Origin of the sequence: Micromonospora sp. NPDC005203, from assembly GCF_042872705.1 — a bacterium.
Classification (GTDB): domain Bacteria; phylum Actinomycetota; class Actinomycetes; order Mycobacteriales; family Micromonosporaceae; genus Micromonospora.
Window position 1 is genome coordinate 1 of sequence record NZ_JBIAKV010000014.1, and the last position, 176457, is coordinate 176457.

The 176457-nt window shown below is 71.6% G+C and carries 158 protein-coding genes, 7 tRNA genes and 2 pseudogenes; 77 read left to right on the plus strand and 90 right to left on the minus strand.

Features of this window, described 5'->3' with window-relative positions; translation table 11 throughout:
• Window positions 1-195: 195 nt before the first annotated feature.
• Both recG and ACFYPM_RS25760 read right to left on the minus strand, forming a co-directional pair.
• Complete coding sequence (gene recG, locus ACFYPM_RS25755) at window positions 196-2394, minus strand: ATP-dependent DNA helicase RecG (protein WP_387201842.1); 2199 nt, start codon at window positions 2392-2394, stop codon at window positions 196-198.
• The gene (locus ACFYPM_RS25760; protein ID WP_387201845.1) at window positions 2391-4004 is read right to left on the minus strand and encodes a DAK2 domain-containing protein; all 1614 of its coding nucleotides are present in this window, start codon (window positions 4002-4004) and stop codon (window positions 2391-2393) included. The genes recG and ACFYPM_RS25760 overlap by 4 nt, the downstream gene beginning before the upstream one ends.
• Window positions 4005-4306: 302 nt before the next feature.
• On the opposite strand from ACFYPM_RS25760, the gene rpmB reads away from it, so the two are divergent.
• On the plus strand, window positions 4307-4498 hold the full coding sequence (gene rpmB, locus ACFYPM_RS25765; protein ID WP_091671657.1) for a 50S ribosomal protein L28: 192 nt from the start codon (window positions 4307-4309) through the stop codon (window positions 4496-4498).
• 198 nt (window positions 4499-4696) lie between these two features.
• On the opposite strand, the gene ACFYPM_RS25770 is transcribed toward rpmB, so the two are convergent.
• Window positions 4697-5158, minus strand: a complete 462-nt coding sequence (locus tag ACFYPM_RS25770; protein ID WP_387201849.1) for a GNAT family N-acetyltransferase — start codon at window positions 5156-5158, stop codon at window positions 4697-4699.
• Between the two features lie 29 nt (window positions 5159-5187).
• Window positions 5188-6120, minus strand: a complete 933-nt coding sequence (locus ACFYPM_RS25775) for a thiamine-phosphate kinase (RefSeq protein ID WP_387202253.1) — start codon at window positions 6118-6120, stop codon at window positions 5188-5190.
• A gap of 153 nt (window positions 6121-6273) precedes the next feature.
• Between ACFYPM_RS25775 and ACFYPM_RS25780 the strand changes: the two genes are divergently transcribed.
• Together ACFYPM_RS25780 and ACFYPM_RS25785 are read left to right on the plus strand one after the other, a co-directional pair.
• Window positions 6274-6507, plus strand: coding sequence for an Lrp/AsnC ligand binding domain-containing protein (locus ACFYPM_RS25780; RefSeq protein ID WP_132184827.1), 234 nt, complete (start codon window positions 6274-6276; stop codon window positions 6505-6507).
• Between the two features lie 9 nt (window positions 6508-6516).
• Window positions 6517-7197, plus strand: coding sequence for a DUF3515 family protein (locus ACFYPM_RS25785; RefSeq protein WP_387201852.1), 681 nt, complete (start codon window positions 6517-6519; stop codon window positions 7195-7197).
• A 45-nt stretch (window positions 7198-7242) separates the two neighbouring features.
• Here the strand turns inward: ACFYPM_RS25785 and ACFYPM_RS25790 are convergent, their stop codons facing one another.
• The gene (locus ACFYPM_RS25790; protein ID WP_387201855.1) at window positions 7243-8343 is read right to left on the minus strand and encodes a D-alanine--D-alanine ligase family protein; all 1101 of its coding nucleotides are present in this window, start codon (window positions 8341-8343) and stop codon (window positions 7243-7245) included.
• A gap of 195 nt (window positions 8344-8538) precedes the next feature.
• Window positions 8539-8757: a hypothetical protein gene (locus tag ACFYPM_RS25795; RefSeq protein ID WP_357250513.1), complete on the minus strand. Its 219-nt coding sequence runs from the start codon at window positions 8755-8757 to the stop codon at window positions 8539-8541.
• A 278-nt stretch (window positions 8758-9035) separates the two neighbouring features.
• On the opposite strand from ACFYPM_RS25795, the gene ACFYPM_RS25800 reads away from it, so the two are divergent.
• Together ACFYPM_RS25800 and ACFYPM_RS25805 are read left to right on the plus strand one after the other, a co-directional pair.
• Window positions 9036-9881: a helix-turn-helix transcriptional regulator gene (locus tag ACFYPM_RS25800; protein WP_357250516.1), complete on the plus strand. Its 846-nt coding sequence runs from the start codon at window positions 9036-9038 to the stop codon at window positions 9879-9881.
• 6 nt (window positions 9882-9887) lie between these two features.
• Window positions 9888-10088: a DUF397 domain-containing protein gene (locus tag ACFYPM_RS25805; protein WP_387201859.1), complete on the plus strand. Its 201-nt coding sequence runs from the start codon at window positions 9888-9890 to the stop codon at window positions 10086-10088.
• 101 nt (window positions 10089-10189) lie between these two features.
• On the opposite strand, the gene ACFYPM_RS25810 is transcribed toward ACFYPM_RS25805, so the two are convergent.
• The 5 genes from ACFYPM_RS25810 to ACFYPM_RS25830 form a co-directional block, all read right to left on the minus strand.
• Window positions 10190-11239 carry an ROK family protein gene (locus ACFYPM_RS25810; RefSeq protein ID WP_387201862.1) on the minus strand — a complete coding sequence of 350 codons (1050 nt, stop codon included), beginning with the start codon at window positions 11237-11239 and terminating at the stop codon, window positions 10190-10192.
• A 367-nt stretch (window positions 11240-11606) separates the two neighbouring features.
• On the minus strand, window positions 11607-12386 hold the full coding sequence (locus tag ACFYPM_RS25815) for a putative protein N(5)-glutamine methyltransferase (RefSeq protein ID WP_387201865.1): 780 nt from the start codon (window positions 12384-12386) through the stop codon (window positions 11607-11609).
• Between the two features lie 8 nt (window positions 12387-12394).
• On the minus strand, window positions 12395-13513 hold the full coding sequence (locus ACFYPM_RS25820) for a cystathionine gamma-lyase (RefSeq protein WP_387201868.1): 1119 nt from the start codon (window positions 13511-13513) through the stop codon (window positions 12395-12397).
• A 7-nt stretch (window positions 13514-13520) separates the two neighbouring features.
• Window positions 13521-14528, minus strand: a complete 1008-nt coding sequence (locus ACFYPM_RS25825; protein WP_387201871.1) for an NAD(P)H-dependent glycerol-3-phosphate dehydrogenase — start codon at window positions 14526-14528, stop codon at window positions 13521-13523.
• Window positions 14529-14586: 58 nt separating this feature from the next.
• Window positions 14587-15324, minus strand: a complete 738-nt coding sequence (locus ACFYPM_RS25830) for a lysophospholipid acyltransferase family protein (protein ID WP_387201874.1) — start codon at window positions 15322-15324, stop codon at window positions 14587-14589.
• Window positions 15325-15451: 127 nt separating this feature from the next.
• Between ACFYPM_RS25830 and cofC the strand changes: the two genes are divergently transcribed.
• Genes cofC through ACFYPM_RS25855 form a run of 5 tightly spaced genes read left to right on the plus strand, consistent with a single transcriptional unit; the run spans window position 15452 to window position 21159 of the window.
• Entirely contained in the window at window positions 15452-16099 is a 648-nt protein-coding gene (gene cofC / locus ACFYPM_RS25835) for a 2-phospho-L-lactate guanylyltransferase (RefSeq protein ID WP_387201877.1), read from the plus strand.
• A 36-nt stretch (window positions 16100-16135) separates the two neighbouring features.
• Window positions 16136-16333, plus strand: coding sequence for a cold-shock protein (locus ACFYPM_RS25840; protein ID WP_030335323.1), 198 nt, complete (start codon window positions 16136-16138; stop codon window positions 16331-16333).
• Window positions 16334-16387: 54 nt separating this feature from the next.
• Complete coding sequence (locus ACFYPM_RS25845) at window positions 16388-18748, plus strand: RNA degradosome polyphosphate kinase (protein WP_387201880.1); 2361 nt, start codon at window positions 16388-16390, stop codon at window positions 18746-18748.
• Between the two features lie 24 nt (window positions 18749-18772).
• Window positions 18773-20293 carry a CHAD domain-containing protein gene (locus ACFYPM_RS25850; protein ID WP_387201883.1) on the plus strand — a complete coding sequence of 507 codons (1521 nt, stop codon included), beginning with the start codon at window positions 18773-18775 and terminating at the stop codon, window positions 20291-20293.
• A complete protein-coding gene (locus tag ACFYPM_RS25855) occupies window positions 20281-21159 on the plus strand; it encodes an NUDIX domain-containing protein (RefSeq protein WP_387201886.1) in 879 nt (292 codons plus the stop codon). The genes ACFYPM_RS25850 and ACFYPM_RS25855 overlap by 13 nt, the downstream gene beginning before the upstream one ends.
• A gap of 107 nt (window positions 21160-21266) precedes the next feature.
• On the opposite strand, the gene ACFYPM_RS25860 is transcribed toward ACFYPM_RS25855, so the two are convergent.
• The 4 genes from ACFYPM_RS25860 to leuC all read right to left on the minus strand — a co-directional run bounded on the left by ACFYPM_RS25860 (window position 21267) and on the right by leuC (window position 26374).
• Window positions 21267-23318 carry an endonuclease/exonuclease/phosphatase family protein gene (locus ACFYPM_RS25860; protein WP_387201889.1) on the minus strand — a complete coding sequence of 684 codons (2052 nt, stop codon included), beginning with the start codon at window positions 23316-23318 and terminating at the stop codon, window positions 21267-21269.
• A gap of 142 nt (window positions 23319-23460) precedes the next feature.
• A complete protein-coding gene (locus ACFYPM_RS25865; protein WP_387201892.1) occupies window positions 23461-24153 on the minus strand; it encodes an HU family DNA-binding protein in 693 nt (230 codons plus the stop codon).
• A 173-nt stretch (window positions 24154-24326) separates the two neighbouring features.
• Window positions 24327-24914 carry a 3-isopropylmalate dehydratase small subunit gene (leuD, locus tag ACFYPM_RS25870; protein ID WP_357250557.1) on the minus strand — a complete coding sequence of 196 codons (588 nt, stop codon included), beginning with the start codon at window positions 24912-24914 and terminating at the stop codon, window positions 24327-24329.
• A 14-nt stretch (window positions 24915-24928) separates the two neighbouring features.
• A complete protein-coding gene (gene leuC / locus ACFYPM_RS25875; protein ID WP_387201896.1) occupies window positions 24929-26374 on the minus strand; it encodes a 3-isopropylmalate dehydratase large subunit in 1446 nt (481 codons plus the stop codon).
• Between the two features lie 49 nt (window positions 26375-26423).
• Here leuC and ACFYPM_RS25880 point away from each other — a divergent pair, with 49 nt between their 5' ends.
• On the plus strand, window positions 26424-27110 hold the full coding sequence (locus tag ACFYPM_RS25880; protein ID WP_110562481.1) for an IclR family transcriptional regulator: 687 nt from the start codon (window positions 26424-26426) through the stop codon (window positions 27108-27110).
• Between the two features lie 220 nt (window positions 27111-27330).
• Here ACFYPM_RS25880 and ACFYPM_RS25885 read toward each other — a convergent pair.
• From ACFYPM_RS25885 to ACFYPM_RS25900, 4 genes are all read right to left on the minus strand, one after another.
• Window positions 27331-27403: transfer RNA gene (locus ACFYPM_RS25885), tRNA-Glu, on the minus strand.
• A 151-nt stretch (window positions 27404-27554) separates the two neighbouring features.
• Window positions 27555-27627 (minus strand) — tRNA-Glu (locus ACFYPM_RS25890).
• Window positions 27628-27762: 135 nt separating this feature from the next.
• Window positions 27763-27834: transfer RNA gene (locus ACFYPM_RS25895), tRNA-Gln, on the minus strand.
• 108 nt (window positions 27835-27942) lie between these two features.
• Window positions 27943-28746: a fumarylacetoacetate hydrolase family protein gene (locus ACFYPM_RS25900; RefSeq protein WP_357250563.1), complete on the minus strand. Its 804-nt coding sequence runs from the start codon at window positions 28744-28746 to the stop codon at window positions 27943-27945.
• Between the two features lie 172 nt (window positions 28747-28918).
• On the opposite strand from ACFYPM_RS25900, the gene ACFYPM_RS25905 reads away from it, so the two are divergent.
• The 5 genes from ACFYPM_RS25905 to ACFYPM_RS25925 all read left to right on the plus strand — a co-directional run bounded on the left by ACFYPM_RS25905 (window position 28919) and on the right by ACFYPM_RS25925 (window position 35081).
• Window positions 28919-30406 (plus strand): hypothetical protein, encoded by a 1488-nt coding sequence (locus tag ACFYPM_RS25905; RefSeq protein WP_387201900.1) that lies wholly within the window; start codon window positions 28919-28921, stop codon window positions 30404-30406.
• Window positions 30407-30441: 35 nt separating this feature from the next.
• Window positions 30442-31308 carry a 3-methyladenine DNA glycosylase gene (locus ACFYPM_RS25910; RefSeq protein WP_387201903.1) on the plus strand — a complete coding sequence of 289 codons (867 nt, stop codon included), beginning with the start codon at window positions 30442-30444 and terminating at the stop codon, window positions 31306-31308.
• Between the two features lie 430 nt (window positions 31309-31738).
• The gene (locus ACFYPM_RS25915; protein ID WP_387201906.1) at window positions 31739-33022 is read left to right on the plus strand and encodes an MFS transporter; all 1284 of its coding nucleotides are present in this window, start codon (window positions 31739-31741) and stop codon (window positions 33020-33022) included.
• 20 nt (window positions 33023-33042) lie between these two features.
• Complete coding sequence (locus ACFYPM_RS25920; RefSeq protein ID WP_387201909.1) at window positions 33043-33693, plus strand: TetR/AcrR family transcriptional regulator; 651 nt, start codon at window positions 33043-33045, stop codon at window positions 33691-33693.
• A gap of 701 nt (window positions 33694-34394) precedes the next feature.
• A complete protein-coding gene (locus ACFYPM_RS25925; protein ID WP_387201912.1) occupies window positions 34395-35081 on the plus strand; it encodes an SDR family NAD(P)-dependent oxidoreductase in 687 nt (228 codons plus the stop codon).
• A 192-nt stretch (window positions 35082-35273) separates the two neighbouring features.
• Here ACFYPM_RS25925 and arfB read toward each other — a convergent pair whose 3' ends face one another.
• From arfB to ACFYPM_RS25960, 7 genes are all read right to left on the minus strand, one after another.
• Window positions 35274-35699 carry an alternative ribosome rescue aminoacyl-tRNA hydrolase ArfB gene (gene arfB, locus ACFYPM_RS25930; RefSeq protein WP_387201915.1) on the minus strand — a complete coding sequence of 142 codons (426 nt, stop codon included), beginning with the start codon at window positions 35697-35699 and terminating at the stop codon, window positions 35274-35276.
• Between the two features lie 34 nt (window positions 35700-35733).
• Window positions 35734-36030 carry a hypothetical protein gene (locus tag ACFYPM_RS25935; RefSeq protein ID WP_357250584.1) on the minus strand — a complete coding sequence of 99 codons (297 nt, stop codon included), beginning with the start codon at window positions 36028-36030 and terminating at the stop codon, window positions 35734-35736.
• 96 nt (window positions 36031-36126) lie between these two features.
• Window positions 36127-36981, minus strand: coding sequence for a S1C family serine protease (locus tag ACFYPM_RS25940; RefSeq protein WP_387201919.1), 855 nt, complete (start codon window positions 36979-36981; stop codon window positions 36127-36129).
• 80 nt (window positions 36982-37061) lie between these two features.
• The gene (locus ACFYPM_RS25945) at window positions 37062-38021 is read right to left on the minus strand and encodes a VWA domain-containing protein (protein WP_357250590.1); all 960 of its coding nucleotides are present in this window, start codon (window positions 38019-38021) and stop codon (window positions 37062-37064) included.
• On the minus strand, window positions 38018-39019 hold the full coding sequence (locus ACFYPM_RS25950; protein ID WP_387201923.1) for a DUF58 domain-containing protein: 1002 nt from the start codon (window positions 39017-39019) through the stop codon (window positions 38018-38020). Before ACFYPM_RS25950 ends, ACFYPM_RS25945 begins: the two co-directional genes overlap by 4 nt.
• Window positions 39016-40065 (minus strand): AAA family ATPase, encoded by a 1050-nt coding sequence (locus ACFYPM_RS25955; RefSeq protein WP_387201926.1) that lies wholly within the window; start codon window positions 40063-40065, stop codon window positions 39016-39018. Before ACFYPM_RS25955 ends, ACFYPM_RS25950 begins: the two co-directional genes overlap by 4 nt.
• A 378-nt stretch (window positions 40066-40443) precedes the next feature.
• A complete protein-coding gene (locus ACFYPM_RS25960; protein ID WP_387201929.1) occupies window positions 40444-40953 on the minus strand; it encodes a hypothetical protein in 510 nt (169 codons plus the stop codon).
• A 406-nt stretch (window positions 40954-41359) separates the two neighbouring features.
• On the opposite strand from ACFYPM_RS25960, the gene ACFYPM_RS25965 reads away from it, so the two are divergent.
• The gene (locus ACFYPM_RS25965; protein WP_387202256.1) at window positions 41360-42295 is read left to right on the plus strand and encodes an endonuclease/exonuclease/phosphatase family protein; all 936 of its coding nucleotides are present in this window, start codon (window positions 41360-41362) and stop codon (window positions 42293-42295) included.
• Window positions 42296-42308: 13 nt separating this feature from the next.
• On the opposite strand, the gene cimA is transcribed toward ACFYPM_RS25965, so the two are convergent.
• Window positions 42309-43892 (minus strand): citramalate synthase, encoded by a 1584-nt coding sequence (cimA, locus tag ACFYPM_RS25970; RefSeq protein ID WP_387201932.1) that lies wholly within the window; start codon window positions 43890-43892, stop codon window positions 42309-42311.
• A gap of 664 nt (window positions 43893-44556) precedes the next feature.
• Between cimA and ACFYPM_RS25975 the strand changes: the two genes are divergently transcribed.
• From ACFYPM_RS25975 to ACFYPM_RS25985, 3 genes are all read left to right on the plus strand, one after another.
• Window positions 44557-45087, plus strand: a complete 531-nt coding sequence (locus ACFYPM_RS25975) for a carboxymuconolactone decarboxylase family protein (RefSeq protein ID WP_387201935.1) — start codon at window positions 44557-44559, stop codon at window positions 45085-45087.
• Window positions 45088-45231: 144 nt separating this feature from the next.
• On the plus strand, window positions 45232-45690 hold the full coding sequence (locus tag ACFYPM_RS25980) for a PRC-barrel domain containing protein (protein ID WP_387201938.1): 459 nt from the start codon (window positions 45232-45234) through the stop codon (window positions 45688-45690).
• 55 nt (window positions 45691-45745) lie between these two features.
• The gene (locus ACFYPM_RS25985) at window positions 45746-46501 is read left to right on the plus strand and encodes a tyrosine-protein phosphatase (RefSeq protein WP_387201940.1); all 756 of its coding nucleotides are present in this window, start codon (window positions 45746-45748) and stop codon (window positions 46499-46501) included.
• Between the two features lie 73 nt (window positions 46502-46574).
• On the opposite strand, the gene ACFYPM_RS25990 is transcribed toward ACFYPM_RS25985, so the two are convergent.
• Together ACFYPM_RS25990 and ACFYPM_RS25995 are read right to left on the minus strand one after the other, a co-directional pair.
• On the minus strand, window positions 46575-47672 hold the full coding sequence (locus tag ACFYPM_RS25990; protein WP_387201943.1) for a branched-chain amino acid aminotransferase: 1098 nt from the start codon (window positions 47670-47672) through the stop codon (window positions 46575-46577).
• A 163-nt stretch (window positions 47673-47835) separates the two neighbouring features.
• Complete coding sequence (locus ACFYPM_RS25995) at window positions 47836-48867, minus strand: 3-isopropylmalate dehydrogenase (protein WP_357250618.1); 1032 nt, start codon at window positions 48865-48867, stop codon at window positions 47836-47838.
• Window positions 48868-49093: 226 nt separating this feature from the next.
• On the opposite strand from ACFYPM_RS25995, the gene ACFYPM_RS26000 reads away from it, so the two are divergent.
• Both ACFYPM_RS26000 and ACFYPM_RS26005 read left to right on the plus strand, forming a co-directional pair.
• Window positions 49094-49936, plus strand: a complete 843-nt coding sequence (locus ACFYPM_RS26000; protein ID WP_387201947.1) for an FAD:protein FMN transferase — start codon at window positions 49094-49096, stop codon at window positions 49934-49936.
• Between the two features lie 300 nt (window positions 49937-50236).
• Window positions 50237-50593, plus strand: a complete 357-nt coding sequence (locus ACFYPM_RS26005; protein ID WP_357250624.1) for a hypothetical protein — start codon at window positions 50237-50239, stop codon at window positions 50591-50593.
• Window positions 50594-50669: 76 nt separating this feature from the next.
• Here ACFYPM_RS26005 and serA read toward each other — a convergent pair whose 3' ends face one another.
• Window positions 50670-52268 (minus strand): phosphoglycerate dehydrogenase, encoded by a 1599-nt coding sequence (gene serA / locus ACFYPM_RS26010; protein ID WP_387201950.1) that lies wholly within the window; start codon window positions 52266-52268, stop codon window positions 50670-50672.
• 222 nt (window positions 52269-52490) lie between these two features.
• On the opposite strand from serA, the gene ACFYPM_RS26015 reads away from it, so the two are divergent.
• Window positions 52491-52736, plus strand: coding sequence for a hypothetical protein (locus ACFYPM_RS26015; protein WP_387201953.1), 246 nt, complete (start codon window positions 52491-52493; stop codon window positions 52734-52736).
• Window positions 52737-52786: 50 nt separating this feature from the next.
• On the opposite strand, the gene ilvC is transcribed toward ACFYPM_RS26015, so the two are convergent.
• The 4 genes from ilvC to ACFYPM_RS26035 all read right to left on the minus strand — a co-directional run bounded on the left by ilvC (window position 52787) and on the right by ACFYPM_RS26035 (window position 58911).
• Window positions 52787-53800, minus strand: a complete 1014-nt coding sequence (gene ilvC, locus ACFYPM_RS26020; protein WP_387201956.1) for a ketol-acid reductoisomerase — start codon at window positions 53798-53800, stop codon at window positions 52787-52789.
• Between the two features lie 90 nt (window positions 53801-53890).
• Window positions 53891-54406: an acetolactate synthase small subunit gene (ilvN, locus tag ACFYPM_RS26025; protein WP_387201958.1), complete on the minus strand. Its 516-nt coding sequence runs from the start codon at window positions 54404-54406 to the stop codon at window positions 53891-53893.
• Window positions 54407-54485: 79 nt separating this feature from the next.
• Window positions 54486-56369 carry an acetolactate synthase large subunit gene (locus ACFYPM_RS26030; protein ID WP_387201961.1) on the minus strand — a complete coding sequence of 628 codons (1884 nt, stop codon included), beginning with the start codon at window positions 56367-56369 and terminating at the stop codon, window positions 54486-54488.
• A gap of 187 nt (window positions 56370-56556) precedes the next feature.
• Window positions 56557-58911: a putative bifunctional diguanylate cyclase/phosphodiesterase gene (locus ACFYPM_RS26035; RefSeq protein WP_387202259.1), complete on the minus strand. Its 2355-nt coding sequence runs from the start codon at window positions 58909-58911 to the stop codon at window positions 56557-56559.
• Between the two features lie 129 nt (window positions 58912-59040).
• Here ACFYPM_RS26035 and ilvD point away from each other — a divergent pair, with 129 nt between their 5' ends.
• From ilvD to ACFYPM_RS26055, 4 genes are all read left to right on the plus strand, one after another.
• Window positions 59041-60888 (plus strand): dihydroxy-acid dehydratase, encoded by a 1848-nt coding sequence (gene ilvD / locus ACFYPM_RS26040; protein ID WP_387201964.1) that lies wholly within the window; start codon window positions 59041-59043, stop codon window positions 60886-60888.
• 348 nt (window positions 60889-61236) lie between these two features.
• Window positions 61237-63708 carry a hypothetical protein gene (locus ACFYPM_RS26045; RefSeq protein ID WP_387201967.1) on the plus strand — a complete coding sequence of 824 codons (2472 nt, stop codon included), beginning with the start codon at window positions 61237-61239 and terminating at the stop codon, window positions 63706-63708.
• Window positions 63705-64748: a phosphotransferase family protein gene (locus ACFYPM_RS26050; RefSeq protein ID WP_387201971.1), complete on the plus strand. Its 1044-nt coding sequence runs from the start codon at window positions 63705-63707 to the stop codon at window positions 64746-64748. The genes ACFYPM_RS26045 and ACFYPM_RS26050 overlap by 4 nt, the downstream gene beginning before the upstream one ends.
• Window positions 64749-64967: 219 nt before the next feature.
• A complete protein-coding gene (locus tag ACFYPM_RS26055; RefSeq protein WP_387201974.1) occupies window positions 64968-65810 on the plus strand; it encodes a hypothetical protein in 843 nt (280 codons plus the stop codon).
• A gap of 84 nt (window positions 65811-65894) precedes the next feature.
• Here ACFYPM_RS26055 and ACFYPM_RS26060 read toward each other — a convergent pair whose 3' ends face one another.
• The 3 genes from ACFYPM_RS26060 to ACFYPM_RS26070 all read right to left on the minus strand — a co-directional run bounded on the left by ACFYPM_RS26060 (window position 65895) and on the right by ACFYPM_RS26070 (window position 69169).
• Complete coding sequence (locus ACFYPM_RS26060) at window positions 65895-66713, minus strand: DUF3152 domain-containing protein (protein WP_387201977.1); 819 nt, start codon at window positions 66711-66713, stop codon at window positions 65895-65897.
• A 186-nt stretch (window positions 66714-66899) separates the two neighbouring features.
• The gene (locus ACFYPM_RS26065; RefSeq protein WP_387201980.1) at window positions 66900-68921 is read right to left on the minus strand and encodes a hypothetical protein; all 2022 of its coding nucleotides are present in this window, start codon (window positions 68919-68921) and stop codon (window positions 66900-66902) included.
• Entirely contained in the window at window positions 68918-69169 is a 252-nt protein-coding gene (locus ACFYPM_RS26070) for a hypothetical protein (protein ID WP_387201983.1), read from the minus strand. The genes ACFYPM_RS26065 and ACFYPM_RS26070 overlap by 4 nt, the downstream gene beginning before the upstream one ends.
• 174 nt (window positions 69170-69343) lie before the next feature.
• Here ACFYPM_RS26070 and ACFYPM_RS26075 point away from each other — a divergent pair, with 174 nt between their 5' ends.
• From ACFYPM_RS26075 to ACFYPM_RS26110, 8 genes are all read left to right on the plus strand, one after another.
• Window positions 69344-70297 (plus strand): helix-turn-helix domain-containing protein, encoded by a 954-nt coding sequence (locus ACFYPM_RS26075; protein ID WP_387201986.1) that lies wholly within the window; start codon window positions 69344-69346, stop codon window positions 70295-70297.
• Entirely contained in the window at window positions 70290-70484 is a 195-nt protein-coding gene (locus tag ACFYPM_RS26080) for a DUF397 domain-containing protein (protein ID WP_387201989.1), read from the plus strand. Before ACFYPM_RS26075 ends, ACFYPM_RS26080 begins: the two co-directional genes overlap by 8 nt.
• A 94-nt stretch (window positions 70485-70578) precedes the next feature.
• On the plus strand, window positions 70579-70836 hold the full coding sequence (locus ACFYPM_RS26085; protein WP_387201992.1) for a hypothetical protein: 258 nt from the start codon (window positions 70579-70581) through the stop codon (window positions 70834-70836).
• A gap of 93 nt (window positions 70837-70929) precedes the next feature.
• Window positions 70930-71193, plus strand: coding sequence for a hypothetical protein (locus ACFYPM_RS26090; protein ID WP_387201995.1), 264 nt, complete (start codon window positions 70930-70932; stop codon window positions 71191-71193).
• 15 nt (window positions 71194-71208) lie between these two features.
• A complete protein-coding gene (locus tag ACFYPM_RS26095) occupies window positions 71209-71469 on the plus strand; it encodes a hypothetical protein (protein WP_387201998.1) in 261 nt (86 codons plus the stop codon).
• Window positions 71466-72122 (plus strand): hypothetical protein, encoded by a 657-nt coding sequence (locus tag ACFYPM_RS26100; protein WP_387202001.1) that lies wholly within the window; start codon window positions 71466-71468, stop codon window positions 72120-72122. Before ACFYPM_RS26095 ends, ACFYPM_RS26100 begins: the two co-directional genes overlap by 4 nt.
• Window positions 72109-72534: a hypothetical protein gene (locus tag ACFYPM_RS26105; RefSeq protein WP_387202004.1), complete on the plus strand. Its 426-nt coding sequence runs from the start codon at window positions 72109-72111 to the stop codon at window positions 72532-72534. The genes ACFYPM_RS26100 and ACFYPM_RS26105 overlap by 14 nt, the downstream gene beginning before the upstream one ends.
• A gap of 329 nt (window positions 72535-72863) precedes the next feature.
• Window positions 72864-74258, plus strand: coding sequence for a stress response protein (locus ACFYPM_RS26110; RefSeq protein WP_387202007.1), 1395 nt, complete (start codon window positions 72864-72866; stop codon window positions 74256-74258).
• Between the two features lie 180 nt (window positions 74259-74438).
• Here the strand turns inward: ACFYPM_RS26110 and ACFYPM_RS26115 are convergent, their stop codons facing one another.
• Window positions 74439-76883: a glycoside hydrolase family 2 protein gene (locus tag ACFYPM_RS26115; RefSeq protein ID WP_387202010.1), complete on the minus strand. Its 2445-nt coding sequence runs from the start codon at window positions 76881-76883 to the stop codon at window positions 74439-74441.
• Window positions 76884-76995: 112 nt separating this feature from the next.
• Between ACFYPM_RS26115 and ACFYPM_RS26120 the strand changes: the two genes are divergently transcribed.
• Window positions 76996-78018, plus strand: a complete 1023-nt coding sequence (locus tag ACFYPM_RS26120; RefSeq protein WP_387202013.1) for a LacI family DNA-binding transcriptional regulator — start codon at window positions 76996-76998, stop codon at window positions 78016-78018.
• Between the two features lie 6 nt (window positions 78019-78024).
• Here ACFYPM_RS26120 and ACFYPM_RS26125 read toward each other — a convergent pair whose 3' ends face one another.
• Complete coding sequence (locus tag ACFYPM_RS26125; protein ID WP_387202016.1) at window positions 78025-80406, minus strand: EAL domain-containing protein; 2382 nt, start codon at window positions 80404-80406, stop codon at window positions 78025-78027.
• 215 nt (window positions 80407-80621) lie between these two features.
• Here ACFYPM_RS26125 and ACFYPM_RS26130 point away from each other — a divergent pair, with 215 nt between their 5' ends.
• Complete coding sequence (locus ACFYPM_RS26130) at window positions 80622-80996, plus strand: PH domain-containing protein (protein ID WP_387202019.1); 375 nt, start codon at window positions 80622-80624, stop codon at window positions 80994-80996.
• 9 nt (window positions 80997-81005) lie between these two features.
• Here the strand turns inward: ACFYPM_RS26130 and ACFYPM_RS26135 are convergent, their stop codons facing one another.
• A complete protein-coding gene (locus ACFYPM_RS26135; RefSeq protein WP_387202022.1) occupies window positions 81006-81932 on the minus strand; it encodes a 2-hydroxyacid dehydrogenase in 927 nt (308 codons plus the stop codon).
• 184 nt (window positions 81933-82116) lie between these two features.
• On the opposite strand from ACFYPM_RS26135, the gene ACFYPM_RS26140 reads away from it, so the two are divergent.
• The 3 genes from ACFYPM_RS26140 to ACFYPM_RS26150 all read left to right on the plus strand — a co-directional run bounded on the left by ACFYPM_RS26140 (window position 82117) and on the right by ACFYPM_RS26150 (window position 86857).
• Entirely contained in the window at window positions 82117-83934 is a 1818-nt protein-coding gene (locus tag ACFYPM_RS26140; RefSeq protein WP_387202025.1) for a GAF domain-containing SpoIIE family protein phosphatase, read from the plus strand.
• Window positions 83935-84006: 72 nt separating this feature from the next.
• Window positions 84007-85179 (plus strand): PQQ-dependent sugar dehydrogenase, encoded by a 1173-nt coding sequence (locus ACFYPM_RS26145; RefSeq protein WP_387202028.1) that lies wholly within the window; start codon window positions 84007-84009, stop codon window positions 85177-85179.
• 61 nt (window positions 85180-85240) lie between these two features.
• The gene (locus ACFYPM_RS26150; protein WP_387202031.1) at window positions 85241-86857 is read left to right on the plus strand and encodes a metallophosphoesterase; all 1617 of its coding nucleotides are present in this window, start codon (window positions 85241-85243) and stop codon (window positions 86855-86857) included.
• 405 nt (window positions 86858-87262) lie between these two features.
• Here ACFYPM_RS26150 and ACFYPM_RS26155 read toward each other — a convergent pair whose 3' ends face one another.
• A complete protein-coding gene (locus ACFYPM_RS26155; RefSeq protein ID WP_387202034.1) occupies window positions 87263-89620 on the minus strand; it encodes a pyruvate dehydrogenase in 2358 nt (785 codons plus the stop codon).
• A 123-nt stretch (window positions 89621-89743) separates the two neighbouring features.
• Window positions 89744-91243: an Asp-tRNA(Asn)/Glu-tRNA(Gln) amidotransferase subunit GatB gene (gatB, locus tag ACFYPM_RS26160; RefSeq protein WP_387202037.1), complete on the minus strand. Its 1500-nt coding sequence runs from the start codon at window positions 91241-91243 to the stop codon at window positions 89744-89746.
• A 140-nt stretch (window positions 91244-91383) separates the two neighbouring features.
• Between gatB and ACFYPM_RS26165 the strand changes: the two genes are divergently transcribed.
• A complete protein-coding gene (locus tag ACFYPM_RS26165) occupies window positions 91384-91656 on the plus strand; it encodes a hypothetical protein (RefSeq protein ID WP_387202040.1) in 273 nt (90 codons plus the stop codon).
• The gene (locus ACFYPM_RS26170) at window positions 91653-92168 is read left to right on the plus strand and encodes a hypothetical protein (protein WP_387202043.1); all 516 of its coding nucleotides are present in this window, start codon (window positions 91653-91655) and stop codon (window positions 92166-92168) included. Before ACFYPM_RS26165 ends, ACFYPM_RS26170 begins: the two co-directional genes overlap by 4 nt.
• 61 nt (window positions 92169-92229) lie before the next feature.
• Here ACFYPM_RS26170 and gatA read toward each other — a convergent pair whose 3' ends face one another.
• The 4 genes from gatA to ligA all read right to left on the minus strand — a co-directional run bounded on the left by gatA (window position 92230) and on the right by ligA (window position 99087).
• A complete protein-coding gene (gene gatA, locus ACFYPM_RS26175) occupies window positions 92230-93705 on the minus strand; it encodes an Asp-tRNA(Asn)/Glu-tRNA(Gln) amidotransferase subunit GatA (RefSeq protein WP_387202046.1) in 1476 nt (491 codons plus the stop codon).
• On the minus strand, window positions 93702-94007 hold the full coding sequence (gene gatC, locus ACFYPM_RS26180; RefSeq protein ID WP_007456314.1) for an Asp-tRNA(Asn)/Glu-tRNA(Gln) amidotransferase subunit GatC: 306 nt from the start codon (window positions 94005-94007) through the stop codon (window positions 93702-93704). The genes gatA and gatC overlap by 4 nt, the downstream gene beginning before the upstream one ends.
• Window positions 94008-94154: 147 nt before the next feature.
• Window positions 94155-96794, minus strand: a complete 2640-nt coding sequence (locus ACFYPM_RS26185) for a putative bifunctional diguanylate cyclase/phosphodiesterase (protein WP_387202049.1) — start codon at window positions 96792-96794, stop codon at window positions 94155-94157.
• A 157-nt stretch (window positions 96795-96951) separates the two neighbouring features.
• Window positions 96952-99087, minus strand: coding sequence for an NAD-dependent DNA ligase LigA (gene ligA / locus ACFYPM_RS26190; RefSeq protein WP_387202052.1), 2136 nt, complete (start codon window positions 99085-99087; stop codon window positions 96952-96954).
• Between the two features lie 674 nt (window positions 99088-99761).
• Between ligA and ACFYPM_RS26195 the strand changes: the two genes are divergently transcribed.
• Complete coding sequence (locus ACFYPM_RS26195; RefSeq protein ID WP_387202055.1) at window positions 99762-100304, plus strand: type II toxin-antitoxin system PemK/MazF family toxin; 543 nt, start codon at window positions 99762-99764, stop codon at window positions 100302-100304.
• 477 nt (window positions 100305-100781) lie between these two features.
• Here the strand turns inward: ACFYPM_RS26195 and ACFYPM_RS26200 are convergent, their stop codons facing one another.
• From ACFYPM_RS26200 to ACFYPM_RS26230, 7 genes are all read right to left on the minus strand, one after another.
• The gene (locus tag ACFYPM_RS26200; RefSeq protein ID WP_387202058.1) at window positions 100782-101792 is read right to left on the minus strand and encodes an ADP-ribosylglycohydrolase family protein; all 1011 of its coding nucleotides are present in this window, start codon (window positions 101790-101792) and stop codon (window positions 100782-100784) included.
• A 30-nt stretch (window positions 101793-101822) separates the two neighbouring features.
• Window positions 101823-102188, minus strand: coding sequence for a VOC family protein (locus ACFYPM_RS26205; RefSeq protein WP_357572171.1), 366 nt, complete (start codon window positions 102186-102188; stop codon window positions 101823-101825).
• Window positions 102189-102224: 36 nt separating this feature from the next.
• Complete coding sequence (locus tag ACFYPM_RS26210; protein WP_387202062.1) at window positions 102225-103229, minus strand: methionine synthase; 1005 nt, start codon at window positions 103227-103229, stop codon at window positions 102225-102227.
• Window positions 103230-103266: 37 nt separating this feature from the next.
• Window positions 103267-104340: a tRNA 2-thiouridine(34) synthase MnmA gene (mnmA, locus tag ACFYPM_RS26215; RefSeq protein WP_387202065.1), complete on the minus strand. Its 1074-nt coding sequence runs from the start codon at window positions 104338-104340 to the stop codon at window positions 103267-103269.
• Between the two features lie 313 nt (window positions 104341-104653).
• Window positions 104654-105829 (minus strand): cysteine desulfurase family protein, encoded by a 1176-nt coding sequence (locus ACFYPM_RS26220; RefSeq protein WP_387202068.1) that lies wholly within the window; start codon window positions 105827-105829, stop codon window positions 104654-104656.
• Between the two features lie 102 nt (window positions 105830-105931).
• Entirely contained in the window at window positions 105932-106585 is a 654-nt protein-coding gene (locus tag ACFYPM_RS26225; RefSeq protein WP_387202071.1) for a class F sortase, read from the minus strand.
• On the minus strand, window positions 106582-107412 hold the full coding sequence (locus ACFYPM_RS26230) for a DUF4397 domain-containing protein (protein ID WP_387202074.1): 831 nt from the start codon (window positions 107410-107412) through the stop codon (window positions 106582-106584). Before ACFYPM_RS26230 ends, ACFYPM_RS26225 begins: the two co-directional genes overlap by 4 nt.
• Before the next feature lie 230 nt (window positions 107413-107642).
• On the opposite strand from ACFYPM_RS26230, the gene ACFYPM_RS26235 reads away from it, so the two are divergent.
• Window positions 107643-108245: an RNA polymerase sigma factor gene (locus tag ACFYPM_RS26235; protein WP_387202077.1), complete on the plus strand. Its 603-nt coding sequence runs from the start codon at window positions 107643-107645 to the stop codon at window positions 108243-108245.
• Window positions 108199-109146, plus strand: a complete 948-nt coding sequence (locus ACFYPM_RS26240; RefSeq protein WP_387202262.1) for an anti-sigma factor domain-containing protein — start codon at window positions 108199-108201, stop codon at window positions 109144-109146. The genes ACFYPM_RS26235 and ACFYPM_RS26240 overlap by 47 nt, the downstream gene beginning before the upstream one ends.
• A gap of 96 nt (window positions 109147-109242) precedes the next feature.
• On the opposite strand, the gene ACFYPM_RS26245 is transcribed toward ACFYPM_RS26240, so the two are convergent.
• From ACFYPM_RS26245 to ACFYPM_RS26260, 4 genes and pseudogenes are all read right to left on the minus strand, one after another.
• Complete coding sequence (locus ACFYPM_RS26245) at window positions 109243-110202, minus strand: electron transfer flavoprotein subunit alpha/FixB family protein (protein WP_387202080.1); 960 nt, start codon at window positions 110200-110202, stop codon at window positions 109243-109245.
• 15 nt (window positions 110203-110217) lie between these two features.
• Window positions 110218-110997 (minus strand): electron transfer flavoprotein subunit beta/FixA family protein, encoded by a 780-nt coding sequence (locus ACFYPM_RS26250; protein WP_387202083.1) that lies wholly within the window; start codon window positions 110995-110997, stop codon window positions 110218-110220.
• A 188-nt stretch (window positions 110998-111185) separates the two neighbouring features.
• Window positions 111186-111592: pseudogene (locus tag ACFYPM_RS26255) on the minus strand (hypothetical protein).
• 2 nt (window positions 111593-111594) lie between these two features.
• Window positions 111595-112392, minus strand: a complete 798-nt coding sequence (locus ACFYPM_RS26260) for a GNAT family N-acetyltransferase (RefSeq protein ID WP_387202086.1) — start codon at window positions 112390-112392, stop codon at window positions 111595-111597.
• 42 nt (window positions 112393-112434) lie between these two features.
• Between ACFYPM_RS26260 and ACFYPM_RS26265 the strand changes: the two genes are divergently transcribed.
• Genes ACFYPM_RS26265 through ACFYPM_RS26280 form a run of 4 tightly spaced genes read left to right on the plus strand, consistent with a single transcriptional unit; the run spans window position 112435 to window position 116887 of the window.
• Window positions 112435-112827, plus strand: coding sequence for a YidH family protein (locus ACFYPM_RS26265; RefSeq protein ID WP_387202089.1), 393 nt, complete (start codon window positions 112435-112437; stop codon window positions 112825-112827).
• Entirely contained in the window at window positions 112824-113129 is a 306-nt protein-coding gene (locus tag ACFYPM_RS26270) for a DUF202 domain-containing protein (protein ID WP_387202092.1), read from the plus strand. The genes ACFYPM_RS26265 and ACFYPM_RS26270 overlap by 4 nt, the downstream gene beginning before the upstream one ends.
• Window positions 113130-113156: 27 nt before the next feature.
• The gene (locus tag ACFYPM_RS26275) at window positions 113157-113573 is read left to right on the plus strand and encodes a PLD nuclease N-terminal domain-containing protein (RefSeq protein WP_387202095.1); all 417 of its coding nucleotides are present in this window, start codon (window positions 113157-113159) and stop codon (window positions 113571-113573) included.
• Window positions 113570-116887: a BTAD domain-containing putative transcriptional regulator gene (locus tag ACFYPM_RS26280; RefSeq protein ID WP_387202097.1), complete on the plus strand. Its 3318-nt coding sequence runs from the start codon at window positions 113570-113572 to the stop codon at window positions 116885-116887. Before ACFYPM_RS26275 ends, ACFYPM_RS26280 begins: the two co-directional genes overlap by 4 nt.
• Here the strand turns inward: ACFYPM_RS26280 and ACFYPM_RS26285 are convergent.
• From ACFYPM_RS26285 to ACFYPM_RS26300, 4 genes are all read right to left on the minus strand, one after another.
• Window positions 116871-117683, minus strand: coding sequence for an ABC transporter permease (locus tag ACFYPM_RS26285; protein WP_387202100.1), 813 nt, complete (start codon window positions 117681-117683; stop codon window positions 116871-116873). The two genes, ACFYPM_RS26280 and ACFYPM_RS26285, sit on opposite strands and share 17 nt — an antisense overlap.
• Window positions 117680-118651 carry an ATP-binding cassette domain-containing protein gene (locus ACFYPM_RS26290; protein ID WP_387202103.1) on the minus strand — a complete coding sequence of 324 codons (972 nt, stop codon included), beginning with the start codon at window positions 118649-118651 and terminating at the stop codon, window positions 117680-117682. The genes ACFYPM_RS26285 and ACFYPM_RS26290 overlap by 4 nt, the downstream gene beginning before the upstream one ends.
• A gap of 169 nt (window positions 118652-118820) precedes the next feature.
• The gene (locus ACFYPM_RS26295) at window positions 118821-120443 is read right to left on the minus strand and encodes an acetolactate synthase (protein ID WP_387202106.1); all 1623 of its coding nucleotides are present in this window, start codon (window positions 120441-120443) and stop codon (window positions 118821-118823) included.
• 122 nt (window positions 120444-120565) lie between these two features.
• Window positions 120566-121339 carry an enoyl-CoA hydratase/isomerase family protein gene (locus ACFYPM_RS26300; protein ID WP_387202109.1) on the minus strand — a complete coding sequence of 258 codons (774 nt, stop codon included), beginning with the start codon at window positions 121337-121339 and terminating at the stop codon, window positions 120566-120568.
• Window positions 121340-121436: 97 nt separating this feature from the next.
• On the opposite strand from ACFYPM_RS26300, the gene ACFYPM_RS26305 reads away from it, so the two are divergent.
• From ACFYPM_RS26305 to ACFYPM_RS26320, 4 genes are all read left to right on the plus strand, one after another.
• On the plus strand, window positions 121437-121916 hold the full coding sequence (locus tag ACFYPM_RS26305; RefSeq protein WP_387202112.1) for a DUF6232 family protein: 480 nt from the start codon (window positions 121437-121439) through the stop codon (window positions 121914-121916).
• 95 nt (window positions 121917-122011) lie between these two features.
• Window positions 122012-122494, plus strand: a complete 483-nt coding sequence (locus ACFYPM_RS26310; protein WP_387202115.1) for a DUF6232 family protein — start codon at window positions 122012-122014, stop codon at window positions 122492-122494.
• The gene (locus ACFYPM_RS26315) at window positions 122491-122880 is read left to right on the plus strand and encodes a hypothetical protein (RefSeq protein ID WP_387202118.1); all 390 of its coding nucleotides are present in this window, start codon (window positions 122491-122493) and stop codon (window positions 122878-122880) included. Before ACFYPM_RS26310 ends, ACFYPM_RS26315 begins: the two co-directional genes overlap by 4 nt.
• 47 nt (window positions 122881-122927) lie before the next feature.
• Window positions 122928-123656 carry a hypothetical protein gene (locus ACFYPM_RS26320; RefSeq protein WP_387202120.1) on the plus strand — a complete coding sequence of 243 codons (729 nt, stop codon included), beginning with the start codon at window positions 122928-122930 and terminating at the stop codon, window positions 123654-123656.
• Between the two features lie 271 nt (window positions 123657-123927).
• On the opposite strand, the gene ACFYPM_RS26325 is transcribed toward ACFYPM_RS26320, so the two are convergent.
• Together ACFYPM_RS26325 and ACFYPM_RS26330 are read right to left on the minus strand one after the other, a co-directional pair.
• Window positions 123928-124824 (minus strand): ribokinase, encoded by an 897-nt coding sequence (locus tag ACFYPM_RS26325; protein ID WP_387202123.1) that lies wholly within the window; start codon window positions 124822-124824, stop codon window positions 123928-123930.
• Between the two features lie 25 nt (window positions 124825-124849).
• Window positions 124850-125680 (minus strand): ABC transporter ATP-binding protein, encoded by an 831-nt coding sequence (locus ACFYPM_RS26330; protein ID WP_387202126.1) that lies wholly within the window; start codon window positions 125678-125680, stop codon window positions 124850-124852.
• Between the two features lie 131 nt (window positions 125681-125811).
• Here ACFYPM_RS26330 and ACFYPM_RS26335 point away from each other — a divergent pair, with 131 nt between their 5' ends.
• Together ACFYPM_RS26335 and ACFYPM_RS26340 are read left to right on the plus strand one after the other, a co-directional pair.
• A complete protein-coding gene (locus ACFYPM_RS26335; protein WP_387202129.1) occupies window positions 125812-126819 on the plus strand; it encodes an ABC transporter ATP-binding protein in 1008 nt (335 codons plus the stop codon).
• Entirely contained in the window at window positions 126816-127832 is a 1017-nt protein-coding gene (locus ACFYPM_RS26340; RefSeq protein WP_387202132.1) for an ABC transporter permease subunit, read from the plus strand. Before ACFYPM_RS26335 ends, ACFYPM_RS26340 begins: the two co-directional genes overlap by 4 nt.
• A gap of 147 nt (window positions 127833-127979) precedes the next feature.
• Here ACFYPM_RS26340 and ACFYPM_RS26345 read toward each other — a convergent pair whose 3' ends face one another.
• Window positions 127980-129155: an ROK family transcriptional regulator gene (locus ACFYPM_RS26345; protein WP_357250793.1), complete on the minus strand. Its 1176-nt coding sequence runs from the start codon at window positions 129153-129155 to the stop codon at window positions 127980-127982.
• 169 nt (window positions 129156-129324) lie between these two features.
• Here ACFYPM_RS26345 and ACFYPM_RS26350 point away from each other — a divergent pair, with 169 nt between their 5' ends.
• From ACFYPM_RS26350 to ACFYPM_RS26365, 4 genes are all read left to right on the plus strand, one after another.
• Window positions 129325-130779 (plus strand): glycoside hydrolase family 3 protein, encoded by a 1455-nt coding sequence (locus tag ACFYPM_RS26350; protein WP_387202135.1) that lies wholly within the window; start codon window positions 129325-129327, stop codon window positions 130777-130779.
• A gap of 157 nt (window positions 130780-130936) precedes the next feature.
• Complete coding sequence (locus ACFYPM_RS26355) at window positions 130937-131554, plus strand: hypothetical protein (protein ID WP_387202138.1); 618 nt, start codon at window positions 130937-130939, stop codon at window positions 131552-131554.
• Entirely contained in the window at window positions 131551-132045 is a 495-nt protein-coding gene (locus ACFYPM_RS26360) for a thiol-disulfide oxidoreductase DCC family protein (RefSeq protein WP_387202140.1), read from the plus strand. The genes ACFYPM_RS26355 and ACFYPM_RS26360 overlap by 4 nt, the downstream gene beginning before the upstream one ends.
• A complete protein-coding gene (locus tag ACFYPM_RS26365) occupies window positions 132008-132706 on the plus strand; it encodes a TetR family transcriptional regulator (protein ID WP_387202143.1) in 699 nt (232 codons plus the stop codon). The genes ACFYPM_RS26360 and ACFYPM_RS26365 overlap by 38 nt, the downstream gene beginning before the upstream one ends.
• Before the next feature lie 198 nt (window positions 132707-132904).
• On the opposite strand, the gene ACFYPM_RS26370 is transcribed toward ACFYPM_RS26365, so the two are convergent.
• The gene (locus ACFYPM_RS26370) at window positions 132905-133567 is read right to left on the minus strand and encodes a GNAT family N-acetyltransferase (RefSeq protein WP_387202145.1); all 663 of its coding nucleotides are present in this window, start codon (window positions 133565-133567) and stop codon (window positions 132905-132907) included.
• Window positions 133568-133731: 164 nt separating this feature from the next.
• Between ACFYPM_RS26370 and ACFYPM_RS26375 the strand changes: the two genes are divergently transcribed.
• A complete protein-coding gene (locus ACFYPM_RS26375) occupies window positions 133732-133926 on the plus strand; it encodes a DNA repair protein (RefSeq protein ID WP_387202148.1) in 195 nt (64 codons plus the stop codon).
• A 201-nt stretch (window positions 133927-134127) separates the two neighbouring features.
• The gene (locus ACFYPM_RS26380) at window positions 134128-134646 is read left to right on the plus strand and encodes a hypothetical protein (RefSeq protein ID WP_387202151.1); all 519 of its coding nucleotides are present in this window, start codon (window positions 134128-134130) and stop codon (window positions 134644-134646) included.
• A gap of 10 nt (window positions 134647-134656) precedes the next feature.
• Here the strand turns inward: ACFYPM_RS26380 and ACFYPM_RS26385 are convergent, their stop codons facing one another.
• Window positions 134657-135385, minus strand: coding sequence for a Clp protease N-terminal domain-containing protein (locus ACFYPM_RS26385; RefSeq protein WP_387202153.1), 729 nt, complete (start codon window positions 135383-135385; stop codon window positions 134657-134659).
• A 142-nt stretch (window positions 135386-135527) separates the two neighbouring features.
• Between ACFYPM_RS26385 and ACFYPM_RS26390 the strand changes: the two genes are divergently transcribed.
• Window positions 135528-136343, plus strand: coding sequence for a DUF72 domain-containing protein (locus ACFYPM_RS26390; RefSeq protein ID WP_387202265.1), 816 nt, complete (start codon window positions 135528-135530; stop codon window positions 136341-136343).
• Between the two features lie 9 nt (window positions 136344-136352).
• On the opposite strand, the gene ACFYPM_RS26395 is transcribed toward ACFYPM_RS26390, so the two are convergent.
• Window positions 136353-138188: a glycoside hydrolase family 15 protein gene (locus ACFYPM_RS26395; RefSeq protein WP_387202156.1), complete on the minus strand. Its 1836-nt coding sequence runs from the start codon at window positions 138186-138188 to the stop codon at window positions 136353-136355.
• A 154-nt stretch (window positions 138189-138342) separates the two neighbouring features.
• Here ACFYPM_RS26395 and ACFYPM_RS26400 point away from each other — a divergent pair, with 154 nt between their 5' ends.
• Complete coding sequence (locus ACFYPM_RS26400) at window positions 138343-138768, plus strand: VOC family protein (protein WP_387202159.1); 426 nt, start codon at window positions 138343-138345, stop codon at window positions 138766-138768.
• Window positions 138769-138877: 109 nt separating this feature from the next.
• Here ACFYPM_RS26400 and ACFYPM_RS26405 read toward each other — a convergent pair whose 3' ends face one another.
• From ACFYPM_RS26405 to ACFYPM_RS26415, 3 genes are all read right to left on the minus strand, one after another.
• The gene (locus tag ACFYPM_RS26405) at window positions 138878-140083 is read right to left on the minus strand and encodes an aromatic acid exporter family protein (protein ID WP_387202162.1); all 1206 of its coding nucleotides are present in this window, start codon (window positions 140081-140083) and stop codon (window positions 138878-138880) included.
• A gap of 56 nt (window positions 140084-140139) precedes the next feature.
• The gene (locus tag ACFYPM_RS26410; RefSeq protein WP_387202165.1) at window positions 140140-140436 is read right to left on the minus strand and encodes a DUF6582 domain-containing protein; all 297 of its coding nucleotides are present in this window, start codon (window positions 140434-140436) and stop codon (window positions 140140-140142) included.
• A gap of 133 nt (window positions 140437-140569) precedes the next feature.
• A complete protein-coding gene (locus tag ACFYPM_RS26415; protein ID WP_387202168.1) occupies window positions 140570-142789 on the minus strand; it encodes a peptidase M6 immune inhibitor A in 2220 nt (739 codons plus the stop codon).
• 336 nt (window positions 142790-143125) lie between these two features.
• Here ACFYPM_RS26415 and ACFYPM_RS26420 point away from each other — a divergent pair, with 336 nt between their 5' ends.
• Complete coding sequence (locus ACFYPM_RS26420; protein WP_387202171.1) at window positions 143126-144349, plus strand: DUF1996 domain-containing protein; 1224 nt, start codon at window positions 143126-143128, stop codon at window positions 144347-144349.
• Between the two features lie 44 nt (window positions 144350-144393).
• Here ACFYPM_RS26420 and ACFYPM_RS26425 read toward each other — a convergent pair whose 3' ends face one another.
• The 8 genes and pseudogenes from ACFYPM_RS26425 to ACFYPM_RS26460 form a co-directional block, all read right to left on the minus strand.
• Window positions 144394-147096 (minus strand): RICIN domain-containing protein, encoded by a 2703-nt coding sequence (locus ACFYPM_RS26425; RefSeq protein WP_387202174.1) that lies wholly within the window; start codon window positions 147094-147096, stop codon window positions 144394-144396.
• Window positions 147097-147408: 312 nt separating this feature from the next.
• Window positions 147409-148323: an alpha/beta fold hydrolase gene (locus ACFYPM_RS26430; RefSeq protein WP_387202177.1), complete on the minus strand. Its 915-nt coding sequence runs from the start codon at window positions 148321-148323 to the stop codon at window positions 147409-147411.
• Window positions 148316-148783 carry a hypothetical protein gene (locus ACFYPM_RS26435; protein WP_387202180.1) on the minus strand — a complete coding sequence of 156 codons (468 nt, stop codon included), beginning with the start codon at window positions 148781-148783 and terminating at the stop codon, window positions 148316-148318. Before ACFYPM_RS26435 ends, ACFYPM_RS26430 begins: the two co-directional genes overlap by 8 nt.
• 303 nt (window positions 148784-149086) lie before the next feature.
• Window positions 149087-149287, minus strand: a pseudogene (locus tag ACFYPM_RS26440) (kinase); the annotation flags it as partial.
• Entirely contained in the window at window positions 149277-149750 is a 474-nt protein-coding gene (locus ACFYPM_RS26445) for a hypothetical protein (RefSeq protein WP_387202183.1), read from the minus strand. The gene ACFYPM_RS26445 and the pseudogene ACFYPM_RS26440, both read right to left, overlap by 11 nt.
• A gap of 384 nt (window positions 149751-150134) precedes the next feature.
• Window positions 150135-150551, minus strand: coding sequence for a hypothetical protein (locus tag ACFYPM_RS26450; RefSeq protein WP_387202186.1), 417 nt, complete (start codon window positions 150549-150551; stop codon window positions 150135-150137).
• Between the two features lie 370 nt (window positions 150552-150921).
• A tRNA-Lys gene (locus ACFYPM_RS26455) sits at window positions 150922-150997 on the minus strand.
• A 155-nt stretch (window positions 150998-151152) separates the two neighbouring features.
• Window positions 151153-154137, minus strand: coding sequence for a glycoside hydrolase family 3 C-terminal domain-containing protein (locus tag ACFYPM_RS26460; RefSeq protein WP_387202189.1), 2985 nt, complete (start codon window positions 154135-154137; stop codon window positions 151153-151155).
• Between the two features lie 135 nt (window positions 154138-154272).
• On the opposite strand from ACFYPM_RS26460, the gene ACFYPM_RS26465 reads away from it, so the two are divergent.
• Window positions 154273-154653 carry a hypothetical protein gene (locus ACFYPM_RS26465; RefSeq protein ID WP_387202192.1) on the plus strand — a complete coding sequence of 127 codons (381 nt, stop codon included), beginning with the start codon at window positions 154273-154275 and terminating at the stop codon, window positions 154651-154653.
• A 23-nt stretch (window positions 154654-154676) separates the two neighbouring features.
• On the opposite strand, the gene ACFYPM_RS26470 is transcribed toward ACFYPM_RS26465, so the two are convergent.
• Window positions 154677-154752, minus strand: a tRNA-Lys gene (locus ACFYPM_RS26470).
• A gap of 188 nt (window positions 154753-154940) precedes the next feature.
• Here ACFYPM_RS26470 and ACFYPM_RS26475 point away from each other — a divergent pair.
• A complete protein-coding gene (locus tag ACFYPM_RS26475) occupies window positions 154941-156212 on the plus strand; it encodes an Ig-like domain-containing protein (RefSeq protein WP_387202194.1) in 1272 nt (423 codons plus the stop codon).
• Between the two features lie 251 nt (window positions 156213-156463).
• Window positions 156464-157753, plus strand: coding sequence for an Ig-like domain-containing protein (locus tag ACFYPM_RS26480; protein WP_387202269.1), 1290 nt, complete (start codon window positions 156464-156466; stop codon window positions 157751-157753).
• Between the two features lie 294 nt (window positions 157754-158047).
• On the opposite strand, the gene ACFYPM_RS26485 is transcribed toward ACFYPM_RS26480, so the two are convergent.
• Window positions 158048-158120: transfer RNA gene (locus ACFYPM_RS26485), tRNA-His, on the minus strand.
• Between the two features lie 106 nt (window positions 158121-158226).
• Entirely contained in the window at window positions 158227-158823 is a 597-nt protein-coding gene (gene orn, locus ACFYPM_RS26490) for an oligoribonuclease (protein ID WP_387202197.1), read from the minus strand.
• A 66-nt stretch (window positions 158824-158889) separates the two neighbouring features.
• Here orn and ACFYPM_RS26495 point away from each other — a divergent pair, with 66 nt between their 5' ends.
• Window positions 158890-160179, plus strand: coding sequence for a glycosyltransferase family 87 protein (locus ACFYPM_RS26495; RefSeq protein WP_387202200.1), 1290 nt, complete (start codon window positions 158890-158892; stop codon window positions 160177-160179).
• A 35-nt stretch (window positions 160180-160214) separates the two neighbouring features.
• Here the strand turns inward: ACFYPM_RS26495 and ACFYPM_RS26500 are convergent, their stop codons facing one another.
• The 3 genes from ACFYPM_RS26500 to ACFYPM_RS26510 form a co-directional block, all read right to left on the minus strand.
• A complete protein-coding gene (locus ACFYPM_RS26500; RefSeq protein ID WP_387202203.1) occupies window positions 160215-161150 on the minus strand; it encodes a hypothetical protein in 936 nt (311 codons plus the stop codon).
• A 152-nt stretch (window positions 161151-161302) separates the two neighbouring features.
• Window positions 161303-162040 (minus strand): YcnI family protein, encoded by a 738-nt coding sequence (locus ACFYPM_RS26505; RefSeq protein WP_387202206.1) that lies wholly within the window; start codon window positions 162038-162040, stop codon window positions 161303-161305.
• A gap of 17 nt (window positions 162041-162057) precedes the next feature.
• Window positions 162058-163722: a copper resistance CopC/CopD family protein gene (locus tag ACFYPM_RS26510; protein WP_387202209.1), complete on the minus strand. Its 1665-nt coding sequence runs from the start codon at window positions 163720-163722 to the stop codon at window positions 162058-162060.
• A gap of 202 nt (window positions 163723-163924) precedes the next feature.
• Between ACFYPM_RS26510 and ACFYPM_RS26515 the strand changes: the two genes are divergently transcribed.
• Genes ACFYPM_RS26515 through ACFYPM_RS26530 form a run of 4 tightly spaced genes read left to right on the plus strand, consistent with a single transcriptional unit; the run spans window position 163925 to window position 166855 of the window.
• Window positions 163925-164515 carry a sigma-70 family RNA polymerase sigma factor gene (locus ACFYPM_RS26515; protein ID WP_387202212.1) on the plus strand — a complete coding sequence of 197 codons (591 nt, stop codon included), beginning with the start codon at window positions 163925-163927 and terminating at the stop codon, window positions 164513-164515.
• Window positions 164516-164548: 33 nt separating this feature from the next.
• Entirely contained in the window at window positions 164549-165073 is a 525-nt protein-coding gene (locus ACFYPM_RS26520) for a MauE/DoxX family redox-associated membrane protein (protein ID WP_387202215.1), read from the plus strand.
• Entirely contained in the window at window positions 165066-165782 is a 717-nt protein-coding gene (locus tag ACFYPM_RS26525; RefSeq protein ID WP_387202218.1) for a DsbA family protein, read from the plus strand. Before ACFYPM_RS26520 ends, ACFYPM_RS26525 begins: the two co-directional genes overlap by 8 nt.
• Entirely contained in the window at window positions 165779-166855 is a 1077-nt protein-coding gene (locus tag ACFYPM_RS26530; RefSeq protein WP_387202221.1) for a hypothetical protein, read from the plus strand. The genes ACFYPM_RS26525 and ACFYPM_RS26530 overlap by 4 nt, the downstream gene beginning before the upstream one ends.
• A 138-nt stretch (window positions 166856-166993) precedes the next feature.
• Here ACFYPM_RS26530 and ACFYPM_RS26535 read toward each other — a convergent pair whose 3' ends face one another.
• The 4 genes from ACFYPM_RS26535 to ACFYPM_RS26550 are packed head-to-tail and all read right to left on the minus strand — an operon-like array spanning window position 166994 to window position 169733.
• On the minus strand, window positions 166994-167752 hold the full coding sequence (locus ACFYPM_RS26535) for an ABC transporter ATP-binding protein (protein ID WP_357250888.1): 759 nt from the start codon (window positions 167750-167752) through the stop codon (window positions 166994-166996).
• The gene (gene cbiQ / locus ACFYPM_RS26540) at window positions 167749-168519 is read right to left on the minus strand and encodes a cobalt ECF transporter T component CbiQ (protein WP_387202224.1); all 771 of its coding nucleotides are present in this window, start codon (window positions 168517-168519) and stop codon (window positions 167749-167751) included. Before cbiQ ends, ACFYPM_RS26535 begins: the two co-directional genes overlap by 4 nt.
• Window positions 168520-168534: 15 nt before the next feature.
• Window positions 168535-169020: a PDGLE domain-containing protein gene (locus tag ACFYPM_RS26545; RefSeq protein ID WP_387202227.1), complete on the minus strand. Its 486-nt coding sequence runs from the start codon at window positions 169018-169020 to the stop codon at window positions 168535-168537.
• Window positions 169017-169733 carry an energy-coupling factor ABC transporter permease gene (locus ACFYPM_RS26550; protein ID WP_387202230.1) on the minus strand — a complete coding sequence of 239 codons (717 nt, stop codon included), beginning with the start codon at window positions 169731-169733 and terminating at the stop codon, window positions 169017-169019. The genes ACFYPM_RS26545 and ACFYPM_RS26550 overlap by 4 nt, the downstream gene beginning before the upstream one ends.
• A gap of 374 nt (window positions 169734-170107) precedes the next feature.
• Here ACFYPM_RS26550 and bcp point away from each other — a divergent pair, with 374 nt between their 5' ends.
• From bcp to ACFYPM_RS26565, 3 genes are all read left to right on the plus strand, one after another.
• Complete coding sequence (gene bcp, locus ACFYPM_RS26555) at window positions 170108-170584, plus strand: thioredoxin-dependent thiol peroxidase (protein ID WP_387202233.1); 477 nt, start codon at window positions 170108-170110, stop codon at window positions 170582-170584.
• Window positions 170585-170773: 189 nt separating this feature from the next.
• Window positions 170774-170856, plus strand: a tRNA-Leu gene (locus ACFYPM_RS26560).
• A 77-nt stretch (window positions 170857-170933) separates the two neighbouring features.
• Window positions 170934-171470, plus strand: coding sequence for a GNAT family N-acetyltransferase (locus ACFYPM_RS26565; RefSeq protein WP_387202236.1), 537 nt, complete (start codon window positions 170934-170936; stop codon window positions 171468-171470).
• Between the two features lie 4 nt (window positions 171471-171474).
• On the opposite strand, the gene ACFYPM_RS26570 is transcribed toward ACFYPM_RS26565, so the two are convergent.
• The gene (locus tag ACFYPM_RS26570) at window positions 171475-172461 is read right to left on the minus strand and encodes an expansin EXLX1 family cellulose-binding protein (protein WP_387202239.1); all 987 of its coding nucleotides are present in this window, start codon (window positions 172459-172461) and stop codon (window positions 171475-171477) included.
• Between the two features lie 121 nt (window positions 172462-172582).
• Complete coding sequence (locus ACFYPM_RS26575; protein WP_387202242.1) at window positions 172583-173401, minus strand: MOSC domain-containing protein; 819 nt, start codon at window positions 173399-173401, stop codon at window positions 172583-172585.
• Window positions 173402-173561: 160 nt separating this feature from the next.
• Between ACFYPM_RS26575 and ACFYPM_RS26580 the strand changes: the two genes are divergently transcribed.
• Both ACFYPM_RS26580 and ACFYPM_RS26585 read left to right on the plus strand, forming a co-directional pair.
• A complete protein-coding gene (locus ACFYPM_RS26580; protein WP_387202247.1) occupies window positions 173562-174629 on the plus strand; it encodes an LCP family protein in 1068 nt (355 codons plus the stop codon).
• A gap of 215 nt (window positions 174630-174844) precedes the next feature.
• Entirely contained in the window at window positions 174845-176284 is a 1440-nt protein-coding gene (locus ACFYPM_RS26585) for a sugar transferase (protein ID WP_387202250.1), read from the plus strand.
• Window positions 176285-176457 lie beyond the last annotated feature (173 nt).

Consider the following 176457-nt stretch of genomic DNA (forward strand, 5'->3'; position numbering starts at 1 on the left):
GCGTCGTCCAACTGTCGGGGGACATCGGCCACCACGAAGTCCCGACCGCGCCGGGGGGGGGGGGGGGGGGGGGCCCCCGCCCCGCCCCCCCCCCCCCCCCCCACCCCCCCCGCGCCCCCCCCCCCCCCCCCCCCCCCCCCCCCCCCTCGGTGTATTTCCGCTGATCGGCTGACCAGACGTGGCCAGGTGGACCCGTCAGCCCTTCTCCAGGTATTCGGCGCGTTCCTCGTCGACGAGCGCGGCGACCGAGGCGGCCAGCGCCGGGTTGCCGGTCAGGTCCGGGTCCTCCTCGATCAGGGTGATCGCCTCGGCGCGGGCGTCGCGGATCAGGTCGGCGTCGCGTCGCAGCGACAGCAGTCGCAGGTGTGAGCGGTGCCCGGACTGGGTGGCCCCCAGCACGTCGCCCTCGCGGCGCTGCTCCAGATCCAGCTCGGCGAGCGTGAAGCCGTCGCTGGTGGACGCCACCGCGTCCAGGCGTTCCCGTGCCGACGAACCCTCGGCCGCCTCGCTGACCAGCAGGCAGAGCCCTGCCGCGGCGCCCCGGCCGACCCGGCCCCGGAGCTGGTGCAGTTGGGAGACACCGAACCGGTCGGCGTCCAACACGATCATCACGGTCGCGTTCGGCACGTCCACGCCAACCTCGATCACGGTGGTCGCCACCAGCACGTCCAGGTCGCCAGCGGCGAAGGAGCGCATCACCGCGTCCTTCTCGTCGGCCGGCAGGCGACCGTGCAGCACCCCGATCCGCAGCCCGTGCAGTGGCCCCTCGGCCAGCAGCGGGGCCACCTCGGTCACCGCCAGCGGCGGCCGCCGGCCGTTGTCGTCCTCGGGTGGCGGTTCCTCGTCGGACCCCGGTCCGTCACCGATCCGCGGGCACACCACGTACGCCTGATGGCCCGCGGTCACCTCCTCGCGCAGCCGACGCCAGGCCCGGTCCAGGTAGGCCGGCTTCTCGGCGGCCGGCACCACGTGCGAGGCGATCGGCGACCGACCCCGGGGCAACTGGGAGAGGGTGGAGACCTCCAGGTCGCCGTAGACGGTCATCGCCACCGTGCGCGGGATCGGGGTAGCCGTCATCACCAGCACGTGCGGCGGTTGGTCGGCCTTGGCCCGCAGCGCGTCGCGTTGCTCCACACCGAAGCGGTGCTGCTCGTCGACGACGACCAGGCCGAGGTCGGCGAAGTCGACCCCCTCGTAGAGCAGTGCGTGGGTGCCGAGCACGATGCCGGCGGCGCCACTGGCCACCTCGCCGAGCGCCCGCCGCCGCGCCGCCGCCCCGAGCGAGCCGGTGACCAGCTCGACCCGGGTGGCATGCTCCGCGGACCCCAGTTCACCGGCCCGCCCCAACGGCCCGAGCAGGTCGAGCATGCCGCGGTGGTGCTGGGCGGCCAGCACCTCGGTGGGTGCCAGCAGAGCCGCCTGCCCGCCCGCGTCGACCACCTGGAGCATCGCCCGCAACGCCACCACCGTCTTGCCCGAGCCCACCTCACCCTGCAACAACCTGTGCATCGGGTGCGGATTGGCCAGATCCTCGGCGATCTCCACGCCGACGTCCCGCTGACCGGCCGTCAGCTCGTACGGCAGTCGGGCGTCGAAGGCGTCCAGCAGCCCGCCCGGGCGGGCCTCGCGGGCCTTCGCCGGCCAGTCGGCCGCCCGGTGCTTGCGCTGCACCAGCGTCACCTGGACGGCGAACGCCTCGTCCCACTTGAGCCGCCGCCGCGCCCGGTGCAGAGCCTCCTTGCTGGACGGCCGGTGGATCTCCGTCAAGGCGGTGCCCAGCCCGACCAGCTTGCGGCTGGCCCGCACGCCGTCCGGCAGCGGATCGTCCGGCGGGGTGAACGTGTCCAGCACGACCCGCACACAACGCGCGATCACCCAGGTCGGCACGGCCGCGGCAGCCGGGTAGACGGGGATCAGCGCACCGGCGAACTCCTCGATCTCGTCGCTGGCCGCCACCTCGCCGTCACCACCGTCACCGAGCAGGACGTACTCCGGGCCGTTGAGCTGCCGCTTGCCCCGGAACTCGGTGACCTTGCCGGCGAACAGCCCCCACCGGCCGGGGCGCAGCTCCCGCTCACGCCACGCCTGGTTGCCGAAGAAGGTCAACGTCAGCAGCCCACCGGAGCCGTCACCGACGGTCACCTCCAGTAGGTTGCCCCGTCGCTGCCGCATCGGGCGGACGGCAGTGCGCTGCACCTGGGCCAGCACGGTGACCTGCTCGCCGACGTCCAACGAGCGGATGTCGGTGTGCTCGCCCCGCTCGTCGTAGCGACGCGGGAAGTGGTAGACCAGGTCACCCGCCGTGTGCAGATCGAGGTGCGCGGCCAGCGCCTTGGCTGTCTTGTCCCCGACCAGCTTCTTCAGCGGAGTGTCGACGGTGGCTGGTTCGGTCATTCGATCCCTACCAGGAGCGGATAGAACGGCTGGCCGCCCGGGTACGCGTGCACCTCGACGAACGGCCAACGTCGCGCGACGTGCGCGCGGACGGCATCGGTGAGCCCGGCCGGGGCGTCCACCCCGGACAGCAGGGTGACCATCTCGCCACCACCGCCGAGCATCCGGTCGACCACGGCCGCGCAGGTGTCGGTGAGGTCGGTACCGATCAGGTGCACCTCCCCCTCGACCAGCGCCAGCACATCGCCCGGACGGCACGGGCCGGCCACGGTCAGCGCCTCGCGCCTGGCGTGGCAGACCTCGGCGTAACGGCAGGCCCCGGCGGCCTCGGCCATCGCGATCACGTCGTCCTCGAAGCGGCGGTCGCCGTCGCGGACGGCGAGGGCGGCCAGCGCCTGCACCGGCGAGCGGGTCGGCACCACGCTCACCGTGATGCCGTGCCGACGGGCCTCGCGGGCTGCCGCGTTCGCCACCGCCTCCGTGTCGGGGTCGTTGGGCAGCACCACCACCCGGGCCGCGCCGGTGCCGCGGATCGCGTCGAGCAGGTCACCCGTGGAGGGGTTGCCCGGCACCACGGTGGCGCCCTCCGCCGCGAACAACTCGGCGATGCCGCCGCCGGTGGCCACCACCACCGCGGCCCGGCCGTCCGAGACCGGGCCGCGGTGCGGCTCCGGTTGGTCGGCGAACCGGGTCACCGAGATCCGGTACGGGCGGCCGGCCGCGACGCCCGCCTCGACCGCCGCGCCCACGTCGTTGACGTGCACATGCACGTTCCAGGTGCTCTCCGGCTCACGCCCGTCGCCGACGACGACGAGCGAATCCCCCAGTGCGTCGAGCGCTCGCCGCATCCCGGCCACCGCCTCGGACCGGGCGTCGAGCAGGAACTGCACCTCGTAGGCGTACTCGTCGGAACCGGTCTCCCGGGCGACGGTGGCCGCCGGACGGGCGGTGCGCGGTGTCGGTGCCGGCTGACCGGCACTCTCCCCGGTCAGCACCTCGACGAGGGCGTCGAGCAGCACGCACAGCCCGCGCCCACCCGCGTCGACCACACCGGCCCGGGCCAGCGCCGGCAGCTGCTCCGGGGTCCGGGCGAGGGCCTCGGCCGCCGCCCGTGCCGCGACCTGGGCCACCGCCACCAGGTCGTCGCTGTCCGCCCGGTCGGCCGCGGCGGCGGCCGCCGCGACCACGGTGAGCAGGGTGCCCTCGACCGGCCGGGCAACCGCGGTGTACGCGGCGGCGGCACCGGACCGCAGCGCGGCGGCCATCTCCCGGCCGCGCACCGCCGGGGCCACGGCGACCTCGTCGGCGAAACCTCGCAGGATCTGCGACAGGATCACCCCGGAGTTGCCCCGCGCGCCGAGCAACGCGCCCTGGGCCATCAGCCGCAACGCATGCCCGTGCGCCGTCGGGCCGCTGTCGGGGAGGGTGTCCAGATCCATCGCGAGGGCCTGCTGGGCGGAGGTGAGGGTGAGCACCAGGTTGGTGCCGGTGTCGCCGTCGGGCACCGGATAGACGTTGAGCTGGTCGATCTCGCCCTGGTGACGCTTCAGCGCGGCCAACCCACCCGCGCACCAACGGCGCACCGCGGCGGCGTCGAGGGTGTCCAGCACGGCCAGAAGCCTACTGGCGCGCACCGACACGCGCCGGGCTCGTCCGGCGTGTCCGGTTGCCTCCGCTCGCGGCAGGCCCACCCCCTGGCCCGGACGGACGGGATCCGCCCTCCAGGTACAGTTGCCGCCGGAACCACCGCCGTCACCCGGCGGGCCGACCGCCACCCACTCGCGGAGGAGCGGCCGTTTCACCGGGCCAGGGCGGTTGGTCACCTCGGCGGGACATCGGGTAGGCTGACGCGGTTGCCCGTGCAGCACCTCTGCCGACAACCTCATGAACGTTTCAATCCCAGGAGTATCCCGTGGCTAGCGTGTGCGACGTCTGTGGCAAGGGGCCGGGCTTCGGCCACAACGTGCCCTGGTCCAAGAAGAAGACCAACCGCCGCTGGAACCCGAACATCCAGTCGGTGCGCACCCCGGCCGGTGGCGGCAACACCAAGAAGCTGCAGGTCTGCACCTCGTGCATCAAGGCCGGCAAGGTCACTCGCGCCTGACGCGGCGGCACCACACACTCTTCGTACGACTCAGCCGGCGGACCTCAGGGTCTGCCGGCTCTGTCGTGTCCGGTCGCCGCCTGAGCTGTGCTGTGCCGCTTGATCGACTCGGCTTTCCGGAAGTTGGGGTGTCCAATCGCTGCGGATACCCCGCCTTCTCGAAAGCCGAGTCGATCACCGCTCCGGAGTCGCCGTGGGTCAGAGCGTGCGGCCGAAGGAGACGCAGCCCTCCGAGTCCTTGTAGAAGCCGAAGTTCGGGATCCGCTCGTAACCGGCGGAGCCGTACATGGCGATCGCCTCGGGTTGCTTGTCGCCGCACTCCAGGACCACCCGCTTGCGGCCCTGGTCGCGGGCCGAACGTTCGACGGCAGCCAGCACCGCCCGAGCCACGCCCCGCCCCCGCGCCGCCGGGGCCGTGTACATCCGCTTCAGCTCCGCGGTGTCCGCGCCGTGGCTGCGCCAGCCTCCGCAGCCGACCGGCTCGCCGGCCAGGTAGGCGACGAGGAACGCGCCGTCGGGCGGCTCGAACTCGGTCGCGTCGACCGGGGTGTCGTCACCGGAGCCCCCGTAGCGGACCGCGAGGTCGCCCAGCGCGGCGTTGATCAACTGCTGCGCCGCCGGTGCGTCGAACCGCACGGTCCGAATCTCAATCTCACTCACGGTACCCAGAATACGACCGGCGCCGGGCGTCACCGGAAATGGTCCCAGCCGGCCGGGCCGTCGTGGGGCGCGCCGTCGACCGTCACACCAACACCGTCCGTGACCATCCCGATCGGCCGCCAGCCCGACGGCAGCACCACCGCCGGCGGGAAGGTCGCGGCCAGCGCGTGGTCGTCGCCACCGGCGAGGATCCAGGTGTACGGGTCGACGCCGAGCGCCCGCGCCGCGTCGGCCATCTGCCGGGGCACCTCGAACGCGTCGCGGCGCACGTCGATCGCGACGCCGCTGGCCGCCGCCACGTGCCCGAGGTCGGCGAGCAGCCCGTCCGACACGTCGATCATCGCGGTGGCGCCGAGCCGGGCGGCCTGCGGGCCGGCCGGGTAGGGCACCTGCGGCCGCCGGTACGCCTCGACCAGCAGCCGGGGGGTGCGGAAGCCCCGGGTGAGCACGGTCAGCCCGGCTGCCGCGTACCCGGTGCGCCCGGCCAGGGCGAGCACGTCCCCGGGTCGGGCACCGGAGCGCAGCACGGGCGGGCGGCCCGCGAGGTCGCCCAGCGCCGTGACCGCGACGGTCAGGGTGGGGCTGGCCGACATGTCGCCGCCGACGACGCTCGCGCCGACCGTGGCCGCCTCGGCGGAGAGGCCGTCGGCCAACTCCTCCGCCCAGCCGGTGTCCAGGTCCGCCGGCATGCAGAGGGCGACCAGCAGGGCGGTCGGGGTGGCACCCATCGCCGCGATGTCGGCCAGGTTGGCCGCCGCCGCCCGGTGTCCGACGTCGCGGGCGGAGGACCAGTCCCGCCGGAAGTGCCGTCCGTCGACCAGAACGTCGGTGGAGGCCGCCACCCGTCCGTCCGGCGCGGCCACCACCGCCGCGTCGTCGCCCGGGCCGAGCAGCGTCGTCGGTCCGTACGTCAGTCGGGCGGTGATCCTGCTGATCAGTCCGAACTCCCCGATTCCGGACACGCTGGCACCGCCGCCGGCGTTCCGCCCGTTCCGCCCGGCCCCGCCGTGCTCGCTCACCGCTGCTCCTTGACGACCGATAGGGATCAGACCTGGTCCGTAAGGTAGTTTCACCCTTCGGGCCGCTCCCGGGCGGCGACGGACGGAGGTCTAGTCGTGGTACAGGCGTACATCCTCATCCAGACCGAGGTGGGCCGCGCACGTGACGTGGCGGGTCTCATCGCGGACCTCGCCGGCGTGGTGCGCGTCGACGCCGTCACCGGTCCGTACGACGTGGTCGTCCTCACCGAGGCGAACACCGTCGACGAACTCGGCAAACTCATTGTCAGCAAGGTGCAGCTGGTGCCTGGCATCACCCGCACCCTCACGTGTTCGGTGGTGCGGCTGTAGGTGGACGAGATGACGAACTCCTCCGCTGCTCTGGACGACGGCGCGCGCGACGAGTCCGACGGGACACCCGAGCCGGCTGACGGTACCGGTGCGTCGGCCGACCCGGCCGCCGCCGCGCCGGCCCGGCGGGACCGGACCATTCGGGGCGCCGCTCTGCTGGCCACGTTGATCGCGCTGCCGATCACGCTGCTGGTGGCCGTGTTGGCCTTCACCAAGCTCACCCCGGACGCACCGGCCGCCACGCCATCGCCGTCCGCGACCACCGCCCGGGTGCAGTCCAGCGCACCGGTGGAGATGGCCGCCCCGGCGCTGGCCGCCCGCCCGGCGACGGTCTGCCGGGCTCTGCTCTCCCAGCTGCCGACGAGTATCCGCGACCTGGCCCAGCGGCCGGTCACCGCCGGCCCGGAACAGAACGCGGCGTACGGCGACCCCGCGCTCACCGTGGCCTGCGGGGGCACCGAGCCGACCTTCCCCGCCACCGACGAGGTCTGGACGGTCAACCGGGTCTGCTGGCACCTGACCGAGCAGGGCGAGCAGACCGTTCTCACCACCGTCGACCGCGAGACGTCGATCGAGGTGCGTGTCCCGCGGGCGTACGCGCAGCCGTTGCAGTGGGTGCCGTCGATCTCCAGCACGATCGTGGCGAGCGTGCCCTCCGGTGGCGCCATCCCGTCCGGCTGTCAACGCTGAGCTGGCCCCCCACGCCGCCCGGGCCGCGCGGGGGGACCTGGTGGCTCAGTGCAGGCCGACGCCGCGCCGCTGGGCGGTACGGATCAGCCGGTTGACCAGCTTCGGGTACTCCAGGCCGGAGGCCGCCCACATCCGGGGGAACATCGACGTCGGGGTGAACCCGGGCATCGTGTTGATCTCGTTGAGATAGACGTCCAGCTCAGGGGTGACGAAGAAGTCGGCCCGGGCCAGGCCGGCGCAGTCCAGCGCGGTGAACGCGCGGACCGCGTACTCCTGCACCTGGCGGGTCACCCGCTCCGGCAGTTCGGCCGGGATGTCGTACTCGCAGGAGTCGTCGAGGTACTTCGCCTCGAAGTCGTAGAAGTCGTGCTCCGCGACGACCCGCACCTCGGCCAGGACGGACGCCTCGGGCGTGCCACCGGCCTCGCCCTCCAGCACGCCGCATTCGATCTCGCGGCCGACGATCGCGGACTCGATGATGACCTTCGGGTCGAACTGCCGGGCGGCGGCGACCGCGGTGTCCAGATCCGCCCAGTCGGTGACCTTGCTGACCCCGAAGGACGATCCGGCCCGGGACGGCTTGACGAAGACCGGCAGGCCGAGCCGCTCCTTGTCCTGCTCGCTGAGTGTCATCCCGCTGCGCAGCACGGCGTACGTGCCGACCGGGATGCCCTCGACGGCGCAGAGCTTCTTGGTGAACTCCTTGTCCATGGCGGCCGCGGAGGCGAAGACGTTCGCCCCGACGTAGGGGATGCCGGCCATCTCCAGCATTCCCTGGATGGTGCCGTCCTCGCCGTAGGTGCCGTGCAGCACCGGGAAGACCACGTCGACGTCGGCCAGCACCCGGGGGCCCTCGGTCGGGTCGAGCACCATCAGGCCGTTGCCGGTCGGGTCGGCACGCAGCACGATGTCGTCCCCGGAGTCGGCGGTGATCTCCGGCAGCCGACGGGCGTCGATCGCGAGTTGGGCGGGGTCTCCACTGGTCAGCACCCACTGGCCGGCCCGGGTGATGCCGACCGGCACCACCTCGAACTCGTCCGGGTCGAGCGCGCCGAACACGCTGCCGGCGCTGACGCAGGAGATGCCGTGCTCCGGGCTGCGGCCGCCGAAGACGATCGCCACGCGGGTTTTGCCTGGGGTGGTCACTCCGGTCACCTCTTCGTACGCGACTGCGGCTGGTCGTGCTCGCCGATGGCGCTCACCCGGTTGACCTTACTGTGCGTGGCGATGGGGCGAGGCGATACCCGGCGAGCCACGGCGCGACACGGCGATCGGTCAGCAGAGCATATACGGTGCGTGATGGGACTATTGCCGTGCGGTGGTTGGGTGGCCCGTAGGTACTCAGTCGCGGGAGTGCCGGCGGCCGACCGCGATGACCTTCACCCGCTGCCGACCGGCGCGCACCATCCCCAGCGCCATGAATGCTCCGGCGATCCGGTCGGCGGCCTCCCGGCTGCTGGCGCCGACCACCTGCCGCCGCCGCTCGGGCACGGTCCGCTCGTCGCGGTCGACGCCCTCGACCGGACGCACGTCGGTGAGCACCACCAGGAAGCGAGTCATCGGCGGCCGACCGGGTGAACGGCACAGGACTCCGGAACGGTCCGCACGTCGTCGTCTCCTTCCGGTGGGCCGGGATGGCGCGGCACGCGACGATCGGGCACGGGGGAGAAACCCGATCGCCGCGCGCCCCATCCCTCCGGTCGCTCACCACCACCGTCGCCACGACAACCGGCGGTGAGGACGCGCTAACAGATTGACACGTTCACGGCTATGAATGCAACTCTCGCCGAGGTTCCTCCCATGCAGACGTTCCCATCGATGTGTGCGACCATCGATGCATGGCCCCGAAGACAGCCCGCGCCCGCCGGCTCGGCATCGCCCTGCGCCACCACCGGGAAGCCGCCGGCCTGACGCTGGAAACCGCCGCAGATGAGATCAACAGCACCCGCAGCACCCTCTCCCGTTACGAGAACGCCCAGACCCTGATCACCCCGGCCACCGTGCGCGCGCTGCTCACGTCGTACGGGGTGGGCGCCGAGGAGGTGTCCGCGGCGGTGCAACTCGCCAAGGACGCCCGCAAACCGGGCTGGTGGGTGTCGTACTCCTACCTGCTGGATCCCCGCACCATCGACTTCATCGCGCTGGAGGCCGAGGCGACCGCCATCGCCAACTTCGAGCCCTCCGTGGTGCCCGGTCTGCTCCAGACCGCGGACTACATCCGTGGCGTGATGCGCGGCGGGCCGCACACCCTCGGCGACGACCTGGTGGAGCAACGGGTCAAGGTCCGGCTCGACCGGCAACAGCGGCTCACCGGCGACCAACCACCCATCCTCGACGCGATCATCGACGAGGGCGCGCTGCTACGCCCGGTCGGCGACCAGTCGGTGATGGATGGGCAACTCCGGCACCTGGTCAAGATGGCCGAGCTGCCGAACATCAGCGTCCAGGTGATCCCGCTCTCCGCCGGTTACCACCGGGGCACCCGGGGTTCCCTGCACATCCTCGAGTTCGCCGACCCGGAGGACCCGATCATCGCGTCGGTGGAGACCGTGGCGGGTCAGATGATCCTCGACCGCGCCGGCGAGACACGTACCTGCACCAAGATCATGGAGCATCTCCGGAGCGTGGCGCTCAGCCCGGCGGACAGCCGCGGAATGCTCCTGACAACCCTGAAGGGACGGTAAGGACCGATGACACCGACGATCACAGCGGCTATCGCCGCGGCGGCGTGGCGCAAGAGCAGCCGCAGCGGCGACCAGGGCGCCTGCGTGGAGGTGGCCGCCCTCCCGCGGCTGGTGGCCGTCCGCGACTCCAAGGACCCGTCCGGGCCGGCGTTGCTGTTCCCGCCGGCCGCCTGGGCCGCCTTCGCCCAGGCGCCGCCCCTGGGCTGACCGGGAGGCCGAGTCGCTGATCAGACCGGCTGCGCCAGCACCCGCCGCCCCGGCCGCCGCCCCGCCGACCACTCGGCGCGGCGGTCGGGGCGGGGCCGATCTCAGGCGACCAGCGGGCGGGGCTCCGGGACGGCACGCAGCGCCTCCACCGCGGCGATCGCCACGCCCCGGGCACCTGCCATGTCCCGCTCCGGCACCAGCGCGAAGGTCGCGACCGCCGCCTGCTCCTCGCGGAGCACGGTGTGCTCGCGGACGGTCGCCAGGAACCAGTCCCGGAACTCCGCTGCCGCCTCCACCACCCCACCACCGACGAAGTACGCGTGCGGATCGGTGAAGTTCGCCGCGACGGTGAACAGCCGGCCCAACGCCATCGCCTGCTGGGTGAAGAGGTCCCGCGCGAGGGCGTCCCCCCGTTCGCCGTACCCCCGGACCAACTTCGCCGCCCGCGCCACCGGCTCGGCGGCGAGCGGGTGGTCGGGATAGCGGGTCAGCCAGTACGGCAGCAGGTTGCGTTCGATGCCGGTCAGCGAGGCGATGCTCTCCACGTCCCCGGTTAAGCCGCAGGCGCAGGTGGGCTCCGACTGCTCCGGGCCGAGCAGCCCGCCCAGTGGGATGTGCACGTGACCAAGCTCCCCGGCCATCCCGGCGGCGCCGGCGATCACCCGACCACTCTCGACCACACCGCCGCCGAGGCCGGTGCCGACGATCGCGGAGACCGACGAGCGGCTCATCGCGTCCTCGCCGAAGTGCACGTGGTGGGCGTAGAGCGCGGCCGCGTTGCCGTCGTTGTGGTAGACCACCGGCAGGCCGAGCCGTCGCTCCAACGCGCCTCGCACGTCGAAGCCCCGCCACGCCGGCTGGGAGAAGTTCGTGGAACCCCGCGACGAGATGACGCCGTCGGCGCTGGCCGGGCCGGGAGTGTCCAACCCGACCGCCCGGACCAGCTCGCGCGGCACGCCGGTCTGCGCCAGTGCGCCGTCCAGCGCCCGGGCCAGCGCCTCGATCGCCGCCTCCGGCCCGGACCGCACCTCGCTGGGGATCTCCAACAGCCCGTCCACCAGGAACCGGCCGTCCACCGTCAGCACGGTGGCGTTGTTGCTGGTGCCGCCGTTGTCCAGCCCGACGACCACCGGCACCCCTGCGCTGCCCACCGAAAACCGCCTCCCGCCCGTCATGAGTGTGAGCCGAGGCTAGTGCCAACCCCTCTTCCCCGCCACGCCCGGCCACCCGCTTGCGGGCAGAGGTGCCGGCAGGCGTCACGGCACGTCCCGTTTGACCACAAAGTCAGGTTCCATGCGGGACGCGATGGGTTTCGAGAGTTCCGTAGTGTCGCCGCCAGGTCGCGTCCCTGCCCTCCCCCTCCCCTGACGCGTCCTTTGCTCTGCTTCAACCGGCGCACCGTTGCCGGCAGGCGTTCGTTGCGTCGGTTGAAGCAGAGCAAAGGGTCAACAACTGGTCCGGCCAGGCCGTGACTTCCGTCGAGCGGCGGCCCAACCCGGTGCCACCCGCAACGCGGACTCAGTCGGGACGTCGGGCGGTCACCGCGGTGCCGTCCAGGTCCTCGTCGTGCCGCACGTCCGGCACCAGGCCGGCTGCCTCGAACGCCGCGCAGAGCGCGTACACCTGCGTGACGCCCGCCTCGACCACCAGGTGCCCACCGGGGGCCAGCCAGTCGGCCGCCCCGACACCCACCCGGCGCAGCACGGCGAGCCCGTCCGGGCCGCCGTCGAGCGCCACCGGGGCCTCGTGCAGCCGCGCCTCCGACGGCATCAGCGCCACCGCGTCGGTCGGCACGTACGGGGCGTTGGCGACCACCAGGTCCAGCCGACCCCGCCAGCGCGCGGGCAGGGGCGCGAACAGGTCACCCTCGTACACCTCGGCGGGCAGGCCGCTGAGGTTGCGGCGCGCACACGCCACGGCCGCCGGGTCGATGTCGGCGGCGGCCAGCCAGCGCGGCGCGAGCCGATGCGCCAACGCGACGGTGGTGGCTCCGGAGCCGCAGCACAGGTCGACCACCGCCGGCGCCGGCCCGGTCAACCCGGCCGCCACCTCGACCAGCAGGGCCGTCCGACCGCGGGGCACGAAGACGCCCGCGTCGACGGCGATCCGCAGACCGCAGAACTCCGCCCAGCCGAGCAGGTACTCCAACGGCTCGCCGGCCACCCGACGGTCGGTCAGGTCGACCAACGTCGCCGGGGAGTCGGCGGCGGCCAGCAGCAGATCGGCCTCGTCCTCGGCGTAGACGCAGCCGGCGGCACGCAGTCGGCGTACCAGCGCAGGCCGATCGGTGACTGTCACAGGCCCCCTCAGAGCGGTCCGGCCGCGTCCAGGGCGGCGGCGATGTCGGCCACCAGGTCGGGCGTGTCCTCGACACCACAGGACAACCGGACGAAGCCGGGAGCGGTGTCGTCACCCCACTGCGCCCGCCGGTCGGCGGTCGTGTGCAGGCCACCGAAGGAGGTCGCCGCCGCCACCAGCCGGGCGGCCTCGACGAAGCGGCCCACCCGGTCGGCGGTACCCAGGTCGAAGGAGAGCACCCCGGGCATCCGGCGCATCTGCGCCGAGGCCACCGGGTACGCCGGGTCGTCCGGCCGCCCCGGCCAGCGCAGCCCGGTCACGTCCGACCGGCCGGCGAGCAGGTCGGTGACGGCGGCGGCGTTCGCGCTCTGCCGGGCCAGGCGCAGGTCGAGGGTGGCCAGCGACCGGTGTGCCAACCAGGCGTCGAACGCGCCCGGGACGGCCCCGGTGCCGGTACGCCAGAGCGTCACCGCGTCGATCACCTCGGCGGACCGGCTGGCCAGGTAGCCCAGCAGCAGGTCGGAGTGACCGGTGAGCGCCTTGGTGCCGGAGGCCACCACCAGGTCGGCGCCGAGGTCGAGCGGGCGCTGACCGAGCGGGGTGGCCGTGGTGTTGTCCACGGCGAGCAGGGCGCCGGCGGCGTGGGTCCGCTCGGCCAGGGCGGCCACGTCGACCACGTCCAGGCCCGGGTTCGCCGGAGTCTCCACCAGTACCAGCCGGACCCCCTCGAAGGACGGGTACGGCCCGACGGTCGGCACGAAGAGCACCCGCACGCCGATCGCCTCCAGCACGGAGGTGGCGAACGCCCGGACCGGGAAGTAACCGTCGGCCGGCAGCACCACGGTGTCCCCCGGGCGCAGCAGGGTGAGCAGCGCCCCGGTGATGGCGGCCTGGCCGCTGGCGAAGACCCGGCAGTCCCCACCCTCCAACTCGCCCACGGCCGCCTCCAGCAGCCGCCGGGTCGGGTTGTCCGGGCGGCCGTAGCCGTTCGGCGACTCGCCCTGGCCCTGCCACGGGTCGAGGTGGTACGGCGCGGCGAAGACCGGGCCGGGCAGGAACGGGTCCCCCGGCGCCGGCTCGGGCAGGCCGGCGCGTACGCAGCGGGTGCCGTCACCCAGTTCGCTCATTGGTTCCTCACTCGTACGACTCGGGCTTGGCGGTCCGGCTCATCAGCGTGTCCACGGCGAGGCGCGGGTCCATCCCCTCGTGGCAGATCCGCTCGACGTGCTCGGTGATCGGCATCTCCACACCGTGCGCCCGGGCCAGGTCTCGGATCGCCAGGCAACTCTTCACGCCCTCGGCGGTCTGCCGGGTGGCGGCCTGGGCCTGTTCCAGCGTCTCCCCGCGGCCCAGATGCTCACCGAAGGTGCGGTTGCGGGCCAGCGGGGACGAGCAGGAGGCGACCAGATCACCCATGCCGGCGAGGCCGGCGAAGGTGATCGGGTCCGCGCCGAGTGCCACGCCCAACCGGGCCGTCTCGGCCAGCCCCCGGGTCATCAGCATGGCCCGGGTGTTGTCGCCGAAACCCATCGCGGTGGCGATGCCGTACGACAGGGCGATCACGTTCTTGACGGCCCCGCCCAGCTCACAGCCGATCACGTCGTCGTTTGTGTACGGGCGCAGGTAGGGCGTCCGGATCGACGACTGCACGAGGACGGTGCGGTGGCTGTTCGTCCCGGCGACAACTGTCGCGGCGGGTTGCTCGGCGGCGATCTCCGGAGCCAGGTTCGGGCCGGAGACCACGACCACCCGGTCCGCGGCGACCCCGGCGGTCTCCACGATGACCTCGCTCATCCGTTTGGTGGTGCCGAGTTCGATGCCCTTCATCAGCGACACCAGGGTCGAGTCGGGGTGCAGGTGACCGGCCCATTCGGCGAGGTTGCCGCGCAGGGTCTGCGACGGCACGGCCAGCACCACCACCTCGGCGCCGGTGATCGCCTCGGCCGCGTCGGCGGTGGCGGTGACCCGAGCCGGCAGCAGCACACCGGGCAGGTACTCCGGGTTGCGGCGCTCGGTGCGGATGCTCTCGGCGACCGGCGCGCGACGGGCCCACACCGTCACGTCCCGCCCCGCGTCCGCGAGGATCTTGGCGAACGCGGTGCCCCAGGAGCCAGCACCGAGCACGGCGACGTGGCCGCTCACGCGACCGCTCCGGAGCGCGTCGGGGCGGCCCCGGTGCCGGAGTTGACGCTTCGCCCGTTCACGCCGCTTCGCCCTGCTGCTCGCGCCCGCCGGAGGACCGGGCCGGTCGCTCCCACAGCGGCGGCGGGGTGCCGCCGCGGACCTCGCCGAGCATGTCCCGCAGCCGCAACATGATGGTGTCCGTCATCTCCTCGAGGGTGACCCGGGTCGGCTGGGCATCCGCCCACCGGCTCAGGTCGATCGGTTCCCCGGCGACAACTGTCACCGGAATCCGGGGGCGCGGGTTGACGCGGCTGGTCCGGGGGTCGAAGAGCCGCTCCGGTCCCCACATCACCACCGGTACGACGGGAGCGCCGGTGGCCAGGGCCAGCCGAGCGGCACCGGTCTTGGCTCTCATCGGCCACAGCTCGGGCTGCCGGGTGGTGGTGCCCTCCGGGTAGATCACCACGGCGCCTCCCTGGTCGAGCGCGGCGACCAGGGAGTCCAGTGAGCGGACGGCGTCGGCGCTGCCCCGCTCGACCGGGATCTGCCGGCACCGGTGCAGGATCCACCCGACCACCGGCACCCGGAAGACGCTGGCCTTGCCCAGGTACTGCGGCCAGCGCCCGGAGTCGTAGATGAAGTGCGCGGAGACCAGCGGGTCGGCGTGCGAGATGTGGTTCGCGACAATGATCATGCCGCCGTCGCGTCGAAGGTGCTCCTGGCCACGCCAGGTCCGCCGCGTCCAGACGGTCATCACCGGCTTCACCAGCCCCACGGCGAACCATTGCCAGAACCCCAGCCTCCGCCGTGCCACTCTGCCTCCTCGTCGCGCCCCAACCCGCCGCGAAACCCCGCCCGCGACACCCGCAGCGGAAATCATGCCTGCTCGCCCCCGGTACGGCCAGCGAGGGTCCCGCCGTCGGGCTGGCAGGATTGCGGGCGTGAGTCAGCCGAGGTGGGCCGTGGTGGTGCCGGTGAAGCATCTGGCGGCGGCCAAGAGCCGGCTGCGGGGGGCTCTGCCGGGCGTACCCCACGAGGAGCTGGCGCTGGCCCTGGCGGCCGACACGCTCCGCGCGGTGCTGGCCTGCCCGGCGGTCGCCGAGGCCCTGGTGGTGACCGACGACGACCGGGTGGCGGCGGCGGCGCGGGCCGCCGGCGCGCGGGTGCTGCCCGACGAGCCGGCCGCCGGACTGAATGCCGCGTTCCGGCACGGCGCGGCCGGAACGACCACCGGGTGGGTGGCCGGGCTCACGGCGGACCTGCCGGCGCTGCGCCCGGCCGAGCTGGCCGGGGCGCTGCTCGCGGCGCAGAACGGGCGAGAGGTGGTACGCCGTTTCGTGCCCGACGCGCCGGGCACCGGCACCGTGCTGCTCACCGCGCCGCCGGCGGTACCGCTGGACCCCCGCTTCGGGGTGGGCTCGGCGCTCGCGCACACGGCGAGCGGGGCGCTGCCACTCAGCGGCGACTGGCCCAGCCTGCGCCGGGACGTGGACACCGCCGCGGACCTGACCGCCGCCGCCCGGCTCGGGCTGGGGCCGAACACCGCCGCGCTGGTCACCGCCGACCGCCCGGCCCGCTCGGCGGGCTGACCCGCCCGGGCTGACCGCCGGGTGTACGGTGCCAGCATGCAGGGCACGGTGGCCAGCTATGACGCGGCGACGCGCAGCGGTGTCCTGCTGCTCGACGACGGCACCGAGATGCGCTTCCCCGCCCGGGCCTTCGACGCCTCCGGGCTGCGGCTGCTCCGGCTCGGCCAGCGGGTTCGCATCGACACCGATCCCGACGGAGAGGTCGTCCGGGTGACATTGCCGACGATGATCTGAGCCGGCGAGCCCAAGTTCATTTTGCGTTAACCGTAATCGGGTGATTATGAGCGGGTGAGTACCCCTCGCGAGCACCCGGCCCACCCGCCCGCCACCGACCTCCGCAACGGCTCCCGTACGCGCGGCACCGACGGCCGCTTCCGCCCGACCCGTGCCGAACGGGCCGGCGCCGCCCGCGCCGACACCCTCGCCGACGATCCCGGCGCCGCCTCGTCCGGGCTGGACGAGGTCCTCGACCCCGGACCGACCGTCGAGGCCACCGGCCCGACCGCCGGGGGCGTCCACCAGGTCCTTCCGAACGACCTGCCGACCGGCGCCGGCGACGAGGCCGAGGACGACACGCCGCCGACGCCGCTGCCGGAGGACCGGTTCCTCAACCGGGAGCTGTCCTGGCTCGACTTCAACGCCCGGGTGCTCACCCTGGCCGAGGACCCGCGCACCCCGCTGCTGGAACGGGCCAAGTTCCTGGCGATCTTCGCCAGCAACCTGGACGAGTTCTACATGGTGCGGATCGCCGGGCTGAAGCGGCGGCTCTCCGCCGGCCTGCCCGTACGCGGCGGGGACCGGCTGCCGCTGCGGACCCAGTTGGAGCTGATCGCCGAGCGCACCGGGGCACTGGGTGCCCGCCACGCCGCCTGCTTCGTCGACGATGTGCTGCCCAGGCTGGCCGACGAGGGCATCCGCATCCTGCGCTGGGCTGAGCTGGGCGACCCGGAGCGGGAACGCCTGCGCACCTACTTCCGGGAGCACATCTTCCCGGTGCTGACCCCGCTCGCGGTGGACCCGGCGCACCCGTTCCCGTACATCTCGGGGCGCTCGCTGAACCTGGCGGTGGCCGTTCGCGACCCCGATGGCGGTTCGGAGCTGTTCGCCCGGGTGAAGGTGCCCAACAACGTCCCCCGCTTCGTCCGCGTGGACCGGGACCAGCCGGGCGTGCGGATGCTGCCGGTGGAGGACCTGATCTCGGTGCACCTGGGCCAGCTGTTCAGCGGCATGCAGGTGGTCGAGTGCCACCTGTTCCGGGTCACCCGCAACGCCGAGGTGGAGGTCGACGAGGACCGCGACGAGGACCTGTTGCAGGCCCTGGAACGGGAACTGGCCCGGCGGCGGTTCGGCCCGCCGGTGCGCCTGGAGGTGGCCGCGTCCATCTCCGACCACGTGCTGGAGCTGCTCGTCCGCGAGTTGGACATGGACGACCAGGACGTCCTGCGGGTGCCCGGCCTGCTGGACCTGTCCGCGCTGTGGCAGGTCTACGGCGAGGCCGACCGGCCGGACCTCAAGGACCCGCCGTTCGTGCCGGCCACCCACCCCCGGCTCGCCGAGGGCGAGGTGCCGCGCAGCGTCTTCGCCACCCTGCGCGACGGGGACATCCTGGTGCACCACCCGTACCACTCGTTCGCCACCAGCGTGCAGCGCTTCATCGAGCAGGCGGCCGCCGACCCGAACGTGCTGGCCATCAAACAGACCCTGTACCGCACCAGCGGCGACTCCCCGATCGTCGACGCGTTGGTCGACGCGGCCGCCGCCGGCAAGCAGGTGGTGGTGCTGGTGGAGGTGAAGGCCCGCTTCGACGAGGTGGCCAACATCGGCTGGGCCCGCACGCTGGAACGCGCCGGGTGCCACGTGGTGTACGGCCTGGTCGGCCTGAAGACGCACTGCAAGACCGCGCTGGTGGTCCGCCAGGAGGGCAACCAGATCCGCCGTTACTGCCACATCGGCACCGGCAACTACCACCCGAAGACCGCCCGACTGTACGAGGACTTCGGCATGCTCACCGCCGACCCGGAGATCGGCGCGGACCTCACCGACCTGTTCAACGTCCTCACCGGCTACAGCCGGCAGACCGCGTACCGGCGGTTGCTGGTCGCCCCGCAGGGCATACGCAGCGGGCTCGTCGAGCGGATCGAGCGGGAGATCTCGCACGTTCGACTGGGCATGCCCGGCCTGGTCCAGTTCAAGGTCAACTCGCTGGTCGACGAGGGGATCACCGACGCGCTGTACCGGGCCTCCCAGGCCGGCGTCCACGTCGACCTGCTCATCCGGGGCATGTGCACGCTGCGTCCCGGGGTGCCCGGGCTGTCGGAGAACATCCGCGTCCGCTCGATCCTCGGCCGCTTCCTGGAGCACTCGCGGGTCTTCCGGTTCGGCAACAACGGCGAGGCCGAGTTCTGGATGGGTTCGGCCGACCTGATGCACCGCAACCTGGACCGTCGGGTGGAGGCGCTGGTGCAGGTGACCGACCCGATCGCCCGAGCCGAGCTGGATCACGTGCTCACGGCCGCGATGAGCCCCGACGTGGACGCGTTCGAGCTGGCCGGTGACGGCAGCTGGACCCGGCGGACCAGCGCCGACGACAACGCCCGGGCGCATCTGCAGGAACTGCTGTTGCGCCGCGTCGGTGGCACGGCCGGCTGACCGATCAACGCATAGGCTGGGCTGATGGTCGAGGAGGAGCAGAAATACGAGGTGGACGACGCCTACGTGCTGCCGGATCTGGCCGCCACGGCCCCGGCCGGGGGTCGGGTCCGGGCGCTGCCAGCGGTGACGCTCGTCGCCCGTTATCTCGACACCGTCGACCTGCGGCTGGCCCGCGCCGGCGCCTCACTGCGTCACCGCAAGGGCGACGAGCTGCCCTGGACGGTGAAGTTGCCGACCGGGACGCCGGGCGTCCGGCACGAGATCTCCCGCCCGGGGCCGAAGGGGCAGCCACCACCGGAGTTGGTGGAGCTGGTCACCGTCCTGCACCGAGGTGCGCCGCTGGCCCCGGTGACGGTGGTGCGGACGGTCCGGCACGCGTACGAGGTGTGCGACAAGGCCGGCACCGTGCTGGCCGAGGTGGTGGACGACCGGGTGACCGTGCTGGACGACTCCGGCGCCACCACCGAGACGTTCCGCGAGCTGGAGGTGGAACGCAAGGGCGGCGACCGCGAGCTGCTCGACCGCGTCGGGGCGGTGCTGCGGGAGTCGGGCGCCCAGGGCGGGTCGTTCACCCCGAAGCACGTACGGGCGCTGGGCGCGACGGCGCAGGCCGATCCGGACCTGGTCGCGCCGGCCGGGCTGACCGCCGAGGCGAGCGCGGGCGACGTGGTGACCGAAGCGGTCCGCAAGGAGATCCGCCGGCTGCTGGCGCACGACCCCCTGGTCCGGCTGCGCGCCCCGGCCGGCGGTGGAGACACCGCCGTGCACCAGATGCGGGTGGCCTGTCGACGCCTGCGCAGTGATCTGCGCACCTTCAAGCCGCTCATCCGCAAGACCTGGTCCCGCCCGCTGCGCGACGAGCTGCGGTGGCTGGCCGGTGTCCTCGGCGCGGCCCGCGACGCCGAGGTGCTGCGCAAGCGGTTGCGGGACACCGCCAGCGCCGATCCGCTCAGCCCTCTCGACCAGGGCGCGGTGGACCGGCTGGACGAGGTACTCGCCCAACGGCAGGGGCAGGCGCTCGCCGCCATCGACGAGGCGATGCGCTGCCCGCGCTACCTGGCCCTGGTGGACGCTCTGGTGCTGGCCGCCCGCGCGCCCCGGCTCACCCGCGCGGCGGCTGCGCCCGCGGCGGAGGCGTTGCCCGCGCTGGTGGCCCGGCCCTGGCGGCGGCTGACCGGGCCGGACGGCGTCGACGGGCTCGACGCCCAGTCGCCGGACGAGCGCTGGCACGCCGTTCGCAAGGAGGGCAAACAGACCCGGTACGCGGTGAACGCGGTGGCGACGACCGTCGGCAGGGGCGCGCGCCGGCTGTCCCGCGCCCTGGCCGGTGTGCAGGACGTGCTCGGCGAGCACCAGGACGCGGCAGTGGCGGCGGACACCTGGCTGGAGATCGCCGCCGAGCGGCCGGACGACCACGAGCTGGCGGTCACCGCGGGGCGGCTGGCCGAGCGGGAACGCCTGTCGGTACGCCGGATGCGGGACCTCTTCCCGGCCGCCTGGCGCCGGGCCACCCGACGGCGGCGGACCAGTTGGCTGCCGTGATCGGCATCCGGGCGGCGGGCGGGGTGGCCTGGCGGCCGACCCCCGAGGGCGTACGCGTCTGCGTGGTGCACCGCCCCCGCTACGGCGACTGGACGCTACCGAAGGGCAAGCTGGAGTCGGGTGAGCACGCGCTGGCCGCGGCCGTACGCGAGGTCGCCGAGGAGGCCGACGTCCGGGGCGTACCGCAGGTGCGGCTGCCGTCGGTGCGGTACCGCAGCGAGGGGCAGGACAAGCTCGTCGACTACTGGTCGATGCTCGCGGTGGCCCGCGGCGGTTTCCAACCGAACACCGAGGTGGACGACATTCGGTGGCTCGCGGTGGACGACGCGATCCAGTTGGTCAGCTACCCGCACGACGCCGAGGTGCTGGCGGCGTTCGCCGCGCTGCCGGCGGTCACCGCGACTGTCGCGCTGGTCCGGCACGCGCACGCCGGTAAGCGGGCCACCTGGTCCGGCCCGGACGTCGGCCGCCCCCTGGACGCCAAGGGATGGGCGCAGGCGGCCGCGCTGGCTGATCTGGTGGCCCTGATCCGACCGGCCCGGCTGGTGTCGGCGTCACCGCGACGCTGCGTGCAGACACTGGACCCGGCCGCCGCGCTGCTCGACCTGCCGATCGAGATCTGCGGCGACCTGGACGAGCCACAGCCCGGCCAGCAGGCCGACGAGCAGATCCTCGCCACCGCCGCGAGGCTGCTGGAGTTGGCCACCGCCGGTGGGCAGGCGGCGGTGTGCAGCCAGGGCAAGGTGCTGCCGGGTGCCCTGCAACGGTTGACCGGCCGCACCGACGAGGACTTCAGCACCCCCAAGGGCGGCGGTTGGCTGCTCGCCTTCGGCGGCGACCGGCTGCTCGCCGCCGACCGCCTGTAGCGCCCGCGTCGCACCGCGCACCCTCGATCGTTGGCGGTCAAGCAACTCGACACGCCGAGCACCACCCTGCTGCGCTGCCACCGATCGCCGCTACTCCAGCGCGTCCGTCACCGGGGCGGAAGGGTCAGGGTCACCGCCACCGGCAGATGGTCACTGGCCGTGCTACGCGGCGCCACCGGGTCGCTGGGGGTCAGGCCGGGCGAGACGAAGACGTGGTCGATCTGCTCACGCGGGTCGTCCGCCGGGCTGGTGGCCAGTGGCCGGGCAGCCGCCAACGCGTCGACCAGGCCCACGGCCTCGAACTGTCCGAACGCCTCGTCGCCCGGCTCGGTGTTGAGGTCACCCGCCACCACCAGCGGCCCGCCGGCCGCGTACCCGGTGGCGAAGTCGGCGACCGCGCGGGCCTGGACCACCGGACCCCGCCCGGGTGGAGGTTGCAGGTGGGTGCTCACCACAGCGGTGCGGACGCCGTCACCGAGGTCAAGCGTGACGGCGAGCGCCTGCGCGCCGGTGGGTGCCCCGACGGCCGGCAGGGCAAGGGTCCGCGGATCGGTGACCGGCCAACGGCTGAGCACCGCGTCGCCCCAGACCGGGTCGGCGGCCGGCCCGAAGACGTACGACATGCCGAGCCGGTCGGCCAGTAGGTCCAGGGTGTCGTGCCCACCGTTGAGCAGCCAGGCCCGGTCCACCTCGCTGAGCAACACCACGTCCGGTCGTTGTCCGTCGACGGCGTCGGTGAGCCCGGCCAGGTCCAACCGACCGTCCAGCCCGAAACCCATCCGGATGTTGTACGCCACCACGGTCAGCCGCTCCGGTGGACCCTCCCGGTTGCTGGCGACCGGCACCTCGTCGGCGAGCACCGGCGCCAGCAGGGCCAGCGCGGTGACCGCGCCAGCGGCCCGGAGCGGCGGGAACGGCCCGGGGGTCGGGTCGGCCACGGGACGGGCGGCGAACGCGACCACGGCGACCAGCAGGGCCACCAGCACGGGCACCGAGGCGTTGGGGTAGCCGAGGTCGTAGGCGGAGTAGTACCCGACGGCACCCAGCGCGAAGACGAGCATGCCGGCGGCGGCCGCGTACCCCCGGCGAGCCGCCCACCGCCTGTCGACTCCCTCATCGCCGGCACCGTCAGCCGGGGCGGCAGCCGCGAGACCGGCACTGTCCGCGAGACCGGCACCGTCCGCGAGACCGGCGGCGGTGTCGCTCGTCGGGAGGCTGGCGTCGTCGGTGCGGGCGAGGCAGGCGCCGAGACCGACGGCGGCGAGAAGAATGGCGGGAAGGAGCAGGTCACCCTGGTCGAGGGCGAACAGGACGGCGCCGGCCACCAGCGCCACCGGCCCGTACACTCGGCTCCACCGCTGCGGTCGGGTCAACGCGGTACACAGGAACGCCGCCACCGCCACCGGCACCGGCGCCATGCCGAACAGCGGCGAGCGCGCCACCTCACCACCGACCTGCAGGTATGACATTCCGGTCTCGGCCAGCGCCGGGGAGAGCGCCACCATTCCGGCCAGCAGCAGCGCCGGTCCGGCCAGCAGCCAGGCCCGAACCCCACCGACGCCCGCCCGGCTGCCGAACCGCGCCGCACCGTCCCCGCCGCCGAACCGCGCCGTACCGTCCCCGCCGCCGAACCGCGCCGCACCGTCCCCGCCGCCGAACCGCGCCGTACCGAACAGGAACAGGGCCACCGCGGCGGAGCTGAGCAGCCAGGCCACCCAGTCGCCCCGCCAGACCAGATCGACGGTGTCCAGCACCGCGTGCAGGGCCGCGTTGACCGCGAACCCCAGTGCCAGCCCCGGGACCGGTCGGTCGGTGTCGGTGGCGACGCCGACCAACCAGACGAGCCCGGCGAGCAGCCCGGCGGTGGCCAGCCAGAGCTGCGTACGCCCGCCGGGGGCGGCGGTGAGCGCGAGCCGGGCGACGGCGAGCGCGACGGCGGCGACGACCGTGACCGGGCGGGCGCCGACCCGGCGAACCACCGCGGGTGCGCCAAGCGCGAGCACGAACCAGCCGAGGGCGAACGCGCCCATCAGCTCGGCCGGGGTGGACGCCGCCTGACCGAAGATGGTGATGATGCCGGGCAGCCAGACGCGCAGCACGTCGATGAGGAGGATGACGCCCAGCGCGAGCGTCCCGGTGGTGACCTGGCGGTAGCGCACCGGTGCCCCATTTCGGTGTCGGCGGGGCCGGCGGAGGGGACCGGCACGGCGATTCTGCGCGAGCGCGCCGACCGGGTCAACGGTCTCCCGTACGCCGAAAGGGCATCCACCCACGGGTGGACGCCCTTTCGGAGCTGGTCGGTCAGCGCTTGCTGGCCGCCTTCTTGGCCGGAGCCTTCTTCGCGGGCGCCTTCTTGGCCGCCGTGCTCTTGCTCGCCGTCGCGGTGGTCTTCTTCGCCGCGGTCGACTTGGTCGCCGCGGTGGTCTTCTTCGCCGCGGCGGTGGTCTTCTTGCTGGCGGCCGTCTTGGTCGCCGTGGTGGTCTTGCTCGCCTTGGCCGGGGCGGTCTTCTTGCTGGCGGCCGTCTTGGTCACCGTGGTGGTCTTGCTCGCCTTGGCCGGGGCGGTCTTCTTGCTGGCGGCCGTCTTGGCCGCGGTGGCCTTGGTGCCCGCCGCCTTGGTGCCTGTCGTCTTGGTGCCCGCCGCCTTGGTGCCGGCCGTCTTGGCCGTGGCGGTGGTGGTGGTGGCGGCCTTCTTCGTCGCCACCGTGGCCTTCGGCACCTTGCCGCTGGCCACCATCTCCTTGAACCCGGCGCCGGGGCGGAAGGTCGGGACGGATGTCTTCTTGACCTTCACCGCCTCGCCGGTACGCGGGTTGCGCGCTGTTCGCGCACCACGCACACGCTTTTCGAACGCTCCGAATCCGGTGATCGCCACCTTCTCGCCCTTGGTGACCGCCGCCTGGACCTCGGTGAGGACCGCCTCTAGGGCGTTCGTCGCCGTCTTCCGGTCCCCCAGGCGAACGGCGAGCGCCTCGATGAGCTCGGCCTTGTTCACGACTTCCTCCCGATTGTGCAACTGACTCTTCGCGAGCCATTCTGCGCGCACGTTATGCCCTGTGCTGCCGGGACACAAACATTCGGTAGAAAAAAGCCCTTGTGTCGTAACGGATTCACCCCCACCGGTCGGACCGATGGGGGTGGAATCCGCTGTGCGGCCCGGGCGTACGGCTATGCCACGGAGGGCAGGAACGGCAGTCGTCGGGCCTCGTAGGAGTCGATGTCGGCGACGTTGCGGAGGGTGAGTCCAATGTCGTCGAGGCCTTCCAGCAGCCGCCAGCGGCTGAAGTCGTCAAGCGGGAACGACCAGTTGGCGTCCCCGGCGCGGAGCTGACGGGCGGTGAGGTCGACGGTCACCGGGGTGGTCGGGTCCGACTCGATCAGGTCCCACAGCTCTTCGACGGCTTTCAATTCCAGCTCGACCGGCAACAGACCTTCCTTGAGGGCGTTGCCGCGGAAGATGTCGCCGAAGCGCGGCGCCACCACCGCGCGGAAGCCCCAGTCCCGCAGTGCCCAGACGGCATGCTCCCGGGAGGAGCCGGTGCCGAACTCCGGACCGGCGATCAGGATCGACGCGCCGGAATAGCGCTCATCGTTGAGAACGAATGTCGGGTCTTCCCGCCACGCGCTGAACAACCCGTCGGCGAAGCCCGTACGGGTCACCCGCTTGAGGTACACGGCGGGGATGATCTGATCGGTGTCCACGTTGGACCGACGCAGTGGCACGGCCGTGCCGGTGTGGGTGGTGAACTTGTCCATCTCCTCGGTCCCTTCTACAGGTCGGCGGGGGCGGCCAGTCGGCCGGCCACGGCGGTGGCGGCGGCGACCGGCGGGGAGACCAGGTGGGTACGCCCACCCCGGCCCTGACGGCCCTCGAAGTTGCGGTTCGAGGTGGAGGCCGAGCGCTGGCCCGGCTTCAGCGTGTCGGGGTTCATGCCCAGGCACATGGAGCAGCCGGCGAACCGCCACTCGGCCCCGGCGTCCGCGAAGACCTTGTCCAACCCCTCGGCCTCGGCGGCCTCCCGGACGGCTGCGGAACCGGGCACCACGAGCATCCGAACGCCGTCGGCGACCTGGTGGCCCCGCAGCACGTCGGCGGCGGCCCGCAGGTCCTCCAGGCGGCCGTTGGTGCAGGACCCCACGAAGACCACGTCGATGGGCAGCTCGCGCAGCGGGGTGCCGGGGCGCAGGTCCATGTATTCCAGGGCGCGGCGGGCGGCGGTGCGCTCCGAGTCGGTGACGAAGTCCTCCGGGTCCGGCACCGGCGCGCTCAGCGGCGCCCCCTGACCCGGGTTGGTGCCCCAGGTGACGAACGGGGTGATCCGGCTGGCGTCCAGGGTCACCTCGGCGTCGAAGCTCGCGCCCTCGTCGGTGGGCAGCGTCCGCCACCACGCCAGCGCCGCGTCCCAGTCCGCGCCCCGCGGCGCGTTCGGCCGACCCTTGAGGTACGCGAAGGTGGTCTCGTCCGGCGCGATCATGCCGGCCTTGGCGCCCCACTCGATGGACATGTTGGCGATGGTCATCCGCCCCTCCATGGAGAGGGTCTCGATCGCCTCACCGCGGTACTCGACGATGTGCCCGCGCCCTCCACCGGTGCCGACCTGGGTGATCAGCGCGAGCACCAGGTCCTTGGCGGTGACGCCCGGGGCCAGCCGCCCGGTGACGTTCACGGCCATCGTCTTCGGCCGGCTCTGCGGCAGTGTCTGGGTGGCCAGCACGTGCTCCACCTCGCTGGTGCCGATGCCGAAGGCCAGCGCGCCGAACGCGCCGTGGGTGGCGGTGTGCGAGTCACCGCAGACGATCGTCATGCCCGGCTGGGTGACACCGAGCTGGGGGCCGATCACGTGCACGATGCCCTGGTTGTCGTCGCCGAGCGGGTGCAGCCGCACCCCGAACTCGGCGCAGTTACGCCGCAACGTCTCGATCTGCGTACGCGACGTGGGGTCCTCGATGGTGAGCAGGTCACCACGGCGCAGGCGGAACGCCGGGTCGGCGTACCCGGTCGGGGTGTTGTGGTCCTCGGTCGCGAGGGTCAGGTCGGTACGACGCACCCGGCGACCGGCGAGCCGCAACCCGTCGAACGCCTGCGGGCTGGTCACCTCGTGCAGCAGGTGCAGGTCGATGAAGAGCAGATCCGGCTCACCAGCGGCGGACCGTACGACGTGCGCGTCCCAGACCTTCTCGGCCAGGGTCCTCGGCTCAGGAGTGACTCCCACCATCTGGACATCCTAAATTCTGGGAGGTAAGTTTCGGCTTGTGGGACACAGTATGAGCGGTGTCGGCGTTCTCGACAAGGCGGTCGTCATCCTGGCCGCCTGCGTCGACGGCGCCAGCCTGGCCGAACTCGTCGATCGCACCAAGCTGCCCCGAGCCACCGCACATCGGCTGGCCCAGGCCCTGGAGATACACCGGATGCTGGTGCGGGACACCCAGGGCAGATGGCGCCCCGGCCCCCGCCTCGGCGAGCTGGCCAATGCCGCACCGGACGTTCTGCTGACCGCCGCCGAGCCGTTGCTGGCCGCGCTGCGCGACGCCACCGGCGAGAGCGCACAGCTCTACCTGCGCCGTGCCGACGAGCGGATCTGCGTGGCCGCGGCGGAGCGCGCCAGCGGCCTGCGGGACACCGTTCCGGTCGGCTCGGTGCTGCCGATGACGGCCGGCTCCGCGGCGCAGATCCTGCTCGCCTGGGAGCCGCCGGAGGCGGTGATGCCGCTACTGCCGCGCAGCAAGTTCACCGGCCGCACGCTCGCCGAGGTACGCCGCCGTGGCTGGGCACAGAGCGTCGCCGAGCGGGAGGCCGGTGTGGCGAGCGTCTCCGCCCCGATCCGTGACCGCACCGGGAGGGTGATCGCCTCGGTGAGCATCTCCGGCCCGATCGAGCGCCTGGGTCGCCGCCCCGGCGAACGCCACGCCATGGCCGTAGTAAGAGCCGGCCAACGCCTATCCGGCCTCTAACCCCCACCCCACCCCACCCCACCCGGCCCCTCCCCTCCCACCCGGCCCCTCTGCTCCCACCCGGCCCCTCTGCTCCCACCCGCGGGTGATCAAGAGGTTTGCGTCATGACACGCCGGAGGCGGTGACGCAAAGCTCTTGATCACCGAGGCAGAGGAGGGGTGGGGGTGGGGGGTACGGGAAAGCCCGTCCTGCCGTTGGCGGGACGGGCTTTGGGTGTTGTAGCCCCGACCGGATTCGAACCGGCGCTACCGCCTTGAGAGGGCGGCGTCCTGGGCCACTAGACGACGGGGCCAGAACTTTTCCGTTCACCGCCCTCGCGGGCGGTACGGCTGTAGTCTAGCGGCACCGTCGCACCGGCATGATCGCGGGGTGCGGGGGCACAGCGGGCGGCGCGGAGAAACGAAACAGCCCGCCTCACATGGTGAGACGGGCTGCGCACGGTGTAGCCCCGACCGGATTCGAACCGGCGCTACCGCCTTGAGAGGGCGGCGTCCTGGGCCACTAGACGACGGGGCCAGAACTAACTCTTGCTCCCCCACCCTGGCGGGCGGAGGAGCTGCACTCTACCGAAGACCACTCTCCGTCCCCGAAGGGACGGAGCCGAACTTCGTCAGAATCCAGCGTCTGGAACTCTCGCGAATTCCAGCAGCGCTGGGGTACCAGGACTCGAACCTAGACTAACTGAACCAGAATCAGTCGGGCTGCCAATTACCCCATACCCCATTGGCCCCTTGCGGTGCCGGGGGTGAACTTTACCCTCCCGGTGCCAGCAGGCCAAATCGGATCCCCCCGAAACGCCTGTGAGCTGCGAAAACAGGGGCATCCGACGGATCAGGCGACGGGGACCACCGGGTTGGTGAGCTCGCCGATGCCCTCGATCCGCACAGTGACCGTATCCCCCTCGACGAGCGGGCTAACCCCGGCCGGAGTGCCGGTGAGAACGACGTCGCCGGGCAGCAGAGTCATCACGTGCGAGATGTACGACACCAGACCCACCACGTCGAAGACCATGTCCTTCGTGCGGCCGAGTTGGCGTACCTCCATCTCCTCCGGGTTGCGACCGACCTCACACCGGATCTCCACGTCGGAGACGTCCAGTCCGGTGGTGATCCACGGGCCGATCGGGCAGAAGGAGTCGAAGCCCTTGGCCCGGGTCCACTGCCCGTCCGAGCGCTGGAGGTCCCGCGCGGTGACGTCGTTGGCGCAGGTGTAGCCGAAGATGGCGCGTTCGGCGGCAGCCCGGTCGGCGCGGCGCGCGCCCGGCGCCCCGATGACGACCGCCAACTCCGCCTCGTGCTCGACCTGCTTGGAGAAGATCGGCAGTCGGATGGCGTCCCGGGGGCCGATCACCGAAGTCGAGGGCTTGAGAAAGAGCAGCGGCTCCTTGGGCACGTCGTTGCCGAGTTCGGCGGCGTGGTCGGCGTAGTTGCGGCCGACGCAGACGACCTTGCTGGGCAGGATCGGCGAGAGCAGTCGGACGTCGGAGAGGGCCCAGCGGGCCCCACTGAAGGAGAGGTTGCCGAACGGGTGGCCCTCGATCTCGGCGATGGTCAGGCCCTGCGGCCCGGCCTCTGGTTCGCCTTCGACGGCTCCGAACGACATTCCCTTGGCATGGGCGAAACGAGCGATACGCACCCCGCCAATCTAGCCCCGCCGCCCCCTCGACCGGCCAGGACCGGCCGTCGGGTGTGCGCAACCCGTCAGCGCGGCACCATACCGGGGCTGAAGGTGACCGGGGTGGGGTTCGCGGCTTCGTACCCGCACGGAGGCAGCGCGCCCCTAGCGTCGGCTCCGGAGGTTCGTTCGTATGCCTGCATCGACACGACACCACAGAGCCCTCGCAGTGTTCGTGCACTGCCTCGGCATCCTCGCCGCCGTGCCGGCCCTGCCGGCAGCGGCGCCGGAGGCGTCGGCCGCGCCGCGACCACCGGCCGCGACGGCCCGACCGCCGGCCGCCACCTCGCGACCACCGGACGCCACCGCACGACCACCGGGCGGCGCGACCCGACCGAGCGCCGCGCCGACCGGGGTGCCGACGGCCGCGCCGGCGCGGACCGCGCACCCACCGGTCGCGGTGGTCGCGTGGATGTCCGCCGAGCCCACCCCGCCGTCGGCGCCACCGGCGGTGGCGCCACCGTCCCGGGCGCCCGCGTCGGCGCCCCCGCAGCAGGTCACGGTGGCGGTCGCGCCGGAGAGCAGCCCCGCACCGAAGTACCGGATCCAGGTGCGCAACGTGGGCAACGCACCGGTGGACACCACCGTGCGGCAGGAGCTGCCGCCCGGGTCGTCGCCGACCGCGATCAGCGCCGGTGGCCGGTCCACCCAGGCGGGCGGGTCCAGCACCGAGGTGACCTGGCGGTTGAGACTGCCGGCACACACCAGCGCCACGCTGGGCACCGCGCTCGCCACGACCGCGCCCGGCCGGCCACTGACCGCGCCGGCCTGCGCGTTCACGAGTGACGGCACCCGGCCGTACGACTGCGCCACGGCCACCTGGAACGCGGCGGCCGCCCCTGCGGCCGAGGTCACCGACGCGCCGCCGTGGCGCCGGTACCCGGTGCTGCTCGCCGGACTGGCGGTCCTGCTGCTGATCAGCGCCGCTCTGGTGTGGGTGTGGCGACGTCGGCGCGCGGGCCGGGTCACGGCCACCGCGCTCGCCAGCCGGGGCGGACCCCCCGACGGTGGTCGCGGAACGATCTACCCGCGCCCGGCAGCTCCGGGTGCGACGCGGCGTCCGCGTACCCCGCCGGTCTGGTTGTTGGTGGGTGCGGCCGTGGCGGTACTCGCCGGCGTCGTCGGCACCGCGGGCTGGACGGCGACCCGGCGGGTCTCGGCGATCGACACGCAGAAGCAGCCCACCAGCGGCGCGTGGACGGGGACCGGGGTCACCGGGCCGGTGGGGGTGCCCCTTCGCGAGTCGGCGTTCGAGTTCACCGTGTACCGGATGTCGTGCGGAGCGCCCGGCACCGCCGGTGGGGGCGACGGCGGAGGTGCCGCGCCGGCCAACGGCCGGCGCTGCCAGGCCACCGTGGGTGTCCGCAACGTCACCGGGGACCACCAACCCTGGCACGGCCAACTGCAACGGGCGTACCTGCCCGGTGGGCGCTGGGTGAGCACCGACGAGTCGGCCACCCGGGCGGCCAATCTGGGTCGGGACATCTTCGCCGACCCGATGGCCGCGGGCAGTCGGATGGTGCTGCCGCTGGTCTTCACCGTCGACGGACGGGACCCGCCGCAGCAGTTGGAGCTGCGCAGTGGGGTGTTCTCCGCGGGTGTGCGGGTGCACATGCCCTGACCCGGTGCACGGGCGGCGGTCGTACCCTGGGGTGCGTGACCGCCGCCCTCGCCCCCGCCGTGCTCGACGTGGCGCAGTGGCAGGCCCGGCGGCGCGCCCACGAGGAGCGGGCGGACGTCTGGCTGACCCCGCACCTGGCCCGCCGACGGCGCGGTGAGCGGCATCCGGTGGCCGACTTCCTGTTCACCTACTACTCGCACCGCCCGGCCCAGCTCCGTCGCTGGCATCCGGGCGCCGGGGTCGAGCTGCGCGATGCCGATCCGGCCGAGTTCGGCCGGGACTACCGCGCCACCACCGCCGGGGTCACCCTCGACACCGAGGGCGTACGCGCGCAGCGCGGCGAGTTGATCGCCTGGATCCGCTCCCTGCTGGCGGCCACCGCGGGGCGGGCGCCGCACTTCGGCTGCTTCGGGATGCACGAGTGGGCGATGGTCTACCGGCAGACCCACGAGGAGGTGCGGCACAACGCCTGGCCGCTGCGGCTGACCCCGGAGCGGACCGCCGCCGTCGTCGAGGAGCGGGGCGTGCGGTGCAGCCACTTCGACGCGTTCCGGTTCTTCACGCCGCCGGCCCGGCCGTTGAACCTGCTCACCCCGACCCGGGAGACGCAGCACGCGCACGAGCAGCCGGGCTGCCTGCACGCCAACATGGACCTGTACAAGTGGGCCTACAAGTTGTCGCCGCTGGTGCCGTCCGAACTGGTCGCGGACTGCTTCGAGCTGGCCCGGGACATCCGCACGCTGGACATGCGGGCCAGCCCGTACGACCTGGCGGCACTTGGTTACCCCGCGGTGCGGGTGGAGACCGCCGACGGGCGGGCGGAGTACGCCGCCGCGCAGCGCGGATTCGCCGAGCGGGCCGCCGTGCTGCGCGACCGACTGCTCGCCGCCGTCCCGGTCTAGTCGCAACGCCGTTCGGTTAGGCGGTTAGGCGTGGTGTCAAGGCGTGTCCAGGACGTAGAGCAGCGGAGCTCCGGCATAAAGGGCGATCACTCTAGGACGCCCCTGAACCTGGAGCTCCGCTGGCTGATCAGATTGCCATCACCCGGACGGTGACGGTAGCGGCGGGCGAACGGCCTTGGATCCAGTCGTCAACGCCCGGGATGGCGGCGTGGCCATCGCTGATCCCCTGCTTCTGCTGGCGCCCACGTTCGCCGGGGTCGTCGTGGCGTTCGCGGCCGCCGCCCACTTCTTCCGCTGGGGGCCTCGACGGTGAGGTTTGAGTTGACCCCGTCGCGAGGACGAGCTTCACCGTTCTGGCCGCAGATGACGGTGTCGTTGGCCACTGAAAGTCTGGCCTGGTTAAACTTCTGTACCGAACGGAATGGAACTCGTGGCGGTGCGGTTGTCCTCCTGCGCCGGCCGCTGTCGGAACAGCCGTCAGCAGGCAAAGCCGGGTGCCGCAGCTAGGAAGGTCGCGATGTCTGACACAAAGGCGCTCGACGCGCCGGATTCCCACCGGCCAGCTCCGCCCTCCTCGTGGGCCGGAGTCGTCTCGCTGAGCCTCGGATTGTTCGCGCTCGTGATGGCGGAATTCCTGCCGGCCAGCCTGTTGCCGCGCATCGCCGAGGACCTCGGCGTGACCGAGGGCACCGCAGGGCAATCCGTGACGGTAACCGCCATCGGCGCCGGGTTCGCGGGACTGTTCCTGCCGGTCGCCCTGCGGCGAGCGGATCGGCGTCATGTGATCCTCGGCCTCATGGCCGTCGCCGTGCTCGCCAACCTGGTCGTCGTCGTGGCACCCAATTTCGCCGTCCTGCTCGTCGGCCGTTTGCTGGCCGGCATGGCGGTGGGCGGGTTCTGGGCGCTGGCGATCGCGATGACGGCGCGGCTTGTGCGGAGTCATCACCTCGGCCGCGCCATGACCGTCGTCAACGCGGGTCCGGCGGTGGCGACCATCGTGGCCGTCCCCCTCGGCGCCGGGCTCGGTGAGCTGTGGGGATGGCGGGAGGTGTTCCTGCTCGCCGCCGCTGCCGCGGCGCTCGCTCTTCTGGCTCAGGGCTTCGTGCTGCCGCGCGTCGCGTCGGCGTCGTCGAGCGGGCTCCGAGCTCTCGGTTCCACCTTGCGCTCGGGAGTTCTCGTGGCCGGACTGTCGGCGATCCTGCTGATCGCGGCCGGCCAGTTCACCGGGTTCACTTACATCCGGCCCGCAGCCGAGGACGTGTCCGGGATCGACCCCGGTGGGCTCACCGTGCTGTTGCTCGTCTATGGGATCGCGAACGTTCTCGGCACTGCGGCAAGTGGCTCTCTGGTCGACCGTTCGCTGCGGATCGCCGCCCTGGTCTTTCCCGGGGTGGCCGGCGTCGGCATGCTGGCCCTCGTCGCCACCGGGGGTTCGACGGCGGGGTTGTTCGTCGCTGCCGCGTTGTGGGGCTTCGGCTTCGGCGGAGTTCCGACCACCGCACAGACGTGGGGTGTCCGGGCCGAACCCGCGCGGCTCGAACAGGTGGGCGGGCTGATGGTGACCGTCTTCCAGCTTGCGATCGCCTTGGGCGCGATCGGTGGCGGTCTGCTCGTGGACGGCGTCCGGGCCTCCGCCCCGCTGATCGCCGGTGGCATCGCGGCGATCAGCGGCGGGATGCTGCTCGCCGCCGCGCGCCCGCGAGGTGGCGCCTAGAACGATGGATACCGATCGGCATGGAAAGGATCGGCAACTTCTGTACCGAGGAGTACGATGCGTTTATGGGTGGTACGCGCAGCACAGTCATCGGCCGTCCCCGCGGCTTCGACACTGACGAGGCGCTGGAACGCGCCATGCAGGTGTTCTGGAGGCAGGGCTATGAGGGCGCGAGCCTGATCGACCTGACTCGTGCCATGGGCATCACCAAGACCAGCATGTACGCGGCCTTCGGCAACAAGGAGCAGCTGTTCCGCAAGGCGTTGCAGCGCTACGTCGAGGGTCCGGGCAACTACCTCGACAGTGCGCTGGCCGAGCCGACCGCGCGAGCTGCCGCCGAAGCGATCCTGCGCGGCGCGGCCAGCACCTCGACCCTTCCGGAAGGCTTCGGGGGATGTCTGACGGTGCAGGGCGCGCTGCCGTCGTGCGACGATAGTCGGATCGTGCACGACGTGTTGGTCCAGTGGCGCAACGCCAGCGGGGCGCTGGTCGAGGAGCGCTTCCGGCGCGCCGTCGACGAGGGCGACCTGCCGGGCGACGCCGACGCGACGCGACTCAGCCGATACATCACGACGATCGCGTTCGGTCTCACAGTGCAGGCCGTCAACGGTCTCGACCACGCCGAGCTCGACGAGATCGTCGACCAGACCATGCTCTTCTGGCGGCCGTGAGCTCCTCCTGACCTGCACGCCCTGGCCGACCCGCCCGACGAGAATCCGCACCCGACGAGAAATCGGTACGCGAGGAGTGCGGCACCCAGGCGCCGACGTTCCTGAACCTGCATCCGGGCGGGTCGCCGCAGCGGGTGCTCGAGTCGCTGCGCGCCGAGAGCGACCGGGTCATGACGCGAGCCACGACAATCTGGGCAAGGACGGCAGCCCTCACTACGGGCGGGCCGACTACTGACCGCGCGAGCACATGAGCGCGTACTGGATCACCTCGGCGGGAAGGGCGACCCGAGCGCGACCGGACTGCCGCACTTGCCCACCGTGGGGCGGGTGCCCGGACAAGTCATGGAGTTCGGGCACGACACCGCGCTCGCGCCCCGCCCGCGGGCGACCGCCATCGACTTCTGGATGAGCTACACCGGGCCGATTCCCCGAGGCTGGCGCTGCGGCGGTCGCGGCGGTCCGGGTTTCGGGCGGAGCCAGAGTCTGTCGCCGTAGGACGGTCAGGAACCTCGCCTTCCTCCGCCACTCGAGGACCCTCTGGTCCGTCGAAGGCCCCCGGTTGTCCGATGGCTGGAGCGCTCATGGCCGCCAACTTACCGAACGGTACAGAACGTGACGCGACTAACGGACCGATCGGTACAAATCTTGCTACCGTAGAAGGTGCAACGGACCGGTACGAAAATGCCTTTCGAGGGAGAGACATGACCATCACGCTGATCACCGGCGCGAACAAGGGCCTCGGCCACGAGACCGCCAAGCAGCTACTCGACCTCGGCCACACCGTGTACGTCGGCGCCCGAGACGTCGAGCGGGGGGAGCGGGCCGCGGCGGCGCTCGGCGCCCGATTCGTGCAACTCGACGTCACCGACGATGCCTCGGTGCACACGGCGCTCGCGATCATCGACGCGGCCGAGGGCCGGCTCGACGTCCTGGTGAACAACGCGGGCATCCTTGGCGCCGGTGCCGTCGACGGACCGACAGCCCTGCGCGTGTTCGACACCAACGCGGTCGGGATCGTCCGGGTCACGGAGGCCGCACTGCCGCTGCTGCGCAAGTCCGCAAACCCCAGGGTCGTCACGCTATCGAGCAGCATGGGGTCCTTCTGGGTGGTGACCAACCCTGACCGGCCGGAGTACGGCATGCCGCTCCCGCTGTACTCGGCGTCGAAGGCGGCGGCCACGATGCTCACCGTCCAGTACGCCAAGATCCACCCGGGCATCAAGTTCAACGCCCTCGAACCCGGCACCACCGCCACCGACATGACCGCCGCGTTCGGGATCGGGCGGCCGGTTACGGAAAGCGCCAAGACTGTCGTACGCCTGGCCACCCTCGACGCGGACGGCCCGACGGGTACCTTCACGGACGAGTCCGGTCACCTGAGCTGGTAGGCGCCGTGTGCCTTCCGGCCGTCGTGGCTGACGGCCGGAAGGCGCCCCGGATGGGTTGATCAGCTTGGCCGGCAGGTGGTGTGACGGGCCGGCGTCGTGCCCTCGACCAGCCACCCCGGCCCGTGGTGACGGTGAGGGCGCAGGCGTTGGTATTGATGAGAAAGACGCCGTGGCCGCTGAACGGCGTTGGTCCTAGTCGTCGTCGGCGCGGCGGTCGCGTTTGCGCTGGGACTGGCGCTTCTTCTCGGCGAGCCGGCGCTCCTTGGCCCCACGGGACGGGCGGGTCGCCCGGCGGGGTGGCGGCGGGGGTGCGGCGGCCTCCCGCAACAGCGCGGTCATGCGTTCGCGGGCCGCCTCCCGATTGGCCAGCTGGGCGCGGTGCTCACTGGCAGCGATCGTCAGCACCCCGTCGACCAGGCGGTTGGCCAGCCGGGCGAGTGCCCGGGACCGCAGCCACTCGGGCACGGCCGGAGAGTTGGCCAGGTCGTAGCTCAGCTCGACCCGGGAGTCCGCGGTGTTCACACCCTGCCCACCCGGCCCCGACGAGCGGGAGAACCGCTCCCGCAGCTCCCCGGCGGGAACGATCCACCGATCGGTCACCCGCAGTCCGTCGTCCACGCCCCGAGGCTAACCCGCGGCGACCTGCCAGGGGTCATCGGTGCGGGGTCTTGCTCTGCGTGGGCGACTGGCTGGGTGCCGGCCCGGCGGCCTCCTCGTCGGAGCCGACCGCCGCGTACGCCACCGCGCCGAAGAGCAGGAGCGCGATCACCCCGGCCTTCACGGCGACCCCACGGATCAGCGACCAGGCGCCTCGACGGGCGCCCGGCACCGACTTCCGGACCGTCTGGTAGTCGTTCCACCCGCGTCGCGCCCGGGCGTACGCCGACCCCACCGCACATCCGATGACCAGGCCCACCAGCAGGAGGACCGCGAGAAGAGGACGCTCCACCTCCGCCAGTATTCATACCGACAGTGATATTTCCATAGCCCGATGCGGTCCGGCCGGATATCCGACACTGGCCGCGCGGGCGGCTGTCCGGGCAGGTCAGCCGCCCTTGCCGATGATCGTGTCGGCGGTCTGCTGCACCTGGTCGATCGGGATGGCGAACCCGATGCCGATCGAGCCGCTCCCGTCGATGGTGGCGATGGCGGTGTTCACTCCGACCACCTCCCCGCGGGCGTTGACGAGCGGCCCTCCCGAGTTACCGGGGTTGATGGACGCGTCGGTCTGCACCGCACGGTGCCGGTTGTTGCCCAGCCGTACCTCGCGGTCCAACGCGCTGACGATTCCCGCGGTGACCGTTCCGGCCAGGCCGAGTGGCGAGCCCACCGCGAGCACCGATTCACCGACCCGGGTCGCACCCGGTTTGGCCATGGGCAACGGGGTGAGACCGGCCGCTGCCGGCACCTTCAGCACCGCCAGGTCGCTGCGCGGCTCCCGGCCCACCACCTCGGCGGCGAACCGGCGGCCGTCGGGCAGCTCGACGGTCACCGGCCCGCCACCACCCTTGGCCAGGATGTGGTCGTTGGTGATCAGGTGCTGCTGGTCGTCCACCGCGAAGCCCGAGCCGGTCGCGGACCCGGCCGACGTACCACCGGCCAACACCGACACCACCCCGGGTACGGTCTTCTCGGCCGCGGTGACCAGTTCGGCCGGCACCGGGGCGGCGGACGCGGCAGCCGGGCCGGGCGCCCCGTCCCGGGCGGCCACCACGCCCCCGGCGACGGCCCCCGAGACGGCGGAGAGCGCCACCACGGCCAGTGCGGCGAGCAGCCGTCGTGGCCTTCGCTCGCCCGGGTCGCGTTCGGGCGTGTCCCACCACCCGCGCCCGTCCGGGTCGAGTTGGGGTGAGATGAACCAGGGACCGCGCGGTTCGCCCAGTCCGGTCTGTACTGCCATGCGTACTCCTCACGGTCGACGGCGGTGGTGCACGGCGGTGGTGCACCGCGGTGGTGCACGGTGGCGGTGGTGCACGGCGGTCAGGGCAGGCGGGAGAACCAGCGCATCGATCCGGCGGCGGCGCCCATGGCGAACACCAGTCCCAGGCCGATGAACCGAGCCGAGACGTCCTGCCGCTCTGTGCGGTAACCGACCGAGCTGCCGATGTCGTCGTAGACGGCCCGTAGCTCGTCGGTGGTGCTGGCCTCGTGGAACATCCCGCCGGTCTCCTCGGCGACCTCCTTGAGGGTCTGCCCGTCGACCGGCACCTGGATGGGCCGTCCGCCTCGGTCGACGAACCCGGACGGCGTCCCGAAGGAGATGGCGTGCACCGGCACCTCCGCCGTCACCGCCTCCGCGGCCGCTTCCATCGGGTCCATTCCGGAGGTGTTGGCCCCGTCGGAGAGCAGGATGATCCGGGCTGGTGGTGTCTCCTTCGCGGCCTCGCTGTCCAGGCTCTTGACCGCGCCGAGGGACGTGTTGATGGCCTCGCCGATCGCGGTGCCCTGCACGCCGGTGATTCCCTCGGCGAGCCGGCCGATCCCCTCGTCGAGGGCGTCGCGGTCGGTGCCGGGCGGCACCAGCACGGCCGCGCTGCCGGCGAACGCGACGAGACCCACGTTGAACTCGTCGGGCAGGCCCTCGACGAACCGCCGGGCCGCCTGCTTCGCCGCGGCCAACCGGTCCGGCTCCACGTCGGTGGCGAGCATCGACGTGGACACGTCCACCGCCACCATCACCGTGGCACGTTCCCGGGGCACCTGGACCTCGGCGCTGGGGCGGGCGAACCCGACGACCAGCAGGGCAAGCATGGCCAGGAAGAGCCCGGCCGGTACGTGCCGACGCCAGGCGGGCCGCTCCGGCGCCACCCGGTCCAGCAACCGCAGGTTGGTGAAGCGGACGGCGTAGCGGCTGCGCCCGCGCTGCATCAGCAGGTACGCGCCGACGAGGGCGAGTACGCCGAGCAGCAGCCAGAGTCGCAGCGGCGACTGCCAGGTCACGCGACACCTCCCCGGGCCGGGGCGACCGGCGCGGTGGCCAGTCGACGCTGGGCGTGCACGTGCCGGACGATGTCCGCGCTCCAGTCCCCGTCGGTGCGCAGGGGCAGGTGCGTGGCGCCGCTGCGGCGCAACGACTGGTGGATTTGGTCGCGCTGGGCGGCGGCGGCCTCGGCGTACCGTTCGCGCAGCCGGCGGTCCGATGTGCACACCTCGCGGCGTCGGCCGTTCTCCGGGTCCATGAGCGTGATCAGGCCGACGTCCGGCAGCTCCAGCTCACGGGGGTCGGTGACCTCGATCGCCAGCACCTGGTGCCGGACGGCGAGCCGGCGCAGGGTGCGTTCCCAGGGCGCTGGCTGGGCGGGGTCGTCGGGCAGGCCGTCGAGGAAGTCGGAGACCACCACGACCAGACCACGTCGGTTGGCGATCCGGTGCAGCGCGTCGAGCCCGTCGGCCAGGTCCGGCGGCCTCCACCCCGGCCGGTCGACGGGCGCGGTGGGTCGCGGGGCGGCGAGCAGCGTGCGCAGCAGGGTGAGCAGATGGGTACGTCCGCTGCGGGCCGGGAAGCGGCGTACCCCGTCGGCGCGCAGCACCTGGGCGCCGAGGCGGTTGCCGACGCCCGCGGTCAGGAAACCGACCGCCGCGACCGCGGCCACCGCCAACTCCCGCTTGTCCAGCTCGGCGGTGCCGAACTCCATGCTGGCGCTGCCGTCGACGAGCAGCCAGGTGGTCAGTTCCCGGTCGGCGTCGAGCTGGCGGACGTGCGGTACGCCGGTGCGGGCCGTCACCGCCCAGTCCATCCGGCGGACCTCGTCCTCGCCCGGTCGGTACTCGCGGCTGCCCGCGGGTTCACTGCCCGGCCCGGGCAGCAGGCCGCGGTACTGGCCGTGCAGCAGTCCGTTGAGCCGGCGCGTGACGGTCAGTTCCAGGCGGCGGACCCGCTGGTCCGGGGCCAACTCGGCCAGGCCGGGGTCAGCCGGCGCGACGTTCGCTCGTCTCATGCCGCCGCCAGATCCGGCGTCTGCTGTGGGTGGCTGCTGGCCAGCCGGGGCGGTGGCACCGCCTCGACCAGCCGCCGCACCAGGCTCTCCGCCGTCACCCCGTCGGCCACCGCGTCGAAGGAGAGCACCAGCCGGTGGGCGAGGACGTCGACAGCCAGCTCACGGACGTCCTCGGGCAGCACGTACTCCCGTCCCCGCAGCAGGGCCTGTGCCCGGGCGGCGGCGACCAGGCCCAGGGTGGCCCGCGGGCTGGCGCCGTACGCCAACAGCGGGGCGATCTCCGGTAGCCCGAAGCGGCCCGGGTCACGGGTGGCGAGGATCAGCCGTACCACGTACTCGGCGAGCGCGTGGTGGACGAAGACCCGCTCGGCGTGGACCTGGAGGTCCCGCAGTCGTTGCGCGTCGAGCACCGGGCGCGGGACCGGCCGGTCGGTGCTCATCCGGTAGAGGATGGCCAACTCGTCGGCGTCGCTGGGGTAGTCGACCACCACCTTCATCAGGAACCTGTCGCGCTGCGCCTCCGGGAGTTGGTAGACCCCCTCGGACTCGATCGGGTTCTGCGTGGCCAGCACCAGGAACGGTTCCGGGACCGGCCAGCTGCGCCCGCCGATGGAGACCTGCCGTTCGGCCATGGCCTCCAGCAGCGCCGACTGCACCTTGGCCGGGGCACGGTTGATCTCGTCGGCCAGCACCAGGTTGGCCATGATCGGACCCAGCTCGATGTCGAAGGTCTCCTTGGAGGCCCGGTAGATCCGGGTGCCGACGATGTCGGAGGGGACCAGGTCCGGGGTGAACTGGATCCGGGAGAAGGTGCCGCCGACGACCGTGGCGAGGGTCTGCGCGGCCAGGGTCTTGGCCACCCCGGGTACGCCCTCCAGGAGGCAGTGCCCGTTGGCGATGAGTGCGGTGAGCAGGCGTTGGACGAGCCGATCCTGCCCGACGATCACGCGTTTGACCTCGAAGAGGGTCTGTTCCAGCTCGACGCCGGTCGGCTCGGGATCGACCGAGCTGGGCATGCTGGCCAGGGTGTCCGAGATGTCCGTCACGGTGCTTGCTTCCCGGGGCGAGGGCTCGGCAAACGTCGGATTGTGCGGCCCGGACCGGCCCGGAGTGGCCCGAACGGGGATGAGTCGCACGCAAGCGTGACGATCGGCGCGAGGCACCGCGACAACGGCTGATCGACGCCGCGCTCGCGCCTGATCGACTCGGTTTTCCGCAAGTCGGGGTGTCCACCTATCCAGGACACCCCGACCTCTTGGAAGTCGAGTCGATCACCCCGAGCACGGCGGCAAGCGGCGCACGGAGGGCCGGGCTGCACGGGACCCCGAGCACGGCGGCGGGCCGCCCGCTGCGGTCGGGCGGTGCGGGGGTGATCAGCACCCGGCCCCCGCGCAGAGGAGCGCGGGGGCCGGGTGTCGATTCGGTCAGGGCGTGTGCGTGAGCAGGGTGAAGCCCAGGTCGGTCGGTACTCCCGCCGAGTTGCGGGTCTGGATGAAGACCGCGTTGGGCGTACTCAGCCGCCGGGCGACCGCGACCTCACCGGCTGGCGGGATGCAGCAGGCGTCGGCTCGGGAGATGGTGGCCAGGTAGGCGCCGGCCGACACGTTGTAGCCGAACTGCACCTCGTATTCGCCGACGCCGTACTTGAGCACCGTGCCGGTGCCACGCGCCTTGGTGCCGTTGGCGTTGACGACGGTGAACCAACTGGCGGCCGCCATCGTGGTGACCCCGCCGGCCTTCAGCGCGGCCTTCGCCGAGCGTGCGGACTCGGCGGTGACCGGCGGCTGGCTGTTCGTGCCCCGATTGACCGGCTTGGCGACGGCCTGCGGCGCCTTCGCCGACGGCTGGGCGACGGCGATCCCCCCGCCGACCAGAGTGAGCGCCAGGACAGCGAACGTGACCGCTGCCGCCTTGCGTCGGAAGGATGTTTCCATGACAGGTCCCCCTTGTGTGACCGTGCGAATTCGGCCGACCCGCGGGGCGGGACGGATAATTGCCGATGAATAGGCGGATGACGACGCTGGGGTGCGGGAAACCTAACCCACTGACAACCGGTGAGGTTAATTTCTGAACGATCTACATCCCGTCTGAGCTGGGATTACTACTCAGAGTTGCGTCGTGTGAACCAGATGGAACGTAGCACCGAAAAAAGCTGGCCGTCAATAGTTGATCTCACTTTATCGAGTTGTCAATCAGCCGTCAGATAATTGTGAAAGGTGAACGCGCCACCATTCACGAAAGGTTTTCGGCGCACCCACTAGGATCAGCTTCATGATCGTCGACGGGACACCCGCGCCTCTGCCCGCGGCGCGGTGGCACCGCAGCGCTCGGCTCGGCACGGTGCTCTGCTGGCTGACGGTCACGCCGATCGCCCTCTGGGCCGCCGTCCGACTGCTCGGCCTGGACCGGGGTCCCCTGGTGCAGGCGCTCGCCTTCACGCCGTACGTCGCGGGTCTCAGCGTGCTGCCACTGGCCCTCGCACTCGCCCTGCGGCGCTGGTGGCCGGCGGCGGTCGCGACCCTGACCGCGGTGGCGTTGCTCGGCGTCGTCGCACCCCGGGCGCTGGCCTCCCCGCAACCCGCGGTGGCCGGGCCGACCGTGCGGCTGCTCACCGCCAACCTGCTCGCCGGCGCCGGCGACGCCCGGACGCTTGTCGAGCTGGTCCGGCGGCACGGGGTGGACGTGCTCACCGTGCAGGAGTTCACGCCGGAGGCGCGGGCCGCCCTGGATCAGGCCGGCCTCGACCGGCTGCTGCCGCACCGGCAGCTCAACCCGGAGATCGGCACGCCGGGCTCCGGGCTCTACTCGCGGTGGCCGCTGACCGACGTCGGCCTCCGGCGCAACCTCAACGGGTGGGGCTTCACCCAGGCGTACGGGACGGTGGCCGTCCCCGGCGCACCCCCGGTACGGGTCGAGTCGGCCCACCCCTCGGCCCCGTACGCGCTGGACCAGGTCGGCAACTGGCGGGCCGACCTGACCGCCCAACCTCCGGCCAGCCCGGACGGCGCCCTGCGGATCCTTGCCGGCGACTTCAACGCCACTCTCGACCACGGTCCGCTGCGCGCCCTGCTGCGCACCGGTTACGTGGACGCCGCCGACGCCGCCGGCGAGGGCCTGACCGGCACCTGGGGGCCATACGACGGTGACCTCATCCCACCGGTCACCATCGACCACGTTCTCGTCGACCGTCGCATCGCGGTCCGGTCGGTGCGGGTGCTGACCCTCCCCGGCAGCGACCACCGCCCGGTCCTGGCCACGCTCACCCTCCCAGAGTGATCCTGCCGCCGGGTCAGACCGAGGCGGGTGCCAGGCCGTAGGTGAGGGCGTCGATCAGGGCGTGCCAGCTGGCCTCGACCACGTTGGGGTGTACGCCCACCGTGGTCCAGTCCCGGCCGGTGCCGTCGGCGGTCTCCAGCAGCACCCGGGTCACCGCGCCGGTGCCGTGGCTGCCCTCCAGGATGCGCACCTTGTAGTCGGCCAGCTCGAAGCCGCGCAGCTGCGGGTAGTGCTTGGCCAGCCCCACCCGCAGCGCCTCGTCGAGCGCGTTGACCGGGCCGTTGCCCTCGGCGGTGGCGATCACTCGCTCCCCGCGTACCCGGATCTTGACGGTCGCCTCGGAGACCACCGAGCCGTCCTCACGGTGTTCGACGAGCACCCGGTACGACTCCAGGGTGAACGGTCGCGCCGGGCCCCCTTCGGGCAGCTCGGAGCGGACCAGCAGCTCGAAGGAGGCGTCCGCGGCCTCGAAGGACCAGCCGCCGGCCTCCAACTCCTTGACCCGCTTGGTGACCCGGGTCAGCGCCTCCGGACTGCCGGCCAGGTCCAGACCGAGCTCACGACTCTTCAGCTCGACACTGGCCCGGCCGGCCATCTCGGTGATCAGGATCCGCATGTCGTTGCCCACCACCGACGGGTCCACGTGGTTGTAGAGCAACGGGTCGACCTTGATCGCGCTCGCGTGCAGCCCCGCCTTGTGGGCGAAGGCGGCGGCCCCGGCGTACGCCTGGTGGGTGTCGGGGGCGATGTTGGCGATCTCGGCGATGGCGTGCGAGACCCGCACCATCTGCGCCAGGCAGCCCTCCGGTAGGACCGGCATGCCCAGCTTGAGTTGGAGGTTGGCGACGACCGCGAAGATGTCGGCGTTGCCGGGGCGTTCGCCGTACCCGTTGGCGGTGCCCTGGACGTGGCGCACACCCGCCTCCACGGCGGCGATCGTGTTCGCCACCGCGCAGGAGGTGTCGTTCTGGGCGTGCATGCCGAGCAGCCCGGCGTCGATCCCCAGCCGGTCAATCAGGTCGCCGATCACGGCGGTCACCTGGGACGGCAGCATGCCGCCGTTGGTGTCGCAGAGCACCATCCGCTCGGCGCCGGCGGCCAACGCGGTCTGCACCACCGCCGCGCCGTACGCGGGGTCGTGCCGGTAGCCGTCGAAGAAGTGCTCGCCGTCGACGAAGACTCTCCGGCCCTCGCGGACGAGGTGGCTGACGGTGTCGTGGATCATCGCCAGGTTCTCCGCGCCGGTGGTGCGCAGCGCCCGCTCGACGTGCCGGCTGTCGGCCTTGGCGACGAGCGCCACCGCCGGGGTCTGTGCGTCCAGCAGTGCCCGCACCTGGGGGTCGTCGGCGACCGCGACACCGGCCTTGCGGGTCGCGCCGAACGCGACAAGCACGGCGTGCCGCAGGTCCAACTCCGTGCGCGCCCGACGGAAGAACTCGGTGTCCTTGGGTACCGCGCCCGGCCAGCCGCCCTCGATGAAGCCGACGCCGAACTCGTCGAGCAGCCGGGCCACCGCCAGCTTGTCGACCACCGAGTAGGTGAGCCCCTCGCGCTGGGCGCCGTCGCGCAAGGTCGTGTCGAAGACCTGGAACGTCATCAGGATCCTTTCTCGGAGCAACAAAAAGACCTCCCGCGGGTGCGGGAGGTCTGCGCGCTCGGCGGAGGGGAGAGCCGGCGCGCTAGGTCGCAATAATCAGGGCGGTGCTGGTCACGATGGCCACTCTGCCATCCCGCACCCATTTTTGGGAGGACCAATCCACATAGCGGGAAAGTCACTGAGCGTTCGTTCACCCCGAACCGTCGCTCGTGATCGGCTTCACAAGCCATCAGGCCCCTCATCGGCGCAAACAGCCATGCGGAAGCATCTGCGATGGATCCAGTGACGGCCACCGTGCCGTCGGCAAGGAGGACCTGTGCTCACCGTCGGTGACCGCTTACCTGAGCACGGACTCACCACCTGCGTATCCCTGGGCGCCAACAACGCGTCCACGACGATCGACCACACGTCCCACGAGGGCACGTGGCGTCTGGTCCTCGTCGGGGGGGGGGGGGGGGGGGGCCCCCCCCCCCCCGCGGGGGGGGGGGGGGCCCCCGCCCACGGCGGCCCCACCGGCCGCCCCCCCCCGGAGCGCGCCCCCACACCCCCAAACCCCCCCCCCCCCCCCCCCCCCCCCCCCCCCCGGGGGGGGGGGGGGGGGGGGGGGCCGGGGGGGGCGGTTGCCCCCCCCCCCCCCCCCCCCGACGGAGATCGGGGTCTGACCATGGGCCTGGACGCGATCAAGGCGGCCCTGCCGGAGTACGCCAAGGACATCGCGCTCAACCTGGGCGTCACCATCGGCACCTCGGCGTTGACCCCGGCGCAGAGCTGGGGCACCGCGCTGGCCTGCGCGGTGACCGCCCGCGACCCGGTGGTGCTGCGGGAGATCGTGGCCGAGGCCCTCGGCCACCTCGGACCGCAGGGTGTCGAGGCGGCCAAGGGCGCCGCGGCGATCATGGCGATGAACAACGTCTACTACCGGGCCAAGCACCTGATCGGCGACGACCAGTACGCATCGATGCCGGCCCGCCTGCGAATGCGGATCATCGCGAGGCCGGGGGTGGACAAGGGCGACTTCGAGCTGTGGTGCCTCGCCGTGTCGGCCATCGCCGGCTGCGGGGTCTGCCTGGAGCTGCACGAGAAGAAGCTGCGCGGCAGCGGCTTCACCCGGGAACAACTGCACGAGGCCCTGCGGATCTCCGCCGTCGTGCACGCCGCGGCGGTCACTCTGGGCGCCGAGGCCGCACTGGCCTGAGCAGGTACGACCCGACGGGTCGACGTCACACCCCGCGGCCTCGGCCCGTCGCCGTGCCGCGGTCTGTCGCCGTTTCCGGCCCCCGGCGGCCGGGTAGCTCCTGCCGGGACATGAGCTGATCGGTGACAGTCAGGAGTGAACGGCATGGACAGGATCGATCCGCACGCCACGCACGCCGGGCCGGACCCGCTGCACGGTGGCGACCAGGGCGTCGTGCCCGGTGGCGCACCAGCCGGCACGTTCGACCCCTGGCGGTACCGGGACCAGGCCGGGGTGGCCGACGCCGACCTGGTCGGCTACAAGGTCGAGGCCAGCGACGGCGGCGTCGGCAAGATCGACAGTGCCAGCCACGAGGTTGGCGGCAGCTACCTGGTGGTGGACACCGGCCCCTGGATCTTCGGCAAGAAGGTGATGCTGCCGGCCGGCACCGTCAACCAGGTCGACCACGGCCAGCGCACCGTCTCCGTCGACCGCACCCGGGACCAGATCAAGGCCGCCCCGGAGTACGACGAGAGCAGCCACAGCGACCCGAGCTACCGGGATCAGCTGGGCGGCTACTACGACGAGACGTACGGCGCCCTCCCACCGGGCACGGCCCGCTGACTGTTCGACCCGACGGCCGGTGGGGTGTGGTCCCACCGGCCGTTACCGTGTGAGCGTGGACGCCATCGACGAAAATCGTCAGACCTCGCTGCCCGCCACCTTCAACTTCCGCGACGTCGGCGGCCACCTCGGCCACGGCGACCGACCCGTCCGCCGGGGCCGGCTCTTCCGATCCGACTCGCTGCACCGCCTCACCGAGCAGGACCGGGACGCGTTCGCCGCGATCGGGATCCGCACCGTGATCGACCTGCGCCGGCCCAGCGAGGTCCAGCGGGACGGCCGGGTGCCGGCATACCAGGGGCTGACCTACCGCAACATCCACCCGGAGCACGCCGACTGGACGAGCACACCGCACCAGGAGGGCGCCAGCCTGGCCCGTTATCTCGCGGACCGCTACGCCGACCTGGCCCAGACCGGCACCGCCGGGCTGGCCGAGGCGGTCGGGCTGATCGCCGACTCCGCCAACGCCCCGACGGTGGTGCACTGCGTCGCCGGCAAGGACCGCACCGGCATCGTCTGTGCGCTGACGCTCTCCGTGCTCGGCGTCGACGACACGGACATCACCGCGGACTACGCGCTCAGCGGCGAGGCGTCGGCCCGGTTCAGTGCCTGGCTGGCGACCACCAGCCCGACTGGCCCGGCCGTGCCGGCGCCGTTTCTGGCCTCGCCCGCCGAGGCGATGCAGCTCTTCCTCGACGAGCTACGCGAGGGGTACGGCTCGGTCGAGGCGTACCTGCGGCACGCCGGGGTGACCGACGAGCAGCTCGCCGCCCTCCGCGACCACCTGCTCGACGAGCCGACCGAGGCGTAGCCCGCCGGGGCCGACCACGACCGCCGACTGCGCCGGCCAGTCCGACGGGGACGGGCCGGCGCGGCCACGGAGGTCAGAGGACCCGCTGCACCCAGCCGTACTCGTCGGCCGCCTTGCCGCGCTGGATGTTCACCAACTGCTCGCGGATGCTCATGGTGACCCGGCCGGGCTCGCCGCCACCGACCAGGAACTCACCGTCGGGGAAGCGGACCCCGCCGATCGGGGTGACCACCGCGGCGGTGCCGCAGGCGAACACCTCCCGGAGGCGACCGCTGGCCGCGTCGGCCTGCCAGTCGGCGAAGCTGACCGGTCGCTCCTCGACCACGTGCCCGGCCGCACCGGCCAGCGTGAGGATCGCGTCGCGGGTGATGCCCGGCAGGATCGTGCCGGTCAGCGGCGGGGTGACGATCGAGTTGTCGTCGTAGACGAAGAAGACGTTCATGCCGCCCAACTCGTCCACGAACCGGCGCTCCACCGCGTCCAGGAAGACGACCTGGTCGCAGCCGGCCTCGATCGCCTCGGCCTGGGCTGCCAGCGACGTCGCGTAGTTGCCGCCGCACTTGGCCGCGCCGGTGCCGCCGGGCGCGGCCCGGGTGTAGTCCGGCGAGACCCAGACGGTGACCGGCTTGACCCCACCGGTGAAGTACGCGCCGACAGGTGAGGCGATCACCAGGTAGAGGTATTCGTTGGCCGGGCGGACGCCGAGGAAGACCTCGCTGGCGAACATGAACGGCCGCAGGTAGAGGCTGCCGTCCTCGCCGGTGGGGATCCACTCCTGGTCGATCTCGATGAGCTTGTGCAGCGAGTCGACGAACACCTCGGGCGGCAGCTCCGGCATCGCCATCCGCTGCGCCGACGCGGCGAACCGGGCCGCGTTGGCGTCCGGCCGGAACATCGTCACGCCGCCGTCGGCCGTCCGGTACGCCTTCAGCCCCTCGAAGATCTCCTGCGCGTAGTGCAGCACCGCGCTGGCCGGGTCCATCGGGATCGGGCCCCGCGCCTCCACCCGGGCGTCGTACCAGCCCTTGCCCTCGGCGTAGCGGACGGTGACCATGTGGTCGGTGAAGACGCGGCCGAACCCGGGGTTGGCCAGCAGGGCGGCCCGGTCGGCGGCGGATACCGGCGCGGGATTCGGACGGATCTCGAAGTCGAGCATGTCACCACCGCTCATCGGGCTGACCTCCCTGCGGGACAACGGCATGCGGGACCGCACACCGAATTGGCTGTGCCAGAAACTTACCCGAACGGCCGTTCAGCGGGTAGCGCCGCTCGGGCGAGACGGACGGTCCGGCCGAGCCGAGAGCTGGGCCGGCCGCTGCTGGGGCCGGGGGCGGTCAGGCTACGGCGTGGGCCGCGAGCCGATCCCCGACCTCTTCGGTCCGCAGCGCCACGCCCGGAGTGCGGGCGGCCAGCTCGGCGGCGACCGCCGCGTTGACCCGAGCCGCGGACTCGGTGTGCCCGAGCTGCTCCAGCAACAGTGCGGCGGAGAGCACGGCGGCGACCGGGTCGGCGATGCCCCGCCCGGCGATGTCCGGCGCCGAGCCGTGTACCGGCTCGAACATCGAGGGGTACGCCCCCTCGGGGTTGATGCAGCCGCTTGCCGCCAGCCCGATCCCACCGGTGACGGCGGCGGCGATGTCGGTGAGGATGTCACCGAAGAGGTTGTCGGTGACCACCACGTCGTAGCGCTGCGGCTGGGTGACCAGAAACATCGCGGCGGCGTCGACGTGCTGATATTCGGTGGCGATGTCCGGGTGCTCGGCGGCGACCAGGTCGAAGGTGCGCGACCAGAGCGACCCGGCGTGGGTGAGCACGTTGGTCTTGTGCACCAGGGTGACCTTGCGTCGCTCCCGGCGCGCGGCGCGGGCGAACGCGTCGCGGATCACCCGCTCCACGCCGTGCCGGGTGTTCAGGCTCTCCTCCGTGGCGACCTCGGCGGGAGTGTCGCGGTGTAGCGTGCCACCGGCCCCGGCGTAGAGGCCCTCGGTGCCCTCGCGGACCACCACGAGGTCGACCTCGCCCGGCTTGACGTTGCCGAGCGGGCCGGCGACCCCGGGCCAGAGCCGGGACGGGCGCAGGTTGACGTACTGGTCGAACGCGAAGCGGAGCTTGAGCAGCAGCCCCCGCTCCAGGACACCGGGCGGGACCGTCGGGTCACCGACCGCGCCGAGCAGGATCGCGTCGTGCCCGGCCAACTCGGTCAGCACCGAGTCGGGCAGCACCTCTCCGGTACGGTGCCAGCGGGCCGCGCCGAGGTCGTACTCGGTGGCCTGCACGCCTGGCAGCACCGCGTCGAGGACCTTGCGGGCCTGCGCGACCACCTCGGGCCCGATGCCGTCTCCGGCCACCACCGCGATCCGCGCCACGACCGCACTCCTCTGCTCAACGGGTCCGTCCCGGCAACGGTACGTCGCTGTCCCGCCTCCCGGTACGCGGCGTCCAACAGGTGAGAAATTGGGATGCACAGCAGCCTCTCAGCTGGGACTCATGAGGCGGTCATGTCCGCTGCCTACGGTGTGGTCAGCGGGTCACGGGGGCCGGCCGACCGCCGGGTCGCGACGACGCGGCACCGAGTGCGAGGGGGCAGATGCGATGCGCATCGACGAGCAGCCGCGAACCCGCTGGCCGGACCCGTCAGCATTCCGCAGTCGTCGACCGGACCTTCGCCTCGGCAGCCGCCGACAGCGGATCGACCCGGCCGGCGCCACCGAGGGGCGGATCGCCGTGCAGCACACCGTCCGCACCGCGACCGCCGAATACACCCTCCTCCTCAACGCGCCCGAGTGGCTCGGCCGCCGGGGCGTGGGCGAGGCTCTGCGGGACAGCGTCGCGGAGCTGCGCGCCATCGACCTCACCTACGGCCCCAACCGGCCGGAGAGCCTGGTCTCCCGGCTGCGCCGGGGTGAGATCAGCCCGGATTCGTACGCCCCGCTCGCCGACCTGGTGGACCGCTGCGCGGCCATGCGCGCGGCCACCGACGGGTGGTTCGACGCCTGGGCGGTGCCCGGCGGCTTCGACCCGGGTGGCCTGCTCGGTGGCTGGGCGGTGGAACGGGTCGCCGAGCGGCTTCGGGCCGCGGGAATCCACGACTACGCCGTGCTGGCCGGAGCCGACCTCGTCGTCCGCGGCCACGCGCCGCACGGTGGGCCGTGGCGGGTCGCGGTGCACCACCCCACCGCACCCGAGCGCGCACCGCTGGTGTTGGAGATGACCGCCGGCGCGGTCGGCACCTCCGGGGTGACCGGGCGACAGGGGCACGTGGTGGACCCGCACACCGGCGAGCCGGCCGACCAGCTCGTCGCCGCCACGGTCGTGGGTCCGGACCTGACGATCGCCGACGCCTACGCCACCGCGCTGTACGCCGCCGGCCCCACCGGCCTGGCGTGGTTCCGGGGCAACTCCCACTATCAGGCGCTCTTCGCCCACCGACGCTGAGTGTTGCGATCGGCCCCCACGCTCTCGGCAACGATCGTGGGGGCCGATCAGCGACGAGTGCGCGTGGCTCGCACAATCGAGGGGTGCGGACCGGTCGCGCCGGATGCCGACCGCGCCACCCGAAGACGGGCCGGCGCCTCGAACTCGGCCAGTGACCGCAGTACGTACGCTAGCGAATCGACGCAACTCGACGCAAGAGTCTCTACACCGGACCGTCGTGACGGGATGCTCCGGACCCGATGGTTGACCGGCGGCGAGGCAGTTTCGACATGGTGAACGGCGGATGGCACGCTATCCGCCGTGAGTTTCGATCTGAGCGTGTGGGCCCTGGAGGCCGGGGCGACGCCCGAGGACGTGCGGACAGCGGTCAACGGTTGCCGGCAGGGGCGACACGTGGACCGTTACCCGGATCCGCGGGTGGTCAGCTTCTACCGGGCGATCACCGCGTCCTATCCGGACCGTCACCCCGGCGCGAACAGCCCGTGGGCGGTGGCACCACTGCACGCCGCCCACGACCATGTCGAGCTGAACCTGCACCCGACCTGCGCGGACCAGGTGCTGCTGGACATCGAGCGGCTGGCCGGCGAGCACGGGCTGATGCTCTTCGACCCGCAGGACGGCTCGGTCTACCCGCCCCCGGCGCGACTGCCCGGCTGACCTGACCGGCGACACGGCCTGGGAAATGACGAGGGGGCCCGGCGAATCGCCAGGCCCCCACGGTGCGTCTCGGTTACTACTCGTCGCGCAGATCAGCGGCGCTGGCCGCGGTCGCGCCGATCGACTCGGCGGCCGAGGTGAGCAGGTCGGCGCCGAGCGCCTGGTCGACGGTGAGCGTCATCAGCGTCTCGCCACCCGCCTCACGCCGGGCCACCTGCATGGCGGCGATGTTGATGCCCGACTCGCCGAGCAGGGTACCGACCGTGCCGACGACACCGGGCCGGTCGGCGTAGCGCAGGAAGAGCAGGATGCCCTCCGCGCCGATCTCCACGTCGAAGCCGTCCACCTCGGTCAGCTTGAGCACGTCACGAGCACCCGAGTGGGTGACCGTGCCGGAGACACTCACCGTCCGGCCGTCCGGCAGCGCGCCGCGTACGGTGACCAGGGTGGGCTGCTCGGCCGTCTCGGCCAGGGTCGCCAGGGTGACCTCGACGCCCCGCTCCGCGGCCAGGTGCGGCGCGTTGACGTAGGTGACCTGCTCTTCGACCACCGAGCTGAACAGGCCCTTCGTCGCGGCGAGCTTCAGCACCGACACGTCGTGCGCGACGATCTCGCCGCGAACCTCGACGGTGACGCTGGCCGCGATGCCGCCGGCGACAGCGGTGAACGCCCGGCCCAGCTTCTCGGCCAGCGGCAGCAGTGGCCGCACGTCCTCGGCGACCACGCCGCCGGCCTGCACGTTCACCGCGTCCGGCACGAACTCGCCCTGCAACGCGAGCTTGACGCTCTTCGCCACGGCGAGACCGGCCTTGTCCTGCGCCTCGTTGGTGGAGGCGCCCAGGTGCGGGGTGGCCACCACGTTGTCGAAGGCGAACAGCGGCGAGGAGGTGCACGGCTCCTTGCTGTACACGTCGACACCGGCGCCGGCGACCCGGCCCTCGGCGATGGCGTTGGCGAGCGCCTGCTCGTCGACGAGGCCACCACGGGCGGCGTTGACGATGCGAACGCCGGGCTTGACGATCGCCAGCTCCTTCTCACCGATCAGGCCGACCGTCTCCGGCGTCTTCGGCAGGTGGATGGAGATGAAGTCGCTCTCCCGCAGCAGCTCCTCCAGCCCGACCAGGCGGACGCCGAGCTGCGCCGCACGGGCCGGCTGGATGTACGGGTCGTACGCGATCAGCCGGGTGCCGAACGCGGCGATGCGAGACGCGAAGAGCACGCCGATGCGACCGAGCCCGACCACGCCGACGGTCTTGCCCTGCACCTCGACGCCCGTGTACTTCGACCGCTTCCACTCCCCCGCCTTGAGCGCAGCGCTGGCGCTGGCGGTGTTCCGGGCGACGGCGAGCAACAGCGCGACGGCCTGCTCGGCGGCGGAGACGATGTTGGAGGTGGGCGCGTTCACGACCATCACGCCCCGCGCGGTGGCGGCCGCCACCTCGACGTTGTCCAGCCCGACACCGGCCCGGGCAACCACCTTGAGTCGCGGTGCGGCGGCGACCGCCTCCGCGTCGATCTGGGTCGCGCTACGCACGATGACGGCGTCGGCCTCGGAGAGCGCCGAGAGCAGGGCCGGACGGTCGGTGCCGTCGACGTGCCGGACGTCGAAGTCGTGGGCGAGCACCTCGATGGCGGCGGGGGCGAGTTCTTCGGCGATCAGTACGACAGGATTCATCGGTCCTCGTAGAGGTCGTGTTTGCGATCGGCGCGGGCGGCCGGGCGCAGCACTGCGCCCTGCGCTGATCCGTGCCGTGGCCGTCAGGTGCCGGCTGCTGCACCTACAGGCGATCGTAGGGGCCTGGCTGGTCGGCGTGTTCCGGTCTTCGGGGTGAGTGCCCTCACACGCGCGGTCGAGCGACGGACATCGGCCGTTCACCACACCGACACGTTTGCTCCGGTGCACGACGACCGGCGGCACAGCCCTCCGGAGGACGCCGCCTTGGTGCTCGCCGTGCGCCGCACGCTGCTGCGACAGCTGACCCGCGTCGATCCCGCGCGGTTCGGCCCGGAGCTGGCCGAGGCGTTGGTCACCCGGTCCCAACAGGTGAAAATCCGGCGCGGCGTCATGTCCCGACGGACAGCCGAGGCGATCGGGATCCGCTGCCGCGGAGCATCACGGCCAGCGGCCGGCGACCCGCGCTGAGAAGAGCGCTGGATCGCCGGCCGCTGGTGGACCGTTCCTGGTCGTACGCGTCAGGCGGTCTCGGTGATCGGGCGGTCGACCCAGCTCATCATGCCGCGCAGCTTCTTGCCGGTCTCCTCGATCGGGTGCGCCGCACCCTCGGCCTGCCACTTGGTGAAGTTGGGCCGGCCGGCCTCGTCCTCGGCGACCCACTCGCGGGCGAACTCGCCGGACTGGATCTCACCAAGGATCTTGCGCATCTCGTCCTTGACCCGGGAGTCGATGATGCGCGAGCCGCGGGAGAGGTCGCCGTACTCGGCGGTGTCGGAGATGCTGTAGCGCATCTTCGCGATGCCACCCTCGTACATCAGGTCGACGATCAGCTTCAGCTCGTGCAGGCACTCGAAGTAGGCGACCTCCGGGGCGTAGCCCGCCTCGGTGAGCACCTCGAAACCGGTCTGCACCAGCGCCGAGGCACCGCCGCAGAGCACCGCCTGCTCGCCGAAGAGGTCGGTCTCGGTCTCCTCGGTGAAGGTGGTCTTGATCGCGCCGGCGCGGGTGCCGCCGATCCCCTTGGCGTACGCGAGGGCGAGGGCGAAGGCGCTGCCGCTGGCGTCCTGCTCGACGGCGACGAGACAGGGCACGCCCTTGCCGTCGGCGTACTGGCGGCGGACCAGGTGGCCGGGGCCCTTCGGCGCGACCATCGCCACGTCCACGTCGGCCGGCGGCTTGATCAGGTCGTACCGGATGTTGAAACCGTGGCCGAAGAAGATGGCCTTGCCCGCGGCGAGGTTCGGGGCGATCGACTCCGAGTAGATCGAACGCTGGGCGGTGTCCGGCGCGAGCACCATGATCACGTCGGCCTCGGCGGAGGCCTGCGCCGGCGTGAGGACCCGGAAGCCCTGCTCCTCGGCCTTGGGCCGGCTCTTCGAGCCCTCCGGCAGACCGATCACCACGTCGACGCCGGAGTCCCGCAGCGACAGCGCGTGGGCGTGGCCCTGGCTGCCGTAACCGATGACCGCGACCTTCTTGGCCTGGATCAGGCCGAGGTCGGCATCGTCGTCGTAGAACACCTCAACGCTCATGAGAACTTCCCTTTCGTACGACGGCCGGGGCGGCCCGTCGTGGCTGTGCGGATGGGTTCGGGACGGCCCGGCCGGGCCGACCGGTGGCGGTCAGGCGGCCCGGAGCGCGGGACCGACGGTGATCGAACGCGAGCCGCGCCCGATCGCCACCAGCCCGGACTGGACCATCTCCTTGATCCCGAAGGATTCAAGATCGCGGAGTAGCGCGTCGAGCTTGTCCGGGGTGCCGGTGGCCTCGATGGTCAGCGTGTCCGGGGCGACGTCGACCACCCGGGCGCGGAACAGGTTGACGGTCTCCAACACCTGGGACCGGGCGGACCGGTCGGCGCGGACCTTCACCAGCAGCAACTCCCGGGCGACCGAGACCTGCGGATCCAGCTCAACGATCTTGAGCACGTTGACCAGCTTGTTGAGCTGCTTGGTGACCTGCTCCAGCGGAGACGACTCGGCGTTGACCACGATGGTGATCCGGGAGACGTCCGGGTTCTCGGTCTCACCGACGGCGAGACTGTCGATGTTGAACCCGCGCCGGGAGAACAGGCCGGAGACCCGGGCGAGCACACCGGGCTTGTTCTCCACGAGCACGGACAGGGTGTGCATCGTCATGCCGTGGCCTCGTTCCGCTCGGTCATGGCATGGCCATGCGCAACACTGAGCTTGATGATTCGTTCGCTTCGCTCACTCATCAAATGTCATCCTCGTCGAAGACCGGGCGGACGCCGCGGGCGAACATGATCTCGTCGTTGCTGGTGCCGGCAGCGACCATCGGCCAGACCATCGCGTCCTTGCCGACCACGAAGTCGATCACGACCGGAGCGTCGTTGATCTCCATGGCCGCGGCGATGGTCTTGTCCACGTCGTCGGCGGTCTCGCAGCGCAACCCGATGCAGCCCAGCGCCTCTGCGAGCTTGACGAAATCCGGAATGCGGTGCTTGTGGGTGCCGAGGTCGGTGTTGGAGTAGCGCTCGTTGTAGAACAGCGTCTGCCACTGCCGGACCATGCCGAGATTGCCGTTGTTGATCACGGCGATCTTGACCGGAATGCCCTCCAACGCGCAGGTGGCCAACTCCTGGTTGGTCATCTGGAAACAGCCGTCACCGTCCACCGCCCAGACCACCGTGTCCGGCTTGCCGACCTTGGCGCCCATCGCCGCCGGCACCGCGTAACCCATCGTGCCGAGACCGCCGGAATTCAACCAGGTGTACGGCTTCTCGTAGGAGATGAACTGGGACGCCCACATCTGGTGCTGGCCCACCCCGGCCACGAAGATCGCGTCCGGGCCGACGATCTCGCCCAGTCGCTTGATCACGTACTGCGGGGACAGCGTGCCGTCCGCCGGCTCGTCGTAGCCCAGCGGGTAGCGGTTGCGCAGGTCGTCCAGCTGAGTCCACCAGTCGCCCAGGTCGGTGCTCCGCCCCGCCGACCGCTCGACGGTCACCGCGGCGATCAGCTCGTCGATGACGTGCTTGGCGTCTCCGACGATCGGCACGTCCACGTGCCGGTTCTTGCCGATCTCCGCCGGGTCGATGTCCGCGTGCACCACGGTCGCGTCCGGGGCGAACGAGTCGAGCTTGCCGGTGACCCGGTCGTCGAACCGCGCGCCGAGCGCGACGATCAGATCCGCCTTCTGCAGGCCGTAGACCGCCGCGACGGTGCCGTGCATGCCGGGCATGCCCAGGTGTTGCTGATGCGAGTCGGGGAACGCGCCGAGCGCCATCAGCGTGGTGACCACCGGGATGCCGGTCAGCTCGGCCAGTCGGCGCAGCCCGTCCGTGGCGCCGGCCTTGAGGACACCGCCACCGACGTAGAGCACCGGCCGGCGGGCGGCGGCCATCAGCCGCGCCGCCTCCCGGATCTGCTTGCCGTGCGGGTGCAGGGTCGGCCGGTAGCCGGGCAGGTCCAGGGTGGGCGGCCAGGCGAAGGTGGTCTGCGCCTGGAGCACGTCCTTGGGGATGTCGACGAGCACCGGGCCGGGCCGGCCGCTGCTGGCCAGGTGGAACGCCTCGGCCAGCACCTGGGGGATCTCCTCGGCGTTCTGCACGAGGAAGTTGTGCTTGGTGATCGGCAGGGTGATGCCCTGGATGTCCGCCTCCTGGAAGGCGTCGGTGCCGATCGACGGGCGGGCCACCTGCCCGGTGATCGCGACCATTGCCACCGAATCCATGTAGGCGTCCGCGATCGGGGTGACCAGGTTCGTCGCACCCGGGCCGGAGGTGGCGATGCACACGCCGACCTTGCCGGTGGCCTGCGCATACCCGGTCGCCGCGTGCCCCGCGCCCTGCTCGTGGCGCACCAGGATGTGCCGGACGCTGGAGTCGTAGAGCGGGTCGTACGCCGGCAGGATCGCGCCGCCCGGGATGCCGAAGACGACGTCGACCTCGAGCGCCTCGAGGGACCGCACGAGCGAACCGGCCCCGGTGACCTGGGCCGGCGCGGAGGGCCGTACCGCCGGAACGGCCGGGGTGGCCGCGGAACGCGCGGCGGCCGGGTCGACGTCGGCGGTCGGGTCGACGGCCGCACGGGCCCGGCGGGCGGAGTGGGCGAGTGTCTCGGGCGTGGGTCTCGTCATGACGGTTCTGGCCTTCGGCTGGAGTGGCTGGTGGCTAGTCAAGCGATGCGACGCGGGCGGGGCCCGCCTCGCCAGGTTCCGATGGCAATAAAAACGGCCCTCGTGCAGATGCACGGGGCCAGCGCACTCTCAATGGGGAGAGTGCGCTCAGGTAAGTACTCGCAGCGACCGGTACGACGACATGCGGCTAAGCCTGACGCATCTCACGCGATGAGTCAACTGCTCCCACATGTTGGTCAACGGACGTCGGCGAGTCGCCCGGCGACTCGCCATCGGCAGCCGGGTTGACCTGCGCGTGACCGCCCGGAACCCGGCGTGGCGGGGGCACCGGCGTGGGCCGTGCACCCGGTGAGGTGGCCGCCTCCAGCATCGCCTCCAGGTGCTCGGCCGGCACCCCCCAGCCGAAGAGCGCGCCCTGGCCGAAGCGGCAGCCGGCGGCCACCACCGCGGCCAGCTCGGTAGGCGTGGTCACCCCCTCGGCGATCACCTCCAGGCCCAACTGGTGGCCCAGTCGCATGACGATGTCGACCATCGGGGCGAACGCCGGACCGTCCCGACCGACCGGCCGGACCGGCTCGTGCTCGGCCACCAGACTGTGGTCGATCTTCAGAATGTCGATCGGCAGCCGGCGCAGCTGCCCCAGTGACGAGTAGCCGGCCCCGAAGTCGTCGAGCGCGATCCGGACACCTGTCAGCCGCAGAGCGGTCAGCCGCCGGATCAGCTCGTCCAGGTCGGTGGCGACGGCGTGCTCGGTGACCTCCAGCACCAACCGCTGCGGCGGCACGTGGTGGGCGCGTAGCGCCTCGGCGACCTGGACCACGTACTCCGGGGCGTGCAGCTCGCGCGGAGAGACGTTCACCGACACCCAGACGTCGTGGCCGTCCGCCAGCCAACGGGACAGTTGGTAGCAGGCCTGGTGCAGCACCCACGCACCCAGCGGGGCGATCATGCCGCACTCCTCGGCGAGCGGGATGAACTCGTCCGGGCCGACGTTGCCCAGCTCGGGGTGGTGCCACCGCAACAGCGCCTCGGCGCCGACCGGCCGCACCGACGGCAGCGACGCCACCGGCTGGAAGGCCAACCGCAGCTCGTCACGATCGATGGCGCCGCGCAGCTCGTGCTCCACCGTCGTCCGCCGGCGCAGCAGCTTGTCGTACGCGGCGTCGTAGCGTTCGATCCGGTTCTTGCCGCGCTGCTTGGCGTAGCGCAGTGCGAGGTCGGCGTGGCGCAACAGCAGCTCCACGTCCGGCTCGCCGGCCCACCCGGCCACCCCGATGCTCACCGAGAGGAAGATTGGCCCCTCCGGCTCGTCGTACGGCCGGTTGACCACCCCGAGCAACCGCTCGGCGACACGGTCGGCCTCGGCCGGGCGGCCCTGCATGAGGACGGCGAACTCGTCGCCACCCAACCGGGCGGCCACGTCGCCGGGGCGCAGGTTGTTTCGCAGCCGCCGCCCGACCTCGGCCAGCACAGCGTCACCCACGTCGTGGCCGCGCATGTCGTTGACGTTCTTGAAGCCGTCCAGGTCGAGACCGAGCAGCACGCACGGAGTGCCCGCCGCGGCGCTGTCGTGCAGTGCGCGCAGCAGCCCGCGCCGGTTGGCCAACGACGTCAGCGGGTCGGTGTGCGCCAGCTCGCGGAAGTGCGCCTCCCGCTCGGCCAGGCGGCCCGCGTACCCCCGGACGTCGCGCAGGGTGAGGTATTGCCGCGCCACCAGGGCGAAGCCCTCCACGCTGCCGGCCACGATGCCGGCGGCGGTGAACCGGCCGTTCTGGGCGAGGTGGTACATCGCCGAGGCGGCCATCGCGACCATCGGGGCGATCGCGTACTCGCCGTCGCGACCGATCAGATCCACCTCGACCTGCCCCGGCCGGTCGGCCCGGTGCACGGCGAGCGCGACGGTCAGCAGACCGGCGGCGAGCACCGCAGCGCCGGTCAACGCCATGGTCGGCCCGGTCTGGCAGAGCCCGGCGCTGAGACCCATCCCGCCGCAGCTGACCGCACTGATGCCGACGCCCAGCGTGGCGAGCCGTCGACGGGGTGCGGCGGCCCGGAAGATGACGATCACGGCGAGCCCGGCGCCGAGCGCGGCACTCACCGTGACCACCAGGATCGCCGGGCAGGCCGTCGGGGTGGCGTCGCCGAGCAGCCGGGTGGGCTCGGAGAAGAGCACCCAGCCGACGAACCACAGCGCCGCCGCCATCACCAGCCCGTCCAGGGCGAGCCGGGCCGTGCCCGCAGCGGTGGCGGCCACCCCCGGCAGCCGGAGCAGCCCGGCGGCGAAGGCCAGCCCACTCACCGCCGTGCCGATCGCCACCGCGGTCGCCCAGCCCGTGCGCTGCCCCTGCTCGTGGGTCCAGTGGTGGTTCGCGTTGAGCGCGGCGACCACCCCGGCCAGCAGGCTGAGCAGGGCGACCCCGGCCCCCGCCGCGAGCAGCACGTGTGCCGGTCGACGCGGCCCGGTGCGCAGCCGGGCGACCAGGGTCAGCAGCACGGTGGCCGCAGCGGCGACGAGCCCGCTGAGCCCCGCGACAGCGACCATGCCCGGGGGGAGTTGCACGCCTTAAAGAGTGCCGGATCCACGCACGCCGTGGGGGGCTGGGTGTGCATCTGTTGGGACACGGCGCATACGCGGGAGGGTCGGCGCGGCGACGGTGGCATGCTGGTACGTATGCCTGAGCTGCGGTCGAGGACCTCCACACACGGTCGGACGATGGCCGGCGCCCGGGCCCTCTGGCGGGCCACCGGGATGACCGACGACGATTTCGGCAAGCCGATCGTCGCCATCGCCAACAGTTTCACCCAGTTCGTGCCTGGTCACGTTCATCTCAAGGACATGGGTGGCCTGGTCGCCGACGCGATCGCCGAGGCCGGCGGCGTGGGCCGGGAGTTCAACACCATCGCGGTCGACGACGGCATCGCGATGGGTCACGGCGGCATGCTCTACTCGCTGCCCAGCCGCGAGTTGATCGCCGACGCGGTGGAGTACATGGTCAACGCGCACTGCGCGGACGCCCTGGTCTGCATCTCCAACTGCGACAAGATCACTCCCGGGATGCTGCTGGCCGCGCTGCGGCTCAACATCCCGACCGTCTTCGTCTCCGGTGGCCCGATGGAGGCCGGCAAGACGATGGCGATCGAGGGCGTCGTGCACAGCAAGATCGACCTGATCGACGCGATGATCGCCTCCTCGAACGACTCGGTCACCGACGAGCAGCTCGGCGAGATCGAACGCTCCGCCTGCCCGACCTGCGGCTCGTGCTCCGGCATGTTCACCGCCAACTCGATGAACTGCCTCACCGAGGCGATCGGGCTGGCACTGCCCGGCAACGGCTCGACGCTGGCCACCCACGCCGCGCGCCGGTCCCTCTTCGTCGAGGCCGGCCGCACCGTCGTGGAGATCTCCAAGCGGTGGTACGACGGCGACGACGACTCGGTGCTGCCCCGCACGGTCGCCTCCAGGGCCGCCTTCGAGAACGCGGTCGCCCTGGACGTGGCGATGGGCGGCTCCACCAACACGGTGCTGCACCTGCTCGCCGCGGCCCGCGAAGCCGAGCTCGACTTCGGCGTCACCGACATCGACGCCATCTCCCGGCGGGTGCCCTGCCTGGCGAAGGTCGCGCCCAACTCGCCGAATTACCACATGGAGGACGTGCACCGGGCCGGTGGCATCCCCGCGCTCCTCGGCGAGCTGGACCGGGCCGGGCAGCTCAACCGGGACGTGCACGCCGTGCACTCCCCCTCGTTGGCCCAGTGGCTGACCGACTGGGACGTGCGCGGCGGCTCCCCGACCCCGACGGCGGTCGAGCTGTTCCACGCGGCGCCCGGTGGTGTGCGTACCGTCGAGCCGTTCTCCACCACCAACAGGTGGTCGTCGTTGGACACCGACGCGGCCGGTGGCTGCATCCGGGACCGCGAGCACGCCTACTCCGCCGACGGCGGCCTGGCCATCCTGCACGGCAACCTGGCCCCGGAGGGCTGCGTGGTGAAGACCGCCGGCGTGCCGGACGACTGCCTGACCTTCCGTGGCCCGGCGAAGGTCTACGAGTCGCAGGACGACGCGGTGACCGCGATCCTCGCCAAGGAGATCGTCGCGGGCGACGTCGTGGTGATCCGGTACGAAGGCCCCCGGGGCGGGCCGGGCATGCAGGAGATGCTCTACCCCACCTCGTTCCTGAAGGGCCGCGGGCTGGGCCGGTCCTGCGCGCTGCTCACCGACGGCCGCTTCTCCGGCGGCACCTCCGGGCTCTCCATCGGCCACGCCTCCCCCGAGGCGGCCTCCGGCGGGCTGATCGCCCTGGTCCGCGAGGGCGACGAGATCGTCATCGACATCCCGGGCCGGTCCATCGAGCTGAACGTGCCAGCCGACGAGCTGGAGGCGCGACGGGTGGCCGAGGAGAAGCGCGACAAGCCGTACACCCCGGTCAATCGGCAGCGGCCGGTGTCGGCGGCGCTGCGCGCGTACGCCTCGATGGCCACCTCGGCCAGCGACGGTGCCTACCGCCGCGTCCCGGAGTAGGGACGCCGCGCGGCCGCGTCGATGTGATCAACACGACATCAGGGATGTCGGGGTGTCCTATGTGGCCGGATACCCCGACATCCGCAATCTCGTGCGATCAAGCCGGACCGTCGCTCTTCACCGTCAGGTCACCCAGTGCCGGACACGGCCTGCCTGGCGGCGGCTGCGGCAGCAGGTGGCCGCACCGAGGCCAGACCCGTCCCGTGTAGGTACGGGCGTGCCCCTTCCCCGCTCAGCCGGCAGGGGGCACGGCTGTCGCCGACGGTAGCCAAAATGGAACTGCTCGCATTGCCAGCGATCGCTACAGTCACGAGCGTCATCGGTTCGGGTGCGGTAGAAGGAGGATTGGTGACCCTCAAGCCGAGGTTCCGTCGGGTTGCCGCTCTTCGCCGCACATTCGTCAACCGCGAGTCGATCCTGGCCGACTATGCCGACGAACTGGCGGCTGCCGGAGCTGGCGTACGGATCCTCAACCTGGTCGGGGTTGGTGGCATCGGAAAGTCCCGCCTGCTCCGGGAACTTCGGGACCGGACACCGGCAAAAACCCATCGGACCGCTGTTCTGGACCTGCAGGTGCCGGCTCTACGTCAGCAGGAAGATGCCCTGGCGGTGCTCCGTGTCGAGTTGGGTCGACAAGGCGTCAAGTTCGACCGTTTCGACATCGGCTACGCGGTCTTCTGGCAGCGACTCCACCCTCATTTGCGACTGAACCCGGCGGAGCTGCCCTTCATCGACGAGAGCGAGGCGCTGACCCAACTCCTCGACACGGCGTCGGGGATTCCCGTGTTCGGCACCGGCGTCAGCCTTCTCCGTCTGGCCGAGAAGGCCGCGTCCGGTGCCCGCCGACGGCGATGGATCAGAATCGACGAGACGTTGCGCTCGCTGGACGAGCTGTCCAGCGTCGACCTCGCCGACGCGGTCACCTACCTGTTCGCCGAGGACCTTCGGGAGGCCAGCGAGGATCACCCGTACGTGATTTTCATTGACGCGTACGAGGCGATCAGTCGCGCCGCACCGCAAGCAGGCCGCTCCGCGACCGCCGACGCCTGGCTGCGCGACCTGGTGGCTCAACTCGACCGCGGACTGGTGGTCGTGGCTAGCCGGGAGCCGCTCAGTTGGCAGGTGTACGACTCGACCTGGGCATCAGTGACACGCGTGTGCCACGTGGGCGGCCTACCGATGAAGGCCCGGATCGACCTGCTGAGCGAGTGTGGAGTCACCGAGACCGCGGACCAGCTCGCAATCGCGCACGCCAGCGCCGGCCTGCCGTTCTACCTGCATCTGGCGATCGACACGCAGACCGCGGTCGGGCGGACCCTAGCGGTCTCGCCCGAGGAGATCGTGCAACGTTTCCTCCAACACGTGGAGAGCAGCGAGGTACGCACCCTTGAGCTCCTGAGCGTGCCACGGCTTTTCGACTTCGAGATCTTCCGGGCGCTCACCCGGGCCTTCGACCTGCCGCAGCACCGGCCGGCCTGGGAGTCGCTCACCGCCTACTCGTTCGTCTACCCGTCCGGCGCGCACGGCCGCAGACTGCACCAGCTGATGCGAGCAGCCCTGAGCACGCACGTCTCCGCGGCCACCACCCACGACGTGCACGCGCTCCTGCGCGACATCTGGGACGTTCGCTCGGAGCAGGCCCAGCGCACGGAGGATGGCGTCGCGACGCGGGCACGCGCCATTAGGGAGGGCGCGTACTCGGCGATGCATTCCGGTCTCGTTTCCGGTGCGGGACTGCTCGCCTACGCGGACAAGGCGCTGAACTGCGGTGGCAAGCAGGCCTTCGACGGTGTACGACAGGATCTGGCGGAGGTGGTCGACGCTCGGTCCGACGAGGATTTGACCGCTGCGTTGCGTTGCATGGACGCCGAGGCCGCCATCGTGCTGGGGGACGCGGCATCGGCCACGGCGCTCACTCCCGAGGTGAACTGGCCGGTCGACGAGGTGGTTCAGGCACGGTTGGCCATTGCTGCCGCCGACGGCAGGCGGATCGCGGGAGCAACGGAGGCCGCTCGACTCATCTACGCCCGGGTCTGGCAGGAGCACAGCGGCCCGGTCCGGCACCGGGCCGGGTTCTCCCTCGCCGATATCGAGATGTGGCAGGGCCGGTGCCGCGACGCGTTCGCCATGGCCAACCAGATCCTCGCCGAGAACACCGCCGACGACCCGCTGCTGCACGGGGATGTGAGCCGGTTACTCCACCTCGGCTACCGCTTCGCGCTCGACTTCGACTCCTCCTGGCGCGAGTGGCACCGCGCCTGGGCGCTCTATGAGGAGGCGGACACGGTGGTCGGGTTGGCCAACCTGCGGACCAACCAGGTGGAATTGCTGGCCTGGACCGATCCTGCCGAGGCAGTACGCGTAGCTGGCGAGGCAATCGAGCAGCAACGCAACATGGGTGCGCAACACGAGCTCGGCAAGGTGCTCACCGGGCTGGCGATAGCGCGGACGCGACTCGGCCAGTACGAGGCCGCAGGTCTCTCCTTCGGCGCAGCCGCCGCCGCACTGGACGCTGCTGGCTACCGGTCGGGTCGCGCTCGCGCCGAACTGTTCCGGGCATTCCTCTACGCGCGACTCAACGACCTGGACTCGACACTGACCGCGGCCCGGTGGGCCGTCGATGAACTCATCAAGGCCGAGGTCTATCCGACGCTAATCGTGCTGGCTGATCAGCTCCTCACCGCTAGCGGCCTGCACGACGAGTGGATCACCACGGCGGCCACCGCCGCGCGTGAGCGAATCGATGCCCTGGACTCGCTGTCGGCATTAGAGGGCCGTAGCCGCCGGATCGTGACAGCACTCCTGGAGGAACGACCATGACATGGTCCGACATCTACGAGCGAGCACGCACTCGTCTCGATGCCGCAGCCGGTTACTACAACCACAACGTCCGCGTCGACCTCAGCACGGAGTCAGTCATCGTACGGATCCCGATCGAGGGCGCCGACGTCATGGATCTGCGACTGTGGCGAGAGCAGGAGCTCTTACCCGCAATAGCTCCCTACGTGGCCCGAGCGCCCCGGCTGGTCTTCCTCTCCACCGCACCTCCGTTCCAGATTCACGAGTTCATCGAGGGCGCGGTGCTCAACGACATCGCACCCCGTGGCGTGCCGTGTCCGCGACACGTGCTGAGTGACGTTGCCGAGCTGTTCCTGCAACTTGTTGACGTACCCCGTGATGCCCTCCCCCCGATACCGGATGAGTGGCCGGCAGACGCCGACAGCGCCGCGTTCGCCAGACGGCTGACCTCGCTCACCCAATGGGTCTATGACGCCTTCGCCGAGCGGTACCGTCCGTTGTTCGCCCGCTTCGAAATACCCGACCAGCCCCTGGCCTGCCTGACGGAGATTTGGCCAACGCTGACCGCACGGCCTTCAGTCTGCGTACACGCGGACGTTCACCGAAAGAACATCATCGTCAACGAGGGTGGCAGCGTTTTTCTCGACTGGGAGCTGGCGCTCTGGGGCGATCCCGTCTACGACATGGCCGTACACCTGCACAAGATGGAGTATGTGGACGACGAGCGGAACGAGTTGCTCAGTCGTTGGTCGGCGCGGATGCCTCCGCAGCACGTGGCGGGCTGGCAGTCCGACCTCCGTGCCTACCTCAGCCACGAGCAGATCAAGTCGGCGATCGTCGACACCGTGCGGTACTCGCAACTGTTCGTCGCGGACGGCCCCTGGCCCTACGCGAAGGCGACAATGCTGGAATCCCTGAAGGCCAAGCTCAACGCCGCACGCCCACACTGGGGAATCTCCACCCGCATCACCATCGACGAGGTGGAGAGTGCTCTGAACGACTGGGTCCAGGGTGCCGACACCCGACTGGGTTCCGGCGTTTCCCGCGACCGGCATCAGTAGCGGACCGGATGACGGGCTGGCCAAGGCCCGACACCTCAGCCGGCACCCGTCCCAGTGCGATCGTCCCGGTCGACGACGGTCCAGCCGGCGACCAGCGCCGATGAGTGCCCGGGTGGAGCGGGTGGGCCGGCGAAAAGGCGGTGCCTCCGGATCGACCGCATGGGTTAGCGTGGCGTCGGTCAATCTGGGGAGGCCCGGATTCCTACGGGGGGAAGCAGCGTGCACGTGGCATTGTGGAAGAAGACCGCCGGGGTGGCGGTCGCGGCGCTCACGGCACTGGCTGGCGTCGCCTGCGGCCCGCAGAGCGGGTCGACCGAGGCGCCGGACAAGCAGCCCGGCGTCCTGGAGTTGCTTGCCAGCGATCTCAAGGGGTCGCTGCAGAAGACGGTCGACACCACCACCAAGACCGACTCGGTGACCGTGAAGATGACGGGCACCATGAGCGGTCAGAAGATCTCGATGCAGGGTGTCCTGGACCTGGGTGACGCCCCCAAGGCCGAGATGACGATCACCGATCCGGAGGGCACCACGGTCACCGTCCGGATGATCGGCGCGGTGTTCTTCGTCGAGATTCCCGCGGAGGGTCGCGCGAACACGGGCGGCAAGCGCTGGATGAAGATGGATCTGACCGCGGTGGCCGGCAACAAGGCGGGCGCGGACTTCGGCAAGCAGTTCGAAGAGATGGACCCGATCAAGCAGGTCAAGACGCTGCTCGCCATCGAGGGCACGAAGGTGGTGGGCCAGGAGACGGTGAACGGGGCGCAAACCGTCCACTACACCGTCACCACACCGGTGGCGACGTACCTTGAGCAGATCGACTCCAAGCGGCGGGCGAGCACCGAAGAGACGTTTGCCCAGCAGGGCGTCAAGGACATCAAGGTCGACCTGTGGGTCGACGAGCAGTACCGGCCGCGTCGGGCGGGCTTGGGCATGGGCAAGATGGGCGACATGGTCATCGACTACACCGACTACGGCAAGGCGGTGACCATCGAGGCGCCGCCGGCGGCGGAGACCGCCGACATGGCCGAGATGTTAAAAGGCCTGACCGCCACCAACACCTGATAGCACCCGGATTGCTGCCCGGTCGGCGAGGAGACTCACCGGCCGGGCAGCGCCGTCTCTGTGGTCGCCTTGGGGGTCGCCGGCTCAGGACGGTGCCCACGGGCCGCTGATGAACTTGCCGTTTCGGGTGAACGGGCTGACGTTGGGCAGGCACCCGCCCAGGTCGATCGTCTGGGTCATCATGACCGGACCCGGCTTGCCCGGCCCGCCGCACCTCATGTGCGCGAAGCCGAGGAAGTGGCCGAACTCGTGATTGATGACACCGGCGTGATAGTCCTCGATGCTGACGGGGTATCCCGGTGACCCCTGGAGCCAACGGCGCAGATTGATCATGATGGTCTTGCCGTACTTGCAGGAGTAGACCCCCTCGGTCTCGACGCCGCTCGCTCCGCACAGCCGGTCCACAGTCCTCGGCGTGGCGAGCCGGACATCGACGTCGACACGTGCGGCGCCGACCCGCTGGAAGGACCACGAAGTCCGGGTCAGATTCACCGCGTCGTTGGTGACCGGATGCTGCGCCGAATCGGCCCACCCGTTCGGTGCCGCCAACACCTGCTCGATGCTCGCGGCGAACCGGTCCGGCTTCCAGGCCGGGATGTCACCCCAGGCGATCCCCTTCTCCACCGAGACGCTGTAGCGCACCCGCTTCTTACCCGTACCGATCACGCGACCGTTGCCGGTGGCGGTGGTGAAGGTGCCGGCCGCCCTGGCGGGAATCTCCGCGTCGGTGGGGATCTCCGGAGTCGGGCTGGAGGTCGGCGTGTCGCTGGGGCGCGGCTCACTCGAACCTGAGCGCGGGGTGTCGGCGCCCCCGGAGGCCGGCGTTGACGCCAGACCGCAGGCGGCGGTCGCCAGCACCATCGCCAACGAGATCGGCACGAGCAGCCGTCCGTTGATCCGCACGTTGCAACCTCCAGGATCGATCACGGTCAGGTGAGGAACACCGGAAGGTTAGGTGACTAGGGGTAAGGAAATCATCAGGATGACAAGCGTCGATACCGCACCAAAAGTCGGCGGGGCGGACAGGTCGCCTTACGGTCCGTTTCCGTCTGACGCCGGACTATCTGGAAGGCGCCTTGGGGACCTGTCCTACCGCAGGCCGCGTAGGTCGCGGGTTCGAGCGAGGAGTCGTACCCCGTCGTCGTCGTGTCGGTGCACGGCGCAGCCGGCGCGGGTGAAGCGCACGGTGACCGCCTGCCCGGCGTGCCGGGCGGCGAGCCGCAGCAGATCCGGCTCGGGGTCAGGGAGGATGCCGCGCGGCCCCGACCAGGGCCTCGGGATGGGCACCGCCGGGTCGATCGGGGCGGCCCCGGCGACGGCGTCGGTCAGGCATTCCCGGCACGAGGCAAGGGCGGCGGCCAGGCTCGGCCGGTAGGGCAGGTCGTCGGGGAGGACGGGTGCGTCACGCGGCTGCACCTCGACCGACCAGCGCAAACCGTCGGCCAGCAATGGATCGCCGGTGTTGTGCCGCAGGTCGTACACGCCCACCACGAGAGCCAGGTCGAGGCCGAGGGCGAGCCGCAGCAGCTCGGCCAGTGGCGGTGCGTCCGGGGGTGCCGCCACCACGATCAGGCGGCCGGCCCCGGTGCCCCGCCCGGCGTCGCGCACCTGCTCCCCTACCGGATCGGCTCCGGCCCAGGGCAGGGTGACGTACCCGTCGCGCAGATCCTTGCCGATCTCGTGCCCGCCGTCGATGTCGGCTAGGTCCTCGGGTCGCGCGCCGAGGACGGCAGCCCAGGAGCCGAGCCGGTATCGGTCGGGGAGTTGGACGACGGGCCGGCCGTTGGGCTGGGTGGCGACAAGTGGGGCAACCTCGGGCGTGCCGGCATGCCAGGTCAGATGCACCACCCGGTGCCGCAGGTCGGTGACGGTGACCAGCACGGCCCGGTGCAGGCGGTGGCTGTCGCCGCAGGTGAAGCAGCGCAGCGCCGACGGGCGCAGGCCGGCACCCGCGCAGTGCGGGCAGTCGGAGTCGGCGATACGGCCGCCGAGCCGGCAGTCGCAGGCACGCAACCGGGTGTGCGGTCGGCAGTCCGGGCAGGGCCGCCAGTCGACGGGTTCACCCAGCCAGGACGGGTCGGGTGGGTGGTAGCCGCGGCCCACCGGCACGGACACGCGGCGGACCACCTGACCGGTGGGCTGCTCGGCGAGGATCTCCACCGGCTCGCCGGGGCGCAGGGTGGTGTGCCACCATCGGCCGTCCCGCCAGAGGGCCTGCGCGCCGGGCAGCTCATCGCCACCACCCGGGTCGACGCAGTCGGCGAGGATACGCCGTTCGAGTTGATCGACGTCCACGGTCGGGGCGGCGGGTGGGCGCGGCGAGTCGGGACGCAGCAGCCGGGCGGGGGCGGCCCGCCCACGGTCGGCGAGACCGGTGAGCGCATCGGCCACATCGGTGTCGACCAGGGCCTCCGGCAGGTCCCGCCAACGGCCGGACGACCCGGACGGCACCGGGGAGCCGGGCACCTCGTACCGGACGGCCCAACCGAACCCCACGCCCTGCCGGCGGGCCTCGACGACCAGGTCGAGCAGCAACAGGTCGGCCAGCGCGCGCAGCCGGGCCAGCCGAGCGGCCGGATCGACGGTGGGCGCTGAGGTGGAACGGCCCAGCACCAGCCGCCAGGGGGCGTGATCAGCCCGCAGAAGGGCGTGGGCCTCCAGCTCGTGCCGAAGCGCCGCGGGCAGGTCGGGTCGCCACTGCCGGTCCAGCCACAGCGACGGCGCGTCGGTGTCGGTCACGACCGCGCCGACGGTGGCGGCGAGTTCGCGTACTCGGGAAGCAAGGTCGACCACCCAGCGGCCCGCCGGGTCGCGGTGGGGGTCGAGGCCGCCGGGCACGACCTGGTGGGACGCGACCGCGCCGGTGTCCAGGTTGGCGACCGTGACCACGAGCTGCGCCCGCCGCCGGCCGCGTCGGTCGCAGCGATGACAGGGGTACGCAACATGGCCCGCGCCCCGACACTGCTCGCACTGCCGGTACGCCTCTCGAGGCGGCGCGAGGTCGTCGGCGTCGGCGAGGAACCGGTCGCCGTAGGTGGTGCAGCGGCACGGGTCCAGCGTGAAGGTCATCCCGTCGCAGTCGGGGCAGGTCACCACGGGCACGGCGCTCATCGACACCGCCGGGCCGTGCAGTCACCGTCGTGCTCGACGCGGCGCACGCATCGCCGACCGCCGTCGAGCGGCAGGTCACAGAACACCCGATGGCGTACGCCCTGCGCGTCCTCGGCGGACACCGTGGTCTCGCCGGGGTCCACCTCGGACAGGAAGCTCAGGGATCGGGCCAGGGTGCCGGCGAAGTGCTGGGCGGTGGGCAGGTCGGTGGCGGTGAACGGCAGGTGCGCCACCCAACGAGGGCTCATTGGACAGCCGTCGGCTCGGCTCGAAGAAACGCGCACATGCCTTCTCCTCACTGACGGATTCGTTGAACTATTGACGGATGACGGGAATTGCGCGGTCATCGCCTTTGTCGGACCCATCTTGTAAGGTCGGAGGCACTATCGCAATGAATGTCGACTCACACTGTTCCGTTATTTGTGGGCAACATTCCCCTGTTGCAGAACGGCCGTTGGGATGTTGCAAAATTCAACAGAAAGGAGAGCCACATGGCCGACGACATGGGCTCGACGGTGCCCCGACGCCAGCTCGGCAGGGCGCTGCGTGACCTGCGCACCGAGGCGGGGGCGACGCTCGACGCCGCCGCCGAGGCGCTGGAGTGCAGCCGGCAGAAGGTGTGGCGGATCGAGAGCGGGCTCGGCTCGGTCCGCGGCGTCGACGTCCGAGCGATGTGCGAGCTGTACGGGGCAACGGGCGAGCTGACTCGGGCGCTGACCTCCCTGGCCGGCGAGACCAGGGCCAAGGGGTGGTGGCACGCGTACGGCGATGCCGTCCCCGAATGGTTCGAGCTGTACGTCGGCCTCGAATCCGCCGCGTCCAAACTCCGGTTCTACAAGAACAGTCTCGTGCCGGGCATTCTGCAGAGCCTCGACTACGCCCGAGGCATCTACCGCATCGACCAGCCCGACATGAGCCAGGACGACCGGGAACGGGCGGTCGAGTTGCGCCTGCAACGGCAGTCCCTGCTGACCCGACGTCTCCCACCTGCCCCCCAGTTGCAGGTGGTGCTCTGCGAGTCGGTGCTCCTTCGGCCGGTAGGCGGCCCCGAGACCATGGCGGATCAACTCCACAACCTGCTACGGCTGACCCGCCTACCGAACATCTCGATTCGCGTGTTACCCCTGATCGCGGGGCCCCACCACGGGACCGTTGCTGGCGATTTCGTGCTCCTTGATTTTCCGCTCGCCAACCGAAGCACGCCTGAGCCGCCGTTGGTCTACAGCGAGGCGATCACTGGCGCTCTCTACCTCGACCGTCCCAATGAGTTCGCGACCTATGAGAAGGTCTGGTCGAGCCTGTTGTCGCTCGCTCTTGATGAGGGACAATCGTTCCAACTGATCAACAAGATCATCGGGGAGGTTCACCATGGTTGACCTGACGGGCGCTTCCTGGCGGAAGAGCACCCGCAGCGCAGGCAACGGCGGCGAGTGCGTCGAGGTTGCCGACAACCTGCCCGGCACCGTCGCCGTGCGCGACAGCAAGGATCCGCACGGCCCGGCCCTCACCTTCTCCCCCACCGCCTGGGCCAGCTTCGTTCGCGCGACCCGCACTCCCCGCTGAGGCTTCGGCGGGTGTCTCGGGCTCGCCTGGGATACCCGCCCCTCGCGAGGGCTGCGCTCGACGACCGAGTATGGGAGAGCGAAGCCTCGAGATCGTGAGGGTAGGGACCGAGTTCAGCGACCTGGTCCGCGCGGTGGCGCGGCGTGACTGGGAAGCGGTGGATCAACTCCTGGACGAGTTTGAAACCGCCGGTTGGCAGGGCGGAAACCAGGTGATCGGTACCGCGTTCGCCAATACGGCTCTACAGATGCAGATCGTCTTCCTCGGCAAGTTGTTGCAGGACCGCGATCTCACCGAGGCACAGCTTGAAGAGTTCATCGCCGTGGAACGGACGGCCGCCGAATACCTGTAGCTCACAGGGCTGCGTGCCATCTATATCTCCGATAGTGTCCGTCCGACCACGCAAACGTGAACTCGTTGGCGCGATCGACAGACGGAGGGCGGCATGGCCAGCATCGAGGAAGTCAAGGCTGCGCTGATGCAGGCCGCCGAGCAGGGCAACGCCACGATCAATCAGATCCGGGCCGCCGCCGAGAACACCGAACAGATGCTGACCCGGCTACGCGCCATCTCCGCCGGCACCGGGCACCCGACGATCGCCGAGGCCATCGCTCGCGGTGAGCAGAGCAAGCAGCGCCTGGCCGAAGCCATGGCCCTCGTGCAGGGAAGCGCGGAGGCGGCACGCCGCTACATCAGCGTCCTCGGCTGAGCCCCGACCACCACGATGAGCGTTGGCGAGGTCAAGGCATCCCTTCGCAACGCCATCGTGGCGGCCCGCCAGGGACGGCGGGTGTTCGACCAGGCCGCCTCTGAGGCGGAGGCGGCGAACCACACGGCGGACGCTCTCCTGCACGCCAGTCAGAACGCGGACGTGACAGCAGCCCGTCAGGCCCTTGCCACCGCCCAAGCAGAGGTCGAGCCCACCCGCCGCCGCTTCGACAGCACCGCCGCACAAGCAGCCGACTACCTGACCCGGCTCGGATGACCGGCAGCATCGCCGAGTTGGTCGCGCAACTCCTCGCCGTACGCGGAAAGCTCGACACCGCCGCCGTCACGGCGCTGCGCGCCCGGGCCGACGCCGAGCAAGCCCTGGCGCACCTGGCCGAAGTACAACGAGGTAGCGGTGACCAGCGGTTACGCGCGGCCATCGCGGACGCCGAGGTGGCCCGCGACAAAGCCGGCCGCTACGCCCGCCTCCTGGCCGACGCCGCCCGACACATCACCGGGTACGTCAACACCATCGCCCCCGGTGCCGCGACCTCCGGACCGGGTGGGGACGACGCATCACCATCCGGGGAACGGCTGGTGGAGGAAGCGGAAGGTCGCAGTCGGAAAGCCGAGGCATTCCTCCGCCGGCACGTCAAGAAGGCGGACGACTCCGAGAACACCCTCAAGCAGACCGAGCAGTCGATCACCACTGGCCTTCGCGAGCTACAGAAGAGCTTCAAAGGCTCGGGATCGAGTGGAAGCACGACCTCCACCTCCGCCAGCCCCGGCACGCCGGCTGACCGCCCCCAGTTGGAGCACCCGGTCACATCAGTCATCATGGCTGCTGGCGCAGTCGTCGTGGGCCTTCGAGGTGTCTGGAACATGGCAAAGAAGCGCCGCGAGAGGAAGCGATCTGATGAGCAGCCCTGAAATGGTCGACTACATCCGGACGATGGTCAGAGGCGACCACGAGGCCAACGACCGGGTCGAAGCCCGCCTCGACAAGCTTGGCTGGGACGGCTTCTCGACCCTCCTGGGTGCGGTCTTCTACTTTGCGGTCAACCGACGCTTCGATGAGCGGACGTCCCCGGGTGAGGTCATGCGGTTCGTGGCCGACATACGCGCGGCGGCTCCGGCCGGTGCGCCAGAAATCGACGCCAATGCTGCTGAGACCCTGATCCGGGCCGCCCTGGATCCCGATATCGAAACGGCCATCGATCCGCAGATGGCCGGCCGAATCCAGGGTCTCGTGATCCTAGCCATTTTGGGCGATGGCGCGGTTGCCGACGACGACCTGGACGTACTCCTCTCGGAGGCGGTAGCGCTGGCCAACCGAGTCTGAGCCGCCCCTGAAAGAGCGCAACCGAGAGAGCGACAAGATTAGAGCGCCGATCCGGCCACATGCCGGTTCCGCCGTCGGCCGCGCACCCGACGCTTTGATCGCCTGATCCGCCCGCAGACTGGCCCGCAGTCAGCTAACGGACACGACCACAAACAGAGACCGAACTGCTGACGTCGACGTCTCCGACCGGCGAGCGGATTCGACCGGGCGGTTCGCCCGGCATCTCTTTGGGCAACTCTTTCCGTGCGTACGCTCCAACGGTCACGCCGCTTTCCGACCCATTTCGCGAGTAACTTCTCGTACCACCGTCTTCACGAGGAGTGACTTGCATGTCTGAGGAGACCTGGCTCGCTGCCCGCCTGATCCCCACATCCGGCATCAACGGACCCGACGAACAAGAACGTCGGGCAACCTCCGCCCTGCTGGCGGTAATGAGCGCGGTGCGGGAGTTCGGCCGGGTCCTGACCCAGTCCCTCGGCGCACCGGCCGGATCGGTGCAGACCTTCATCGAGGTCCCGTTCAAACTCGGCAACCAGCAGCTCTTTCCAGACGGCCTGATTCGCGTCACGCGAGGACAGCGGCAGTGGACCGCGCTGGTCGAGGTGAAGACCGGCAGCAACGTGTTGAAGACCGAGCAGTTGGAGGCGTACCTGGACATCGCCCGGGAGCAGGGCTTCGACGCCCTCATCACGATCTCCAATGAGATCGCCCCCGTCCCGGGACAGCATCCGACCGCGATCGATCGCCGGAAGCTGCGCAAGGTGGCTCTGCACCACCTGCCCTGGACGGAGATCCTGACCCAGGCGGTGATTCAGAAGGAATACCGCGGCATCGCCGATCCGGACCAGGCATGGATCCTGGGCGAGCTGATCAGGTATCTCGAGCATCCTCGCTCAGGCGCACTGGAGTTCAGCGACATGGGGCCGGCGTGGGTGCAGGTGCGCGAGGGGGTGTCAGCAGGAACGCTACGGGCAGCTGACAGCGGCGCGGCGGAGGTGGCCGGCCGCTTCGACGCCCTGATCCGCTACGCATGTCTGCGTCTCGGCAGGCAGTTGGGTACCGATGTCACCCCCGCGCTGAGCCGCCGCGATCTCACCGATCCAGCCGCACGTACCCAGGCGCTGGTCAACCAGCTCGTCACGACCGGGACGCTGACCGGCAACATCAGGATTCCCGGCGCAGTCGGCCACCTTCAGGTCACGGCCGATCTGCGGGCCGGGCAGATCGCCTGCCATGTCGACGTGGACGCCCCTCGTAGCGGCCGGCCGACCACGAGGGTGAACTGGCTGATCCGCCAGCTGAAAGATGCGCCGGAGAATGTCCGGATCGAAGCGTTCGCCATGCACGCCCGGGGCGGTGGCGCGACCGATCTCCTGCGCCAGGTCCGTACCGAGCCCACGACGTTGATCGCCGACCCCGCACGCGAGCTACGGGCCTTCCGAGTCGCCCAGAGCACGGCAGCGGGAACAAAACGGGGCAGCGGACGGGGCGCCTTCATCGACTCCGTGCTGCAAGCGATCGACGACTTCTACGAACAGATCATCCAGAACCTGAAGCCGTGGATGCCCGCGCCGCCACGCCTTCGCACGCCGGAGGACGTCACGCACGTGCAGCCGGTCGCCGCCAGTCTCGTCTCCACTGCCATCTCCTCCCAGGACAGCCCTGAGTTCGAAGCCTCTCCGGTAAGCGCCAAGGGCCCTGGAGTGGGCCAGGCCGAGGAGTAACCCCGGCGAGCCCAGTGGCTCAGGCCGTTCCGCGTCAGCCACGACCGGCATGGGCAGTCGGCTTGGGTGGCGTGATGATCGTGCTCGAACGTCGATGTAGTGGCCTCCTCGTTGAGGGAGGCCACTACAACATGGATCGAGCGCGATCAAGCGCGAACGCGGCGCCGCGATCTTGGGGCGTCAGCCGATGTCGTTGACGCAGCGCAGCACCGGCCGGGTGGTGAGGGCCGCCTGGTCCAACACAACGTCGGCCCGCACGGTGAAGATGACAGACTCACCGGGCAGCAGGGTGACCAGCGCGGTGTCCACAATGGCCGACGCGTCCAGCCGGTCCGGGAAGAGCGTCAGGTCGCGCAGCACCGTACGGGCCATGACCCGGACCCGCTGCCCGCCGTTGACCGGCTCGACCGTCGCGTCCCAGGCCGCCGCAGGCCAGTCCACCTCCCGGTCCTCGGCGAAGAACCACAAGCCGCGCTCCGCGGTGCCACCGGCCTCCGCGATCAACAACTCCCGCCGGGCGTCGTCCGGCCGGGCCAGGTCCGTCGGCAGCGCCAGCACCACCGAGGAGTACGCCGGGACGTCGAGGTCGACCGAGGTCTTCGCCCTCGGCTCCCCGGTGAGCGTGAACCGGGTGACCGCCGCCGTCGCGGTCCATGCCTCGGCGGTCTCGTTGACCGCGACCAGGACCAGCCCGCCGTCGCGGGGTTGGACGGTCAACAGCCGGTCGGCGTACGCGTGGCGCAGCGCGTACCACAGGGGTTTGCGGCGGCCGTCGCCGTCGACGGCCGACCAGGAGGTGACCGGCCAGCAGTCGTTGAGCTGCCAGACGATGGTGCCCGCGCAGATGCCCCGGTGGGAGCGGAAGTGCTCCACTGCGAGCTGGATGGCCCGGGCCTGGTTGAGCTGCGTCAGGTAGTGCCAGTCGTCGAAGTCCACCGGCGTGGGCAGGTGCGCGTCCAGGCCCCGCTGGAGTTTGGCGTCACCGTTCGCCGCCTTCTGGTGGTGCGCCATGCCCGGTGAGTCGTGCGCCAGGGGTTCGTCGCTCAGTGCCCGGCGCAGGGTCGCGTACGCCGGTGGGGCCTGGTAGCCGAACTCGGCGACGAAGCGCGGCACGTACTCCCGGTATCTGGTGTAGTCGTCGGTGTTCCACACGTCCCAGATGTGGGTGGTGCCGTGCGCCGGGTCGTTGGGGTGGATCGCCTCGGTGCCCGACCAGGGGCTGCCCGGCCAGTACGGGCGGGTGGGGTCCAGCTCGCCGACGATCCGGGGCAGCACGTCGAGGTAGTAGCCGCGCCCCCAGGTGCGCCCGGCGAGGGCCGGCTGCCAGTCCCAGTCGTGCCAGCCCCAGATGTTCTCGTTGTTGCCGGTCCACAGCACCAACGACGGGTGGGGCGTCAACCGGGTGACCTGCTCGGCGGCCTCGGCGGCCACCTCGCTGGCGAACGGCTCCTCCTCCGGGTACGCGGCGCAGGCGAAGAGGAAGTCCTGCTGGACGAGGAGGCCACGCTCGTCGGCGAGGTCGTAGAAGTCCGCTGACTCGTACCGGCCGCCACCCCAGACGCGCAGCAGGTTGACGTTGGCTTCGGCGGCCTGGTCGAACCGTTTGGCGAGCCGGTCGGAGGTGACCCGGGTGGGGAAGGCGTCGTCGGGGATCCAGTTGACCCCGCGGACGAAGATCGGGACGTCGTTCACCGACAGCGTGAACGGGGTGCCGTGGTCGTCCGGCGTGGTGTCCAGTCGTAGGGAGCGGAAGCCGATCCGGTGCGACCAGGTGTCCAGGGTGTCGCCGTCCGGCGCGTGCAGCGTCACATCGATCGGGTGGCGGGCCTGCTCGCCGTACCCCCGGGGCCACCAGAGCGCGGGCTCGCGGACGGTGAGGGTCAGCACGGCCGTGTGCTGCCCGGTCGGGACGATCACCTCGGCGCGGACGCCGGCGACGACGGCCCGGACGGTGAGCGGCACGTCCGCGACCCGCTCGATGTCGACGTGCAGCTCGACCCGGCCGTCGTGGCCGTCCATCGTGACGAGTGGACGGACGGTGGCCAGCCGGGCGGTGGACCAGGCGTGCAGGCTGATCTCCTGCCAGATGCCGGCGGTGACCAGGGTCGGTCCCCAGTCCCAGCCGAAGTTGCAGGCCATCTTGCGGATGAAGTGGAACGGCTCCGGGTAGGCGTTGGGCCGGTCGCCGAGCCGCTCGCGCTGCGCCTCGGCGTAGCGGTACGCGGAGTCGAACGCCACGGACAGGTCGTTGTCGCCGTCGCGCAGCAGCGCGCGGACGTCGAACCGGTAGCCGCGGTGCATGTTCGCGGTGCGGCCGACCTCGACGCCGTTGACGGTGAGCGTGGCGACGGTGTCCAGGCCGGCGCAGACCAGGTCCACCCGGTCGTGGTCGCCGGTCGGCCGCCGGAAGCTCGTCCGGTAGTGCCAGTCGGTGCGCCCGATCCAGGCCACGGCCAGCTCGTTGTCGTCGAGGTAGGGATCGGGGATCAACCCGGCGTCGAGCAGGTCGGTGTGCACGCAACCGGGCACGGTCGCCGGCACGGTCCGCCCGGCGATACCGGCGGGCACCTCCGCTCCGGATGCCGCCCGCAGGGTCCAACCGTCGTAGAGTGCCTGTCGGCTCAACTCCGCACCGCACCTTCTGCATCGAAAGACGCCTACTGAACCGGATAAGCTGGGCCACCGTACGGTTCGGCAATTCGGACTGTCAACGGCCAGCGAGCGAAGGAGTACGCCGGTGAAACGGCCGACCATCGCCGACGTTGCCCGACACGCCGGGGTGTCCAAGGGCGCCGTGTCATACGCGCTGAACGGGCAGCCCGGGGTCTCCGAGGCCACCCGGCAGCGCATCCTGGCCATCGCCGCGGAGATCGGTTTCAGCCGCAGCAGCGCCGCCCGCGCCCTGTCCGCCGCCACCGCCGGGGCGGTCGGCCTGGCCCTGTGCCGACCGGCCCGGATCCTCGGCATCGAGCCGTTCTTCATGGCGCTGATCAGTGGCGTCGAGGCCGAACTGTCCGCCCGCTCGTACGCGCTGACCCTGCAGGTGGTGGCCGACCCGGACGCCGAGATCGCGGTCTACCGGCGCTGGTGGGGCGAACGTCGGGTGGACGGGGTGCTGATCTGCGACCTGCGCACCGACGACCGCCGCATCCCCGCCCTGGAGCAGCTCCGACTGCCCGCGGTGGTGATCGGCGGCCCCGGTGGCACCGGTGCGCTGGGCAGCCTCTGGTCCGACGACGCGGCGGCGCTGACCGAGACGGTGGAATACCTGGTCGCGCTCGGGCACCGGCGGATCGCCCGGGTCGCCGGCCTGCCCGACCTGCGGCACACCGAGATCCGCACCGACGCGTTCGCGGCGGTGTGTCGACGGCTCGGTCTGGTCGACGCGGTCACCGTCTGGTCCGACTACAGCGGTGAGGAGGGCGGCCGGGCCACCCGCCGGCTGCTCAGCGCCGCCCAGCGACCCACGGCGGTCATCTACGACAACGACGTGATGGCCATCGCGGGGCTCTCCGTGGCCCAGGAGATGGGGCTCAGCGTTCCCTTTGATCTGTCCATCGTGGCCTGGGACGACTCGCCCCTGTGCCGGCTGGTGCACCCACCGCTGACCGCGCTGGGCCGGGACATTTCGGCGTACGGCGCGCACGCCGCCCGGCAACTGCTCGCCGTCATCGGTGGGGAGCCGGTGAGCCGGGTGCAGGACGAGACGCCGCACCTGACCCCGCGGGGCAGCACCGCACCACCGCCCCGAGACAGATGAACCGGTTCAGCGAGAGGCGGTGGGAAACTCCTCGAAGTACGCCTCCACCCGCTCGGCCGTCGCCGGGCGGGCCAGCGCGAACCCCTGCCCGTACCGGCAGCCGCCCCGGCGGGCCACCTCGACCTGCGTCGACGACTCCAACTCCTCGGCGACGATCTCGACGCCCAGCCGCTCACCGACGTTTACCACCACGTCGATCAGCGGTGGCTGCCCGTCCGGCCGGGCGCCCACCACCTCCGGGCCCACCTTGAGCAGGTCGATCGGCAGCCGGCGGAGCTGGGCCAACGAGGCGTGCTCGGCCCGGAAGTCGTCCAACGCGGTGCGTACGCCCAACGACCGCAGCCCGGCCAACCGGGCCACCACTGTCGGCAGGTCACCCGCCACCCTCGGCTCGCTCACCTCCACCACCAGCCGCTCCGGTGGCACCCCGTACGCGGCCAGCACGGCCGCCGTCCGCTGCACGAAGTCGGGTGTCGTCAGCTCCCGGGTCGTGACGTTCACCGCCATCCACAACTCCCGGACGCCCACCGACCAGTCGGACAACTGCCGGCAGGCCCGGTCCAGCACCCACCACTCCAACTCGCCGACCAGGTCCAGGTCCTCGGCGACCGGCAACAGCTCCACCGGGAGCACCGTGCCGAGCACGGGACTGCGCCAGCGCAGCAGCGCCTCCGCACCCACCGGTTGCCCGTCGGCCAGGTCGACCACCGGCTGGTAGACGAGATCCAACTCGCCACGGGCCACCGCACCCGGCAGCTCGCGTTCCAGGTCGAGCCGGCGTACCAGCTGTTCCTCCAGGAACGCGTCATACCACTCGACCCGGTCCCGGCCCAGTTGCACGGCCCGCCGTCGGGCCAGCTCGGCCTGCCGGAGCACGTCCGCCGGCCGGTCACCGCTCACCTCGGCCAGCCCGATGCTGGTCTGCACCCGCACCTCCGTACCGGCCATCGGGTAGGGCGGGGCGAGCGCGGCCAGCAGCCGGGTGCCCAGCGCGTACGCCAGTACCGGGCCGGCTGCGGTGACCACGGCGAAACCGGCACCCGTGCAGCCGGTGACCAGATCGTCGGCAGCGATGACGGCGCGGACCCGGTGCACCGCCTCGGCCAGCACGTCCTCCCCGACGGTTGGGCTGATCCCGTCGGTGACGTGCAGGTCCACCAGCAGCAGCGCGCCCGACGGTGCCGGCACGTCGCCGATCGCGGCGAGGGCGTCCAGCAGGGCTGCCCGGTCACCGGGCGCGCCACCTCCCGCCGGAACGGGCCGCCGGTTCAGCGCCGACCAGCCGGCGTCCTCCTCCGCCGGCCAGGCCGAGCCGGTGCCGTGCGCGGTCGCCGGGTCAGCCGGGTCGCGCCTGTCGTGCGCGGGGTCAGCCGGCGGGAGATGACCCAGCCAGCGTGGTGGGACCTCGTGGCGGTGCCGCACCGGGCTGCCGGCGGGTCGGCGATGGGCGGCGGGGCGCGCCGAGGTGGGGGCGTCACCCGCTCGCAGCAGCTCGCGCAGCACCAGGGGCGGCACCGCCGTCAGCGCCAGCAACACGCTCGTCCGATCCGGCGCGCGGCCGGCGGCCAGGTGCACAGCCGTCGCCAGCAGGAGCACCGCGGCGGGGAGCACCGACCGCGGCCACGCCGAACCGATCGGCTCCGCCGGCTCGCCGTCGCCCGCGTCCGCCGCGTCGACCGCACCGACCGCGACCAGCAACATTCCGAGCACCAGCGGGGGTACGGCCAGCAGGGTCACCCGCCCGCTCGGCGCGGACGGCAGCGTGGCCAGCAGCACCAGCCCACCCAGGGTGAGCAGGACACCGCCCCGGCAGACCGCCGTGCCCGTACGTCGCCGCGGCCCGGCGAACGCGGTGAGCGCGGCCATGCCCAGCCCACCGAGCGCCAACGCGGCCACCAGCCGGAGCGGAACCGGCAGGCCGGCACGGGGTAGCAGCAGCCAACCGGCGAGAGCCAACCCGACGGCCGGGCCGCTCGACTCGACCAGCCCGCGCAGCCGGACCCCGGCGGACGGGCGCGTCCGGCCGGGAAGCCGGCACAGCCCCGCCCCGGCGAGGGCTGCCACGACCAGAGTCCCGACCAGCACAGTGACGGTGTGCCCGCCAGCGGCCAGCGGCAGTGCGACAGCGGTCAGACCGGCCGTCACCACCGCCGCGTCGAGCAGCACGCCCGCTCTCCGCGGTGAGCTGTCGACGCGACGCGAGACGGCCAGCCGGGAGAGCCGCACCCCGGCGAGCGTGGCACCGGCGCCAGCCGCCAGCGCGATCACCACCGGGGTCGGCACCAGGTCGAGGGCACCGGCGAAGAGGAGCAGCGCCACCGCCGCGGACGTGGCGGTCTCCAGTGCCCGGCGGGGGACGAGGACGCGGAACGGGTACGCGAGGAGCACGGCGGTCGCCTTCGTGAGGGGGCACGGGGCGGTACGACGGTGCGGGACATCGACCATTCCTGGTCCGCTGTCCAACAATTGTGAACGATCGGCGGCCACATCGGTTACGTGCCGGTCACCCAGAGGAGGCAATGACCTGTGCCACTGTACGACGTACCACCCCCTCGGCACCGCCCGCCGCGAGCCGGACCGCTCCGAGGTGGGATCATCGGAGGGTGACTAAGCCCGACACGGTCCGCTTCCGCTACAACCAAGCCATCCTGGTCGCCTCGGTCATTGCCTTCATCGGCGCCCTGCCGCTGGCGAACGCCCGGACCTACCTGCTGCCGGTGCTGCTCGTCCCGCTCGCCGTCGGGGTGTGGGCCTGGCGGGCCGGCACCGACGCCGACGCGCGGGAACTACGCGTACGCGCGTTGGTCGGGCAACGCCGCCTGACCTGGGACCGGGTCGTCGAGTTGACCGCCGACCAGCGCGGGCGGGCCGTCGCCCGGCTCGACGACGGCCAGCAAATCACCCTGCCGGCCGTCCGTGGCGCGGACCTGCCCCGGCTGATCTCGGCCACCGGTCAGACGCTGCCCCACGCCGGCTGAGGTGTCCGGTCAGTAGCCGTCCACGACCGCGTTGATCAGCGGCTGGCCGGCGGCGAACCGGCGAACCTGGTCACCGACCAGGCGGTAGGCCCGCGGCAGCAGACCGCGCACCGAGCCCGCCACGTGTGGCGTGAGCAGCACGTTCGGCATCACCCAGAGCGGCGAGTCGGCGGGCAGCGGCTCCGGGTCGGTGACGTCCAGCGCGGCCGAGATCCGGCCCGTGCCCAGCTCGGCGACGAGCGCCTCGGTGTGTGCCACCGGCCCTCGGGATGCGTTGACCAGCAGCGCACCGTCCGGCATCGCGGCCAGGAAGTCCTTGTCGATCAGGCCACGCGTCTGGTCGGTGAGCGGCACCAGCACCACCACGACGTCCGCCTCGGGCAGCAGCCGGAGCAACTCCTCGACCGCGTGCACCCCCTGCTCCGGGCGGGCCGTCCTGGCGACCAGGGTGAAGTGCACCTCGAAGGGGGCGAGCCGGTCGCGCACCGCGGTGCCGATCGAACCGGCGCCGATGATGAGCACCCGCTTGCCGGTCAGCTCGTCGGTCGGAGTGTTCCCCTGGTACGCCCAGCGCCGTTCGGCCTGGGCACGGACGAACGCCGGGAACGCCCGCAGCTGGGCAAGGATCGCGGTGACGACCCACTCGGCGGTGGACGGGTCGTGCACACCCCGGGCATCGCAGAGGGTGACACCCGGTGGCATCCGGCCGGCCCAGGCGTCCGCCCCGGCGGAGAGCAACTGCACCACCGCCAGATCGGGCAGCTCACGCAGCAGCGCCGTCGCGTCGGTGCCGGTCAGGAACGGTGGCACCCAGACGCGGACGTCGGCCACCTCCGAGGGCAGCCGGTCGGCGTGCTCCAGGACCTGCACCGTCACCTCCGGGGGCAGCTCACCCATCAGCTTCAGGCCGGCCTGGTTCGGAATCCATACCTTCACGTCAGCCGACGATAGTCCCCACCGCCGCGACCGGCGCGGGCACGGGCGCGAACCGGCGTCCCGGGGGATGGCGCGCCGAGCCGGGGCGGGCGAGACTCAGCACACCGATGTTCGACCCGGGCCTGGACGAGGTATAACGAAGGGTCGGGGGCCGGTCGGCCTCCGACCCAGCAGACAGGTGCTCATGACCGACGGCCCCCCCGGCACCGCCCGGCGTCCCATCGCCTCACCTGCGGCGCTCGGCGAGCCGGAGCGGCTGAGCGCGCTCGCCGACACCGGGCTCGACGCCGCCCCGGACGAGGCGTTCGACAGGTTCGCCCGGCTGGTCAGCGACCTGCTGGACGTGCCAGTCGCGCTGGTCTCCCTGGTCTCCGCCGACCGGCAGTTCTTTCCCGGCGCGTTCGGGTTGCCGGAGCCCTGGTCGGAGCGCCGGCAGACCCCGCTGAGCCACTCGTTCTGTCAGCACGTGGTGGACACCGAGGTGCCGATGGTGCTGCCGGACGCCCGGCTCTACCCCCGCGTTCGGGACAACCTGGCCATCGATGACCTCAGCGTGGTCGCGTACGCCGGGATGCCGCTGACCGACCTCTCCGGCCGGGTGCTCGGCTCGCTCTGCGCCATCGACAACAAGCCCCGCGCCTGGACGGCCGCGCAGCTGCGGACCCTGGCCGACCTGGCTGCCGCCTGCTCGTCGGAGCTGCGACTGCGCATCGCCCTGGACGGCGCGCAGGAGGCACGGCGGCGGGTCGTGCAGGCGCACGAGCGGCTGGAGTTGCTGGCCGGGGTGAGCGAGACACTGGCCGGCACCCTGGACGAGGGCACCGCGCTGCGCCGGCTCGCCGCCGCCATGGTGCCGCTGCTCGCCGACTGGTGCCTGCTCACCCTGATCGGCCCGACCGGCCTACCGCGCGAGGTGGTCTCGGTGCACCGCGACCCGGCCCGAGCGGCGGACATCGACCGCTTCGGTGAGTTGCTGCGCACCGGGCTGAGCCCGGACTCATCCATCCGGGCGGTGCTGCGGACCGGCCAGCCCCGGCTCGGCGGCATCGCGTCGCTGGCCGACGTGACGAGGGGCACCACCCACCCGGAGATGGCGCCGATCGCCGCCCGCCTGGGCATCGCGTCCTACCTGAGCGTGCCGGTGCAGGGCGTCGGCGGCACCGTGCTGGGTGCGATCACCCTGGTCAACGGCACCGGGCGGCAGCAGTTCGACGACCGCGACCTGCTCACCGCGGTCGAGATCGGCCGCCGGGCCGGCCAGGCCGTCGGCAACAGCTCGATGTACGGCGAGCAGCGACACGTCGCCGAGGTCCTGCAACACAGCATGCTGCCGCGGCTGCCGGTCCTCAGGGAGCTGGAGCTGGCGGCCCGCTACCAGCCGGCGGCCGACCGGGTGCAGGTGGGCGGTGACTGGTACGACGCCTTCGTGCAGCCCGAGGGCGACGTGATCGTCGCGATCGGGGACGTGGCCGGGCACGACATCGAGGCGGCGGCGACCATGGGTCAGCTGCGCAACCTGGTGCGGGGCAACGCCTTCAGCCGGCCGGACACGGTCGGTGCGCTGCTGAGCAACCTGGACGACGCGATCCGCGGTCTCCAACTGTCGATCGCGGCCACCGCGACGCTGGTCCGGATCGGTCCCCAGGACGCCGGCGTCCACGAGGTGACCTGGTCCAACGCGGGGCACCCGCCGGCCGTGGTGGTCCGCGCCGGCGGTGCGGTCGACGTCCTGGCGGCGACGCCGGAACCGCTGCTCGGTCTGGCCCGGCCGTCGTCGCGCACCAGCCAGTCGGCCAGCCTGGCCACCGGCGACACCCTGCTGCTCTACACCGACGGGCTGATCGAGCGGCGGGACCGGTCCATCGACGAGGGACTGGACGAGCTGGTGGTCCGACTGACCGGCACCGACAGGCTGCCCCTCGACGAGCTGTGTGACCTGCTGCTCGCCTCGATCCGCCACGGTGAGGACGACACCGCGCTGCTGGCCGTACGGGCACGGTGAAGGGTGCACCGGCCGGGGTCGCCGACACCCATCGGACTCGACCGGGCCGTCCGGCGGGCTACCCTGGGCCGGGTGAGAGCCCGTCCCCCGTACCCTCGCGTTCGTAACCTCCGGGTGGCCCTCGCGGCGTCCTGCGCGGCGCTGCTGCTCAGCGCGGGTTGCAGCTTCGGCGAACCGGAGCCCGACCCGGCCGGCGAGCCGCCCAACCTTCCGACCCCGTCCGCGTCGGCGAGCCCCGGCGGCGCCGGCCAGCAGGCGGTGGCGACGGTCCTCGCGAAGGGTCTGCGGGTGCCCTGGGCCATCGCCTTCCTGCCGGACGGGGCCGCGCTCGTCACCGAACGGGACAGCGGTCGGATCCTGCAGGTCGGCCCCGAGTCCGGGCCGGACGGGCTGCGGGTCCGCCCGGTGCAGACGATCACCGACGTGGCCGCGGCCGGCGAGGGCGGCCTGCTCGGCATCGCCGTCTCCCCCGACTACGCCAAGGACCGGACGGTCTTCGTCTACTACACGGCCGAGCGGGACAACCGGGTCGCCCGGCTGCAACTCGGTGGGCAGCCCACACCGATCCTCACCGGCATCCCCAAGGCCAACGTGCACAACGGCGGCGGGTTGGGGTTCGGCCCGGACGGGCAGCTCTACGTCAGCACCGGTGACGCCGGTCAACGTCCCCTCTCGCAGGACGTGAAGAGCCTCGGCGGCAAGATCCTCCGGATCACCCGGGAGGGCAAGCCCGCGCCGGGCAACCCGTACCCCGGCTCCCCGGTCTGGTCCCAGGGCCACCGCAACGTCCAGGGTTTCGCCTGGGACGCCGCCAAGCGGATGTTCGCCGTCGAGTTCGGCCAGAACACCTGGGACGAGATCAACCAGATCACCAAGGGCGGCAACTACGGCTGGCCGGAGGTCGAGGGGCGGGCCGGCGACCGGCGGTTCACCGACCCGATCACGCAGTGGGCGACCGAGGACGCGTCCTGCTCCGGTCTGGCCGCCACGGACCGGCTGCTGGTCACCGGTTGCCTGCGCGGCAAACGCCTCTGGGTGATGGAGCTGACCGACACCGGCACGCTGCTCGGCCAGCCCAGCGAGCTGCTCACCAACCGGTACGGCCGGCTGCGCGCGGTGGCCGCCGCACCGGACGGTTCGCTCTGGGTGAGCACCTCCAACCACGACGGGCGGGGCAGCCCCGGGGGCGACGACGACCGGCTCCTGCGGGTGGTCTTCGCGGGCGGCGACGGCGGCCGCAGCTGACCTTCGTCACCATCCGTTCAGATTTATCAAGATCTTCGGACGGGCAGGTCAGAATTTCAGCATGGACGGGCAGCACGACGAGCAGCACGACGACGCCAGTGATCGGGACGTCCCGGTGACCGACGGCGATTCGCCACGTTCGACGCGCTCGCTGGTCGGCCCCGGCGGGCCGCTGCGCCGCATCGGGCTGATCGTCGCCGTCCTCGCCGTGGCCCTGTCCGGGGCGGTGCTCGGGGTGCTGGCCGGCGGTCAGGTCGACACCGACATCGGGCCGTTCCGGGCCAACCTCAGCATCTCCCCCGCCCGCGACGGTGGCACCACCGTCGACATTCCGCCGCTCGGCGCGTTGCTGCTCGACAGCCACGACGGTCCCACCCACCTCACCGTGCGGCTGGGCGCACTCGACCAGGGACGCACCGAGGCGCTGATCGACGACCCGGCCAGCATCAGCCGGGCCAGTCAGAGCGCCGTGGAGGACGTCCGCTCCGGCGTGATGCGGCTCGGCCTACGGGCCCTCGGCGCGTCGGTGCTGGTCACCCTGATCCTGGCCGGGCTGATCTTCCGCAACGTCCGACGGACCGCCTGGGCGGGCGGGCTCGCACTGCTGGTCACCGCCGGGAGCCTCGGCACGGCGGCGGCCACCGTACGTCCCCAGGCGATCGAGGAGCCGCGCTACGAGGGGTTGCTGGTCAACGCGCCAGCCATCGTCGGTGACGCCCGCCGGATCGCCAACGACTACACCAAGTACGCCGAGCAGTTGCAACGCCTGGTCGGCAACGTCAGCCAGCTCTACACCACCGTATCGGCGCTGCCGCTGTTGGAGCCGACCCCGGGCACCACGCGGGTGCTGCACGTCTCCGACATGCACCTCAACCCGACCGGCTGGCAACTCATCCGGACGGTGGTGGAGCAGTTCGGCATCGACGTGGTGATCGACACCGGCGACATCACCGACTGGGGCAGCGAACCGGAGGCGTCCTTCGTCGGCTCGATCAGCCTGCTCAAGAAGCCGTACGTCTTCATCCGGGGCAACCACGACTCCGGCAAGACCGCCGCCGCCGTCGCCCGTCAGCCGAACGCGATCGTGCTGAACAACTCGACGACGACGGTCGCCGGCCTGACCATCGCCGGCATCGGCGACCCCCGTTTCACCCCAGACAAGAACACCTCACCCGCCGGCAGTGGCCTGACCCAGCAGGTCGCCGACCAGGTGATCGACGCGGGCGAGCAGCTCGCGACCACGGTGCGCCGTTCACCCCAGCCGGTGCACATCGCGCTGGTGCACGACCCGGCGTCAGCCGGGCCACTCGCCGGCACCTGCCCGCTGGTGCTGGCCGGGCACACCCATGCGCGGCAGGTGTCCCGGTTGCCCCAGGCGCCCGGCCAGCAGCCCACCGCGCTGATGGTCGAGGGCTCCACCGGCGGCGCGGGCCTCCGTGGCCTGGAGGGCGAGAAGCCCACCCCGCTGACGATGACGGTCCTCTACTTCGACCAGCAGAAGATGCTCCAGGCGTACGACGACATCACCGTGGGCGGCACCGGTCAGTCCCAGGTCAACCTGGAGCGGCACGTGGTGGCCGATCCGGCGCAGGGCGCCCCCGCGTCGGTCACCCCGACGCCGACCGGGGGCGCGCCGGAGTCACCGGGTCCGCTGCCAAGCCCGACCCCGACCGGCTGATCCTGGCCCTGCGCTGTCGGCTCAGTCGACGCCGGATCTGTCACTTTCCGTGTCTGCCGACCCGGCCCGCAGACACGTGCACGGCACCTTTGCTCTGCTTAACCAGACGCAACAGTGACCGACAGCGATCGGGGATTCTTCGTCGCAGCGAGCACTCCCGCAGGCCCTGCCACTGTTGCGTGGGTTGAAGCAGAGCAAAGGTGCCAGCCGCACCCCACTGACCCGACGGAGGCCGTTACGGAGCGTGCCGCCACCCTCCGTGTTTTCCGAAAGGGCGGACGGCTTAACCGGCGCCACCGCGACCCGTGCGACCGCGAGCCAGCGCACCGCGAGCCAGCGCACCGCGACCCAGCGCACCGCGACCCAGCGCACCGCGACCCAGCGCCGCTGGACCGCGCGGCCGGGTCAGCGTAGGGCGATGGCGGCCAGGGCGGCGTTGACGATGCTGCCGGGCAGCAGGTCGTGCAGTTCGTACAGCTCGGCGACGGTGCCGGACTGGCCGAACTCGTCCACGCCGAGCGGCACCGCCGGCGCGCCGAGGGCCGACCCGAGCCAGGCCATCGCGTGCGACGCCGCGTCGTGCACGGTCACCACCGGCACCCGATCGGCGAACGCGGACCGCAGCGCGCCCGGCACGCTGGGCACGGTGGCTGTCCGCACGCCCTGGCGCAGGGTGCGCTGCCAGGCCCGGTAGAGCCGGTCGAGGCTCGTCACGTCCACCACGTGCGCGGCGATGCCCTCGTCGGCCAGCTCCGCCGCGGCGGCCAGCACCTCGGGCAGCACCGCGCCGGAGGCGGCCAGCTGCACCACCGGGGCGTCGACCAGGTGCGGGTACGCCTGGTGCGCGTCGACCAGCCGATACGCCCCGGCGACCACCTGGCGACGCAGGACCGCGTCACCGAGGCGCGTCCGGGCGACCTCGAACGGCGCCTGGTCCAGCGGTCGGGTGCTCAACCGGAAGTAGTACGCGCCGTCCTCGGCGGGCGCGGCGGTCGCGGCCGGGGTCGACCCGCCGGCGATCTGCCCGAGCGCGTCGCAGAGCAACCAGTCCAGGGTGGTCGCGTACGCCGGCTCGACGAAGGTCACCCCCGGCAGCTCCAGGCCGACCGACGCGGTGATGGTGGACTGATGGGCACCACCCTCCGGGGCGAGGGTGATGCCGGACGGAGTGCCGGCCACCACGAACCGGGAGCCGGAGTACGTGCCGTACAGAAACGCGTCGAGGCCGCGCAGCACGAACGGGTCGTAGACCGTGCCCACCGGCAGCAGCGGCTGCCCGGACAGGTCCCAGGACAGGCCGAGCTGGCCGAGCAGCAGGAACAGGTTCATCTCCGAGATGCCCAGCTCGATGTGCTGCCCAGCGGGGCTCTGGATCCAGCGCAGCATCCGGTCCTCGGTCCAGGAGCGCTGCTCGGTGGGGGCGAACACCCCGGTCTTGTTGATGAACCCGGCGAGGTTGGTGGAGGTGGCCACGTCCGGGGCGGTGGTGACCAGGTAGCGGCCCACCTCCCGGTCCCGCGCCAGGTCCACCAGCACCCGACCGAAGACCTCCTGGGTGGAGATCGGCTTGTTGGCGCGTACTCCCGTGCTCTCCGGGACGGTGACCCCCAGCGCGCGCTCGCGCGGCGCGCGGGACAGCGCCTCCCGGCGGGCGCCGGCCCGGATGCCGGCGGGTGACGCCGGGTCGAGGCGGTCCCACTCGGTTTCGGCGGTCAACCCCTGCGCGGCGCGCAGCGTGTCCACCTGCTCCGGGCTCAGCAGCGCGGAATGGTTGCGCGGGTTGCCGGCGATGGGCAGACCCCAACCCTTCACGGTGTACGCGAAGACGACGCTGGGCCGGTCGGTGACCGCGTCGCACTGGGCGTACGCGTCGAGCATCGCCTGAAGGTCGTGCCCGCCCAGGTCGGTGACGAGCGGACCCAGCTCCTCGTCGTCGACGTGGGCGATCAGCTCGTCGATGCCGGCCGGCGCGCCGTCCAGGAACTGCTTGCGCAGCAGCGGGCCGGTCAACCCGAACAGCGACTGGTACTGCTCGTTGGGCATCGCGTCGATCCAGTCGCGCAGCGCCTCGCCACCCGGCCGGGCGTACGCCTCGGCGAGCCGGCGGCCGTACTTGACCTCCACGACGTGCCAACCGGCCGCCTCGAACTGGCCCCGCCACTGGTTGATCCGAATGCCCGGCACCACCCGGTCCAGCGACTGCCGGTTGAAGTCGACGAGCCACATGACGTTGCCCAGCCCGGTGGTCGCCGGGTCGGCCACCGCCTCCCAGATGTTGCCCTCGTCCAGCTCGGCGTCACCGATCAGCGCCACGAACCGGGAGTGCGGGCGGGCCCCGAAGTGCGCGTCGACGTACCGCCGGGTGGCGGCGGCGAAGAGCGGCGCCGCCGCGCCCAGGCCGACCGAGCCGGTCGAAAAGTCCACCTCGTCCGGGTCCTTGGTGCGCGACGGGTACGACTGGAGGCCGCCGCGGGCGCGCAGCCGGGGCAGGTAGGAGCGGTCCAGGTTGCCGAGCAGGTACTGGATGGCGTGGAACACCGGGGACGCGTGCGGCTTGACGGCGACCCGGTCCTCGGCGTCCAGGTGCGCGAACCAGAGCGCGGTCATCGCCGTGACCAGCGAGGCGCTGGACGCCTGGTGGCCGCCGACCTTCACCCCGTCGCCGGTGGCCCGGTCGTGGTTGGCGGCGTCCACGATCCGGGTCGCGAGCCAGAGCACCCGCCGCTGGATCTCGTCGAGGACATCGAGGTCGTGCTCGGTCACGGTGGCTCCATCCGGGCGTCGCCGTTGACGCCCTCGCGAGGGGTGCGGGGTGGCCGCGTAGTCGACAGGGGTTGCGCAAGGCCGCCGCCGGGTCACGGCGACGGCCTGCTGCGGGTGGGTCTCTCAGCCCTGGACGCCGAGGCGCTCCAGGATCAGCTCACGCAGGGTCTTCGCGTCGGCCTGACCCCGGGTGGTCTTCATGACCGCCCCGACCAGCGCGCCGACCGCCGCGACCTTGCCACTGCGGATCTTGTCGGCGATGCCGGGGTTCGCGGCGATCGCCTCGTCCACGGCGGCGGTGAGCGCGCCGGTGTCCGACACGACCTCCAGGCCCCGGCTGGTCATGATCTCGGTGGGCGAGCCCGCACCGTCGACCACGCCCTCCAGCACCGTGCGGGCCATCTTGTCGTTGAGCTTGCCGGCATCGACAAGCCCCTGCAGCTCGGCGACCTGGGCGGGGGTCGCGCCGATCTCGGCCAGCTCCACGCCGCTCTCGTTGGCCCGGCGGGACAGCTCACCCAGCCACCACTTGCGGGCCGCGGCCGGGGTGGTGCCGGCGGCCACGGTGGCCTCGATCAGCTCGACCGCACCGGCGTTCAGCACCGACTGCATGTCCAGGTCCGACAGGCCCCACTGCTCCTGGAGCCGACGCCGGTGCACCCGGGGCAGCTCCGGCAGGGCGGCCTTCAGCTCGGCGACCCAGGCCCGGTCCGGGGCGATCGGCACCAGATCCGGCTCCGGGAAGTACCGGTAGTCGGTGGCCGTCTCCTTCGAGCGCCCCGGAGTGGTGTCACCGGTCTCCTCGTGGAAGTGGCGCGTCTCCTGGGTGATCCGACCGCCCGCGTCGAGCACCGACGCCTGGCGCAGCATCTCCGAGCGGACCGCCCGTTCCACCGACCGCAGCGAGTTGACGTTCTTCGTCTCGGTACGGGTGCCCCACTCCGCGCCCGGCAGGTTGAGCGAGGTGTTCACGTCGCAACGCAGCGAACCCTCCTCCATCCGCACGTCCGAGACGCCGAGGGTGCGGATCACGTCACGCAGCTCGGTGACGTACGCCTTGGCCACGTCGGGGGCGAGCGCACCCGTGCCGGTGATCGGCTTGGTGACGATCTCGACGAGCGGGATGCCGGCGCGGTTGTAGTCGACGAGCGACTCCGTCGCGCCGTGGATGCGGCCGGTGGCGCCACCGACGTGCAGCGTCTTGCCGGTGTCCTCCTCGAGGTGCACCCGCTCGATCTCGATCCGCACCGTCTCGCCGCCCACCTCGACGTCCAGGTAACCGTCGACGCAGATCGGCTCGTCGTACTGGCTGATCTGGAAGTTCTTCGGCATGTCGGGGTAGAAGTAGTTCTTCCGGGCGAACCGGCACCACTCGGCGATCGAGCAGTTCAGCGCCAGGCCGATTCGGATGATCGCCTCGATGGCCGCCTTGTTGGCCACCGGCAGCGAACCGGGCAGGCCCAGGCACACCGGGCAGACCCGGGTGTTCGGCTCGCCACCGAAGTCGGTCGGGCAACCGCAGAACATCTTGGTGTTCGTGCCCAGCTCGACGTGGGTCTCCAGGCCGATCACCGGTTCGAAGCGCGCGACGACCTCGTCGTACGCGGGCAGTGTCGTGGTCATGAGACGCTCCAGGCGCGATCCGGACAGAACCGGTCCAGCCTAGTGGGGTTGTCGGGCCGCCTGTCGCCCGGGTTTCCCGAGACACCTGGCAATGGTCGTAACCGGGTGTGCCCGCGCCGACACGTGGGTATCTGTCGACCATGACGAATACGGGGAACGATCGATCTGTTCGCCAGGGCGGGCCGGGGCGGCCGTACGACAACAGGCGGGTCCTGCTGGTGGTGCTGGCCGCGTGGGCGGTAGGGGCCGTGGTCGCCCTGATCGGCTGGATCGTCGCCGGCGGTGAGCGGCAGCCGGACGACCTTCGGCTCCTGGTGGTGCTGCTCATCATCCCGGGCCTGATCGGGCTGGCCGTCGCCTGGGGGACGGGCAGGTCGACGGCCTGGCGCCAGCGTGACCGGGCCGGGTCGTGACCTCGCCACCCTCCCCGCGGCGACAGCCGATCGGCCGCCGCGCCGTGCTGGTCGCCGCGGGTCTGGCGGTGGGGCTCCCGGCGGCGATGGTGGCGGTGATCGCCCTCGCCGGGCAGGAGACCTCGCCGGGCGGCCTACTCAAGATTTTTCTCTTCGCGCTCGTCTTCGGGGTGCTCGGCGCGGCAGTGGCCCTCCTGGCCAGCCACCGGCTACCCGCACCCCGGACCGCCAGCCCGGCGGCCCGCCAGGCCCTGCGGGTCGGGCACACCGACGACCCGCGCGTCGACACTCTCGCCCGCCGCGAGGCCGAACGCCGCCGGGGTAGACGCTGGGTGCTCTGGATCCTCGGCGCCGCCGTGCTGGTCGAGGCACTGCTGGCCGTCGGCGCAACCCGCCCCTCCAGCCGAGTGTTCGCGGTGGTGCTCGGCGTCTTCTGGGCGGCCCTCGGCTGGAAGCGCTGGCGCGACCTGCGGGACGCCGACCGCTACCTCGCCAACCACCGCACCACCTGAGAGCCCCCGGACAGCCGACCGGCCCCGACGGACGGATCCGTCGGGGCCGGTCGCGACCGCGCTACAGCGTCGGCGGGGTGAACGTGCCGACCGCGGACTCCAACGCGGCGGCGACCCGGTACATCCGGTCGTCGGCCATCGTCGGGGCCATCACCTGCAGACCGACCGGCAGCCCCTCGGAGAGCCCGCACGGCACCGAGATGCCCGGCCCGCCGTACAGGTTGGTCGGGATCGTGTACAGGTCGGCCAGGTACATCTGGTACGGGTCGGCGGTGCGCGCACCGATCGGGAACGCCACCGACGGGGTGGTCGGCGAGATCAACGCGTCGACTCGCTCGAACGCGGCCGTGAAGTCCCGGGTGATCAGCGTCCGGACCTTCTGCGCCTGCCCGTAGTACGCGTCGTAGTAACCCGACGACAGTGCGTACGTGCCGATCATGATGCGGCGCTTGACCTCCGGACCGAATCCGGTCTCGCGGGTCAGCGACATGACCTCCTCCAGCGACCGGTTGCCGTCGTCGCCGACCCGCAGGCCGAACCGGACGCCGTCGAACCGAGCCAGGTTGGAGGAGCACTCACTCGGGGCGATCAGGTAGTACGCCGGAAGCGCGTACGCGAAGGTCGGGCAGGACACCTCGACGACCTCGGCACCCATCTTGGTCAGCGCGTCCACCGACTCGCGGAACGCGGCCATCACGCCCGGCTCGGCACCCTCGCCGACGAACTCGCTCACGATGCCGAGCCGTACGCCGGTCAGGTCACCTGTCGCGCCGAGCTTCGCCGCCGCCACCACGTCCGGCACCGGCTGCGGGATCGAGGTGGAGTCCCGCGGGTCGTGCCCACCGATCACCTGGTGCAGCAGGGCCGCGTCGAGCACCGTACGGGCACACGGGCCGGGGGTGTCCAGCGACGAGGAGAACGCGACCAGCCCGTACCGGGAGGTGCCGCCGTAGGTGGGCTTCGCACCCACGGTGCCGGTGACCGCGCCGGGCTGGCGGATCGAGCCGCCGGTGTCCGAGCCGATCGCCAACGGCGCCTCGTACGCGGCCAGCGCGGCGGCACTGCCGCCACCCGAGCCACCCGGGATCCGGCTCAGGTCCCACGGGTTGTGCGTCGGCCCGTACGCCGAGTATTCGGTGGAGGAGCCCATCGCGAACTCGTCCATGTTGGTCTTGCCGAGCATCACCGTGCCGGCGTCCCGCAGGCGCTGCACGATCGTCGCGTCGTACGGCGGACGCCAACCCTCCAGGATCTTCGATCCCACGGTGGTCGGCACACCTCGGGTGGCGAGCACGTCCTTCACCGCGACCGGCACACCCGCGAGGGGACCCAACTCCTCGCCGGCGGCCCGGCGCTCGTCCACCGCGCGAGCCGCGGCGAGCGCACCGTCGCTGTCGACGTGCAGGAAGGCGTGCACCCGGTCGTCGACCGCGGCGATCCGGTCCAGGTGCGCCTGGGTCACCTCGACGGCGGAGGTCTCGCCACCGGCGACCAGGCTCGCGATCTCCGTCGCGGTCATTCGCGTCAGATCGGTCATGAAGCCACATCCTCGGTCAGGATCCGCGGCACGCGGAACCGCTGGTCCTCGGCGTCGGGCGCGCCCGACAGCGCCTCCTGCGGGGTCAGGCACGGCGTGACCACGTCCTCGCGGAAGATGTTGGTCAACGGCACCGAGTGCGAGGTCGGCGGAATGTCCGCGGCGGCGACCTCGCCGACCTGGGCGACCGCCTGGAGGATCACGTCGAGCTGGCCGGCGAACGTGTCCAGCTCCTCCTCGGTGACGGCGAGCCGCGACAGGCGCGCCAGGTGCGCGACCTCCTCGCGGGAGATGGCGGCCATCCGTGCCCCCTTCTGATGTCCTGCTGGTCGGGCGGTGTGCCGGCCGCACGACGACGCAAGCGTGACGCGCGGTGACCGGAGCGAGTCTATTGTTCCGCTCCGGTGCCGCGTCCCCGGACTCCCCCTCCGACGGCCCCCCGTGCCGGGTCAGCGGGTGGGGCGGCGCGTGACGTCGGCCTGCGGGTGCCCGCCCGTGGGGCGCACCGGCCGGTACCGCGCCAGCCAGGTGACCAGCTCCGCGGCGGGCATGGGTCGGGCGTAGAACCAGCCCTGCGCCGCGTCGCAACCGGCGGCGTGCAGCATCCGCCAGGTCCGCTCGTCCTCGACGCCCTCGGCCACCACCCGCAACCCCAGCGCACCGGCCAGCTCGATCATCGACTTGACGATCGCCGCGTCGTCGGCGTCGTCGGCCATGCCGAGGACGAACGACCGGTCCACCTTCACCTCGGACAGCGGCAGCCGACGCAGGTGCTGCAAGGACGAGTAGCCGGTGCCGAAGTCGTCGAGCGCGATGCCCACCCCGATCCGGTGCAACTGGGAGATGGTCGCCAGCACCCGGCGCGGGTCGGCCATCAACGCACCCTCGGTGATCTCCACCTGCAGCCGCTCGGCGGGCACCCCGTAGCGGGCCAGCCGGTCGGCGATCTGGTCGGCGATCTCGCCGGTGTGCAGGTCGCGCACGCTGACGTTCAGCGCCGCGCGCAGGCCGATACCGGCCGCCGACCACGTGGCGAGTTGCTCCACCACGTCGTCGACCACCCGCCGGGTGAGCAGCCGCATCACGGCGCTCTGCTCGGCGACCCGGATGAGCTCCTCCGGGTCGACCATGCCCCGCCGTGGGTGTCGCCACCGCAGCAGGGCCTCGACACCGACCACCTCGCCGGTCGCGATGGCGATCTGCGGCTGGTAGTACATCGTGATTTCCCCGGCGTCGTCGGCCGGTCCGTCGTCCGCGTGCGCCCACCCCGTCGGTTCGAGTGGTCGCCCCGGTGCGTCCGGTCCGCCGTCCCGCCGTGACCCGAGCCCGCCGGCGCCCAGCGCGGCGACCGCGCTCCCGTTCGGCGACCGCCTGCCGTGTCCGAGCCCGGCGCGCCGCTCCCGACCTCGACCCGGCCGGTTGCCGCTGACCGCGCCGCGGGTGTTGCGACCCCGGATCGGGTCGGCACCTGTCGCGATCTGGTTGATCAGTTCGTCGGCGTGCACCAGGTCGGCGTCGTCGCGCCGCCGGCGTCCCCACCACCGGCCACCGGACGGGGGTGCCGTCGCGGTCGCCGGCGCCGGGTCCGCGTCGGGCGCGGCGTCGGCCGGCGTCCCGGTGGGCAGCGCCGCCCCGTCGCCGCCGCGCACCTCGGCCGTCACCTCGAGGGGTACGCCGACAACCTCACCCGGCACGCCGTTCCGGCCGCGCCCGGCCTGGTCCGGCGCTGCTCCGAGGCGACTGTGGCCGGCCGGCTCGGCGTCGAACGGCGCGTCGACCGGCGGCCCGGACTCCAGTACGCGGCGCAGGTCGGCGAGGAGGCCGAGACGCTCGGCGGAGTTGTGGTCGGACTCGGGGGCGTAGACGGCCACCGTGTCGTTGCGGTGCTTGGCGTCGTACATCGCCACGTCGGCGTGGCGCATCAGAGTGGCGAAGTCCTCGCCATGCTCGGGGAAGAGGGCGATCCCGATCGACCCGCCCACGTCCAACGGAAGCCCGTCGAGTGGCACGGGCTCGGCCAGCGCCTCGACCACCTCGTCGGCCAACTCCCGCGCCTGACCGACGTCGGTCAGCCCGGTCATCACGATGGCGAACTCGTCGCCGCCGAGCCGGGCGATCATCTGGGGTCGAGGCCGCACGTCGGTGAGCCGCGCGCTCACCTCGACCAGCAGTCGGTCGCCCACGGCATGCCCGAGGGCGTCGTTCACGTTCTTGAAGCGGTCCAGGTCGATCAACAGCAGTGCCAACTGACCGTCGGGCTCGCCGCGGGCCGTCCGCTCGGCATGCACGTGCACCTGCTCGGCCACCTCGGTCAACAGCGCCTTGCGGTTGGGCAGACCGGTGAGCGGGTCAGCGGCGGCGAGGTGCTGCTGTTCGACGGTCAGCCGCGCCATCCGGTAGACGGCGAACAGCGGCACCAGCACCAGCGGGATCAGCGCCGCGCTGACCCGCGCCGCCGCGACGAGTACCGGGGCGAGCAGCAGCAGGGAGCCGGTGGAGAGCAACTCGAAGCCGAGCCCCTGCCGCAGGGTGGGCCACCACCGGTCCCCGAAGCGCAGCCGTACCGCCCAGCTGACCAGCCCGTAGTTCACGACGAACCAGGCCAGCGTCGCCCCGCCGACGGCTGCCACGTCGGTCCAGTGCAACCGCCCGCCGGAGAAGATGGCGCCCGGCCCGAGCAGGATCACGCCGTACGCGGCGGCGAGGGCACACGCGTACTGCCCGACGTTGAACGCCGTCCGCCACGCCGCGTGACGCATCCGCCAGCCCGACACGACCACCCCCACCGCCTGCACCAGCACCGCCGGACCGAGGCCCCAGCCGAGCAGGATCGCGAAGGTGAAGCAGGTGGAGGGGAACACCGCCGAGGTCTGCCGGCGCCCCGGCGGGACGAACGGGCGGGCGTCGCAGACCACGGCGAGCGCGGCCATCGTCCAGAACGCCACCGGCAGCCGGGACACCTCGTCGGCAAGGGTCGCGAGTGGAACGGCGGCGGTCACCGCGGCAACCACCAGGATGCCGACGACGAAGGCGGCGAACGGCGCCACCCGCCCCGGGGGCAGCGAGTTGCGTGGGTCCGCGACCTCCACGACACCTCCCGACCGACGGTCGGCGTGCGGGTGCGCACGCCGTGACCCAATGAAACGCCCTCGGCCCCCGGTTTACCGGTATGACAGTCACGAATCGGTCGTAGTCGTAATTAAGTTGGTATACGCGACCAGTCGCCGCGCATCGCCGCCCGCGCGGTCAGCCGCCCGGTTGAGCGACCTCCCGGGCGGCGTCCGGGCCGGCATCCAGCAGGAGCTGGAACCCTGCCTCGTCGAGCACCGGCACCTTCAGGCTGGCCGCCTTGTCGGCCTTGGACCCCGGGTTGTCCCCCACCACGACGAAGCTCGTCTTCTTGGAGACCGAACCGCTGACCTTGCCGCCCCGGCTCTGGATAGCCTCGGCGGCCTGATCCCGGGAGGAACCGGCGAGCGTGCCGGTCACCACGACGGTCAACCCCTCCAGCGGGCGCGGCCCCTCGTCACCCGCCTCCTCCACCATCCGTACGCCGGCCTCGGCCCACTTGCGGACGACCTCGCGATGCCAGTCCACCGCGAACCACTCCCGCAGGCTCGCCGCGATCGTCGGCCCGACCCCGTCGACCGAGGACAGCTCCTCCTCGGTGGCCGCGTCGATGGCGTCCATCGAGCGGAAGTGCCGGGCGAGCGCCTGGGCGGCGGTCGGGCCGACGTGCCGGATGGAGAGCGCCACCAGCACCCGCCACAGGTCCCGTTCCCGGGCGACGGCCAGATTGTCCAGCAACTTGCTGGCGTTGCTGCCCAGGCTGCCGTCCTTGTTGACGAAGAACGGGGACCGGGACAGCTGCTCGGCATCGAGCTGGAAGAGGTCGCCCTCGTCCGCGATGACCTCCGCGTCCAGCAGGGCCGCCGCGCCCTTGTAGCCGAGCGCCTCAATGTCGAAGGCACCGCGACCGGCAAGGTGGAACACCCGCTCGCGCAGCTGGGCCGGGCAGCTGCGGGTGTTGGGGCAACGAATGTCGACGTCGCCCTCCTTCGACGGCGCGAGCGGGGTGCCGCAGGCCGGGCAGGTGGTCGGCATGACGAACGGCCGGGCGTCGGCGGGACGCAGGTCGACCACCGGGCCGAGGACCTCGGGAATCACGTCGCCGGCCTTGCGCAGCACCACCGTGTCACCGATGAGCACGCCCTTGCGCTCGACCTCACGGGCGTTGTGCAGGGTCGCGAGCGCGACGGTCGAGCCGGCGACCCGCACCGGCTCCAGCACGGCGAACGGGGTGACCCGGCCGGTGCGCCCCACGTTGACGTCGATGTCGAGCAGCTTGGTGGTGACCTCCTCCGGCGGGTACTTGAAGGCGATCGCCCACCGGGGCGCACGGCTGGTCGAGCCCAGCCGGCCCTGGATGGAGACCGGGTCGACCTTGACCACCACCCCGTCGATCTCGTGCTCGACGTCGTGCCGGTGCTCGGCGTAGTAGGCGATGTATTCGGCGACGCCGGCCAGGTCGGGGACGACCCGCCAACGGTCGCTTGTCGGCAACCCCCACGACTTGAGCGCCGCATACGACTCGGACTGCGCGGTGGGCTGGAACCCGCGACGCGCGCCGATGCCGTGCACCACCAGGCGCAGCGGCCGGGAGGCGGTGACCCGCGGATCCTTCTGCCGAAGGCTGCCCGCCGCGGCGTTACGGGGGTTGGCGAAGGGCGCCCTGCCCTGCTCCACCAGGCCGGCGTTGAGATCGGCGAACGCGGCGACCGGGAAGTAGATCTCGCCCCGAACCTCCACCAGCTCGGGAATGTCCGGGAATTCGGCGGACGGGATCAGCTGACCGGGCACGTCCCGGATGCTGCGCACGTTGGCGGTGACGTCCTCACCGGTGCGGCCGTCGCCCCGGGTGGCGGCCCGGACCAGTCTGCCCTTCTCGTAGGTCAGGTTGATGGCCAGCCCGTCGACCTTCAGCTCGCACAGGTAGGGCGCCGGGCCGCCCGCGTCGCGCTCGACCCGCTCGGCCCAGGCCGCCAACTCCTCGTCGGCGAAGGCGTTGTCGAGCGAGAGCATCCGTTCGGCGTGGGTCACCGGGGTGAAGTCGGTGGAGAACGTGCCGCCCACACGTTGGGTCGGCGAGTCGGGTGTCCGCAGGGCGGGGAACTCCGCCTCCAACGCCTCCAGCTCACGCAGCTGCTTGTCGAACTCGGCGTCGGGAATGGTCGGCGAGTCCAGCACGTAGTAGCGGTACTGATGCTCGGTCAACTCCTGACTGAGCGTGGCATGCCGCTCCCGGGCCTGCGGCGTCGGCTCAGCCCCGGCCGCCGCCTCCTGCGCCGGGCTGACCTGCTGACCGATCTGCTCCTCGGACACACCGCCACCTTCGGACACGCCTGCGACCTCCCTGATCACGCTACTCCGGCACGGTATCGGGCCGGTGAGACAATCCGTTGCCCGCCCGCGCTCGCAGCGACGTTCCGCTCCGCCGCGTTCCGTGATCACTCGATGCTCGGTAGTCGCCGACGCCCGATCCGGCTGCTCACCAACGCCGTTTGCGTGAGGGCTGTGGCCGACGGGTCAACCCGCTGCTGACTAACAGGGCTTAAAGATCAAGACGCGTCGAGCAGGAGAACCGCGCCGATCTTGCACTTTCTGTCGCCCATTTAAGCGGTAATGCACCTAAATGTCGAGGCAGGAAGTGCAAGATCGCGATGCAGGCTCGGTTGGCGAACAGTTATTCCGCTAACGCACCGGCGTTGGGCTGCTCACCCTTGAATGATCTAGGGAATGTCCCGAGGGTGCCGCGGGGCGTCGGGGCAGCCGCGGTGTGGTTGGCGGGCGGCACGGGCGAAGGCGTGCGAGGATCGCCGGACGGTGCGGCCCGCGAGCCGCCAGGAGGCGGAGGTACGCCGCCGTCACGCACGAGGCGGAGGTACGCCGCCGTCAGGCACGAGGCGGAGGCACATCCGCCGGTACGCATGAGGCGGGGTACCCGCCGGTGGACAGAGCGGCGGGGATTCGTCCGTCGGTGGGCAGGAGGTTGTGCGATGCGCGAGGCACTGCTCTGGGCGGTGGCGATCCTGCTGGCCGTGGGTGCGGGTTGGGCCTGGAACAGCTGGCGGCAGCGGGTTTCCACCCGACCGTCGGGCGCCCGACCGGATCGCCGTGCCACGGCCGGCACCGGCGGTCGTCGGCCCACCCCACCTCGACCGCGCGGCACCGACCGGCCGGGCGCAAAGCCCCGCTCACGCGACACCGATCGGCGGGATGCCCCGGCGCCGGGCGAGATCTGGTGGGCCGACGTGCCGTACGCCGACGGCACTGGCTCGAAGGTCCGCCCCTGTCTGGTACTGCGCGCCGACTCCCGGGGCGCCGACATCCTCAAGATCACCAGCCAGGACAAGAGCAACCGCGACGATCACGTGCGAATCCCTACCCGGGACTGGGACCCCGGCGCGGAGCACGACAGCTACCTCAGCCTGACCGAGCCGGTCCGACTCAACTCGGCCGCCTTCGCCGACCACGCCGGGCGCTGCGACGCCGAGCTGTGGAAGAAGGTCCGCAACCTGCGCCACCTGCCCACCCCCTGACCGCCACACCACCGCACCACCGCACCGCCGCATCGCCGCGCCGCCGCATCGCCGCGCCACCGCATCGCCGCATCGCCGCGCCACCGCATCGCCGCCCGACCAAGACGGCGTGATCGACTCGGTTTCCTGCACACCGCGGCATCCGACACCACGGGACACCCCGACTTCCAGGAACCCGAGTGGATCACGCGCAAACCAGGGCCGGGCGGACCAGCGCCGGGCAGACCAGCGCCGCGCAGACCAGCGCCGCGCAGACCAGCGCCGCGCAGACCAGCGCCGCGCAGACCAGGGCCGGGCGGACCAGCGCCGCGCAGACCAGCGCCGCGCAGACCAGGGCCGGGCGGACCAGCGCCGCGCAGACCAGCGCCGCGCAGACCAGCGCCGCGCAGACCAGCGCCGGGCAGACCAGCGCCGGGCCAAGGCAAGCAGGGCAGGGCAGGGCCTGCAGGGCAGGGCCGCGTGGGCCAGGCGGGTCGGTCAGTCCCAGGCGGCACCTAAGGTGGCGAGTTGGTTCGCGTACTCGATGCGGTCGGCCCAGCCGGTCGGCCAGGCGGCCATGCCGGCGGCCGCGCCCACGAACGCGCCGGCCAGGGCGGCGATCGAGTCGGAGTCGCCGGCGGTGGTCGCGCCTCGGGTCAGTGCCGCGACGGGGTCGTCGACGTGCCGTACGGCGCAGAGCAGCGCGGTGGCCAGCGCCTCCTCGGCAACCCAGCCCTCCCCGGTGGCCCGGCACGGATCGCCGCCGTCGTCCGGCTCGCGCAGAGCGTCCGTCAGTCGGTCCAGCACCGCCAGGCACTCGTCCCAGCCCCGGGCGATGAACTCCTCCGGCGTACCGACCCCCGGGCGCTGCCAGAGATCACCCAGCCACCGCTCCCGGTAGACCAGGCGCTGGGACCGCGCCCGCTCGGTGAGGATCGCGGGTAGCTCGGGCAAGGTGGCGCCCGCGCGCAGCGCGAAGACGGCGTACGCGGTCAGCTCGCTGGCGGCCAGCCCGGTCGGGTGCCCATGGGTCATCCCGGCCTGTAGTTGGGCCAGCCCGGCCAGCGTGTCCAGGTCGACGTCGAGCAACCCGACCGGGGTGACCCGCATGTTGGCGCCGCACCCCTTCGACCCGGCCACGGTGGCCTCCTGCCACCGCAGTCCCCGGCTCAACTCCGCGCAGGCACGCAGGCAGGTCATCCCCGGGGCGCGGTTGTTGTCCGGGCTGACCGCCCAGGCCAGAAAGCGCTGCCGCAGCAGCGGCTCCACCGCCTCCGGGGTGAGCGTCGGCGCCTCGTGCAGCGCCCAGCCCACCGCGAGCGCCATCTGGGTGTCGTCGGTGACCAGTGCCGGCTCGCCGGACAGCTCACGTGGGCCGGTCGGGCCGTACCGGTGCTCGATCTCGGCGACGGTCAGGAACTCGGTCGGCTTGCCCAGCGCGTCACCGTAGGCGAGGCCGAAGAGTGAACCGGAGGCGCGCAGCGAAGAGGTGGGAGTCACGGCGGCCATGATGCCCGGCCGCCGCAACCCCCGTCGGGCTCAGTCCCAGCAGAGGCAGAACGGGTGGCCGGCCGGGTCGGCGTAGACCCGGAAACCCTCGCCCTCGCCCGGCAGTCGCCGAGCCCCGAGCGCGAGCGCCGCCTTCTCCGCGCTCTCGATGTCGTCCACCGTCACATCCAGGTGGAACTGCTGAGGGCGCTCCGGATCCGGCCAGGCCGGTGCCCGGAGGTTGAGCGCCTGCTGGAAGGCGAGACGCGGCTGGTGACCGGGCGGACCGCCCAGCACCACCCAGTCGTCCTCCATCTCACCCTCGGCGAGAGGCACGCCGAGCAGCTCGGCGTAGAACATCGCCAGCGCCCGCGGGTCCGGGCAGTCGATCACCACTGAACGCAGCTGTCCAATCATGACCGTCATCCTGCCCACCGGGTACGACAGGAAACCTCACACCTCGGCGAGCCGCCGGCCGGCGTCCCGGCACGCGGCGAGCACCGCCCGCGCGTACTCCGGGGTGGCACCGGCGAGACCGCAGGCCGGGGTGACCACCACCTGCTCGGCGAGCTGCCGACGGGGAAAGCCGAGGCGGTCCCAGACCTGGCGTACCCGATCGGCGATCTGCGCGGACGTCGGCGCGCCACCGGCCGACGGCGATCCGGTCGGCGCGGCACCGGCCAGCAGTCCGAGGCCGGCGTCGAGCGCCTCGCCGAGCGGGTCCAGCTTGGTGACCAGATCCAGGTCGAGGGCGACCGCGACGGCGCCGCTGGAGCGGATCAGCTCCAGCGGCACGTCCGGGGCACAGCAGTGCACGAGCGTCGGTACGCCGACCGCGTCGACGACCGTGCGCAGCAGCGCGGCGGCGTCCACCGGGTCGACCGGCCGGTACGCGCCCAGCCCACTCTCGGTCGGCACCCGCCCGGCCAACACGGTCGGCAACGACGGCTCGTCCAGTTGGAGCAGCACCGACGCCCGGGGCAGTCGCCGGGTCACCGCCGCGACGTGCGCGCGCAGCCCCTCGGCGAGGGAGCCGGTCAGATCGCGGACCGCGCCGGGGTCGCGCAGCATTCGGCCGCCGATCGGCAACTCCAGGGACGCGGCCAGCGTGAGTGGGCCGGCGGCCTGCACCTTGATCGGCCCGGTGTACTCCTCGGCCTGCTCGGCGAGCTGGTCCAGGTCACGTTCCATCAGGTCAGCGGCCCGGCGCAGGTCGCGGCCGGGGCGTGGGGCGACCCGCCACCGTCCGGCGTACACCTCGACGGGCAGCTCGACCAGCAGCCCGGCGGACCGGCCGATCAGGTCCGCGCCGGGACCACGGGCCGGCAGCTCGGGCAGGTGGGGCAGCTCGGGAAGCTCACCGAGGACCACCCGCTGTGCCTCGCCGATGTCGGTGCCGGGCAGCGAACCAATTCCGGTTGCCGCGCCGGTCGGCCAGGGCCACGCCTGATCTGTCACGGGCGAAGGCTATCCCGCGAACACCGAGGCCGTGCGGTCAGCCGGTGATGGTCGCGGAGCCGAGGACCACGTCGCCGGCCGGGTCCGACCGGTACGCGACCACGGCCTGACCGGCGGCAACGCCGCGCACCGGCCGGCGCAGCTCGGCGTGCAGCAGGTCACCGTCGAGCGCGACGGTCGCCGGCACCACGTCGCCGTGGGCACGCAGTTGCACCTCGCACTCCACCGGTGCGTCCGGGCGCGCACCGCCGGTCCAGACCGGACGAACGGCCCGGACCTCGGACACCTCGAGCGCCTCGGCGGGGCCGATGGTCACGGTGTTGGTCTTCGGCGTGATGGAGAGCACATAACGCGGCCGTCCGTCGGCGGCCGGCCGGTCCAGGTGCAGGCCGCGCCGCTGCCCCACGGTGTACGCGTACGCGCCGCTGTGACTGCCGACCACCGCGCCGGTGCTGGCGTCCACGACGTCGCCGGGCGCCTCGCCGAGCCGGCCGGCGAGGAAGCCGCGGGTGTCACCGTCGGCGATGAAGCAGATGTCATGTGAGTCCGGCTTGTCGGCCACCGCCAGACCACGCGCGGCGGCCTCCGCGCGCACCTGCGCCTTTGTCGAGTCGCCCAGCGGGAAGATCGACCGGTCCAGTTGCTCGCGGGTGAGCACGGCCAGCACGTACGACTGGTCCTTGGCGATGTCGACACTGCGTCGCAGCAGCCCGTCCGGGCCGAGCCGGGCGTGGTGCCCGGTGACCACCGCGTCGAAGCCCAGGGCCACGGCCCGGTCCAGCACCGCCGTGAACTTGATCTTCTCGTTGCAGCGCAGGCAGGGGTTCGGCGTGCGCCCGGCGGCGTACTCGGCGACGAAGTCGTCCACCACGTCCTCGTGGAAACGGTCGGCCATGTCCCACACGTAGAACGGGATGCCGATCACGTCGGCGGCCCGCCGCGCGTCCCGGGAATCCTCCAGGGTGCAGCAGCCGCGCGCCCCGGTCCGATAGGTCTGTGGGTTACGGGCCAGCGCCAGGTGTACGCCTGTCACGTCGTGCCCGGCCGCCACCGCCCGCGCCGCCGCCACGGCCGAGTCGACCCCGCCCGACATAGCCGCCAGAACCTTCACCAGCGAACTCCCTTCCCCGTCCCACCACAACCCTATCCACCAGCCCCGAAAACCCCATCCCCGCCCGCCCCGCCCCACCCCACCCCGCCCCCCGGCCCACCCCACCCCACCCCGCCTCAGCCCTACCCCGCCTCAGCCCCGCCCCGCCTCAGCCCCGCCCCGCCTCAGCCCCGCCCCGCCCAGCCCCGCCCCGCGATCTTGCACTTTCTGCCCCGGCAAAGGTTGCATAAAGGGGTAATTCGGCGACAGAAACTGCAAGATCGCGAGGGCCCGCGCGGGCGCGCGGGCGCGCGGGCGCGCGGGCGTGGGGCGGTTAGCGGGGGGTGCGGAGGGCGGCGGCCCGGCGGGCTCGGTCCACCGCTGCCGGGAGGGCCGCGATGAGGGCGTCGACGTCGGCCTGAGTGCTCGTGTGACCGAGGGTGAAGCGCAGCGAGGAGCGGGCGCGGTCGTCGTCGGCGCCCATCGCCAGCAGCACGTGGGAGGGCTGGGCCACCCCTGCGGAGCAGGCCGACCCCGTCGAGCAGGCGATGCCCTGGGCGTCGAGCAACAGCAGCAGGGCGTCGCCCTCGCAGCCCGGGAAGGAGAAGTGCGCGTTGCCGGGCAGCCGGTCGGTCGGGTCACCGTTGTAGATCACCTCGGGCACCGCCCGACGAACCCGCTCGATCAGGTCGTCGCGGAGCGCGGCCACCCGGGCCGCGTACTCCTGTTGGCCCTCCACCGCCGTCTCGACGGCGACCGCGAAGGCCACGATGCCGGCCGTGTCCAGGGTGCCGGAACGGATGTCACGTTCCTGGCCACCGCCGTGCAGCAGGGGCGTGGCCGGCACGTCCCGGGCGAGCAGCAGCGCGCCCACCCCGGTCGGGCCACCCAGCTTGTGCCCGGTCACGGTCAGCGCGGCGACGCCGCTGGCGCCGAAGTCGACGGGCACCTGACCGACCGCCTGAATGGCGTCGGTGTGGAACGGCACCCCGTGCTCGGCGGCGACAGCGGCCAGCTCGGCGACCGGCTGGATGGTGCCCACCTCGTTGTTGGCCCACATGGCGGTGACCACGGCCACCCGGTCGGTGTGCGCGGCCAGCTCGGCGCGCAGGTCCTCCGGGTCGAGCCGACCGGTGGCGTCCACCGGCAGCCAACCGACCTCGGCCCCCTCGTGCTCGACGAGCCAGTCGACCGCGTCCAGCACCGCGTGGTGCTCGACGGAGCTGGAGACCACCCGACGGCGGCCCGGGGCGGCTCCCCGGCGGGCCCAGAAGATGCCCTTGACCGCGAGGTTGTCGCTCTCCGTGCCCCCACCCGTGAAGATCACCTCGGACGGCCGGGCGCCCAGCACCGCAGCCACCTTCTCGCGGGACTCTTCGACCCGGCGGCGGGCACGACGACCCGCCGCGTGCAGGGAGGACGCGTTGCCGACCTCGCGGGCGGTAGCGACGTACGCCTCCAGTGCCTCATCGAGCATCGGGGTCGTCGCCGCGTGATCCAGGTAAGCCATCACCGACCAGCCTACGGCCGACACCACGGCGCCCGGATGGCGGAGGGACCCGGCGCCGGAGCCGGGATGGAAAATCGACCCCGGCCCCGGCTGCGGCCCCGCTCAGGCGGGCACCGCGGTGACGACGATGTTGTCGCGGTACTTGCGCGCCTTGGCGTCGAACGGTCCGCCACAGGTGATCAGAGTCAGCCGGGGCTTGCCGTCCCGGGCGAAGTACCGGTCCAACGGAATCTTGGTCTTCGCGTACTCCTCCCGGGCAACCACCCGGTACCGCCGGGCCGTGCCGTCGCTGCCGGTCACGGTCAGGGTGTCGTTCTGGTCGAGTTCACGGAGTCGGAAGAACGCTCCCCGGCCCTGCTTGGCGCTGTCCACGTGACCGGCGACGACCACCGAGCCAGCGGTTGCCTCCAGGCCGGGTCCGTAGCGGTACCACCCGATCTGGTCGACGCTCGGCGGCACCTCGAACTCGTTCGTCCGCTCGTTGATGCCGACCGCGTTGACGGTGGCGGTGACGTCGATCTCCGGGATCACCAACCGTACCGGCGGGATGATCGCCGCGTCGGCCGGCAGCTCACCGGCGGTGACCGGCACCGAGGGGGCGCTGGCGGTGGCCGCCGGGGTGCTGGCCAGCGTGCTCGCCTCCTCGGCACCCACGTTTCCCGCCGGTTGGGAACCGCACGCCACCACGGCGGCGACGGTGAGCGCGGCAACGCCGGCGGCCAGGGCCGCCAGCGCGCCGCGGTTGCGCACCGTCACCTGCGACCGGTCCGTGCGGTCGCCATCCGCACACCACCGACCAACAGCAGGAGTACGCCGGCACCGGTGAGCACGTACCACCAGGTGTTTACGCCGGTGCCGGCCTGACCGCCGTCACCGCTGGGCACGCCGCCCGGGGCGGAGTGCAGGCCGGTGATGGTCTGCGCCACCACGCCGAGCGTCTTGCCCTCGGCGGAGCCGATCGCGTAGACGATCGTCGCGGTGCCCTCCTTGAGGTTGAGGTCCGCCGGGCCGATGGCCACGGTGTCGGTGCCGGCCAGCACCACGTCCGCCTTCACGGCGCCGGCGGCGACGTCGGCCTTGGCCTCGTTCGGGTTGGTGAGGCCCTTGAAGACCGCGGTGCCGCCGGCACGTACGTCCACCTCAGGGGCGGCGGCGGTGTGCCGGACGATGAGCCGGGCCTTGCCGGCGGCGACCTTCGAGACGTCGTTCACGAACGGGGTGATCTTCGGCTGGCCGGCGGCGTCGAGGTGGGCCGCGATGCTGATGTTCGCCCCGCCCGGGACGGCCGCGTTGTCGACCTTGAGGATCGCGCTGCCGATCGGCTCTCCCGGCTTGGTGAGCGCGATGTCGTAGTCGCCCTCCTCCAGGTTCAGCGGGCCGGCCACGTCACCGGGCTTGAAGTTGTCGAGCGTCTTCTTACCGTTGACGTAGACGTCGACCGGGGTGTCCGGGATGCCGTGCACGACGGAGACCTTCGACGTTGCGGCGTACGCGGGGGTGGCGCTGAGTGCGCCGACTCCGGCGAAGGCCAACGCGGCGACCGCGCCGCCCGCCGCGACCCGGCGGAAGTACGAGAGCTGCATGTCTGCCTCCTGGTGATTGGTGCTGATTCGTCAGGCCTGGCTTGCAGAACTGGTTACGCCGCCGTCCGGACGGGCGGATGCGGATCGGAGGGACTTTTCTTTTTCGGCCCCGACTGCATCCGAACCGGGGTCGCGAGACGAATAGCTGCTGAGATGACATCGACCGGGAGAGTGGGGCGGAGACTGTGGCAGCTACAGTCGGGCATGCCCCATCGAAGGCGAGCCGCCCGATGACGGCCCCGCACGAGGAACCGGACCCCCCGGTGGACGACCTCGACCTCCGCTTCCGCGCGGGCGACGACGTGGCGCTGCGCGAGGCGTACGACCGGTACGGTCGGGCCGTGTTCCACCTGGCCACCTCGATGCTGGCCAACCGCGCCGACGCCGAGGACGTCACCCAGGCGACGTTCGTCGCCGCGTGGCTGGGTCGGGACACGTTCGATCCGGCCAAGGGATCGCTGATCGGCTGGCTGCTCGGCATCGGCCGGCGCAAGGTGATCGACCGGATGCGCGCCTCCGCCCGGGAGACCCGGGTGGTGGAGACGGTCCGGCAACTGCCGGAGCCAAAACCCGCCAACCCGGACCCCGACCGCGTGGTGGACCGGTTGGTGATCGCCGACGAGCTGGCTCGTCTCCCGGACGACCAGCGACGGATGCTGGAGTTGGCCTTCTACGACGACCTGACACACCAGCAGATAGCCACGGTGACCGGAGTGCCGTTGGGCACCGTGAAGAGCCACATCCGGCGCGGCATGGCGAGCTTGAAACGCAGATGGGAGGTGGATGGTGCAGCACCTGGGCCACGAGCGGCTGGTCTTTCTGGCGCTCGGTGAGAGCGAGGCGGACAACGGGGAGAGCACCCACCTCGGCACCTGCGCGCTCTGCCGTGCGGAGGTGTCGACCCTCCAGCAGATGGCCGGCCTCGGCACCGAGACGCAGGGTCTGGCCGACCTGCCCGACCCGCCGGAGCACGTCTGGCAGGGCATCGCCGCCCAGGTCAGGGCTGCGGAGGCCGAGCCGTCACCGATCGAGACACGTCCGCGGCAGCTCCCCGGGCAAGCCGTCGGCACCCGGGCCGAGCCGATCAACCACACGACGATCGGGCAGGCCGTCGGCGCCCGGGCCGAGCCGATCAACCACACGACGATCGGGCAGGCCACCGACACGGCCGCACCGTCCACCGGCACGACGGGCGAGCGTCCCACCGGCACGGCCGCACCGTCCACCGGCACGACCGGCGGACCGACAGTCATCCGGCTGGATCCGGCGCGGCGATCTCGCCGGGGCGCCGGCTGGTCGCGCTGGGCGGCCACCGCCGTCACCGCGGCAGCCGCTGCGGCGGTCGGTGTGCTGGGCACGGTCTCGGTGCTGCGGCCGGACGACCCGGCGCCCGCTCCGACGCCTGTGGTGGTGGCGAGCGCGCCGCTGGCGGCGTACGGGTCGACGCCCCCGGCGGCGAAGGGTGACGCCCGGGTTCTGCGGGACGGCCAACTACATCTGCATGTGGCGAATCTCCCGCGCGTCCCGGGGTACTACGAGGTCTGGCTCATCAATCCGACGACGATGAAGATGTTCTCGGTGGGCACCCTGGGCGGCGGTTCGGACGCGCTGCTGCCCCTGCCCCCGAACGTCGACCTGACCAGCTACTCGGTGGTCGACGTCTCCGCCGAGCAGTACGACAACAACAGCGACCACTCCGGCGACAGCCTGCTGAGGGGCACCCTGACGGGCTGATCGGCGGGCCGGTTCAGCTCCCCGGCCCGCCGATCAGCTCCCATCGAAAGACAGTGGCCGCCCTCGACGGGGGCGGCCACTGGTCTCAGCGCGGGGTCACTTGCGCTTGCGGATCTCCTCGGCGGCCTGCGGGACGATCTTGAACAGGTCACCCACCACGCCGAAGTCGGCCAGCTCGAAGATCGGCGCCTCGCCGTCCTTGTTGACCGCGACGATGGTCTTCGAGGTCTGCATGCCGGCCCGGTGCTGGATGGCACCGGAGATGCCGAGCGCGACGTAGAGCTGCGGGGAGACCGTCTTGCCGGTCTGACCCACCTGGAACTGGTGCGGGTAGAAGCCGGAGTCGACGGCCGCGCGGGACGCGCCGACGGCGCCGCCGAGCAGGTCGGCCAGCTCCTCGACCAGCTTGAAGTTGTCGGCGTTGCCGACGCCGCGACCACCGGAGACCACCACGCCGGCCTCGGTCAGCTCGGGCCGGGAGCCCTTCTGCTCGGCGACCCGCTCGACGACCCTGGCCAGCTTGTCGGTGTCGGTGACCGTGACGGTGAGCTGCTCGATCGTCGGGGTGGCCGCCGCCGGGGCGGGGGTGACCGAGTTGGGCCGGACGGTGACCAGCGGCAGGCCCTTGGTGACCTTGGACTTGACGATGGTGGAGCCGGCGAACGCGATCTGGGTCGCGGTGCCGTCGGTGTCGAGGCCGACCACGTCGGTCAGGATGCCGTTGTCCAGCTTGACGGCGAGCCGGGCGGCGATCTCCTTGCCCTCCTGGGCGGAGGCCAGCAGCACGGCGGCCGGCTGCACCCGCTGGACCAGCTCGGCCAGCACGGTGGCCTTGGGGGCCACCAGGTAGCCGTCGATCTCGTCACCCTCGGCGGCGTAGATCTTTTCCGCGCCGTACTCGCCCAGTTTGCCGCTCAGCGCCTCGGCGGCGCCGGCGCCGCCGAGCACCACCGCGCTCGGGGTGCCCAGCTCACGGGCGATGGTGAGCATTTCCAGGGTGACCTTCTTGACGCCGAATTCCTTTGTGGCTTCGACGACGACGAGAACCTCGGACATCTCAGAACCCCCCTCTCACACGAACTTCTCGGTGGCGAGGAACTCGACCAGCTTGACGCCGCCCTCGCCCTCATCGGTGATCTTGGCGCCACCGGAGCGCGGGGGGCGCTTGGTGTGCTCGACAACGGCGCTGGTGGCGCCGTCGAAGCCCACCTCGGTGGGCGCGACACCGAGGTCGGCCAGGGAGAACGTCTGCACCGGCTTCTTCTTGGCGGCCATGATGCCCTTGAAGGAGGGGTAGCGCGGCTCGTTGATGGTGTCCCAGACGGAGACCACGGCCGGAGTGGCGGCGGTGACCACCTCGTAGCCCTCCTCGGTCTGCCGCTCGACGGTCAGCGTGCTGCCGTCGACGGTGAGCTTGCGGGCACCGGTCAGCGCCGCGACGCCCAGCCGCTCGGCGATCATGTGCGGCAGGACCTGGACCCGGCCGTCGGTGGACTCCGCGCCGCAGATCACCAGGTCGGCGTTCAGTTGACCGAGCGCGGCGGCGAGCACCTTCGAGGTGGCGACGGCGCAGGAACCGTGCAGGGCGTCGTCCAGCACGTGCACGGCCTTGTCCGGACCCATGGAGAGCGCCTTGCGGATCGACTCGGTCGCCCGGTCCGGACCCATGGTCAGGATGGTGACCTCGCCGCCGTGCGCCTCCTTGATCTTCAGCGCCTCCTCGATGGCGTACTCGTCCATCTCGTTGATCACGTTGTTCGCCGAACCGCGGTCGACGGTGTTGTCGTCATTGCGCAGGTTGCGGTCCGCGCCCGAATCAGGCACCTGCTTGACGAGTACGACGATATTCATCGCGCTTCGACGACCCTCCTGTGTGGTGATGCGATTCGCTCGCCCGGTCTGGGGCGCAGCGTCGCGCGTCGGTCGACGCCAGGTCAACCGCGGGCTGCTGTGCAGTTGCCCACGGCGCAATGTTACCTGTCGGTAGCTTGCGCTCCCCGGGGCACTCAGAGTGACACAGCTCACCGACGGACAGGCGGTCAGGCCGGATCGGTCAACGCGCCCCGGATCTGGTCGATGGCCGCCGCCTCGGCGGGCACCACCCCGGCGTGCGCCCGGGCCACCCGATCCGCCGCACCCAACACCACCGAGCGGTACGCGTCCACATCCCGCGGTGACTTGTCCCGCAGAATGCGCACCGCGTGCCGCAGCGCCGGCAGCACCACCGACTCGATCTCCAACTGCGAGTCCCGGGGCAGCCGGGGAAGAGGGCCGGTGGTGAGCGCCTCCTTGACCGTCCCGCTGGCGTTGGCGAGTGCGCTGGACGCGGCGACGCTCTCCCGGATCACCCCAGCACGCCCGGGTGGGCGTTGGACACCAGGAAGACGGCACCGAAGGCGCCGGTCTTGAGGATCAACCGCTCCTCGTCCGTCAACCGCTGCTCCATGATCACGGAGTGTAGACGTACGGGGTGGTGGTGGTGACCGCGACGAGGCCGAGCCGCTGGAGGATCGGCCGGCTGTCCTCGGAACAGTCCACCTGCACGAGCGTCCGACCTCGCTGCTCGGCCAGTCGCGCCCGGTAGTTGACCAACGCCCGGTAGATGCCCCTGCGCCGCCACTGCGGCAGGGTCGAGCCGCCCCACAGGGTGGCGAAGCCGGTGTTCGCCGGGAACCGCACCCAGCCGGCGCTCACCACGGTCCCATCCGCCTCGGCCACCACGACGGTGATCGAGTTCGGGTCGGCGTCGATCTCCTTGGCGAGACCCGTGACGAGATGCGAGCGGTCCTCCCGCCAGACCTCCTCCTCCATGGCGGCGATCCGCTCCAGGTCGGCGCGAGAGGTGACCTCGCGCAGGCGTACCCCCTCGGGGGTGACCGGCAGCGCGGCGGCCAGCGGGGCGACCGGCCCGACCACGACGGTCTCCCGGTCCTCCGGTACGAAGCCGGCGGCGCGCAGCCGGTCCGCCAGGTCCGCCGGCTCGTCGTGCTCGTTGAGCTTCCACTCGACCGACTGGCCGCGCTCGCGGAACAGCGCCACCTGCCGGGCGATCAGCTCGTCCAGCGCGTCCCCGGTGAGTCCACCCAGGTCGCGGTAGGTGAGAAACCCGCCGGCGTCGAGCCCGACGATGCGGACCAACGGTCCGTCCCGCTCGACCGTCACCCCGGCCGGAACCGGGTCGGGGATCTCCGGGCGGAGCTGGTTGTCGTAGGCGGTGCGCAGCGTGGTCACATCAAGATCGGTCACCACACCAGGCTAAGGCCCGAGGGAAGCGGATAATCTCCCACCATGTGGGAGGCGATCAGGCGGTGGTTCGACCCGGCCGACGCACGCTCGGTCGGTGAGACACCCGACTACCGGTTCTCCCTGGCCAACGAGCGGACCTTCCTGGCCTGGCTCCGCACCAGCCTGGCGCTGGTCGGCGGCGGACTGGCCGCCGCGCAGTTCCTGCCACCCCTGCCGATGAGCCATCTGCGGGAGGTCATCGCGGTGGCGCTGCTGCTGCTCGGCGGCGCCGTCGCGGTCCGCGCCGTGGACCACTGGGCGCGCACCGAACGGGCCATCCGGCTCGGCCAGGAGCTGCCCGCCTCCCGATTCCCCGCCGTCCTCGCCCTCGCCGTGGGCGCCGGCGCGGTGCTGCTGGTGATCGCCGTCCTGGTCCGGGCGGTCGGCGGGCGGTGAGCGCCGGACTCGACCCCGGGCTGCAACCGGAGCGGACCCGGCTGGCCTGGCGACGCACGCTGCTGACGCTGACCGTGGTGAGCGCGCTCGCCGTCCGGCTGGCGTCGAGCGGCGGCCTGTTCGGAGCGGTGATCGCCGGTGCGACAGTCCTGGTCTGGGGCGGCGTGCTCGTGCTCTGCTGGCCCCGGAGCACCGGCACCGGGGCGGCCCGCACCGGCGGCCGGACGTTGCCGCTGGTCGCGCTGGGCACCGTCGGGCTCGCGCTGCTCGGCGTGCTGGTGACCGTTCGCGGACTGTGGTGACGCGACGCGGTGCGCCATGATGGGTGGATGGCCCGGCTGTACGTTCTCCTCTTCCTGGTGCAGATTGTCCTCGCCGTCTGCGCGCTGATCAGTTGCCTCTCCGCCGAGGAGGGTCAGATCCGTGCCCTGCCCCGGATCGCCTGGGTGCTGATCATCCTGTTCTTCCCCCTGGTCGGCTCGATCGCCTGGTTCGTCGCCGGCCGGCAGCCCAGCGCCGGCGCCCGCAAGAGCTGGCCCGGCGGTGCCGGATCGCCCCAGCGGCAGCGCCCCCGGCCGGTCGCCCCCGACGACGATCCGGAGTTCCTCCGCTCGGTGCAGGATCGCGCCAAGAAGCAGGACCAGGAGCTGTTCCGCCGCTGGGAGGAGGACCTGCGTCGGCGTGAGGACGACCTGCGCCGCCGCGACGGTGAGCCGCCCCGTGAGGGTGACCGGCCGGACGTGTGAACACCAGCCCGGCCGCGCCGGTGCCGGCGTCCGGCCCGGCGGGCGGCACAATCGGCGGAGTGCAGATCAGCCTGCTCGGCCCGTTGCAGGTCCGGGTCGATCCGACGACGACGATCGAGATCCACGGGGCGCGGCTGCGCCGGCTGCTGATCCTGCTTGCCCTGGCGCCCGGCCGGGTGGTCAGCGTCGCGCACCTGGTCGACGCCCTCTGGGAGGACGAGCCGCCGGTCGCCGCGGGTAACGCGCTCCAGGCGCTGATCTCCCGGCTTCGCCGGGCGGTGCCCGGGCTCGGAGTCGACGCGCGTCCCGGCGGATACCAGCTCACCCTCGACCCGGAGGCCGTCGACCTGCACCGGTTCGAGGCCGCCGTGCTCGCCGGCCGGGCACTGCTGCCCGCCGACCCGGGAGGTGCCCGCAAACTGCTCGAGGAGGCGCTCGCGCTGTGGCGCGGGTCGGCGCTGGCCGACGTGGCCGGCGCCCCGTTCACCCGCGCCCCGCTGGCCCGGCTGGACGAGCTGCGGCTCACCGCCACCGAGGAGCTGATCGAGGCCCGTTCGGCGCTGGAGGAACCCGCACACCTGGTGCCCTGGCTGCGGGAACTGGTCACCGTTCACCCGCTGCGGGAGCGGCTGGCCGGCCAGTTGATCCGCACCCTGCACCGGGCCGGCCGCCCGTCCGAGGCGCTCGCCGCGTACGAGCGGCTCCGCGCCGACCTGGCCGACACGCTCGGCGCCGATCCCGGGCCGGAGCTGGCCGCTCTGCACCTGGCGGTGCTGCGCGGTGAGCGGGCCGACCCCGACGTCGATGCGCCGCCCCGCAGCGCGCCGGCACCGGCGTTCCGCGCCCGGGGCGCCCTGCCGACGGCGTTGACCAGCTTCGTCGGCCGGGAGCAGGCCGTCGACCGGGTCGGCGGCCTGCTCGACCGGGCTCGGCTGGTCACCCTGACCGGGCCCGGAGGCGCCGGCAAGACCCGACTCGCCATCGAGTGCGCCCGCGAGGTGGCGGCGCGGTTCCCGGACGGGGTCTGGCTCGTCGAACTGGCCCCGGTCACCGACCCGGCCGAGGTGCCGCAGGCGCTGCTGGGCCTGCTCGGCCTTCGGGAGCAGGCGTTCTTCGCCGGCAGCCGGTCCCGGATCCCACCGGGGGAGGCCACCGAGCCGACCGTCCGGGCCATCGACGCGTTGGCCAGCCGGCGAGCGCTACTGGTCCTGGACAACTGCGAACACCTGCTCGACGCCGCCGCCGAGTTGGCCGACCGGCTGCTCGCCGCCTGTCCGGACGTACGGGTGCTGGTCACCAGCCGGGAGCCGCTGGGCATCACCGGCGAGGCGCTGCACCCCGTCGAGTCACTGGAGCAGCCGCCCGTGGGTGTCGACCCGGTCAGCGCGCTGACGTACCCGTCGGTGCGGCTCTTCGCCGACCGGGCCGCCGCGGTCCGACCGGACTTCGAGGTGGACGACCGCACGGTCGGGCCGGTGGTGGGCATCTGCCGGTCGCTGGACGGCATGCCGCTCGCCATCGAGCTGGCCGCCGCCCGGATGCGGGCCATGACGGCCGACCAGGTAGCGACCCGGCTGGACGACAGGTTCCGGCTGCTCACCGGCGGCAGCCGGACGGCGTTGCCCCGCCACCAGACGCTGCGCGCGGTGGTGGACTGGAGCTGGGACCTGCTCGACGAGGCCGACCGGGCGTTGTGGCGGCGACTCGCCGTCTTCACCGGCGGTGCCACCGCGGCCGCCGTGGAACGGGTCTGCGGCGGCGGCGAACTGGCCGCGCCCGAGGTACTCGACCGGCTCTTCGCCCTGGTGGAGAAGTCGCTGGTGATCGTCAGCGGTGCCGGCGAACCGCGCTACCAGCTGCTGGAGACGATCCGGGAGTACGGGCTCGACCGGCTGGACGAGGCGGGTGAGGAGCAGCGGGTCCGGCGCGCGCACGCCGACGAGTTCCTCCAGTTGGCCGAACGGGCCGACCGGGAGCTGCGCGGTCGGGACCAGTTGCGCTGGGTCCGGCGGCTGCGCGCGGAGCACGACAACCTGCACGGCGCGCTGCGCTGGGCGATCGGGGCCGACGAGGTCACTCGGGCGGTCCGGTTGACCGGTGCGCTCGGGTGGTACTGGTGGTCGCGCGGCAACCGACTGGAGGGCGCCGACCTCGCTCGGGAGGTGCTCACCCTGGCCGAACGATCCGTCGGGCGGCACGGCGGCGACGATGGCGCCCCGACCGCGACCGCGCTGGCGACCGCGTACCTGGCCGGGGGGTTGAACACCCTCAGTGCCCACGCCGATTTCGAGACGGCCCAGGTCTGGATGCGCAGGACGGTGGCGCTGGCCGATGGCGGCACCGATTCACCCCTGTTGAGGATGGCCGGAGCGATGACCCTGATGTTCGACCCGGCCACGCAGGTGCAGGGGCTGGCCGCGCTGCGGCGGCTCTTCACCGACGAGGACCCGTGGGTGGCCGGGGCGGCCCGCGTGATGCACGGGCACACCCAGCTCAACCTGGGCGCGCCGGCCGAGGGCGCGGCCGACGACTTCCGGGCCGCGTTGGAGCTGTTCAGCAGCGTCGGGGACCGGTGGGGGCTGTCCACCACGCGCTTCTCGCTGGCCGACCTGGCCGGTCGGACCGGCGATCGGGAGTTCGCCATCGACCAGCTCCGCGCCGCCCTGGGCGACGTCGAGGAGCTGGGTGCCGCCGAGGATGTGCCGCAGATGCGGTCCCGGCTGGCTCAGCTGTACTGGCAGGTGGGCGAGCACGAGCTGGCCCGCACGCTGCTCACCGAGGCGCAGCAGGAGGCCGAACGGCTGGGCGCCGACGAAGCGCGGGCCGGCGTCGCCACCGCCTGGGCGGAGCTGCTGCGCGACTGCGGCGACTGGGAGCAGGCGGCCCGGTGGGCGGACCGGGCGGTGGACCTGGTCCGGCGGCGGAGCATCGCGCCACAGTGGAGTGCCATGCTGGCCACCTCGCTCGGGCACGTCGCCGCCGCCCAGGGGGAGCATGCGGTCGCCCGTACCCACCTGGATGAGGCCCTGGAGCTGGCGCTCGCCTCCGGCGACGCGCCGGTGGTCGCGATCACGCTGGTCGGTTACGCGGACCTCGCCCTGCGCAGCGGCCGGCCGGCGGTGGCGGCCACCCTGCTCGGCGCGGCCCACGGGGTACGCGGCGGCGACGACCGGGGCGCGCTGGACGCGACCCGGGTGGCGCTGGCCGCCCGCGCGATGCTCGGCGAGTCGGAGTTCACCGAGGCGTACGCGGACGGCCGGGGCATCCGGTCGGACGGGGTGCCGGAACTGCTGCGGGTCATACTCGACGCTTGAGGCCGCGGACGGCCAGCGGCGCGAAGATCACCGCGATGCCGGCGCCCCACAGCAGCGTCTGGATCGTCGGCCCGGCCACCGGCCCGCCGACCAGCAGCCCCCGCAGCGCGTCGGCCACCACGGTCACCGGGTTGACCTCGACCCAACTCTGCAACCAGCCCGGCATCCGGTCGGTCGGGACGAAGATGTTGCTGGTGAAGGTCAGCGGGAAGATCACCGTGAAGCCGAAGATCTGCACCTTGTCCGGTTCGCTCACCAGCACCCCGACCAGCACCGAGATCCAGGACGCGGCCAGTGTGAACGCCAGCAGCAGCGCGAACGCCCCCACCACACCGAGCACGCCGTTGCCGACCCGGAAGCCGAGGATCGACCCGACACCCAGCAGCAGCGCGATCGACCAGGCCTGCTTGACGGTGTCGGCGAGGATCCGCCCGGCCAACGGCGCCCACCGGGCGATGGGCAGCGCCCGCAGCCGGTCGAACACGCCCTTGGTCAGGTCGTTGTTCAACCCGAACCCGGTCGTCATGGTGGCGAACAGCGCGTTCTGCACCATGATGCCCGGCAGCATGAAGGTGAGGTATTCGCCCGACGACCCGGCGATGGCGGTGCCGAACACATAGGTGAACAGCAGCACGAACATCACCGGCTGAATGCTCAGGTCGAGCAACTCCATCGGGTTGTGTTTGATCTGCACCAGGCTGCGCCAGGCCAGGGTGAGGGTGTGCCGCAGCCCGGCGGCGACGCCGAGTCGACGGGCCGGGGGGGCGAGGGCGGGGCTGAGGGTCACGGCGGTCATGCCGGTGTCCTTTCCAGATCGGTGGCGGCCGGTGCGTCCTCGGCCCGGTGGCCGGTGAGGGAGAGGAAGACCTCGTCCAGGCTGGCGCCGCGCAGCGCCAGCTCGGCGACCGCGATCTCGGCGGCGTCGAGACGGCTGACCACCGCGGGCAGGACGCCGGGATCGTTCACGGCGACGGTGACGGCGCTTTGGGCCACCTCGGGGATCACACCGGACACCTCGCCGACGATGGCGGTGACGATGCCCAGGTCGCTGCCGTCCGCCGGGCGCACGGTGAGGGTCTGACCGCCGGTCTTGGCCTTCAGCTCCTCCGGCGTGCCCTGGGCGATCACCCGCCCGTGGTCGACGACGGCGATCTCACCGGCGAGTTGGTCGGCCTCCTCCAGATACTGCGTGGTGAGCAGCACCGTGACCCCGTCCGCGACAAGCGTGCGGACGAGGTCCCACAGGTCGTTGCGGCTGCGGGGGTCCAGGCCGGTGGTCGGCTCGTCGAGGAACAGCACCTGCGGCCGACCGACCAGGCTGGCGGCGAGGTCGAGGCGCCGCCGCATCCCGCCGGAGAACGTCTTCACGGCCCGGTCGGCGGCATCGCTGAGCCCGAAGTCGTCGAGCAGTTGCCGGGCCCGCCGCTTGGCGTCGGCCCGACTGAGCCCGAGCAACCGCCCGATGAGCAGCAGGTTCTCCGCGCCGGTCAGGGTCTCGTCGACCGAGGCGTACTGGCCGGTGAGGCCGATCAGCTGCCGCACCTGGTGCGCGTCGCGGACGACGTCGAACCCGCCCACCGTGGCATGTCCCTCGTCGGCGCGCAGCAGGGTGGCGAGCACCCGTACCGCTGTGGTCTTGCCGGCGCCGTTCGGCCCGAGCAGACCGAAGACCGTCCCCGTGGGGACCGCCAGGTCAACTCCGGCGAGGGCGGTGGTCGCGCCGAAACGCCGCACCAGACCCTCGGCGCGGATCGCGTGGTCCATCGCAACTCCTGTCGTCTGTGGGGTGATGACACCACCATGGGCGACAGGGCTGACATCCCGCCGTTCCCGCGCTGACGTTACGTCGACCGACGCTGACATTCCGCCTATTTAGCTGCGGGAAGACGCCGCGCCGCCGCCCGCGAGGGGCGACGGCGGCGGCGGGTGCGACTCAGGCGAGGTTCGACGACCGGGGGTACGCGTCGGTCGGGTCGGTGAGCACATTGACCAGGTACGGCACTCCGGCGTCGAACGCCCGCTGCAGGGCCGGACCCAGGTCGGCCGCCTTGGCGACCGTCTCCCCCGCCCCACCGAGCGCGCTGACCACCGTGTCGTAGCGCAACTCCGGTTGGAGGTCGGCGGCCACGTTGTAGCCGTACATGGCTTGCATCGGGTGCTTCTCCAGCCCCCAGATGCCGTTGTTGCCGACGACGATCACCACCGGCAGCTTCTGGCGGACCAGCGACTCGACGTCCATCAGCGAGAAGCCGGCCGCGCCGTCACCCATCAGCACGCAGATCTGCCGGTCGGGGTGACTGACCCGGGCGCCCATCGCGTAGCCCATGCCGGTGCCCAGGCAGCCGTACGGGCCCGGGTCCAGCCAGGTGCCGGGCTGGGCCGGCTCCAGGTACCGCCCGGCGTACGACACGAAGTCGCCGCCGTCGCCGATGGTGATGGCGTCCGGGTCCAGCACCCGACGCAGCTCGCCGTAGATCCGGGCGGGGCGGATCGGGTCGGTCTCGGCGGCCATCTCGGCGGCGTCCCGGGCCTTGGCCGCGTCCTCGGCCACGCGCAGGTCGGCGATCCAGTCGGTGTGATCGGCCCGGTCACCGGCGTGGTCGGCCAGCGCGGAGAGGATCAGGCGCAGGTCGCCGGCGGGGGCGGCGGCCGGCTGCACGTGCGTGGCCCGCTGGCTGGGCGCGTCGACGATGTGCACCACCTTGGCGTCGCCGAAGTCACCGAAGCTGAGCCGGAAGTCCAGTGGGGTGCCGACCACCACGACCACGTCGGCGCCGGAGAGCGCTGCCCGACGGGCCTTGGCGAACGCGAGCGGGTGCGTGGGCGGGAGCGAGCCGCGGCCCATGCCGTTGGTGAAGACCGGCACCTGCAACGCCTCGGCCGCCTCGCGCAGTGCGGCGATCGCGTCGCCCGCGTACACGTCGGAGCCGGCGATGATGACCGGTCGCTGTGCCCCGGCGATGAGCAGCGCGGCGCGGCCGACCTCCTCCGGGTCCGGTACGACCGGGTCGACGCCGGAGGCGGTGGGCAGGTCGACCTCGGCGACCGAGAAAATCGTCTCCAGCGGGAAGTCGAGGAAGGCCGGACCACGGTGCGGGGTGAGCGCGGCGGTGAGCGCGGCACCCACCGCACGCGGGATGTCGTCGGTGCTGAACACCGTCTCGGCGTGCTTGGTGACCGGGGTGACCAACGGCAGGTGATCCATCTCCTGGAGGCTGCCGGAGCCCCAGCGGAACGCGGGCGCGCGGCCACCGAGCACCAGCACCGGGGAGGCGTTGAAGAACGCGCTGGTCATGCCGGAGATGCCGTTGGTGACCCCGGGTCCGGCGGTGAGCACCGCGAGGCCGGGCCGGCGCTGCAACTTGGCGACCGCCTCGGCGGCGAACACGGCGGACTGCTCGTGCCGGACGTCGTAGATCGGGAAGTCGGTCTTGTACGCGGCATCGTAGAGCGGGAAGACGTGCCCGCCGGAGAGTGTGAACATCTCCCGTACGCCGTGCGCGCGTAGGGCCGCGAGCGCCAGCTCGCCGCCGTGACCCTCGATCCGCTCCGTCATGTCGCTCCCATCGTCCGTGGCCGGGATCACAGGTTACCGGCCAGTCACTTGGCCGTCCGACAGTGGTCCCGGCCGGTGGACGCTACCGAGGCCAGGGGACGTTCTGGGGGTGGACCGACGGGTCAGCGGCCGGTGAAGTCCGGCTTGCGCTTCTCGACGAAGGCCGCCATGCCCTCGCGCCTGTCGTCGGTGGCGAACAGCGCCGCGAAGAGCTGACTCTCCCAGGCCAGGCCGGAGTTCAGGTCCATGTCCAGGCCGCCGTCGACCGCCAGCTTCGCCGCGCGCAGCGCCTGCGACGGCCCGCTCAGGTACGGGGTGACCAGCGCGACAGCCGTGTCGTACACCTCGGCGGCCGGGGCGACCCGATCGGCGAGGCCGATCCGCAGCGCCTCCTGCGCGTCCACCATCCGCCCCGACATGATCAGGTCCTTGGCGCGGGCCGGGCCGACGAGGCGGGCCAGCCGCTGGGTGCCGCCGGCACCGGGGATGATGCCCAGCTTGATCTCCGGTTGGCCGAGCTTGGCGTCCTCGGCGACCACCCGCCAGTCGCAGGCCAACGCCAGCTCACAGCCGCCACCGAGGGCGTACCCGGTGATCGCGGCGACCACCGGCTTCGGGATCCGGGCGATCGCGCCGAGCGCGCTGGACAGGTTCGCGGCCCGGTCGGCCATGTCGACGTAGGACATCTCGGCCATCTGCTTGATGTCCGCACCGGCGGCGAAGACCTTCTCCCCGCCGTACACGATGACGGCGCGGACCTCGGGGTCGGCGGTGGCCGCCGCGGCGGCGGCGCGCAACTCCTCCTGCACCTGGGTGTTGAGCGCGTTCATCGGCGGCCGCTCCAGCCGGATCGTGCCGATGCCGCCAGTGGTCTCCAGCCGGACGAACTCTCCCACGGTGCCTCACTTCCTCGTCGAAGTCGCGTGCCAACCTTACGACCCGGCTCGTTTGGGTAAGTAGTGTGGTGTCAGCCCCGTGGGCGGGAGTCCAGACATGGTCACGTATTACGACGACAGGTCGGTGCAGGTCACCTCCACCACCTTCCGAGCCGACGGCCGCAGCTACGCGCTCACCGACATCACCATGATCTGGCACCGCCGCGGCAGCCGTTCCTGGCGCGTCCTGGTGGGGCGTGGCGCGATCGGCGCCGCCCTGGCCGGTCCGCTGGTCGCGGCGGTCCTCGGCATCGGCGTGGCCATCTGGCTGCACCGCTCGCTCACCGTGACGATCGCGATCGTCGGCGCGTCGGTGCTGGTCGGGCTGGCCGTCGGGCCGGTCGCCGACTTCCTCCTTGAGCACCTGGACCGCTCGTACGCCCAAGGCAGCCGCCAACTGGAGATCTGGGCCCGCTGGCGTGGCCAGCCGGTGCGACTGCTGCGCACCGGTGACGCGTTGCGCTTCGGCCAGATCTACCGGGCGGTGCAGCGCGCGGTCGAGCACAGCCAACCGGCCCGCCCCGGCACCCGCCGCTAGCGGCTTGCCAGTCGTGGACAGTTTCCGTCAGCGGCTGACGGAAACGGTCCACGATCGCTGGGGCGCGGGTTGCCTGCCGGTGGTTAGGCTTAGTGATGACCCTCTATTACCGGGACGACGCGGTGCAGGTGACCTCCGAGTCGATCCGGGCGGGCGGTCACGTGATCGCCCTGTCCGACGTGGCGTTCGTCTGGCACGCGCGGGGGCAGAAGACTCTCGCCGTCCGCGGTCGCGTGCTGGGGCGTGGCGTCCTGGTGCTGCTGCTCTCGCTGCCGCCGTTGGTCGCCCTGGTCTGCGTCGTCTCACTCGCGTGGTCCGCGCAGGACCGGGGCAACTGGAAGCTGGCGCTGATCATCCTCGCCGCCTGCGCGGTCGGGGCGGTGGTGGCTCTGCCGTTCCTGGAGATCCCGCTGGGCTGGCTGGACCGCTCCTACGAGCGCGGCAGCCACGTGCACGAGCTGTGGGTGCAGCACCACGGCCGGGAGGACCTGCTGGTGCGCACCCCGGACGCGCTACGGTTCGGACAGATCTACCGGGCCGTGCAGCGCGCCGTCGAACAGCAGGGGGACCATCGATGACCACCCGCCGCGGCGAGGCCGTCGCCCTGGCCGGCCTGCTCGCCGCGGCCGGCGTCACCCATCTGGTACGGCCCGGCTTCTACGACCCGATCGTGGCGGGCGCGTTGCCCGGCCCGGCCCGCTTCTGGACGTACGCCAGCGGGGTGGCCGAACTCGCGGTGGCGGCGGCGGTCGCGAACCCGGGGACCCGGCGGGCCGGCGGTCGGGCCGCCGCCGCGCTCTTCGTCGCCGTCCTGCCGGCGAACGTGAAGATGGCCGTGGACTGGCGGCACCGACGCCCGACGAAGCGGGCCATCGCGTACGGCCGCGTGCCGTTGCAGGCGCCGCTGTTCTGGTGGGCGCTGCGGGTGGCCCGCGCCGACACCGCCGGCCGACCTTCACGCTGACCGGCTCCGTCGGGCGGTTGCGGCGCGGCCGACGCACACTTGGTCCCATGGCGATTCCCCTCCCCACCCCGACCGCCGTTGTCGGTCTGACCCGCTTCGCTCTCGACCAGGCGCTCGGCTCGGCCGCCTCGATGGCCGCCGTGCCCGCCCGCGCGTTCGCGGTGCTGGACGGGGTGGAGGCGCTGCTGGCCCGGATCAACGGCGTGGTGGACCGGATCGAGACGACCCTGGACCGGACCGACCAGGTGCTCACCGACGCCGAGGCGGCGGTCCGCCAGGTGGCCGTCATCAGCGCCGCCGCGACCACCGCCATCGACACGGCCACCGAGGTGGCGACGGCCGCCGCCGTGGTGGTCGCCGAAGCCGACCGGGTGTCCCGGTCGGCCGGCTCGGTGGTCGCCGAGGCCGACAAGGTGGCCGGCCGGGCCGCCGCCACCGTGGGCACCGCGACGGAGGCCGCGGCCACCGCCGCCGAGTTGCTGGCGGCGTACGAGCCCGCGTTGCGCCGGGCCGCGCCGATGGCGCGGAAGTTCGTCGACGAACTGAGCCACGAGGAGATCAGCGCGGCGATCCACCTGATCGACGAGTTGCCGAAGCTCAGGGAGCACCTGACCGCCGACATCCTGCCGATCCTCGCCACCCTGGACCGGGTCGGGCCGGACCTGCACGACCTGCTGGACGTGACCCGCGACCTCAAGCTCGCCGTGGCCGGCATCCCCGGGCTGGGCATGCTGCGTCGACGCGGCGAAAAGCTCAGCGACGAGCCCGTCGGCTGAACCCCTCCCCTCGGGCGTTGGGGATCACCATTCGCCGATCTCGGCGGTGGGCAGGTGCACCGCGCCGGGAAGGTGCCCCTGCGCCCAGGCGGCCGCGCCCGGGAGTCGACGACCATCAGGCCCGGGGTACGGACCGACAGATCGGCGGGCACGTCGCTGACGTCGGTCTCGACGCTGGGCCGATTGTGGAAGCGGGCGGCGGCGGCGGCCGGATCGGCCGGCGGAACGGCGAACGTCTAGGTCATGCACCGACGACGTGGCGCGGACGCGCTCAGGCCGGCGCGTACAGCTCGTCGATCTCGGCGCGTTGCGGCAGCGCCACCGAGGCGCCGAGCTTGCGGACGCAGGCCGCGCCGGCCGCTGACGCCCAGCGCACCGCGTCGACCAGGTCGCGTCCCTCGCCCCAGCCGACGGCCAGCGCGGCGGTGAACGCGTCACCGGCGGCGGTGGAGTCGACCACGTCGACCCGCACCGCCGGCACGTGCACGTCGGTGCCGTCGCGGTCGACGTACCGGGCGCCCTCGCCGCCGAGTGTGAGCACGGCCCGGGGGGTCAGGTCGAGCAGCGCCCGGGGGTCCTCCCGGCCACGGCCGGTGAGCGCCTGCGCCTCGCCCTCGTTGACGACGAGCACGTCCACGGCGGCGAGCAGCTCGGGCGGCAGGTCCCGGGCCGGGGCGGCGTTGAGGATGACCCGGCTGCCGGCGGCGCGGGCGGCAACCGCGGCGGCCGTCACGGTCCGCACCGGGATCTCCAGTTGGGCGACCAGGACGTCCGCCGCGCGCACCGTGGCCAGGTCCTCCTCGGTGAGGTCGACCAGGGCGTCGTTGGCGCCGGGGGTCACCATGATGGCGTTCTCACCCTGGGCGTTGACCATGACCAGCGCGACGCCGGAGGTGCCGTAGACCACGCGTAGCTGGCTGGTGTCCACCCCGGCGGCGGTGATGCGGGCCTTCAGGGTGACGCCGAAGGCGTCCGAGCCGATCGCGCCGAGGAACGCGCAGGAGGCGCCGGCCCGGACGGCGGCGATGGCCTGGTTGGCACCCTTGCCGCCGGGCACCATCACGAAGTCGGTGCCGAGGGTGGTCTCACCCACCCGGGGCAGTGCGGGTGCCATCGCGACCAGGTCCATGTTGGCGCTGCCCACCACGGCGACCCGGGTCTGTGGCACTGTCGTCTCCGCCCTGTCCTGACGCTCAGGCGGCCCGCGCGGTGTAACGGTCGCCCGACCGTTCGACAACCAGCGGCAGGCCGAAGGTCTTGGAGAGGTTGTCGCCGGTCAACGTCTCGGCGAGCAGACCCTGGGCGACCACCCCACCCTCGCGCAGCAGCAGCGCGTGGGTGAACCCCGGCGGGATCTCCTCCACGTGGTGGGTGACGAGCACCATCGCCGGGGCGTCCGGGTCGTACGCCAGCTCGGCCAGTCGGGCGACCAGGTCTTCCCGGCCACCCAGGTCGAGCCCGGCGGCCGGCTCGTCGAGCAGCAGCAGCTCCGGGTCGGTCATCAGTGCCCGGGCGATCTGCACCCGCTTGCGCTCACCCGAGGAGAGCGTGCCGTAGCGGCGTTCGGCGAGGCCACCGACGCCGAGCTGGCTCAGCAGTGCCCGCGCCCGCGCCTCGTCGCCAGGGTCGTAGTTCTCCCGCCAGCGGCCGACCACCGACCAGGCGGCGGTCACCACCACGTCGGTGACCCGCTCGTCGGCGGGCAGCCGCTCGGCGAGCGCGGCGGTGGTGAGCCCGATCCGGGTACGCAGCTCGTTGACGTCGGTGCGGCCGATCCGCTCGCCGAGCACGTGCGCGACACCGGTGGTCGGGTGCAGCCGACCCGAGGCGAGGTTGAGCAGGGTGGTCTTGCCGGCACCGTTGGAGCCGAGCACCACCCACCGCTCGTCCAACTCGACGCGCCACGTCAGGTCCTCGAGGAGGGCGGTGCCGGACCGGCGTACTCCGACGCCGTCCAGGCTGACCACCAGATCCGGGTCCACAGGCGCGGCGCCGGCAGCGCCAGGGATCAGGTCACCAGTCACCGCACCATCCAACCACGCAGCGCCGTGGTGCCCCCCACGGGCGGCACCTCGGCCATAGGGTGAAGCGCCGTGTCGTTGATCACCAAACCCGGAGGACGGCTGATGTTCCGTCAAGATTCGGAGCCGCGCAGATGAGCGCGGTCATCGAGATCGAGGGTCTGCGTAAGACCTTCCGCAGTCTGCGCAACGGCCGGCGGGTGGCGGTGGACGGGTTCGACCTGTTGGTCGAGGCCGGCCAGGTCCACGGGTTCCTGGGGCCCAACGGCTCCGGCAAGACCACCACCCTGCGGGCCCTGCTCGGCTTGGTACGCGCCGACGGTGGACGGATGACCGTGCTCGGCCAACCGTCGCCGGAGCTGCTGCCCCGGGTGGCGGGGCAGGTCGGCGCGATCGTCGAGAGCCCGCAGTTCTTCGGCAACTTCACCGCGTACCGCACGCTGCGCCTGTTGGCTCGCGCCGGTGGGGTGCCGGTCTCGCGGGTCGACGAGGCGCTGGAGACGGTGGGTCTGCGCGACCGGGGCGACGAGCGGGTGAAGGGCTACTCGCTGGGCATGAAGCAGCGCCTCGCGGTGGCGTCCGCGCTGTTGAAGGAGCCGCGGTTGCTGATCCTGGACGAGCCGGCGAACGGGCTGGACCCGGCGGGCATCCGGGAGATGCGGGACCTGATGCGGTCGCTGGCGGCCAACGGGGTGACCGTGCTGGTGTCCAGTCACATCCTGGGTGAGATCCAGTTGATCTGCGACCACGTGACGATCATTTCGCGGGGGAAGCGGGTGGCGGCCGGCCGGGTGGACGAGGTGCTCGCCGGCCACGACCGACACGAGTTCGTGGTGCGGGTGGCCGAGCCCGAGCGCGCCGTGGAGTTGCTGCACGCGGCCGAGCTGACGGCGGTCGTCGACGGCGAGGCGCTGGTGGTGAGCGGCGTGAGTGACGGAACGGTGATCAGTCAGGTGCTCGGCGAGCAGGGGCTGTGGGTGGGCGAGCTGACGCCCCTTCGGCCGGATCTGGAGAGCGTCTTCCTGGAGCTGACGGGCGCGTACGCGCAGTCGTCGGTCCCCCGGCAGGTCGACGGCTCGGCGCTGCCGGACGGCGAGCAGGGCGAAGCTGTGATTGATCTCAATCGGGGAGTGGACGCGTGAACCTGGTTCGTGCCGAGTTGGAACGACTGTTCAGTCGTCGTTTCGTGCAGCTCATGGTCGTCCTGTTGGCGTTGGCGTTCGCCGTGACGGCGGCGACCACCCTGGCCGGGTCGCACAAGCCGAGCGCGAGCGAGCTGAACTCGGCGCGGGAGCAGGCCGCCGAGCAGCTACAGGGGATGGAGACCGCCTACCAGCAGTGCCTGGCCCGACAGAACGGCACGCTCCCGCAGAGCGAGATGAACCAGTACTTCCCGGCGGAGTGCTCGGAGATGGACCCGGTCCGGCTTGAGCAACTGCCGACCGCCGCCGACTTCCTGCCGGGGGTGTTCAGCTTCGCCCAGCAGGCGCGGCCGCTGCTCTACTTCCTCATCGCGTTCCTGGTGCTGTTCGGGTTCCTGGTCGGCGCCTCCTACATCGGCGCGGACCTGAACTCCGGCGGAGTGGTGAACCTGCTGCTCTGGCGGCCACGCCGGTTGACGGTGCTCGGGGCCAAGTTGGGCACCCTGCTCGGCACGGTACTGGTCCTGGCTCTGCTGGCGTCGGTGGCCTACCTGGCCACGTTCTGGGTGATCGGGCAGACCGCCGGGTTGCCCGGCCGGTTGAGTGGGGACTTCTGGCGTTCGCTGGGCGCGGTGCACGGCCGTGGACTGGTGCTGGTGCTGCTGGCCAGCGCGGCGGGCTTCGCCATTGCCACGCTGGGTCGGCACACCTCGGCGGCCCTCGGCGCGCTCGCCGCGTACGTGGTGGTCTGGGAGTTGGGCGGCCGGCTGGTCCTGGAGATCGTCGACGCCCCGGAGTCGGACCGGTTCATGCTCTCCAGCCACATCGGCGCGTGGCTCAACGGCGAGGCGCGTTTCTACGACGCACGGATCTGCCGGGGCGGCAACGTCGGCTCCTACTGCGAGGGGCTCTACACGCTTACCTGGTTGCCGTCGCTGTTGGTGTTGCTCGTGCTCACCGGTGGGCTGACCGCTGCGGCGTTCGCCGTGTTCCGCCGACGCGACCTGCTCTGAGTCGCGGTTCGCCGGGCCGCCCGCGTGGTCGTGGGCGACCCGGCGGACGATCGCGACACGCCACCCGGCGGTCATCGCGACACGGCAAGAGCTTGCAACCAGTCAAGCTGCGGTGAAATATTCCTTCACATGACCGGCGCAGCGGGCTCAGCCGACGGTGGAGCCGAACACCTCGTCGCGCACGGCATCCAGGGCGGTGCGCAGCGCGCCGTGCAGGATCGGTTCCTCGGTCAGCCCGGTCGGCACCACCCGTGGCCGGACCAGGGTGATCGCGGCGACCTCGTGCTGCACCCGCTCGGCGAGTGCGGCGCCGCCGGCCTGGCCCACGTCGCCGGCGAGCACGACCAACGGCGGGTCGAGGACCACGCACGTGCTCGCCACGCCGAGCGCGAGCCGGCGGGCCAGCTCGTCGAGCATCGGGCCACCGTCGGCGCCGGCCGCTACGGCCGCGCGCACCGCCTCGGCGGCGTCGGTGTCCGGATAGCCGTGCTCGCGGGCCACCGCGCGGACCGAATCCGCACCGACGAGCTGCTGGAAGGCGGGCTTGGCGCGGCGGGAGACGTCGCGTGGGATGGGCGCGCCGGGCACCGGCAGGTAGCCGATCTCACCTGCCGCTCCGCTGCTGCCGTGGTGCAGCCGCCCACCCAGCATGATCGCCAGGCCCACGCCGGCGCCCACCCAGACCAGGACGAAGTCCGCCAGCCCCTGCGCGGCGCCGGACTGCGCCTCGGCCACCGCGGCCAGGTTGACGTCGTTCTCGAAGACCACCGGAGTGTGCAGGTCCTCCCGCAGGGCGGCGAGCAGGCCGCTGTGCCAGCGCGGCAGGTTGAAGGCGAAGGTGATGTCGCCGGTGCCGGGGTCGACCAGGCCCGGGGTGCCAAGCACGATCCGCCGTACGCTGCTGAGCTGCGCGTGGGCGCTGCTGGCCGCCTGCACCACGGCGTTGTGCACGACGCCCACCGGGTCGTCGGTGTCCCGGGTCGACTGCTCCACCCGGCCGATGACCGCGCCGGTGATGTCGGCACACGCGGCCACCACCCGGTCCGGCCCGACGTCCACGCCGACCACGTGCGCGCTGCCGGGGCTGACCGCGTAGAGCTGAGCGTTCGGCCCCCGCCCGCCGGCCTGCTCGCCGACCCGCGTGACGAGGCCACGCTCCTCCAACCGCTCGACCAACTGCGAGGCGGTGACCTTCGACAGCCCGGTCAGCTCGCCGAGCCGGGCCCTCGTCAGCGGGCCGCGTTCGAGGAGCAGTTCCAGTGCCGCACGGTCGTTGAGCGCCCGCAACAGGCGGGGGGTGCCGGGCAGCCGGGTCGCACTCATGACACGTCCTCTAGTTTTAGTAAACTTTGCTAACTGTAAACCTACCTGCGAACGGGTAGCCGTAGCGTATCGGCCACCCGGAGGCGGGACGCTCCGCCGATTCGGCAGGGCGGACACCACCACCGGTACGACGTTTCGTATCCGCTGGGGCACCGAAGGGGGAGATCACGTGGGGCTGGATCCAGGACTGCGCCGGTTGGCGCTGGGCACGTTGCTCGCCGCGTACCCGGGACCGGTCCCGCCGGACTGGGCTGTCGACCTACTGGCCGACGGGCTGGCCGGGCACACCCTGTTCGGCACCAACGTGCACGACCCCGCCCAGGTGGCGGCGAGCACCGCCGCGTTGCGCGCCGGTCGGCCGGACGCGCTGATCGCCATCGACGAGGAGGGCGGTGACGTGACCCGGCTGGCGCACGCCACCGGCAGCCCGTACCCCGGAAACGCGGCCCTCGGCGCGATCGGCGACGTGGCGCTCACCCGACGCGTCTACCGGTCGATCGGCGCCGAGCTGGCCGCGCTCGGCATCACCGTCAACCTCGCCCCGACGGTGGACGTCAACACCGCCGACGAGAACCCGGTGATCGGCACCCGGTCCTTCGGCGCGGACCCGGTGCGGGTGGCCGCCCACTCGGCCGCCGCCGTGACCGGGTTGCAGGCCGCCGGCGTGGCCGCCTGCGCGAAGCACTTCCCCGGGCACGGCGCCACCGTCACCGACTCGCACCACGAACTGCCCACCGTGGACGCGCCGTTGAGCCTGCTCCGCCAACGGGACCTGCCGCCGTTCGGGGCGGTCATCGCCGCCGGGGCACGCGCCGTGATGACCGCGCACATCCGGGTGCCGTCGCTGACCGGCGCCGACCCGGCCACCTTCAGCCGGGCCGTCCTGGTCGACCTGCTCCGCACCGACCTCGGCTTCACCGGCGCTGTCATCACCGACGCGCTGGAGATGAAGGGTGCCGCGGTGGCCGCCGGCGGGGTCGGCCCGGCCGCGGTCCGCGCCCTGGCGGCGGGGGCCGACCTGCTGTGCATCGGCGCGCGGGTCGACGCCGAACTGGTCGAGCGGGTGGCCGCCGAGATCGTCGACGCGCTCGCCGACGGTCGGCTGGCGACCGCCCGGGTCGAACAGGCCGCCGGCCGCGCCGCCGAGCTCGCCGCCTGGACCCGGGCCGCCGCCGGGCCGCCGGCAGCCGGGGACACCGAGCTGGGGTACGCCGCGGCGCGTCGCGCCGTCCGGGTGGACGGGGTGCTCACCGGCCTGGACCGACCGCTTGTGGTGCAGTTGCACACCGAGTCGACGATCGCCGAGGGTCGGGTGCCGTGGGGTCTCGGTCCCCACCTCGACGGGGTGCCGGAGATTCGCGTGATCGCCACCGAGACCGACCCGGCGACGTTGCGCGGGTTGGCCGGTGACCGACCCATCGTGCTGGTGGGGCGGCACCTGCACCGGCTGCCCGGTGGCCCGGAGCTGGTCGCCGGGCTGGCCGCCGAGCATTCGGTGACCGTGGTGGAGATGGGGTGGCCGGCGCAGTGGCGCCCGGCGGGCGTACGCGCCTTCGTCACGACGTACGGCGCGAGCCACGCCAACGGCCGGGCGGCGGCCGAGGCGCTCGGTCTGGCCGGCTGAGCCACGGCGTTCTCCGGCCGGGCCTCCGCGGCTCGGCCGGAGAACGCACTCCGACACCACAGTGTCCACAGTCACCTGTCGCCCCTTCTTGAACATGTTCAACATCCACCCTAGGCTGACGACGTCGGTAGTTGAACACGTTCAAGAAGGGCGTCCCATGGACACCAAGGTCTGGATGTACGTGATCTACCTGGCGGTCAGCATCGGCCTGACCATCTGGGTGGCTCGGGCGCTGTCGCGCAACGGGCTGGTCTTCCTGGAGGAGGTGTTCGCCGAGGAACGACTCGCCCAAGCGGTCAACAGTCTCCTGGTCGTCGGCTTCTACCTGCTCAACCTCGGCTACGTCACGGTGGCGATGAGGCACTCCGACCCGGTGCTCTCGACAAGCCAGGCCATGGAGGAACTGTCCCTCAAGATCGGCTTGGTGTTGCTGGTGCTCGGCGCGCTGCACTTCTTCAACGTCTTCGCACTGGGTCGCTACCGCCGAAACCGCCTGCGCCAGCTCGCCACCCACCCCCCGATCGCCCCGATCGGCCGACTCCCCATGCAGCCCGCCCCAGCCGGATCGCAGTTGGTCGGCGCGTACCCGGGCGGACCGCGGCCGGCCGGCGCACACCCGGCCGGACCACAGCCCGCCGGCCCGCAACCGGCCGGCCCGCAACCGGCCGGACCACACCAGGCCGGACCACACCAGGCCGGACCACACCAGGCCGGACCACACCAGGCCGGACCACAGCCCGGGGCCGGGCCGGCGAACAACCCGCCGACCCGATGACCGAGTCACCGACCGGTGGCGTCGATCGGCACCCGGATCCCACCGCCCACTGCGGCGGTGGGATCCGGGGGTTCACCGTCCTGTTCGACGCGGCCTGCCCGCTCTGCCGCGCCGCCCGCCGCTGGTTGACCTCCCGCGCCCAACTCGTACCCCTGGAGTTCGTGCCGGCCGGATCGGTCGAGGCCCGGCGGCGCTTTCCCGGCCTGGACCACGACGCGACGCTGCGCGACCTCACCGTGATCGCCGACACCGGTGAGGTGTACGCGGGCGACGGCGCCTGGTTCGCCTGCCTGTGGGCGTTGGCCGACCACCGGTCCATGGCCGAGCGACTGGCCCGACCGCACCTGCTGCCCCTCGCCCGACAGGCGGTGGCCGCCGCCTCGGCGATCCGGGAGCGGGTCCGCGACCCGGGGGACGAGCCGACAAACGACCTGGCGGGATACGGTGACCTCGATGACCGAGCAGCCTGCGCAGACGACCACTGCGGGTGACCCAGCCACCGCCCGAGGCGAGCAGACCCGGCAGCTGATCCGGGACACCGCGATGCGGCTGTTCCGCGAGCGCGGTTACGCCCAGACCACCATGCGGGCGATCGCGCAGGAGGCCGGCGTGGCGGTCGGCAACGCCTACTACTACTTCGGTTCCAAGGACCACCTGATCCAGGAGTTCTACGCCCAGTCCCAGGTCACACACCGGGCGGCCGCACAGCCCGTGCTCGATCGGGAGGAGGCGTTCGGCGCCCGGCTGGCCGGAGTGCTGCACGCGGGGATCGACGTGCTGACGCCGTCGCACGGGTTCGCGGCGACCTTTTTCAAGACGGCGGCCGAGCCCACCTCCCCGCTGAGTCCCTTCTCGGCGGAGTCCTCCGGCCCCCGACAGGCGGCCATCGAACTCTTCGGCGAGGTGTTGACGGGCTCGACGGCCAAGGTCGACGCCGAGCTTCGCCCCCAACTGCCCGAGTTGCTCTGGCTCGCGTACATGGGCGTGATCCTCTACTGGGTCCACGATCGATCACCGGGCCAGACCAAGACCCGGCAGTTGATCGACGGGGTCGTACCACTTGTCGACCGGCTCGTGGCGTTGTCCCGGCTCCGGGTCCTCCGACCGGTGACCCGACAGGTGCTCGACCTGATCCGCACGCTCCGTCACTGAGCCGCCCGACCCCTGGCGATCACCGAAGAAGCAGGTCAAGTCCACTTTTCGACACTCCAAACCGACAGCATCAACCTTGCCCTGAGCGGTTTAGATACGTAGCGTGATTGACGCGTACCGTCCGGAACCGGGGCCTGGGGGGAGGTTGCGGACCGTGGATCCGGCCCGGGATCCACGGTCCGCGAGCGCCGGCCACCGTCAGTGCGGATAGACCCCGTACGCCCGCCAGCCGCGATCCGGGAAACCTGCCGCGTCGGCGACCCGGGCCGAGGCGAGATTGTCGCGCTCGTGCAGGTAGGTCGGCACCGCTCCCTCGTCGAGGACCCGTCGCGCCGCCTGCGCCACGAGTCGGCGGGCAAGGCCGTGCCCCCGAGCCACCGGCGCGGTGCCCACGGCCAACTCGTGCCCGTACGCGTCGTGCCGCTTGATCCCGGCACCGGCCAGGTAGGCGCCGTCCGGATCGCGGACCACCAACACCGGCCGGTCGAAGAGCCGCAGCCAGGGCGGCAGCCCGGGTGCCGTCGGCGGGATCCACTCCCCCACGTCGGGAAGCGGCGCGGGGGACACACTCCACCGGAACGAACCGTCGTGCACGCACCAGTCGGGCAGCCCCACGGCCTGCGGCAGCGCGGCGAGGAACCGATCTGGAGTACGCCGGACAAGGGCACGGATCGCCGCCACCCGGTCCGGCGCCACGGAGAGCACACCGCTGCGCCCGGTGTCCACGGCGAGCGCGGGGCGCAACCTGGCGTCCCAGGCCGGTGCGGCCCGTCGGTGTGAGGCGACCACGTGCAGCCCCGCCCCGGCCGGCCACTGACCGAGCCAGGTGGCCAGGTGCAGTTGGACCCGTCGGTCGAGCATGCCCACCTCCCCGTCGGTCCAGCCGTCGTGGATCACCGTACGCCGGGCTGGCCCGGCCGGGCGGACGATCCCGCAGGGCCGGGCGGGGCACGATGATCAGGCAGGGCGATCGACCGTCATATGCATTTTCTTAGCTGGACACCTTTCTTTGGGACGGTGAACGCATGCCGATTCAGCCGAGCGACCACTACCAGCAGGACCCCGAGCGACTCTGGCAGGCGGCGGAAGCCATCAGAAGCAGTCCTTCCCAGCCGCGCTACCGGAAACCCCGGACGATCGGCGGCGGAGCCCTGTCGTGGGCCGGATTGAACAAGCTGCCCGTTGGCAGCTTCGGTCGGCACCGCCTGAACACCCACTGACGCACCACGCCTGCCTACAACACCGACCACGACCGCATCGCCGCTGTCACCGGCCAACCCACCGAGTGGGTGGCACCCGAGGGCAGCCTCTGACGTTCGACCGGGGCGACACACCGGGGAGGTCCAGCGAGGGCTTTCGCACACCTGTCGGGTAATTTCTTGTGGTCCGCCATCCGGCCCACGACAGGAGAAGCTCCGCGCATGGGCAAGAAGACGATCCACGTCTCCGACTTCACCGGCACGGTTCTGCAGCAGGACGACGAGGTGGTCCGCGTCGTCGTGCTGGAGCACCCGGACCTGGTCGCCGGGCCCGTGCGCTTGGACGCCACCCCGGGCGAGGTGGAGAACATCGACGACGCCGCCCTGGACGTGGCGGTGGTGGAGATCCACGACCGGCACGGCGGAGGCGAGCCGCGTCGGGTGGTGTTGACGGCCAGCGAGTTCGACGCGCTGGCCACCGACGTGCCGATGGCGCAACTGTTGCGGACGGCCGAGCGGGTCCGCCCACCGAAGGCCCGCAAGGGCGCCGAGAAAATCGACTACAGCACGCTCGAGCACGCCGGCAAGCCGCACCGGGGCCGGGTCACCGAGGAGGAGGCCCGACTGGTGCGCGAGCAGCTCGACGAGGTCAACAAGCGCCTCGCCGACGCGGGCGTGCGCCAGATCGACCCGACCGATCCGGAGCACGCCCTGCGTTACGGCTTCCCCGACGCGCCCTGACCCGAGGGCCTCACTTCGGTGCCGCGAAGGCGGCGAGCGCGGCAGCCAGGTCGACCTCGACAGTCGCCTTCGTCAGGCCGAGATCGGTGAGCACACCGGTGCCGTCCTCCTGCTCCAGCAGGGCCAGCAGGATGTGTTCGGTGCCGATGTAGTTGTGCCCGAGGCGCAGCGCCTCCCGGAAGGTCAACTCCAATGCCTTCCGGCCGCGCGCGTCGTACGGGATGAGGTCCGGGACCTGCTCGGCGGGCGGCGGGAGGAGGGCGGCGACCTTCTCCCGCACCACCTCGGCAGTGGCGCCCCGGCCGGCCATGACCTTGGCGGCCAGCCCTTCCGGCTCGGCAAGCAGGCCCAGCACCAGGTGCTCGGGGCGGATCTCGGGGCTTGCGCTGGCGCGGGCCTCCTCCTGGGAGGACACCACCACGTTGCGGGCCCGCGGGGTGAACCGGCTGAAGGATTCGTTCGGGTCGAGGGGCGACCCGTCGGTGGCCTTCGGCACGAAGCGCTTCTGGGCGGCCTGCTTGGTGACGCCCATGCTGCGGCCGATGTCGGTCCAGGAGGCGCCCGAGCGGCGAGCCTGGTCGACGAAGTGCCCGATCAGGTGGTCGGCGACCTCGCCGAGGTGGTCGCCGGCGATGACCGCGTCGGTGAGCTGGTCGAGCGCGTCGGTGTGTGCCCTCTTGATGGCCTGGATCAGGTCGTCGAGTTTGACGGTGTTGCTCATCTGGAGAGGATCTGTCATGCGTCAACCTTAAGTTGACGATCCTGCTGCGTCAACCCTGAGTTGACGATGTCCGGCGGGTGGCGGGCGCGGCGCCCCCGATACGGTGGGCTCCGGTCGACGCACGGGAAGGGCGGGCATGCGTCTGCACGTGGGGTGCGCGATGTGGAGCCACCGGTCGTGGCCGGGACACCAGCTACCACCCGCGGAACGCCTGCGGCACTACGCCAGCTGGTGTGACGCCGTGGAGGGCAACACGACGTTCTACGCCACCCCGGCCCGGGACACGGTGGTGTCGTGGGCGGCGCAGACGGACCCCGGCTTCCGGTTCGTCCTCAAGCTTCCGAAGGTCATCACCCACGAACGCCGGCTCACCGCCGTCGGCGAACCGCTGCGCGCCTTCCTGGACGCGATCGAGCCGCTCGGCCCGCGCGTACACGCCCTCTGGATCCAGCTGCCCGGCTCGTTCGCCCCCGCCGACGTCCCGACCCTGCGCCGCTTCCTGGGTCAACTCCCGCCGTCGCACCGCTACGCGGTGGAGGTCCGCCACCCCGCGTTCTTCACCGACGCCGCCGCGGCCCGGCTGCTGGAGGCGACCCTCGCCGTCGTATCCGCCGAGTGGATCCCCTTCGACACGACAGCCTTCTTCGCGAGCCCACCCAGCAGCGACGCCGAACGGGAAGCCTGGACCAAGAAGCCCCGCCTGCCGCTCCGCTCGCTCGCGCTGACCGACCGGCCGGTCGTCCGCTACCTGGGCCGGGACGACCCGACCCGCACGGTCGAGGGGTGGCAGCGCTGCGTCACCGTCACCGTCGCCTGGCTGTGGGAGGGGCGCTCGCCGACGATGTTCCTGCACACCCCGGACAACGCCGACGCGCCCGTGCTCGCCCGCCGGTTCCACGACGAGGTACGCGCACGCGTACCCGAGTTGGAGCCGCTGCCTGAGCCGATCCCTCTCGAACCGTTGACGCTGTTCTGACCGGGCGGATCAGCACTGCTCCCTGTCGAGCAGGTCGTCGAGGTGGGTAGCCGTGCTGATCAGCGAGAGGTGGCTGTACGCCTGCGGAAAGTTGCCGATCTGCTCACCGCTCGGGGCGATCTCCTCGGAGTAGAGGCCCAACGGGCTGGCGTAGGTGAGCATCTTCTCGAACGTCAACCGGGCGTCGTCGAGCCGACCAGCCTGGGCGAGGGCCTGTACGTACCAGAAGGTGCACATGTTGAAGGTGCCCTCGGTGCCGGCGAGGCCGTCCGGCGAGGCCTTCGGGTCGTAGCGGTAGACCAGGCTGTCGGAGGCCAGTTCGGCGTCCATCGCCCGCAACGTCGACTCCCACATCGGGTCGGTCGGCGAGATGATGTCCAGCCCGGGCATCGCCAGGAGCGAGGCGTCCAGAATGTCGGACCCGTAGTGCTGCACGAACGCGCGACGCTCCCGGTTGAAGCCGCGGGTCATGACCTGCTCGTAGATGGCGTCCCGTTCGGTTGCCCAGCGGGCGGTGTTGCCGGGGCGCCCCCGGCGGTGCGCGATGCGGATGGCACGGTCGAGCGCGACCCAGGACAGCACCCGCCCGTAGGTGAAGTCCTGCCGGCCGGACCGGGTCTCCCAGATGCCGTCCTCGGGCTGGTTCCAGTTCTCGCAGAGCCAGTCCACCAAACCTGCCGTCTTCCGCCACCCCTCGTGCGGCGCGATCAGCCCGTTGCGATCCGCGAGCTCCAACGAGAGCAGCGCCGCGCCGTAGATGTCGAGTTGCAGTTGGCCGGCCGCGCCGTTGCCGATCCGCACCGGCGCCGAGCCCCGGTATCCCTCCAGGTGACTTAACACCTCCTCGGAGAGGTCAGGTGAACCATCGATCCGGTACATGACCTGAAGGGGCAGGTCGCCGTCCCGGGCCTCGCGGATGCGCTCGGTCAGCCAGAACAGATACTTCTGGGCCTCGTCGGTGAAGCCCAGGCGCAGCAGCGCGTGAACGGAGAAGGATGCGTCCCGGATCCAGGTGTAGCGGTAGTCCCAGTTCCGCTGCCCACCGAGCTGTTCCGGCAGCCCGGCGGTCGGTGCGGCGACCAGGGCGCCGGTCGGCGCGTACGTCATCAACTTGAGCGTCATCGCCGACCGCTCGACCACCTCCCGCCAGCGACCCTTGTACCGGGAGCCGCCCACCCACCGTCGCCAGTAGTCGCGGGTCTCGGCGAGCAGGTCGCACGCCTCCTCGGTGCTCATCGAGCGGGGCGCGTGCGGACAGGCGGTCTCCAGGACGACCCCGCCGATGTCACCCGCGTGCAGGGTGAACGACGCGGAAACCCCGTCCCCGTCGCGCCGGATTCCCCGCGCGTCGAGTTGCCGTTCCGAGTCGCTGAACGCGGCGAGGGTGACGTCCAGGGTCGGGCTCCGGAACACGTCACCCTCGGGGTGCACCTCAAGCTCGTACGAATCGCGCCCGTAGTTGAACCGAGGACGGCAGTCGAAGCGGAACCGCATGCTCCCCCGGACCATCCGCACCAGCCGGATCAACCGGTGCCGGTCGGTGGCACGTTCGCCGGTGACGGGCATGAAGTCCAACAGCTCCCCCACGCCGTCGGCGCTGTGGAAGCGGGTGATCAGGATCGGCGTACCGGGCAGGTAGAGCTGCTTGCTCGTGTAGTCGACGCCGTCCGGCGTGAGCCGGAAATGGCCACCCCTGTCGTGGTCGAGCAGCGCCCCGAAGACGCTCGGTGAGTCGAAACGGGGCGCGCAGAACCAGTCCACGGCGCCATCTGCGCTGATCAGCGCGGCGGTCTGCAGGTCACCGATCAGGCCGTGCGCCTCGATCGCCGGATACCTCGCATCCACGCTGTCCCCCGCCGTTCCTGATGCCAACGGCGGCGACTACCCGGGAAACGGCGGGCTACACGCGACTTCTCCCAATGCGCCGATCATTGCGGAAGCAAACCTTCCGCAATCGCCGATAGCGTCGGGTACAACGACATCGACGGAAGGAAACCTGATGAGCCTGCGAGGATTCGCCACACTCAACATCTGGGCCGACGACGTGGAGGCGGCCACCGCCTGGTACGCCGACTTCCTCGGCGTCGAGGCGTACTTCATGCGCCCCGGGCCGGACGGCCGCCCGGCCTACACGGAGTTCCGGATCGGCGACTACCAGGCGGAGCTGGGCATCATCGACCGCAAGTTCGCGCCGCCCGGGGCCGCGACGGGGCCCGGCGGCGTGGTCATGCACTGGTACGTCGACGACCTCGACGCCACCGTGGAGCGACTGCTGGCGTTGGGTGCCAAGGAGTACCAGCCGATCACCCCGCACGGCGACGAGGGGTTCATCACCGCGGCGGTCGTCGACCCGTTCGGCAACGTGCTGGGTGTCATGAGGAACCCGCACTACGAGGAGATCCTGGCCTCGCTCAAGGGCAGCTGAATGGACGTGCTCGACCCTCCCGACGCGGCTTTGGAAACCGCGCGAGGGTGCCGCCTCGGGAGGTGTCGCGACTGCCGGAGTAGTGGCGGCGGAGGGGTGACCGGGCGGCTCAATTCCATTCCTCCCGGTCCACCGTCCGCCGCACCAACGCCGCGGCTTGGTCGATGTCCAATCCGCTGGCGATGAGTAGGTCGTGTGCGGTCATGCGAAACTCCCCCGCGGCGACCATGCCCGAGTAGCCCATCCGGTGGGTGTGCGGGCGGGTGGGATCCGACACGATCGCCCCCTGCGCCCGGCCGACCAACTCCACGGCCCTCAGGATCTGCTGGCGCGCCTCTCGCGGCTCGTCACGCGCTCGAATGGCGCATCTCAGGGTCTGCACGCTGGCGGCCAAAAGATCGATGGCCGCCGGAAACTCCTCCGGTATCGGCTCCCCGTCCCGCAGGGCTTTCGTGAGCCGCCTCGCGATGCTCCGGCAGCCGTGCAGACTGCGCTCCAGATGCCGGACGGCCTGCGTGTAGAAGGCCAGCGATGCGCGATCACGCCAGCGCAGTGGCGCCAGCCGCACCACTTCCTGCGCGGCGTTCAGCCCGTCGTCGAGCGAGTTAAGTCGGGGGTTCAGGTCCCGCAGTGCGTCCAGACACCGCTGGGCCTCGCCAAGATCCCGGCGGCGCAGCGCCGCGGCCAGGTCGTGCATGGTGGCGGTGGCCGGATCGAGGATCGGTTCGGCCAGCCGGCGGACTGTCCGCTGGGGGTGGATCGGCACCAACAACAACCCGACCCCCAACCCGACCAGTCCACCGACGGCGGCGTCGACGAAGCGGGGGACGGACAGGTCACGCACGGGCGGTTCCAGGGTGGCGATGAGCACCGCGGTGCCACCGGCCTGGGTGAGCAGGGATCCACCGCCCTTGAGCAACACGGCCACGATGATCGCCAGCACCACGACCACACCGGTCTGCCAGGCGCCGATGCCGAACAGCGGCATGAGCGCGTCACCGACGGCGAGGCCCAGGATCACCCCGACCAGCAGCTCGACGGTGCGTCGCAGGCGTGACCCCATCGAGGCGGCCACGATGCCAACCGCCGTGGTGGGCGCGAGGACCGGGGCCGGATTGTCCAGGAACTGATACCCCACGAACCAGGCGAGCGACGCCGCGACGCCGGCCTGCACGGCGAGCAGACCGAAGAGGCGGAACCGCCAGGCACGGGTACGTAGGGCGTGGCGCACCCGTTCGCGAAGGCCGGCCACCGTTCGGGACGCCCCGCTCGACTCCGGGTCGAGGTGGGCTGCCGGCTCCTCCTCTGCGGGCACGCGCGCCGCTTACCCGCCGACGGCGGAACTACCCGCCGAATCGTGCCAGTGTGCCGTCAGTGGGCGGGGTTCGGTGTGTGCGGGAGCTTGCCGAGCTGACGCCAGTTGGTCTCGGCGACCTCGACACCGTAGTGCTTGGCCGCGGCGAGGATGTTCTGGAAGGCCAGGTCCCGATCCTCGTCGGTGACTTCCTGCACCTGATCGAACCGGGCGATGGCGTTGCGGACGTGACCGGCGTCGGTCATCGGTTCCTTGCGCTCACGGGGGAACGCGAAGACGGTCTCCGGCAGCTCGCGCTTGTCCTTGCTCGACAGCCCGCCGTGCTTCTCGTGGGGCTTCCAGGTCGACTTCATCACCCCGCATTACCCGCACGCTGTCCGCCAGCACCTCTCCGACCGAGAATTTCCGGTCCCGCCGACCCGGCCAGAGCGGGCGGGGCACCCACCGTCGACCTCGACGGCGGGTGCCCCGCGACCTGGGCAGAGATCAGCTCAGTGAGCTGCTACCCCCGGGCTGCACCACACCGTTCACGGTGAGCTGGTACGGCGCGTACTGCCGCACCTGTTCGGTCGGCTCGTCGTACGCCACCACGGCGACGACCTTCGGGAAGGCGTCCAGCACGGCCAGCTGAAGCTCGCCGATCGTGACCTCGGAGCGGCCGTTGGACTCGAACTGCCAGGCGATCGAGTGCTTCTCGTCGATGCCGACGAGCCGCAGGTTCCAGTTCTTGACCGGGTTCGGACGGATCTCGGTCGGCGAGTCGAACGGCGCCAGGCTGGTGCCGTCGCTGAGCGTCCTACCGCCGACGGTGATGTCGTCGAGCAGCAGGCCGCCCTCGTTGGTGCCACCATCGCTGACGTACTCGAAGCCGAGCAGCACGGTCTTCCCGGCGTACGTGGACAGGTCGTACGAGCGCGCCTCGAAGCCGCTCGTCGTGCCGTTGAGCGCCGGACCGCGCGGCCCGTCGACAGTCTTGTCACCGGGGATCGCCGTGTACGTGGTGCCGCCGTCCGTCGACACGGTGACGTAGCCGTAGTCGTAGCCGAGTTCCGCGCCGTACTTGGCCTGGAACCGCAGCGTCGGGTCGGCGGTCGGCACGGCGACGGAGGCGACCGCCGTCGAGTCGAGGCTGTTGGCGTTGCCGGAGAAGAGCACCGTGTTGCCCGGCCGGTCCGGGTCCTGGGTGGTGGTCGTCCACGACAGCGGGAGCGCGGGCAGGGTCTTCGCACCCTGGAACTTGACCGACCGCAGGTCGCGACCGCTGAGCACCTTGCCCTTGGCCGTGCCCAGTTGCACGTAGTCGGCGCCGTTCGGGGCGGCCCCCGGCGTGCCGTTGGCCGCGGTGCTGGCCAGGTTGACCGTGGAGCGCAGGCTCGGCGTGGTGACCCGGCTCCTGGCGATGCCGAGGGTGACGCCGAACTTCGACTCGCCGACGAGCTTGTCGAGCAGCGTCATCGACTGGAAGTCGTGGATGACCTGGTAGACGTCGTGGACCCCAACCGTCTCCAGCTCGGCGTCCAGGCTCGCGAGGCCCTGCCGGGCACCGTCGCGGTGCAGCCGGGACATGAAGTCGGCGCCGTAGCGGTCGTAGAGGAACAGCATCAACGAGTACGCGCTGCCGTAGTCGGCGAGGACCGCGTTCGGGTTGGGGCTCTCGTCCCAGAGGGTGAGGGAGTTCTCCGGCCCACCGCAGTCGCGCGGGTTGGTGTTGTACGGCGTCTGGACCGTGCCGAACCCCTGGTAGCAGTAGAGGTGACTGTCGGCGCCCCGATCGAAGACCGTGGCCTTCGAGTCGCTGTACCCGGTCAACGACATGGCGAAGTCGGAGAGGCCCTCGTTGATCCAGTTACCCTCGAAGGGGTCCGCGTAGTAGTGCGCGAGGTGCTGCCACTCGTGCGCGAACGTGCCCTCGTAGCTGTTCGGCCGGGCGCCCCGGCTGGTGCACAGATCGGTGGTCGGCTCGTCCGGCGGGTTCGCCGTCATGCGGTGCAGCCAGTCGAACGCGTCGACGGTCATCACGTTGCGGTCGAGCAGCTCGTTGAACTGTGCGGAGAAGAACCCGGCGATGTACGTCGGCGCGGCCGGGAACGTGTAGTAGTTGTCGTCCCGCACGTTGTCCACGAGCGTGACGGTCTTGTTGCCGGCGCCGGTGTAGACCCCGCCGTTGCCGTTGGCGTCCGGCCCGATCTGGGCGTTGCTGCCGTCCCGCTCCGGCGGGGTGCTGAAGGCGTTCGTCTCCTTCGGGTACATGTTCGTGTCGAACTCGTCGACCAGGTGCTTCACCTGCGCGTCGGTGATCTGCGTCGACGACGGCACCTGCATCCGGCAGTCACCGGCCGGGAACGCCAGGTCGTTGGCGACCCAGACCTCGATGTGCTCACCGACCGCCCGCAGTGTGTAGTCCTTGCGGTAGACCGAGCCCTGGACATCGTCGAGGCCGAGCCACTGACGGACCGTGCCGACCGCCGGCGTCTCGACCGACTGCGCCTGCTTCCGCGCGCCCGTACGCGGCTGGTACCGCGAGGGCGTCTCGATCGGCCGGCCGTCCAGCGTGAAGTCCTTCCGGGTGAGCTCACGCATGTCACTCCGCGGGGCGACCTTCGGCGCGACGGCTTCCGCCGACGCCGGCGACGTCGCGGTCACGACGGTGAGAGCCGGTAGGACGAGGACAGCGGCGAGCGCCCCAACCATGCGGGTGCGTGCCATGGAACCTCCTTCGGGTGTGCAACCCGGTTCACGTGAGGTCGGTCGGGGTGTCGACCGCTCACGATGATCAGTTGAACCGGGGACACGGTAGCCCGAGGCAACCTTCACGTTCGACCGATCGGGAAAGCGATACATCTCACCGGCGGGAAGGGTAATCCCCGACATCCGACTGCGCCGCGTCCGTGGCCAGGAACGACGCACCGACCTGTGTGGACAAAGGGGTCCGCGCATTTTAAGGAAAGTTTAAGAAAGTGTCGAGTACGGGCGGTGGGCACCTACCATTCGGCAGCCGTGGCCGTTCGGGTCAGCCGCATGTCGGCTCGTTGGGAGTGACAGGTGTCGTACGAAAGCCCACCGCCGTCACGGCATCGCCCTCCGGGTTGGCCGGCCCGCAACAAGCTCGGCATGGCCGCAGGGGCGGCGGTCCTACTCGTCGTCGCGGCCGGGGGCGTGTACCTGGGCAACGGCGGAGTGACGCCCGAGCCGTCGAACGCGGCCAACGCCCAGCAGTACCCGTCGCCGTCGGCCGGGCAGCCGCAGTCCGGCGCGGCAACGCCGGACTCCGCGTCGCCGACCGTGTCCACGTCCCCGTCGACCAGCGCAGCCCCATCAACCAGCGCTACCCCGTCGACCGCCGGCACCGCGTCGACCGCCGCCGCGCCGACGATCCCCGCCACCGGCTGGATTCCCGTCGACCGCGCAGCCTGGCGGGCGCAGGCCGACGCGTACCAGGCGTTGTCGATCGACCCGGTCCCGACCGGTGTGGGCAACCTCCCGGAGTTCCGCGCGGACTGCCAGTACAGCCACCGGTTGCCGGACGATCCGATTGTCGCTCCGGGCCTACCGGGCGCCTCACACATGCACTCCTTCGTCGGCAACAAGGCCGTCGACGCGAGCACCGTCGCCGGCGATCTGACGAAGTTCACGGCCACCTCCTGCAAGCCGGTACAGGACCACTCCGCCTACTGGGTGCCCACGCTCTACGACAACGCGACGGGCAAGCCGGTCGAGACCACCGGCTTCCGGGTCTACTACCGATCGCTCGCCAAGAACTCGACGGGCCAGATGCCGATGCCCAACGGCCTGCGCATGATCTCCGGCGACGCCAAGAAGAAGAAGCCGACACCGCGCGGCGCGACCGGGCAGTTCTACTGCGCCTTCTACGGTCCGGGGGACCTCGACGGCGTCGCCCGCAGCACCAACGGCAACTGGCCCATCTGCGGTGGGGACGCGACGCTGCACTTCATGATGCAGTTCCCCGACTGCTGGGACGGCAGTCACCTGGACAGCCCCAACCACAAGGACCATGTGGCGTACGGCGGCGGCAACGCCTGCCCGCCCAGCCATCCGGTCCGGATCCCGGCGATCACCTTCGACATCCAGTACCCGGCGAAGGGCACCCCGGCGGGCTACTACCTCTCCTCGGACAAGGAGGGCAAGAGCGCCTCGTCGATGCACGGCGACGCGTTCGTGATGTGGGATGTCGCCACCATGAACAAGCGCACCAAGAACTGCGTCCTCGGCCGCCGGACCTGCGACAACTACGGATACCAGAAATAGCCCGGGGCCAGGCCCGTGTCGGCCTGGCCCCGGGGTCTGGTTGGTCAGCTACGCAGCGTCCACCGCTGGTTCGCGCCGCCGTTGCACGACCAGAGGATCACCTTGGTGCCGTTGGCGGTGGCGGCGCCGTTGGCATCGAGGCAGAGCCCGGACTGGACGTTCGTGATGGTGCCGTTGCTGTTGACGTTCCACTGCTGGTTCGTGCCGCCGTGGCAGTCCCAGATGATGACCGCGGTGCCGTTGGCCGCGCCGGCCCCGGACGCGTCCAGACACTTGTTGCCGTACACGGTCAACTGCTTGCTGGCGGTCTGGGTCCAGCGCTGGTTGGCGCCGCTGGAGCAGTCCCAGAGTTGCGTCTGGGTGCCGTTGGTGGTCGAGGAGTTGGGCACCTCGACGCAGCGGCCGGACTGGCCGCCCACGAGTTGCCCGGCCCCCGTACCGCTGCCACCGCCCTGCTGTTGCCGGACGATGAAGGTGGACTCGGCCGACCGGTTGCCCTGTGCGTCGACGACGTAGAGCCGGTACTCACCCTGGGTCGTCGGCACGGCGATGGACGTGGCGTTGCCGGCCGCCCTGGTCATCGTCGCCCCGGCGGTGAAGGTGGTCGTGCCGGACGGCGCCAGCCAGACCGACCTGGTGGCGTCGCCGGTGCTGCGGATCGGGATCGACGCCGTGGCACTGGTGACGAACGTGCTGGCCGGCAGCACGTAGTTCGGCGCGGAGAAGGTGCTCGCCGGCACCACGTCCCGGTACGCGTCCTCCAGGCCGGAGTTCGCGGCGATGCTGTACGCCGCCGCGGGCCAGACATAGTCGGAGGAGACGAGGATGTCGGCGACCGTGCTGTTCGGCAGGTTCTTGTTCGAGACCTTGTTGATCGGGCCGTAGATCTGCGTGATGCTCAGATCGTGCTTCCGGCCGAAGTCGTCAGAGTTGATCATCCAGGTGACGTTCTTGTCGATGCTCAGGACGTTGTCACGGAAGGTGATGAACGCCGATCCCTCGTCCGGGTGGAGGCCGTACTTGTGGCCCGACGGCACGCCCTGGAGGTAGTTGTTGGTGATCATCGTCCCCGGCTGACTGCCGAGCGTGTAGATCGGGGCCGTGTCACTGAGACGCTGCACCGTGTCGATGATGTGGTTGTAGCTGATGTTGTTGTTTCGGGCCGTCGTGGTGGGTCGGTTGGGCACGATCGAGCCCGATGATCCGTCGAAGTTCCACCAGCCCCAGCCCATCGTGATACCCGACCACGGGGTCTTCTCGATCCGGTTGCGCTGGATGGTGAGGGTGTCGGCGAAGTACGCCGAGATGGGGCTGTGCCCGTTGAACAGGACGGCACTGTCGTAGAGGTAGTTGTTCTTGATGTCGATGTTCTTCGGCAGCCCCTCGACCTGCGCGGAGAACTTCTCGCGGTTGGTCGACGTGCCGTCTCCGATGTAGACGTGCTGCGGATGGCCCACGGTGATCGCGGAGCCGGCGATGTCGTTCGTCTGGTTGCCGATCAACTGCGTGCCCTGCACGTCGTTGATCATGTTGATTCCGTCGGCGCCGGTGTGCTGGATCCGGTTGCGTTGCAGCAGGATCCCGTCGGCGTTCTGGATCTGGATGATGCCGGGCGTCACGTCCACGTTCCGGTAGTAGTAGACGTGGAAGTTGCCCTTGGCGTACACCTGGGCACCGAGGTTGCCCTGCTGCGCCTGCTTGAAGGACGAGCCGGCGACGTTGAACAGGTTCCAGTCGGAGTGCTGCACCGTCAGCCCGGAGAACGTGATGTTGCGCGCGTGGCTGCTGGTCGAGGTGCCGGCGACGCGCAGCAGGTTGGTGACGTTGTTCGGCGCGTAGACAGTCGCGGTCGACATGTTGTCGGCGCTGGCCTTGTAGTAATAGACCGTCTTGGTGCCCTTGTCGAAGTAGAACTCGCCCGGTGCGTCCAGGAACTCGTACGCGTTCATGAGCTTGTGGGTGCCACCCACCTGGGCGTTGCCGTTGAACGAGCCCTGGGCGATCGCCGCACCCGGCTGCTGGAACAGGGCGACCCGGTTCGCGCCGTCGGAACTCGTGGTCACCTGGCGGACGCCCACGATGGCCGTGGTCCAGGTCGTCCCCGTCTCGATCTCGATGTCGTCCTGGTTGCGGGGAACGGCCGGGAAGTCACTCAGGCTGTATTTGGCGCCGTCGCACTGCGACCCCGACTCCCAGGCCCACGCGGCCTGGTTGGCCGTGATGGTGTACGTCCCGTAACAGCCCCCGGAGCCGATCGTCTTCGTCGCCATGACGGCACGCTTGTCGTTGACGTAGAGCGCACGCAGCTTGTTGGCGCGGTCCAGCGGCGCCTTCCAGATGTTGCCGCTGTGCTGGGTCCACCCGGTCACCTGGACGCCGCCGTCGAGGACCGGCTTCTCACCCGGGTAGGCGCCGTAGCTGATCCGGAATCCGTTGGTGCCCGAGTCACTCGTGCCGAATTCGACGGTGCTGCTGATCGGATAACTCCCACCACGCAGCAACACGTTGATGTCACCGGTCATGTTCGTGTTCACCGTGCGGACGACATCCCGCGCGCGTTGCAGCGTCTTGAATGGGGATTCGATCGTCCCCGCGTTGGCGTCGTTGCCGTCCGGGGCGACATAGTAGGTCGCCTGGACCGCGGCCGCGGCCGGCAGCTGATTCGTCAGCACGGCCGGCACTGCGGCCGAGACGATCACCGCGAGCGCCAACAATGACGTTCGAGCGGTGGAAATTGCTGATTTCACGTGCTGTTCCTTTCACTTGCCGTCGACGGGATGCCGAATGTGGGTATCGAGCGACGAGCACGGAACAGCGACGCCACTAAGGACTGACGGAGGGGTGCTGTTGCCCGACCGCACTCTTTTTCCAATCGCTACGAAGCTCTCCCCCGGACTGTATGTCGAACGTGTGACGACTGCAACAGTCAATTAAGAGTGGTCAATGCGCAAAGGTGCTCGTACCGGGCAGAACACCCGACCTCCGCCCCACGCCCTACTGGCATCGTCCGATGAATCCGCGCCCCTGCGGCCTCCCGGACGACGGCCGAGTCTGCCGGCTCAGCCGTGAGCTGCCGCGTGCAGGAAGTCGCTGACGATGGTGGCGAGCTCCGCCGGGCGTTCGGCGACCATCGCGTGGCTGGCGCCGGCCAACGGCAGCACCCGCAGGTGTGGGCCATCCACAGTGGCGAGCCGTTCCAGGGTGGCCCGACGGTAGGCCACGTACACCTCGTGGAACGGTTCCTGCTCGGGTAGGTCCTCGGTGGCGAGGACGAGCAGCAGGGGGCACCGGGCATCCCGGTAGGCGGGGACCAGGTCGAGGGACTCCATCGCCTCCCGCAACTGTCCGGTCACCGTCGGATCGGGGCGCAGCCGGTAACGGCCGTCGTCGCACGGCACGAGGTTCCGTTCGAAGGCGGCCACCCAGTCCGCCGGATCGGCGCCGTACCGCAGGGCCATCGCCCGCTGCCCGGCCAGCGCCGCGGCCAACTGTTCGGCGGCGAGTGGCTCGGCAAGCATCGCGGCCATCCCGTCGAAGACAGCCCGCAGCTTGGCGAGCGCCGGCGCCGCCTGCCCCGGGTCCATCCCGGCAAGGTGCTCCGGGCGGCTCGGCGGAGGATTTCCGTCCAGGCTGACGACACCGGGGCACTCCGGGTGACGCTGCGCCCAGAGGGCGGCCAGCATCCCACCGAGGGAAACCCCGACCACCGCGGGGCGGTCGAGACCGAGGCCATCGGCGACGGCGGCCAGGTCGTCCAGCACCTCGTCCCACCGCCACGGGCCGTCGCCGGACCGGCCGTGGCCGCGCAGGTCGACGCTGACCACCCGGTACGCCTGCCGCAACTCCTCGGCCAGCGTCGTCAGCTGGGCAAGGTTGCCACCCGCACCGTGCAGTAGCAACAGCGAGGGTCCCGGTCCACCGAAGTCGCGGTAGGCGATCGGCACGCCGCCTGAGCTGAGGAGGGAATCAAGCATGTCGGGTTCCTTCCCGGAGTAGTCGGTCGCGGACGGCGGCGGACCGCACACCGCCCTCGGGATGGCGGGCGAGCTTGCCGCGGGCGGCCAGGTCGTGGACTCCCTGGCGGGTGATGCCGAGCATGGCGCCGGCCACCGCGTACGACACCGATTCGGCGGTGGGGTGGCCCACCCGTCGCGCGACGACCTGGCCGAGCGGGGTGCGCCACCAGTCGAGGGGCGGATGGAACGGGGCATCGCCGGGATAGAGCGTCGAGATCGCCCGGACGATGACGCCGTAGGCGGCCTGCTCGTCACCACCGACCATGGTGGCGGCCCAGGAGTGTGCCCGGTCCTTCACGACGGCCCGCAGCGAGTCGATCGCCGGGTCACCGTCGACCAGGATCTCCAACGGGTCGAGCAGCCGAACATCGATCAACCTGATGAGCTGTACGACAAGGTCCTCATTCGCTGATGACACCTCGACCTCCCATTCGCTTGACATCAATCGTCAAGCGCTTGACGGGTCATGTCAAGCGTAGGGTGGTTGCCGTCCCGAATGCCGGCCAACGTGGTGATCCATCGACCTCGACCCTGCCCAGCGCGCCGGCTCAGACGGCGTCCGGCGACCCCGACCGCAGGCAGCCAGGCCGCAGGCGCACACGGCCAAGCAGGCTGAACTAATCCCTCAGCCAAGCGAGGTGGTTACGCCCTGTCGGCTGAGGCCGTGCTCGAGCGGGCGCGGCAGGGCGAGCTCCTTGCCGCCGCAGTCGACGGGCTGTCTGGCCACTCGAGTCGGCGAACGCCGCGCCGCAACGGCCACACCGCTAGCCGGGCTGAGCTGCTCTACGGGCACGATGCGGCGCAGGTAGTCCTGTTCGACCAGGGCGCAGCCCCGACCGTGCCGGCGTCGTAACTCACGGGCGATGCTGCTCTTGCCGGAGCCGAAAATCGTGTCCGGGCTGCCAATGGGTTCAGCGAGCACAGGGTCCCACTGTCTCAGTTGTCGCGGAGGGTGTGGTTGGCCCGCCCCCACAGGTGCTCGAAGAGCCGCACGAGAAAGCGATCAGCCGTGGCTCGTGCAGGACGGCGGCGCCGACCTGACCCTCGTGCCCAGCGGGGATGATCGCCACCTCGTCGTCGAAGACCACCACGCGGCCCGCTTTCAGTCCCTCCGCGTCGGGCAGCGTGGGGTGGGCGGCGACCGCGGTGTGCCGCACCCGGCTCGGGGATTGCCACGACTTCCGGGGTAAGGCGAGGGTCCGATCAGGACAATTGATCAGCATTCCAATGTGGGACTGATTCCCCCGAATGACATCGGCGATCCCCAGAGAGGAGGCGCAGGCGCTGTCGGGCGAGGTGGACAGTTGGGCCTGCACATCCACGGTGGCCACCGTGGGGGAAATCGACATGATGCCGAGGAGGCCGACCGAGATAAACTTCCGCACCTTGTTTCCCCGATCGCGTGTCGTCGCTCATTCTTTGGACTAATCCCGGCGACGCCTCCGGTCATGAATCCAATAGAGCGCACGCACGCAGGCGAGGAAAGGTCATCGAGGTGTCTGTTCGGGGCCTGACCGTTCCCGGCCAGGTGCGGCGGACATGGTGGGGCCCGGCCCGGGTACCGCGAAAGGCTGCGCCGGACCGGGCCGATACGGCCCCCGGCAGAGATCGGCAGTGGTGCGGGATCCCGACTGCACGGGGCAGCTCCTGACCTCGCCGTAGCGCTCGGCGCCAGCGGCGTTTCCGCTTTCGGACAGGGCCGGCCCCGGTAGACGACGAATGCCGGCACCCCCCGGCGGGGGGGTGCCGGCATGTCGACGGGTGCGTGGTCAGGCGGCGAGCAGGGCGATGCCCAGGGTCGCCACCCCGACGGCGAGCAACGCCGCGCCCACGTAGAGCACCAGGATGAACCGGTTGGGGGTGGTGCGGTCACGCCCGGCCGAGGCGGCGAAGAAGCCGGCCGACATCACCGCCGCGGACGAGGGGATGCAGATCCGGGCTATCCAGCCGGCAGCACCGTCGACATTGCCGAGGTCGGCCAGCACGAGGCAGATCAGGCTCAATGTCACGAGCACACCGGCATGGCCGTGGCCGGCGCGGGCGAAGGATTTCTGGAACGGGGTCATCTCCACCGCGCCGCGCGCGATCCGGGTCATGAGTATTCCACCCATCTCGATGGTGACGATGGTCAGGAGCGCGGCCCCGGCGATAATGCGGCTGGCGTCGGTGAGGAGAATGGTGTCCATTGAAGAGGAGTCCGCCTTTCCATGTGAGATTGTGGACAACCTTAGCGGGGAACCGGACGCAGCAGAACCGCCGCGCACCAGCACCGCCGCGCGGCCAGCAGCCCGGTGAGCAGCAGTCGGGTGGGCGCCACCACGAGCTCCGCGAGGCATCGGCTCGACGCGGCGCGGCACTGTCCATACTCCACCTGCTTTCGGGCTGTACCAGCCCGGACCGCTCGACCTGTCCGGTTTCGCGGTGCCGCCGGGTCTTCGTGGGGGACGGCCGCGGCACCGACGAACCCGCGGTCCGGCCCTCGCGACCGACCAGGCAAGCCGACGTACCAAAAAGGCCCCGGACCGACGTTGAACACCAGTTCAGGGCCATGCTCGTTGGTGCGCCGCCAGGGACTCGAACCCCGAACCCGCGGATTAAGAGTCCGCTGCTCTGCCAGTTGAGCTAGCGGCGCTCGTTCGGCAACGGGATGAGACGTTAACACCGCGACGGGCCGGCCGGCCCGGCAACCCCCGGCCCATGCGCCACTGACGGCGACCAGCTCCGAGCCGAAGGCCCGGAGCGTGCCGACCCGGGCCGGGACAACGATCGTCCCGGCCCGGGTGCCGGTCACCTGAGGGAGAACTCGGCCAGCCGTAGCGGGGAGTCGAACACCAGGTACACGTCGTGAGTGCCGGCGGCGCGGGCCAACTCGGCGCTGACGTTGACGTACCGGTAGTCGTCGCCGGTGCTGGGCACGGTGGCCGTGCCGAGCAGCCGGCCGGTGGGCGAGCCCAGGCGAACCTGGATCGTGCCGGCGTCCGCGCCGGCCCGGGCGACCTTGGCCGTGAGGGTGTGGGCGCCCGGACGCAGGGCGGAACCGGCGAACGAGATCCACTGGCCCGGCGCGGTGGCGCCGACGGCCGTGCCCTGGGCCTTCGTCTCGTCGACCAGCCGGACCCCCGCGTACCCGTCGAAGTTCTCCGCCCGGGTCGGCCGGGACAGGTCCCGGGCCGGGACCGTCTCACCGCGCACCCGCACCGCGGTGCGGGCCCGGATGTCCTCGGCGGACGCCCCCACCATGAGGTCGTAGGTGGACGATTCGACCACCCACCGGCTGCGGGTGACGTCCCAGTGCGCCAGGTCGGCGGCGGGCAGCCGCAGCGTCACGGTCCGGGTCTGCCCGGGGGACAGTTCCACCCGCTGGAATGCCCTGAGCTGACGGATCGGGGTCTTGACCCGCGAGGCGCGCTGGTGGGTGTAGAGCTGGACCACCTCGGACCCGGCCTGGCTGCCGGTGTTTGTCACGTCGACGCTCACCGTGATGGTGCCGTCGGCTGCGACCGGCCGGTCGCCGGTACGCGCCTGGCCGTAGCGGAACCGGGAGTACGACAGCCCGTGGCCGAACGGGTAGAGCGGCTTCGCGGTGCTGTACAGGTAGGTCTGCCCGGACGAGATGATGTCGTACTCCAGCAGGTCCGGTGGCAGTTGCCCGTCCGAGCGGTACCAGGTCTGGGTGAGCCGGCCGGACGGGTTGCGGTCGCCGAACAGGACGTCGGCCACGGCGTGCCCGGTCTCGGCGCCCGCGTGGGTGGTCCACACGATCGCCGGGACGTGCTCCTGCTCCCAGTTCAGGGTGACCGGGTAGCTGGTCTGGAGCACCAGAACCGTACGCGGGTTGGCCCTGACGACGGCCTTGACCAGTGCCTCCTGGCCGGCGCTCAGGGCCGTGGAGGTGCGGTCGTGCGCCTCGCGTCCGTTGATGAACGGGTTGCTGCCCACGACCAGTACGGCGGTGTCGGCCGTCCTGGCCGCCGCCACCGCCCGGTCGATTCCGCTGCTGATCACCTCGCGGCTGAAGTGGGTCGCCGCGGCGGGGGTGGATGCGCCGAGCTTGAGCGCGCCGTCGTCGCCGACCGTGACGTACTTCTCGGGGGCGAACCAGCTCTCCTTGGTCTCGTAGCCGACGTAGCGCAGCACCACGGTGCCGTCGTCCTGCGGCTCCAGCTTGAACTGCTGCTGGACGTACCAGCCGTTCGGCTGCTCGTCGCGGGTGATGAACGGCCCCCAGTTGTAGCCGAGGTATCGGCCGTTCGCGGCGTTGCGCAGCGTCACCACGTCCTGACCCCAGTCCACCACGTCGAACTGTGCTTCGGGCGTCGCCGTGGCACCGGTGGCGGCGACCGGGTCGGCGTCGGTGGTGCCGGTGGCCGTGACGTACCTGCCGGTCGCCGCGTCCTTCAGGGCGATCCGGTCCGCCCCGTCGAGCCCGCTGACACTCGCGGAGTTACCCAGCCGCTCGCGGATCCCGTCGAGCGCGGTCACCTGGTACGGCAGGTCGCCGCCGTACCAGTCGGTATAGAGGGTGTCGGCCAGCGGACCGAGCACGGCCACCTTGCGGGTGCGGGCCGGATCCAGCGGAAGTGCCTGCCGGGAGTTCTTCAGCAGCACCATCGCCTCGCCGGCCGCCTGTCGGGCCAGCCGTTGGTGTTTCGGACTGTTGATGACGTCCGGGGTGATGCCGCCGTAACGGCCACCGCCCGGGTCGAACTCTCCCAACCGGAACCGCACGTTCAGGATCTCCCGGATCCGCGCGTCGATGTCGGCCTCGCTCAGCAGGCCGGTCGCGAGGGCCTGCTTGATGGCTGTCACCGTCGGTTGGGCGTTCGTGTCGTCGGTGATGAAGCTGTTGAGGCCGGCCTTGACGATCGCGGCGTTCGCCTCGGGCTGGGTGGCGTAGTAGCCCTGGGAGGCGACGAGGTTGTTCGGCGCCCAGGCGTCGGTGACGTTCATCAGCGGCTGGTCCGTCCAGCCGCGGACCACGGTGGCCAGGTCCGGATCGACGGTGGCGGGCCGTCCGTTGATCAGGTTGTACGCGGCCATCACGCCGGTCGCCGCGTCGGCGGCGATGGCTGGCTGGAACGCGGCGCGTTCGTACTCGTTGAGCACCCGAGGCGGCACGTTCGACGAGGTCACGTCGCGCCGGATCTCGTTGTTGTAGGCCAGGTAGTGCTTCAGGGTCGGGGCGCTCTTCAGGTGGTCCGGGTCGCCGCCGGTCATCCCCGAGCCGTAGGCGGTGGACATCTCGGCGGTGAGCAGCGGGTCCTCGGAGTAGCCCTCCTCGTTGCGGCCCCAGCGGGGGTCACGCAGCAGGTTGACCACCGGCGCCCAGAGGTTGAGACCCCACACCCGGGGGTTCTGCGCGTGATGGCCGCGCGCCTCGTCGCCGACGGCGGAGCCGACCCGGTTGATCAGGTCGGTGTTCCAGGTGCTCGCCATGCCCACCGGCTGCGGGAATGTCGTGCCGCGGGCCTTGACGACAGCGCCGTTGTTGTCGATGTCGGTCGACCAGGCCACCCCGTGCAGGGCCTCGGTGCCGGTCTTGAACAGGCCGATGTCCAGCCGGGGAACGGCTGGCTGGTACTGGTGCAGCCAGGAGATCTTCTCGTCCAGGGTGAGCCGGCCGAGCAGGTCGTCGACCCGGGCCTGCACCGGCAGGTGTGGGTCGCGGAACGGGTAGGTAGGTTCGGCGAGGGCGGTGCCGGGAACGGCCGGTAGAGCCAGTAGGACGAGCGCGAGCACGGCGATCCCGCGCCGAAGGCGCTTGTTCCTCATTTGCTTCTCCTCAGGTCGTACGACAGACGCCCAGCGGACGCCCCGACCGGCGTGGCCAGGCTCGACACCCGGCTGACGGGCCTGAACGACGGATCGTCGAAGCGCTTCGACGAACCGGCCGCAACCACCACGGCCATGATTGTCGTGATCCGCGCAACTATAGATGTCCGCCGATGGGCGGGCAACCGCGCGTCTCCGCCGCCGCTCCGTCGCACAGCGCGCCGCACCACCGGCGGGGCGGTCCGCGGATGGCACTCGTTCCAGGCGGCCGCGCTGACGACTCTCGGAAAGGCGTACCTCGACGTCGACCCGGGCGCTGCCCGCCCGGCCTTCGTCGACGCCCAGGCGCTCTGGGCCCAACTCGGCAACACCGACATGGTCGCCGAGCTGGGCCTGCTGGCCGACACCGCGAGCGGACCCGGCGAACCGGAGCCGCGCCCGGACGCTTGTGTGTCCGAGCACGCGTGCTGGTGCGGAGTTTCGGCAGACATACAACAAGGCCCTGACCCAGGATGAACCCCGGTCAGGGCCTTGCTCGTTGGTGCGCCGCCAGGGACTCGAACCCCGAACCCGCGGATTAAGAGTCCGCTGCTCTGCCAGTTGAGCTAGCGGCGCTCATTCGGCAACGGAGAAAACATTAGCACCCGCCCGAGCCGGGCTCCAATCCGGTTACCCGGCTCCCCCCTTCGGTCGAGCTTTGCGGGCAAAAAGCCACAAACCGGCCGGTGTGCTCGGGACGGGGGCGTGGGTTGGGGCGGTGATGCGGCACGATGTCCGCCAGGTACGCGAGAACAGAGGTGGGGATGACACGGTTCACGCGAGCCGGGGCGGTGGTGGGCGCTCTGACTCTGGTGGCGTCGCTGGCACTGACCGGGTGCGGCGACAAGCAGAAGACGCCGACATTCGTCGGTGGAGCGGCGGCGGACGCGAGCGCCGCACCTGGCTCGTCCGCGCCCTCGACACCAGCCACGCCGGGCGCGCCAGACGCGCCGACGCTCACGCTGAGCCCGGCCAACGGCGCGAACAACCGGCCGGTGAGCACCGAGATCAGCGCGAAGCTACCGGACGGCGGGAAGGTTTCCGCGGTCACTCTGACCGCGGACGGCGGGGGCGCGGTGGAGGGCAAGCTGCGCACCGACGGCTCCGCCTGGGTGCCGTCCGCCCCGCTGAAGTTCGGCACCCGATACACCGCCACGGTGACGGCGAACGCGGCCGACGGCACGAGCAGCCAGGGCACCAGCAGCTTCACCACGATGGCCAAGCCGAAGTCGACAATCGGATCCGGCCTGTACCTCTTCGATGACAAGAGCTACGGGGTGGCCATGCCGGTGGTCGCCGAGTTCCACCCGGGCATCCCGAAGAAGGACCGGGCGGCGGTGCAGAAGCGGATGTTCGTCCGCACCGATCCGCCGCAGCCCGGGGCCTGGCACTGGATCGACAACGGCGAGCAGGCCTACTACCGCGCCCCGGAGTACTGGAAGACCGGCACCACCCTCACGGTGCGGATCGCCCTGGCCGGGATCCCGCTGAGCAACGGCAGATACGGCGACATGGACCGTAAGGCCACCGCCAAGATCGGCCGGTCGTTCCAGATGAAGGTCGACAACGCCAGCAAGAAGATGACTGTGTACGAGAACGGCGCGCTGGTGCGCACCATTCCGGTGAGCCTGGGCAAGAAGAGCACGCCGTCCTCCAGCGGCACGATGGTCGTGATGGAGAAGAAGGAGGCCACGACCTTCGACACCCGCGACGATCCGGACCCGGCCAACCGCTACGTCACCGACATCCAGTTCGCCCAGCGGCTCACCTGGGGCGGCGAGTACATCCACGCCGCGCCCTGGTCGGAGCACGTGCAGGGGCGGCAGAACGTCTCGCACGGCTGCGTGAACGTGTCGACGGTGAACGCCCGGTGGCTGTTCGAGAAGACGCGGATCGGCGACCCGATCACGGTGAAGGGCACCGAGCGCAAGATCGGCGCCGGCAACGGCTGGACGGCGTGGAGCCTGGGCTGGTCTGCGTTCATCAAGGGCAGCGCGCTGCCCGTACCCAGTGGTGGGGCCGGCCCTCTGCTCTGAGCGTTGTCGGTCCTCTCGCGCCGGCCCTGCCATTGGCGGGGCCGGCGCGTACTCTTGCACTCCGGCGAGGCGACGATGCCGCGGCGACCCCACCGGCCCCGCACGGAAATGAGCTACGCTCGCGAAACGCCGGATAGTAGCAAAAAACCGGCAGAATAATCGGCGTGTTTCGGTTCACCCTCGGCAACCCGGGCCGGCTCTGGCGCGTCAGTAGGAGACGATGGGGCAGCGACCACGACTGTGAGGGAATCATGCGAGCTAGCCAGGATCAGCTGATCAGGCACCGTGGGCGACGTCGCGTGTTCGCGGCGGGTTTCCTCGCCGTGGCGTTGGCCTGCACCGCCGCCTGCACCAGCGGCGACGGCGGCAAGCCGTCCTCGTGGCAGGGGGGTGGCGAGACCCCGGCACCGAAGGCCGCGGCGACGATCAGCGAGCCGGCGGCCGACGCCAAGGACGTGCCGGCCTCGACCGGCGTCACCTTCACCACGAAGGACGCCGTGGAGACCGCCGTCGACATCAAGGACGCGGCCGGCAAGGCGGTCGAGGGCACGGTAGCCGCGGATGGCAAGACGTGGCAGCCGGCCGGCGCCCTGGCGTACGGCACGAGCTACACGGCGACCGTGACCGCCACCGGCGACGATGGCCGTCCGGCCACCGCGACCAGCACCTTCACCACCATGGCCAAGCCCGGCAATCAGGTACGCGTGAGCAGCTTCCTCGGCGACAACCAGGTGGTCGGCGTCGCCATGCCGCTGATCGTCAAGTTCAGCCGGGCCATTCCGGAGGACTACCGCGACGACGTCCAGCGCCGGATGACGGTGACCTCGACCCCGGCCCAGGAGGGCGTCTGGCACTGGGTCAGCCCCACCGAGGTCCGGTACCGGCCGAAGGAGTTCTGGAAGGCCAACAGCAAGGTCTCCTACCGGGTGCAGGCTGGCGGCCTGCCGATGGGTGAGGGCTGGTACGGCCGCGCCGACCTCGCGGTGGACGTCAAGATCGGCCCTTCGCTGATCATGACGGTGGACAACAAGACCAAGCGGATGACGGTGACCCGCGACGGCGCTGTCATCAAGACCATTCCGGTCAGCCTGGGCAAGAAGAGCACCCCGTCGTCGAGCGGCACCATGGTGGTGATCGAGAAGCTGCGCAAGACGGTCTTCGACACGATGGAGGAGTTGGGCCCGGTGGAGGGTTACCGCACCAACATCGACTTCGCGCAGCGTCTCACCTGGGGCGGGGAGTTCATCCACGCGGCGCCCTGGTCCGAGGGTCAGCAGGGCAGCGTGAACGTCTCGCACGGCTGTGTGAACGTGTCGATGGCCAACGGCGGCTGGTTGTTCAGCAACACGAAGGTCGGCGACCCGATCACGGTCAAGGGCACCGAGCGCAAGCTGGACGGCGACAACGGCTGGACCGACTGGATCATGAGCTGGGACGAGTACGTCAAGGGCAGCGCCCTCCCGTACGAGCCGCCGGCCGACCCGGCCACCACCCCGGCCCCGGACGGCGCGGTCACCCCGTCGCCCACGCCGACCGCCTGACGCGCGGCACGCTGACCGTTCGCGCCAGATCAACTCGAGATTCAGGAAACCGGGGCATCCAGCTGAGCGGGATGCCCCGGTTTCCTGAAAGCCGAGTGGACCACCGGGCCTCGACCGCCGAGCCTCGACCACCGGGCCTCGACCACCGGGCCTCGACCACCGGGCCTCGACCGCCGAGCCTCGACCACCGGGCCTCGACCGCCGAGTGGGACCACCGGGCCTCGACAACAGCCAGGTCTCCGACAACGACTCAGGCCCCCTCCGAAGAGGGGGCCTGAGTCGCACAACCAACTGGGTGACTGAGGGGAATTGAACCCCCGACAACCGGGACCACAACCCGGTGCTCTGCCAACTGAGCTACAGCCACCATGCCGCCGTCGCCCGGTCGATCGCCCCGGGCGGGGTGCGGACCAATAATAGCCGCACCGCGGCCGGCCCCGTCCAGCGGGTATCCGGGGCCGCCCACGCGTAGGTCAGAGTTCGGCGGCGATTGACTTGGCGGTCTCGACGTCCGGGCCCGGCAGCGGGACGAAGAGCGTACGCCGGTAGTACTCCAACTCCCGGATGCTCTCCCGGACGTCGGCCAACGCCCGGTGCGCGAGGCCCTTCTGCGGCTGGCCGAAGTACACGCGCGGGTACCAGCGCCGGCACAGCTCCTTGATCGACGAGACGTCGATCATCCGGTAGTGCAGGTGGGCGTCGAGGCGGGGCATGTCGCGGGCGATGAAGCCCCGGTCGGTGGCGATCGAGTTGCCGCACAACGGAGCCGTCCGCGGATCTTTGACGAAGGTGCGGACGTAGTCCAGGACCAGGTCCTCCGCCTCGGTGAGGGTGACCGCCGAACGGCGGACCTCCTCGGTGAGACCGGACTTGGCGTGCATCGTCTGGACGATCTCCGGCATCCCCTCCAGCGCCACCTCGTCGGCGTGGATCACCACGTCGACCCCGTCACCCAGCACGTTGAGATCGGGATCGGTGACCAGTGCCGCAACCTCGATCAGTTTGTCCCTGCCAAGGTCCAGCCCGGTCATCTCACAGTCGATCCAGACAAGAAGATCAGCCACCGGCACAGCCTACGCGCAGCCCACGCCCCGCGGCTGCGCGCTCTCGGCGGACCAGACCGCTAGGGTTTCGGGGTGCCAGCCGATCCCGTAGCACCGCCCGCCGTCACGGACGACGACCCCGGCGGCCGTACGGTCCGTCGCCTGGTCACGGTGGTGGCCCTCATCGCCGTGCTGCCAGCGCTCTACCTGCCGGGCCTGAACCACAAATTCCTCGACCTCAAGATCTACATGTCGGCGGTCGACTGGTGGCGTGTCGGCCACCCGCTCTACGACTACGTCCAACCCGACCGGGTGCAGGGCGAGTTGTACTTCACCTACCCACCCTTCAGCGCGTTGCTGCTGTGGCCGTTCGGCCTGTTGCGGCTCGGTGCCACCGTGGCGATCTTCACGGTGCTCACCGTGCTGGCCGTGGTGTTGACCACCCGCTGGCTGGTGATGCCGGTCATCGCCCGGCACGACCTGCCCCGGGCGTTCACGCTGACCGTGGCCGTGCTGCTGGTGCTGGCCGTGGAGAGCACCCGCGAGACGATCACCTTCGGGCAGATCAACATGCTGCTGGTCGTGCTGATCCTGGCCGACCTGCTGTTCGCCGTACCGCAGGCGCGGCGTTGGGCCGGGGTCGGCGTGGGGCTGGCGACGGCACTCAAGCTCTTTCCCGGCATCTTCATCGTGTACCTGCTGGCCACCCGACGGTGGCGGGCCGCCGCGGTGGCGAGCGCTACCGCCGCGGCGGCGACCCTGCTCGCGGCGGCGATCGCTCCGGGCGACTCGTGGCGGTTCTGGACCCAGGAGCTGTGGGACAACGACCGGGTGGGACGCACCGACTACGTCGGCAACCAGTCGCTGTTCGGCCTGCTCAGCCGGTTCACCGCACCGGAGAAGCCGGACCGGTTGCTCTGGCTGCTGGTGGTCGCCGTGGTCGCCGCCTACGGCCTGTGGCGGGCCGCCCGCGCGGCTCGCGCCGGTGACCTGTTGACGGGCCTGACGTTGACCGGGTTGGTGGGTTCGCTGGTCAGCCCGATCACCTGGACCCACCACATCTACTGGTTCGTGCCGGCGGTGGTGCTGCTCGCGGACGCGGCGTTGGGTGCCCACCGCCCGGACGAGGCACGGAGGCGTCGGTGGTTGGCGGGGCTCGCGCTGGTCACCACCGCCGTGGTCGTCTACGGCGTGGTGACGTTCCAGGAATGGGGCGCGGGAGCGGTCCGTACGCACGACCCGGTGGATTTCGTGTTGCAGAACACCTACGTGCTGCTCAGCCTGCTGTTGCTGGCGACCCTGCCGGTGCGCCTGCGCCGCGTCCGACCCGCCGACCAACCGCAACCTCAGGAGAAATCGCACCAACTGGACAGATCTCCCTAGTAGCCGCCACTAGCGCTAATCTGGGCTCATCCACCTCAAGCGCCGCTCAGGTAGCACTGATCCCCCGGTGCGGGTGGCCCTCCGCGTCGGCAGCGCGGAGGGCCACCCGCCGTTTCGTCGACCGCCACCGGCCGGGTCGTGGCCTTCGCACCCGAACCGACCATGGTGAGCTGCCGGACAGCCGGAAACGGCGCGGCCGGCGCGGAATTCCGGGCACCCAGGCCACTCAGCGAGGTGACCCCGAGCCGGCCGGCGAGCACCGGGACCTGATCCGGCTCCACCACGAAGATGACCTCGCGTGGGCGCAACGGTCGCAGCAGGAGCAGCAGGGCGCACGCCACCAGCAAGACGCCGGCGGCCAGCAGACTCCAGGTGACCGGGCCGGTCCACCCCGCCCGCACCTCGGCGCGCAGGTCCAGTGCCAGGTCGGCGGCACCGTCGGGGCGCATCAACACCAGACTCATGGGCTCACCGGCCAGGTCGTCCGCGCTCCACTCCAGCGAGCCGACGCCCTGGCGTACCCAGGACGGCCGATCCGGCGGGCCGACCGGCACGACGGCGGCCGGATCGACCGGACCGCCCGCAGCGGGACCGGCCGGGTCCAGCCGAACCGGCAGCGGACCCTGGGCCAGCGCCACCCGACGGACCACGGCGTGCGGCACCGGCGCCAGCCAGGCACGCACCTCGGCGGTGGGGGCGAGCCCCACGAAGGACGGGCCACCCGAGGTGTTGGCGTCCAGGCGCAGCCGGGTCTGCCCGGTACGCGCGAACGGCGCCTCCCGGCGCAGCAGGCGGTCGAGGTCGGTGACCACGACCGCGTGACCGGGCGTGCGGAGCGTCTCGAAGCGGGCGGCGAAGGCCCCGTCGGGGTCGGCGTGTCGCGTCACCAACCACAACGCGCCACCGGCGAAAAGCGCCGGAATCCCCATGGCCACCAGCAGCACACCGACGATCGTCCGCACGAAACGCATTCGCACCGTCTCCCTCCGTAGCCAGATACCCGGCCGACCTTACCGACGCGGGCGCGGTGATCAGGGAATATCCACTGCACCGCACGGTCCGACCGCGGAAAGCGCGCTGGCCCGCCGGAGAGGTTCCGGCGGGCCAGCGGGTGGGACGGGGGTCAGACCTTGGCGACCGGCTCCCGCCGGCTCCGGGAGAACGCCAGCCCGCCCAGCACCAGACCAGCCAGCCCGGCGACGAGACCGGCCACACCGAGGCCGACCGCGAGCCCGTTGCCCTCGTCGTCATCGTCGTCGTCGGGCGACGACACGGCGGCGGCGCTCGGCGCCGGCGCACCTGCGGATGCCGCGGCAGCGGCCAGGGTGAGCACCGGCGCCGGGTGCTCCGGCTCCTCGGCACCCGGCGCCGGCGGGTCGATCCAGCGCGAGATCTCGCCGTCCGAGTAGGTCTGTAGGACCTTGAAGACCATCGAGTCGACCTTCGGCAGCGGCCCCAACGAGACGGGGAACTCCTGGAACTGGCCGGGCTTCACCGCCGCGTCACCGGTGGCCGTCCAAGTGATCTTGGAAATCGCCTCGGTGAGCTGGCTGCCGTGCACCTCGATCGGCGGGTCCACCTTGCGCTTCTCCGTCGCGACCGTCCAGCCGGGCACCGGCATGGTCGACACCGAGCCGACCGGGGCGTTCTCCGGCAGGGTCACCTCGAGCTTGGTGGTCGAGGCGGTGTCGCTCTCGTTGGGCACCCGGAACGCCAGCCGGGCGTACCCGCCCTGGACCGCCTCCTTCGGGTTGACCGTGACGTGCGCGGACACCGGTCCGGCGAAGCCGAGCACAGCGGTGGCGGCGGCGGTGAACGCCAGGGCGGCAGCGGCGGTTGCGGTACGCCGGAATCGGGTCATGGGTTTCGCGGACCTCTCTAACGGATCGGCACGGTGGCGGTCACCGTGGCCTGGTCGATGTCTGTCGTTCGGGCAGTGATCTTGATTTGCCAGTCACCGGACGCCGGCAGGCTGATGTCGCCGTAGGCGTGGCTGTCCGTCAACGGCAGCAGCGGGACGTCGATCGGTTCGATCCCGGCCGAGGGCAGCGCGGCGGTCGCCTTCCACTCCACCACCGGCAGCGGCTGGTCGTTCTTGTCGTAGGCGTACAGGTGCACCGAGTTGTTTCCCCGCTGGGCGGGGCTCACCTCGATCTGCATGTCGTAGAGCGAGCTGGACAGCTTGGTGCTGAAGAGGCCGGCCTCGGTGCTGGACGGCCCGGCCACGGCGGTGCGGGCGGGCGTGGTCTGCACGAGCGTGGCGGACAGGCTCAGCACCACCACGGTGACGGCCAACTCCACCCAGACCGCACGGCGGACCGGCACCGGGCGCTGCGCGGCGATGCGCCGACGCACCAACTGCCGGGAGTACGCGGCCACGGCGATCACCACCGCGAACAGCGCGATCTTGGCGAGCAGCAGCCGCCCGTACGAGGTGTCGAACAGCGCCTGCAGGGTGCCCACCTCGATCAGCGCCTGAACGGTGCCGGCGAGCAGCAGCGCCGAGACGGCGAGCGCCGCCCACCGTGACCAGATGGGCAGGATCGCGCCCAGCTCCCGCTCGTCGGCCTGGCGCAGCAGGAACGCGGCGAGCATCAGCAGACCACCCAGCCAGATCGCCATGCTGCCCAGGTGGACCGCGTCGACGACCACGGAGACCGCCGGCGCCGGGGAGGCCGCCGGGTGCCCGGCCAGCGGCCAGGTCAGCAGGGCGGCGCCGCCGAGCACGGCCAGGATGATCGCGTCGGCGCGCCCGACCGGCCGGGTCAGCAGCGGCCGGAGCAGGAAGACGGAGGCCGCCAGCAGGCCGAGTCGGACCAGGTGGGCGGTGCCGAAGGTGCTGCCGAACACACTGCCGAACCCCTCGCCGGTCACGTCGAAGAGGCCACCGCCGGCCGTGTAGGGCACCTGCAACCACAGGTCGGCGAGGGTGGCGACGGCCACCAGGCCGAGGCCGGTCCAGGCCAGCCGCGCCGGCCCCCGCCGGGAGAGCCGTCGCGGCCACAGCGCGGCGAGCACCAGCGCCGGCCCGACCAGCAGCACCAGACCGGTGTAGCCGAGGAAACGAGCCACCTTCACCGCCGTACCCACGACCGGGTTGGCGCGGCTGTCCGTGCCGGAGTCGACGGGTGGTGTCGAGGGCGCGCCGACCGAGTAGGTGAACGCCCCGGACACCGGGTGACTGTCGGCGGAGATCACCCGGAAGCTGAGCAGGTAGGTACCGCGCCCGCCGGCCGGGTCCACCGGAATGCGCACCTCGCCGCCGTCGAAGGACGGCTCACCCCGGTCGGCGCGGGACCCGTCCGGGGCGATGACCCTGATCTTGCCGGGAACCTTGCGGACCGACTCACTGAACCGGAGGACCACCTCGGACGGCGCGCTCGGCACGACGGAGGAGGCGGCCGGGCTGGTGCTCTCCAGCACCGCGTGGGCGCTGGCCGGGGTGGCTGGCGCGATCAACAGGGCGACGACGGTGACCAGCAGGCCGGCGGCGGCAGCCAGCCGGGTGATCCAGCGGCGGGGGGCGACAGTCATGCCAGCCATGGTCGCCGACCGGTGTGGATCTCGGCGAGCCGAGTCGGGCAGAGGGCTCAACTCTGCTCAGCCGCCCGTGCCGCGCGGGAGGGATCGCGTGTCATGAGGAGGTAGTCGGCTCCGGTGGGGGAAAAGTTCCCGACGTGGTGCAGACCATCCAGGAGTCGAAGGACCGTGACGCCGCCTCGGGTGCCGCGTAACCTGGTTTGTCGTGATCCCCGTCCCGCGTGACACCGGTGCCGCCGGTCCGGCAGAGCCGGCCGGTGCCGTCGCCCGGGACCCGGCGACCGAGTGGGCGCTCAGCGCGCGCGATGGTGACCCGAGCGCCCAGGCGGCGTTCGTCCGGCTGACCCAGACCGAGGTCTGGCGGTTCGCCGCCGCCCTGGTCGACCCGGACAGCGCCGACGACCTGACTCAGGAGACCTACCTGCGGGCGTTTCGGGCGCTGCCCGCGTTCGAGGGCCGTTCCAGCGTCCGCACCTGGCTGCTCGGCATCGCCCGACGGGCCTGCGCCGACCACCTGCGCACGGTGGTCCGCCGCCGCCGACTCGACGAGCGGTTGGCCGCGAACGCGTACACCGACCGCCCGCACCCGGACCCGGCCGGCCAGTTCGGCGCGGCGGACCTGGTCCGCCGGCTCAGCGCCGAGCGGCGCGCCGCGTTCGTGCTCACCCAGGTGCTCGGCCTGTCGTACGCCGAGGCGGCCGAAGTCGTTGGGGTGCCGGTGGGCACCATCCGATCCCGGGTCGCCCGGGCCCGCGACGAGCTGGTCGAGGCGGTCGGCGACGCCCTGACCGGCTGAGCGGGGAACTTCCGGCGCAGACGGGACGACACAATGAGCGTGACTGCACCCTCCCCCCGGCTCGACCGTTGGCCGGTCGCCCGGCCCTGGCTCGCCACGGCGGCACGGCTCGGCCTCGCCGCCGTCTGGCTCATCGCCGGCGCGTCGAAGGTCGGTGACCTGGCCGCCTCCGGGCGAGCTGTCAACGCGTACCAGGTGCTGCCGTACGACGTGGCGACCGTGGTCGGCGCGGCCCTGCCCTTCGTCGAGTTGGCGCTGGGCGTGCTGTTGCTGCTCGGGCTGGCCACCCGGCTCGCCGCCGGGGTGTCGGCCGCGCTGCTGGTGGTCTTCATCGCGGGGATCGCCTCGGCCTGGGCACGTGGGCTGGCCATCGACTGCGGCTGCTTCGGCAGCGGCGGGCAGTTGGGCGAGGGGCAGGCACCCAGTTACCTCCCGGAGATCCTGCGGGACCTGGGATTCTTGGTACTGGCCGGATTTCTGCTGGTCTGGCCGCGTACGCCGGTATCGGTGGACGGGTGGTTGTCCGGCGAACCCGCTGTGGAGGACGAGGATGAGTAGTCGCAAGGGAAAGCGGGACGCCGCCCGGGTGGTCCGCGAGCAACTCGCCCGCGAGCGACGGCGTCGCCGCACGGTCTGGGTGTCCGCCGCGGCGGTCGTCGTCCTGGTCATCGCCGGTGTCGTCGGCTGGACCGTCTGGACCAACCAGCGTTCCGACTCCTTCACCACCCCACCCGGCGCGAACGCGGCCGGCACCGGCATCGTCACCGGTGGCGGGCCGGTCACCGTCGACGTCTACGAGGACTTCCTCTGCCCGGTCTGCAAGCAGTTCGAGCAGGCCACCGGGGCGACGCTCGAGCAGTTGGTGGCCGACAACAAGGCGAAGGTGGTCTACCACCCGGTGGCGTTCCTCAACCGCTTCTCCACCACCGACTACTCCACCCGGTCCTCGGCCGCCTCCGGCTGCGCCGCGGCAGGAGGCAAGTTCCGGGAGTACGCCAAGGCGCTCTTCGACAGGCAGCCGCCGGAGGGCAGCGCCGGCCTCCCCGACGACCAACTCATCGACATCGGCACCGGCGTGGGCCTCGATCGGGGCTCGTTCGGCGGCTGCGTCAAGGACAAGACGTACAAGACCTGGACCGACCACGTCACCGACGAGGCCGGCCGGAGCAAGGTCACCGGCACGCCGACGGTCATGGTCAACGGCCAGCCGCTCACCAACCCCACCCCGGACAGCCTCACCGCGGCCGTGGCGGCGGCCGGCAAGTGATCCGTACCCTGCTGGCCCGCGTCGGCCTGGTCGCCACCGCCGCCGGCGTGGCGACCCTGCTCACCGCGGCGCCCGCCGCCGCGCACGGCGCGGACGCCCCCGACGGCACCGACTACCGCACCCGGACCACCGGGGTCACGCCACAGCGGCCAGGGCTGGAGGTACGCGTCGTCGAGGCGGGCGCCCGACTGGAGTTGACCAACGACACCGGTCGGGCCGTCGAGGTCGTCGGCTACTCCGGTGAGCCGTACCTGCGGATCACCCCGGACGGGGTCTTCGAGAACAGCCGCTCCCCCGCCACCTACCTGAACCGCACCATCGCCGGGGACACCGCGCTCCCGGCCGACGCCGACCCGGCCGCCCAGCCAACCTGGCGGCGGGTCGCCGACGGGACCACCGCGCGCTGGCACGACCAGCGCGCGCTGTGGCAGGAGTCGGCACCACCGGCGGCGGTACGCGCGGCACCGGACCGGGAGCACCGGGTCCGGGACTGGACGATCCCCCTACGGGACGGCGCCGACCAGGTGACGATCGGCGGGACGGTGGACTGGGTGCCGCCACCGGACGCGTACACCTGGTGGGCGGTGACGATCGTCGGGCTGCTCGCGGTGGGCGCGCTCGGCCTGCTCGCCGCCGCCTCGCCCGCCGGCGCCCGCGCGTTGTCCGCGGTGGGCACGTTGCTGGTCGTGGGCGGCGTGGTGGCCGTCGCGTACCCGTTGGGGCGGGAACTGGACGCGGGCGCCCAGGGTGTGGGCGGGGTGACGCTCGGGCTGCTGTCCGGGCAGATCTGGTCGCTGCTCACCGGCCTCGGCGCGATCGCCGCCGGCTGCTACGCGCTGGCCCGCCGCCCGGCCGCCGACTTCGCGGTGGCGCTGGCCGGGGCCTGCCTGGCGCTCTTCGCCGGCGCGGCGAACGCCGCCGTGTTCGCCCGATCCATCGCCCCGGTGCCCTGGCCACCCGAGATCGCCCGGGTGATGGTCGCGCTGGTGTTGATCACCGGCACCGGGGCGACAGCCGCAGGCGTCCTCCGCCTCCACGCGGCCGCCAGCACCCCAACCCCAGCCCGCACCTGACCCAGCCCCCGCCCCCGTCCCTCCTGCCCCCTGCCCCCTGCCCCCTGCCCCACCGGCCCGTGTTGATCATGAGGTTACTGCCCTCCCCCCGGCGTGTCGGGAGCAATAACCTCATGATCAACGAGGGTGGGGTGGAAGTTACCGGGGTGGGGTGAAGCCGTAGGGAAGTTCGAGGCGGTGGCGGGCCAGCAGAGCCGAGTCGGTCAGCAGGTCCAGGGTGGGGGCGTCGGCGACGATCCGGCCACCGTCCAGGATCACCGAGCGGTCGCACAGCTCCGCCGCGTACGGCAGATCGTGCGTGACCATCAGCAGGGTCACCGGCAGGTCGCGCAGGATCTCGGCCAGCTCACGCCGGGCCGCCGGGTCCAGGTTCGACGACGGCTCGTCGAGTACCAGGATCTCCGGGTGCATGGCGAGCACGGTCGCCACCGCCACCCGGCGGCGCTGCCCGAAGGAAAGATGCTGCGGGGACCGGTCGCGGTGCGCGCCCATCCCCACCGCGGCGAGCGCCTCGTCCACCCGGGCGGCCAACTCCGCCCCGCGCAGACCCAGGTTCGCCGGCCCGAATGCCACGTCCTCGGCCACCGTGGGCAGGAACAACTGGTCGTCCGGGTCCTGGAAGACGATGCCCACCCGGCGACGCACCTCGGCCAGGGTGGCCCGGTCCGGCGTGACCGTCAGCCCGCCGACACTCACGCTGCCCTCGGTCGGGACGAGGATTCCGTTGAGATGCAGCACCAGCGTGGTCTTGCCGGCGCCGTTGGGCCCGAGCAGCGCCACCCGGTCGCCGCGCGGGACGCTCAGGTCCACGCCGTGCAGGGCGACGTGCCCATCCGGGTACGCGTACCGAACGCCACGAACGTCAAGCGAGACAGCGGTCTGCACGACACCGATCATGACAGCAGGACGGCAGTGGCGGCGATGGAGGCGGCCAACACCGGCACCGTCGACGCGACGAGCCACTGACCCATGCTCGCGGCACCGTCGCCCTGCCACACGGCGGGCATCCGCCCGGTGTAACCACGCGACAGCATCGCCAGATAGACCCGCTCGCCGCGCTCGAAGGCGCGCAGGAACAACGCCCCGATCCCGGCGGCGAAGCCGCGCAGCTGCCACAGGAAACGCGGGTCGTCGCCCCGGGAGATCCGGGCCACCCGCATCCGCCGCGCCTCGCCGACCAGCACGTCGAGGTAGCGCAGCATGAACGTGGCGATCTGGGTGAGCACCTGCGGGCAACGCAGCCGGTCCAACCCCACGATCAGGTCCCGGGTGGTGGTGGTCGCGGCGAGCAGCAGCGAGGCGAGCACGCCCAGGGTGCCCTTGGCCAGGATGTTCCACGCGCCGTGCAGCCCGTCCTCGGACAGCCGCAGGCCCAGCACCTCGACCCGTTCGCCGGTGCCGAGGAACGGCAGCGCCACGGCGAACAGCACGAACGGCAGCTCGATCAGCGCCCGGCTGAGCAGCCACCGCGGCCCCACCCGGGCCAGCGCCGCGACCGCCACCACCAACAGTGCGTACGCGCCGAAGGCCCAGAACGCCGTGCGTGGGGTGGCCACCACGGCGATCGTGAAGACCACCATCGCCACGATCTTGACTTCGGGCGGGAGCCGGTGCACCGGCGAGTCCGACTCGCGGTACAGCACATGCCCGTGACCGGCACCCATCCTGCGTACCTCTGCTCAGCTCGCCGCGTCGGCGCGGCGCCGGACGGGTGTCGTCGTGTCGTCGCCGACCGGGTCGGTGCCGTCGGTCGGCGTCGTACCGTCGGTCGGCGTCGTACCGTCGGTCGGCGTCGTACCGTCGGTCGGCGTCGTACCGTCGGTCGGCGTCGTGCCCCGGCGGCGCAGCAGCCAGAAACCGCCAGCGCCGATCGCGAACGTGACGAGTACCCCGAGCACCCCGGAGAGCCCGGTGGAGACGAAGCTGTTCGACACGCCGCGCACCCCGTAGTCGGCGAGCGGGCTGTCCGCGAACTCGTGGTCCCGGGCCTGCTGAGCCGGGCAACTGCCGCCGACGATGTTGTCGTCGGCGTCGACCGTGCAGCCCTTGAGCAGGGACGAGTCCAGCCCGTCCGGGTGGGACGAGGCGTAGTTGCTCACCACCCCGGCGAGCAGGAGCGCGACCAGCAGGCCACCGGCCAGGAACACCCACGAGCGATTTTTCATCGAACACCTCCGACGACCGGGACAGCGGGGGCGGCGGGCGCGCGCAGCGAGCGCAGCGCGTACACCAGGTCGGGTCGCACCTTCGCGACGGTGAGCACGGTGGTCGCGGTGATCAGGCCCTCGCCGATGCCGATCAGCAAGTGCACGCCGGCCATCGTGCCGGCCAGACCGGTCAGGTTGCTTCCCAGGTCGGTGGTGCCGCCCAGCCAGTACTGCAGGACGAAGCCCTGCGACGCGACCACCACGCTGAGCGTGGCGGCGACGAACGCGGTCACGGCCAGGCCCGCCCGCGTCCGGGGCAGCACCCGCAGCAGCACCGCGATCAGCACGTACGCCGCTGCGGTGCCGAGCAGCGCCATGTTCGTGATGTTGAGGCCGAGCATCGCCACTCCGCCGTCACCGAAGACCAGCGCCTGCACCACCAGAACCACGGACACGCAGAGCGCGCCGACCCACGGGCCGACAAGCATGGCGGCGAGCGCTCCGCCGAGCAGGTGGCCGCTCACGCCGGCCGTGAAGATCGGGAAGTTGAGCATCTGGACGGCGAAGATGAACGCGGCCACCAGGCCCGCCATCGGGGCCAGCCGATCGTCCAGGTCGCGCCGGCCGCGCAGCACACAGACGGTGAGCCCGGCAAGAGCGAGCGCGGCGAAGATCGCTGCGACCGGACCGTCGATGATCCCGTTCGAGATGTGCATCGCCAGTGTTTCCACGCGACCTCCCAGACGTCAGCGGACCCGATCGGGCCAGCGAGCGTCAGCCTATTTCCCATCACTCGTTGTTGCCAGACCCTGGCAACAACGCGAGGTGTTGATCACCTTGCGATCGCCCGAACTCCGCGGCGGCCGGTCGCGCGGGTGATCGACTCGCCTTCCCTGATGTCGCGGTGTCCCGCCTGATGATCGACTCACCTTCCCTGATGTCGCGGTGTCCCGCCTGATGATCGACTCACCTTCCCTGATGTCGGGGCCTCCCCGACCCGCGGATGCCCCGGTTTCCTGAACGACGAGTTGACCAACGGCCGCCGGCGCCGGCCGGGGCGCGTCGCCGGCGACGCGCCCCGCCCAGCCGGCGGTATCGTCGGGCCATGACCACGCCCGACCGTCTCTCCCCCGGTGATCCCGCGCCCGAGTTCACCCTCGCCACCGACACCGGTGACCAGTTCTCCCTCGCCGACCTGCGCGGTCGCAGGGTGGTCCTGTACGCCTACCCGGCCGCGATGACCCCCGGCTGCACCAAGCAGGCACGCGACTTCCGCGACTCGCTCGCCTCGCTCCAGGCCGCCGGCTACGAGGTCGTCGGCATCTCCCCGGACAAGCCGGAGAAGCTGGCGAAGTTCCGCGAGCGCGACGCGATCACCTTCCCACTGGTGTCCGACCCCGACCGGACGGTGCTGATCGCCTACGGCGCGTACGGCGAGAAGCAGCTGTACGGCAAGACCGTCACCGGAGTGATCCGCTCGACGTTCGTGATCGACGCCGACGGCAAGATCGAGCGAGCGCTCTACAACGTCAAGGCCACCGGACACGTCGCCAAGCTCCGCCGCGACCTCGGCCTGGACTGAGTCGGTGAGCCCGGGACCGAGTCGCTGAGCCCGGGACCGAGTCGCTGAGCCCGGGACCGAGTCGGTGAGCCCGGGACCGAGTCGCTGAGCCCGGGACCGAGTCGCTGAGCCACAACCCGGCCTCGGCCATCCGCAGCGGAGGCCGGGCTCGACACCGTGGAAGCCGGACGCTCTAGACTCAGCGGGTTGGCGGGAGTGGCGTAACGGCAGCCGCGATAGGTTTAGGTCCTATTGTCCGAAAGGGCGTAGGGGTTCGAATCCCCTCTCCCGCACAAACGAGCACCACGCACCCCTCGGGATTGTCGGGCGTGTCACTGTCGAGGGTCACGGGCCTGGTCGGCGGGTCAGGATGGCCGGCGTGAGTCTGCGTTTCGTCCTCGACCCCGACCTGACCCCGCGCCTGCGCGCCGACATCGTCGCGCTCTGGACGGACGTCAGCAACGCCGGTGGCGCGGTCGGCTTCGTTGCGCCGGTGACCGCCGTCGACGTGCACGTGCTCGCCGACCCGACCTTCGCCGGCATCGCCGACGGACCGGACCGCCTGCTTGTCGGATACTGCGGCGATCGACTGGCGGGCCTGCTGGTCTTCTCCGACAACCGCTTCGCGCTCAAGGCGCACTGGTGCGTGTTGAAGCGGGTGATGGTCCACCCGGACGCCCAGGGCACCGGTTACGGCTCGGCGCTGATGGCCGAGGCCGCCCGTATCGGCAGGCGACTCGGCCACGAGGCGCTGCACGTGACGGTCCGCGACGGGTTGGGGTTGGACAGGTTCTACGGCCGCCTCGGCTACCGGGAGATCGGCCGGTTGCCGGCCGCGTTGCGGGTGGCGCCCGAGGACGACCGGGACGAGATCCTGATGTGGCTCGATCTGCCTCCGACTGACTGAGCGGTCAGCCCGCGCACCAGCGGGCGTTCGTCTCGGCCGGCCGGGTGCTCGGCGTGCTGGTGGCCGGCGTGCTCGCCTTCGCCACCTCGACCGGGCGGCTGGTCGGCGTCGGTGTGCCTGCGATGGGTCGCTTGCCGGGTGGCCGGGCCGACCCGGAGGGGCGGGGAGTGGCCGCGACGCCGCCGCGCCCGTACATCCGGACCGCGCTGTTCTGCACCTGGCCGGGTGCCATCCGGATGCCGCTGACGGTGGCACGGTTGCCGTACACGTCGCTGACCCGGATGGTGAACGGGCCGGCTCCGGCGCCGGAGGCGATCAGCCAGTAGTTGTAGTCCTGCCGGGCGGCTGGGCGCCACGGGCCGCTGTCACCCTGGCGGACCTCGACGGATCGCAGCGGGTTGCCGTGGTTGCCGACCCGGACGGCGAACCAGAACTGCGACGCGCCCTCCTTGATCCGGAAGGTGAGCGGACCGGGCAGCGGTGGGTTGACCACCGCGCGGTAGGTGACCGGGACGAGGCCCTGGACCGGCTCGGCGATCCGGGCGAACGCCTCCCGGGACAGGTCGAGATGCCCGGGTGCGCACTCCGGGCACTGGTCCATGATCAGCACTCGGACGGTGCCCTTCGCGCCGGTCACGTCGAGGAAGCCTCCGCAGGCGGCGCCCGCGGCGTATTCGGTCGGGCCGAGCGCGACGTAGAGCTTGTTGGCCGGGGCGGCGGGGTTCGAGCAGTTGCCGCCGGCGCCGTTCGAGTCATAGAAGGTGGCCTTGCCACTGTGCGTGGTGGTGCCGGTGGGCGGCGCTGCGGCGAGGGTCCGGCCGGCGGCGCAGGCCGGGGCGGAGCCGGACCGCAGGGTCAGGGTGAGCCCCAGCGCCGCTGCGACGACTGTGACGCCGGCGGCGACGAGCCAGGGCGTCGAGCGGGACGCCGACGCGGGACGCTGCTGGGGAGCATGGTCCAGGTCGATGTCGACAACGCTTACATCCGTCACGACGGCGATGCTGCCGGAACGGGACGTGGGCGGACAAGCCGGCTAAGCCAAAGCTAAGACAGCCTTGACGGACGGTGATCGGTGCGTACCGCTCGGCGGTGGCGGTGGCGGTCGACCCTGGTCAGGGGACGATGACAAGCGGTGCGCCCACCGCCAGGTGACCGGTGTCGACCGGCACCAGGTGCAGTCCGAAGAGGACCTTCTGCCTGTTGGTGCGGTGCCGTGCGAGGGTGCGCAGCGGTTCCTTCGTGCGTACCCCGGTCTCCTGGTCGGTCGTGGTCACCACGCAGCGGTCGCACGGCCCGGCGGCGCGGAACCGCAGGTCACCGATGCGCAGCGACCGGCCGACCCAGTCGTTCTCGGTCCAGGCCGACGCCCCGTCGAGCACCAGGTTGGGCCGGAACCGGTTCATCGGCACCGGTTCCTCCCCCGCCTCGGCCAGCCAGCCGTTGAGGGCGTCGAGGGAGGCGGTGTTCGCCAGCAGCAGCGGGTAGGCGTCGGCGAAGCTGACCTGGTCACCGGTGTCGTGTTCGCGGTCCCCGGCGGCCAGGTGGCGGGTCGGCTCAGCCAGCCAGACCAGCCGGACCGGTCGGCCGAGCAGCGCGCCGAGCCAGTCGTCGGCCGCTCGACCGGCCGGCAGGGCCGGGACGGGGAGCTTGCGGTTGCGAAAGGTCCGCACCGCGACCGGTCCGCCGTCGGCGGGCTCGGGCACGTCGAGGTCGGGCTGCCCGTCGGCGCGCAGCGACAGGCCCCCGGGGTGCACGGTGGCGCGCAGGCCGACCAGCCGGGTGGTCTCGCGCTGGGTGACGCCGACGCCGTCGGCGTCCACGACCATCCAGCGCCGGTCGCCGGCCAGACCCCACGGCTGCACGAACGCGCCGTCGTGGTCAAGCCGGTGACAACCCTTGACGGGGTACGTGTGGATCGATGTCAACCGCACCCGGCCACCATGCCATGCCGATTCCGTCGCTGGAAACCGGTGGTGACGGACTCTCCCGGGCTCGCCACGACGATCGTCGGAAACGATTCGGTCGGGACGTGGAGCCCGACGACCCGGACGGGGGTACATCCCCGTAACCGGGAATCAGTAGCATCGCGGCATGCAGTATCGCCAAGAGTACGCGGAGCCCGAGACCCAGTTCATCGCGGCGCAGGAACCACCGGAGCCGACCAAGAAGTCGCGTTCGAAGCGTCCCCGGTGGCAGACGGCCGCTTTGATCACTTTCGTGGTCCTGGCATTGCTCGGCGGTGGCGGGATGATCGCCGGAGGTTTGTACTTCCGTTCGATCAACTCCGGCATCGAGCGCGTCGACGCCTTCGATGGTGTGCCGGAGGCCGATCGCCCGCAGGTGGGTGAGAACGCCAAGGGCGCCATGAACATCATGATCCTCGGCAGCGACTCCCGCGACCCGGACAGCGAGTCCGGCTCCCGCACCGACACGATCATCGTGGCCCACCTTCCGAAGGACCGGTCCAGCGCCCAGCTCATCTCGATCCCCCGGGACACCTGGGTCAGCGTGCCGAAGTCCTCGAGCGGCCGGGGCGGCCGGGACGCGAAGATCAACGCGTCGTTCGCCTGGGGTGGAGTGCCGCTGCTGGTGCAGACGGTGGAGAAGTTCACGGGCGTGCGGATCGACCACGTGACGATCGTCGACTTCAGCGGCTTCAAGGAGATCGTGGACGCGCTCGGCGGCATCAACGTGGACGTGGAGAAGGGCTTCACCACGCTGTACGCGCTCAACGGCAGCCGGACGTTCAACGCCGGGCGGCAGAAGATGGACGGGGCGGCCGCGCTGGACTACGCGCGCGAACGGCACGCGTTCGCCGACGGCGACTTCGCCCGTATCCGGCACCAGCAGCAGGTGATCAAGGCGATCCTGGACAAGGCGGCGTCCGGCGGCACTCTCGCCAACCCGGCCAAGCTCAACTCCTTCATCAAGGCGACGGCGGACGCGGTCGCCGTGGACAAGAAGTTGAACCTGGTCGACCTCGGGTCCGAGATGCGCGATCTGCGCAGCGGCAACCTGACGTTCCTCACCTGCCCGGTGAAGGGCACCGGCATGATGGGCACCGAGAGCGTGGTGCTCGCCGACAAGGAAAAAGCCGCGAAGGTCTTTGATGCGGTCCGTAACGACAACGTTCCGGAAATCCTCGCCGCCGCAAAGTAGGAGGCGGAACTGACTTGGCGGCTATGGTGGCACGACCGGGTCGATCGTAGAGTTCGGTCGCCCTTCTGGTCGGGATGCATGACCGAGGGCTTTCACGGGGAGGTCCACAAGTGTCAGGCCATCCGGCGACCAGCCATTCGTCCACGCCGTCGGTCGGCGGGGACGACCTCGACATGCCGGGCGACGGGGCTCGCCTCTACGGAGGCGCCCCACCCGTGCCCCAGGCGAGGGAGGCCCCGGCCCAGGCCCCGGCCCCGGCCAAGGTCGAGGTGCCCGGTCTGGGGACCACCGCCGTCCTGCCGTACGCGAGGTCCCGCACCTCGTCGCGCACCCGATGGCTGCGGGCATGGATGATGAACGCGCCCGTCGACGCGGTCGCGCTCATCGCCCCGCTGCTGCTGACGCAGAGCTACTGGCGCGGGACGATGGCCAACGCCGCCCTGACCATCGCCCTGTTCTCGGCCGGCGGCCTGTACCGGCCGCGCCGTCACGTGAGCATCCTCGACGAGTTGCCGAGCCTCTGCGGGCGACTGTTGGCCGCCGCCTCGGTGGTGGCCATCATCGCGGCCGAGCGCCACGCCTCGGTGGCGTACGTCGGCGGGTTCATGCGCGGCGTCGCGTTGTCGGCGTTGCTGGTGATCCTCGGGCGGGCGGCCAGCAGGTCGTTCACCGTCCTGTCCCGCAAGCGTCGCTGGGCGGAGCACAACGCGCTCGTCGTCGGCGGCGGGCCGATCGGTCTTGAGATCGCCCGGTTGCTGCGTCGCTACCCGCAGTACGGTCTGCGGTTCGTCGGCTGCGTCGACGCTCCGTCCCGCCAGAACACCGCGGCGCTCCCGTTGAGCGGGACGATGACGGACCTCGAACACCTCGTCCGGTTGACGGAGTGCGAGGTCCTGATCATCGCCGACCCGGACTGCGACGAGACGACGCTGATGGAAACCCTGTTGCGGCCCCGCAGCTCGCGCTGTGACCTCTGGGCCGTGCCGCGCCTGTGGGGCTCACGCTCGCACAGCGGCTACCCGGACCACATCGGCGCGTTCCCGATCGTCAAGATCGGTGACATCACGCTGAGCGGCCCACGGTGGGCCATCAAGCGGGCCTCCGACATCCTGGTCGCCGGGGTCGCGCTCCTGCTGTTGAGCCCGGTGCTGCTGCTCTGCGCCCTCGCCACGTTCATCGATGGCGGCCCGGGGATCTTCTTCTACCAGGAGCGGATCGGCCGGTACGGCAAGCCGTTCAACGTCATCAAGTTCCGGTCGATGCGTCCCGTGAACGAGCAGGAGTCCCAGACCAACTGGTCCATCGCGCACGACAACCGGGTCAGCCCGATCGGCCGGTTCATGCGCCGGACCTCGCTGGACGAACTGCCCCAGCTGTGGAACATCGTGCGCGGCGACATGAGCATCGTCGGGCCGCGGCCGGAGCGACCGTACTTCGTGGAGAAGTTCTCGGCCGAATACCCGAACTACGCGGCACGTCACCGCGCCCCCGTCGGCCTCACCGGGCTTGCCCAGGTCAGCGGTCTGCGGGGCGACACCCCGATCTCCGACCGGGCCCGGTTCGACAACTACTACATCGAAAACTGGTCGCTGTGGTTGGACGTCAAGGTGGTCCTCCGTACCGTCTCGGAGGTCTTCCGCGCCGGCGGTCGGTGACCTGACGCACAACGCCGCGGGTGGTGGCGCCGACGAGGTTCGCACCGTCGGCTGCCACCACCCGCGGCATTTGTCAGCTCATGCGGTGGGTGTGGTCTTGAGGGGTTCCCACCAGGTGCGGTTGTCGCGGTACCAGGTGACGGTGTCGGCGAGGCCGGCATCGAGGGTGATGC

Coding starts and splice junctions, on each gene's coding strand:
- ACFYPM_RS25960 (WP_387201929.1), bottom strand. CDS start 40,953: ATGGAAACATCCTTCCGACGCAAGGCGGCAGCGGTCACGTTCGCTGTC.
- ilvD (WP_387201964.1), top strand. CDS start 59,041: ATGCCTGAGCTGCGGTCGAGGACCTCCACACACGGTCGGACGATGGCC.
- ACFYPM_RS25980 (WP_387201938.1), top strand. CDS start 45,232: ATGGACAGGATCGATCCGCACGCCACGCACGCCGGGCCGGACCCGCTG.
- ACFYPM_RS26230 (WP_387202074.1), bottom strand. CDS start 107,412: ATGCAGCTCTCGTACTTCCGCCGGGTCGCGGCGGGCGGCGCGGTCGCC.
- ACFYPM_RS26290 (WP_387202103.1), bottom strand. CDS start 118,651: ATGGACCACGCGATCCGCGCCGAGGGTCTGGTGCGGCGTTTCGGCGCG.
- ACFYPM_RS26520 (WP_387202215.1), top strand. CDS start 164,549: ATGAGCGTGACTGCACCCTCCCCCCGGCTCGACCGTTGGCCGGTCGCC.
- ACFYPM_RS25940 (WP_387201919.1), bottom strand. CDS start 36,981: ATGGCAGTACAGACCGGACTGGGCGAACCGCGCGGTCCCTGGTTCATC.
- ACFYPM_RS26095 (WP_387201998.1), top strand. CDS start 71,209: ATGAGCGTTGGCGAGGTCAAGGCATCCCTTCGCAACGCCATCGTGGCG.
- ACFYPM_RS26310 (WP_387202115.1), top strand. CDS start 122,012: ATGACCCTCTATTACCGGGACGACGCGGTGCAGGTGACCTCCGAGTCG.
- ACFYPM_RS26385 (WP_387202153.1), bottom strand. CDS start 135,385: ATGACAGATCCTCTCCAGATGAGCAACACCGTCAAACTCGACGACCTG.
- ACFYPM_RS26525 (WP_387202218.1), top strand. CDS start 165,066: ATGAGTAGTCGCAAGGGAAAGCGGGACGCCGCCCGGGTGGTCCGCGAG.
- ACFYPM_RS26220 (WP_387202068.1), bottom strand. CDS start 105,829: ATGGCTTACCTGGATCACGCGGCGACGACCCCGATGCTCGATGAGGCA.
- ACFYPM_RS25905 (WP_387201900.1), top strand. CDS start 28,919: ATGCCTGCATCGACACGACACCACAGAGCCCTCGCAGTGTTCGTGCAC.
- ACFYPM_RS26400 (WP_387202159.1), top strand. CDS start 138,343: ATGAGCCTGCGAGGATTCGCCACACTCAACATCTGGGCCGACGACGTG.
- ACFYPM_RS25920 (WP_387201909.1), top strand. CDS start 33,043: ATGGAAAGGATCGGCAACTTCTGTACCGAGGAGTACGATGCGTTTATG.
- ACFYPM_RS26295 (WP_387202106.1), bottom strand. CDS start 120,443: ATGACGGAGCGGATCGAGGGTCACGGCGGCGAGCTGGCGCTCGCGGCC.
- ACFYPM_RS25785 (WP_387201852.1), top strand. CDS start 6,517: ATGACGAACTCCTCCGCTGCTCTGGACGACGGCGCGCGCGACGAGTCC.
- ACFYPM_RS26105 (WP_387202004.1), top strand. CDS start 72,109: ATGAGCAGCCCTGAAATGGTCGACTACATCCGGACGATGGTCAGAGGC.
- ACFYPM_RS26505 (WP_387202206.1), bottom strand. CDS start 162,040: ATGACCCGATTCCGGCGTACCGCAACCGCCGCTGCCGCCCTGGCGTTC.
- ACFYPM_RS25805 (WP_387201859.1), top strand. CDS start 9,888: ATGACACCGACGATCACAGCGGCTATCGCCGCGGCGGCGTGGCGCAAG.
- gatB (WP_387202037.1), bottom strand. CDS start 91,243: ATGACCACGACACTGCCCGCGTACGACGAGGTCGTCGCGCGCTTCGAA.
- ACFYPM_RS25840 (WP_030335323.1), top strand. CDS start 16,136: ATGCAGGGCACGGTGGCCAGCTATGACGCGGCGACGCGCAGCGGTGTC.
- ACFYPM_RS26535 (WP_357250888.1), bottom strand. CDS start 167,752: ATGATCGGTGTCGTGCAGACCGCTGTCTCGCTTGACGTTCGTGGCGTT.
- ACFYPM_RS26580 (WP_387202247.1), top strand. CDS start 173,562: ATGCAGTATCGCCAAGAGTACGCGGAGCCCGAGACCCAGTTCATCGCG.
- ACFYPM_RS26415 (WP_387202168.1), bottom strand. CDS start 142,789: ATGGCACGCACCCGCATGGTTGGGGCGCTCGCCGCTGTCCTCGTCCTA.
- bcp (WP_387202233.1), top strand. CDS start 170,108: ATGACCACGCCCGACCGTCTCTCCCCCGGTGATCCCGCGCCCGAGTTC.
- ACFYPM_RS26200 (WP_387202058.1), bottom strand. CDS start 101,792: ATGGCCGCCGTGACTCCCACCTCTTCGCTGCGCGCCTCCGGTTCACTC.
- ACFYPM_RS26265 (WP_387202089.1), top strand. CDS start 112,435: ATGTGGGAGGCGATCAGGCGGTGGTTCGACCCGGCCGACGCACGCTCG.
- ACFYPM_RS26000 (WP_387201947.1), top strand. CDS start 49,094: ATGCGCATCGACGAGCAGCCGCGAACCCGCTGGCCGGACCCGTCAGCA.
- ACFYPM_RS26250 (WP_387202083.1), bottom strand. CDS start 110,997: ATGAATATCGTCGTACTCGTCAAGCAGGTGCCTGATTCGGGCGCGGAC.
- recG (WP_387201842.1), bottom strand. CDS start 2,394: ATGACCGAACCAGCCACCGTCGACACTCCGCTGAAGAAGCTGGTCGGG.
- gatA (WP_387202046.1), bottom strand. CDS start 93,705: ATGACCGATCTGACGCGAATGACCGCGACGGAGATCGCGAGCCTGGTC.
- ACFYPM_RS26460 (WP_387202189.1), bottom strand. CDS start 154,137: ATGAGGAACAAGCGCCTTCGGCGCGGGATCGCCGTGCTCGCGCTCGTC.
- ACFYPM_RS26565 (WP_387202236.1), top strand. CDS start 170,934: ATGGCCGGCGTGAGTCTGCGTTTCGTCCTCGACCCCGACCTGACCCCG.
- ACFYPM_RS26370 (WP_387202145.1), bottom strand. CDS start 133,567: ATGCTCGACCGACGGGTCCAACTGCACCTGGCCACCTGGCTCGGTCAG.
- ACFYPM_RS26500 (WP_387202203.1), bottom strand. CDS start 161,150: ATGCGTTTCGTGCGGACGATCGTCGGTGTGCTGCTGGTGGCCATGGGG.
- ACFYPM_RS26410 (WP_387202165.1), bottom strand. CDS start 140,436: ATGAAGTCGACCTGGAAGCCCCACGAGAAGCACGGCGGGCTGTCGAGC.
- ACFYPM_RS25800 (WP_357250516.1), top strand. CDS start 9,036: ATGGCCCCGAAGACAGCCCGCGCCCGCCGGCTCGGCATCGCCCTGCGC.
- ACFYPM_RS26150 (WP_387202031.1), top strand. CDS start 85,241: ATGGACGGGCAGCACGACGAGCAGCACGACGACGCCAGTGATCGGGAC.
- ACFYPM_RS26050 (WP_387201971.1), top strand. CDS start 63,705: ATGACATGGTCCGACATCTACGAGCGAGCACGCACTCGTCTCGATGCC.
- ACFYPM_RS26430 (WP_387202177.1), bottom strand. CDS start 148,323: ATGCTTGATTCCCTCCTCAGCTCAGGCGGCGTGCCGATCGCCTACCGC.
- ACFYPM_RS25880 (WP_110562481.1), top strand. CDS start 26,424: ATGAGCGGTGTCGGCGTTCTCGACAAGGCGGTCGTCATCCTGGCCGCC.
- ACFYPM_RS26305 (WP_387202112.1), top strand. CDS start 121,437: ATGGTCACGTATTACGACGACAGGTCGGTGCAGGTCACCTCCACCACC.
- ACFYPM_RS26235 (WP_387202077.1), top strand. CDS start 107,643: ATGACGGCCCCGCACGAGGAACCGGACCCCCCGGTGGACGACCTCGAC.
- ACFYPM_RS26080 (WP_387201989.1), top strand. CDS start 70,290: ATGGTTGACCTGACGGGCGCTTCCTGGCGGAAGAGCACCCGCAGCGCA.
- ACFYPM_RS26205 (WP_357572171.1), bottom strand. CDS start 102,188: ATGATTGGACAGCTGCGTTCAGTGGTGATCGACTGCCCGGACCCGCGG.
- ACFYPM_RS26165 (WP_387202040.1), top strand. CDS start 91,384: ATGACGAATACGGGGAACGATCGATCTGTTCGCCAGGGCGGGCCGGGG.
- ACFYPM_RS26450 (WP_387202186.1), bottom strand. CDS start 150,551: ATGGACACCATTCTCCTCACCGACGCCAGCCGCATTATCGCCGGGGCC.
- ACFYPM_RS26480 (WP_387202269.1), top strand. CDS start 156,464: ATGCGAGCTAGCCAGGATCAGCTGATCAGGCACCGTGGGCGACGTCGC.
- ACFYPM_RS26375 (WP_387202148.1), top strand. CDS start 133,732: ATGCCGATTCAGCCGAGCGACCACTACCAGCAGGACCCCGAGCGACTC.
- ACFYPM_RS26195 (WP_387202055.1), top strand. CDS start 99,762: ATGCGCGAGGCACTGCTCTGGGCGGTGGCGATCCTGCTGGCCGTGGGT.
- ACFYPM_RS26275 (WP_387202095.1), top strand. CDS start 113,157: ATGGCCCGGCTGTACGTTCTCCTCTTCCTGGTGCAGATTGTCCTCGCC.
- cimA (WP_387201932.1), bottom strand. CDS start 43,892: ATGACGTTCCAGGTCTTCGACACGACCTTGCGCGACGGCGCCCAGCGC.
- ACFYPM_RS26345 (WP_357250793.1), bottom strand. CDS start 129,155: ATGAGTGCGACCCGGCTGCCCGGCACCCCCCGCCTGTTGCGGGCGCTC.
- ACFYPM_RS26510 (WP_387202209.1), bottom strand. CDS start 163,722: ATGGCTGGCATGACTGTCGCCCCCCGCCGCTGGATCACCCGGCTGGCT.
- ACFYPM_RS26100 (WP_387202001.1), top strand. CDS start 71,466: ATGACCGGCAGCATCGCCGAGTTGGTCGCGCAACTCCTCGCCGTACGC.
- ACFYPM_RS26475 (WP_387202194.1), top strand. CDS start 154,941: ATGACACGGTTCACGCGAGCCGGGGCGGTGGTGGGCGCTCTGACTCTG.
- ACFYPM_RS26285 (WP_387202100.1), bottom strand. CDS start 117,683: ATGACCGCCGTGACCCTCAGCCCCGCCCTCGCCCCCCCGGCCCGTCGA.
- ACFYPM_RS25950 (WP_387201923.1), bottom strand. CDS start 39,019: ATGAGACGAGCGAACGTCGCGCCGGCTGACCCCGGCCTGGCCGAGTTG.
- ACFYPM_RS25925 (WP_387201912.1), top strand. CDS start 34,395: ATGACCATCACGCTGATCACCGGCGCGAACAAGGGCCTCGGCCACGAG.
- ACFYPM_RS26355 (WP_387202138.1), top strand. CDS start 130,937: ATGGACACCAAGGTCTGGATGTACGTGATCTACCTGGCGGTCAGCATC.
- gatC (WP_007456314.1), bottom strand. CDS start 94,007: ATGGCCGCCATCTCCCGCGAGGAGGTCGCGCACCTGGCGCGCCTGTCG.
- ACFYPM_RS26365 (WP_387202143.1), top strand. CDS start 132,008: ATGACCGAGCAGCCTGCGCAGACGACCACTGCGGGTGACCCAGCCACC.
- ACFYPM_RS25975 (WP_387201935.1), top strand. CDS start 44,557: ATGGGCCTGGACGCGATCAAGGCGGCCCTGCCGGAGTACGCCAAGGAC.
- ACFYPM_RS26320 (WP_387202120.1), top strand. CDS start 122,928: ATGGCGATTCCCCTCCCCACCCCGACCGCCGTTGTCGGTCTGACCCGC.
- ACFYPM_RS26335 (WP_387202129.1), top strand. CDS start 125,812: ATGAGCGCGGTCATCGAGATCGAGGGTCTGCGTAAGACCTTCCGCAGT.
- ACFYPM_RS26090 (WP_387201995.1), top strand. CDS start 70,930: ATGGCCAGCATCGAGGAAGTCAAGGCTGCGCTGATGCAGGCCGCCGAG.
- ilvC (WP_387201956.1), bottom strand. CDS start 53,800: ATGAGCGTTGAGGTGTTCTACGACGACGATGCCGACCTCGGCCTGATC.
- ACFYPM_RS26110 (WP_387202007.1), top strand. CDS start 72,864: ATGTCTGAGGAGACCTGGCTCGCTGCCCGCCTGATCCCCACATCCGGC.
- serA (WP_387201950.1), bottom strand. CDS start 52,268: ATGAATCCTGTCGTACTGATCGCCGAAGAACTCGCCCCCGCCGCCATC.
- ilvN (WP_387201958.1), bottom strand. CDS start 54,406: ATGACGATGCACACCCTGTCCGTGCTCGTGGAGAACAAGCCCGGTGTG.
- ACFYPM_RS26315 (WP_387202118.1), top strand. CDS start 122,491: ATGACCACCCGCCGCGGCGAGGCCGTCGCCCTGGCCGGCCTGCTCGCC.
- ACFYPM_RS25990 (WP_387201943.1), bottom strand. CDS start 47,672: ATGAGCGGTGGTGACATGCTCGACTTCGAGATCCGTCCGAATCCCGCG.
- ACFYPM_RS26465 (WP_387202192.1), top strand. CDS start 154,273: ATGATTGTCGTGATCCGCGCAACTATAGATGTCCGCCGATGGGCGGGC.
- ACFYPM_RS26065 (WP_387201980.1), bottom strand. CDS start 68,921: ATGAGCGCCGTGCCCGTGGTGACCTGCCCCGACTGCGACGGGATGACC.
- ACFYPM_RS26035 (WP_387202259.1), bottom strand. CDS start 58,911: ATGGTCGCTGTCGCGGGGCTCAGCGGGCTCGTCGCCGCTGCGGCCACC.
- leuC (WP_387201896.1), bottom strand. CDS start 26,374: ATGGTGGGAGTCACTCCTGAGCCGAGGACCCTGGCCGAGAAGGTCTGG.
- ACFYPM_RS26030 (WP_387201961.1), bottom strand. CDS start 56,369: ATGACGAGACCCACGCCCGAGACACTCGCCCACTCCGCCCGCCGGGCC.
- ACFYPM_RS25820 (WP_387201868.1), bottom strand. CDS start 13,513: ATGAGCGAACTGGGTGACGGCACCCGCTGCGTACGCGCCGGCCTGCCC.
- ACFYPM_RS26070 (WP_387201983.1), bottom strand. CDS start 69,169: ATGAGCCCTCGTTGGGTGGCGCACCTGCCGTTCACCGCCACCGACCTG.
- ACFYPM_RS26360 (WP_387202140.1), top strand. CDS start 131,551: ATGACCGAGTCACCGACCGGTGGCGTCGATCGGCACCCGGATCCCACC.
- ACFYPM_RS25850 (WP_387201883.1), top strand. CDS start 18,773: ATGGTCGAGGAGGAGCAGAAATACGAGGTGGACGACGCCTACGTGCTG.
- ACFYPM_RS26245 (WP_387202080.1), bottom strand. CDS start 110,202: ATGTCCGAGGTTCTCGTCGTCGTCGAAGCCACAAAGGAATTCGGCGTC.
- ACFYPM_RS26390 (WP_387202265.1), top strand. CDS start 135,528: ATGTGGAGCCACCGGTCGTGGCCGGGACACCAGCTACCACCCGCGGAA.
- leuD (WP_357250557.1), bottom strand. CDS start 24,914: ATGGACAAGTTCACCACCCACACCGGCACGGCCGTGCCACTGCGTCGG.
- ACFYPM_RS26380 (WP_387202151.1), top strand. CDS start 134,128: ATGGGCAAGAAGACGATCCACGTCTCCGACTTCACCGGCACGGTTCTG.
- ACFYPM_RS25795 (WP_357250513.1), bottom strand. CDS start 8,757: ATGACTCGCTTCCTGGTGGTGCTCACCGACGTGCGTCCGGTCGAGGGC.
- cbiQ (WP_387202224.1), bottom strand. CDS start 168,519: ATGGGTGCCGGTCACGGGCATGTGCTGTACCGCGAGTCGGACTCGCCG.
- ACFYPM_RS26545 (WP_387202227.1), bottom strand. CDS start 169,020: ATGAAAAATCGCTCGTGGGTGTTCCTGGCCGGTGGCCTGCTGGTCGCG.
- ACFYPM_RS26140 (WP_387202025.1), top strand. CDS start 82,117: ATGACCGACGGCCCCCCCGGCACCGCCCGGCGTCCCATCGCCTCACCT.